The 230686-nt window shown below is 56.7% G+C and carries 171 protein-coding genes (1 of these 171 running past the window's edge); 96 read left to right on the top strand and 75 right to left on the bottom strand.

The features are described 5' to 3' along the window. The 3 genes from ACAW74_RS19920 to ACAW74_RS19930 all read right to left on the bottom strand — a co-directional run. Positions 1-983: the 5' portion of an efflux RND transporter periplasmic adaptor subunit gene (locus ACAW74_RS19920; protein WP_370699983.1), read on the bottom strand. It extends 154 nt beyond the left edge of the window; the window shows 983 of its 1137 coding nt (coding positions 1-983); the start codon lies at positions 981-983; its stop codon lies beyond the left edge, outside the window. A gap of 56 nt (positions 984-1039) precedes the next feature. Next, complete coding sequence (locus tag ACAW74_RS19925; RefSeq protein ID WP_370699984.1) at positions 1040-4291, bottom strand: efflux RND transporter permease subunit; 3252 nt, start codon at positions 4289-4291, stop codon at positions 1040-1042. A gap of 82 nt (positions 4292-4373) precedes the next feature. Next, positions 4374-5786, bottom strand: a complete 1413-nt coding sequence (locus tag ACAW74_RS19930) for a TolC family protein (RefSeq protein WP_370699985.1) — start codon at positions 5784-5786, stop codon at positions 4374-4376. Positions 5787-6110: 324 nt separating this feature from the next. On the opposite strand from ACAW74_RS19930, the gene ACAW74_RS19935 reads away from it, so the two are divergent. The 6 genes from ACAW74_RS19935 (at position 6111) to ACAW74_RS19960 (ending at position 12947) form a co-directional block, all read left to right on the top strand. Next, positions 6111-7514 carry a M56 family metallopeptidase gene (locus tag ACAW74_RS19935; RefSeq protein ID WP_370699986.1) on the top strand — a complete coding sequence of 468 codons (1404 nt, stop codon included), beginning with the start codon at positions 6111-6113 and terminating at the stop codon, positions 7512-7514. Between the two features lie 248 nt (positions 7515-7762). Further along, on the top strand, positions 7763-8680 hold the full coding sequence (locus tag ACAW74_RS19940) for an N-acetylmuramoyl-L-alanine amidase family protein (protein ID WP_370699987.1): 918 nt from the start codon (positions 7763-7765) through the stop codon (positions 8678-8680). 92 nt (positions 8681-8772) lie between these two features. Next, positions 8773-9546 carry a MerR family transcriptional regulator gene (locus ACAW74_RS19945; RefSeq protein ID WP_370699988.1) on the top strand — a complete coding sequence of 258 codons (774 nt, stop codon included), beginning with the start codon at positions 8773-8775 and terminating at the stop codon, positions 9544-9546. Between the two features lie 85 nt (positions 9547-9631). Next, a complete protein-coding gene (locus ACAW74_RS19950) occupies positions 9632-10309 on the top strand; it encodes a response regulator transcription factor (RefSeq protein ID WP_370699989.1) in 678 nt (225 codons plus the stop codon). After that, the gene (locus tag ACAW74_RS19955) at positions 10306-11571 is read left to right on the top strand and encodes a sensor histidine kinase (RefSeq protein WP_370699990.1); all 1266 of its coding nucleotides are present in this window, start codon (positions 10306-10308) and stop codon (positions 11569-11571) included. The genes ACAW74_RS19950 and ACAW74_RS19955 overlap by 4 nt, the downstream gene beginning before the upstream one ends. A gap of 143 nt (positions 11572-11714) precedes the next feature. Then, positions 11715-12947: an exo-beta-N-acetylmuramidase NamZ family protein gene (locus tag ACAW74_RS19960; protein WP_370699991.1), complete on the top strand. Its 1233-nt coding sequence runs from the start codon at positions 11715-11717 to the stop codon at positions 12945-12947. Between the two features lie 114 nt (positions 12948-13061). Here ACAW74_RS19960 and ACAW74_RS19965 read toward each other — a convergent pair whose 3' ends face one another. After that, entirely contained in the window at positions 13062-14639 is a 1578-nt protein-coding gene (locus ACAW74_RS19965; RefSeq protein ID WP_370699992.1) for a M28 family metallopeptidase, read from the bottom strand. A 260-nt stretch (positions 14640-14899) separates the two neighbouring features. Between ACAW74_RS19965 and ACAW74_RS19970 the strand changes: the two genes are divergently transcribed. The 10 genes from ACAW74_RS19970 to ACAW74_RS20015 all read left to right on the top strand — a co-directional run bounded on the left by ACAW74_RS19970 (position 14900) and on the right by ACAW74_RS20015 (position 28470). Next, on the top strand, positions 14900-15958 hold the full coding sequence (locus ACAW74_RS19970) for an alkaline phosphatase D family protein (RefSeq protein ID WP_370699993.1): 1059 nt from the start codon (positions 14900-14902) through the stop codon (positions 15956-15958). Between the two features lie 155 nt (positions 15959-16113). Next, the gene (locus ACAW74_RS19975; protein WP_370699994.1) at positions 16114-16452 is read left to right on the top strand and encodes a PadR family transcriptional regulator; all 339 of its coding nucleotides are present in this window, start codon (positions 16114-16116) and stop codon (positions 16450-16452) included. Continuing rightward, positions 16449-19055 (top strand): ABC transporter permease, encoded by a 2607-nt coding sequence (locus ACAW74_RS19980; protein ID WP_370699995.1) that lies wholly within the window; start codon positions 16449-16451, stop codon positions 19053-19055. Before ACAW74_RS19975 ends, ACAW74_RS19980 begins: the two co-directional genes overlap by 4 nt. 185 nt (positions 19056-19240) lie before the next feature. Next, a complete protein-coding gene (locus ACAW74_RS19985; protein WP_370699996.1) occupies positions 19241-21607 on the top strand; it encodes an ABC transporter permease in 2367 nt (788 codons plus the stop codon). A gap of 87 nt (positions 21608-21694) precedes the next feature. Further along, complete coding sequence (locus ACAW74_RS19990) at positions 21695-22018, top strand: hypothetical protein (RefSeq protein ID WP_370699997.1); 324 nt, start codon at positions 21695-21697, stop codon at positions 22016-22018. 190 nt (positions 22019-22208) lie between these two features. Next, complete coding sequence (locus ACAW74_RS19995; RefSeq protein ID WP_370699998.1) at positions 22209-22853, top strand: hypothetical protein; 645 nt, start codon at positions 22209-22211, stop codon at positions 22851-22853. A gap of 33 nt (positions 22854-22886) precedes the next feature. Beyond that, positions 22887-23237, top strand: coding sequence for a cupin domain-containing protein (locus ACAW74_RS20000; RefSeq protein WP_370699999.1), 351 nt, complete (start codon positions 22887-22889; stop codon positions 23235-23237). A 130-nt stretch (positions 23238-23367) separates the two neighbouring features. Then, on the top strand, positions 23368-23739 hold the full coding sequence (locus ACAW74_RS20005) for a hypothetical protein (RefSeq protein ID WP_370700000.1): 372 nt from the start codon (positions 23368-23370) through the stop codon (positions 23737-23739). Positions 23740-23831: 92 nt separating this feature from the next. Further along, positions 23832-26234 carry an ABC transporter permease gene (locus ACAW74_RS20010; RefSeq protein WP_370700001.1) on the top strand — a complete coding sequence of 801 codons (2403 nt, stop codon included), beginning with the start codon at positions 23832-23834 and terminating at the stop codon, positions 26232-26234. 106 nt (positions 26235-26340) lie between these two features. Beyond that, positions 26341-28470 carry a M3 family metallopeptidase gene (locus tag ACAW74_RS20015; protein WP_370700002.1) on the top strand — a complete coding sequence of 710 codons (2130 nt, stop codon included), beginning with the start codon at positions 26341-26343 and terminating at the stop codon, positions 28468-28470. Positions 28471-28703: 233 nt separating this feature from the next. Here ACAW74_RS20015 and ACAW74_RS20020 read toward each other — a convergent pair whose 3' ends face one another. The 3 genes from ACAW74_RS20020 to ACAW74_RS20030 all read right to left on the bottom strand — a co-directional run bounded on the left by ACAW74_RS20020 (position 28704) and on the right by ACAW74_RS20030 (position 31675). Next, positions 28704-29390 (bottom strand): thioredoxin domain-containing protein, encoded by a 687-nt coding sequence (locus ACAW74_RS20020; protein WP_370700003.1) that lies wholly within the window; start codon positions 29388-29390, stop codon positions 28704-28706. Positions 29391-29500: 110 nt separating this feature from the next. After that, complete coding sequence (locus ACAW74_RS20025) at positions 29501-29911, bottom strand: putative quinol monooxygenase (protein ID WP_370700004.1); 411 nt, start codon at positions 29909-29911, stop codon at positions 29501-29503. A 45-nt stretch (positions 29912-29956) separates the two neighbouring features. After that, positions 29957-31675, bottom strand: coding sequence for a M14 family metallopeptidase (locus ACAW74_RS20030; RefSeq protein ID WP_370700005.1), 1719 nt, complete (start codon positions 31673-31675; stop codon positions 29957-29959). 277 nt (positions 31676-31952) lie between these two features. On the opposite strand from ACAW74_RS20030, the gene ACAW74_RS20035 reads away from it, so the two are divergent. Then, complete coding sequence (locus ACAW74_RS20035; protein WP_370700006.1) at positions 31953-33524, top strand: sensor histidine kinase; 1572 nt, start codon at positions 31953-31955, stop codon at positions 33522-33524. A 31-nt stretch (positions 33525-33555) separates the two neighbouring features. Here the strand turns inward: ACAW74_RS20035 and ACAW74_RS20040 are convergent, their stop codons facing one another. After that, the gene (locus tag ACAW74_RS20040) at positions 33556-35874 is read right to left on the bottom strand and encodes a mechanosensitive ion channel family protein (protein WP_370700007.1); all 2319 of its coding nucleotides are present in this window, start codon (positions 35872-35874) and stop codon (positions 33556-33558) included. Between the two features lie 309 nt (positions 35875-36183). Between ACAW74_RS20040 and ACAW74_RS20045 the strand changes: the two genes are divergently transcribed. Both ACAW74_RS20045 and ACAW74_RS20050 read left to right on the top strand, forming a co-directional pair. Continuing rightward, the gene (locus ACAW74_RS20045) at positions 36184-36876 is read left to right on the top strand and encodes a LytR/AlgR family response regulator transcription factor (RefSeq protein ID WP_370700008.1); all 693 of its coding nucleotides are present in this window, start codon (positions 36184-36186) and stop codon (positions 36874-36876) included. 61 nt (positions 36877-36937) lie between these two features. Beyond that, entirely contained in the window at positions 36938-37567 is a 630-nt protein-coding gene (locus ACAW74_RS20050; RefSeq protein ID WP_370700009.1) for a dioxygenase family protein, read from the top strand. A 3-nt stretch (positions 37568-37570) separates the two neighbouring features. Here ACAW74_RS20050 and ACAW74_RS20055 read toward each other — a convergent pair whose 3' ends face one another. Both ACAW74_RS20055 and ACAW74_RS20060 read right to left on the bottom strand, forming a co-directional pair. Further along, entirely contained in the window at positions 37571-37966 is a 396-nt protein-coding gene (locus ACAW74_RS20055; RefSeq protein WP_370700010.1) for a VOC family protein, read from the bottom strand. A gap of 122 nt (positions 37967-38088) precedes the next feature. After that, on the bottom strand, positions 38089-38640 hold the full coding sequence (locus ACAW74_RS20060; RefSeq protein ID WP_370700011.1) for an alpha/beta hydrolase: 552 nt from the start codon (positions 38638-38640) through the stop codon (positions 38089-38091). A 183-nt stretch (positions 38641-38823) separates the two neighbouring features. On the opposite strand from ACAW74_RS20060, the gene ACAW74_RS20065 reads away from it, so the two are divergent. Together ACAW74_RS20065 and ACAW74_RS20070 are read left to right on the top strand one after the other, a co-directional pair. Beyond that, positions 38824-39336 carry an RNA polymerase sigma factor gene (locus tag ACAW74_RS20065; RefSeq protein WP_370700012.1) on the top strand — a complete coding sequence of 171 codons (513 nt, stop codon included), beginning with the start codon at positions 38824-38826 and terminating at the stop codon, positions 39334-39336. Further along, positions 39326-39901, top strand: coding sequence for a hypothetical protein (locus ACAW74_RS20070; protein WP_370700013.1), 576 nt, complete (start codon positions 39326-39328; stop codon positions 39899-39901). Before ACAW74_RS20065 ends, ACAW74_RS20070 begins: the two co-directional genes overlap by 11 nt. Before the next feature lie 125 nt (positions 39902-40026). On the opposite strand, the gene ACAW74_RS20075 is transcribed toward ACAW74_RS20070, so the two are convergent. The 7 genes from ACAW74_RS20075 to ACAW74_RS20105 form a co-directional block, all read right to left on the bottom strand. Continuing rightward, on the bottom strand, positions 40027-41259 hold the full coding sequence (locus ACAW74_RS20075) for an alkaline phosphatase family protein (RefSeq protein ID WP_370700014.1): 1233 nt from the start codon (positions 41257-41259) through the stop codon (positions 40027-40029). Positions 41260-41343: 84 nt separating this feature from the next. Beyond that, the gene (locus ACAW74_RS20080; protein WP_370700015.1) at positions 41344-41814 is read right to left on the bottom strand and encodes a DUF1801 domain-containing protein; all 471 of its coding nucleotides are present in this window, start codon (positions 41812-41814) and stop codon (positions 41344-41346) included. A gap of 150 nt (positions 41815-41964) precedes the next feature. Next, entirely contained in the window at positions 41965-44598 is a 2634-nt protein-coding gene (locus tag ACAW74_RS20085; RefSeq protein WP_370700016.1) for an ABC transporter permease, read from the bottom strand. Positions 44599-44600: 2 nt separating this feature from the next. Then, on the bottom strand, positions 44601-47255 hold the full coding sequence (locus ACAW74_RS20090) for an ABC transporter permease (RefSeq protein WP_370700017.1): 2655 nt from the start codon (positions 47253-47255) through the stop codon (positions 44601-44603). Next, entirely contained in the window at positions 47252-47578 is a 327-nt protein-coding gene (locus ACAW74_RS20095; protein ID WP_370700018.1) for a PadR family transcriptional regulator, read from the bottom strand. The genes ACAW74_RS20090 and ACAW74_RS20095 overlap by 4 nt, the downstream gene beginning before the upstream one ends. A gap of 346 nt (positions 47579-47924) precedes the next feature. After that, complete coding sequence (locus ACAW74_RS20100; RefSeq protein WP_370700019.1) at positions 47925-48722, bottom strand: helix-turn-helix domain-containing protein; 798 nt, start codon at positions 48720-48722, stop codon at positions 47925-47927. A gap of 94 nt (positions 48723-48816) precedes the next feature. After that, a complete protein-coding gene (locus ACAW74_RS20105) occupies positions 48817-49860 on the bottom strand; it encodes an SDR family oxidoreductase (protein ID WP_370700020.1) in 1044 nt (347 codons plus the stop codon). Positions 49861-50128: 268 nt separating this feature from the next. On the opposite strand from ACAW74_RS20105, the gene ACAW74_RS20110 reads away from it, so the two are divergent. Beyond that, on the top strand, positions 50129-50389 hold the full coding sequence (locus ACAW74_RS20110; protein ID WP_370700021.1) for a response regulator transcription factor: 261 nt from the start codon (positions 50129-50131) through the stop codon (positions 50387-50389). Positions 50390-50461: 72 nt separating this feature from the next. On the opposite strand, the gene ACAW74_RS20115 is transcribed toward ACAW74_RS20110, so the two are convergent. From ACAW74_RS20115 to ACAW74_RS20125, 3 genes are all read right to left on the bottom strand, one after another. Next, positions 50462-53068 (bottom strand): permease prefix domain 2-containing transporter, encoded by a 2607-nt coding sequence (locus ACAW74_RS20115; RefSeq protein WP_370700022.1) that lies wholly within the window; start codon positions 53066-53068, stop codon positions 50462-50464. 12 nt (positions 53069-53080) lie between these two features. Further along, positions 53081-53416, bottom strand: coding sequence for a PadR family transcriptional regulator (locus ACAW74_RS20120; protein ID WP_370700023.1), 336 nt, complete (start codon positions 53414-53416; stop codon positions 53081-53083). 132 nt (positions 53417-53548) lie between these two features. Next, on the bottom strand, positions 53549-54265 hold the full coding sequence (locus ACAW74_RS20125) for a DUF5020 family protein (protein ID WP_370700024.1): 717 nt from the start codon (positions 54263-54265) through the stop codon (positions 53549-53551). Positions 54266-54419: 154 nt separating this feature from the next. Here ACAW74_RS20125 and ACAW74_RS20130 point away from each other — a divergent pair, with 154 nt between their 5' ends. Further along, positions 54420-55592 (top strand): hypothetical protein, encoded by a 1173-nt coding sequence (locus tag ACAW74_RS20130; protein WP_370700025.1) that lies wholly within the window; start codon positions 54420-54422, stop codon positions 55590-55592. Positions 55593-55612: 20 nt separating this feature from the next. Here ACAW74_RS20130 and ACAW74_RS20135 read toward each other — a convergent pair whose 3' ends face one another. The 5 genes from ACAW74_RS20135 to ACAW74_RS20155 form a co-directional block, all read right to left on the bottom strand. After that, on the bottom strand, positions 55613-58246 hold the full coding sequence (locus tag ACAW74_RS20135; RefSeq protein ID WP_370700026.1) for an ABC transporter permease: 2634 nt from the start codon (positions 58244-58246) through the stop codon (positions 55613-55615). Positions 58247-58248: 2 nt separating this feature from the next. Then, a complete protein-coding gene (locus ACAW74_RS20140; RefSeq protein ID WP_370700027.1) occupies positions 58249-60972 on the bottom strand; it encodes an ABC transporter permease in 2724 nt (907 codons plus the stop codon). Continuing rightward, complete coding sequence (locus ACAW74_RS20145; RefSeq protein ID WP_370700390.1) at positions 60969-61307, bottom strand: PadR family transcriptional regulator; 339 nt, start codon at positions 61305-61307, stop codon at positions 60969-60971. Before ACAW74_RS20145 ends, ACAW74_RS20140 begins: the two co-directional genes overlap by 4 nt. A 212-nt stretch (positions 61308-61519) precedes the next feature. Beyond that, positions 61520-64183 carry an ABC transporter permease gene (locus ACAW74_RS20150; protein WP_370700028.1) on the bottom strand — a complete coding sequence of 888 codons (2664 nt, stop codon included), beginning with the start codon at positions 64181-64183 and terminating at the stop codon, positions 61520-61522. An 8-nt stretch (positions 64184-64191) separates the two neighbouring features. Then, positions 64192-64530 carry a PadR family transcriptional regulator gene (locus tag ACAW74_RS20155; protein ID WP_370700029.1) on the bottom strand — a complete coding sequence of 113 codons (339 nt, stop codon included), beginning with the start codon at positions 64528-64530 and terminating at the stop codon, positions 64192-64194. Positions 64531-64853: 323 nt separating this feature from the next. Between ACAW74_RS20155 and ACAW74_RS20160 the strand changes: the two genes are divergently transcribed. Then, positions 64854-65744: an NAD-dependent epimerase/dehydratase family protein gene (locus ACAW74_RS20160; RefSeq protein ID WP_370700030.1), complete on the top strand. Its 891-nt coding sequence runs from the start codon at positions 64854-64856 to the stop codon at positions 65742-65744. Positions 65745-65943: 199 nt separating this feature from the next. Here the strand turns inward: ACAW74_RS20160 and ACAW74_RS20165 are convergent, their stop codons facing one another. The 6 genes from ACAW74_RS20165 to ACAW74_RS20190 form a co-directional block, all read right to left on the bottom strand. After that, the gene (locus tag ACAW74_RS20165) at positions 65944-66735 is read right to left on the bottom strand and encodes an SDR family NAD(P)-dependent oxidoreductase (protein ID WP_370700031.1); all 792 of its coding nucleotides are present in this window, start codon (positions 66733-66735) and stop codon (positions 65944-65946) included. A 46-nt stretch (positions 66736-66781) separates the two neighbouring features. Further along, positions 66782-67531, bottom strand: coding sequence for a YqjF family protein (locus tag ACAW74_RS20170; protein ID WP_370700032.1), 750 nt, complete (start codon positions 67529-67531; stop codon positions 66782-66784). Between the two features lie 120 nt (positions 67532-67651). Beyond that, positions 67652-69349, bottom strand: coding sequence for a PQQ-dependent sugar dehydrogenase (locus ACAW74_RS20175; RefSeq protein ID WP_370700033.1), 1698 nt, complete (start codon positions 69347-69349; stop codon positions 67652-67654). 62 nt (positions 69350-69411) lie between these two features. Further along, on the bottom strand, positions 69412-71592 hold the full coding sequence (locus ACAW74_RS20180) for a glycoside hydrolase family 20 zincin-like fold domain-containing protein (RefSeq protein ID WP_370700034.1): 2181 nt from the start codon (positions 71590-71592) through the stop codon (positions 69412-69414). Next, on the bottom strand, positions 71589-72398 hold the full coding sequence (locus ACAW74_RS20185) for a polysaccharide deacetylase family protein (protein ID WP_370700035.1): 810 nt from the start codon (positions 72396-72398) through the stop codon (positions 71589-71591). Before ACAW74_RS20185 ends, ACAW74_RS20180 begins: the two co-directional genes overlap by 4 nt. 37 nt (positions 72399-72435) lie before the next feature. Beyond that, entirely contained in the window at positions 72436-73131 is a 696-nt protein-coding gene (locus ACAW74_RS20190) for a 3-keto-disaccharide hydrolase (protein ID WP_370700036.1), read from the bottom strand. Positions 73132-73397: 266 nt separating this feature from the next. On the opposite strand from ACAW74_RS20190, the gene ACAW74_RS20195 reads away from it, so the two are divergent. From ACAW74_RS20195 to ACAW74_RS20220, 6 genes are all read left to right on the top strand, one after another. Continuing rightward, positions 73398-73928, top strand: coding sequence for an RNA polymerase sigma factor (locus ACAW74_RS20195; RefSeq protein WP_370700391.1), 531 nt, complete (start codon positions 73398-73400; stop codon positions 73926-73928). After that, positions 73912-74763, top strand: a complete 852-nt coding sequence (locus ACAW74_RS20200) for a zf-HC2 domain-containing protein (protein ID WP_370700037.1) — start codon at positions 73912-73914, stop codon at positions 74761-74763. Before ACAW74_RS20195 ends, ACAW74_RS20200 begins: the two co-directional genes overlap by 17 nt. 48 nt (positions 74764-74811) lie before the next feature. Beyond that, positions 74812-75678 (top strand): DUF4097 family beta strand repeat-containing protein, encoded by an 867-nt coding sequence (locus ACAW74_RS20205; protein ID WP_370700038.1) that lies wholly within the window; start codon positions 74812-74814, stop codon positions 75676-75678. Between the two features lie 5 nt (positions 75679-75683). Then, positions 75684-76505 (top strand): DUF4097 family beta strand repeat-containing protein, encoded by an 822-nt coding sequence (locus ACAW74_RS20210; RefSeq protein ID WP_370700039.1) that lies wholly within the window; start codon positions 75684-75686, stop codon positions 76503-76505. 161 nt (positions 76506-76666) lie between these two features. Further along, the gene (locus ACAW74_RS20215) at positions 76667-79024 is read left to right on the top strand and encodes an ABC transporter permease (protein ID WP_370700040.1); all 2358 of its coding nucleotides are present in this window, start codon (positions 76667-76669) and stop codon (positions 79022-79024) included. Positions 79025-79165: 141 nt separating this feature from the next. Continuing rightward, the gene (locus tag ACAW74_RS20220) at positions 79166-81586 is read left to right on the top strand and encodes an ABC transporter permease (RefSeq protein ID WP_370700041.1); all 2421 of its coding nucleotides are present in this window, start codon (positions 79166-79168) and stop codon (positions 81584-81586) included. Between the two features lie 139 nt (positions 81587-81725). On the opposite strand, the gene ACAW74_RS20225 is transcribed toward ACAW74_RS20220, so the two are convergent. After that, positions 81726-82016 carry a PIN domain-containing protein gene (locus ACAW74_RS20225; protein WP_370700042.1) on the bottom strand — a complete coding sequence of 97 codons (291 nt, stop codon included), beginning with the start codon at positions 82014-82016 and terminating at the stop codon, positions 81726-81728. Further along, on the bottom strand, positions 82009-82206 hold the full coding sequence (locus tag ACAW74_RS20230) for a DUF8507 family protein (protein ID WP_370700043.1): 198 nt from the start codon (positions 82204-82206) through the stop codon (positions 82009-82011). Before ACAW74_RS20230 ends, ACAW74_RS20225 begins: the two co-directional genes overlap by 8 nt. Positions 82207-82502: 296 nt before the next feature. Between ACAW74_RS20230 and ACAW74_RS20235 the strand changes: the two genes are divergently transcribed. The 4 genes from ACAW74_RS20235 to ACAW74_RS20250 all read left to right on the top strand — a co-directional run bounded on the left by ACAW74_RS20235 (position 82503) and on the right by ACAW74_RS20250 (position 86774). Beyond that, positions 82503-84158 carry a serine hydrolase domain-containing protein gene (locus ACAW74_RS20235; RefSeq protein ID WP_370700044.1) on the top strand — a complete coding sequence of 552 codons (1656 nt, stop codon included), beginning with the start codon at positions 82503-82505 and terminating at the stop codon, positions 84156-84158. Between the two features lie 383 nt (positions 84159-84541). Next, positions 84542-85423, top strand: coding sequence for a diguanylate cyclase domain-containing protein (locus tag ACAW74_RS20240; RefSeq protein ID WP_370700045.1), 882 nt, complete (start codon positions 84542-84544; stop codon positions 85421-85423). A gap of 708 nt (positions 85424-86131) precedes the next feature. Beyond that, a complete protein-coding gene (locus ACAW74_RS20245; RefSeq protein WP_370700046.1) occupies positions 86132-86299 on the top strand; it encodes a hypothetical protein in 168 nt (55 codons plus the stop codon). Further along, entirely contained in the window at positions 86262-86774 is a 513-nt protein-coding gene (locus ACAW74_RS20250) for a DUF6169 family protein (protein ID WP_370700047.1), read from the top strand. Before ACAW74_RS20245 ends, ACAW74_RS20250 begins: the two co-directional genes overlap by 38 nt. Here ACAW74_RS20250 and ACAW74_RS20255 read toward each other — a convergent pair. Further along, positions 86771-87883: a Gfo/Idh/MocA family protein gene (locus tag ACAW74_RS20255; protein WP_370700048.1), complete on the bottom strand. Its 1113-nt coding sequence runs from the start codon at positions 87881-87883 to the stop codon at positions 86771-86773. The genes ACAW74_RS20250 and ACAW74_RS20255 overlap by 4 nt on opposite strands. 344 nt (positions 87884-88227) lie before the next feature. On the opposite strand from ACAW74_RS20255, the gene ACAW74_RS20260 reads away from it, so the two are divergent. The 4 genes from ACAW74_RS20260 (at position 88228) to ACAW74_RS20275 (ending at position 92064) form a co-directional block, all read left to right on the top strand. Beyond that, on the top strand, positions 88228-88596 hold the full coding sequence (locus ACAW74_RS20260; RefSeq protein WP_370700049.1) for a nuclear transport factor 2 family protein: 369 nt from the start codon (positions 88228-88230) through the stop codon (positions 88594-88596). Positions 88597-88723: 127 nt separating this feature from the next. Next, positions 88724-89044: an ArsR/SmtB family transcription factor gene (locus ACAW74_RS20265; protein ID WP_370700050.1), complete on the top strand. Its 321-nt coding sequence runs from the start codon at positions 88724-88726 to the stop codon at positions 89042-89044. Then, complete coding sequence (locus ACAW74_RS20270; protein WP_370700051.1) at positions 89041-89559, top strand: SRPBCC family protein; 519 nt, start codon at positions 89041-89043, stop codon at positions 89557-89559. The genes ACAW74_RS20265 and ACAW74_RS20270 overlap by 4 nt, the downstream gene beginning before the upstream one ends. Positions 89560-89658: 99 nt before the next feature. Then, on the top strand, positions 89659-92064 hold the full coding sequence (locus ACAW74_RS20275) for an ABC transporter permease (RefSeq protein WP_370700052.1): 2406 nt from the start codon (positions 89659-89661) through the stop codon (positions 92062-92064). Positions 92065-92079: 15 nt separating this feature from the next. Here the strand turns inward: ACAW74_RS20275 and ACAW74_RS20280 are convergent, their stop codons facing one another. After that, a complete protein-coding gene (locus tag ACAW74_RS20280; protein ID WP_370700053.1) occupies positions 92080-92796 on the bottom strand; it encodes a hypothetical protein in 717 nt (238 codons plus the stop codon). Positions 92797-93053: 257 nt separating this feature from the next. Between ACAW74_RS20280 and ACAW74_RS20285 the strand changes: the two genes are divergently transcribed. From ACAW74_RS20285 to ACAW74_RS20315, 7 genes are all read left to right on the top strand, one after another. After that, positions 93054-94115, top strand: a complete 1062-nt coding sequence (locus tag ACAW74_RS20285) for a cellulase family glycosylhydrolase (RefSeq protein WP_370700054.1) — start codon at positions 93054-93056, stop codon at positions 94113-94115. 47 nt (positions 94116-94162) lie between these two features. Beyond that, positions 94163-95857, top strand: coding sequence for an arylsulfatase (locus ACAW74_RS20290; RefSeq protein ID WP_370700055.1), 1695 nt, complete (start codon positions 94163-94165; stop codon positions 95855-95857). A 762-nt stretch (positions 95858-96619) separates the two neighbouring features. After that, positions 96620-99748 (top strand): SusC/RagA family TonB-linked outer membrane protein, encoded by a 3129-nt coding sequence (locus ACAW74_RS20295; RefSeq protein ID WP_370700056.1) that lies wholly within the window; start codon positions 96620-96622, stop codon positions 99746-99748. A 26-nt stretch (positions 99749-99774) separates the two neighbouring features. Next, positions 99775-101316 (top strand): RagB/SusD family nutrient uptake outer membrane protein, encoded by a 1542-nt coding sequence (locus tag ACAW74_RS20300; RefSeq protein WP_370700057.1) that lies wholly within the window; start codon positions 99775-99777, stop codon positions 101314-101316. 106 nt (positions 101317-101422) lie between these two features. Next, positions 101423-104770 (top strand): VCBS repeat-containing protein, encoded by a 3348-nt coding sequence (locus ACAW74_RS20305; RefSeq protein ID WP_370700058.1) that lies wholly within the window; start codon positions 101423-101425, stop codon positions 104768-104770. A gap of 260 nt (positions 104771-105030) precedes the next feature. Beyond that, entirely contained in the window at positions 105031-106455 is a 1425-nt protein-coding gene (locus ACAW74_RS20310) for a hypothetical protein (protein ID WP_370700059.1), read from the top strand. A 213-nt stretch (positions 106456-106668) separates the two neighbouring features. After that, a complete protein-coding gene (locus ACAW74_RS20315; protein WP_370700060.1) occupies positions 106669-107202 on the top strand; it encodes a hypothetical protein in 534 nt (177 codons plus the stop codon). Positions 107203-107215: 13 nt separating this feature from the next. On the opposite strand, the gene ACAW74_RS20320 is transcribed toward ACAW74_RS20315, so the two are convergent. Continuing rightward, positions 107216-108376, bottom strand: coding sequence for an epoxide hydrolase family protein (locus ACAW74_RS20320; RefSeq protein ID WP_370700061.1), 1161 nt, complete (start codon positions 108374-108376; stop codon positions 107216-107218). 74 nt (positions 108377-108450) lie between these two features. Then, positions 108451-109863: a Gfo/Idh/MocA family protein gene (locus tag ACAW74_RS20325; RefSeq protein WP_370700062.1), complete on the bottom strand. Its 1413-nt coding sequence runs from the start codon at positions 109861-109863 to the stop codon at positions 108451-108453. A gap of 247 nt (positions 109864-110110) precedes the next feature. Between ACAW74_RS20325 and ACAW74_RS20330 the strand changes: the two genes are divergently transcribed. Further along, the gene (locus ACAW74_RS20330) at positions 110111-111421 is read left to right on the top strand and encodes a PQQ-dependent sugar dehydrogenase (protein ID WP_370700063.1); all 1311 of its coding nucleotides are present in this window, start codon (positions 110111-110113) and stop codon (positions 111419-111421) included. A 77-nt stretch (positions 111422-111498) separates the two neighbouring features. Here ACAW74_RS20330 and ACAW74_RS20335 read toward each other — a convergent pair whose 3' ends face one another. After that, a complete protein-coding gene (locus ACAW74_RS20335; protein WP_370700064.1) occupies positions 111499-111675 on the bottom strand; it encodes a DUF1059 domain-containing protein in 177 nt (58 codons plus the stop codon). Between the two features lie 265 nt (positions 111676-111940). Here ACAW74_RS20335 and ACAW74_RS20340 point away from each other — a divergent pair, with 265 nt between their 5' ends. The 3 genes from ACAW74_RS20340 (at position 111941) to ACAW74_RS20350 (ending at position 114423) form a co-directional block, all read left to right on the top strand. Beyond that, entirely contained in the window at positions 111941-112846 is a 906-nt protein-coding gene (locus ACAW74_RS20340; protein WP_370700065.1) for a helix-turn-helix domain-containing protein, read from the top strand. 113 nt (positions 112847-112959) lie between these two features. After that, the gene (locus tag ACAW74_RS20345; protein WP_370700066.1) at positions 112960-113724 is read left to right on the top strand and encodes an SDR family NAD(P)-dependent oxidoreductase; all 765 of its coding nucleotides are present in this window, start codon (positions 112960-112962) and stop codon (positions 113722-113724) included. A gap of 102 nt (positions 113725-113826) precedes the next feature. Next, positions 113827-114423, top strand: coding sequence for a TetR/AcrR family transcriptional regulator (locus ACAW74_RS20350; protein WP_370700067.1), 597 nt, complete (start codon positions 113827-113829; stop codon positions 114421-114423). A gap of 177 nt (positions 114424-114600) precedes the next feature. Here the strand turns inward: ACAW74_RS20350 and ACAW74_RS20355 are convergent, their stop codons facing one another. From ACAW74_RS20355 to ACAW74_RS20405, 11 genes are all read right to left on the bottom strand, one after another. Continuing rightward, the gene (locus ACAW74_RS20355; protein ID WP_370700068.1) at positions 114601-116499 is read right to left on the bottom strand and encodes an AAA domain-containing protein; all 1899 of its coding nucleotides are present in this window, start codon (positions 116497-116499) and stop codon (positions 114601-114603) included. A 127-nt stretch (positions 116500-116626) separates the two neighbouring features. Then, the gene (locus ACAW74_RS20360; protein WP_370700069.1) at positions 116627-119758 is read right to left on the bottom strand and encodes an efflux RND transporter permease subunit; all 3132 of its coding nucleotides are present in this window, start codon (positions 119756-119758) and stop codon (positions 116627-116629) included. Positions 119759-119855: 97 nt separating this feature from the next. Next, positions 119856-120911, bottom strand: coding sequence for an efflux RND transporter periplasmic adaptor subunit (locus ACAW74_RS20365; RefSeq protein ID WP_370700070.1), 1056 nt, complete (start codon positions 120909-120911; stop codon positions 119856-119858). 22 nt (positions 120912-120933) lie between these two features. Further along, complete coding sequence (locus ACAW74_RS20370) at positions 120934-122304, bottom strand: TolC family protein (protein ID WP_370700071.1); 1371 nt, start codon at positions 122302-122304, stop codon at positions 120934-120936. 55 nt (positions 122305-122359) lie between these two features. Continuing rightward, positions 122360-122830 carry a MarR family winged helix-turn-helix transcriptional regulator gene (locus ACAW74_RS20375; protein WP_370700072.1) on the bottom strand — a complete coding sequence of 157 codons (471 nt, stop codon included), beginning with the start codon at positions 122828-122830 and terminating at the stop codon, positions 122360-122362. A 237-nt stretch (positions 122831-123067) separates the two neighbouring features. Then, positions 123068-124006, bottom strand: coding sequence for an NAD(P)-dependent alcohol dehydrogenase (locus ACAW74_RS20380; RefSeq protein ID WP_370700073.1), 939 nt, complete (start codon positions 124004-124006; stop codon positions 123068-123070). Between the two features lie 152 nt (positions 124007-124158). Further along, a complete protein-coding gene (locus ACAW74_RS20385) occupies positions 124159-125739 on the bottom strand; it encodes a M81 family metallopeptidase (RefSeq protein ID WP_370700074.1) in 1581 nt (526 codons plus the stop codon). A 59-nt stretch (positions 125740-125798) separates the two neighbouring features. Next, a complete protein-coding gene (locus tag ACAW74_RS20390; protein ID WP_370700075.1) occupies positions 125799-126251 on the bottom strand; it encodes a DoxX family protein in 453 nt (150 codons plus the stop codon). Between the two features lie 73 nt (positions 126252-126324). Next, the gene (locus ACAW74_RS20395; RefSeq protein ID WP_370700076.1) at positions 126325-126897 is read right to left on the bottom strand and encodes a Crp/Fnr family transcriptional regulator; all 573 of its coding nucleotides are present in this window, start codon (positions 126895-126897) and stop codon (positions 126325-126327) included. Positions 126898-126935: 38 nt separating this feature from the next. After that, positions 126936-127730, bottom strand: a complete 795-nt coding sequence (locus ACAW74_RS20400; RefSeq protein ID WP_370700077.1) for a hypothetical protein — start codon at positions 127728-127730, stop codon at positions 126936-126938. 114 nt (positions 127731-127844) lie between these two features. Next, on the bottom strand, positions 127845-128141 hold the full coding sequence (locus tag ACAW74_RS20405; protein ID WP_370700078.1) for an antibiotic biosynthesis monooxygenase family protein: 297 nt from the start codon (positions 128139-128141) through the stop codon (positions 127845-127847). Positions 128142-128313: 172 nt separating this feature from the next. On the opposite strand from ACAW74_RS20405, the gene ACAW74_RS20410 reads away from it, so the two are divergent. Continuing rightward, entirely contained in the window at positions 128314-130653 is a 2340-nt protein-coding gene (locus tag ACAW74_RS20410; protein ID WP_370700079.1) for a glycoside hydrolase family 3 protein, read from the top strand. Positions 130654-130668: 15 nt separating this feature from the next. On the opposite strand, the gene ACAW74_RS20415 is transcribed toward ACAW74_RS20410, so the two are convergent. Then, positions 130669-131274 (bottom strand): RNA polymerase sigma factor, encoded by a 606-nt coding sequence (locus ACAW74_RS20415; RefSeq protein ID WP_370700080.1) that lies wholly within the window; start codon positions 131272-131274, stop codon positions 130669-130671. A gap of 217 nt (positions 131275-131491) precedes the next feature. On the opposite strand from ACAW74_RS20415, the gene ACAW74_RS20420 reads away from it, so the two are divergent. The 12 genes from ACAW74_RS20420 to ACAW74_RS20475 all read left to right on the top strand — a co-directional run bounded on the left by ACAW74_RS20420 (position 131492) and on the right by ACAW74_RS20475 (position 147819). After that, positions 131492-132637: a FecR domain-containing protein gene (locus ACAW74_RS20420; RefSeq protein ID WP_370700081.1), complete on the top strand. Its 1146-nt coding sequence runs from the start codon at positions 131492-131494 to the stop codon at positions 132635-132637. A gap of 235 nt (positions 132638-132872) precedes the next feature. Next, positions 132873-136271: a SusC/RagA family TonB-linked outer membrane protein gene (locus ACAW74_RS20425; protein ID WP_370700082.1), complete on the top strand. Its 3399-nt coding sequence runs from the start codon at positions 132873-132875 to the stop codon at positions 136269-136271. Positions 136272-136289: 18 nt separating this feature from the next. Beyond that, positions 136290-137852 (top strand): SusD/RagB family nutrient-binding outer membrane lipoprotein, encoded by a 1563-nt coding sequence (locus tag ACAW74_RS20430; protein WP_370700083.1) that lies wholly within the window; start codon positions 136290-136292, stop codon positions 137850-137852. A gap of 214 nt (positions 137853-138066) precedes the next feature. Next, the gene (locus tag ACAW74_RS20435) at positions 138067-138537 is read left to right on the top strand and encodes a RidA family protein (protein WP_370700084.1); all 471 of its coding nucleotides are present in this window, start codon (positions 138067-138069) and stop codon (positions 138535-138537) included. A 52-nt stretch (positions 138538-138589) separates the two neighbouring features. Beyond that, the gene (locus ACAW74_RS20440) at positions 138590-139318 is read left to right on the top strand and encodes a carbohydrate-binding family 9-like protein (RefSeq protein ID WP_370700085.1); all 729 of its coding nucleotides are present in this window, start codon (positions 138590-138592) and stop codon (positions 139316-139318) included. 29 nt (positions 139319-139347) lie between these two features. After that, positions 139348-140568 carry a selenocysteine synthase gene (locus tag ACAW74_RS20445; RefSeq protein WP_370700086.1) on the top strand — a complete coding sequence of 407 codons (1221 nt, stop codon included), beginning with the start codon at positions 139348-139350 and terminating at the stop codon, positions 140566-140568. Between the two features lie 85 nt (positions 140569-140653). After that, a complete protein-coding gene (locus ACAW74_RS20450; RefSeq protein WP_370700087.1) occupies positions 140654-141898 on the top strand; it encodes an amidohydrolase/deacetylase family metallohydrolase in 1245 nt (414 codons plus the stop codon). 44 nt (positions 141899-141942) lie between these two features. After that, a complete protein-coding gene (locus tag ACAW74_RS20455) occupies positions 141943-143742 on the top strand; it encodes a PQQ-dependent sugar dehydrogenase (protein ID WP_370700088.1) in 1800 nt (599 codons plus the stop codon). 20 nt (positions 143743-143762) lie between these two features. Next, positions 143763-144239 (top strand): RidA family protein, encoded by a 477-nt coding sequence (locus ACAW74_RS20460; protein ID WP_370700089.1) that lies wholly within the window; start codon positions 143763-143765, stop codon positions 144237-144239. Between the two features lie 86 nt (positions 144240-144325). After that, positions 144326-145603, top strand: coding sequence for an amidohydrolase/deacetylase family metallohydrolase (locus ACAW74_RS20465; protein ID WP_370700090.1), 1278 nt, complete (start codon positions 144326-144328; stop codon positions 145601-145603). A gap of 143 nt (positions 145604-145746) precedes the next feature. Then, the gene (locus ACAW74_RS20470) at positions 145747-146676 is read left to right on the top strand and encodes an RraA family protein (protein ID WP_370700091.1); all 930 of its coding nucleotides are present in this window, start codon (positions 145747-145749) and stop codon (positions 146674-146676) included. A 33-nt stretch (positions 146677-146709) separates the two neighbouring features. After that, positions 146710-147819, top strand: a complete 1110-nt coding sequence (locus tag ACAW74_RS20475) for a bile acid:sodium symporter family protein (RefSeq protein ID WP_370700092.1) — start codon at positions 146710-146712, stop codon at positions 147817-147819. Between the two features lie 231 nt (positions 147820-148050). On the opposite strand, the gene ACAW74_RS20480 is transcribed toward ACAW74_RS20475, so the two are convergent. After that, a complete protein-coding gene (locus tag ACAW74_RS20480) occupies positions 148051-148893 on the bottom strand; it encodes an endonuclease/exonuclease/phosphatase family protein (RefSeq protein ID WP_370700093.1) in 843 nt (280 codons plus the stop codon). Positions 148894-149095: 202 nt separating this feature from the next. Here ACAW74_RS20480 and ACAW74_RS20485 point away from each other — a divergent pair, with 202 nt between their 5' ends. From ACAW74_RS20485 to ACAW74_RS20505, 5 genes are all read left to right on the top strand, one after another. After that, positions 149096-150238, top strand: coding sequence for a glycoside hydrolase family 5 protein (locus ACAW74_RS20485; protein WP_370700094.1), 1143 nt, complete (start codon positions 149096-149098; stop codon positions 150236-150238). A gap of 70 nt (positions 150239-150308) precedes the next feature. Continuing rightward, entirely contained in the window at positions 150309-152363 is a 2055-nt protein-coding gene (locus ACAW74_RS20490) for a glycoside hydrolase family 3 protein (protein ID WP_370700095.1), read from the top strand. A 109-nt stretch (positions 152364-152472) separates the two neighbouring features. Continuing rightward, the gene (locus tag ACAW74_RS20495; RefSeq protein ID WP_370700096.1) at positions 152473-153105 is read left to right on the top strand and encodes a (2Fe-2S)-binding protein; all 633 of its coding nucleotides are present in this window, start codon (positions 152473-152475) and stop codon (positions 153103-153105) included. Continuing rightward, positions 153102-154100, top strand: a complete 999-nt coding sequence (locus ACAW74_RS20500) for an FAD binding domain-containing protein (RefSeq protein WP_370700097.1) — start codon at positions 153102-153104, stop codon at positions 154098-154100. The genes ACAW74_RS20495 and ACAW74_RS20500 overlap by 4 nt, the downstream gene beginning before the upstream one ends. A 20-nt stretch (positions 154101-154120) precedes the next feature. After that, positions 154121-156349 carry a xanthine dehydrogenase family protein molybdopterin-binding subunit gene (locus tag ACAW74_RS20505; RefSeq protein WP_370700098.1) on the top strand — a complete coding sequence of 743 codons (2229 nt, stop codon included), beginning with the start codon at positions 154121-154123 and terminating at the stop codon, positions 156347-156349. 77 nt (positions 156350-156426) lie between these two features. On the opposite strand, the gene ACAW74_RS20510 is transcribed toward ACAW74_RS20505, so the two are convergent. The 3 genes from ACAW74_RS20510 to ACAW74_RS20520 all read right to left on the bottom strand — a co-directional run bounded on the left by ACAW74_RS20510 (position 156427) and on the right by ACAW74_RS20520 (position 158913). Continuing rightward, on the bottom strand, positions 156427-156612 hold the full coding sequence (locus ACAW74_RS20510; protein WP_041257307.1) for a hypothetical protein: 186 nt from the start codon (positions 156610-156612) through the stop codon (positions 156427-156429). A 156-nt stretch (positions 156613-156768) separates the two neighbouring features. Continuing rightward, positions 156769-157179 carry a hypothetical protein gene (locus ACAW74_RS20515; protein WP_370700099.1) on the bottom strand — a complete coding sequence of 137 codons (411 nt, stop codon included), beginning with the start codon at positions 157177-157179 and terminating at the stop codon, positions 156769-156771. Between the two features lie 141 nt (positions 157180-157320). Further along, positions 157321-158913: a hydrolase gene (locus ACAW74_RS20520; RefSeq protein ID WP_370700100.1), complete on the bottom strand. Its 1593-nt coding sequence runs from the start codon at positions 158911-158913 to the stop codon at positions 157321-157323. A 308-nt stretch (positions 158914-159221) separates the two neighbouring features. Between ACAW74_RS20520 and ACAW74_RS20525 the strand changes: the two genes are divergently transcribed. The 9 genes from ACAW74_RS20525 to ACAW74_RS20565 all read left to right on the top strand — a co-directional run bounded on the left by ACAW74_RS20525 (position 159222) and on the right by ACAW74_RS20565 (position 171047). Beyond that, on the top strand, positions 159222-159629 hold the full coding sequence (locus tag ACAW74_RS20525; protein ID WP_370700101.1) for a hypothetical protein: 408 nt from the start codon (positions 159222-159224) through the stop codon (positions 159627-159629). Between the two features lie 28 nt (positions 159630-159657). Continuing rightward, entirely contained in the window at positions 159658-160101 is a 444-nt protein-coding gene (locus ACAW74_RS20530; protein ID WP_370700102.1) for a hypothetical protein, read from the top strand. Positions 160102-160115: 14 nt separating this feature from the next. Continuing rightward, positions 160116-161030: a winged helix-turn-helix domain-containing protein gene (locus ACAW74_RS20535; RefSeq protein ID WP_370700103.1), complete on the top strand. Its 915-nt coding sequence runs from the start codon at positions 160116-160118 to the stop codon at positions 161028-161030. Between the two features lie 84 nt (positions 161031-161114). Further along, positions 161115-161486 (top strand): BlaI/MecI/CopY family transcriptional regulator, encoded by a 372-nt coding sequence (locus tag ACAW74_RS20540; protein ID WP_370700104.1) that lies wholly within the window; start codon positions 161115-161117, stop codon positions 161484-161486. Continuing rightward, on the top strand, positions 161483-162862 hold the full coding sequence (locus ACAW74_RS20545; protein WP_370700105.1) for a M56 family metallopeptidase: 1380 nt from the start codon (positions 161483-161485) through the stop codon (positions 162860-162862). The genes ACAW74_RS20540 and ACAW74_RS20545 overlap by 4 nt, the downstream gene beginning before the upstream one ends. Positions 162863-163026: 164 nt before the next feature. After that, positions 163027-165444, top strand: a complete 2418-nt coding sequence (locus ACAW74_RS20550) for an ABC transporter permease (protein WP_370700106.1) — start codon at positions 163027-163029, stop codon at positions 165442-165444. Positions 165445-165515: 71 nt separating this feature from the next. Next, positions 165516-167933, top strand: a complete 2418-nt coding sequence (locus ACAW74_RS20555; protein WP_370700107.1) for an ABC transporter permease — start codon at positions 165516-165518, stop codon at positions 167931-167933. Between the two features lie 156 nt (positions 167934-168089). Beyond that, a complete protein-coding gene (locus ACAW74_RS20560; protein WP_370700108.1) occupies positions 168090-168419 on the top strand; it encodes a PadR family transcriptional regulator in 330 nt (109 codons plus the stop codon). An 18-nt stretch (positions 168420-168437) separates the two neighbouring features. After that, positions 168438-171047: an ABC transporter permease gene (locus ACAW74_RS20565; protein WP_370700109.1), complete on the top strand. Its 2610-nt coding sequence runs from the start codon at positions 168438-168440 to the stop codon at positions 171045-171047. A gap of 13 nt (positions 171048-171060) precedes the next feature. Here the strand turns inward: ACAW74_RS20565 and ACAW74_RS20570 are convergent, their stop codons facing one another. After that, on the bottom strand, positions 171061-172284 hold the full coding sequence (locus ACAW74_RS20570; RefSeq protein WP_370700110.1) for an ABC transporter permease: 1224 nt from the start codon (positions 172282-172284) through the stop codon (positions 171061-171063). Between the two features lie 289 nt (positions 172285-172573). On the opposite strand from ACAW74_RS20570, the gene ACAW74_RS20575 reads away from it, so the two are divergent. From ACAW74_RS20575 to ACAW74_RS20585, 3 genes are all read left to right on the top strand, one after another. Further along, the gene (locus tag ACAW74_RS20575; RefSeq protein WP_370700111.1) at positions 172574-175000 is read left to right on the top strand and encodes an ABC transporter permease; all 2427 of its coding nucleotides are present in this window, start codon (positions 172574-172576) and stop codon (positions 174998-175000) included. 12 nt (positions 175001-175012) lie between these two features. Then, positions 175013-177382, top strand: a complete 2370-nt coding sequence (locus ACAW74_RS20580) for an ABC transporter permease (protein WP_370700112.1) — start codon at positions 175013-175015, stop codon at positions 177380-177382. Positions 177383-177511: 129 nt separating this feature from the next. After that, complete coding sequence (locus ACAW74_RS20585) at positions 177512-177805, top strand: hypothetical protein (RefSeq protein ID WP_370700113.1); 294 nt, start codon at positions 177512-177514, stop codon at positions 177803-177805. A gap of 12 nt (positions 177806-177817) precedes the next feature. On the opposite strand, the gene ACAW74_RS20590 is transcribed toward ACAW74_RS20585, so the two are convergent. The 4 genes from ACAW74_RS20590 to ACAW74_RS20605 form a co-directional block, all read right to left on the bottom strand. Continuing rightward, positions 177818-179218 carry a tetratricopeptide repeat protein gene (locus ACAW74_RS20590; RefSeq protein WP_370700114.1) on the bottom strand — a complete coding sequence of 467 codons (1401 nt, stop codon included), beginning with the start codon at positions 179216-179218 and terminating at the stop codon, positions 177818-177820. 12 nt (positions 179219-179230) lie between these two features. Further along, positions 179231-180127, bottom strand: a complete 897-nt coding sequence (locus ACAW74_RS20595) for an OstA-like protein (protein ID WP_370700115.1) — start codon at positions 180125-180127, stop codon at positions 179231-179233. Positions 180128-180267: 140 nt separating this feature from the next. Continuing rightward, a complete protein-coding gene (locus ACAW74_RS20600; protein ID WP_370700116.1) occupies positions 180268-181497 on the bottom strand; it encodes a DUF1501 domain-containing protein in 1230 nt (409 codons plus the stop codon). 95 nt (positions 181498-181592) lie between these two features. Next, entirely contained in the window at positions 181593-183077 is a 1485-nt protein-coding gene (locus ACAW74_RS20605) for a DUF1800 domain-containing protein (protein ID WP_370700117.1), read from the bottom strand. Positions 183078-183291: 214 nt separating this feature from the next. Between ACAW74_RS20605 and moeB the strand changes: the two genes are divergently transcribed. Further along, positions 183292-184431: a molybdopterin-synthase adenylyltransferase MoeB gene (gene moeB / locus ACAW74_RS20610; RefSeq protein WP_370700118.1), complete on the top strand. Its 1140-nt coding sequence runs from the start codon at positions 183292-183294 to the stop codon at positions 184429-184431. A gap of 68 nt (positions 184432-184499) precedes the next feature. On the opposite strand, the gene crtD is transcribed toward moeB, so the two are convergent. Beyond that, positions 184500-185978, bottom strand: a complete 1479-nt coding sequence (gene crtD, locus ACAW74_RS20615) for a 1-hydroxycarotenoid 3,4-desaturase CrtD (RefSeq protein WP_370700119.1) — start codon at positions 185976-185978, stop codon at positions 184500-184502. Between the two features lie 110 nt (positions 185979-186088). Beyond that, positions 186089-186958 (bottom strand): PE-PGRS family protein, encoded by an 870-nt coding sequence (locus ACAW74_RS20620; RefSeq protein WP_370700120.1) that lies wholly within the window; start codon positions 186956-186958, stop codon positions 186089-186091. Between the two features lie 295 nt (positions 186959-187253). Between ACAW74_RS20620 and ACAW74_RS20625 the strand changes: the two genes are divergently transcribed. The 4 genes from ACAW74_RS20625 to clpB all read left to right on the top strand — a co-directional run bounded on the left by ACAW74_RS20625 (position 187254) and on the right by clpB (position 196067). Continuing rightward, complete coding sequence (locus tag ACAW74_RS20625; RefSeq protein ID WP_370700121.1) at positions 187254-190523, top strand: SusC/RagA family TonB-linked outer membrane protein; 3270 nt, start codon at positions 187254-187256, stop codon at positions 190521-190523. Positions 190524-190586: 63 nt separating this feature from the next. Then, positions 190587-192362 carry a RagB/SusD family nutrient uptake outer membrane protein gene (locus tag ACAW74_RS20630; protein ID WP_370700122.1) on the top strand — a complete coding sequence of 592 codons (1776 nt, stop codon included), beginning with the start codon at positions 190587-190589 and terminating at the stop codon, positions 192360-192362. Between the two features lie 188 nt (positions 192363-192550). Next, a complete protein-coding gene (locus tag ACAW74_RS20635; protein ID WP_370700123.1) occupies positions 192551-193186 on the top strand; it encodes a hypothetical protein in 636 nt (211 codons plus the stop codon). Between the two features lie 220 nt (positions 193187-193406). Continuing rightward, positions 193407-196067 (top strand): ATP-dependent chaperone ClpB, encoded by a 2661-nt coding sequence (gene clpB / locus ACAW74_RS20640; RefSeq protein WP_370700124.1) that lies wholly within the window; start codon positions 193407-193409, stop codon positions 196065-196067. A gap of 88 nt (positions 196068-196155) precedes the next feature. Here clpB and ACAW74_RS20645 read toward each other — a convergent pair whose 3' ends face one another. Continuing rightward, positions 196156-196719: a hypothetical protein gene (locus tag ACAW74_RS20645; protein WP_370700125.1), complete on the bottom strand. Its 564-nt coding sequence runs from the start codon at positions 196717-196719 to the stop codon at positions 196156-196158. Positions 196720-196730: 11 nt separating this feature from the next. Next, positions 196731-197882, bottom strand: coding sequence for a zinc-dependent alcohol dehydrogenase (locus tag ACAW74_RS20650; protein ID WP_370700126.1), 1152 nt, complete (start codon positions 197880-197882; stop codon positions 196731-196733). Between the two features lie 361 nt (positions 197883-198243). Between ACAW74_RS20650 and ACAW74_RS20655 the strand changes: the two genes are divergently transcribed. Further along, complete coding sequence (locus ACAW74_RS20655; protein ID WP_370700127.1) at positions 198244-199401, top strand: pyridoxal phosphate-dependent aminotransferase; 1158 nt, start codon at positions 198244-198246, stop codon at positions 199399-199401. Positions 199402-199492: 91 nt separating this feature from the next. Here ACAW74_RS20655 and ACAW74_RS20660 read toward each other — a convergent pair whose 3' ends face one another. The 5 genes from ACAW74_RS20660 to ACAW74_RS20680 form a co-directional block, all read right to left on the bottom strand. Further along, on the bottom strand, positions 199493-200275 hold the full coding sequence (locus tag ACAW74_RS20660) for an ion transporter (RefSeq protein ID WP_370700128.1): 783 nt from the start codon (positions 200273-200275) through the stop codon (positions 199493-199495). Between the two features lie 99 nt (positions 200276-200374). Further along, the gene (locus ACAW74_RS20665; protein WP_370700129.1) at positions 200375-202735 is read right to left on the bottom strand and encodes an ABC transporter permease; all 2361 of its coding nucleotides are present in this window, start codon (positions 202733-202735) and stop codon (positions 200375-200377) included. A gap of 148 nt (positions 202736-202883) precedes the next feature. Continuing rightward, entirely contained in the window at positions 202884-204449 is a 1566-nt protein-coding gene (locus ACAW74_RS20670; RefSeq protein WP_370700130.1) for a sensor histidine kinase, read from the bottom strand. Between the two features lie 52 nt (positions 204450-204501). Continuing rightward, on the bottom strand, positions 204502-204864 hold the full coding sequence (locus ACAW74_RS20675) for a DUF2237 family protein (protein WP_370700131.1): 363 nt from the start codon (positions 204862-204864) through the stop codon (positions 204502-204504). Between the two features lie 115 nt (positions 204865-204979). Beyond that, positions 204980-207436: an ABC transporter permease gene (locus tag ACAW74_RS20680; protein ID WP_370700132.1), complete on the bottom strand. Its 2457-nt coding sequence runs from the start codon at positions 207434-207436 to the stop codon at positions 204980-204982. Positions 207437-207884: 448 nt separating this feature from the next. Here ACAW74_RS20680 and ACAW74_RS20685 point away from each other — a divergent pair, with 448 nt between their 5' ends. From ACAW74_RS20685 to ACAW74_RS20730, 10 genes are all read left to right on the top strand, one after another. Further along, positions 207885-208202, top strand: coding sequence for a hypothetical protein (locus ACAW74_RS20685; RefSeq protein ID WP_370700133.1), 318 nt, complete (start codon positions 207885-207887; stop codon positions 208200-208202). Positions 208203-208220: 18 nt separating this feature from the next. Continuing rightward, positions 208221-210617, top strand: coding sequence for a beta strand repeat-containing protein (locus ACAW74_RS20690; RefSeq protein WP_370700134.1), 2397 nt, complete (start codon positions 208221-208223; stop codon positions 210615-210617). 87 nt (positions 210618-210704) lie between these two features. Next, positions 210705-213047, top strand: a complete 2343-nt coding sequence (locus ACAW74_RS20695) for a beta strand repeat-containing protein (RefSeq protein ID WP_370700135.1) — start codon at positions 210705-210707, stop codon at positions 213045-213047. Positions 213048-213154: 107 nt separating this feature from the next. Further along, positions 213155-215500 (top strand): beta strand repeat-containing protein, encoded by a 2346-nt coding sequence (locus ACAW74_RS20700; RefSeq protein WP_370700136.1) that lies wholly within the window; start codon positions 213155-213157, stop codon positions 215498-215500. A 177-nt stretch (positions 215501-215677) separates the two neighbouring features. Continuing rightward, positions 215678-216190: a hypothetical protein gene (locus ACAW74_RS20705; RefSeq protein WP_370700137.1), complete on the top strand. Its 513-nt coding sequence runs from the start codon at positions 215678-215680 to the stop codon at positions 216188-216190. Next, positions 216187-216750: a hypothetical protein gene (locus tag ACAW74_RS20710; RefSeq protein ID WP_370700138.1), complete on the top strand. Its 564-nt coding sequence runs from the start codon at positions 216187-216189 to the stop codon at positions 216748-216750. Before ACAW74_RS20705 ends, ACAW74_RS20710 begins: the two co-directional genes overlap by 4 nt. Positions 216751-216816: 66 nt before the next feature. Beyond that, on the top strand, positions 216817-217245 hold the full coding sequence (locus tag ACAW74_RS20715; RefSeq protein ID WP_370700139.1) for a curli production assembly/transport component CsgF: 429 nt from the start codon (positions 216817-216819) through the stop codon (positions 217243-217245). A 22-nt stretch (positions 217246-217267) separates the two neighbouring features. Then, positions 217268-218722, top strand: coding sequence for a CsgG/HfaB family protein (locus ACAW74_RS20720; protein WP_370700140.1), 1455 nt, complete (start codon positions 217268-217270; stop codon positions 218720-218722). Between the two features lie 57 nt (positions 218723-218779). Next, positions 218780-220312: a carboxypeptidase-like regulatory domain-containing protein gene (locus ACAW74_RS20725; RefSeq protein ID WP_370700141.1), complete on the top strand. Its 1533-nt coding sequence runs from the start codon at positions 218780-218782 to the stop codon at positions 220310-220312. A 93-nt stretch (positions 220313-220405) separates the two neighbouring features. Further along, the gene (locus tag ACAW74_RS20730; RefSeq protein WP_370700142.1) at positions 220406-221158 is read left to right on the top strand and encodes an SDR family oxidoreductase; all 753 of its coding nucleotides are present in this window, start codon (positions 220406-220408) and stop codon (positions 221156-221158) included. A gap of 16 nt (positions 221159-221174) precedes the next feature. Here the strand turns inward: ACAW74_RS20730 and ACAW74_RS20735 are convergent, their stop codons facing one another. From ACAW74_RS20735 to ACAW74_RS20745, 3 genes are all read right to left on the bottom strand, one after another. Further along, positions 221175-222257 carry a PA14 domain-containing protein gene (locus ACAW74_RS20735; protein WP_370700143.1) on the bottom strand — a complete coding sequence of 361 codons (1083 nt, stop codon included), beginning with the start codon at positions 222255-222257 and terminating at the stop codon, positions 221175-221177. A gap of 111 nt (positions 222258-222368) precedes the next feature. Further along, a complete protein-coding gene (locus ACAW74_RS20740) occupies positions 222369-222809 on the bottom strand; it encodes a DUF5990 family protein (protein WP_370700144.1) in 441 nt (146 codons plus the stop codon). Between the two features lie 63 nt (positions 222810-222872). Next, positions 222873-225266: an ABC transporter permease gene (locus ACAW74_RS20745; protein WP_370700145.1), complete on the bottom strand. Its 2394-nt coding sequence runs from the start codon at positions 225264-225266 to the stop codon at positions 222873-222875. 208 nt (positions 225267-225474) lie between these two features. Here ACAW74_RS20745 and ACAW74_RS20750 point away from each other — a divergent pair, with 208 nt between their 5' ends. Continuing rightward, positions 225475-226473: a glycoside hydrolase family 43 protein gene (locus ACAW74_RS20750; protein WP_370700146.1), complete on the top strand. Its 999-nt coding sequence runs from the start codon at positions 225475-225477 to the stop codon at positions 226471-226473. On the opposite strand, the gene ACAW74_RS20755 is transcribed toward ACAW74_RS20750, so the two are convergent. The 4 genes from ACAW74_RS20755 to ACAW74_RS20770 all read right to left on the bottom strand — a co-directional run bounded on the left by ACAW74_RS20755 (position 226474) and on the right by ACAW74_RS20770 (position 230603). Beyond that, entirely contained in the window at positions 226474-227922 is a 1449-nt protein-coding gene (locus ACAW74_RS20755) for a M61 family metallopeptidase (protein WP_370700147.1), read from the bottom strand. Between the two features lie 113 nt (positions 227923-228035). Continuing rightward, complete coding sequence (locus tag ACAW74_RS20760; protein ID WP_370700148.1) at positions 228036-228911, bottom strand: TspO-related membrane protein; 876 nt, start codon at positions 228909-228911, stop codon at positions 228036-228038. Positions 228912-229038: 127 nt separating this feature from the next. Then, positions 229039-229878 carry a PhzF family phenazine biosynthesis protein gene (locus ACAW74_RS20765; protein ID WP_370700150.1) on the bottom strand — a complete coding sequence of 280 codons (840 nt, stop codon included), beginning with the start codon at positions 229876-229878 and terminating at the stop codon, positions 229039-229041. Then, positions 229875-230603 (bottom strand): hypothetical protein, encoded by a 729-nt coding sequence (locus ACAW74_RS20770; RefSeq protein ID WP_370700151.1) that lies wholly within the window; start codon positions 230601-230603, stop codon positions 229875-229877. Before ACAW74_RS20770 ends, ACAW74_RS20765 begins: the two co-directional genes overlap by 4 nt. Positions 230604-230686: the final 83 nt, after the last annotated feature.

Genomic DNA, 230686 nt, shown 5'->3' on the forward strand with positions numbered 1-230686 from the left:
ACCCGAATCACGAACAGTCGCTCGCTTGAACTGACGACGGCCGTGGTGGGAACAAACAGCGTTTTGGCGGAACGCTCAACGGGCAGCGTAACCTCGGCATACATGCCCGCCTTAAGATCGTGTCCCGCGTTGTTGACGTCGAACTCGGCCACCATTGATCGGTTGGCTTCGATCAGGCTTTCGCTGGTGCGGGCCAGCCGGGCGTTGAAACGCCGTTCAGGAATGGCACTGACGGTAAACGACACCGCACTCCGGGCGGGCAACTGGTTGGCAAACGCTTCGGGAATGGCCACCGTGAGGCGGAGCGTCCGACTGTCTTCCAGCACAAACAGAGGCTTGCCGCTATCGCCCGCCCCTACGAGCGCGCCAGGGCTGATGTTCCGTTCGATCACGACGCCATCGAATGGGGCCGTGATGGTGAGGTACTGCCGAAGTTCGGTCTTTGCCTGGAAATTGGAGCGGGCGGCCTGCACCGTGCCCCGCGCCACGGCCACCATCGCGCTGTCGGCCTGCATGCGGGCCTGCGCCTGATCGAGTTCGTTGGCCGATACGGCGCCTTCTGTTTTGGCAGTCTGCACCAGGCGCTGATACACCAGTCGGCTGGCGCGGGCGCGGGTGGTTTGCTCCACCAGCGTGGCCTCCTGCGCCTGTAACTGCGCCTGTGCGCCACTCAGTTCGGCCAGCACCTCGGGCGCTTCGAGCCGGGCCAGTACCTGCCCTTTCCGCACGGCCGTGCCCCGGTCGACTGACAGGCTGCGCACGTAGCCCTTCACCTTGGCGTACATGTTCACCCGGTTCCAGGGCTTCAGTTCCCCAGGCAGCGTGACGCGCTTGCTGGGTTGCAGTGACTGTACATCGACCACTACCACCGATTGGACCTCAGGTTCTTTTTTGGCCGATTTGTTATCACTCACGGCCGAGGTGCAGGCCACAAATCCCGCCGCCAGGCAGGCGGGGCCAAGTAGTTTCAAAAAGACGTTCATAAGCAAAGCGTGAAAGAGCGAAAGACTGAATGCGTGAAGGCTGGTTTGCTGAATGGCTATCGGACGGACACCCCGTTGACCCCCACCTTGTTTAGTGTCACGTGGTTGAAGAATTTGCTGTCGGGATCTTCGGGATCGAGCGACACCGACTGAAGCGCGGCTTTGGTCTGGAATTGGGTGAACACGCAGGGCAGAATCAGCAGGGCGGCCAGCGTAGAGGCAATCAGCCCACCAATCACGGCCTGCCCGAGTGGGGCAATCTGATCGCCGCCTTCACCCAGGCCCGAGGCCATCGGCACCATACCCGCAATCATGGCGATACTCGTCATCAAGATGGGCCGAATCCGGCTGTTGGCGGCCATCACGACGGCCCGGTACGTATCGCCCGTTTCGAGGCGCAGGTTTTCGGCGTTGGTCACCATCAGAATGGCGTTGGCCACCGATACGCCCACCGACATAATCAGGCCCATGTACGATTGCAGGTTGAGCGTAGCCCCGCAGGCCAGCAGCATCAGCAGCGCGCCCGCTACCACCGCCGGAATCGCCGACAGAATTACCAGCGACAGTTTGAACGACTGGTAGTTGGCCGCCAGCAGCAGGAAGATGATCACGATGGCCACCAGCAGACCCGTTTGCAGGCTGCTCAGCGTGTCGGCCAGCAGACGCGTTTGGCCGCGCAGTTCAACCATCACGCCGCGCGGTGGCTCACCGGCTTCCTTAATCGCCAGCAACACGTCTTTCTGGGCGGTGCCGAGGTCTTTCTCCTGCAAATTGGCCGTGATGGTCACGAGCCGGTTCGGGCCGGAACGGTCGTATTCGCCCGCCGTGGTGCCTTCCGAAAACGTCGCCACATCCGACAGCAGCGGGTGCATTTCGCCCGACCGCAGCGGAATGTTGCCGATGTCGTTGGGTGTGGTCATCTGGTATTCGGGAATCTGCACCTGCACCTGATAGGCCAGCCCTTTCGATTCGTCGAGCCAGAGATTTTTATCCGTAAACCGGCTCGACGACGTGGCCGCCACCATCGACCGGGCAATCTGGGTCGACGTTACGCCCAATTGACCGGCCCGCTCGCGGTTCAGGTTCACGTTCAGGATGGGGTAGGCCAGCGGTTGGGCCACCTGTACGTCGCGCAGGTACGTTATCCGGCTCAGCTGCCCCTTGATCTTGTCGGCAAACCGGCCCGCTTCCTGAAGGTTTTTAGCCGCCACCGTCACTTCAATGGGCGTGGCCGAGCCCTGACTCATGATCTTGTCGACGAGTTCGATCGGCTCGAACGAAATCCGCGCGTTGGGCAGTTGCTTCGCGATTTGCTGACGAAGCTGTTCTTTCAGCGCGTCCATGTTGACCGGGTGCGCCTCATTCAACGATACCTGCAACACGGCTTCGTGCGGTCCGCTGTTGAAGACGAAGATGTTCGACGTACCGTAGCTGGACGGCACCGTGCCCACGTAGGCCGACGAGATGTCGACGTTGTCGGGACCTACTTCTTTCTTGATGATATCCAGCACGTTCAGGGTGGCCAGCTCGGTACGTTCGACGCGCGTGCCGTCGGGCACCCGGAGCCGGAGCTGAAACTGGTGGCTGTTGGCGTGGGGCAGAATATCGGTGCCGATCACCGTGAAGCAGAGCCCGATCAGCAGCAGTGAGCCCACCAGGTAACCGCCCACTACCAGCCCGCGCCGGTTCAGAATGCGTTCGAGCAGGGCCGAATACCGGCGTTTGAACTTCTCGAAACCCGTCGGGTTGGGTTCGGGGTGCGCCGCTTCCCGGATCATCGTCTGCCGTTCGGAAGCGTCGAGCGTATGAGTGGCGGGTTCGTGGGCAACGTGGCTTTTCAGCAGCCAGTTGGCCAGCACCGGCACGAACGTTTGCGACAGCAGAAACGACGCGATCATGGCAAACCCTACTGATAGCGACAGGGGCAAAAACATGGAGCGAGGCACACCGCTCATGACGAAGGCAGGCGCGAACACGGCCAGAATCGCCAGCAGAATCAGAAATTCGGGGAAGACGATCTCTTTGCAGGCATCCCAGATGGCGATGGCCTTCGGCTTGCCCATCTCCAGGTGCTGGTGAATATTCTCGATACTCACCGTGGCCTGATCGACCAGAATCCCGATGGCCAGCGCCAGGCCCGACAGCGTCATGATGTTGATGGTTTGCCCGAACAGGTTGAGCAGAATCACCGCCGACAGAATCGAGATCGGGATGGTCAGCACCACGATGATTACGCTTCGCCAGTCGCGCAGGAAGAGCAGCACCATTAGCCCCGTCAGCACGGCCCCCAGCAGCCCTTCCGTCACCAGGCTTTTCAGCGCGTTGGTCACATACACCGACTGATCGAATTCGTACGAAATCTTTACGTCTTCGGGCACGGCGTTTTGCAGGTCGGGCATGGCTTTGCGGATGTTGTTCACCACATCGAGCGTAGAGGCGTCCGACTTTTTCACCACCGGGATATACACCGCCCGCCGCCCGTTGACGAGTGCATAACTCACCGTGACGTCGGCGGCATCTTCCACCGTGCCCACGTCGCGTACAAACACCGTGGGACCGCTGCCCACGCGGATGGGGATGTTCAGGAAGTCTTCGGGTTTCTTCACCAGCGAGTTCACCGGCGTCATCAGCGTTTTTTCGCCGATGCGGATGTTACCGGCTGGCGACGGCTGGTTGTTGGTGACAATTGCCTTGATGATTTCTTCCGGTGTGAGCTGGTAACTCCGGATCAGCTGCGGATTTACCCGCACCACGATGGTCCGCTGGTTACCGCCAAAGGGCGGCGGGCTGGATACGCCGGGAATGCGGGAGAACATGGGCCGCACCCGCGACGAGGCAAAATCCTGAATCTCGTTGAGTGAGCGCGTGGGACTTTCAAATACCAGCTGCCCCACCGGCACCGAACTGGCGTCGAAGCGCACCACCTGCGGCGGCACGGTGCCATCGGGCATATAGGCTTTCGCCCGCGACACGTTGTTGGCGACTTCGGCCGCGGCCTGCGCCATGTCGGTGCCGGGGTAAAACTGAAGCTTGATGAGCGACAGGCCCTGAATAGTCTTCACGTCGATGTCGCGGATGCCCGACACATAGAGGAAGTGATCCTGGTAGCGCGTGGCAATAAAGCCGTCCATCTGATCGGGCGCCATACCGCCGTAGGGCTGTACCACGTAGATCGTCGGTAGATCGAGGTTCGGAAAAATATCGACCGGAATCGTAAACAGCGACATTACCGAGAAAAACAGGATGGCCACCACGCCCACGACCACCGAAATGGGCTTACGCAGGGCAGAACGAATGAGTTGTTGCATAGGAGGTTGTCATTAAGCTTTGCTTACCCCCGCCGGAATGCCGGACCACCTAAAGGGGGCCGGCATTCCGGCGGGGGGTAAACTAATTTACCTGATTCATGAAGAGAGACAGATCGCCTTCGGCGGCGGCTTTGAGCAGCAGATACCGCCAGACATTGCTGGTGGCCACGTACCCATCGACTTCGGCGCGGTTGAGCGTGACCACACTTTGTAGCAGCGTCGGCAGGTCCGTCAGGCCATTCTGATAGCGGGTGCGGGCCTGATTGTAGGCCTGTTGGGCAGCGCGAAGCTGAACGGGAGCCTGCCGGGCCTGTTCCAGCGCCACCTGATACTGGGTGTCGGCTTCCTGATACTGCCGGTTGATGCGCAGCCGCTGTTCGTTGAAGAGCTGCCGCGACCGTTCCACCAGAAACAGATTCGCATTGTACTCGTGGTGGGTACGGAGCAGATTGGTCAGGTTCCAGCGGGCCACCACGCCCAGCAGGTAGTTGCCCACCTGATAGCCGAGTCCGTTGACGGGGTTGGCCAGTAACAGCTCACCCTGATTGGAAAAACCCGACCCGCGCGCATTACCGGCCCCCACGAGCGAGATAACGGGCAACCCCGACCGCTGCGTGAGCAGGCTCTGCGCCGTCGACAGGTTAATCTGCGATTGAAACAGGCGGAGCGTGGGGTTTTTGGGCGAAACCGAATCGGCCAGCAACGGCGTACTGGGCAGGTTGGTGTAGAACCGCATACTGTCGACGCGCAGGTTTTTGGTGAGGTCACCCGTCAGCTCCGAGAGGCGCAGGCGCTGTACCTGCTCGTTTTGCTGCGACGCCAGCAACAGCAATCGCGCCCGAACGGCTTCGGCGGTGGCCAGTGCGCTATCGACGCCCGCCCGCATGCCCGAACGTACCCCCGCATCGACCACGCGTTTGAACGTTTCGGCCCGGTCGAGGTTGCTGCGCTGAATCTGTACCAGCTTCTGGTTGATCAGCAGCAGCAGATAGGCGTCGATGGTACGTACCTGATGCTGGAACACCTCGTTCTCGTAGTCGGCCTGGGTACGTTGCAGTTCGGCTTTGCTGGCCGCGACGCCCGCCTTGATCCGTCCGAACGTGATGGCCCGCCACTCGATGCTGGCGCTGGTGTAAGAGCCAAAACTGGCCTGCGACACCGCCGTTGGCCGCACCCCACCCGAGGTAGAAATGTTGGTGCCTTCGTTCGGGAAAAAGGAACTGTTAAGGCTATTACTGGTGGCGTAGGTGTACTGATCCTGCACCATCACCACCGGCAGTAAATCGGTTTGGCTGGCCTGCAACCGACGTTCGGCACTACTGACTTCGGCCTGTTTGGCACGCAGCAACGGATACTGCCGCACGCTCTGCTCGATCGCCTGCGTGAGCGTCAGGCTTTGCCCCGAGGCGCCACCAGTCAATCCGCTCAGACCCAGCAGCAACAGGGCGGCAGTTCGGGTTCGGCGCCGGGTGACTCTATCGCGTAAGTGCTTCATCCAACAACGTACCCAGGCTTGAGCTTTCTCCCGAATACGTGTTGCAAAGCACGAACCCAATGTTGGAAACATTTGGGAAGTACGCCTGGCAGAGCAAACAGCGGGTGGTAGAGCTAATTGAGCAAGGGTGAGCCAATAGCACGTGCTCATTCATTATTGATTAAACGGGCACGTTTTTGAACTTTCTTTTGCTCTATATTTGTAGAGCAAATACTATTGATGTAGAATGAAGCGTGGTGGCAGCTGAGAAGATAATACCGCCGCGCACCATCAGACTTCAAGGAAAGCCCTGATCGAAACGTACGACGACAACCGCCAACCATTATGATCACGTACCTGCTGGAATGGACGCTGAGCCTGCTAATACTACTGGGCGCTTATAAGCTGGGGCTGGAAAATCAGGCAATGCACCAACTCAAGCGGGTTTATTTGCTGGGTACGTTGCTGGTGTCGCTCCTGATCCCGCTCGTCACCGTCGAAGTAACACCAGATGCGCTCCCCACGACTCAACTACCGGGCAGCGTGGCCAATTTGATGCTAGAGCAGCAACGACCTGACCACCGGCCAGAGAGTGAGAGCTACAAGCCGGCCGACTCGCCTGCTCGCGCTCAGTGGCCTATTGGTGCGCTGGCTGTGGGCTTGTACGGCACTATCACCGCTCTCATGCTGCTGCGATTCGGGCGCAATCTATACCGACTGGGCCAGCAGATCCGGCGTTGCCCTACGCAACCGATAGCCGGCGCTACACTGGTCAGGTTGCCCGGTGAGGGGTTGCCCTACACGTTTCTGCATTACCTTTTTCTATCAGACACCGCCTACAGCCGTGGCAAGGTCGAGCCGGAGTTGATGACCCACGAACTGACTCATATCCGGCAGCGGCATTCGATCGATGTGCTGCTGGTGGAAATCGTATTGTGTTTCGGCTGGTTCAACCCGCTCTTGTTCTGGCTCAAACGGGCCATGCAACTGAATCACGAATTCCTGGCCGACGAAGCGGTCAATAGCACGTATCAGAGCGTAACCAGCTACCAGCAACTGTTGCTGGCTAAGCTGATGCCTGCCGTTTCGCCCGTTGCACTGACGAGCACGCTGACTTTCCAAACCACAAAACAACGCTTGCTCATGATGACCCGACGAAGTTCTCCCGCCCGCCGGTGGCTGGCTACTGGTGCCACCCTAGTGCTTTTCGGTACCTTAACTACCGTAATAACCGTTCAGACGGTAGCCCAGCAGGTTCCTGTAAACCGCCCCGCGCCCCAAAAAAGCACGCCCGCGCCGCCAGCCGGACAACCGCTGACGCCCGACGAAATAGAACGCCGGTTCGGGGATAAAAAAATAGCTGCGTGGATAAACGGGAGACCGCAGGAAATTCGGTACCGTGATCTGACACCTGAACAGAAAAAATGGGTTCACTACGTGCCAACGCCCCCTCGGCTAGAGCCGACCGAAGCCCAGTGGAACGACTGGAAGAACACGAAGAAGTACGGCTTATGGGTCGATGGAAAGCGTCGGCGCGATAATCCGTTGGATACCAAATATAAACGTACAGACATTGTCTATTTCTGGTCGAGCTACGTGCATAAGAATGCCCGCCAGCCTGAAGGTTATCTGTACCAACTGGAATTATACACCGAGCCTGAATACCAACGCATGTTGAAACGGGAGCAGGAAGACCCATTCCTGATCTTGCGGGAAGATAAACCTGCCCCCAAAAAAGTGAGTCGGTAATCAGCCAGCTCGCCGCCGACAGACCCAACTCTTGGCCTGTCGGCGGCGTTGTTTTAGACAGAAAGGAACAGTGGATGGGTCATTTCCCAGTGATGATGTACCCGCCGTGCGGATGAGTGGATTCCTGACGATAGCGACTGAATGACCCTGCCTTAGGCAGCGGCTTGGCCCCCGCGCCGCTGGTGCCTACTTTTGTCAGGCTTTCGAAAGTACCTTATCAATCGCTGTATCGTCTGTCAATCAACGCTTTGCCTAATCGACTTTTTATCGGCTTGCTCCTGCTGTGGGTGTTTTGTCTGCCCTACGCCGAGGGGTTCGCCAACGTACCTGACCGCCGTTCGCCCAAACGCACCGCGCGAGTGGCTGCCAAACCCAAGCCCGCGCCCAAACGCCGGGTTAGCCATAAGGAAAAGCGGGCCGACGCAAAAAAAACGGCTACGAAAGCGCGGGCGGCCAAAAAAGCCGTGGTTAAAAGTGCGCCCCGCCGCCCGCTCGACGGCACGGTGTTTTACCTGGCGTCGGGGCACGGCGGGCCCGATCCGGGGGCGTTGGGCAAGTATGGCCGCTACCTGCTGCCCGAAGATGAATACGCCTACGACGTGACGGTTCGGCTGGCCCAACTGCTGAAACAGCAGGGCGCTACGGTGTTCATGATGGTGCAGGACCTGAACGACGGAATCCGCAACGACGCCGTGCTGAAACTCGACCGCGACGAGGTAGCCTACCCGCGCCAACCCATCCCGCTCAACCAGACGGCCCGCCTCAACCAGACCACCACGGCCGTCAACCGGCTCTACGCCCGCCACAAAGCGGCCTATCAACGGTTCATTACCATTCATGTCGATAGCCGCAGTCAGGGCGAGAAGATCGATGTGTTTTTCTACCACCACAGCGGTAACAAAGCGGGTAAACAACTAGCAAAGCACATTCACAAGCGCTTTAAGGCGAATTACAAACGCTACCAGCCCGACCGGCCCTATTCGGGCAACGTCACCACCCGCAACACACTCTACGTGGTGCGCAACAGCCATCCGCCCACCGTGTTCATCGAGTTGGGCAATATCCAGAACCCGCTCGATCAACGGCGGTTTCTGCTGGCCTCGAACCGGCTGGCGCTGGCCAACTGGATGATGCAGGGCATCGTCGACGACTATCAGGCACGGTAGGCAGGTTAGCGCAAAAAAAGGGAAAGTTTTGCTTGACTCTCCCCTTACGTCATAGCCTAGCTTTGGTTCGTCAATCAACTTGAACAACGCGAATGAGCCTGTATTCGGTAAAGCAACTGGCTGGTATGGCGGGGGTTAGTGTGCGCACGCTGCATCACTACGACCGGCTGGGATTGCTCAAGCCATCGGTTCGGACCGAGGCCAGGTACCGGCTGTATGGCGAGCATGACCTGATCCGGCTCCAGCAGATTCTGTTCTACAAGGAACTGGATTTTTCACTCGACGACATTCGGCAGTTGCTGGCTCAGCCGGATTTTGATGCGGTGCGGGCGTTGCAAACCCACCGCCAGCGCCTGCACGACCGTCAGCAACGGCTGACGACGCTGTTAAACACGATTGACAAAACCATTTCTAAACTAAAAGGAGAATCAATCATGATGACAGATGACGAGTTGTATGAAGGCTTTTCGGACCAACAAGCCAAAGCCTTCCGGCAGGAAGCCGTTGCCCACTACGGGCAGGAAGTCGAGTTGAGCGAACAGCACCTGCGCCAGCTAGGCAAAGCGGGATTCGAGCAGCTAAAAGCCGAGCAGCAGGACATCGGCCAGACGTTGCTGGGCATGATGCAGCAGGACCCCACCAGCGCGGCTGTGCAGCAGCAGATCGCCCGGCATTATGCCAACATCCGCGGTTTCTGGGGTGAGGCCGTTTGTCGTGGAAAAAATATGGCAGAGGCCTACAAAGGGCTGGCCCACCTATACGTGAACGACCTGCGGTTTACCAGCCAGAATGGGCAGGAAAACCCAGCCTTCGCGGCGTTTCTCAACAAAGCGATGATTCAGTTTGCCAACACGCAGTTGAGCTGATAACCCAGGTAGAGGCCGACTACTTATTTCCCAAATCTTTCCAACATTGGCCGCTACTTTCGTTGAATAGGTAGCTGACGACACAATGAAAGTACTGGTTGTTGAAGATGAGCAGGGGCTGGCGGAGAGCATCACCGAGTACATGAGCCGGGAGGGCTACGTCTGTGAAACGGCCACCACGTTTCGCGAGGCCGACGAACGCATCTATCTGTATTCGTACGACTGCATTATCGTGGACCTGACCCTGCCCGATGGCGATGGCTTCCAACTAATTCAGTCGCTAAAACGGCTGACAGCCACCACGGGTATTATCATTATTTCGGCGCGTAATGCCTTGGAAGACAAACTGAAAGGCCTGGAAATCGGCTCCGACGATTACCTGACCAAGCCATTCCACCTGTCGGAACTGAACGCGCGGGTGAAATCACTGTTGCGGCGGCGGCAGTTTGCGGGGCATACCGAAATCCGGTTTGAGTCCATCACCGTCGTGCCGCAGTCGCGCAACGTCTACGTAAACGGGAAGCACACGCCGATTTCGCGCAAAGAGTACGATCTGCTGCTCTATTTTCTGTCGAATATCGACGTGGCGCTGACCAAAGTGTCCATTGCCGAACACCTCTGGGGCGACAACATCGACTCGGCCGACTCGCTCGATATGGTGTATTCACACATCAAAAACCTGCGCCGTAAACTGATCGAGAAAGGGGCGGGCGATTACATCCGATCGATCTACGGTATCGGTTATAAATTTGGCCTACCTTGAAACTGCTTAGCCAAACCAATCGGATCTACCTGGGTTTCTCGCTGGTGATCTACCTGCTCACGGCCGTGATGTTCTACCAGATCATTCGGCTGCTGATTTACGACGAAGTGGAAAGCCGGCTCAAGGTCGAACAACGCGATTTCCAGACCTACGTCCGCATTCACGCGACCTGGTCGACCAGCCCGTATTTTGTCGAGAACAAGATCGGTATCGTACCGGCACCCACCGCGCAGCGTTCCGAAACCTTCACCGACACGCTGATCCGCAACCGCTACAACGATGAGCTGATTCCGTTTCGGCAGCTCACCTTCTATACGCCCATTGGTGGCGTCATGCACCGGGTGTCGATCCGGAAGTCGCTCATTCAGACCTACCGACTCATTGAAGCTATTTCGCTGACGATGGCCGTTTTTCTGGGTCTGTTGCTGGGGGGGACGTTCTGGTTTCAGGGTAAATTGTCAGGGCGGCTCTGGCGACCGTTCTACGACACACTCTCGCGCATCAAGCGGTTCAACCTGAGTAGCGGTGCGCCGCTGCAACTGGAACGGTCGGGCATCACCGAGTTTAGCGAGCTGAACCAGGTGCTGCAAAAGATGGCCGACAAGATGCAGCATGATTATCTGAGCCTGAAAGAGTTTACCGAAAATGCCTCCCACGAGTTGCAGACGCCGCTTGCCTTGATCAATGCCAAGGTGGAGCAACTGATTCAGTCGGAAGCACTTACGCCCAGCCAAACCCACTGGATCGACGAGATCTATCAGGCTTCGCGGCGAATGGCGCGGCTTAATCAGGGCTTGTTGTTGCTGGCGAAAATTGAAAATGGGCAGTTTCCCGCCGCGCAGCCGGTCGACCTGCAAGCCGAGTTGATTCAGCGCCTGACCGACATGGACGAGGTGCTGCAACACAAAGGCATCCGTGTTCGGTTGGTGCCGGGCGCGGCCTTTCGGGCGTCGTTGCCGTCGTTGCTGGTCGAGAGCCTGCTCACCAACCTGGTCAGCAACGCTATCCGGCACAACGTACCTGACGGCCGTATCGAGGTACGTTCCTCGGCCGACCAACTGCAACTGAGCAATACCGGCGCGCCCCTCATGTCTGACCCAATGGCCCTGTTTGAGCGCTTTCGGAAAGAAGCGACCGGCAACGAGTCGGTGGGGCTGGGTCTGGCCATCGTCAGGCAAATCGGCGAGACCTACGGGCTAACCGTTACCTACCAGTACGCCGACGGCCTACACACGCTGACACTGGAGAAAAACCACGACTAAGCCGTGATTCGTGGGTACGTTGCTGACGGCGTTGGTCACCAAAAGCACCAACGCAGGCCGGGAGCGTTCATCGTCGGGTGGTCATTCGTTGCACACCTCCGCTTTTCTGAGCAATTTGCCGATCAGTTACTTGCTCAGATTGTATGAAAATCGGCTCTTTCGCTCTGGTCCCGCTGCTGGTGGGCCTTGCCTGGTCAACAGGCTTTTTCCAACCCACTCAAAACGCCGTCGTAACCGTCGCGGCAGCCCCGAAGCTCATCACGGGTGCCGATCAGGTGGCAACGTACCTGTCTTATCTGAAAGGCAAGCGCGTCGGGATGGTCGTGAACCCCACTTCGATTATCGGCAGTAAGAGCAGCGTCGACAGCCTGCAAAGTCTGGGTGTCAATGTGGTGATGGTGTTCGGGCCGGAGCATGGCTTCCGGGGCAACGCCAGTAACGGAGCCAAAGTGGCCGACGAAGTCGACGCCAAAACGGGCATTCCCATTATTTCGCTGTACGGCAAAAACAAGAAGCCCACAAAAGAGCAGCTCGACAAGATCGACGTGCTGATCTACGACATTCAGGACGTGGGGGCGCGCTTTTACACCTACATCAACACGCTGACGCACGTGATGGAGGCCTGCGCCGAAAACAACAAAGAGTTGATGATTCTGGACCGCCCTAACCCGAACGGGTTCATCGTCGACGGACCCATGCTGGACGATCACCTGCATTCGGGCATCGGGATGCACAAAATCCCGATCACGCACGGCATGACCATCGGCGAATTTGCCCAGATGGCCAACGGCGAAGGCTGGTTGCCCAATAAAGCGCAGTGCAAACTGAAGATCATCAAGGTGGCCAACTACACCCACGATACGCCGTATGTGCTGCCGGTGAACCCCTCGCCCAACCTGAACACACCCCAGTCGATTCTGCTGTATCCCAGCGTATGCCTGTTCGAAGGCACCATCATCAGCCAGGGCCGGGGTACGTACATCCCGTTCACGGTGCTGGGCGCACCCGCCTTGAAAGGCATCTACTCGTTTTCGTTTAAGCCGGTCAGCATCAAAGGCATGAAAGAGGCCCCGCTGCATCAGGATCAGGAGTGCTACGGCCTCGACCTGCGGAACTACGACACCAATATTTTCCGCAAAACCCGGCAGCTCAACCTGAAATGGCTCATGGAGCTCTACAAGGCTTATCCCGACAAAGCGCGGTTCTTTGATATGAGCCAGAGCAAGGAGATCGGCAGCTTCGATAAGCTGGCGGGTACCGAAAACCTCAAAAAGCAGATCATCGCGGGCGTGAGCGAGAAAGAAATCCGCCAGAGCTGGGAGCCGGGCCTCTCCAACTACAAGAAAATGCGGAAGAAGTACCTGTTGTATCCGTAATAAAATACCCCCGCCGGAATGCCGGACCACCTAAAGGGAGCCTGCTGGCGCATGAGTAAATATGCGCCAGCAGGCTCCCTTTAGGTGGTCCGGCATTCCGGCGGGGGGTATGAACTACCGACCCGATTGCTGGGTGGTGACCACTGGTTTAGCCGGTATCTTCTGATCGCGCATGGCGGCGTTGTAAACGAAGCTGGCTACGATCGTGGCGGCCTGTTTCAGGTCGTCAGCTTGCAGGTGGTCGTAGGTGTCCATGTTCGTATGGTGCGTGCGGGTGTTGTACTCGATCCGGTCCTGAATGAACTGGAAGCCCGGAATGCCGTAGCGATCAAATGACTGGTGATCGGTGCCGCCCGTGTTCTGGATGGTGACGGTAGTCGCGCCCAGGTCGTTGAACGGCTTCAGCCACTGCCCGAAAATGGGCCCCGCCGCTTCGTTGCCCTGCAAGTAAATCCCCCGGATCTTGCCCGTACCGTTATCCACGTTGAAATAAGCGGCTACGTTCTCCCCGGCTTTGTTCAGTTTCTTGGTCGTCGCGTCGACCAGGTTGTTCGTTACGTAGTTGCGTGAACCGAACAGGCCCTGCTCTTCGCCGCTCCACAAGGCAATGCGGATGGTGCGGCGGGGCTTCACGCCAATCGCTTTCAGAATGCGGGCGGCTTCCATCATCACGGCGCTACCAGCGGCATTGTCGGTAGCCCCGGTGGCGGCGTGCCACGAGTCGAGGTGGGCGCCGAGCATCACCACTTCGTCTTTCAGTTTGGGGTCCGTGCCGGGAATGTCGGCCAGGACGTTGTAGCCTTTGATGTCGTCCGTAAAGAACTTGGTTTTGACGTCTACTTCCAGCTTGACAGGTACGTTGGCTTTCATCAGGCGACAAAGCATCATGTAATCTTCCGCCGAAATCGACAAGTCGGCCAGGTCGTCGGGCGTGGCACCGAGGGCCGCGTTGGCGTAGTCGCCGCTCACGAAGAGCGTACCGTCTTTGCTATTCTGGGTACTGTTCAGGATACCTACGGCGCCTTCGGCCTTCGCCATTTTGCGCATCTTCTGGTTAAAGACATTCCGGGTCCGCATCGTCTGCATCATTCGCCGCATGGCCGAGTCGCCTTGCATGCGCTGACCCCCGCCCCGTGGCGCTTCGGTACTCGCCATCTTTTGCAGTTCATCGTCGGTATACCGGTCGGCGTCGGCTTTGAACGAGGGCGTCACTTTGTACGACTGATCCAGCAGGATCACCTTGTTTTTCAGCTTGCCCTTGTAATTCTCCAGCGCCATCGTGTCGGAGTCGGTGATGAACAGGATGTCGGCTGTTTGCAGTTTGTTGGTGCTGCCGCTCCAGGCGCGGGGCACAGCAATCATCGACTTGTAGTAGGGCGCGGTCATGGCGAAATAGCAGCGTTCCACGTTCCAGCCTTTGCCCCAGTCGCCCCAGGCTTCCAGTTTGGCGTTTTGCAGGCCCCAGCCCGCCAGTTTGCCTTTGGCGTAGTTGGCTGCGTTCATGTAGCCCGGCCCCTGAATGCGCGGCCCGTTGACGTCGGTCAGGTAAAACGCCGTTTCCATCACCTGCGACCGTTGCAGGCCTTCCTGCCGGATTTTGTCGGTGGCGGCCGCGTCGAGTTTTTCGTCCTGCCCGAAAGCCAGCAGTGAGCTGCTCAGAAGCAAGCCGGTTAGTAGTTGTTTGGTTCTCATGCGAGTTGGTATATTGGGAAAAGAGACTAGCCACAAGATACCACTTCACCGCCTAGCACCGGCAGCACATTCATGCCTTATTCAATAGGCTTAATTTGTTCTGCGTAAAGTGCTATTCGCGCGAAACAGGAGCCAGCAACTATACCCGTGTCGGCAACCAAACACACACCCACGAGAAAGCCAGATACCCTTCACAATCTGATAACAGCCCAGACTAGCAGTCGCTGCTTACTTTTACAACTCATAAGTACGCTTCACGTATGCAAAAACGCCTGCTCATTGGCCTGTTGGGGGTTTCGCTCCTGACCAGTTGCCGCACGAATCGACCGAATCAGCCCACCGCTACCGTCAGCGCCCCCTCGCCCGCCGCCGCAATAACCAAATCGGCTAAACCCGTCTCGATCATTGCCTTTGGCTCGTGTAGCGACCAGAAACGCCCTCAACCCCTCTGGGACGATATCGTGGCCCAGAAACCCGACGTCTGGATCTGGCTCGGCGATAACATCTACGGCGATTCGGAAAGTATGGACACGCTACGGACCAAATACGCCCGCCAGAAAGCCAACCCCGTTTACGGGCAACTGCGGCAGTCGACGTCGGTCATCGGCGTTTGGGACGACCACGATTATGGCGTGAACGATGGCGGCAAAGAATACCCACGCCGGCGGGAAAGTCAGCAACTGATGCTCGATTTCATGGACGTACCCGGCAGCAGCCCCCTACGTACCCAGGAAGGGGCTTATTCGGCGCATGTCTACGGGCCGAAAGGGCAGCGGGTAAAGGTGATTCTGCTCGACGGCCGGTACTTCCGCGATCCGCTGAAGAAAAACGGCAAAGACAACGTACCTGACCCAACGGGCGATATACTGGGCGAGGCGCAGTGGCAATGGCTCGAAACGCAACTGACCAATTCCGATGCCGACGTGCACGTGATTGGCTGCGGCATTCAGTTTCTGGCCGAAGAGCATGTCTACGAAAAGTGGGCCAATTTCCCCACCGCCCGCCAGCGCCTGTTCGACCTGCTCGGTAAAACCAAACCCAAAGGGGCTATGCTCATCAGCGGCGACCGCCACATGGCCGAACTAGCCAGAGTGAACGTACCCGGCCTGACCTACGACCTCTACGACATCACGAGCAGCGGCCTCACGCACGTCTCGAAGCCCCACGAAGAACCGAACCGGCACCGCGTCGGCCAGATGGTGACCCAACTCAACTACGGCCTCATTACCGTCAACTGGAACCAGAAACCGCTCACCGCCACCGTGCGCATCAACGGCGACGAACGGGCAACGTACCTGACGCAGGAAATCAAGTTTTAACAACTCACGTTGCTCTGAAAGCGTACGTCCGCTGTCCAGAATCGGACAGCGGACGTACGCTTTTTTCGTGTAAAAAAGGCGATTTCAGCCTGCAAGGGGCCATTGGACCAATCTGGCAGCTTATTTGATCAGCAAAAGTGGAAGTTATTACAATCATGAAGCGAACGTACCTGGGCGAGTTTGAAGAAATTGTGTTACTGCTGGTGGCGGCGTTCGACGGCGAGGCCTATGGCGTGGGCCTTACGCACAAACTGAACGAACAAACCGACCGCTCGGTGCGGCTTAATCAGGTGCACGCGGCCCTGCATCGGCTGGAAGACAAAGGCATGGTGGCCTCGCGGCTGGGTGACCCCACGCCCGAACGGGGCGGTCGGCGGAAGCTGCTGTTCACCGTGACGGCCTACGGCTACCGAACCTTGCAGGATATCAAAACCGTGCGCGCCCAGCTGTGGGACGACGTACCCACCACCCCTAAACTCGCCACCAGCCTATGAAACCAGCCCCCCAACCGCCCCGCTGGGCCGACCGCCTGCTCGAATGGTTTGTGGCCCCGCACCGGCTCGAAGCGCTGCAAGGCGATCTGCACGAAGAATTCGCCTGGCAGGCCGAGCGGATTGGCGAACGCCGCGCCCGCTGGCGCTACTGGCGCGATGTGCTGGGGTTCGTCAGGCCCTATGTGATCAAACGAAACGCCAGCGAGTACACCTCCCCCTCCTTACTGAGTCCCGTTATGCTACGAAACTATCTGAAAACCGCCTGGCGCAATCTGGTCAACAACCGGTTCTACTCGCTCATCAACATGACGGGCCTCACCGCCGGCCTGGCCGTGGGTATCCTGATTCTGCTCTGGGTGCAGGATGAACTGAGCTTCGACCGGTTCTACCCCAAAGCCGCCGCCATCTACCGCCTCGAAAACTGGGCCGGCACCGGCAGCAGCCGCCAAATCTGGACCACTACCGTAGCCCCCATTGCCGACATGGGCAAACGTGAGCTGCCCGAGATAAAAGAGGGCGTTCGGCTGGCGCACAACAACGCCTTCACGCTGTTTAAGTACCGCGACAAAACCATCAACGAGGAGCACACGACCTTTGCCGACCCTAGCCTGTTCTCGGTCTTCGACCTGCCGCTGCTCCAGGGGAATCCGGCCAAACCTTTCCCGGACAGCCATTCGATCGTGCTCACGGAAAGCACGGCGCAGCGGTATTTTGGCTCGGAAAACCCCATCGGAAAGGTCTTGACGGTCGACAAAACCAACACGTTTCGGGTCAGTGGCATCATCCGGGATTTTTCCCGTAACTCAAGCATTCAGGCCGATATGGTGCTGCCGATGGCGCTGTGGTTCGACACCATGTACCGGTCGCAGGCCGATGGGCTTACCCGAGACAACGACTTTCACACGTTCAATTATCAGACGTACCTGCTGCTTCAACCAGGTACGTCGGTTGAGCGACTCGCCGACAAGCTGCGGACCATCCACCTCCGCAACAAACCCGACGATACCGACCTGACGTACCTGCTGCAACCCCTGCCCGACATGCACCTCTACCAGGCCGACGGCTCGGCGGGGGGCATCGAAACGGTGCGCATGTTTTCGATCATCGCCCTGCTGATTCTGACCATCGCCTGCATCAATTACGTCAACCTCTCCACGGCGCGGGCCTTACTGCGGTCGAAGGAAATCAGCATGCGCAAGATTGTGGGCGCGGCCCGTGGGCAGCTATTCCTGCAATTTCTGATCGAAACGGCGCTGCTTTTCACACTGGCAGCCGTGGCCGCGAGCGGGTTGATCTACGCGCTGTTGCCGCTCTATAACGAGGTGTCGGGTAAGGCGCTTGTGCTTGATTTCACCGATTACCACATCTGGCAGCTGATCGGATTCACGATCGTGGGTACGTTGCTGGCGTCGAGCATTTACCCAGCCATGCTACTGTCGTCGTTTGAGCCGCTGAAAGCTCTCAAAGGGCGCGTATCGGGTCGGCTGAGCGAGGCGGTTTTTCGGAAAGCACTGGTGGTGGTTCAGTTTGCCGTGTCGGTGATTCTGATTGCCGGTACGTTCATCATCAGTAACCAACTGGACTACATTCGCTCGAAGGAACTGGGTTACGACAAGACGCACGTGTTTGGCTTCTTCATGCGCGATATGAGTACCCATTACGAGGCCGTTAAAGCCGATTTGCTTAAACAGCCCGGGGTGGAGGCCGTAACGCGCGCCAGCGCCAATATCGTCAATCTCGACGGGCAGACTGGCGACAACGAATGGGACGGCAAGCAACCCGGTGAAACCATGTTCATGCGGCCTGTCGCGATCGACAAGGACTTTACGGCGTTCTTCAACATGAAGCTGGTGGCGGGTAGCAGCTTCACCGGTACGCCCGCCGATTCGCTGCACGTGATCCTGAACGAAACCGCCGTAAAAACGGCTCGAATCCGCAACCCGATTGGCAAACGGTTTCGCCTCTGGAAACGCTGGGGCACCATCGTGGGCGTGGTGAAAGACTTCCATTTTGCCTCGATGCGGCAAAAGATCGAGCCGGCTATCTTTTTCTACCAACCCAGCGACATGGGGGCGATTTACGTAAAGACCACCGGCAACCAGGCGCAGCAGGCGATCGCCGCTGTGCAGCGGTCGTGGACCCAATACAACGCTGATTCCCCCTTCACCTATACCTTCCTGGACGATTCGTTCAACAGCCTCTACCGGGCTGAGCAACAATCGGGGCTGCTGTTCAACGTGTTTGCTTCGATGGCCATTCTTATCTCGTGCCTCGGGCTGCTGGGGCTGGCTACCTACACGGCGCAGGTACGTACCCGCGAGATCGGCGTCAGGAAAGTGCTGGGGGCCAGTGTGCTGGGGATCATTCAACTACTGGCCAAAGACTTTGTTAAGCTGGTGCTTATCGGCGTGCTCATTGCCGTGCCCATTGCCTGGTACGCCATGAGTCAGTGGTTACAAAGTTTCGCCTATCGCATCGACCTGCACTGGTGGGTATTTGCCGGAGCGGGGTTGCTGGCCATGCTCATCGCCCTGCTGACGGTGTCGTTCCAGAGTATCCGCGCCGCTCTGATGGACCCGGTCAGAAGCCTGCGGACGGAATAACCGAAGATTGTCAATAACGACTGTCGGCGACAGATGTCCACGACGGTACAGCCCATGTCCGATTCTGGACATGGGCTGTGTTGTTCAATAGAGTAGGGGCTTGGTAATGAGTGTTTTGATGGTGGCCTGTCGGTTCGGCACTTATTTTGGGCGATGCGCTCCTGAGTGATTAACCGCAACCGGATATGATACGCAACTACATCACGATCGCCTGGCGAAATCTGTGGAAACACAAGCTGTTTACCTTCATCAATACCTTTGGCCTGGCGTCGGGGCTGATGGTGTGTCTGCTGGCGATGGCGCATATCCGGGGCGCGTTTACCTATGATACCTTTCACCCCAATCGGGCGCGGATCGTGCGGTTACAAACGGAGGTGACCGACAAAGGCAACAACGTACTAACGTATGCCACCTCACCCATGCCCCTGGCCGAGGTATTGAAACGCGATTACGGCCTGGTGGACGAAACGGCCCGGCTGACACGTACCTACGGTGAGATTACGGGCAACAACCGGCGGCTGCAACTGCTGAGCTACGCCGTCGACCCGTCCTTTTTCCGCATCTTCGGCTACCCGCTGGCACAGGGACAACCCGCCACCCAACCCGGCACGGTGGTGATTACCCGGCAGACCGCCGACCGGTTTTTTGGTACGGCAAACCCCATCGGGCAAGTGCTGACGCAGGAAGGCATGCCCCCGGCCGTCGTCACGGGCGTGCTCGCCGAGACACCGACGCCCTCGCACCTCCGCTTCGACCTGCTGTTTTCATTGGCACCATCGACCCAAACGCAACGGCCCGGCATCTTTCAGGACTGGCGGGTCTATCAGGCCGGTTATACCTACGCCCTGCTGAAGCCGGGTGCCACGGCGGCCCAACTCGATGCCGTGCTGCCCGCCCTGACGAGCCGCGTACTCCGAAACCTGTCGTTCCAGCACGAGAAAGGCTACAGCCTTCAGGTGCAGTCGCTGACCGAGCTATCGCCTTCCTACAACGAGATGATGCTGGCGACCTATGAGCCACAAATTGGTGGGCTGCTGACCGAACTGGGCGTGGGACTGCTGACGCTGCTCATGGCGGCATTCAACTACATCAACCTCACCTTGGCCCGCTCGCTGGCCCGCGCCCGCGAAGTGGGTATCCGGAAGGTGGCCGGAGCGCTGCGCTGGCAGTTGGTGGGGCAGTTTATGGCCGAGTCGGTGATACTCTCGCTGCTGGCCCTGGGGTTGGCGGCGATCCTGCTCGAATGGGTGCGGCCAATGGCGTTTGTGCAACAGTGGCTGCTGGGTGCCTTGCCGTGGGACGCCACCCTCTGGAGCGTATTTGTGCTGTTTAGTATCGGTGTGGGGCTGCTGGCGGGGTTCGTACCGGCGCGGGTGCTGTCGCGCTTTCAACCAGCTCAGGTGCTGCGGAGCTATACGGGCCTGCGGATTATCCGGGGCATTTCGCTGCGTAAATCGCTGATCGTGGCTCAATTCTCCATCTCGCTCGTGGCGATGATCGCGCTGCTGACAATGATGCGGCAGATGGATTACATGGCTACCGGCGACTACGGCTTCCGGCGCGACCGCATCCTGAACCTGCCCCTCAACGCCGGAACGGCCGACCGGCTCGCGGGTGAACTGGGGCGGCTGGCGGGCGTAGAGCGGGTGACGTTTACGTCGGGCCTGTTCGGGTCGTTTGGCAGCCAAAATCAGGTAAAGCGCCAACGTAACGGCCCCGATTCCATGCAGACCTTCACCTGGTCGGTCGATAACCAGTTTGTGCCCACGATGAACCTGCGACTGCTGGCCGGGCAGAATCTGCCTTCGCTGAGCGCCGACTCGTCGGGACGGCAGGTGCTGCTCAACGAGGAAGCCGTACGGGCCTTCAGGTTGGGTAGTCCCCGCGAGGCTGTGGGCCAAACCCTCTGGCTCGACGACAGCACCGACGTACACGTCGTGGGGGTGCTGAGCGATTTTCGGTTCACCACCTTTTCCTGGACAATCAAACCGCTGCTGCTACGTACCCAGCCCGCCGATTTTCGCTACCTGAGCGTGGCGGTGGCGGCTGGTGCCGAAACCAGCGTGATGGCCGCCGCGCAACGTACCTGGAAACGGGTGAACCCTTACGATCCGTTTGCGGGTCAATGGTACGACAACTACCTATATGAGCGGCACCGGCACGACGAAGACACCAATTTTATGAGCCTGTTGCTGGTACTAGCGTTCTCCATTGCGGGGCTGGGCCTGTTTGGCATGGTCAACTACACCACGCAAACGCGCCTGAAAGAAATCGGCATCCGGAAAGTGATGGGCGCTGGCGTGGCGCAGATCGTGTGGCTACTCTCGCGGGGTTTTGTGCAGTGGCTGGCACTGGCGGCAGCGATTGCCCTGCCATTAGGCTACATGGCGGGCTATTCCATCCTCTTCATGTTTGCCTACCACGTCACGCTCGGCCTCGAAACACTGGGCGTTTGTCTGGGTGTCCTGCTGCTGATCGGTGGTCTGACCATCAGCGGCCAAACCTACCGGGCCGCGCAGATGGACCCGGTCAAGAGTCTGCGTAGCGAGTAGGCACATTGCCGCTTGCCGTAAAAAAATCTCAGAAGCAACGCTTTAGCCATAAAATGGGTCCTTCTGTGCAGACACAAACGGTTGGTTATGAAACGAATGATGGTGCTGGTAGGCCTGCTGTGTGCAACAGGGGCTTTGGCGCAGCAACGCCTCGACAAAAAGCAGGACGATACCACTGGGAATGCCGATAACATGCCCGTGCTCAAGGACCAGGGAAATGTGGTGGCCATGCCTACGCGGACCGAACGAGGAAACGCGGTGGCCATGCCGAACCACTCCCCCGCAACGCGTTCGGAAGAACAGTTGACGCAGGCACTACGAAGCCTAGAAGGCATGACAGAACGGTTTCCGGCTGATTCGTCTGACCGGAAAAAATCGGGCCGAATTGTACCTTTACCCAAGAAACAGTAACCACCGGCGATTGTAGGTGCTGAAGCAAAACGCCTGCCGCCGTCGGGTAAAAGGGGAATACGTGTACGTTGTAATCAATAAACAAGTTGATCTACATAACAAGTGGTATAAAGACAGTAAGAAGTAACAACGATGGCCTTCTGAGGGAAGTTGACCAGTATTGACAGGACCACTTGACCGCGACAGCAGGATGAATCGACCCTCTTTCAACACAACGGTTTCGCATTTATCGACGCTCTGTTTTCTGGTGGCGGGTTTATTGAGCGCCTGTTCACACCCTGAGCCGGTCGCTCCGGTTGTGGTCGCCCCCAATCGGTACGAACTCAAAGCCATTCGGTATTTCATCGGCCAGGGTGATCGCGTCGACACCACAACAATACAACTGAAGGGCGTAAGCGTCTACAATGCAGGCTCAGTTGCCGCCACGCAGCAGGTCGACGAAGGATTCGGTGGCTTGATGAAAACATCGCGGTTTACGATTGATCCGGCCAGCCAGTTACCTGCCGGGCTTGACCTGGGTACGTTGGCGGTAAGCGTGCCGCAGCATTGGTATGGAAATGGCCTGTTTGACCGCTCCATCGACACGTACCCGTTGAGCGCTGTTCAGCAGCAAAAACCCTACGGCTTTGACCCCAATCGGCTGGTAACGGTGAAGATTCCACCCAAGTCGAAAGTGGACATTAGTCGTCAGATTACGACGTATCAGCTCACCTGCTCCTTCGAGGGCACCGTCGTGAATACAGCGACAGGGCAGCGGTACAACCTACTGGGAAAATGGAACGGCCTCCTGCAATACGCCAACCCGACTACGACGTTGAAAGAGTCTGTATTATAAGCAGGCCATCGACTCCAAACGCCATTGTCCGTGATGAATGAAAACCCGCTTACGGTGCTTGATATCGGCGAGCAAACCCACGCTGTAACAGCGTATACCAACCTGTCGGTGGCGTCGGTCAATGATCATGTTGTGAAGGTGAGCGTGATGACCGAGCCTTACCACTGGCATTACCACCCTAATTCGGACGAAACGTTTGTCATGATTGAGGGTATCCTTCTCATCGAACTGGAAACACAGACGATCGAGTTACGGCCCGGTCAGCTCGTTACGATTCCCCAGAATACAATCCACAAAACCCGGCCCAAGGGCGCACGATCCGTCAACCTGACGTTCGAGCATAGCCAAATCGAAACGGTCAGGGTGGCTGGTATGACCCCTTAACGAGTACCTGCCAACAGGGCGGTTGAGCGCAGTAGTTGGTATGAGTAACTCATCAGAAAGCGTCTGTTCCAACGCTTCGTCGTGAAGAACGGTCTTCATTCTACGTGATCGCTATGACATTGAGGGGAAGATGAAGAAACTTGCTTTGCTGCTGCTATTGACAGCAGCTTGCCACGATAGACCAGGCTCGTCGATTAAGCCAAATCAATTGATTGGGACCTGGAATGCCCCGTCATCGACAGGAAGGCCGTACAGCCGCTGGACGTTTGACAAAGACTATCTGTACATAGTTGAGGATACGGTAAAAACCTGTCGGCAGGCAGAAAGTCAACCCTATACATACTGGATTGAAAACGATGTGCTGGTGACTCGTTACGTTGGTATCACCAATGGACTTTTTCCGATTAAAGATGAGCGCTTTCCAGTCAGCTCGATAAGTCCAACCAACTTGATACTCGTTCTTCCTGGTAGTCAGCCTAAAGAGTTTGAGAAATGTCTTTAGCTGAGCATAGGCCATACGTACACCTTAACATACATTAACAGCCTGTCAGCCAGGCGTGTCTGTACCTTGCGTCACGTTAGTACGGACACGTTATGCTTCAGAACTACATCACGATTGCCTGGCGAAACTTGCTCCGGCGCAAAGTCTACGCTTCCCTCAACATCATCGGCCTGGCCGTCGGGCTCACCTTTTTTGGCCTGATTGGCAGCTACGTCTGGGGCGAATACCAGGTAAACCAATCCCTGCGCAACGCCGACCGCCAATGCCTGATCCAGAGCCGCTGGAAACAGGACAACATGGGCATGGACATTACCTCGCTGGCGCCGATCGGTCCGGCCCTACGGGCAACGTACCCACAACTCGTGGCGAACTACTACCGTTTTCACGGCGTCAGCGCCACGCTCTCGAAAGGGACAAATCACTTTCGGGAGTCCATGCAGATTGGCGACTCCACCTTGCTGACCATGTACGGCTTCAGGCTGCTACAGGGTAACCCGCGCACGGCGCTGGCGGCGCCCAACGCCATTGTGCTCACGGTGGCCAAAGCCCAGAAGCTGTTTGGCCGGGCCGACGTGCTGAATCAGTTGGTGACCATCGAAACACCGCAGGGCGGCAAGCAGGAACTGCTGGTGACGGGTGTACTCGACGAACTACCGCCCAATTCGGTGTCGAATCTGCTGACCGAAGCCAACGAGGTGTTTCTGTCGCCGGGAAGCCTGGCCAGTTTCGGAGCCGACCTCACCGTTTGGGCCAATCCCTACATTGTCAACTACATCGAGCTTCAGCCGGGCGTGACGCCGCAGGATCTGGCTAAACCGATGGCGCAACTGATCGCGACCAACGCCCCCGCTGAGCTGGCGCAAAACCTGACGGCCTACGTAACCCCCCTGACCGATTATTACCTGCAAAGCAACAACGGGCTGGTGCACAAGATGATCGTGACGCTGGCCCTTGTCGCGCTCTTCATTCTGCTGATGGCGGTCGTCAACTTCGTGAACCTCGCTACGGGTAGCTCGGCGGTGCGGCTGCGGGAAATTGGCGTGCGGAAGGCGCTGGGCGGGCTGCGTCGGCAACTGACGGCGCAGTTCCTCATCGAGGCGATGGTGCTGACCGGGCTGGCGGCGGTGTTGTCTGTAGGCCTCTACGTAGCACTACGGCCGGTATTCGACGAAGTGGTGGGCAAACCGCTGCCTTCGCTTACGGCGCTGCCGTGGCGGTATGGCTGGCTGCTGCCGCTGCTGGTGTTACTGGTCGGCGCGCTGGCGGGCGGCTATCCGGCGTTGTATCTGTCGGGCTATTCGTCGGTCGATTCGCTCAAAGGCAAAAGCAAGTCAGAGAGCATCCTGTTCCGGCGGGGACTGGTTACGCTTCAGTTTGCCATTGCTGTGTTTGTGTTTGTGGGGGCCGTGGTGGTGTCGCGGCAGGTCACGTTCTTTTTCGATACCGATCTGGGTTTCAAGAAAGAAGCCGTGCTGACGGTGTCGTCGCTGCCCCGCAACTGGTCGCCCGAAGGAGTCGCCCGCATGGAAGCCGCCCGTGACCGTTTTGCCCGATTGCCCGGCATTCAGGCGGCGAGTCTGTCGTACGAAATCCCGAACGGAAACGTGGGCAACAGCGCTAACCTCTTCCCCGAGGGCCGCGACTCCACACAGGCGGTGAGCGTGAAGCTCATGACAACCGACGAACAGTATGCCCAAACTTACCAGATTACCCTCAAAGGCGGCCGTTATTTCCATCAGGGGCAAGCCGGTTCCGACTCTACCGGTATCGTGCTCAACGAAGCGACCATCAAGGCCTTAGGCTACCCGGCCACCGAGGCCGCGTTGGGTCAGATCGTCCGGTTTCAGGGCGACCCACGGCGGTACACGATCCGGGGCGTCGTTCAGAATTTCCACGTCGGCACCATGCACGAGGCCATCAACCCGCTGGCTATCGTACACCTGCGCAGTCGGCCCCTATACCGGTTTTTCTCGTTCCGGCTGGCCTCCAGCAACCCGCGGGCGACCATCGAGCGGATGGAGCAAACCTGGCGCGAGCAGTTTCCCGATGCTCCCTTCGACTATGCCTTCATGGATCAGACGCTGGCGAAACTCTACCAAACCGAGCTTCAGATGGAAAAAGCGGCCTACGTCGCCACCGGTCTGGCCCTGCTGATTGTGCTGCTGGGCGTAGCGGGGCTGGTGTCGTTGAGCGTAGCCCGCCGGACCAAAGAAGTCGGCATTCGGAAGGTGCTGGGCGCGTCGGTGCCCGGTATCGTGGTGCTGTTCCTGCACGAATATGTCTGGATGCTGGTGCTGGCGAACCTGCTGGCCTGGCCCTTTGCCTACTGGGCTATATCGGGCTGGCTGGCTGACTACGCCTACCACACCAGCATCGGCTGGCAACCGTTTGTGCTGGTGGCGCTGCTGCTGGCGCTCATCACGGCCGTGCTCATTGGGCTACAGGTGGTTAAGACGGCGCTGGTAAACCCGATAAAGAGCCTGCGGGCGGAGTAACACCGATTGGCGCGTGAGAAAGACGGCATTTGACAACGTACCTGGGCAGGAAACCGGGCCAGTATGTCGTACTTTTAAAGACGCAAAGACAATCGATCTTCATCAAATGAAAGTTACTCTTCTTCTCGCGTTACCTGTTGTGATGACTGCGCTCATGTCGGGACGACCCGCCCTCGATCCGCCAGCCGGAAACCCATTCTTTTCGGCTTATACGACTCCGTTTGGGGTACCTCCGTTTGATCAGATCAAGCCCGAGCATTTCGAGCCCGCCATCGACGAAGGTATCAAACAACAAACCGCCGAAATCGCCACGATCACGCAACAGAAGTCGGCCCCGACGTTTGCCAATACAGTGGAGGCGCTCGAAGCGAGTGGCGACCTCCTCCGGCGGGTCAACACGGTGCTGGGCAACCTCAACGGGGCCAACACCAACGATCAGTTGCAGAAAATTGCCCAGACAGTCGCGCCTAAACTGGCCAAACACAGCGACGACATCATGCTGAATCCGGTCCTGTTTAGTCGGGTGAAGGCCGTATATGAACAGCGCAGCAAGCTCAAACTATCGGGCGATCAGCAGCGACTGCTCGAAAAGATGTATAAGAATTTCGTCCGTAACGGGGCGGCTCTGACGGGTGAGAAGCAGGAGCGACTCCGGAAAATTAACGGCGAGCTATCGGTGCTGACGTTGAAATTTGGTCAGAACCTGCTTGCCGAAAACAACGCGTATACACTCGTTATCGATAAGCAAGAAGACCTGAGCGGGCTGCCCGCTTCAGTGGTGGCTACTGCGGCAGAAGAAGCCAAAAGGCGGAAGCTGGAGGGCAAGTGGGTATTCACGCTCCAGAACCCGAGCATCATGCCGTTCCTGCAATATGCCGACAACCGGAAGCTGCGCGAGCAACTCCTGCGGGCATACCTGGAACGGGGCAACCACAACGACGAACGCGACAACAAGGCCATCATGGCCAACATGGTTGCCATGCGCGCCGAAAAAGCGCAACTGCTGGGTTATGACAATCACGCGGCTTACGTACTGGAAGAAAGCATGGCCCAAACGCCCACCAAAGTCGCTGAATTGCTGAATCAGCTCTGGACGGCCACGGTGCCCGTGGCCCGGCAGGAAGCCAAAGAGTTACAGGCGATCATGGACAAAGACCCGGCCGCTGGCGGTGCCAAGCTGGCTAGCTGGGACTGGCGTTATTATGCCGAAAAGCTCCGCAAGGAAAAGTACGCCCTCGATGAACAGGAACTGCGCCCCTACTTCCCGCTGGAAGGCGTACGCGAAGGCATCTTCATGCTGACCGGCCGCCTCTATGGCCTGAAGTTCGAGCGCCGTACCGACATACCGGTGTACCACGAAGACGCCACGGTCTACGAAGTGAAGGAAGCCGACGGGCGTCACATAGGCCTGATCTACATGGATTTCTTTCCCCGGTCGAGCAAGCGCGGTGGGGCCTGGATGACCAGCTACCGGCGTCAGGAGGTCGAGAACGGCAAGAAGATCACGCCCGTCGTATCCATCGTCTGCAACTTCTCGAAACCCACCGGCAACGTACCTGCGCTGCTGACGCAGAACGAAGTCAGCACGTTTTTCCACGAATTCGGCCACGCTCTGCACGGCCTGCTGTCCAATGTGCACTACGGCAGTCAGTCGGGTACGTCGGTACCGCGTGATTTTGTGGAGTTGCCCTCGCAGATCATGGAAAATTGGGCCGTGGAGCCGGAGATGCTAAAACTGTTTGCCAAACATTACCAGACCGGGGCCGTCATCCCCGACGCGCTGGTAGACAAGATCAAGCAGAGCAGTCTGTTCAACCAAGGTTTTGAAACGAGCGAATACCTGGCCGCGTCCCTGCTCGACATGTCGTACCACACGCTGAAACCCGGTCAAACGCCCACCGACGTGTTGGCGTTCGAGAAACAGGCAATGGACAAAATTGGCCTGATCGACCAGATTCCGCCGCGTTACCGGAGCACCTATTTCCAGCACATCTTCTCGGGTGGCTACTCGGCAGGCTACTACAGCTACATCTGGTCGGCGGTGCTCGATGCCGATGCGTTCGAAGTGTTCAAGCAGAAAGGTTTGTTCGATCCTAAATCGGCGCAGTCGTTCCGCAAAAACGTGCTCGAACGCGGTGGCACCGAAGATCCCATGACGCTCTACCGTAAATTCCGTGGCGCCGAGCCCGACATCAAACCCCTGCTCCGTCGGCGCGGCCTGCTGAAAGCGATTTAGTTTAGCGCACAGCCTTCCAATGAAAAGGCCTTTTGAGCCGATTTTTTGTCATTCCGACCGGTCCGCCGGTGCGGGCAGGAGGAATCTTGAGGTATTCTAACTCACAAATAAGGATGCTTTAAGATCCCTCCTGCCCGCACCGGCGGACCGGTCGGGATGACAAAAAAAGCACGACCACTTTGCTCAAGGATAGGTAATGCGTTGAGGGTATTCTATACTCACTCTCCCCAGGCTTATTTCAACATCGCCCGCAGCGCAGCTTCGTCGCGGAAACCGGTTTGGCGGTCAGCCAGCTTGCCGTTACGGAAGATCAATAGGGTTGGCAACTCGTCGACCTGATAGGCCGTCATCAGCGGTTTTTCTGTGTCGGCATTTAGCTTAATGATCGTCGCCTGTCCGGTCAGTTCCTGCGTGAGCTTATCGATGATGGGAGCCATTTTTTTGCAGGGTGCACACCAGGGCGCATACACATCCACCAACACCAGCGGTTGCGCCCGCGTCAGGCTGTCGAAGCGCGCCTTTGTCCACTGCGGGCTGGCCGTCGAGCGGGTTACGCCGTCCACCGGCATCATCCGCGACGACCATTTCAGATACCCCCCCTTCAACTCGTGGACATCGGTATAGCCCAGCTCGCGTAGCTGCGCGACGGCCCGGCTGCTACGCCCGCCCGACAGGCAGTACACAAAGACGGGCTTGGTTTTGTCAAGCGAAGCAAGCGCCCGCCCGAAATCGTCGCGTTGCGAGTTGATATTGACGGCATTGGGTAAATGGCCATCGGCAAACTCGGCAGGCGTGCGCACGTCGATCAGCTGGGCAGCCGGGTTTTGTTTCAGTTGGGTCGCGAACGTATCGACGGAAACGGTCTGCGCCCGTACGCACAGGCTGACGAAGAACAGGGTGGCAGCAAGGAGGTAGTTCATAGGGGTACGTGGTCAGTGCCGTAGTCGCTCAGCCAACGAAGATACGACATCGCAGGCGACAGCGAGGACAGGGTTGAACACAGCTATTGCCAGACGGTGCCTCGTTGCGCTTACTTGATCTTCATTCCCGGCACGAGCGGGGTGGTCTCTACCAGTTCGAGCGACCGAACCATGTCTTTTGTGCCCGTTTTGTACTTGATAAAATGGGGAGTTTGTAAATGAGCTTTGTACGCCGCCGAATCCGCGTAAATTTCCAGAATCGTAATGTGGTTGGGGCGCTTTTTCTCCGCTACGGCATACAACGTCAGTACCCCCGGCTCTACCCGCACCGACGTTTCGGTTTCTTCCTTCAACAACGCATTGTATTGGTTAAGCTGCGTCGAGTCGATGACCAGTCGGGCGAGCCGTACCAGTTGGTTGCTGGGCTGGCGTCCTTGCTGCGCCAGGGTGGGGCTGCTAAAAGCGAATGACAGGACGATGGTGAGCAGCGAGGCGCTCAGGTACGTTAGCTTCCGGTTCATAGTAGTGCGTTTTTTCAGTAAACGAGTTGGGTACGTATCGGCTCCTCATCGATTGCCTTCCAGCCGGTAGACTGGGTACCGGTTGACCGTTTTCTCGAAGTAGGGGGTCTGTTTGTAGATAAACTCCAGTTGGGCGTTGGCGCTTTCCGCAAAGGCTTTGTCGGCGGCGCGCTTGTCGGCCAGTTTCTGGCGCAGGGTGGGGTCATTGCGGAGTAGTTCGGCGGCGGTGTCTTCAAAAATATAATCCGAGAAATACTCCTTCTGGTCGAGGGTGCTGTCGAAGAAATTCCAGGCAAAAAACGAATCCTGCGCCTGCGGTTCCAGCGTTTCGATCAGGTAACGGTTGGTAGGCTGATTGGTCAGAATCAGGTAATCGCCCTTGTAAAACGGAATCTGCTGCGTCTCCGAACGTACCCGGATCCCCGTGTGCAGGTAATGCCCTTCGTAGGGGCGCGGGGCCGTTTTGTAATCGTCCAGGTAATAGGCCGACACCGTCAGCAGCGTATCCCGGGTAAACGCCTGCATCGTCACGCCGTTGCGTTTCAACAGCGTGATCACCTCCCGCCAGCCCTGCGGGATCACGTACCCACGGGGCGCAGTCAGTTGCAGGTCGGGCACGAAATGGTTCAGGTAGGGGATGCGCTTGGTGAAGGGCTTGCTCCGGTCGTAGTACAGGCGGCGCAGGCCCGAAACGTCGCTGGGTTTGTAGGCCGCCTCGTAACCCAGAAACGTAATCGAATCGACCCGGTTGCGGTCGAGCCGGTAGTTAAGCGCGAAAGTCGTTTGTTTAGTAACGGCGGCATCGGCGCGCTGTTTGTTAGCCAGAATCGGGCTGGCGTCGCGCTCGCACAGACGTAACACCGCCTCGTCGAAGGCGTAACTGCCCTTCACCCGAGCCGGGTAATCCTTCCACATGTGCGTTTCGAGCGTGAAGCCGAAGCAGTTGAACAGCGCCGCGTAGCCTGTGGAGTACCGGGGCGAATCGTTGTACCCAAGCAAACCGCTCTCGGGCGTGTCTTTCGGATGATTTACGTAGGGAGCCGTTGGGAAACCCTTATCGGCCAGCATTTTGTCGAGTGCGGGCTGGAACGTCTGGGTCATATAACCCGACACGGCGGGATGCAGCTTGTCTTTCTGCGTAGCGAAATACGTGACCACGTGCTGGTAATCGGCCCCGTCGCTGGTGTGATTATCGATAAACACCTGCGGCTTCAATTGCTGAAACATCGCTTGGAAGGCCTTCGTATTCTCGGCATCAGCCTTGATGAAATCGCGGTTCAGGTTCAGGTTGCGGGCATTGCCCCGAAAGCCATACGTATTGGGGCCGTTCTGGTTCACGCGCGAGACGCCCCGGTTCAGGCAGCCATCCACGTTGAACACCGGCACAATCGCCAACAGCACGTTTTTGGGCAGTTTGTTGGCCTGCAACAGGTCGCGGGCCAGCATCATGCAGGCGTCGATGCCCTCCGGCTCACCAGGGTGGATGCCGTTGTTGATGAGCAGCGTGACGCGGTTAGGCCGGGCCGTAAACGACTTGTCGGCGGCCAGTAAAAACAGGTGGAGCGGCTTGCCTACATCCGTTTTCCCCACTTCAACCAATTTCGCCTGATCGAACTGTTTGTCGAGCCGCCCGTAGTAGTCGATGATTTGTGGGTACGTTGCAGTTTCCCGCCCTCCACTTCGCTCGTAGGGCGTCGTTAAATCGGGTTTGGTCTGGGCAACGGAGGCCGTAGTGAGCAGGGTCAGCAGCAGCGCGATTCTCATGGGTTGGTTGTATAACGGCCCTAAGTTATTGGGTAAGCTGCACTGCCCCGGCTCAATGCTCAAAAAAGAAAGGCCTGTGCGTCTGCAATGCATACGTAACCCGCCTTTATCTAGTCACCAATGGCCTGCGAAGTAGGTGAATAGGCGAACCATTCATACCGAAACGTACCTGAAGCACCGCAGCCGCTGGTTTCGCCCCATTTTTCGCGTAGTTCGTCCCATTGGGGCCCCGCGCCTCCGCAGCCTGCCTAGTTTTGGCCTACAAGCAACGAACATCATGCAGGATACTACACGCTTTCGACGGTTCGAGACCTACTTGCTGGTCGGAACGGTCACCATTTACATCATCAGGCGACTAATTCAGGAAATCAACCAATATGAGGGGCGCTACTGGTCGGCGGTGGCCAGTCAGCGGGGGGCGTCGGTGGGGATCCTGCGGCAGCTGAACGGATACGACCACACCCTCAACAACAACGTACCCCTCATTGGTGGGGCGCTGCTGGTGCTACTGGCCTGGTTTGTCTTCCATCAACTGGCCTACCCGAAGCTGCAACAACAGGCTGATGATCAGCAAGGCTGGCTGCTGACCGGCGCGGCGGCCGGGCTTCTGCTGGTAGGTACGTTGGTGTACCATTACCTGAAACTGTATGTGCGCTACCAGCACGACGGCCTGGACAACGTAATCGGGCTGGCGGTGTATTCGCTGTATCGAAAACGAACCGTGCTGGCCGACACCATCGGGCTGGGGATACTGCTGGGTACGTATGAACTGGCCTTCCAATACTATCAGTTTCTGACGCACCGGATTGCGCGTGAGTCGGCGGCCCATTTCCGGCTGGTGAGCTACCTGCTGCTGAGTGGACTGGCCCTGATGGCTGTTACGTTTGCGCTGACGGACGCCCTGCCGCCAACGCTTTGGTACCGGGGGAGCGGTTTGCGCGATCTGCTGATCGTCCTGTGCCTGGGTGGGCAGATTCTGGCCCTGCAGCAGTATGTCTATACTCAGATCATCCCGTTGCTGGCCCAACCCCGTACTTCGGAATCAGCCCTGACAGCCAGCATTGGCACATACCTGCTGAGCATCCTGCTCGTGACGACGGCGCTGTGGGGAGCCGCCACCAATTTCTACTTCTGGGCGTTCGATCCGCTCATCGTCTTTTCGCTCATCGTCATTATCGGCTCGGTGTTCATTGCGTATCTGCGGCAGGTGCTCAATAAAGAAAAGGTGGTGTTGCAAACACAGGTGTCGGCGGGAGCAGCCGAGCTGTCGAGCCTGCGGGCGCAGATCAACCCGCATTTTCTGTTCAATGCGCTCAACAGCCTCTATGCGACCGCGCTGAAAGAGAAAGCAGATAAAACGGCCGACGGCATTCAGAAACTGGGCGATATGATGCGGTTTATGTTGCAGGAAAACAACCGCGACCGCATTCCGCTCGACAAGGAAATCGAGTACCTGCGCAACTACATTGAGATTCAGCGGATGCGCATCGACGAATCGCACGACATCGCCATTCGGGTAACCATTCAGGAGCCCAGCCGCTCGTTGTCCATTGCGCCCATGCTGCTGACGCCCTTTGTCGAAAATGCGTTCAAGCACGGCATTAGCCTGCGGCACCCGTCTTGGATTACCGTCACGCTGACGCTCGATGACACCCAACTGTATTTCAAAGTGCATAACTCCCGGCATCCGAAGCCGCAGAACGACCCCGAAGCTGTACACACCGGCGTGGGCCTGGCCAACGTCAGGAAACGGCTGGAACTGATTTACCCCGGTCAGCATCAGCTGGTCATTCAGCAGTCGGATCAGGATTATTTCGTGGCGCTGACACTGCCTTTTTTCACGAACTAATCGCCAAAGGTGGGTTCAACGAAGTCAGCGGCTACAGCAGTTTGATGCCGACTTCATTGAACCGGGTTATCAGGCGTTGCAGGAGTTCACTCTTCAGACTGGCTTCGCTCGAAATGCTCTTGATCCAGATGACGACCTTCAGTTCAATGGCGTCGCCGCCGATGCTGCTGATCATGATGTCCGGCATCTGCATGGATTCGCCGAGTTGGCTCGCTTCGTTCTGAATAATGGCCCGCAGGTCATCCACCGACGTGTCGATGGCCACCTTGAGCGTAAACTCTGTTTTCAGGTACGTACCCCGCGACGACCAATTGACGAGCCGGTTCGACAGCAAATCGCCGTTGGGAATGATGACCTCCGACCCCTGCCCGGTCAGCATGCGGCTGGAGCGAATACCGATGTCGAGGATACGGCCTTTGCGGTCGGCCAGTTCAATGTAGTCGCCGATGCGGAAGGGCTTCTCGAATATCAGGATGATACCCGATACGAAGTTGGTAACGATCGTTTGCATACCCAGGCCGATACCGACGCTGAGCGCTCCCAGCACCACCGTGAATTTGTCGATCGAAATCCCCGATGCTACCACCGCCAGCAACACGCCCCCGACAATGATAACCAGCCGAATCAGGGCCAGAATTGAGCTGACCTGATCGACCTGCCCATCGGTGGGAGGAAGCTGACTTTCGCCGAAGAACAGGCCGACGTTTCGCTGAAGCAGACTCGACAGGTAGATGATGATGGAAAACGACAGGATATTGCTCAGGCTGAAAGTGACGCTGCCAAACGTGCGGGGCTTGCTAAGAATACCACTGATGAAGTTGAAGACGTCGTTATCGATGCCCAGATTAATGAAGAAGACCATCAGCCACAGCCCGATGGCCAGCAGAATCAGCGCTTTTTTGGCAAACGCACGCGAATGGCTGACGTTGACCCGCGAGAAAAGCCCCTTGGAGCAGGCGCTGATGCGAATTTGTAGCTCCAGGGCTTCGAGTACGATTTCGATGAAAACGACTAGCCCCGTAATCTGAACCAGCGCCACCACGGCGGTGATGCTGAACGTTTTGGCCAGGCTGATCCGGCCGAGGAGGTTCAGGACAATGGCGAGGAGGTGCAGCACAAAATACAACCGCGTTACCGGCCGGACGATGCGGATACTAACAGAGCTAAAGTGCAGGTGTCTGGCGTAGTGGTAACCCGTGTACAAAAAGGAAATGTTCAGGATGATGAGCCAGAGCCGCGACCAGAGCGAGCCGTTGAGCAGGCTGTTGGTTATAATCAGCAGCACGTACAGTACACCGTTGAAGAGCCAGAGTCGCAGGTCGGATTTGGGTATTCGGCGCCATAAATAAACCGTCAGCACCAGCAGTAACAGAAACTGGGTCAATTCAATATAAAACGATGGAGAACTGGGTTCGAAGAGCGGAATCAGGTTCAGCAGCACGATCAGTGAGGCAACAACCGGAATGGGGTGGAGGGTATCGCTTTCGGGATCAATCGACAGCTCGGTGGCTTTACGATGATTGGTAAAGACCCAGACGAAAAAGCCGACAGCGAGCAGGTACAGCAGAAACCGGTTGTCCCAAGTCGAGGCCAGGAAGTACGTCAGGATTTTCTGTTGCCCCTGATACGTCGACCGAGCAATGGCTTGTGACTCACTGGTAGTAACTGCGGCGGGAGCCTCCCAGAGAAAGGGCGCTTCCTGCTGGAGGACGTCGGTCGCCGATTGCTGCGCTTGTTCGTTCAGCGTTGTTTGCAGGTCGTTGACGCGCAACGACGTACCTGATACGTTGGCCAGCAGGCGGCTTACCGTGTCGAGTTGCGCGGTCGTTCGGACGCCAGCCTCCTGCAACTGTAACTTCAGGCTAATCAACTGGTCGCTGTAGAGTTTCTTCTGGGTAGTGTCGCTACCGGCCACGACCAGCAGCGAATCACTGCTCAGGGCAAGCAACTGATTGAGCTGACTTTGCAGGTCGTTACTGGCTTTGGAAAGGCTCGTTTGCCAGGTGCCCAACTTGGTCTGCGCGTCGTTCAGAATAAGCCGGTAATTGGCCAGACTTTTGGCATCGATGTTACCCTTTTGCAGGTTGATGTCGTCCTGAATGGGTGTTACGTTGGTCTGTACATCCGCCAGGCCGGTGCGTATGCGTGCAACTCCATACCCTCGCCGACCCGCCGCCTTCACCTCGGTAATGATCGATTGGGCTTTCTGAATTCTGAATAGCAGCGTATCGGGAATCTGTTGGTCAGATTCGGGCGACAGGATGCTGGTCGTGTCCTGTCCGTAGGTGGGCAAAACGCTCAGGAATAAGGAGATAAGCAGCCAGCAGGCAATAAAACAGCGACTCTTCATAGGCTTACAAGCGGGTTGTACTTAGTATGTAAACGTGAAAGAGTGGCTCAATGGCCTTCTTTTCTTTCAAATAGCTCCCTCCATCGCTGACCTGCCAGCGGGCCATAATGGTGGGATCAAGGCAACGGTTAACCGTGTTGGGGGAGGTTTCCGCACTGCCTGCAACGCGGCTCTACGCCCTTAACCGCTAGCTTTGCCGGTGCGGGCTGACAGGGTAGGGTTATTGGTCAAAAAGGCCAGGTAACCCATCGCCGACAGGTGGGCGGGTACCGGTCTACTGCTTCGTTTATTCACTTTTTCGTATCAACCATGCCACTGACTGCCATTGCGATCGACGATGAACCCCAGGCGCTGGACGTGATCCGGCTGCACGCGGCGAAAGTGCCGTTTCTGGACCTGAAAGCGCAGTTTACCGACGCCTATGAGGCCATTGCCTGGCTGCAAACCAACCGCGTCGATCTGCTCTTTCTCGATATTAAGATGCCCGACATTTCGGGCGTGGAGGTAGTCAACTGCCTGCCGCGTCCGCAACTGATAATCTTCACCACGGCTTACTCCGATTTTGCCGTGCAGGGCTTCGAACTCGATGCCGTCGACTACCTGCTGAAGCCCTTTTCGCCCGCCCGCTTCCTGAAAGCCTGCACCAAAGCCCTCGATATCCACACGTTGCGGGCAGGGCCGACCGTACCGGACTTTCTCTTCGTAAAAACGGGGTTCGAGGAAGAAAAAGTGATGCTCGACGACCTGCTGTATGTGGAAGCCGACGGCAACTACCTGTCGCTGGTATTACCCACCCGCAAGCTGCTCACCCGACAGACCCTCACCGACCTGATGCAGCAACTCCCGCCCGACCGTTTCGTGCGCGTTCACCGATCTTACTGCGTGGCGGTGGATAAGATCACCAAACTGGCGCGGCAGGACATCACCGTGGCCCACTACGTTATCCCCATCGGCGCGTCATACGAAGACGCCGTGGCGGGCATTCGGGCGCGGCTGGCGTAGAAGGGCTGGGGCCGGTAGTGTTCAGAAAGGTTGTAGATTGTGCTGAAAACCAGGTACGTTCATGAACCGATACACGCTGTTCGCGCTGAACCTGCTGCTGAGCCTGACGGGGTACTGCCAATCCAGACAGGTGGGTGGCCCTTGCGAAGGCTGCGAAGCCATCCACGAAAGCCCGATCCCGTTCGAGAAGCTGGACAGTTTCCTGAAGCTTCCCGACGCCACCTGGCAGGGTACAAAGCCGCTGGGAATTAACGGTATCGTCTATAAGGCCGACGGCAAGACTCCGGCGCCGGGTGTGGTGCTTTACCTTTACCACACCGATCAAACCGGGCACTACGTCGCCAACAAGGGCGCCAAAGGCTGGGAGCGGCGGCATGGCTCGTTGCGCGGCTGGCTGCGAACCAACGAAAAAGGCGAGTACAAATTTGTGACGTTGCGGCCGGCGCCTTACCCCGACGCCGATGAACCGGCTCACATCCATGTCACGGTGAAAGAGCCGGGCCTACCCGAATACTACATCGACGAGTTTGTCTTTGCCGACGACCCGCTGCTCACGCCAGCGAAACGCCAAAAGTTGGACAACCGGGGCGGCAGCGGCATCCTGACGCTCATAGACGTGGGCAACATGTATAAAGCTGAGCGTCCCATCTACCTCGGCCGTAATATACCCAACTACCCGGCTGGCCGCTGATGGCTACAACTCCCGTTCGCCGTAGCAGTAGCAAAGGCCGTCGGGCGCCACCACGAAGAAGACCTTCCACCGCACGTCGCCGTGCTGTTGCCTGCTGAAGCCGGGTTGTTCCTGTGGCCATCCGTTGGCTTTTAATTCGGCAAAGGCGTTGGCTACATTGTCGACCTCGAAAAAGCAGCCATCCTGTGCCGGGTCACCGCCGTTTTCGGCCAGGCCAATCTGTAGCCCGTCGCGCTCAAGTGTGGCTGCCGGATGGGGCGTGTCGGTGCGGGAGCGTAGTTGAAAACCCAGGTACGTTGTATAGAAGGGCAGCGCCGTGTCGAGGTTTTCGACGGGCAGGTTCATCTGGTCCTGCTGATAGGGCCAGGCATTTTTCAGGGTAGCTTGTGGGCTGGTCATGACTTGGTTGGCGGTAAGTTGATTTGCCGATACAAGCATACGAACCGCAGCACGTAACCTTTTTACGGTATGCAAGATGCCCGCTTAAAAAAGATCTTTGTACACCAGAGCCGAAGTGAACCCTAGTTGGATTGGCCCTTGATGTCTTGGGCTACAACGTCAAGACTGTTTTCGAATTGGTGCCCGCCCCGGTCAATCTCGCGAAACATCGCTGTTGGAAGCTTTTTTCGGTAGGTCGTAAGATGATCAAATGGCACCTCTTCATCGTCGCGGCAATGGTAAAAGAAGAACCGGCTGGCCGGAGGCAGGCATTGGGCAAAATCGGCCTGAAGTGTTAAGCCCTGCACCCAATCCTCTTGGCCCGTCCAGAATGGTGTTGCCAGCAGGAAAACTCCGTATGCTTTGGTTGACAGCTTGTTTTCGGACAGGTATCTAAGCAGCAGCGCCGCGCCCAAAGAATGGGCAACCAAAATACCCTCGTCGCTGAGTTTTTCGAGTTCGTCTCCGATTTGCCGTAGCCAGCCAAAATCTGGGAGTGACTCATCCGTTTGAAGCCGGGGGTAACGGATCGAATACGGCACTCCCAAGGCTTGTTGCAATGAGTCCACCAACCTGGCGTCAGCGTCATAGCCATCGTTTCCCCCACCCTGTATAAATAGCACTTGCTTGCTCATAGCCTGCGGATTCTATCCGTTTGTTGATTCAACCGAATTACTTGACTGAGTCCATGCCAATCAAAAATACAGACCCGGAATCTGGCCTGCTGAACGTACCCAACAACAGAAAACATCCGAAAAGTGAGGACGTCTGTAAGATTTGAGCGACTGACCGGTACTAATGCAATAAATAGCCGGGTCATGAGTGAACAGGAGCAGAATCAGATTTTCGGGGCGTGGCTCAACCAGTACAAAGCACTGATGTTTAAGGTAGTGCGTGCGTATGCCACTACGCCAATGGATCAGGACGATCTGTTTCAGGAAATCAGCATTCAGGTGTGGCGCTCGATTCCTGCCTTTAAACAACAGTCGGCCACCACCACCTGGATTTACCGGATAGCCTTCAACACGGCGCTGAAGTGGGGCAGCCGCGAACGGAAACACGCCCAGGCCCACGAAACGCTCGACAATGTTCAGGCCATCTTACAGGCGACGCCCCTGCCGGGCGATGAGCGCCTAACGTGGCTCTATGAAGCCATTCAGCAGCTCGACGACATCGACCGCTCGATCACCCTGCTGCTACTAGACGGATTCAGCTACAAAGAAATGGCCACGATCACGGGCATCTCCGAATCGCATATCGGCGTGAAGATCAACCGGATTAAAAAACAGCTTATCACCAAATCAAAACAACAGGATTACCATGGAATTTGACGAATTGCAAAGAATCTGGAATACGCAGGCGAGAGAGCCACAGTGGGTTATCAATGAAACTGCCCTGCACAACCGTATTGTCGTCAAGAAGAAGCAGGCAGGCCATATTACCAATATCAGTGAATGGCTTATCCTGGGCGTTAACCTGGGCGCGGGCGTGTTTATACTGGGCCTGACTATGGTGAAACCCACGGCTGGTGCGTTATGGCTGTACCTGATGGCCACCTGGATGCTGGGCACCGCCGCCATTGTGCTGGCCAATCGCCTGCGCCGACTAAAGAACACCCCTTCGTTTGACCGCTCAATGCTTGGCGAAATCAGGGCGGCGGTTTCTGTTGCCACCTATCAGGTACGTCTTTCGCAATGGATGCGCTGGAATAGCCTGCCGATTGGGCTGCTAAGCCTGTTAGGCGTCTGGAAAGGCGAGCAGTCGATCTGGCTCATGCTGGCGATCGGCCTGTTTTTCGCCCTGACGTACCTGGCCAGCGGCTGGGAGCATGACGTCTACAAAGCCAGAAAACGAGAGCTGGAACGCCTGCGGTACAAACTGGAGCAGCCGGTTTAGCACGTACCTGCCGACGTTCTGCTATGATCGACACAAGCATACGAACCGCAGCACGTAACCTTTTTCCGTTGTGTGTTCGTTGGCCAGAAAAACAAGGAATCCCCTGTTACCCATAGGCTCCACGCTTACTTCAGCACGATCCAGCGGTTGACAGAATTGGCGGGGCCTTCAAGCCAGATTTTGTAGAATGAGGACGGGTACTTTTTCAGCGAAAAAACGGCCTTCTGAAGCCTCACAGGTACGTTGCCAAGCAATTGATAGCGGTCGGTGCCGCCGGTTTCAACCGCATTGGTCGTCGATAGCCACACCTTTACGCGACCCGTTTGGGTAAAGGCGTTCCAGCCAATGTGCAGGCTGTCGCCCTGTAGCTGTACCTGTGGGTCGGCCAGCGAGATGGGGCCGGTGAGCGGCACCCCGTCGATTTCGCGCTCGACCTCGGTAGGTATACGCAGGCCCATGTGCCGGGCAATAGTCGGCATCAGGTCGACGATCGCTGGCTGGATACGTTGGCCGTAGGCATTCAGCTCGGGTTTGTTGGCAATCACCCAGGTCTGTCGTTCGCGATCCGACTGCCCACCGTGGTTGTGACCCGTTTTAGCGTCGCGGCCGTGGTCGGTCGTGATCACCAGCAGCCAGTCTTCGCGGCCCTGTAACTGCCGGGTACGTATGGCTCGACTGAGGCGGCCAAGCTGGGCATCCATCTTCTCGACGGCGGCGGTTAGCTGCGGGCTATCGCCGTGGCGGTGGCCCATATCGTCGGTATATTCGAGGTACACCCACGAGAGGTCGGGCCCCTGGGTGCGCAGGCAGGCCACCGCTTCGTCGATCACCCGGTCGTCGATGCGGCTCATGTATGCCTTCTCGCGGTCATGCGGGAAGGCCATCGTGTCGAGTTCGTAGCCATCGGCATGGTAGTCGACGTGCAGGTTGCCGGTCTGCGGCAGGCCATCGCCCACAAGCTTGGTGCGGTTGTCGAGCCAGCTGGAAAACACCGCCGTTTTGCGTTCGGGATACTGGTTTTTCAGCAGCCGAAACAGCGTAGGGTAGTGGTAGTTGGGCGCTTTGATATCGTTGCCCCAGACGTTGTGCTTGTTGACCCACGTACCCGTGAGCAGGCTGTTGTAGCCGACCGCCGAGATGGTAGGCGTTTGCGAATACGTACCCCGCTGCCCGCCCACGTAAGCCCGCTTGTAAAAACCCGCCCGGCTGAGGCTGTCTAAATGAGGCGTGTTGGCTTTTTCGAGCACATCGGCCGGAATGCCATCCACGATTACAAAGACGGCTTTGGGTGTTCGTTTCTGGGCCAGTGCAGGCCAGCAAGCCAGGCAAAGTACTACTAACAGCGGAGCAGTTTTCACGGAAGCAGACAGGTTTGTTTGCCGCAAAAGTAGCCGTTTGGGGGTGTGGTATTACGTAAGGGCCAACTGAACGGCTCGTGATAGCTAGCTGGCCGACTTTATGCCCTTGCGTTGCTGTTCGTATATCGTGATCCAGTTGTCGGGGGTCAGTTTGGCGGCTAGTTCGCCCAATAAAGTATACGGAATCTGATCCGGTTTTTTGAAGCGCACACACCCCTTACCCATGTCGAGTTTGGTTTTGCTGTGTTTCGGATATTCGCCCACAAACCAGTTCAGCAAGGCTTCGTCGCAATACAGGCCGACGTGGTGGAAAACCACATAGTTCTTCTGCGAACCCACATTGATGAAAGGTAACGGTAAAGCCGGATTTGAGTGGTAGCCAGTCGGATAGAGCGCGTGCGGCACTACGTACCCGATCATTCCGTAGCTCATTTCTTCCGAAAAGCCTGCGGGTAAGTGCTGCCGGAGCACAGCGCAAAGCTGGTTGATCGCCGCCTTCCGGTCGTCGGGCAGGGTGTCGAGGTATTCGTCGATGGTGTTACTGGTCGATCGCATGATGATAAAGGTTAACCAATAGAGAATCGGTTTATCGACACAAGCATACGAGGCGTAGCGCGTAATCTTTTTACGTTGTGATCCGTCATTTCCAGAAAGATGCACGAGTAGGAAAAGAAAAGCTGACGTTGCGCCCCGTGAACGGCCTGACTATTCGCTTCGCAGGCTTTTCACGGGGTCCATCAGGGCAGTTTTGATGCCTTGGAAACTAACCGTCAGCAGGGTGATGAGCAACGTACCTGCACCGGTTAGGGCGAAGACCCACCAGGTAATGGTGGTGTGGTAGGTATAGGCCTGAAGCCAGTTGTCGAGGGCGTAATAGGCAATGGGCACCGCCAGGGCCAGGGCAATCAGCACCAGCACAACGAAATCTTTCGAGAGTAACGCCCAAAGGTTCAGCACAGACGCGCCCAGCACTTTCCGCACGCCGATCTCTTTCGTGCGCTGCTCAGCTATGAACGAGGCCAGTCCGAAAATGCCGAGGCACGAAATGAAAATGGCCAGCGCGGCAAAGACAGACGCCAGCGTACCGATACGCTCTTCGCTGCGAAACTTCTGGTCGTACTCCTCATCGACAAACGTATAGTTGAACGGCGCATCGGGCAGATGCTCTTTTAACACCTCGCCAATGGTGGTCAGCGCGGCCTGCGAACTGCGGGCCGGGTTGAGGCGCATGGTCAGGAATTTGCCGGGTTTGGGACCGATGAAAAAGACCGACGGTTTAGCAGGTTCGTAGGGCGAGTCCATCACCATATCCCTAATCACGCCGATGACGTGGAAGCTGAGGTTAAAGCCGCTGCCGTTCCAGGTGACGGTTTTGCCGAGCACATCGGTCAGACCCATAAACGCCACCGCCGATTCGTTCAGCACGATACCCAGCGAGTCGGAGGCCAGTTTTCGGGAGAAGTCGCGCCCCTGTTTGAACTCCCAGCCCACCGTTTTGCCAAACTCATGCGAGACGTTGATGGTCGCGAAATTGACCTGCAACGTGGGGTCTTTACCCGCCCAGTCGAACCCGCCGTTGGTTGACCGGACTTCGGTGAGCGGGCTGGCCGATTCGCCGATTTCGAGCACCGCACCCGACCGGATCAGTTCGCTCCGTACGGTTTCGCGGTGTTTTCCGTAATCAGGTACGTTCAGGAGCAGCGAGACAAGGCCGTTGCGGCTATAGCCGATGGGGCGGTTTTTGGCGAACTGAATCTGCCGGTACACCACCAGCGTACCGATAATCAGCGTGATCGACACCGTAAATTGCATCACTACCAGCACCCGCCGGGGCGTAGCAATGCTCCTGCCGGTTTGGATGGCTCCTTTCAGCACCGTAACGGGCCGAAACGACGACAGATACAGGGCTGGATAGCTACCGGCAATGAGCCCCGTCAGCACGATGAAACCTACGCCCACGGCCCACAACCAGGGATTCGTAAACGCAACCGTCATGTGCTTGTCGGCCACCTGATTGAACAACGGCATCGCCAGCCAGACCAGCCCGAGCGCAACGACATAAGCCAGCGTAACGACCAGCAGCGACTCGCCAAAGAACTGCGCAATCAACTCCTGCCGCCCGGAGCCAATGGCTTTGCGGATGCCTACTTCTTTCGCCCGATTGACGGAGCGGGCGGTGCTGAGGTTCATGAAATTGATGCAGGCCAGCAGCAACACGAACAGCCCGATCAGGCCAAATAGCCACACAAACTGAATCCGCCCCCCTTCGTTGACGCCGTTTTTCCAGTCGGAATACAAGTGCCAGCGCGACATCGGATACAGCAACACCTCGGGCTTCTGGGCGATATTGCCATTCGTTTTACCCACAAGCAGGTTCCTAACCGCCGCCGAGGCATCGGCTAAACTGACCGACGGGGCCAGTTCGACGAATAGTTCAAACGAGGTGTTGGTCCAGTCGTCTTTGGCCTCTTTTACCCAGTCTGTCGAGGCGGCGTACAGGTCCCAGGGTGCCAGGAATTGCACATCATCGAAGGTGTTTCCGGCGGGAATGTCTTCGTACACGCCCGTTACGTTGACCGTCATGGTATTGTCGAGCGTCAGGGTTTTGTTCAACGGATCGGTGTCGCCGAACAGTGCCTGTGCCAGCGACGCCGACAGCAGGATCGACGCGGGTTCTTTTAGCCCATCCCGGCTGCCTTTGCGCATGGTCAGTGAGAGCATATCGGGCGCGCCGGGCGTGATGAATTTGCCGCTTTTCGAGAACACCTGATTTTGCAGCGAGACCGTGTGCCAGCTTGTCCACCAAGCCAGTTCAACGTGTTTGAACCGATCGCCGTAGGTCGTTTTCAGGCTTTGCGCCACCGGAATGGGTAGACCCATCTTGGTATCGGTTTCGCCGTTGACGGTTCGGTTACGCACGACCTGCGCAATGCGGTCGTACTGCTGGAAGGATTTGTTGACCGAGAGTTCGTCGTACACCCATAGCCCAATGAGCATTGCCACGGCCATGCCCACGGCCAGCCCACCGATGTTGATGACCGAATACCCTTTGTTTTTGACCAGGGTGCGAAGGGTGATTTTGAGATAGTTTCGTAGCATTGTCGTACTGGTTGGTTTTGAATAGTACAGAGTCTTCTCTCGCCGGATGAACTGAGGCCGCAGCAGGCTGAGCACGTCGCGGACGTAGCGCCAGCGAGCCCGGCGCATACCCACCGCCTCGACCCGCTGCTGAAAGAGCTCGTCGAGGTCGCCCTCCAGCTCATCGAGCCGGTGAGGGGCCACCAGCCAGCGCAGCAGGTACGTTGCCCAGCGCGGGGGTCGGGGTACGTTCGCGTTCATGGCTACTCGCTCCGCAGGCTTCGCACCGGATTCATCAGGGCCGTTTTGATGGCCTGAAAACTGACCGTCAGTAACGTGATGAGTATCGCGCCCAGGTCCGTTGCAGCGAAGATCCACCAAGAGATGTCGGTACGGTACGTATACCGTTGGAGCCACTGATTCAGCGTGTAATAAGCCAGCGGAACGGCCATACCTAGCGCAATGACGACCAGCACCACAAAGTCTTTGGAAAGGAGGCTCCATACATTGAGCGCCGACGCTCCCAGCACTTTACGGACACCCATTTCTTTGGTCCGCTGCTCTGCAATAAATGAGGCTAAGCCAAACAGGCCCAAACAGGAGATGAATATAGCCAGCACCGCAAAGACCGACGCGAGTGTACCAATTCGTTCTTCGGCGGCGAACTTCAGTGCATACTGAAGGTCCGAAAACTTATAGTCGAACGGACTGGCTGGGTTGAACTTTCGAAAAACGACTTCTGCCCTGGCGAGTGACTCGCTGGCACTGAGTCGAGGATTCAGTTTGAGAGTAATGACATTCGACCAGCCGTAGTTCAGCAGAAAAGCCGTTTGGTAAACCGGCTCGAACGGCGACTCCATAACCATGTCTTTGATCACACCCACGATCTGAAAGGGTTTACCATTCCATTTTATTGTTTTCCCCACCGGGTCTGTCAAACCCATGTAGCGGACCGCCGTTTCATTCAAAATCAGACTGGACGAATCGGTCGAAAAAGCACGGGAGAAGTCGCGTCCGGCAACGAATTGCCAGCCTACAGTTTTGCCAAAATCATGGGTGACCGCCATCACGCCCAGTTGTTCCTTAAACGTGGGGTCTTTGCCCGGCCAGTCGAATCCGACCAGCCGCGAACCAAGCTCGGTGGTTGGCGATGAAGAAGTTGTCATGTCAGAAATGGCACCCGCTTCGATAAGCTCGCTCCGTAAGGCGTTGTAATGGCTCGACAACTCCGGGGTATTCATGGTAACGGTAACCAGCCCGGCGCGGTCATACCCAATGGGTCGATTTTTAGCATACTGTATTTGCTGAAAAACGATAATGGTGCCGATGATGAGCGTTGCCGAAACAGTGAACTGGATAACAACCAGGACCTGACGGGGCAGTGAAGCCAGCCGCCCAAACCGGAACTGTGACAACGCGCCGACTCCTTTCAGAACTTTGATTGGCTGGAAGGAAGACAGATACAGGGCGGGATAACTACCCGCTATCAGACCCGTAAACAGGCAGAAACCGAGGCCCAGCAGCCAGAACACGGGTGTTGTCCAGGGTAAGGACAACTGCTTGTCGGCCACGTCATTGAAAAAGGGCAGCGCCAGCCACGTAAGCAGCAGCGAGAGGGTAAAGGCAATCGCAACGACCAGTAATGATTCACTAAAGAATTGACCAATCAGTTGGGTGCGGAATGAGCCGATGGCTTTCCGAATGCCGACCTCTTTGGCGCGTTTTTCGCTTCGGGCCGTGCTGAGGTTCATGAAGTTGATACAAGCCAGCAGCAACACGAATATCCCGACAATGCCAAACAGCCAGATGTATTGAATCCGGCCTTCCTCACGACCCGAATGATCCCATCCGTACAAATGCCAGCGGCTCATGGGGTGCAGAAAGATCACGGGTTTCAGATGCGCTGTTTCTGGAACATGAACGAGCCTCAGGTTCTTTATCTTTTCAGAAACTGCTTTAAACGTCGTGTTGGGCGCAATCTGGGCGAAGATCTGCCAGGAATTGTTGTGCCAACCGGCGTTTGCCTGAATCCAGGGCTCCGAGGCGACGTACAGATCCCAAGGGGCTATAAACAGCATCTCGTGCAACTCTGTGTTATACGGTAAATCGGCATACACACCAGTTACTTTGACGTTCAGCTTGTTGTCGATCTTCACGATTTTGCCGATCGGATCGGTATCATCGAAAAGGGCCTCGGCAACGGAAGCGGCCAGCAGGATCGAAGCGGGATCTTTTAACCCGGACCGCGTGCCTTTCATCATCGGCAGCGTAAATACGTTGGGCGCTTCCGGACTTATGTAACGCCCTCTTTTTGTGAATCTTTTGTCGCCATACGTCAGAACGTGTTCATTGTTCCAGGACGACAGGAGGACGTGCGTAAAATCGCTCGCATAATCCGTGCGTAGGATATCAGCCAGCGGAACGGGTTGGGCCTCACCGGCACCAAATACGCCATTGACGGTGGCCCCCTGCATCACTTTCGCAATGCGATCGTACTGCTGGAAGGATTTGTTGAACGAGAGTTCGTCATACACCCATAGCCCAATGAGCATGGCTACGGTCATACCCACGGCTAAGCCGCCAATGTTTATACCCGAATACCCTTTGTTCTTGATCAGGGTGCGAAACGCGATTTTTAGATAGTTGCGAATCATGGTCGTATGGGTTGGTTTGGGGTAGGTTTGTTCTTCTCGTTTCATCAGCGAAGGCCGCAGCAGGCTGAGCACGTCGCGGACGTAGCGCCAGCGGGCCCGGCGCGTACCCACGGCCTCGGCCCGCTGCTGGAAGAGCTCGTCGAGATCGCTTTCCAGCTCATCGAGCCGGTGGGGCGCCACCAGCCAGCGCAGCAGGTACGTTGCCCAGCGCGGTCGGGTTGGTGCATCACCGACGGGTCGGGGTGGTTGGGGTGGCTTGTTCATGACCAGGTGGTTTGCGGAATGGCGGCCCACATCTGATTACGCAGTTGCCGAACCTCCTCCAGCGCCCGGCGACCGTAGGCCGTTACCGAATACAGCCGCTTGCGACGGCCACCCCGTTCGGCTGTCATGCCCCCCATTTCGGAGCTAACCAGACCTTTCTCCTGAAGTCGGTTCAAGGCCGAATGCACCGCCCCCAAATTCACCGAGCGGCCCATCTGCTGCTCAATTTCATTGACGATAGCTGCCCCGTAGGCATCGCCCGACCGGATGGCCACCGCCAGCAATACCACCTCTTCAAACTCGCCCAGGTACGTCCCCTTCATGGCTTACGATTAGTTCTGTATATGTATAACAAACGACTTGCCAAGAACTCAAAAAGGCTCATTCTGCACAGAATGAGCCTTTTTGAGTTCTAACTGACTGCTAGAAAATGTCCAGAATCGGACAGGCAGGTGTACACAGATGGACAAGCCAGATTAGGCTTTTTGTTGATGCTTTGGCAGTGTGGCGGTTCTTCAATGTCCTGTCTGCCCAGTGCCGCTACTAGTTGGGTGTGTGCTGATTTATAGCTGGCAAACGCGGTAGAATAGGCTGGGTGTTAGCCACCCATAGCCACTATCTTGATTAAGACCTGGCCCCTCATCCGATTTCAGACTCAACCACGCCAACTCACTGCTTTAGGGCTGTTAGTTGAGTGGGGGCAAGACCGAACTGTTTTTTGAAGGCAAAAGAAAAATGAGACAGGTTTTCAAAACCGACTTCCAGATACACATCCGATGCCTTCCTGCCTTTTTTATCCAGCAAGAAATACGCCTCATTAAGGCGCTTCTGCACAAGCCACCGGCTGGGTGTGTCGTTGAAAATTCGCTTGAAATCCTGCTTGAAACTAGTCAGGCTACGGCCAGTCAGGTACGCAAAGCGGTCGAGGGTTACGTTGAACCGGAAGTTTCGGTTCATGTAAGCTTCCAGGTCAATCTTCTCAGGGGCACCGAAATCGAAAAAAAACGCGGCCAGTCTCGGGTTCTTCTTCAGCAGGATCAACAGCAGTTCCCGGCGCTTTACGTCGAGCAGATCGGTATCGACAGTGCCCATTTCGTTGAAATAGGTGTTGAGGGATTGAATAAAATTCTCGATCAGCGGATCCGGGCTCAGTTTGATAATCGCATCGGGTGATTTCGTCTGGTCGGTCGGGATCGCGTACTGCTGCTGAAAATCCTTCAGGAAAGCCTGATCGAAAACAACAACCACCTTCTCAAACTTCCCATCAACGGGAAGTTTGTTGTATTTGGCCAGTTGGTTTCGCCGGGCGATGCCACAATTGCCAGCCTTGATGGTGTATTCTTTATGGCTGTCATAGACCATCATGGTGCCCGCTGTCAGATATAGAAAGAAGTGCTCCGGAATGAACTGCTCAGGCGAGATTTCAGGACCGATGTAGCAGGAGGCTATTGTGCTTGGGTTCATCATATCCAGGTAGGCTTTGGCCCGTTTGCAATAACACTTAGGTCAAGTATCTGTTTTGGTGCTTCATTATAGTCGCCTTAATCGGGGCCCGATCTTATTACTTGACTGCACCAAATTTTATCAGACTGTCGGCCGTTGCCAGCAGTGCTTCTTCATTGCTGCGGGGTTGCCAGCCCAGCAATTTTTTAGCCTTTTCGTTGCTGGCGGTTCGGTATCTACCCAGCAGCGGAACCACATTCCGGGCTGTCGGGCTGAACAAGGCGGCCCCGCGAACTACCCAATCCGGCATGCGCTTGGTAGAAATGGTTTTGAGACGGTCGCCGAGTTTGGTTTTCATCAGTAGGGCAATTTCGGGCAAGGTCATAACGTCGCCGGCGATAGCCAGAAACCGCTGACCTTTGGCAACCGGACTAGTCATGGCCCGGATGTGCAGATCAGCCACATCACGAACATCCACGATGCTCAAAGTCATGTTCGGCACTCGTTTCATAGACCCATCCAGTACGCGCTTCAACAGTTCGAAACCGCTCGACAGATCGGGGCTCAGCGACGGACCGAAGATGCCAACCGGATTAACGACCGAAAGTTCCAGCTCACCGCCTTCTCGCTCGATAAAATCCCAGGCGGCTCGTTCGGCCAGTACTTTCGATTTGTTGTAGGCCGACAGACCCTGCTCATTTGGATCCGTCCAGCTTTCTTCAGTGATGATTTTCGTCGTATCGGTATGGCTGTAGCCAACAGCGCCGAAGTTCGACGTCATCACAACCCGTTTTACACCTGCGTCCCGGGCGGCTCCCAGGACGCGAAGGGTGCCTTCTACGGCCGGCTTAATCATGTCGTTCTCGTCGTTGGGTACGTTCAAACTAATGGGAGAAGCAACGTGAAGTACATAGCTGCAATCCGTTGCCGCTGCGGCCCAATTGTCGTTTTTCAGTAAGTCAGCTTCAATAAAGGACAGCTTGTTGAACGCGGTGATCCCTCCGTTTTTCAACATGTCGATGACCGCCTCCTGTCTTTTTAGCGATCGGACGGTTGTCTTGACGGTGTACCCGTTTTGTAGAAGTTGCAAAATGCAGTGCACGCCCAAAAAGCCGGTTCCGCCGGTTACAAGTACGCAATCTTTCGTGTCTGTCATTGTCATTTTTCAGGAACATTAACTCGACAAATATCCGTGGGTGACCGGCTCTTCACTTTGTTGAAACGTCGGAAGTTGCTTTGCTGAGAAGCCAAGCTTGGCGGGATTGAGAGCGTGTTTTTGAGTTACGGTTGAACGGGCATCAGTCCTGTACTACGAGATACCCGCCGCAAAGACAGCTCGGTTAACTTTAGCACACGTTTTTGCCTTTCCAGTCGAACCTGCTGTTGACAACACAGGTTGGGACCCGTGATGGAGGACTCGACTGGCTGTTGTGCGGCGCAAGACATATTTCAGCCTGTCGGCCTCGATACTTCTCAACAAACCCGCTGCCATTGGGCTGCTGGTCCTCACCCGGCGGGAGCGCGAGATTCTGGTCGAGATCGCCGCCGACCTCACCAGCCAGCAGATTGCCGATCAGCTCTTCGTAGCTGTAGGCACCGTCAGCAGTCACCGCAAAAACAGGCTGGCCAAGTACAACGTACAGAACACGGCTCAACTCATCAAATTGGCCATTACTGAAAAACTGACCTGACAGACGGTATAGACGTGGCTTTCTCCTAATCTGTTTTTCCTGCCGGTGCTGGTATCTGGCTAACCAGGCGTGTTACTCTGCTTTCAATGTCCGTGCCGGGTTCGTCTGGGCCGCTTTCCACGAAAAGAAACCCACAGCGCCTATTGCAATACCTATGACAAAAAACAACAGTACAGCCATGGCTGCATAGCCTATGCCATTGTTAAATACGAGGTAACTATTCGCGTACACGGCAATCACTATACCTAATGGTATGGCTATCACAGTAGCAATCGTCAGTAATTTGATAAAGTCGACGGACATTAGTTTTATCACGTCAAAAACAGTAGCGCCCATCACTTTTCGAATACCGATTTCTTTGGTCCGCTTTTCCAAACTATACGTAAGTATGCCGATAAGGCCTAATATGGCGACGACAAGAATTACAATAGTTTCCATGCCGGCAAACTGCATATCTTCATAGGGATAATACCGTTCGTACATATCGGTATCCAGCCACGACGCATTCATTTCCAGGTAGGGATTGTGCCTTGCCCAGAGTTCTCTAATGCTTGCTTCGAGTGATTTTCGGTCAATTACAGAGCTGGTTTTTACGCATAATACCTTAAACAAGGCCGGTTGATACTGAAAAACGACAGGCTCTATTTTATGTTCATAGTCGTAGTGGCAAAAATTAGCAACGACGCCTATGATAGTAGCGGAAAGCGTATCATTCAGTAGGATGGTTTTTCCAATAGCGTCCTGTTCAGTACCGAGATTGAGGTCGTCTACGGTTTTTTGGTTCACGACGATCATCGGCGACGGAGTTGCCGAATGACGTTGAATCAAATTAGTGCCCGCTACTATATGCAGACCCATATTGTCTATAAAATTATGATCGACGGCATAATAAAAGGCTGGTTTTGCTGCGTCGGTTTTTTTGCTCTTTATGCCTGAATAAGCGGGCGCAATTCCGAAGTTGAGTGACGTGTAGCCTACTTGTTGTACTTCGTTAAGCCCAGAGACATCGGTGGCAAATCGTTCGTTCTGATTGCCTGCCAGGTTTATAGTGAGGATATCGGTACGTTGAAAATTCTCATTGTCATTGGCCATGTAATCAATTTGATGATACATGTGCCCAATAAAAAAGACATAAACGAGCGCTATTGTAAACTGAACAATAATCAACGATTTACGAAAGCCTATTTTGCCGAAACTAGCAGGTGAAACACTGCCTTTCAGTACATTTATTGGTTGATAAGCCGATAAAATGAGACTGGGGGATGCGCCGGCTATCAAGCCCAGTATCAAGTTGAAAACGAAAAATAAGAGGATAAGATAGCCCAGGTGGTCAATATCCCAGGTAAGCCAGGAGATGTGAATTTCCTGTTTTATGAACCATAACAGAAACAGGCCAAGGCCAAGGGCTATGTATGAAACTAATACAGATTCCGTTAAAAATTGGAAGATAAGTTGAAATTTTGTAGCCCCCATCACCTTCCGCACGCCGACTTCACGGCCTCGGTTGATCGAGCGTGCCAGCGTGAGATTGATATAATTTAAGGAAGCCAGCAAGATGACAATTAGCTGAAAGGCAAAATTGATATAAATGCTTCTGATATCCTGAACATACGGGTCGTTTTCTAGCGCTTCTTTTGCCGGTGAAATATCCGCTAAACTCTGAGCTTTAAAATATAATTTTTTGTCAGCCGTGCTTTCAATTAGTTTGTTGATTTTACTTGACACGTTAGTTAGTTGTTTGCCAAACTCGCTGGTTGATCTGCCTTTGGCTAGTTTGATAAAGGTATGTGCCTTAAGCGTAGACCAATCTGTTGTATCACCCGTTTTAGCTGAATAACTGGCAAATGAAGCAATGACGTCCGTTCTAAATTGCGTTTTCTGCTGATCAAACGGTTTTAAAACGCCGACAACTTTGAAATTTCCATAGGCTGGATGCTCAAGAACGGCGCCGATGGGATCGGCCTCTTTAAAAAACCACTGTGCTGTTTCATGCGTGAGCGCAATCGTATTGGGTTCGATGGGATAGATCCCTTTTTCCAGCGGAAATGAAAAGAGTTTAAAAAAGGAGGTATCCGTATAAATGGCACGTACATTTTTTGTTTTGATGGTGCTGCTCAAAAGCCATTTAGGCTCTCGTACGATAGTTGCCGTATGCTCTATACCTGCCAGATTTTCGTTAACGTACCTGCCCAGTGGTACGGGGCTTGAGGCCCAAGTTAATTGCTCACCGTTAGCCTGCTCTTCATCTGTTATTACTCGTATGATTCGTTCGCTATCCTGGTGAAAAGTATCGTATTCGTAATAATTAACAATCTGGATCAAGGCCATTAAAGCTGAAGGTATAGCCAGGCTTAAGCCCAAGATATTAATTGCGGAAAAGAGCTTATATTTTACCAGATTCCGAAAAGCGATTGTCAGATAGTTGCGTAGCATGATTGCATTACTTGGGTAAGAAAACGTTGACGGTTGTCGGCGGATGAAGCGGGGGCGTACGTAAGCGAGCACGTCGCGCCAGTAGCGGCGTTTCGCCCGGAACGTATCCAACCGCTGGGTACGTCGGTAATGGCGCTCGTGCAGATCGCCCAGCACCTCTTCGCGCAGATGAGGCGCCACCAGCCAGTTGAGCAGCCAGTCGGGCCAGCGCGGCGGACGGGGGCCTTGTGATGGGTCAGTGGGCATGGCGTGGCAGTGTTAAGTCCATGTCAGCTTGGCCTGAGGCACAATGCGGTCCCACAGGTTATTCCGCACAGTACGTACCTCGCTCAGCACACGCCCGCCCAAGGCCGTCACGGTGAAGAGTCGCTTCCGTCGGCCACCGCGCTCGGGGGTAGCCTCGCCCAGTTCCGATCGGAGGTAGCCTTTTTGCTCCAGCCGTTGCAGGGCCGCGTGGACCGCCCCGGTGCTGATGGTCTGCCCCGTTTCCTGTTCCAGCTCTTCGGCAATGGCTACCGAGTAGGCTTTGGGCACCAGCACGGCTACAGCCAGCAGCACTACCTCTTCAAACTCACCTAAATCACTTCGTCGCATAAGAAACAACTGGTACAGCTGATATCATCTATTTCAGTATGTCAAATGCTCTGCCAAAGTCAGAAAACCCCTTCACCGCTTTCAGATGACTATAAGGCGTGGTCGGACAGTTAGAAACGGCTGTGCCTTTACCTAGAATTGGTTTTTCAACGCGAGTGTCGGATATACCTGCACCTGGTTTTCATTGGTCAATACATGGTAAAACAGATTAATTCGTGAACCCACGGAGACCGCTTTGGTCAGTTTGACCCAGCACTGCGGATCGCCAAAAAAAGCGACCTTTTTGCCACTCAATTCTTTAGTGAAATCAGTGCCCTGATTCCGGTTCTCACTCCAGGCAACCAGACTACCCGCCACCAGAATTCGGTAGTTGGCAAATCCTCTTCCGAAATAGAACGTAAGCTGTGGGTCATGACTTGGTCTGGGAAATGTACTGAGTCGATATACCAAACTAGCACTGAACCAGGCACCCCGCCATTGAAACGGATAGGCTATACCAACGCCAGCCGTATTGGTCAGGTAATAACCGTAGGCGGGTGGTGCCACACCCAGCCCGCCACTATACGTGAGCGACAGATAAACTTTAGGTTGCCAATAGCGTAGATTCTTGGAGACCTGCAAAAAAAGCTGGCCGATGTTGTTATTTTCGCCAGTGAAGTCGGCCTGCATTTTTAGTAGAAATGAGCCTGTCGAATCATTCCCCTTGAAGTATTCGAAGGTCATCGACGCAAAATTTCGTCGGTTTAAATCGGCATTGATCGAATGCCTGAAATCATAATGAAGCTGAAGTTGCTGCGCCCGACCAGCCAGGGCGGAACCGACTAAAAGTAAAAGCAGGACGTTTTTCATAAAGAGCGATCTTTTTGCAAAGCTTCGGCTCACGAGAAAAACAGCTCGGTATTCGGGCGGAAACGTCACGGAATTATGAATACCGGTCAATCAGGCCTATGCTGCGGGCCCTGTTCAGGTTCCAGCTACCAGCTTATATTAGTTTACTGTAAAAATGGATGAACTTGACCGGCGGGCATTTGCCGATTTAGTGGGTGCTGTAGTCGTAAAGTGCTTTGGTCATCCGATGGATGCCCCACTTTCGGAGCCGGAGAGCAAACACCTAAGCATCCAGATCGAAGCGCATACAGGCCTGGTTATCGGGTGGCGGAGCATCAAGAATTACGTGGCTTTCCTGCTTAATCCCTCGTTGAGCAAACAGGAAAATCCATCAGTAGCCACACTCGATACATTGGCCCGCTACGTATTCGATGCGCCGCCTATTTCTGAAGCCGAACGCAAGAAAACGGAACCGCATTTCCCCTACTGGTTCCGTTTTCGCGAGCAGATCAGTCTGCTGCCAATGGCTGAGCAGCCCGAAAAAAAGAGGCGAAAAAGCCCTGTATCGCTTGTCTTGGTCGGCCTGTTGGTAGTGATTGGGGTCAGTTGCTTTTTTCTTTTCCGACGAGCCGATTTAGAACGGGTACAGGATGATTTTCAGGTCACCGACGAAGCCGCGATGAGCCGTAATGGCTGGTTTCTTAAAGACAAGAACGAGCGCTTCTGGAATCGACGGGCGCAACAGCCCGGCCAGTTAACCCTCTTCACGCTCAAAGGCGATAACTGGCCTCAGGCGGGCGAAAAACCTCGCATTCAAAACCTGCTGCTGCGGGAGATTCACGATGACTGTTTCCGCACCGATCTGCATGTCAAAGGCTTTATTCCTGGCGGAAATTGGCAGCAGGTGGGCCTTTTACTGCTCGAAGACAGCCTGTTTACGGGAAAAAGTATTCGCCTGTCTCTTTCCTATAACAACTATTTCGGTGGGTACGTAAAGCCGGGTGAAGTCCTGCTTCAGGCTATCGCCTCTCACGGCCTCGGCGACGACCACCTGGAAGAGTTCATTCACCAGCCGCTGTTTCCGGTTGGCACTACAGCTGACCAGCGTATTGCCGCCACTAACCTGAAAAACGTAGCCTTTCGTATCGAGAAGCAGGGACAGAAATTTCGGTTTTTGTATTCGGCCAGCCCGGTCGACAATTTTTCGTTCAAAGAAGTGGCAACCTACGAAGTCAATATGACGCCGAAGTACATTGGCCTGTTCGCGTTGAAAGGCTTCGTCGACACGACGGCTATCCTTCCTGTTTCTGTCCGCTCTTTCCGGCTGGAAGGGCTGCGTTGTGACTAGACTTGATCCTTGTACTCGGTTTACTCGCTCCGCAGGCTCTTGACCGGGTTCATCAATGCTGCCTTCACTGAGCGATAGCCGACCGTAAGGATAGCAACCAGGAACGTACCCAGCATGGCCAACGCGAATACGTCAGGCCCGATGCTTACCTGGTCTTTGAAGGTTTGCAGCCACTGGTTCATGGCAAGCCAGGCCACCGGAACCGCGACGATAAACGCGAGTAAAATCAGGCGGGTAAACTCACCGGCGAAGATCCAGATGATCTGGCTCAGGCTACTGCCCAGCACCTTGCGGATGCCGATTTCTTTGGTTTTCTGAGCGGCCATAAACGATACCAGCCCGTATAGACCCAGACAGCCAATAAAAATGGCAATGCCGGCAAATACCTGAATCAGTTTCAGCATCAGCGATTCGGTCTCATAAAACTCGGCAATCTGCTCATCGAGAAACTGATAGGTAAACACCTGATCGGGGTGTGTCTGGCTCCAGAGGGTTTCCAGAGCCACCAGGGTTGACTGCGCCATCGACAAGTCGATCTTCACTGCGTAATAATCGTAGTTTTCGGCGATCGTACTGATGCACATTGGCTCAATGTCGGCATGAAACGATTTGTCATGAAAATCCTGGATAACGCCCACGATGGGGCCCTTGAATCGGTCGCCGTTCAGGCTGAGCATTTTGCCCAATACGGCGTCGGGCGAGGCGAGGTTGAGCTTACGAACGAAGGCTTCATTGACCACAAACTCCCGGACTGAATCGGCGGGGTACACGTTCCGGCCGGTTACCAGTTGTAGACCGAACAACGGGATGAACTGATCGTCGCCCCCTCGCACATTGACGGCAAACGGTTCATCTTCGGGGCGGTTGTCATACCGGGGCGAGGTGCTCCAGTTGCTACTTGAAGCGGGGGCCGCCTGGCAGAGCGCCACCTTTTTTACACCTGCCAGCGCCGAAAACCGATCGGCCACCGAGTGCCGCGTCTGCGGTTTTGAATCGGTAGCCAGCGATACCATCACGACAGCCTCTTTATCGAACCCCAGTTCGGCCTGTTGGGCGTAGCGCATCTGGTTGGCAATCACAATGACCCCGATGATCAGGATCTGCGAAATAGCGAACTGCGTCACGATCAGTGCCCGGCGGGTATTAAAACCACCTATAGCCTGCTGCGATAACCGCCCTTTCAAGGCAAGGATTGGTTGAAAGCGAGCCAGAATAAGCCCCGGATAGGCCCCCGAAAAGAGCGTTACCAGCACGGTCAGGATCAATGCGAACACGGGCAATCGCCAGTCGGTCAACAGGTTGAGACTCAGCCGTGCTCCAAACCACTCATTGACAAACGGCAGCAGCGCGAATGAGCTTAGCAGAGCCAGCAGCAGCGCCGTTACGGTGATCAGGCTGGTCTCGGCCATAAATTGCCAGAACAACTGCCCCCGGATACTGCCCAGCACCTTCCGAACACCCACTTCCTTCGACCGGTTGAGCGCCTGTGCCGTAGCCAGGTTGACGAAGTTGACGCAGGCGGTAGTGAGCAGAAACAAGCCAACGCAGGCCAGCACCCAGAGATTGGTTTTAGTCATAGCGCCGCCATAGCGGGCATCAAAATGCATGTCGGCCAGCGGTTGCAGCTTGTAGTGGTGCACGTTTTTGCTGGTCGGCCGGTATTTTTTGACGTAGGCGGGAAATACCCGCTCAACCTGCTGTGGGCTGATGCCGGGGCGTAGCCGCAGAAAACATTGCATCGAACTGACAATGCCACCCCAGGAGTCATCACTGGCTAACCACTCATCGTATTGTTTTAGTGTGCTATACGAGGCGAAAATTTCCGCTCGCAGATCCGTATTGACGGGCAGGTCTTTCAGTACACCAACAATGCGGAGATCCACCCGGTTGTTCATCCGAATCGTCTGGTTGATCGGGCTGGCAGCGCCAAAATACTTGCGGGCCAGCCGTTCGGTCAGGATCGCCGTGTTCGGTTCGGTCAGGGTGGTTACCTGATGGCCATTGGTGAGCGGATAATTGAACATGTCGAAGAAATCCGCTTCAGCAAAGGCTACCCCTTCCGGCTCTTTGTATTTGTCCATAGCCTGCCCCTGCTTTACCGTGATCAGCATGGCATCGAAGGTGGCCAGGCGGGCCACTTTTTCGGCAAACGTATAGTCGGTGCGAAAGGCTTTGCCCAGGGGAGCCGGTACACCCCGCGAGTAGCTGATTGTTTCCCGGTGTTGTTCCGTAACAAGGCGATACGTTCGGTCAGACTGGGGGTGAAAAGTATCGAAGCTCAGGTGATACGTGATGAGCGTGAACAACAAGATCCCGCAGGTTAGCCCCAGGGTCAATCCGGCGACGTTCAATAGCGAATAGGCTCGGTTGCGCGTGAGGTTGCGAAGGGCGATTATAAAATAATTGCGTAGCATAGCCGGATGCAGGGATGATAGCTGTTCGTAGGGTTGTTTTGCTTGTTTACGTCGGCGCACGAAAGGCGGCAGCACCGAAAGAACATTGAGGACGTACCTGAGCGTGGCCTGGGGTTGGCCCGCTCGCTCGTACCAGTAGGCGTAGAGTTCATCGAGGTCGCCTTCGACTTCTTCCAGCGTGTCGTCGGGATGCAGCCACCTCAGCAGCCAACGTACCCAGCGGGGCGGGGTCGGGTTCATGGCTATTCGCTGCGTAGGCTTTTCACCGGGTTCACCAGCGCTGCCCGGATAGTCTGATAACTGATCGTCGCCAGCGCGATGGCCATCGCCAGCACACCCGCTGCCACAAACACCCACCATTGCAGCTCGATGTGGTATGCAAATTCGGCCAGCCACCGACTGGTCGCCCACCAGGCGAGCGGGAACGCGATCCCGTTGGCAATCAGCACCAGCTTCAGAAAGTCTTTCGACAGCAGGGTCGACAAGTTGAGCACACTGGCGCCCAGCACTTTTCGTACGCCGATTTCCTTAATCCGCTGCTCGGCCGCGTAGGTTGCCAATCCAAACAGACCAAGGCAGGCGATGAAAATAGTGGCCAGCGCCACCCAGATTAGCATGGTTTCGCGGCGCTGGTCGTCGAGGTAGAAACGCGCTAGCTGTTCGTCCAGAAAATGGTACTCGAGCAAATGCGTCGGGTCGATACTCGTCAGAATGGCGTTCATCTTTGCCAGCGTAGCCGGTACGTCTTTTCCGTCGATTCGGGCGGCGAAATAGTCGATATTGTGCACCGGATTCTGTTGGTAAGCCAGCACCATCGGGGCGATTTTCTCGCGTAGCGACTGAAAATGAAAGTCCTTGACAATACCGACGACTTGCGCGTTGAAGGGCTGATTGGCCTCGTTGAGGGGCCGGAAGCTACCCCCCATCGCCCGCCCCGGTATATCGACACGCTGTCCGGCGGCTTCGCGGATGCCGAGCAGTTGAGCCGCCGTTTCGTTGAGCAGCACGGCCGCCGAGTCGCTCGCGCCGACAAAGTTCCGGCCGTTTAGCAGCTGCACGCCGAAGGTTTTGACAAACTGTTCGTCGGCACCGATGAAATAGGATACCTTGTGCTCGTCGGTATGACCAACGGGCCGGATTTTGACCGTCGGAATGATTTTCCATTCGCCCGGCACCCGCGAGAGCGCCGACACCTGCCTGACCGACGGGATTCTGCTAAATTCGGTTTTGATGGTTTCGGCGCCCTTACGGATAGCCCCACTGTTGATGTCGACTACCAGTAGCAGTTCTTTGTTGAAGCCAAGGTCTTTGTTGTTGGCAAACTGAACCTGCTGAAACAGCACGATGGTAGCGATGATCATGACGACCGAAATCGTGAACTGAAACACGACCAGCCCCTGCCGGAACGACAGGTTGCCTCTGTTCTGGCGGTTGATGTTTTTTAACAGCAACAGCGGACTGAAGCGCGATAGTAAAAACGCCGGATAACTGCCCGATACCAGGCTGGTAACCACCAGCGCCAGCAGTGCGTACAACCACAGTCGGTAATCGCTGTGGATGCCCAGTGAGAGCGTTTTGTTAGTAAACTCGTTGACAAACGGAAGCAGCCCATTGACGAGCCCTACGGCCAGAACAAATGAAAGCGTAGTAACCACCAGCGACTCGGTCAGAAACTGGTAAATCAGATGGCTCTGAAACGCACCGTTGGCCTTACGAACGCCAATTTCTTTCGATCGGTTAGAGGCCCGGGCTGTAGCCAGATTCATGTAGTTAATGCAGGCGATAAGCAGTACAAACAGGCCTACGATCGCAAAAATCTTGATGTACAGCCAAGCCCCCTGGCTCATTCCTTCAACATTGCCATTGCGGGCACCGTCGACGATGTTATCCGAAAAAAGGTGCATATCGGCCAGAGGTTGCAGCGTAAACGACACCGACGTACCTGGCTCGTGGCGCATATTGGCGTTGAGCAACTGAGTGATTTTTGCCGCTGCCAGATCCGGACTGGCCTGCTCTTTCAGCAGAAAAAACGTTTGGAAGGTCTGAGCGTCCCAATCGGCTATCCAGTCGGTAAACTCACTGTCACTACTGATGGTGGCCTCTGAAACGACCGCGTTGACGGTAAAACTCGAGTTGCGGGGATGATTTTTTAGAACGGCCGTAATTCTGAGTGGCTTATCCAATTCAAAATCGACCGTTTTGCCAACAACCTGTGTGCTGTTGAAGAGCCGTTGCGCCAGTTCCTCCACGATGATAATTGTGTTCGGCTCAGTCAGCGCCGACTTGGTCGAACCATCAACGACTTCAAAATCAAATAGCTCCAGCAAGCCAGCATTGCCAAACGCAATCGTTTCCTGAAACGAGTTTTTGTTTGCCGGATTCGAGATATTAGCCCGTCCCGTTCTGACTAGGCGGGCCGAATTCTCTATTTCACCGATTCGCTTCTTCGCTTCCTCTGCCACCTTGAAGCTCGAAGCGGCGATAGTCAAATCTTCCGTGGGCGTCTTCTTGTGCTGAATAGCCCGGTAAATGCGGTCAGCCCGACTGTGGTGCTGATCGAAGGTCAGTTCATCGAACAGGTACAGGCCAATCAGTAGAAAGCAGGAAAGTCCAAACGTCAGGCCAGCCACGTTGAGCGCGGTGTACAGCTTATGTCGGCCAAGGGTGCGAAAAGCGATTTTCAGGTTGTTGCGTAACATAGCAGGATGCAGATTTGACGGACGTCTGTAATAATCGGGTTGGCGGGTACGTCGGCGCACGAAGGGGGGCAGCACCGAAAGCACGTTGAGCACGTACCTGAGCGTGGCCTGGGGTTGGCCCGCCCGCTCGTACCAGTAAGCGTAGAGTTCGTCGAGGTCACCTTCGACCTCCTCCAGCGTGTCGTGGGGGTGCAGCCGGGTCAGCAGCCAACGTACCCAGCGGGGCGGGGTTGGTTGAGGCTGCGGGTCAAGTTCAGGTACGTTCATAAACCACTGAGTTGAAGCGACTGGGGCGGCACCAGCTGCCAGAGTTCCTGCCGTAGTTGTTGAATCTCCTGCAAGGCCCGGCTCCCTAGGGCCGTTATCCGAAACAGCCGCTTGCGCCGCCCGCCCCGCTCGGCCGTAGCCCCGCCCAGTTCGGAGACCACAAAGCCTTTCTCCTCCAACCGGATGAGCGTGTTATGCACCGCTCCAAACGTGACCACCCGGCCCGTATGCTCTTCCAGTGCCTGACTGACTGTGGCGCCGTAGCCATCACCATCCAGAATGGCTACCATCAGCAACACCACTTCTTCAAATTCGCCCAGGTACGTCCGACGCATGCCCGTTTTTTGATTAGTCTGCATTTTATCGTACAAATAGGCGGCCAAACGATCAATAGCCCTGAAACAGCCTGAATTGGGCTGTTTCAGGCCGTGGCGGCTACGGAACCCTGTCCGTAAATGGACACCGGCTGTCCCTCAATGGACAAAGGGCCTGCCCCGCAGTACCCTACGGAACAGGCCCTTTTCGGCAGTGTATGGCGTGGCGAATCTTACTCGCGCCGCAGGTTGGTGACCGGATTCATCAGGGCCGACCGGATGCTCTGGAAGCTGACCGTCGCGAAGGCAATCAGGATGGCCAGACCACCCGCCACGATAAATGTCCAGGCGCTGATGTCGACGCGGTAGGGGTAGTTTTCCAGCCACCGACTGACGGCATACCAGGCCGCCGGAAAAGCGAAAACGAGCGAGAGCACTACCAGCTTCAGGAAGTCGGAAGAGAGCAGTTGAACGATGCTGCCCACCGACGCGCCCAGCACCTTACGGATGCCGATTTCTTTGGTGCGCCGCTCGGCCGAGAGCGTGGCCAGCCCGAACAGGCCGATGCACGAGATGAAGATGGTCAGCACGGCGCCAAACAGCATAATCTGCTTCCATTTCATCTCCGATTCGTAGCGTTTCACGTTCTCTTCATCCATGAACGTATAAGTGTAGTGATTGATCGGGAACAGTCGCTTGAACGTCCGTTCGATATGGTGCAGACTGGCTGTCGTCGTACCGGGCCGAATCTTGATCAGCGCCTGCCCATATTCGTTGCCGGGCTTCATGGTGAACAGTTGCGGGGGAATCTTCTGATTCAGGCCATTGAAATGGTGATCGCGCACCACGCCGACAACGGTGTAGCGCTCGCCGGGATTGTACCAGAAATCGACCAGCTGACCAATGGGATTTTTCCAGCCCGCTTTTTTCACGAACGTTTCGTTGACTAGTACCGACTGCGTGGAGTCGGCCGGGAAAGCGGGCGAGAAATTCCGACCCTTGAGTACCGGCACGTGCAGCAGCGGCAGGTACGCCGGGTCGACGGTTTCGTAGGCGAAATTTACCTCGGTGGTGCCGTTGGCCTTGGCGATGGTCATCCACTGCCCGCCGTTTTTGGGAGCCATGTCGATGATGTTCGGGTTTTTCAGCAATTCCTGTTTGAACAGGGCCACTTCGCGGCGGGTCAGGTTTGATTTGCCAACTCGCACAAGGCCGGTGTCGTCGTAGCCTAAATCTTTGTTAATCATGTAGTTGAACTGCGATTGGCTGATGAGCGTGGCTACGATGAGAAACGAGGCCAGCGAAAATTGCAGCACCACCAGCCCCCGTTGCAGGTAATTGCGGCCCGCCAGCCGGAAGCGGTTGTAGAGCGTCTGCACCGGGCTGAAATTCGACAACACCAGCGCCGGATAGAGGCCCGCCAGAAAGCCCGTAGCCAGCAACAGCCCCACGTACCCAAGCACCAGACTGGCATCGAACAGGTACGTGAGCGACAGCGCTTTGTTGGCCAGTTGGTTGAACGTGGGCAAAACCAGCAGCACCAGCAGCAACGCCAGCCCAAACGCCACCGCGCACAGCAGAAACGACTCGCCCATAAACTGAACGATCAGCTGGGTACGTCCGCCCCCCACGACTTTTCGGACGCCGATTTCCTTGGCTCGTTTGAGCGACCGGGCCACGGTCAGGTTCACGAAGTTGATGCAGGCGATGAGCAGGATAAAGAGCGCAATGCCCGTCAGGATGTACGAAAAGTTCGGGTTGCTCTGGTCAACCAGTCCGTTCTGAGCGGGCAGTTCGGTGCTCAGGTGCATGGCCGTGTAAGGCTGTACTGTGTAAGTGACCTTTTCGTTGAAGCCATACTTCTCGGCCATCAGCTTGATGGCCGGCTTGGCATCGGCCTGAAAAATCTGGTTCATCTTGGCCTCCACCGCCCGCAGGTTGGCCCCCGGACTGAGCACGACGAAGGTGTTGAGAAAGAAACTGAACCAGTTCTCGTTGTTGGCGAGCTCATTGGCCGGGATCACCAACGGCATAAGCACCTCAAACTTGATCGATGAGTTCTGCGGACAGTCCTGCGCGACGCCCGTTACCGTGTAGGATTCGAAGAAGGGTTTCGCACCGTCGGTATTTTTGAAGGCCAGTATCTTGCCCAGCGCATCGGTGGTGCCAAACTGCTTTTGGGCCATTTTCGCCGAGATCACCACCGATTTGGGTTGCGTGAGGGCGGTGGCTGGGTTGCCGCTCAGCAGCGGGAAGGTAAAAATGCTGAAGAAGCTGGCATCAGCCGTAAACACCTCCTGACTCACCACGTCGTTACCCTGTTTCATGTCGCGGTGGTTGGTCTGCAACCGCGTAAACGACCGGATTTCGGGCACGCCCGCGCCGAATTTGGCTCCCTGAAAATAGCCCGTATTGGAGTTCTGACGCGTTTGCCGACTGCTGGGGTCGAACTCGTGACTGACGATGCGGTAGAGGTTGGGGCCGTTGGCGTGGAAGCGATCGTAGCTGACCTCGTCTTTTGTATAGAGCATGATCAGCATGGCGGCGGCCAGCCCAATGCTCAGGCCCACGACGTTGATAATAGAATAGGCCTTGTTGTGGGCCAACGTACGCAGGGCGATGGTTAGGTAGTTACGAAACATACTGCCAGCGAATAAGGAGGGTGATGGGTACTGGACGTCGGTGGGTTGGCGACGCAGGAAAAACGGCGTGAGGTGACGCAGCACGGAGATGGTAAACTCGCGGCGGGCTTTGGCGAGACCTACCTGCGCCCGGCGGCGGTGAAATACCTCGTGCAGATCGCCCTGTACGTCTTCGAGCAGGTGCGGCGCGCAGCACCATTCGAGCAGGCGGTCGGGCAGGCGCGGCGGTTGCGGATCGGTGGAAAAAGAGTTCATGACGATCGTTAGCCAAGAATAAGTTGGAGCTTGGTGGGCGGAATGGCCTGCCAGAGCCGGTCGCGCACGGCCTGAATGTCCTGCAAGGCCCGCACGGCGGTCGGCGTGAGCGCGAAAAACCGTTTCCGCCGACCACCGCGCTCGGCCGTAGCCCCGCCCAGCACCGACGACAGATAGCCTTTCTCTTCGAGCCGATAGAGCGTGGTGTGTACGGCACTCATAGTGATGGCGCGGCCGGTTTGCTGCTGCACATCTTCCCACACGTTGACGCCGTAAGCATCGGTGGGGCAGGCCGCCACCACCAGCAAAACGACTTCTTCAAATTCTCCCAGAAAGGCCCGTCGCATACCAGATTAAGGAATGAATTGATTAGTTGTAATTCTGTAAAACAAACCCAATGCCAAAGCCGAAAAATGGCCTTTTTGAGTTGTTTTGGCGGTTGGCTAGGTACGTTGCCTGTCCGAAAGTGGACAGCATTTGTCCGGCAGTAGGGGCTGATTTGCGCTCAGATGGGTAGCCGGGCCAAGCTAGCTGCGGGGCTACTCATGTTTGCTGTTCGTGCTAACGTGGTTGATCGCTATATCCAGCCAACCAGTTCAAACACGCTGCCCGGCAACAGAATCACCGGCAGCGTGTTTACCTTGAGGGGGCAATAAGTCCTTTAACCAACATGCGACTACTTTTTACAGGCGGATCGGGCAAAGCGGGCAAGCACGTCATTCCCTATCTGCTCGAACAGGGCCACCAAGTGCTGAACATCGACCTGACGCCGCTCAACCATCCTGGTGTCGATAACCTGATCGCCGACATTACCGATTCGGGGCAGATCTTCAACGCCATGACGTCATACACCAGTCTGGCCGAGCTGGAACCCGGCCACGGCGTCCCCAAGTTTGATGCGGTCGTGCATTTCGCGGCCATACCCCGCATCCTGATCAAACCGGACAATGAAACGTTCCGGGTCAACGCCGTGGGTACGTATAATGTGATCGAAGCGGCGGTCAAGCTCGGTATTCGGAAGATTATTATCGCTTCGTCGGAGACGACCTACGGCATCTGTTTCTCGGATGGCCCGACCGACCCCAAATCCCTGCCGCTGGACGAAGACTACGACGTTGACCCGATGGATAGCTACGGCTTATCGAAGGTGGTCAACGAAAAAACGGCCCGCGCCTTCCAGCGCCGGTCGGGCTTTGATATTTACGCTCTCAGGATCGGCAATGTGATCGAACCGCACGAATACGCCGAGCTGTTCCCGTATTATTTCGAGCACCCGGAAGTGCGCCGCCGGAATGCGTTCTGCTACATCGATGCGCGTGACCTGGGGCAGATTGTGGACTTGTGTTTGCAAAAAGACGGGCTGGGCTATCAGGTGTTCAATGCGGGTAACGACCACAATGGGGCCATTATCCCCACCAAAGAACTGGCCGAACGGTTCTTCCCCGGTGTGCCCATTACGCGCGAACTGGGCGAGCACGAGGCCTTATTCTCGAACCGCAAAATCCGCGATGTGCTCGGTTTCAAGGAGCAACATAACTGGCGGAAATATGTGAACGGTTAACGGTTTTAAGGTGCGGGGTAGAGTTGTGGGGGTAGTGCCGTGCCTTTCACCCCACCCCGGCCTTCCCCTTGCCGAGGGGAGGGAGATTGGCAAGCCGAACTCATCGGGAATAAGCATACCTCCAACGTGAATTGGGCTGATAACATTAACACTGAAGACCCCCTCCCCTTATTTCAAGGGGAGGGTTGGGGTGGGGTCCCTACTGCGCGACCCAGCCGCCATCGACGGAGAAGCAGGCGCCGGTGACGTAACTGGACGCCCGACTGGCCAGATACAGCGCCATGCCGCTGATCTCGTGGAGTTCGCCCCAGCGCCCCAGCGGAATTTTGGCGACGAACGCCTGGTACTTTTCGGGGTCGTCCAGCAGCGGGAGGTTGATCTCGGTTGCAAACGGGCCGGGCAAGATGGCGTTGACCGTAATGCCTTCTTTGGCTACTTCCAGGGCCAGTGCGCGGGTCAGTTGCAGAATCGCTCCTTTGCTGGTGGCGTAGGGGGTCCGGTCGGGCATGGCCGTCAGCGCCAGCATCGAGCCCATGTTGATGATCCGGCCGTAACCGTGTTCTTTCATCACCGGCACCACCGCGCGGCAGGCCAGCCAAGTGCCCGTTACGTTCACCTGCTGCACCTTGGTGAAGTCATCGAGCGACAGCGTCTCGATAGCCCCCCGGATGTTGATACCCGCCGAGTTGACCAGTATATCAATCTTGCCAAACCGGTCGACAGCCCGGGCCACAGCGTTGCTGACGCTTTGTTCGTCTGTCACATCGCAAACCGTGCTTATACACTCGATGCCGTAGCGCGACCGGAGCGTTTCCTCCGCCTGCTGGTTGGTGGCTTCATCGCGGGAGGCAATGACAATGTTGGCTCCGGCTTCGGCCAGCCCCTGCGCCACAGCCAGCCCAAGGCCCCGGTTACCACCCGTTACCAGTGCCGTTTGACCGTGCAGCCGGAAGAGTGCCAAAATGCTGTGTTCTGCTGAAGATTGGTTCATAGATAAAAAGGTAGAATCGGGTCGGTTAGTTGATCAGGTACGTTGTTCAACGGGTTAGGCCTTGCCGGATGGTGGCCCCTGATTGAATGGCTACGGCAGAACCATCGGCCAGGAAAACGGATTGGGGCGGCCCGTCGAAAAAGGGGGCGAACTGCGGGCCGTAGAGTGTGGCCACATCGCAGCGCACCGAGAAGTCATGCACGGGGTAGATGAGCCAGCTGGGGTGCACCACCTCATACTCCGACGTGCGCCCCCCCGAACCCGTCAGCGACGACCGTTTGGTATAGCCCCAGTAATGCTCGGTGATGAACTCCTCATTGCTACCCGGCGCGAGCGGATGCCCGGTCCGGTCGGCCTGCACGCGGATATGATTCCAGTTGGGGCCCACTTTCCATTCGTAGCTGATCGTCTGCCGGTCGCCGTCGGTTTGCCAACTGTGGCGCATGGGGTGAGTGGCGTAGGGTTCTCCGTAGAGCGTGTTGGCCACCAGCGTAATCGCCAGCTTGGGAACAAGCTCTTTCACGAATACCACGCCCCGTTTCCAGCCGGTGTCGGTTCGGCGGCGCACGCAAAAACGCAGGTTAAACTCTTCGAACTCACGGTGAAACGGCACGGCGACTTTTCCCAGCATCTTCACGTTCTGGAAATAAAAACCAACCAGGCTGCCGTAGCAAACCCCGTTGAACTCGTCGAGTTCGGTGCCGTAGGGAATAAAGGGTTCGAGCACCCGGCGGTCGATGGCGTAGTTGGCAAAAATAAGGTTGCGCCATTCGGCGGTCAGGAACGTGAAGGCCATACAGGCTAGCGGTGGATGCTGTTTGGGAGTTAACCGTTTGTAGACCGCCTTTGTCAGCCGATGGAGGCGCAAACTGGTAAATTCTTTACCCTTAGCCAGCGGAGCCGTGGCGAGCCGGGTCTAGCGGACGAGTTTATACATCATCCCGTCGGACTTGGTCAGTACATACAGCTCGCCCTGCGCATCCTGTCCAATCCTGAAATCGACTTTGTTGACGTTGGTCAACGCTTTCAGGGTCGTCGGCTTACCGTCGAGGGAGAGGGCCAGCTCGTGAATGGTGGCCTGTTTTCCTTCACTGATCTCGCTGAGGTTTATATAGAAAACGCGCCCCCTCACCACTTCACCAAAGACGTATTTGCCTTTTAAGGCCGGTACCTGACTCCCTATGTACGCGAAACCGCCCATAATGGCGTTGCCTTCGTCGTGATCGAATTGCGCCACCGGGTATGAATAGCCGTATTTCGCGTCGTCGGTTGGCAAGCGGGACACGACATTGATGTTGGTCATCGACTCAATGGCGAAGGTGCCTTCGCGGTCGGGCCAGCCGTAGTTTTTGCCCCGCTTGACCCAATACAGCGACTCTAACTGCCGCTGACCAATGTTGGAAACGAGCATCTTTCCGTCTTTCGTCCACGAAATCCGATTTGGGTTTCGGAAGCCGCTCGCATACACTTCATCCAGGCCGTCCTTGCCGACAAACGGGTTTGTTGGCGGAATGCCATATTGCCCGTTGCGGCTGTTGCGGCCGGTGGGGTCTATGCGCAGCACTTTGCCCCAGACGTGGTTTTTATCACGGGGAATAAACGGGTAGCCCTGCTCAACCGCACCGCCGTCGCCAATACCGATGTACAGCAGGCCATAATCCGCATCGGTTGGCCGGGCGTAGGGATTGAAGGCGATTTCCTGCATCCCGTGGATTGGACTGACCACGTTTACCCGAAGCACCTCCCGCCGTTTGCCCGTCAGGACCCGGGCCGCGGGTTTATCGGCCGTCCATTCGTCGATCACCCATTGCAGTTTGACGGGAATGCTATCGGCATAGGCGAAATCGGCTTTGGCGGCGTTGTTCGGCTCGGTATGGGTAGTGTAGAAAAGGCCATTCCTGGCAAAGTCGGGGTGAAACGCGAAACTGCCGAGCCCCGTCGCCAACCCCGGTTCATTGACGAAGTTGGGGAACTGCACGGTTGCATCGAAATACACATCTGCTTGATACCGGTTTGGGTCCTGGCTATTCAGGATATAGAGTTGGCCCTGTAAATCGGCAACCAGCGTCTCTTTCGTAATCGGGTGAACCCCCACTTTATTGACACGGGTAAGCGGGTCTGTTTTTCGGGTGGCCGGAAACTGAATGATCTTTTCCAGCTTCAGCACAACACCCGACTGGCTGATTGCCGGGACAACCGGGTTTTCGACGGCATTTTTTTGCGCCGAATTGCTGGCCGACGGGGCGGGTTGTTTGAGAATATAGGCGACTAGCTGATCGATTTCCCGCTGCTCCAGATGGTTGAAATTGGGCATGACCGTGCGGAACTTCCGGAACTTATCATACGCCCGCGCCACGCGGCTGTCGATCATGGCTTTGGGGCTTTTGATGAATTGGTCCAGATACTGCGGATCAACGACGCCTTTTAAGCCACCCAACTGAGGACCAATGCCGTCCTGTTTAAAATTATGGCAACTGGCGCAGTTGGCTTCAAATAGCTTTTCGCCATTCGCTACGGTTTGTGCAAACGATGGCTCAGCCTGTAGCGCCAGAATCAACAAAAAACCAATCAGCCTGACGGCAGAAACTAGCGTAGACGACGTAACGTAATTCATAAAGTAAAGACCACGATTGTCTAAATGAACAGCAATAAATAAAGGTGCTATCTTGGTAGTTGTTAAGGTGCCGATCGGGCCTGCTTCGCCAGCTCGACATCGGCGGCAACGGCGGGGCGAAGCAGCGCCCAGTGAAATCGAAGCTGATCGTTCTGCGCCGGGGTACGTCCCTTTTGCTCGCTCAGGTGCACCAGCGGCATGTCGTTATACAGCGGGCGGGTGATCGCGACGACCTCGTCCCAGTAGCGCAGCGCCTGTTCCAGCTGTCGCACTGCCGCCGTTTTCTGCGCCTCGTTGCCGCCGGTGCGGTACGTGTGCAAGGCCACGGCACCACGCAGCTTGGCCGCCAGATGCAGGCCCAGGTTCGCCCAGGTACGTACGTCGGCCACCTCGTAGGTAAGCGACCGATTGCCCGCTGTCCGAATTGGCGCGACCAGCGCCAGGGCTTTGCGGCAATCGGCTTCGAGCTGATCGGCCAGTTGCAGGGGCGTGACCTGCGTTGGCTTGAACGACGTACCGGCTGCTACGCCAGCCACATAATCGCGCACCGACACGTAATTCGGATCGAGCGTGGGCTGGGTGATGTGCTGGTTGACGGAGATATATGAGACATTTTTGGCCGAATCGTGGGCCATCATGCCTTCGCTGTACAGCGAAAAATCCCAGGTAAAGTCAAAAGCCGAGGCCAGCCGGAGCGGGGTCGACGAGGCCAGCGCGTAGGCCGTTAGCAGCGGTTCGGCGCTTTTTCCGTACCGCCGCACAAACTCGTTGCGGAACACCGCGTCGGGCGTATTGGGGTTGTAGAGCAACCGGCCCCAGAGTTGGTAAAACAGCCATTGCCGCTCGAAGGCGTAGCGCCAGTCGACGGGGCTGCCGGATTTGGTGAAGTAATCTTCCGCCGGGATGTATGTTTCCGAGCCCAGCATATAGCCACCCATGTACGCCTGATTATTGGTGGCGATGTGCGCCCGCACGAAGTCGGGTACGCCCCAGCGCAGGCAGAAAAAATCTTCGTTGCGGGCCGTCCAGGTGATTTTGTAGGCCGACGGCGTAGGCTGGAAATAGGTGTCGTAGAGCTTGCCACCGTGCACTTTCACCAGCGTAGGCGTCGAGTGGGCGTGCGACCAGTTGTATTTGAGATCAGCCCAGACCGGTCCGTCGATAAAGTCGAGTTGCCCTTCGCGTTCCAGCGAGCGGCGGGTGAGTTTTTCCGTCTCCACGCTCGTGATGCCCAGCGAGCCGGTGGTGCTCGAGAAGGGGATACGATGAATCAGTTTGGTTTTCCGGCCCGATAGCCGCATCCCCTCGATGATGGTGGCCGTCATCCAGTCTTCGCGTTGTTGCGGGGTCATGCCGCCCATGCCTTCGCCCAGCGTCAGCCCGAAGCCGGTGAGTTCGGGGTATTCCTGCAACACCTGCGTGACGCATTCGCGCGTGTAGCGCTTCACGATCGCCGACGTGTCGCCATCCACAAAATGCTTGTGGTCGAGGTTGTTCAGCCGGGGGTTGACGTTGTAGGCGGTCGAGAATTCGGGGCTGGTAAAGATGTTAAACGGAATCAGGTACGTCTCGATGCCCCGCTCAGCCGCCATGCGGAAGATAGACCGGAAAAGCGTTTGCCATTCGCGCATTTCGGCATCGGAAAACGGCGTGGCTTTCGGGAAATTGGTCGGCCGGATCATAAACGGATACGGATGCAGGTTCCAGAGGCTCAGCACGTTGAAGCGGTTGGTCGCCATCATGTCCAGAAAAGCCCGCCAATAGAGTGTATCGCGGCAGGTGGCATAATGTAGGTCGAGGGCGGTGCTGTGCCGGTACGTATCCCAGGGTAGGTCAAATTTGATAGCCCGGAAGGGGAGATGCGGCCGTTCGTTGCGGGCGGTCAGTTGTTGCAAGGGTGTGCCCTGTTGTACCGCTTCGGCCACGGCCAGGCTGCCATAGATGAGCCCCCGCGCATCGCCGCCTGTAATGGTCAGTTGGTTATCCTGCCGCGTAATGGTATAGGCTTCGCTGCCGAGTTGACGATCGTAGGCTGCCAGCCGGATGGTCTGTGCGGGCTGCTTTGCCGACGTACCGACCACGTACCCGCGCCCTGTCAAGGCGTCGGTCAGGCGTTGGGCGGCGTATCGGCTTTGGGGCGAGGGGGCATCGAGTCGAAGGGCCACCCGTTGGGCGAGCCGTTGGGCCAGGACCGTTCCGGCCACCAGCCACAGACCCACCAGTACCGTCAGTTTGCTGGTCATTTTCTGGTTGTTTGCCCCGCAGCACTCGCCTGATTCGCGTGTTGCAGCACGTTGAGGAACGGTGCCGTCCAAACGGTCGCTTCGTTCTGTTTCAGGTACGTCAGCAGCTTGTTGTGTTCGGCCAGATCGACGTTGAGCGAATGCCCACCGCCGACGCCATGAAACAGAAATACGACCCACGTACCCGTCGCCTGCGCCTTTTTCACCAGCTCGATCATTTGCTCGGCCGACTGCCCGCTGATGACGTAAGAGCCCACGTTGGCCCGGTTTAACGTACCTACGCTGATGTGCTCGCCCGCCACGCCGCGCGCGCCTACAAACGCGTCTTTGACCGAATCGTAGTAATCGACGCCCTCCACCTTGGTATCGCCGCAGGGATAGGCAAAGGTGCGGTTCTTCTGCCCGTCGAGGGTGTATAGTAAGGCATTGGTGAGCCGGATTTCATCCGTCATGCGCTTGAGCGTGTATTTGCTCAGGTCGTAGTTGGGGTTGACCCACGAGCGGCCCGGCCCGCTGCCGTCGCAGGGGTGAAACATCGTGTGGTTACCCAGTTCATGGCCGGTTTTAGCCACAGCCCGCCAGCGGTCGAGGTTGTTGGTAAAACCCGGAAAGATACCCGACAGATAAAACGTTGCCCGCAGGTTCAGGGCGTCGAGCGCCGGCATGGCTTTGTCGAGGTGTTCCTGAATGGCGTCGTCGTAGGTGAGCGATACGGCGCATTGTTTGCCGTTCCAGATTGGCCGGTTTTGGGCGAGTAGCGACGTACCTGCAAACAGCAGCGTAATGACGATGAATAACTTGTGCATCAGGTTGTTGATTAGTGATGAGAACGCATGCTGCCGTTTACAACGAACGTACCCGGATATTCTTGAACCACACTTGCTGACCGTGGTGCTGAATCATGATCAGCCCGTTGGTCGACTTGCCGAACTTGGGGTTCTCTTTGTATTTGCTCTGCTCGATCCGCCGGTTCAGGTCATCGGAGTTGATGTCGTACGACACCACCTTGCGGCCATTGAGCCAGTGCTCCACGTGGTTGTTGTTCACGATCAGCCGCGCCTGATTATACTGGCCTACGGGTTTCAACTGCTTGTTGGTTGGGATAATCAGGTCGTAGAGCGAACCGGCCGACCGGATGGGCGCTTTGTCGTTGAAGTCGATGTCGTCGAGCAATTGCATCTCGAAGTTGTCGAGCCAGTTGGGGCTGTTTCCGTTACCCGATTCGCTCACGGCGTCTTCCACGACGTAATAAAAAATGCCGCTGTTACCCGCCTTCGAGACTTTCCAGTCGAAGGTTAGCTCGAAATTTTTGTAGGGCTGCTTCGTCACCAGATCGATGTTGGGTACGTTGGGAATCGCCATCAGCGCGCCATCGTCAACGCGCCAGGCACTGCTGGGGAAGGTGGTCATTTTGTACCCCCGCAACGCCTCGGTCGATTTTCCGTCGAACAGGTACGTCCAGCCCTTTTTCGACTGAGCGGTGATGGGAGCGCTCAACAGCGTAAGCAGGGCGATGAGGTAAAGCGGTAACGATTTCATACGATAAACAAGATAGGGCGAGTGATCCCAATTGGGCTGGCTATAGGGAAATTTTAAAAGGGGCCATTTATACTTTACATGGGTGTTGTTTTGTGGGAATCAGGGTGGAAAAGATTTGGCAGCCACGGGGAATTTCACCCCCCCGAAAAAATAAATCGAAAATTTTTCACCGTTTCTGTAACCTCGCGCTGGATCGCCGGTTTCCACGTCAACTTCCTAAAACACGGCTTGCTACACACTTGGATTCGCTGACGGACAACGCACTCATGCTCAAGGTAAAGGCGGGCGATCTGGCCAGGATGGGGCTGCTCTTCGAGCGGTATCATCGGGAGCTGTTCGGATTCCTTTACCACATGAGCCACAACCCCGACGCCAGCGACGATATGGTTCAAACGGTGTTTTACCGGATGCTCAAATACCGCCACACGTTTACGGGCGACGGCTCGTTTCGCAGCTGGATGTATCACCTGGCTCGCAACGTGCTGATCGATACGGCGCAGCAGCAAAAACGGTCGGCGCAGCACCACGACCTGGCCGCCTATGCCGACCGCATCGGGGGCGGGCCGCTGGCCGACGAGTCGCTGCAACGGGAGCAGGAGGTGGCGTTGCTCCAGGAAGCGCTGGGGCGGCTGAGTCCCGATCACCGCGAAGTGCTGGTACTAAGCCGCTACCAGGAGTTGACATACCAGGAGATTGCCCGGATTCTGGATACCACCGAAGGAGCCGTGAAAGTGCGGGTCCACCGAGCGCTGAATGCCTTAAAAACGACGTACCTGAACAGTGAACACCAACGATAAACACATAGCCTGCCAAACCACGCAACGCCAGCTGCCCGACTGGCTGAGCGGCGAACTTCCGGCTCCTGACCGGGTCTCGTTCGACGCCCACGTGGCCAACTGCCCCGACTGCCAGCAGGAGGTGGCGGCCCTGCAACAGATCTGGCAGCAGTTGGGCAACCGGGCCAGCGTGACGGTGCCCGAACCCGGCCCGCAGGTACGTACCCAGTTTTACGCCATGCTCGAGCAGTTCGAAGCCGAGCAGCCAACCGCGCCGTCGGGTACGTTGGCGAGGCTGAAAAGCTGGTGGCGGCAACAAACGGCGGTGGTCTGGTTGCCACGGCTCGCCTACAGCCTGCTGCTGGTGAGTGTGGGCATCCTGACGGGCTACTGGTTTCAGGGGCGGCAGCGACCCGATGTGGCCTACCGGCAGCAGATCGACACGCTCTCGGCGCAGGTGCAGGAGATGCGCCAGATGATGATGCTCTCGTTGCTCGAAAACCCCTCGGCGACCGAGCGGCTGCGGGCGGTGAGCTATACGAAAGAAATCAACGAAGTCGACGGGCATGTGATCGATGCCCTGCTGATGACGTTGAACAACGACCCCAACGTGAACGTGCGGCTGGTGACACTCGAAGCGTTGGCCGATCTGGCCCACGACCCGCGCGTGCGGGAAGGGCTGGTGCAGTCGCTGACCAAGCAGGAGTCGCCGCTGGTGCAGGTTGCGCTGGCCGACGTGATGGTGAAGTTGCAGGAGAAACGCTCGCTGAAGCCCATGCGTCAGCTCCTTCAGCAACCCAACACCAACGACCTGGTCAAAAGCAAGCTGGAACAGACGATTAAAGAATTGTCGTAAAACCCCACCCGCAGCGGGTGGGGTCTACAACCCAAACCAATTACTTCCATGAAACACTTTATTTTCCCCGTTTTGGCGGGGGTGGTACTGTCTTGTACCCATTCGGTAGCGCAATCGACCGAACACAACGAGCACATCAGCCGTCAGTTTACGCCGACGGGCAGCGCATCGGCCAGCGTACTGGTCATCTACAACATTCAGGGCTTCGTGCACGTCGCCGGTACGTCGGGCAACACGGTTGGTTTCGAGGTCGACAAGAAGCTGACGGCCAAAGACCCCAAGGTGCTGGAAGCGGGCAAACAGGAGTTCAAGCTCCAGTTTGAACAACGAGGCGACACCATCATGGCCTACATCGCCGAGCCGTTCGATTCGCGACCCAATCGCAACAACTGGCAGCACCGTAACGAACGCCGCATCGAGTATAATTTCAATCTCGACTTCACGGTGACGGTGCCGGCGGCCATGAATGTACAGGTATCGACGGTCAACAAGGGCGATGTGAGCGTGCGCGACGTAGCGGGTCGGCTGAAAGTCACCAATGTTAACGGGGGTATTACGCTCAACAATGTGCGGGGGGCCACCAACGCCCACACCATCAACGGCAACCTGATCGCTGATTACCTCGCCAGCCCGCCCGAAGGGTCGTCGTACTACACACTCAACGGTGATATCAAGGTGAGCTACCCGGCCAACCTGGCGGCCGACCTGCAATTCAAGACGTTTCAGGGCCACTTCAATACTGATTTTCCCGAGGTGGAAATCCTGCCCGCCCGGGTCACCAAGACGCAGGAGAACCGGGGCGACAAAACGGTCTATAAACTGGATAAAACGACCGCCATCCGCATTGGGGGCGGCGGCAACAACCTCCGGTTCGAGACATTCAACGGTAACGTGTACATTAAAAAACAATCCTGAATATCATGAATAACCTACTGACAATCATTGCTTTTCTGTTGCTTTCGGCGGCGGTGCCCGTCTTCGCGCAGAGCGATACGAAAGAACAACTTGTCGTTTCGATGAGTGATCCAAATAAGCCCGGCTTCATTGAGGTGTCGTCGATCAACGGGTTCATTCATGTGGTTGGCTATTCGGGCAAAGACGTGGTCGTTGAGGCCGCAGCCCGGAATCGGGCTAACCGAAACGAAAACCAAACGAATACGGGCGGTATGCGGCGCATCAACACGGGTAACGCGCTTGATATTTCGGCGGAAGAAGCGAATAACCGCGTTCGGATCGATCCTAACAGTCACCGGCATGCGGTCGACCTGACGATTAAGGTGCCGCAGCGGAGTTCACTGAAACTGCACACGATCAATAACGGCGACATTACGGTAGACAACGTAACGGGCGAGTTGGAAATCAACAACGTGAACGGATCGATCACACTCACCAACATTGCCGGTTCGGTGGTGGCGCAGACGGTCAATGGGCAGTTGAAGACCACGTTTCGGGAGGTGAACAGCAACACACCTATGGCGTTTTCAACGCTCAATGGCAACGTCGACGTAACCTTCCCGGCCTCGGTCAAAGCCACTGTCAAACTAAAGTCGGACCGGGGTGAGATCTTCACCGACTTCGACATTGACGTGGAGAAAAGCCAGCCCAAAACCGCGCGCTCCAGCCAGAACGGCATGCAGCGCGTCACGATTGAGGATTGGGTCAACGGAAAGATCAACAACGGCGGTCCCGAGGTGATGATGAAAAACATGAACGGCAACATCTACGTCCGTAAAGCGAAATAGGCGCGGGGCAGGGGGCGAGGGGCTTAGGGAATGGCCCTCTCGCCCCCTGCCCCGCGCTCCCCCACGCAACGTCCGGATTCGTTTCCGCATCCTTGTAATGTCCGCGCCCTTCAATCGTCTTCACGTCGACATGTCAGTCGTTTCCTCCAACCCTTAACGTTATGTTTCGCAATTACCTCAAGATTGCCTGGCGCAACATTGTCAAGAGTAAGACCTTTTCGTTTATCAACGTGCTGGGGCTGGCCCTGGGCATGACCTGTAGCCTGCTCATTCTGTTGTGGGTACAGGACGAACGCAGCATCAACCGCTTCCACGCCAACGGGCCAAACCTCTATCAGGTGCTGGAAAATCAGCAGTGGACGGGCAACGAAATCAGCACTACCTCGGCGACGCCCGGCCCGATGGCCGCCGCCCTGACGGCTGAGGTGCCCGAGGTGGCGAAGTCGGTCAGCATCACCTGGGAAAACGAACTGCTGCTGACCGTCGGCGAGAAAGGGTACAAGGAAAAAGGCCGCTATGCCAGCCCCGATCTGTTTCAGCTGTTTTCATTTCCGCTCCTTCATGGCAACCCAAAAACCGCGATCGTTGGCCCCGGCAGCATCGTGATCTCGGAAAAAGTAGCGCAGAAATTCTTCGGCCGAACCGACGTGCTGGGCCGGATGATCCGGGTCGACAATACCGAAAACCGGCAAGTGACGGGCGTGATGCGCGACATCCCGATGACCTCGTCGCTCAAGTTTGATTTTGTGCTGCCTCTGGCCCCGTTTATCGCTAAAAACGAATGGCTGACCAAGTGGGAAAACAACGGCATCCGCACGTTTGCGCTGTTACAGCCCTCGGCCTCCCTCGACCGGGTGAATGCGAAAATCCTGAACATGGTACACGAGCACGACAAGAAGGTGACCACCATCAAAACCTTCCTGTTTCCACTTGAAGACACGTACCTGTACTCCAAATTCACCAACGGCCAACCCGACGGCGGCCGCATCGAATACGTCCGGCTGTTTACGATCGTCGCCATTTTTATTCTGGTGATCGCCTGCATCAACTTCATGAACCTGGCCACGGCCCGCTCGGCCAAACGCGCCAAGGAAGTGGGGATTCGGAAGGTGGTGGGTGCCGAGCGCGTGTACCTGATCGGGCAGTTTGTGGGCGAGGCCGTACTCACGGCGGGTATGGCGCTGCTGTTTGCCGTGGGGCTGGTGCTCGCATTGCTACCCGCCTTCAACCGGCTGACCGAGAAACAAATCGCGATCGAATACGGCAACCCGCTCTACTGGCTGACGCTGCTGGGGCTGGCCCTGCTCACGGGCATCGTGTCGGGTAGTTATCCGGCGCTGTTCCTGTCGGGATTGCAGCCGGTCCGTATTTTGAAAGGTACGTTGCGGTTCAACACGGGGGCGGTGCTGTTCCGGCAGGGGCTGGTGGTGTTCCAGTTTGCCCTGTCGCTGCTGCTGATCATCGGTACGTTGATCGCCGGTCGGCAGGTTGAATTTATCCGCACGAAAAACCTGGGCCTCGACCGCGAGAATGTCGTGTACGGGTCCATTGATGGCGAGTTGTCGAAACGCTTCGAGCTGTATAAAGATGAACTGCTACAGGCCCCCGGCATTCAGGCCGTCAGCTCGTCGGGCTCCGACCCGATGGACATCGGTAATTCGACCATCGCGGTGGAGTGGACGGGCAAAGACCCCGCCGACAAGACACTGTTTACGCAGATGCCGGTGAGCTACGATTTTCTGAACACGATGAAAATCAAACTGCTCGACGGCCGCGATTTCGACCGGAATACCATCACCGACAGCACCAATTACGTCATCAATGAGGAGGCCGCCCGGCGGATGGGCATGAAAACACCCGTGGGGCAGTACCTGAAGTTCTGGAGCAAGCCAGGTAAGATCATCGGGTTGGTGAAAAACTTCCACCTCAACTCGTTGCGCGTAGCCATCGAACCGCTCATTCTGCGCCTCGATACCGCCTATAACAGCACGATGATTGTACGTACCCAGCCCGGGCAGACCGACAAGGCGCTGGCGAGTATGCGGTTGCTGGCGAAGAAGTACAACCCGGCTTATCCGTTCGACTACAAATTTGCCGACGACAGCTTCGAGGAGCAGTACAAGAGCGAAACCCTGATCGGGAAGCTGGCCAACTATTTTGCTATCCTGGCCATTTTCATCGCCTGTCTGGGGCTGTTCGGGCTGGCGATGTTCACCGCCGAGCAACGCACCAAGGAAATTGGTGTCAGGAAGGTGCTCGGGGCATCGGTGCCGAGCATCATCACGCTGCTGTCGAAAGATTTCCTCCGGCTGGTAGTGCTGTCGATCCTGATTGCGTCACCCCTGGCCTGGTACGCCATGAGTCAGTGGCTCCAGGATTTCAAGTACCGCATCGACATCGAGTGGTGGGTGTTTGCGCTGGCCGGTCTGCTGGCCATCGGCATCGCCCTGCTGACGGTGAGCTTCCAAAGCATCAAAGCCGCCCTGATGGACCCCGTGAAGAGTTTACGAGCCGAGTAGGGCGGGGATAGCAGGGGGTAGCGGGGATCGCAGGGGCGGCTGGGTAGGTTGCCCACGAACAAGTTACCTGGGCGCATTTCCCTGCCACCCCCGCCATCCCTGCTATCCCCGCAACCCCTGCCCTTTTCCCCCTCTACCCTTATGCTATCAAACTACCTCAAAATCGCCTGGCGGAACCTGCTTCGGCACAAGGCGTTCTCCGCCATCAACATTGTTGGGCTGGCCATTGGTATGGCGGCCTGCCTGCTCATCCTGCAATACGTGGCCTTTGAGCTGAGCTTCGACAACTTCCACGACAAGGGTGAGCGTATCTACCGCGTGCGGCAGGACCGCTACGACGCCGGGAAGCTCAGCACCGAGTGGGTGTCGGGGGCCTATGCCGTGGGCAATTCGTTTAAAGACGCCTTCAACGAGATCGAAGCCTACGTGAAAGTGGTAGGTTCGGGCTCGGTCGTGGCCGACGTACCGGGGCGCGAGCAACTGAAGATTGAGAAGGTGTACTTCGCCAGTCCGGCGTTTTTTACGACGTTTTCGTACCCGCTGCTGGCTGGCGATGCCCGCACGGCCCTGACCGAACCCAACACGGTTGTGTTGTCGGAAACCGTGGCGAAGCGGTTGTTTGGTGCGGCCAATCCGCTGGGGCGAACCGTGCAGCTCAACCGGGAGAAGACCGAGAAGGTAACCGGCGTGTACCGCGACTTTCCGGCCAACGCCCACATGAAGCCCGACATCCTGCGCGCATACGCTACGTTTGTCAAGAACATGGGGCCGGATAACAATCCCGAGCAGGCCTGGACGTGGGACGGTTGCCTGACGTACCTGCTGCTGCGCCCCAACGCCGACCCGCAGGCGCTCGAAGCCAAGTTCCCGGCGCTGATCAACAAACTGGTTGGGGCGGAACTGAAGAAGTACAATTCGGCGGCGATCTACACGCTGCAACCCCTGCGCGACATTCATCTGTATTCGCATTACATCGGCGAAACCGAACCCAACGGCGACGGCAAAACGGTGTATCTGCTGCTGGGCATTGCTTTCTTCATCGTTGTCATTGCCTGGGTCAACTACGTGAATCTGGCGACGGCGCGGGCCATCAACCGGGCGCGGGAAGTGGGCGTGCGCAAAGCCATCGGCTCGCAACGGAGTCAGCTCATCAAGCAGTTTATGGTCGAGTCGGTGCTGCTCAACGGGCTGGCCGTGGTGCTGTCGTTTCTGCTGGTATTGGTGACCATTCCGGTGTTCAACAACCTGTCGGGGCAGCACCTGACGCTGTCGCTGCTGGGTAGCGCCCGGTTCTGGCTGGCGTTGCTGGGGCTATTTACCGTGGGTACGTTCTTCTCGGGCCTGTACCCGGCTTTCGTGCTGTCGGGCTTCCGGCCGGTGGTGGTGCTGAAAGGGCGCATGGTCAACACGCGGCAGGGCATTCTGCTACGCAAAGGGCTGGTGGTGTTTCAGTTTGGGGCGTCGCTCTTTCTGCTGGTGGGTACGTTGGCGGTGTCGCGGCAAATTCAGTTCATGCGCGAGCAGACGCTGGGCCTCAACATCGATCAGACGCTGGTGATTCGCCCGCCCATCGTTCATAACGACTCTACCTATATGAGTCAGATGAAGTCGTTTAAAGACGAACTGCTTCGGCAGGCGTCCATTCGTAGCATCACGGCCTCCACGTCGATTCCCGGCGAGGCGGTGGGCTGGAACGCGGGCGGTATCCGGCTGAAGGGCACCGACGAAAGCAAGGGTAAGCAATACCGCGTCATCGGCGTCGACTACGATTACCTCGGCGCCTACGGTATGAAACTGCTGGCCGGGCGCAACTTCGCCAAAGACTTCGGCACCGACCCCAGAGCGCTTGTTTTCAACAAAACGGCCGTGAAGCAACTCGGTTTTGCCAACCCCACTGAGGCCATTGGCAAGCAGGTCGAATTCTGGGGCGACACCTACACCCTGGTGGGCGTGGTCGAGGATTTCCATCAGCAATCGTTGCGGGAAGCGTTCGAGCCGCTCATCCTTCGCCTGATTCCCGACGTGCGCGGATTCTTTTCGGTGAAAATGGCACCGGGCGAAGCGGCCAAAACGCTGGGTACGTTGCAGGCGGCCTGGAACCAGTTTTTCCCGGGCAATCCGTTCGAGTACTTCTTTCTGGATGAACACTTCGCCGAGCAGTACCGCGCCGACCAGCGGTTTGGGCAGGTGTTTGGCTTCTTCACGGGCCTGGCGATTCTGGTGGCCTGTCTGGGGCTGTTCGGGCTGGCGTCGTTCACTACGGCGCAACGCACCAAAGAGATTGGCATCCGGAAGGCGCTGGGTGCGTCGGTGGGCGAAATACTGCAACTGCTCTACCGCGAATTTGCCGTGCTGGTGGGTATTTCGTTCGTGGTCGCGACCCCGCTGGCGTGGCTGGCCATCTACAACTGGCGACAGAGCTACGCCTTCCGCGCCGACCTCAACGGCTGGCTGTTTATCCTGCCCTTTGTGCTGGTGCTGCTCATCGCCCTGCTGACCGTCAGTTTCCAGACCATCAAAGCCGCTCTGATGAACCCCGTAACGAGCCTACGAGCCGAGTAAGGGCTTGTATTGTCGTTCGAAGTCCTCGTAGGAAAGCACAGACAGCGGCGGAAATTCGTTCGTTATCAGATTGCGCAGGTGCCGGTCATTGCTGATGATATGATCCGCCTGACTAGCAAAGTAACAGTCCACAAACTTGTTACGGTCCGACGGGTCGGGCATCTTTGTCCTGCTCAACCAATTGCCATAAAAAGGACGGGTTTATGAGCGTGACGTTGGGCAGCAGGAGCAGGTAGTCGAGCGACGCATCGGTACGGTCTATGCCGTAGCGTATGGCTACCTGCTCCCTATATTCGGTTAGTATTTCGTTCGATAGCGCCAGTTCAAACTTGCCCTGGATAAGGCATTCATACACCCAGTGGTATTTGTACTGCGGTGCCAGCGAAACCAGGAACACATTGGTATCTAAAAGCAGACGCAGCTTATTCATTCAGCCATCGATCAAGGTCTGCCTCACTGATCGTACGCTCTTCTACGGCCTGACGTACTTTGTTGACCAATTTCTCCGAAAAGAATGTCGCTAGTAATTGGCGTACGGCCAGGAGGTCATCGTCAGTGGGCTCAAATGAATACACTTTGAGCAATTCCAGTTGAAGCGAGCTGAGTTTTTGCGTTTGCATACCCGTCGGATTTAGATCAAACCTACGTTAAAACGCAACTAACCCCAAGCTAATTCCCGACGGGTTTACAGCAATAAGGAGCGCCTGCTGGCAACCCATCAAAGCCGCCCTGATGAACCCCGTAACGAGCCTACGGGCCGAGTAAGGGCTTTTTTGTCATCCCGACCGGGGCGCGTAGCCGTCAGGAGGGATGACAAAAAACGGCGCTTTCAACCCATAACTGAGGCGGTTTATCCCATTTCGGCCCCGCAAGGCGTAAAGCGGGTTAGCTTTCGGCTCACCTTAACGGTCGCCCGATGAACGTACCTGGCTCACTCCGGTTTATCCTTCTTTTCGTCACCAGTCACCTCTTCGGTCAAGCGCCCGATCTGGTGCCGACGCAGGGCATAACTTCGCCGCTGCATGGGGCCAATGTGGGGCGCATCCGCTTCACGGACCGGGCTATCCCCGCTGCCGACCTGACCGATACGGCTTGTCTGGGTACGTATACGCTTACCAACCGCAGCAACCTGTTCATGACAGCGTTTATGGGCAACTCGCTCACGAATTACCTGCATCAGCTCGCCCCCGATCTGCCCGCCGACGTACTCACGAAAACAGGCGGCTATCAATTCAATTTCTTTGTCGACGACCGGCTCGTGTATCAGAGCAACCTGCATCCCGGCGCGCCCTATGCACAGGTCAAAAACACGGAAACGATCATCAGCAAGCCGCTGATCGACAACCAGAAAGAGGGTGCGTGGTGGAGCCAATCGGCCTGGAACCGGTTTATGAACAACGGCGGAGATGCCGCCTTGACCGAAGGCCCGCACCGGTTCCGGCTCGACATCCGTCCGTACCTCGGCCCGACCAACCCGATCGTTGGCGGGCTGCTGGCAAGCGGCGAACTGAAACTGCTCGTCAACCGCAAGCCGGTGATCGACCTACGCACCATCCGGCTCAACGTACCCAAGCCTTATCCGGGACTGCCGGTGTCGACCGAGCGGTTTGACCGGGACAAGATCAAGACGCTGAAAGGGATGATCGACGCGGCAGTGTTTAAGCACATTACGAGCGTGGTGGTGCTGCATAAGGGCAAGCTGCTGATCGAGGAATATGGCAACGGCGCGACCCGCGATTCGCTGCACGACGTGCGCTCGGTGGGTAAGTCGCTGGCCTCGACGCTGACGGGCATGGCCATCCGGGACGGGCATCTGACGAGCGAAACCCAGCCCCTGTCGGCCTTCTACGACCTGCGCGTGGTAGCGAACAACGTACCTAGAAAAGCCCAGACCACCCTTCGCGAACTGCTGACGATGAGTTCGGCGTTCGACGGCAACGACGACGACAACGACTCGCCCGGCAACGAGGAAAACATGTACCCCACGCCCAACTGGGTCGACTTTACGCTGAACCTCCCGATCGACACGGCGAAATACAAGGGCACGTGGCATTACTTCACGGCGGGCGTGGTGCTGCTGGGCGACGTGCTGCACAAGGTGGTGCCGGGCGGGCTGGAGCGCTACGCCGGGCAGCAACTGTTTGGCCCGTTGAGGATTCGGCGGTATCGGTGGCCCTACACGCCGCAGCAGACCGTTAGCCTGGCGGGCGGCATCCGAATGAACGCGCTGGATCTGGCCAAATACGGGCAGCTCTACCAGAACGGCGGTCGCTGGCAGGGCCGACAACTGGTACCCAAGGCCTGGGTCGACAAGACGTTGACCCGCCACAAAGCCATCCCCGGCCGACCGAACGAGTACTACGGCTACCTGTTCTGGAACAAGACATACCGGGTGAATGGCAAGGCCTACGAGACGTACTATGCCACGGGCAACGGCGGCAACAAGATCTTCGTGTTCAAGGATCAGCCGTGGGTCATCGTCGTGACCGCCACCGCATACAGCACTGCCTACGCCCACTCCCAGGTCGACCGGATGATGGAGCAATACATCCTCCTCGCTTTGCTGCATTAAGCTTAATATGGTTTGAAGCTGATTAATTAGTAGGTAACCGCTTAGTCAATTCGGATTTGTTGCTTTTGTTGTCATCACGCGAAAGCCGATACTTGTAAGATCTCCAGTGTAATCTGAGGAGAATATATTCACCATAGAACTAGAAACAGCTATATATCAACTATTTGTAGTTCCGAAATTTTGTGTCCAATAATATGTTGGGTGGCCAGTTCAACGAAGATATGAGCGTAACTTTCTGGGCGACAGGGCAAATACGACTGACAAGGATATTCTCAAAATGTGTTTGCTATCTTCGTGCTAGCAGGACCCATCAATTAGTACACTTCCTAACCTGACATTATAGGAGGGCAAGTGATGCCCCCTGTAATGTTTAACAGAGTTGCATGGAACCCAAGAAGCTCATAGCCAACATCCTTGTTGCGCTTACCATTATCACTGCTTTGTACAGCATTATCAAGGACAAAGATGATTTGTTTGCTAAATTATTTCCGAACGGGAATATATTAAATATTTATTCTGTTTCTCTACTAATCATAATTACCAACTTTGCGACCTTTTATGTGATTTATGTTTATTACTATAGTGAAAAGGAGAAGCACAAAATGACCCAGAAAGAACTAGAGCGTGCTGATTTTTTATTAGCTGACAAAAAGAAGAAAGAGATAGTTGATGTATATACAGGAATACCCAATGAGAAAAAGTTCATAATAGACATTCAAAACTTGAAAAATACGTTGTATCATCTGATCCTAATTGATTTGGACAATTTTGGTAATATTAATAAAAGATACGGCCATGACAAAGGTGATAAAATTATGAAATTGATAGCTCAGAGTTTATACAGCAGCATGCGTCGAGATGAAGAAATATATAAGAGAGAACAAAGATTGCAAGATTCTTTTGTAAAGCGAATATACAGAAAGTATAATAAAGGTGATGAATTTATATTTCTGATTAGGGGAGAACAATATGAAGCTATTGGATTTATTAATAGGGTGAAGAAAGAGTTTGAAAAATTCTCCAACCAAACTGAGGAAATTGTAGGAGAAAAAATAAATTTAAATTTTCATGCTGCTATTAGTCCAATTTATCCGAATGAGCAGTTTGATATATATTATCGAAGACTTCATGAGTGCTTCGTCTTGGCGGCGGAAGAAAAAAACAATAAAAGGATCTATTGGTATTTAGACGAACATTACAAGTTTGACAGTAATGACTTTCGACGGAGAATATACGATGAATCAGAAAGACTGTTTCGTGTGTAAATACGTGCGTTAATTGGGCTAAGTTTTTATAGTCTGGGTGTATTCCACTCCACAGGTTGTTTTTATCAATAAACCAGCCTAACATCACAGGTATATTCCTTCTAACAAGTTGGCCGCTCAGTAGACAGAATTTTAGCAAAGCGGATTAGGTGCGTGTTCAGGCTTCGCGCTGGGTTTAATCGTTTTGTACGTTTGTCGTTGCTTCGTGTGGCGTCACTTACGAGCGACAGGCAGCAGGCCGCCAGATCAAGCACAGCAGCCCAACCGGCAGGGGGTGGAAAGATGCAGGCTACGTTCGTTCAGGTGGTGGCGTCCACACCATCAACCGCTTGGGCCGTTGGGCTAGTTACCTAATACTACGTATCATCACAACATAGTTTTGGTGTGTCCACTGGATGAATGGCCGCAGCGATAAGCTCAACCGCCGTCAACAGAACGTACCCAGCTAGCCGAGAAATACTTTCTTGCCGGTGTTGGCCGCTCGGTAAATGCCTTCGATGACGCGCATGTCTTTGCAGCCTTCCTCGCCCGAAATATGCGATGGTAGCGGTTTGTTGCTCAGGATGTGGCTGGCGATGTCGTCGAGTTGGGCGGCTTAACTCATACGAATCTGGTAACGTACCTGCGTTGCTGGATCAGCCGCCGAACAAATCTGGTTTCATTTTCGTATTATTGTAGACAACCAGCCACTTAATAGGCTGCTTCGCCATGAAAACGACCAAACGCACGATTGCCGCTTCGGCTAAAACAAGCGCGGTCTTCCAGCGCATTATTGCCGACAAGAAGGCGCTGCGGGAGCGGTGGGCAACGGGCGGTCAGGCACCCACACCTCTTGCCAATGGCCAGTCGAACGCCGAATCCTTACCCCTGCACTAAAGAAGAGGAAGCTGGTCGCATTTCATATGCCTTTGTGACCGACCAGCACGTTCACTACCGGGCTTATTTCTCGGATTACAGCTACATGTTCGGTAGCCACACGTTCCTCTGCCAATTCTATTCGTTTGATCTGGTGGTAGTTGGTGAACTGCGCCCACCGAAGTTCACACAGGTAGATCAGCGTATTGCCGATACGGTTGTCAATTGCTTTAGCGCTATCTTTCAAGCCATTGACAATGTCGTCATTACGGTGTACGACAGCTCTGATCAGGCTGAGTTAGCCCGTAAGCGGAAGTTTACCAAGTGGTTTAACGATGCTGATGTAGCCGATATCGAGAAAGTAGACTTTGAAGTAGCTGATGAATCGTACACTCTGCTATCCTCTGTATTTCTGCACACCTCATTGCCTGACAAAGACGCTATCCTGGACCGCTACCAATTAATTTTGGAAGGCGGTAATATTCCGCTCGACTAACCGAGAAGCACCTTCTTGCCCGTGTTGGCCGCTCGGTAAATGGCTTCGATGACGCGCATGTCTTTGCGGCCTTCCTCGCCCGAAATGTGGGCTGGTAGCGGTTTGTTGCTCAGGATGTGGCTGGCGATGTCGTCGAGTTGGGCGGCTTGCTGGTTGATGACCGGGAAATTGAATACGCTCCGGCTCGTTTTCCCCGCAAACGGGCCATAACTCAGGGCCGGGCTCAGCTCAAACGTACCCTCGTCGGCCGAGGCGAAGAAGCGGTCGATGTTGCTGTTGGCGGTGGTGGCCGAGGTGCAGACCGCCCCACTCGGGAAGTACAGTTGCCACATGATGTTTTCCTCCACCTCCCGGAACCGGTCGGGCATCGTCACCGGGCCATACTGCGCCGTTACCGCCATGGGTTCTTCGCCCAGTACGTACCGGCTGCTCTGTACGCAATAGACGCCCAGATTCATCAGCGGGCCGCCGCCCGCCAGCGCTTTGCTCAGGTGCCAGTCGTCGGCGGGGATGCCCGCGAGCCGGTAGCCCAACGACGCTTCGATCCAACGTACCTGACCAAATACCTTTTCCTGCCCCAGCCGTTTGAGTTCGATGTGGTGCGGTTCGTAATGCAACCGATAGCCAACCGCCAGTTGAACACCCGCCCGCTGGCAGGCCTCGATCATCTGCTGGCAGTCGCGCTCCGTAAACGCCATGGGTTTCTCCACGATCACGTGCTTGCCGGCCCTGGCTACCCGCAGCGTGTACTCCTTGTGCAGGCCGTTGGGCAGCGTGATGTAGACCAGATCGATATCCGGGTTGTTGGCCAGTTGGTCGAGCTGGTCATACGAATAGATGTTCTTGTCGGACAGATTAAAGTCGGTTTTCCACTGCGCCGCTTTGGCCGGTGTGCCGGTAATCACGCCGTTGAGCCGGCAATAGCGCGAGTCGGTCAGCCCGCTTTTCAGTACGTTGGCGTACCGGCCCAGTCCGCACAGGGCGATGTTCAGCTTTCGAGTCTCCCCAGGTACGTCGAAGGCCGAGGCCACAAGGGAGGGTGAGAGCGTCGAGGCACCGAGGCCCAGCCCAAGTTTATTGATGAATGAACGTCTGGAGTACGGAGCCATAATGCCTTAGTTGAGGCGACCAAGTAGGCGCGCCGAATCGCTTCGTCCAAGCCATAAAAGGCCCAAAGGCGATTCGGTACGCTGAATGGCAATCGGGTTGCCAGGGCTGGCCCGGTAGGCTCACGTCGCGGTAGGCAACAACTACGTTTACGGGCATGTGTTGGCGTGCCCAACGCAGGGCCAGACAGGCACAGCTAAGTCAGTGTCGGCAGTAGCCCGCCCTACATCTGAAGTCGGTGACAATGAGCGCGCCTAACTGGGGCGAGGTTTGGGTTTGTTCGTAAATAGTTTCGTCTTTTAACAGCGGTTGGTTTCGCTCAACTGCTGAACCGACTCAGACAAGTATGGAGGATAAGCAATTACTGGAGGATAGCCTCCTCAAGGTGTGGAGTGAACGGAATGATGCGCAGCGGCTCGACGTGATGCAACGCATTTATGCCGCCGATATCGTGTTTTACGAGACCGATCAGGGCGAAGCCATCAAAGGCCATCAGGCGATCGATGCCCTGATCAAAACACTGCAAAGCCAATGGGCGCCTGACTTTGTCTTCTCCCTGACCAGACCCGCCGTAATTAATCACGGGGTTAGTCATGTCGCCTGGACACTCGGAGCCGCGGAGGCCCCCCCTGTCGCCAGCGGTATGGATATCGCCATTATCGAGAACGGCCTCATCAAAGAGCTGTATCTGTACCTAGACGCCCCCGCTGCTTGATGCAGTCGTGACTATCTAGCTGGGGGCCACTTTTCACCAATCAGAAAAAATTGAGAAACTGTTGTGAAACCGATTGGTTGCGCGTATATTTGCAACCGAACGGTTTCATTAATTGCGTAATTCATCGATGCGAAGAGATATTTTTCAGGCAATCGCCGATCCGACGAGGCGGGCCATCATCGCCCTGATCGCCTTGCAGGCCATGACTCCGAACGCTATTGCCGACCACTTCAACACAACCCGGCAAGCCGTGTCGAAACACCTGCGCATTCTCACGGAATGTGAGCTGGTCAAACAGGAGCCGCAGGGCCGGGAGATTTATTATTCGCTGGAGATCGACAAACTGAAAGAAGTAGACAACTGGCTGGCCCAATACCGGACGATTTGGGAAACCCGGTTCAATCAACTTGACGAGGTATTATCCATGATTAAACAACAGAACCAATGAACACCAACTTGCTCTTCGACTTCACTGTCGACAAACCCCAGAAAACGGTAGTCATCACCCGGGAATTCGCCGCCGAGCTCCCGCTGGTTTGGGATGCGTTCACCAAGCCCGAACTGCTGGACCAATGGGTAGCCCCCAAGCCCTGGTCATCCAGGACGAAGTACATGGATTTTAAGGTCGGTGGCCGCCGGTTCTACGCGATGGTAAGCCCTGAGGGACAGGCCCGTTGGTCGCTTCAGGAATACACGTCGATCAGTCCGAAGACCCATTACAGGATGTACAATACGTTTGCCGACGAACACGAAAACCCCGAACTGCCCGGTTCGGAATGGGATACGACGTTCAGCGAGCAGGACGGCATCACTACCGTGCGGATTGTCATTAAAAACGAATCGCTGACCCGCATGGAGCAGATGATCGAGATGGGCTTCGAAATCGGGTTTAAGATGTCGATCGATAACCTGGAACGGCTACTGGCCGACTTGTCGAAACAGCAGCCGGCTAAAGCCATCTGATTCTGTTTGCATTGGCCCGCTGGCCTACCTTAACAACTCTTAACAGGCTGCTTAGCAGGTGGGTACGTACCTTGGTCGCTCCATCAGGTACGTACCAATATGCTACAGCATTACCTCCACATCGCCGGGCGGCAGCTGCGGGCGCAACGCGGCTACACCGCGCTCAACATTGTCGGGCTCACCATCGGGATGGCGGGCGGTCTGCTGATTTTCCTGTTCCTGCAACACCACCTCAGCACCGACCGCCACCACGCCCGATTCGACCGGACGTACCGGATCACCACCGACCTGCACCTCGACAATGGTGTGGTGGAATATTACCCCGAAGCGCCGCTGCCGATGGCGCAGGTACTGCGCACGGCTTACCCGCAGGTGGAACAGGCCGCCTTTGTGCGGGTGAACCGCTCGCTTACGGTCAACCTGAACCCGGTAAACGGGCGCGCGTCGGTGCGGTTTCTCGAACAGGACAACACGGCGCTGGTCGAAGCCCAACTGTTCGACATTCTGGACTACCACTGGCTGAGCGGCGATCCCAAAACGGCCCTGCGCGCGCCCAACAGTGTGGTGCTCACCGAGTCGTGGGCGCAGCGCTATTTCGGGGCGGCCAATCCGCTGGGGCAGGTGCTTGACCTGGACCACCACGTAAAAGCGACCGTTACGGGCGTTGTGGCCGACCCGACTAATCCCACCGATACCCAAATCGGCCTGTTTATTTCGATGCCGACGATCCGGCAACTCGACCCGACCTACGACGTGACCGAGTGGGGGCAACTGAACAGCACCAACCGGCTCTATTTCACGCTGAAAGCCACCGCCCCAAACACCGCCATCGGGCAAATCGAGGCTTCGCTGCCCGCCCTGTCGAAAACGCATTACGGCGAGCTGGCGCATGTCTATCAGTTCCACACGCAACCCCTGGCCGACATCCATTTCGACGTGCAACGGTCGGGGGGCGTGATCCGGCGGTCGTTGCTGGGCGCGGTGGGCCTGATCGGCCTGTTTCTGCTGCTGACGGCCTGTATTAACTTCATCAACCTGGCGACGGCACAGGCGTTCCGGCGCAGCAAAGAAGTGGGCGTCCGCAAAACGATGGGCAGTTCGCGGGCACAGCTGGCGGGGCAGTTTCTGCTCGAAACGGGCCTGATTGTCGGCGTGGCGCTGCTACTGGCCCTGTTGCTGACGGCGGTCACCCTGCCCATGTTCCGCAATTGGGTCCACGCGCCGCTGACCCTCCGGCCCACCCTGTCTACGCTGCTCTTCATCGGGCTGCTGCCGGTCGGGGTAGTACTGCTGGCGGGCGGATATCCGGCGGTTGTGCTGGCCCGCTTCAGCCCACAGGCGAGTCTGCGCGGCAACGTACCCGCGTCTGCTGTGGGGGGCTACTCGCTGCGGCAGGGGCTGATCGTGCTTCAGTTTGTGATCTGTCAGGCCCTGCTGGTGGGCGCACTCGTGGTGGTGAAGCAGGTACGTTTCACCCAACAGACGGATCTGGGCTTTCGGCAGGATAACGTCTTGATCGTCAATTTGCCCGCCAGCGATAAACACGCCTGGACCACGCTCAAAACCGAACTGAGCCAATACCCCGCCATCCGGTCGGTGACGCTGCAATACCGCCCGCCCTCGGCCCGCGAAATGAACGGCGGCTCGTTCAAATTCGGCGCCAACCCCGACTGGACCAACTTCCCGGTGCGTGAACGCCTCGCCGACGCCGATTACCTGAAAACGTACAACATGCAGCTGTTGGCGGGCCGCAACATCGTCGCGGGCGATTCCATCCGCGAGTACGTCATCAACGAAACGCTGATGCGTAAGCTCGGCTACCAGAAACCCGAGGCCATTCTGGGCCAACGCATGCAGTATTACCTGTCGGCGGTGCCGCTGCCGATCGTGGGCGTTGTGAAAGACTTTCACCTCAAATCACTGCACGACCCCATCGAACCCTGTTTCATCGCGTCGTTTCCGGGCATGTATCGGCAGGTGGGCATTCGTATGGCGGGGCCGTCGTCGGGGCAGACACTGGCGCACATCCGGTCTGTTTTCCAGAAGCTCTACCCAACCGATGTGTTCACGTATGATTTCCTGGACGATCAGCTGGCGCGTTTTTACGAGACCGAAACCACGCTGGCGCGGCTTGTCAACCTGTTTGCCGGGTTGATCATGGTGATCTGCGGCCTGGGGCTGTACGGCCTCGTGGCGCTGGCGGTAACACGGCGCACCAAAGAAATTGGCGTCAGGAAAGTGCTGGGCGCTTCGGTCGGCAGCATCGTGGCGCTGCTGTCGAAAGACGTGCTCCGGCTGGTGCTGGTAGCCATTGCGCTGGCGTCGCCGCTGGCGTGGTGGGCCATGCAGCAATGGCTGGACGGGTTCGCCTACCGAATTGATATTCGCTGGTGGATGGTAGCCGCGGCAGGTACGTTGGCGGTGGGCGTGGCCGGGCTCACGATCAGCTACCAGACCATCCGCGCCGCCCGCATGAACCCTGTGGCGAGTTTGCGTAGCGAGTAGGCGCGGCTGGGTACGTTACCTGGCGTTGGGTAGCTTGTCGAGGTAGGTCTGCGTGCTGGGCTGCACGGTGCCGTAGGTTTCCACGTCGACAACCGCTACCCCCACAAACGCCAGCTGCTGCCGTTCGGCTTCGGTGGGCGGGGTGGCGTACTCTTCCTCGTTGATTTTCTTCGTCGCCAGTTGTTTCGTCAACGCGCTGATGCCGGGGTGATTGCTCAGAATCGGCTGGGCTTCGAAGGTCTCGCCGGGGCGGGTGCCGCTGCGGTCGTAGTTGATGCAATAGGCCAGTAGCCAGGCGGTCTCGACGGCGTGCGCGGGCACCAGCACTACTATAGTTTTGACGAGGATGCCATTCTGCGAAATATCCTCGTAAACGCCGCTCTTTTCGGCGATCCAAATCAGGCCGGGCGGCAACTCAACCCGAATGGGCGCGTTGGTGCTGTTCCTGAACGACACGCAGAACGCCACGGCATTACCCGACCCTTTGACCGTTTTCTTTTCCCGGGCTTCGTACCAGCAATCGCTGTCGGCTCGCGGCTTTTGCACCAGGGTAATTCCGGTCGGAAACGTAAACGGAGCACCCAGTGGGCGCTCTTTTGAATCGCCAAAGCCGGGTGCCGACGAAGCGGGGGGTAGGGGATCGACCTCCGGCTCGGGGATAACCGACTCGGGGGTAGGGCTGGTGCAGGCCATCAGGCCGGTTAGCAGCAAGAGGTAAAGCGAGGCGCGCATAGTATCTGTTGTTTAGAGGCCCAAAGGTGCGCCGCGCCTATTGGCAGACCTTGGCTGAACTCGTTCAACCGGAAAAAGCAACCGATGAAGCAGCGTTGCCCGCAAAACCTGCCCGTTGGCCAGGGATATTCGGTTGCTCGTTGACCTTTGGTATGGGTAGTCGCGCATGGGCAGCTGGCTTTGCCGGTTATAGGGTTTACGCTAGAGCCAGACCCAATGCCTGTGAAGGTGTTACAATGACCACAAATCCGTTTTTCATGAAAAAACTGCTCAGCCTATCGCTCGGCCTGCTGCTCGCCGTATCGAGCCTGCACGCACAAAACAAACTCTGGACCGCCGACAAGGCCAACGACTGGTATAAGAAACAGGGCTGGCTGCGGGGGAGTAACTTCCAGCCCAGCACGGCCATCAATCAGCTGGAAATGTTTCAGGCGGCCACGTTCGACCCGCAAACCCTCGACCGCGAACTGGGCTGGGCCGAGGGGCTGGGCATGAACGCCATGCGCGTGTACCTGCACCACATTCTCTGGACGTCGGATCGCGACGGGTTCAAAAAACGGCTCGATCAGTATCTTCAGATTTCGAATAAGCACGGCATCAAAACGATTCTGGTGTTTTTTGACGACTGCTGGAACGACGAGTACCACCCCGGTAAACAGCCCGAACCCAAACTCGGTGTGCACAACAGTGGCTGGGTACGTGACCCCGGCACCATGATCCTGAATCACCCCGATAGCCTGCCCGTGCTGGAGCGGTACGTGAAGGACGTAATGACGACGTTTAAAAATGACGACCGCATTCTGCTCTGGGACCTCTACAACGAGCCGGGCAACAGTGGCTATACCAACAAAAGCATGCCCCTGTTGAAAGCCGTATTTGGCTGGGCGCGGGAGGTGGGCCCGTCGCAGCCGATCAGCGCGGGGCTCTGGAACTGGGGCCCGCAGTTTGATGAGCTGAACAAGTTCCAGATCGAGAACTCCGACGTAGTGACCTATCACCAGTACCAGTATATCAATTACCACCGCGACCGCATCAAGGAACTGCGGAAGCAGAACCGGCCGCTGATCTGCACCGAATACATGGCCCGCCGCAACGGTAGCCTGTTTCAGACGGTGATGCCGATGCTGAAGGCCGAAAACATCGGGGCCATCAACTGGGGGTTTGTGTCGGGGAAGACCAACACCATTTTCGCCTGGGACACCCCCATTGCCAGCGGAAAAGAGCCTGAACTCTGGTTCCACGACATCTTCCGCAAAGATGGCAAGCCCTTCAGCGAAGACGAAGTAAACCTCATCAAATCCCTGACGGGAAAAAAGTAGAGACGCATCCTTGCGTCTCCGCTACCGGCCAAACCTAGCTAGCGTTTATGAAAAAAAGGGTATTGTTCCTGTCGCTGCCAGCGCTGGCGGCAGTCACGTTGCTATCCATCAGCCGTTTCGATAGCAAACCGTCGGCGGAACGGCGCCCCAACATCGTGGTGATCCTGGCCGATGATCTGGGCTTTTCAGATCTGGGTTGTTACGGGAGTGAGATCAAAACTCCCAACATCGACTACCTGGCCAACAGCGGCGTTCGGTACACGCAGTTTTACAACACCTCGCGCTGCTGCCCAACCCGGGCGAGCCTGCTGACGGGTCTGTATAACCAGCAGGCGGGCATTGGCAAAATGACCGAAGCCGAAGACCAACCCGGCTACCGGGGTCACCTGACCGCCAACACCGTCACGCTGGCTGAGGTACTCAAGTCGGCGGGCTACCAGACCGGCATGACGGGCAAATGGCACGTCTCGAACACCATCGTACAGAAAGATCCCAAAGCCCAACTCGACTGGCTCAACCACAAGAAAGACTTTGGTGATTTTGGGCCTATCGCGCAATACCCGACCAGCCGGGGCTTCGACCGGTATTTTGGCAACATTTGGGGTGTAGTCGATTTCTTTGATCCGTTTAGTCTGGTGAGCGGCACCAAACCCATTACGCAGGTGCCGAAAAACTATTACCATACCGATGCTATCAGCGATACCACAGTGGCCTACGTAAAGGCGTTTGCCAAATCGTCGGCTCCGTTTTTCCTGTATGTGGCGCACACGGCCCCGCACTGGCCCCTGATGGCTCCGCCTGAGGACATCGATAAATACAAGCACACATACAAAGGTGGATGGGATGTCATTCGGAAAGCCCGGTACGACAAAATGGTGAAGCTTGGGCTGATCGACCCGGCCAACACCAAACGCTCGACCCGCTGGCAGGACGACCTCAAGTGGGAAAACAATCCCGACTCGGCCTGGGATGCGCGGGCGATGGCCGTGCACGCCGCCATGATCGACCGGATGGATCAGGGTATCGGCCGCCTGATTCAGACCCTGCGCGAAACCGGGCAACTGGATAACACCCTGATCGTGTTTTTATCAGACAATGGCGCCAGCCCCGAAAACTGCGCAGCTTATGGTCCCGGTTTCGACCGGCCCAACGAGACGCGCGATGGTCGCGCGATTGTTTACGACCTGAAAAAACAGGTAATGCCGGGACCGCAGACCTCGTTTGCCTCGATCGGGCAACGATGGGCCAATGTGGCCAATACACCTTATCAGTACTGGAAAGCCGAGTCGTATGAAGGCGGTATCCACACACCCATGATCACCTTCTGGCCTCGCGGAATCAAGGCGAAGAAAGGTAGCCTGAACGCGCAGGTCGGGCATGTTATGGATTTCATGAGCACGTTTGTGGAACTGGCGGGGGCAACGTACCCAACAACGCACCACGGGCAGCCAATCACGCCTACGACGGGTATTAGCCTTGTGCCCTCGTTTCAGGGCAAAGTCGTGCCGGGGCATGAGGCGCTATTTAACGAGCACTTTGGCGCTCGCTACGCCCGCTCCGGCGACTGGAAGCTGGTATCGACAAGCCGCGACACAACCTGGCACCTCTATAATCTGGCCGCTGACTGCACCGAAAGGCAGGACGTAGCGGCACAACATCCCGATAAAGTGCAACAATTAAAAAAACGCTGGCAACAGTGGGCACAGGCGCATCATGTGTTTCCTAAGCCAGGGAAGCCCTAGCGCCACTCCTCAGCGGGTATCCCGGCTGGCGACAGCAGCCACCTCCTTTATTCGTTAGTACAATAGAACAGCCATTGCCAGAAGCCTCATCGCAGGGCTGGTAATGGCTGTTTTTAGGTTATAAATGGGCCAACGATCATTATTGGGTGCTGGCAGACTTACTTACAGGTTTACCCTAAGGTACTGTAAATGGGCAGACAAGCAGGTAACTACTAGCTCGCCTGTATTTGGTAAAGAACCCTCGCTAACAAGACCTATACTGTAACCGATTTACTAACGGGTAGGTTAGGCCCTGAGTACAGGGTCGCAAATCGCCCAATATCACCCTATTGACTGACTGGCAGTCATCAATACGTCGGCGCCGTTGACAATGGTAACGGCTACAGACAACACCAGCCAGTAAAAAAACTCTTTATTTAAGCTAAAATAATCTGTCTTTTAATATAAATCCTGCAACCGATTGCAATTTTATAAACAAACACTAGTTTTGCATTCAATAAAGTAAAGTTTGCATCATAAGTAGATAGGGGATTTGGCGGGTCGGTTGGTCAGTTTGGTAGAACTGCTCATGGCCTGTCAACGATCGCCGCTTCAAAAACGAGTAGTGCTTCATCGGCCGCTCAGCCTGATAGTGAATTGATCAATAGTCAACGTATAACTAAGGATTACCTGTCACCTGCTCTGTCACGCGTTTACCCAATCAGTACCTATAAAAGCCGTTTGCCAGTAAGTACTCCCTTTAACCAATAAATCCAGAATACTATGTTAAATCAATTACCAACTCACGTTTCTGTCGCGAAATTGCTGCGGTTGGGGCTTTACTGCTCCCTGCTGTTCAGCGTGTTGGTTACGTCTGCCTGGGCCAAAGCCCCTCAGGACCAACCCGTATCGGGTACTGTGCTCGATGAAAAGGGAAGCCCCCTCGTCGGTGTGAACATCCAGATTAAAGGCACCGCTCGGGGGGCAACCAGTGATGCCAACGGCGCGTACCGGATCGAAGTGCCCAATGCCAACTCGGTACTGATCTTCAGCTACATCGGCTACAAACGGCAGGAGGTCACCGTTGGTGGTCGTGCCGTTATCAACCTGTCGCTGGAAGCCGATGCCAGTGCGCTGGATGAAGTGGTGGTGGTAGGCTACGGCACCCAGAAACGCTCGTCGCTGACGGGAGCCGTTTCGACCGTGACGCCCAAAGAACTGACGGCCCTGCCCGTGCCCAGCGTGGCGCAGGCCCTACAGGGGCGTGTACCGGGCGTGTCGGTAGTGAATAACGGCGGACCGGGCTCCGCACCCACCGTACAGATTCGGGGTATTGGCTCGATCAACTATGCATCGGGTCCGCTGTACGTCATCGACGGCGTACCGACGGGCGACCTGACGAGCTTCAACAATAATGATATTGAGTCGCTGGAGGTTTTGAAAGATGCCAGCTCAGCGGCTATCTACGGGTCACGCGCTGCCAACGGGGTCGTCCTGATCACCACCAAGAAAGGCAGCCGCGACAACCGGGTACGTGTTTCGATCGATTCGTATGTGGGCACGCAGAGCGCCTGGCGCAAAATCCCCGTGCTGAACCGCGACGAATATGTACGCTATGCCACGGCGCTGACCTCAAACGCTGGCATTCCGCTGCCCGGCCGCCTGAGCAACCTGAACACGCCGATCTATACCGGCGCTACACAGACCTTCGCCCAGACAGAAACCAACTGGCAGGATGAGCTATTCCGCAACGCGCCCATTCAGCAGCAGCAGATTTCACTGTCGGGTGGTAACTCGGTATCGCGCTTCTTCGCGTCGGGTAACTACTTCAACCAGCAGGGCATCATGCAGGGAACGAGCTACGAGCGCGGCTCGCTGCGCCTGAACTCGGATCACCAGATTGCCAAGTTCCTGAGCATCGGCCAGACGCTGACGGGTGCCTACAGCAGCCAACGCCCCGAGCAGGGCGGCGACCGCTCGCAGATGATGCACGCCTTGCGGATGATGCCCTACTGGCCCACGATGGACCCCACGAAAGTCGGTGGCTACAGTGCCCCCACTGCCCTCGATGGCTCTGACCCGGAAAACCCGCTGCGCTATCCGGCGCTCGACATCACCCGCAACCGCTTCCTCAAACTGTTTGCGACGTTCTACGCCGACGTTCGGCTGACCAATTACCTCCGCTACCGCTTCAACTACGGGGCTGATTTGGGCTACGGCGTAAACAGTACGTTCCTGCCTATCTATAATGATGGCTATGGTGGACGTACCTCGGCCACCGTGCAGGATACGCGCACCACGAATATTTCGCAGGTGCTCACCAACCAGATTACGTTCGATAAAACGTTTGGTAAACACGCCATCAACGTGCTGGCGGTAGCCGAGCAACAAAATGTTAAGTTCAGCGGCCTGAGCGGCTCTGGTATCCGGCCTAACAATGACCTGGAGGTGATTCAGGGTGTCAGCAACCCGTCGGTAACCAGTAACCGTAGCGAAACCAACCTGATTTCGTATGTCGGTCGGGTCAACTATGAGTTCGACGGTAAGTACCTGGTGAGCGCGTCGATTCGTCGCGATGGCTCGTCGCTGTTTGCACCGGGTAAGAAGTGGGGTAACTTTCCCTCGGCATCGGTGGGCTGGCGCATCAACCAGGAGTCGTTCATGAAAGCCATGCCGCAGTTCTCGGAACTGAAACTGCGCGCCAGCTACGGCAAAACCGGCTTCAATGGCATCGGCAACTACGCCTGGCAATCGCTGGTGCAGGCCGACGCCACGGCCTATCCGTTTGGCGCCGCCAATAGCCTGGGTTCGTACTTCAACGCGCTGGGCAATACCGAATTGCAGTGGGAAACTACCGACATGGTCAATGTGGGTGTGGATGCAGGCCTGTTCAACAACAAGATCACATTCTCGGCCGAAGTCTATAACCGGTTTACCGACGGCCTGATTCTGGGCGTCCCCATTCCGAACTCGATCGGGTACAGCAACGCGCCCGTAGCCAACATCGGCAGCATGAAAAACTGGGGCTACGAGTTTCAGGCGGGCTACAACTACTCACGGGGTGATTTCCGGCTGAACGCTTCGGCTAACATCGGCATCACGCGTAACCGGGTGCTGAGCCTCGCCACACCGACGGCGTCGATCTTCGCCGGTCAGAATGCTGACTACGGCGGATTCGATATCACCAAAACTGAAGTGGGTCAGCCCGTTCAGTCGTTCTTCGGCTGGCAGGTCGATGGCATCTTCCAGAGCCAGGCCGAGATCAACGCCGCCAATGCCAAGGATGGCGACGACAAAACGCTGTATCAGGACAAAGCCGCTCCGGGCGACATTCGGTTTAAGGACATCAACGGCGATGGTCGTATTACCGACGCCGACCGGACGTACCTGGGTAGCTACCTGCCCAACTTCAACTACGGCGCCAATTTCTCAGGTACGTTCAAGAACTTCGATTTCACGCTGTATCTGCAAGGTGTTCAGGGTAACAAAATCTACAACGGCACGAAGGTCGTGACGCAGGGTATGCTGCGTCTGTTCAACGCGGGCCCGGCCGTGCTCAACGCCTGGACTCCTACGAACACCAACACCGACGTACCTCGCGCCATCAGTGGTGACCCCAACAACAACAGCCGCACGTCGGACCGCTTCATCGAAGACGGATCATACATGCGGATCAAAAACCTGACGATCGGCTACTCGATTCCGGCCAAAACGCTCGGCGGGCTCACCAACAACGTCGTGAACCGGGTACGGGTGTACGTGTCGAGCCAGAACCTGCTGACCATCACCAAATACACAGGCTACGACCCCGAAATCGCGTCGCGTAACGGCACGCTGCTGCGCAACGGTATCGACTACTCGAACTACCCGCAGGCACGGACCATTCTGGCCGGTCTTCAGATCACTTTCTAACGGATTACGTCCAAACCGAACATCTCATGAAACGATATCCTATTCTTACCGGCGCGTTGCTGCTTAGCCTCGCCGTTGGCTGCAACGAGAAATCGCTGGATCAGCTGAACCCGAATGCGGTAACCACCGATAGCTACTTCAAAACGGACGGGCAGATTCGAAGTGCCGTGAATGGCATCTACGCCGCGCTACAAGCGACCAACCTGGTGGCCCGCGAGTGGTTTTTTGTCCATGACCTGCGCTCCGACGACGTGGCCGCCGGTGGGGGGCAGCTCGAAACACCCCGTAACCAGTTGCTGACGGGTGCCTATGATACCGGCAACTCGGTGATGAGTTCTGTGTGGACGGGGGCCTACCGCGTCGTTCACCGCGCCAACGTGGTCATCGACAAGGCGGCCGCCGCGACCAGCCTGACACCAGCGGTGTCTAAACAGGCCGTTGGCGAAGCACAGTTCCTGCGGTCGTGGGCTTATTTCGACCTGGTGAGCATGTGGGGTGGCGTGCCGCTCTACAAAAACTACGTGACCACGATCGCCGGTTCACAGCCGCGCGCCTCGGAGGCCGACGTATACGCCTTCATCATCGCCGACCTGAAAGCGGCGCAGGATGCATTGCCTGCTACCTACGACGCGGCCAACCAGGGCCGGGTTACCAAAGGCGCGGCGCAGATGCTGCTGGCCCGTGTATACATGCAGCAGGGCGACTACACCAACGCAAAAACGGAGTTGCAGAAAATCATCAGCTCGGGGCAGTACAGTTTGGTGAGCGAATACTCGGATAATTTCATCGAAGAAACCGAGTTCAACAAAGAGTCGATCTGGGAGGTGAACTTCCTGCCGTCGGGTGGGTCGTTCAACTGGAATGGCGACGCTGATGGCGCCACGGCTGGTGAGGAAACCGTACGGACGCAGGAATACTCGGCCGTAGGCTGGCGGAACATCATCCCGTCGAACAGCCTGCTCAACGAGTTTGAGCGCCCTAGCAAAGGCGACGCGAAACTCGATCCCCGCTACGCCAAGTCGTTCTACACGACGGGCGACAAGTTCAACGGCGACAAAGACGTGCTGACCGATGCCGCCCAGAATGGTAACAGCTCCGTCGTCGACGGCGTGACGCAGAAAGTGAGCTGGCGGAAATTCAGCCTCATGTACAAAACCAACAACTCGTTCCTGACGGGTGGTATCAACCAGCGGATGATGCGTTACGCTGAAGCGCTGCTGGCGATGGCCGAGTGCGAAAACGAACTGGGCAATCTGGCCAGCGCGGTAACGTACCTGAACCAGGTACGTGCCCGTCCGTCGGTGGCTATGCCCGCTTACCCCACGGCCAACTACCCCGTTTCGAACAAAGACCAGGTGTTCAAAGCCATCGTGCACGAACGCCGGGTTGAGCTGAGCGGTGAAGAAATTCGCAACCGCGACATCCTGCGCTGGCGGAAACAGGGTAAGCTGACTACCGAGCCCCTGTCGTACTTCCAGAAAGGCAAAACGGAGCTGCTCCCGATTCCGCAACAGGAGATCGACAATAACCCCAACGTAGGTTCGAAAGGCCAGAATCCGGGGTATTAATCGGGTGGAAGTTTATCGTGTTTTTGTCATCCCGAAGGAGGAATGACAAACCAGAAAGACACCGGATATCCGGTGTCTTTCTGGTTAAAAAGAATAAATTGACTCCATGAATCGAGTACAAACAGGGTGGATTGGCTTACTGAGTCTGGTGCTGATGACCTGTCAGCGTGCTGCGCCTACCCGGTTTGAACAGCTGGAGAGTGCCAAAACGCACGTAACGTTTGCCAACACCCTGACCCCCAGCGAGCAACTCAACGGTTTTACGTTTACCAATTTCTACAACGGCGGGGGCGTCGGCGTCGGCGACCTCAACAACGATGGTTTTACCGACGTCTTTTTCACCGGCAATCAGGTCAGTTGCCGCCTGTATCTAAACCAGGGTAAAACCGACGACGGTTTCTCGTTCGACGACATCACCGAGTCGGCGGGCGTGACCACCAGCCGCTGGTGCTCGGGCGTCACCCTGACCGATATCAATCAGGATGGCTGGCTCGATATTTACGTATCGGTGGCGGCACACGGAGCGATGAAACAGAGCGAGAACCTGCTCTTTGTGAATCAGGGACTGCGAAACGGTAAACCGTTTTTCCGCGAAATGGCCCGCGCCTATGGCCTTGCCGAGCCCGCCTTCACAACCCAGACCGTTTTTTTCGACTACGACCTCGACGGCGATCTCGACGCCTTTCTGCTCAATACGGCCCCTGACTTGCAGAATCCGGCGCACCTTCGCCCGGTCGTGCCCAACGGCTCGCACCCCAGCACGGGCAAGCTCTATCGTAATACCGGCAACGGCCCCGCCGGGCACCCGCTGTTTGTCGATGTATCCCGCGAAGCCGGTATCACCTTCGACGGCCTGGGACTGGGCGTTGTGGTGAGTGACCTGAACAAAGACGGTTACCCCGACATTTATTGCTCCAACGACTTCACCAGCAGCGATATCCTGTACCTCAACGACGGTAACGGCCATTTTACGAACGTCATCAAAGGAGCCACGGCCCACACCAGCCTCTACGGCATGGGCGTGGATGTCGCCGACCTGAACAACGACGCCCGCCCCGATCTGATGCAGCTCGACATGCTGCCGAAAGAAAACGCCCGCCTCAAGATGATGCTCGCCGGGCAGGACTACGACCGTAAGGAAATGAGTGTGTCGGCGCAATACGGCCATCAGATGCAGTACATGCGCAACTCATTGCAACTGAATCTGGGCAATCAGGGCAACGTACCCCTGTTCAGCGAAGTGGGCCTGATGGCAGGTGTCGCCCAAACCGACTGGAGCTGGGCCACGCTGCTGGCCGATTTCGATAACGACGGCTGGCGGGATATGTACATCACCAACGGCTATCGCAAAAACGTCACCGACCGCGACTTCATCAATTTCAGCGAAGACTTTTCGGGCTTTGGCACCACCGAATACAACACCCAGAAGCGGCTCGCGCTGCTGGAAAAAGTGCCTGAAATTCCGCTGGCGCACTACGCCTTCCGCAACACCGGCGACGGGTCGTTTGCCGATGTGTCGAAGGCATGGGGGCTCAATACCGAATCGTTTGCCAACGGCGCGGCCTACGCCGATTTCGACAACGACGGCGATCTGGATCTGGCCGTCAACAACGTCGACGCCGAGGCGCTCATCTACCGCAATCGCAGCCGTGACCAATCGCCCGACGTGCATTACCTGACCGTCCGGCTTCGGGGCGACTCCACCAATCGGCAGGGGATCGGCGCAAAACTCACGCTCTGGGCGGGTAGTCAGCTTCAGTACAGCGAACTATCGACCGTGCGGGGCTATTTATCGTCGGTTGAGCCCACGCTACATGTGGGGTTGGGAAGCCACCCGAAAGTTGATTCGTTGCGCATCGACTGGCCGGGGGGGCGCACCGACATGCACCGGAACGTACCTGCCGATCAGGTGCTGACCCTGACCTATGCCCAGGCGCAGCCGTCGACGCCGCCCGCCAACGTACCCAGCCCGAAACCCCTGTTTGCAGATGTAACGGCGGCGCAGGTCCCGGCTTTCCGGCATCAGGAATCCGACTTTGTCGATTTCAAACAAACCGCCGCCATGCACAAGATGCTGTCGCGGTCGGGCTTTGCGTTGGCTGTGGGCGACGTCAACGGTGATGGACTGTCTGATTGTTTCGTGGGGAATGCCTACCGGGGTAGCGCGGCCCAACTGCTGGTGCAGCAAGCGGACGGCACACTGCTGAACAGGCCGTTCCCGAACCAGCCGAACAGCGAAGCAACGGGCGCTCTCTTCTTCGATGCCGATGGCGACGGTGACCAAGATTTGTATGTCGTGCATGGTGGGAGCGAACGCCCGGCTACCGACAAGGCTTTTTATCAGGATGACCTGTACCTGAACAATGGGAAAGGTACGTTCAGTGCCGCCCCGGCCAATACCTTGCCTGACGTGTCGGGAAGTGGTTCGTGCGTAATCGCGGCCGACTTCGACCGCGACGGCGATCTGGATCTGCTGGTAGGCGGGCGTCAGCGACCCGGCCAATACCCGTTGCCTGCCCGGAGTTACCTGCTCCGAAACGACGCTGGCCGTTTCACCGACGTTACGCCGCAACTGGCGCCGGCGCTGCTACAGGCGGGTATGGTCTGCGCCGCACTTTGGTCAGACTGTGACCGCGACGGCTGGCCCGATCTGATGTTGGCGGGCGAGTGGATGCCGCTGACTATCCTGAAAAACGAAAAAGGCGCGTTCCGGTCGGCTCCGCAACGCCTGGCTGGCTCAACGGGCTGGTGGAACAGTCTGGCGCAGGGCGATTTCGACAACGACGGCGACCTGGACTACATCGCTGGCAACGAAGGCCTGAATACGCTCTATCAGGCCACCCTGGCCGAGCCCGTTAAAATCGTGGCGAAAGACATCAACAACGACGGCACCGTCGATCCGCTGCTGGGCTACTACATTAACGGAACCTGTTACCCGGCGCCACCGCGCGAAGCGCTTAATCAGCAGGTGATTCAGTTTCGGCGCAAGTACCAGCGGTTTGCCGACTACGCCGCCGTTACCTTCGACGACCTGCTGACCCCCGACGAACGCAAGGATGCCTACGAAGCGCAGGCAACGTACCTGCAAAGTGCCTATATCGAGAATCGGGGCAACGGTCATTTTGTGCTGCACCCACTGCCGCGTCTGGCGCAGGTATCGCCCGTGTTTGGGATCGTTGCCCACGATGTTAACCACGATGGCAAGCTGGATGCGGTGCTAACGGGTAATTTCTACCCGAATGAAGTGAACATGGGGCGCGAAGATGCCTCGGTCGGGCTGGTGCTGCTGGGCAACGGGCGAGGTCGGTTCACCCCCGTCAATCCGCTGGCGAGCGGGCTGGTGATTCGCGGCGATGCCCGGTCGTCGGCGTTGCTTACGGGGCGCGGACAGGCAACGTACCTGATCACCGCCGTTAACAACGAAGGCCTTCGCGTCAACCGCTGCCTGCCATAAGAACGAGCCAGACCAGTAATCGATCACAAGCCATGCTGGAAGTACTCAGCAATAGGTTCACTGTAAGCGACTTATAGCGATGAGCGTACCCAAAAAAGCAGAGCTTTTTTTAACGGACGATTAACCGTTTTGTATACGAATAAGCAGCCTGTTTTTGTTATCTAATTGGTCGCCCACCGGGTCAGCGCGAGCGTCAATAGATCGCTGGCTTCCTGACGAATTGGGCCAACCCACGATCACATTAAATCAAGCTGTTACTCATGAACGCGCTTAAACATTTCCGCCCGGCCAAGGCCTTCTGGCTGGGACTGGGCCTCCTGGTAGCGCAATGGCAACCTACGTTCGCGCAGACGTTCGATGACAACCGCCCGGCCGTTACAGCCACCGCCGACAAACCGCTGCTCTCGGCGGTGGCGGGTTACCGCGACGATGTGCGGCAGGCGGTGCTACTGGCTAGTCAGCAGCCGCAGGTGCTGGACCAGCTAGCCCAGCAACAGGCCAATAGTCAACAGGCTTTTACCGACCTCATCAGCTCGTATGGCCAAACGAAACAGGGCTGGTTCTACGACATCGCCCGTTTTCCCGATGTGCTGCACAACCTGGCGATGCTACCCAGAGGCACCGACCGTCCGACGGTAGATGGCCTGACGAAAGCACTGCCCACCGACTTGCAGGAAACAGCCTGGCGCCTGTATCGTCACCACCACGACGATCTGGTGCAGGTCGATTACCTTAATCAGCAAGCCGATGGGGCGTTCGGCAACCTCATTGCCCCGCTCGATAGCCCCACGCAGGCGGCCTTCCGTAAGTTGATTGCCCTACCCGACGTGCTGACGACCCTGACGCAGCAGCTCGACCAGACCGCTCAGCTAGGCCGCGATTACCAGGCCGATCCGGCCGGGATGACGCAACGGCTCGCTACCCTGCACGACAGCCTGACGGCGCAAACCGATCAGGATATTGCCTCCTATCAGCAGGAGTTGAATCAGGACCCGCAAGCCCGGCAGGAACTCCAGCAGGCGGGGCAGGCCTACGCCCAGGCCAATGGCTACAACAACCAGATCAACCCTAACCCGGCCTGGCCCGTCAACTCACCGTATTACTACCAGAACCCGTATCCCTACTGGTTTGGCTATCCAAGGTGGTACGGTGCCGCCATGTGGTACCCGTCGGCCTGGTGGCTCAACACGGGCTTCTACTACGGTCCCGGCGGCGGTATGGTGGTGTTTGGGTTGCCTTCATTTGGCTTCTCCAACTGGTTCTTCAACTACGGTTACCGCGGTTATTACCCGCATCTATACAACCGGTTCAACGGTTTTTACACCCGCGTGTACCGGCCCAACCGCATCTGGTCGCCCTATAATCCGGGCTTCCTCGGAGCTGCCCGGCGCACCTTCGGGCCGGTGGGTGGTGTGGCCGGTGGTCGCTACAATAACGGTTACAGCTATTCAAGACCACGTACCTACGGCCGGTCTTATGCACCCGGTAACGTACCAGGCGTGAGTGCCCCCGGCGGACGGACATACGCCCCCCAAACCCGTACGCCAAACTATGGCGGTGGCAACTACAGCAGCGGCCGCGGCAATTTCGGCGGCGGTCGGTCATTTGGTGGAGGCTTCAGCAACGGTGGCGGCCGGTCGTATGGCGGCGGTGGCTTCGGCGGTGGCCGGGGTGGTCGTCGGTAATTAATCAGGCAACGTACCCAACAGCTAATCCCCACAGCGTCGACGTTTGTGGGGATTAGTTGTTGGGTGCGTACCTGTCCGGCTCTGATAAAGAGCTGTCCAGATTCGGACAATTAAATTCGTTAATATACTTGATAGTCAGTGGGTTGCTGGCATGGCATGTTGTTTGGTCGAGTAGGCAAAACTTCCTTCATGAACCGGCTGACCCCGTCTATGAAAACGATACTGACCTGCCTGTTACTCAGCCTGTGTACACTGGCGCAGGCTCAAAAAAACAACCTGAGCATCCAGATCGACGATGACACCAAATACATGTCGATTGACGTAGCAGGCACCCAGGATGGTCGCCTGATCAGCTACAACCATCGGTTTGGCGTAGCAGGGTTGAATACACGGCAGCGCGAAGCCCTGAAAGACCGTGTACTCGATTCACTCGGCGTTAGCGGGGCCGCTACACCGCCGCGCCCGCCCAAACCGCCTGCGCCACCCCGCCCCCGCCCCGAAGGCGAGTCGGTGACGATCCGTTGTGAAAGCTGCAATGAGCATATGCGGCTGGAGATCTACGGCACCGGCTACACCCTATTGCACGAAACCGATAGCCGTAAAGAGCGCACAGATACGTTCCCGATGGCGCTAACCCTCAAACCCGGCAACTACCGGCTGGTCTATAGCCAGAATCGCGTTCTGCAACGTCAGTCTACCTTTACCGTAACGCCCGACGAGCCGAACATCGTGGTGATTAAGTAGGCCGACGGCGTGTTCAACGAAGTGGCCTGAAGAAATCGCGCAGTTCTTGAGCGAGCAATTCGGGTTCTTCGAGCGCGGCAAAATGCCCACCTTTGGGTAGCTCGGTCCAGTGTTGCAGGTTATAGAACCGCTCGGCAAATGCGCGGGGCGCCGGTACGATGTCTTTGGGGAAAATAGCTACGCCCGTGGGTACGTCGATGCGGGGTACCTCGCCCGACTGCTGATCGGGTTCGTCCCAATAGGGCGCAAACGATGACCGGATCGTTTGGGTAGCCCAATAAATGGTAATGTTCGTCAGCAGTTCATCGTTTGTGAACCGGCTGTCAATCGCGCCGTTGCAGTCGCTCCAGGCGTAAAATTTCTCCGCAATCCAGGCTGCTAGCCCGGTTGGCGAGTCATTGAGACCGTAGGCCAGGGTTTGGGGTTTCGTAGCCTGCATCAACGCATAAGCCCCTTCGGCCATTTGCCACTGCTGCCCATCCTGAAGGTATTGTTTCTCGGGTTCCGATAGCACATCGGGGTTGGTCGCAAAGAGCCGCCAGTAGGGTACGTCGCAGAGGTGAATGCCGGTGAGCGCATCGGCGTGTTGCATCGCCAGTGCCTCGGTCAGGCCGCTACCGACGTCGCCGCCGTGCGCACCATAGCGTGCATAGCCCAGCGTCTCGGTCATGAGCTTGTGCAGCCGATTTGCCGTCCAGGTATTATACCCTCCGGTTTTCTGCGTCAGTTTGTCCGAAAAGCCGAACCCCGGCAGGCTGGGTATAATCACGTCGAAAGCGTCTTCGGCCCTGCCGCCGTGGGCAGCCGGGTCGGTTAGCAGCGGAATCAGTTTGTAGAACCGATAAAACGAATCGGGCCAGCCGTGGCTCAGCAGCAGCGGCATGGGTTTGTCGCCTTTGCCTCGTTCATGGATATAATGCAGCCCATAGCCGTCAAGCTCGGTTTTGAACTGTGCAAACTGGTTGAGGAAAGCTTCCTGCTTGCGCCAGTCGAAATCGTATTGCCAGTACTGAATTAACGGTTGCAGATACGAACGGGGTGTGCCCAAATGCCACCCGGCACCGGCTACTTCGCTCGACCAGCGCGTTTGGCCAAGCCGTAGTTGCAGGTCGTCGAGCACCGCCTGCGAAATATTGATCTGAAAAGCGTTCATACGATCGGTTGTCGTGCGCATTCGTCAGAGGTGGGCGAGTTAGTGGTTAACTAACAACACCCGACTACCCACAACGAATGCGCCTGGAGCAATCATTACTGTAATTGAGGTTCCGGGCCCCGAAAGGCGTCTTTTTTATCGACGGCAGGCAGCTTAACCGGCCGACCCTCCCGCGCCGACTGGTAAATGGCCTCCATGATGCGCTGATCCTGCAACCCTTCTTCACCCGTCGAGTAGGGCGCTTTGTCGTCCATGATGCATTCCGAAAAATAGTCGATTTCGGTCGCAAACTGATTTTTAGGCGTAATGCTCACATTTTCCTGGCGTACGATGGCCCCGTCGGCCCGTGAGGTCGTCAGTTTCTGGCCTTCGTACGCATAGGCATTGGTCAGTTCATACCAGCCGCGTTCGGTCATAACCCGGTACTGGCGCGAGTCGTGCACGTTGTAGTGGGTGGCGCAGTTGGCAATGACGCCGCTGGGGAATTTCATCTGCCACGAGCAAACCTCTTCTACCTCCTTGAATAGCGGATTATCGGGGTCGCTGTGCGTGTAGGCAAAGACTTCGGTGGGCTCTTCGCCCAGAATAAAGCGGGTCGTGTTGAGGCAATACAGGCCAATGTCGGGTAGTGCCCCGCCTCCTGCCAGCGCTTTGATGTGCCGCCAGTGCTGCGGATTGGCCGACGACTGGCAGTTGTAGGCATCCACGAATTTGGGCTTGCCGTATTCGTTTTTCTGAAGCTGCTCGCGCACATAGCGGTTGTAGGGCTCGTAGTGGATGCGGTAGGCCACCATCAGTTTGCGATTGGCCTTTTTGCAGGCGTCGATCATCGCCTGGCACTCGGCCGACGAATTGGCCATCGGCTTCTCGCAAAGGATATGCTTGCCCGCCTGCGCCCCCCGGATCGTAAACTCGGCATGCATGGAGTTGGGCAGGACAATGTAGATTACCTGCACCTCGGGGTTGTCTTTCAGCTTATCGTAGTCGGCGTAGCTGTAGCAGCTGCTGGGTTTGATGCCATACTGGCTCGCCACCTTCTGTAACTTCTCGGGGCTGCCACTCACCAGCGCGACCGGCTTCGATTTTTTGCATTGCCCAAACGCGGGCAGCAGCTCTTCGAGCGTCAGGTGACCCAACCCAACCAGGGCGTAGCCCACCCGCTTGTCAGCCGGTAGGGGTGTGGGAACAGGGCCCGATTTCCGGTCGGCATCCGATTTCCAGGCTTCCAGTTCGATGGGTTTGTCGGCTTCGCCCGGTACGGTGGCCGGAGGCGAGTAGGGCGGCGATGTCGGCACCTGTTGCCCTGTTGGGGCCTTGTAGGTACCGGAGGTCGGGACGGGGTACGACGGGGTTTGCCCCTGTGTCTGGCAGGAGGCCATCAGGCTACCCACGGCCCCTACGGCCATAGCGCCACTAGCGACCTGCAAAAATCCTTTTCGGTTCATCAAAGGCCCCGAAGAGCCAGCTGATTGCGGCAGTTCATCGCCAGGTACGTTGAGCGGAGACATAGCATATATGGTTAGTCTGCCGATACAACTACGTGGCGTTCGTTCATACCCATAATCTGTTTAGGTGGCCCAACTGTAGACAGGAAATGCGCCAGCGCCATACCAGCGCCTGGATACAGCCGCTGGTTTACCAACGCTAACTAGCTTCCCGCAACGACTTACAGCGGTTGTGGGTAAGTCAACGTCCATCGCTGCCTTTGCTTAGCAGATTGATTGATTCGTCGTTTCCTGAGCTCTTCGCCTCTTTATGAACAAAACCCTGCTAACCCCGCTGATCGCGCTGATAGCTTGCTGCCCGGCACTCACCACTGTGGCCGCTCCACCTGCCAAACCGCCCCGCGTGACAAAACGGGCCATTCTGCCCACCGACCTCAAGATGCCGACAGGCTTTGCGGCGTCGATCGTGGCCGACGGGCTGAGCGCGCCCCGCCACCTGGTGGTGAGCAAAACCGGTGCTATCTACGTGAAACTGGGTAAACTACAGGATGGTAAAGGCATTTACCGCCTGCGCGACACCAACAACGATGGCGTTGCCGACGACAAAATTGGCTTCGGCGATTATCCTGGCACGGGTATTTTCCTGAAAGACGGCTACCTCTACACCTCCTCGAACAACAGCATTTTCCGGTACAAACTGAACGAGCGCGACGAGGTGACCAACCCCGATGCGCCGGAAAAACTGGTGTCGGGCCTGCGCGAAAAAGAGCGCGACAAATCGAAATCGATCGCGCTCGACAATGCGGGCAATATCTACGTCAACATTGCGTCGGACAACGACCGCTGCCGGGAGCCCAACAGCGGCAAGGGACAAATGCCCTGCGCCCTGCTCGACTCGGCGGCGGGTATCTGGCGCTTCAACGCCAACGTACCCAATCAGGCGTTTGCCAGCGGTGTGCGGTTTGCGACCGGCCTGAAAAACGTGGTCGGCCTCGACTGGAACCCCAAAACCAACAGCCTGTTTGTGATGCAGCACGGCCGCGGCGCGTTCGACGATTTCTACCCGCAGTATTACACGCCGCAGCAAAGCGCCGAACTCCCCGCCGAAACCATGTATGAACTGCATCAGGGCGACGATGCCGGCTGGCCCTACAGCTATTATGACCATATTCAGAAAAAGAAAATAATGGCTCCGGAATATGGCGGCGATGGCAAAAAGGCAGCGACCGGCAAGATTATCGATCCGGTGGCGGCGTTTCCGGCGCACATGGGCCCCAACGGCCTGCTGTTCTACACCGGTACGGCTTTTCCTGAGCGATACCGCAACGGCGCGTTTATCGCCTTCCACGGGCAGTCGCAGGCCATGCACAAAGGCTATCTGGTGGGGTTCGTGCCGTTCAAAAACGGAAAACCATCGGGTCCCTGGGAGATCTTCGCCGACAATTTCGCTGGTACGGACCTGGTCAAACCCACCGGCCCCGTGCAGCATCGCCCCTGTGGCCTGGCGCAGGGTCCCGACGGCTCGCTCTACGTCACCGACGACCTGAACGGCACCATCTTCAAGATCAGCTACCAGGGCCAGCGCCCTACCCGCAAAACGACGGCGGCGCAGAAACGGTAACGTACCCAGCATCAGCCACGAATACAAAAGGCCCGCCATGATGCGGGCCTTTTGTATTCGTGGGAACGTACCCAGCGTTAGGCGGGCTCTTCCCGAATCAGCGTTTTGATGCCTTCGGCCATCTCGGGCGTCACGGTAACACCGTGCACGGAACTGGCATGCGCGGCGGCTTGAGTGAGCACCTCTTCGTCGGTTTCAGCATGAATCTGGGCGGGGCAATCGAAGCCGACGTCACTGCATTTCAGGGTTTTCATAGAGTATAATGGTTTAACAGAGTAGGAAAGAGCAATAGGGTATGTCGCCTTGAATTGCCTGTTAGACAGCCAATTGCTGACTTGTGTGCGTTGGCTACAAGCAAGCGTAATGGTAACAAATAGCTGGCAATCAACATGGTATTCTTCGCTGAGCGGTAGCAAGGCGAGTAAACGGTAGGGTCGTGATTGAGTGCAGGTTAGTTGGATAGCATCTTGCCCAACCAGGCTTTTCATGCCGTATCTTTGATTTTTGCAACGATAGCGTATGACGGGTAAATCATTAGCCGACTTTTATCAGGACATTTCAGCGGTTGTTCCGGCGGAGATCAACAAAGAAATTGGCCATTTCAACGTCTTCCGTATTGCCGACCTGATGGCGATCCGGGCCAAAAAGGGTGTGATGCCCTATGACCGGCGGGCCTATTACAAAATCAGCCTGATCAGCGGACGCAACAAGGCCGAGTATGCCGACAAGGTGATCGAGATTGAGCGAAACGCGCTACTCTTTGCCACGCCCAAAATCCCCTATCACTACGTCCCGCTCGACGAGCAACAGGCCGGCTCGTTCTGCGTGTTTACCGATGAGTTTCTGGTGTCGACCAAAAGCGGTGTAATGCTCGATGATCTGCCGCTTTTTCAGCCCGGTGCCGTGCCGGTTTTCCAGCTAACCGACGACGAAGCCGACGACCTGCGGTACATTTTCAACAAGATGCACAAGGAATTGGCGTCGGATTACGCCTACAAATACGACCTGCTGCGGACCTACGTACTTGAGCTGATTCATTTCGGGCAGAAACTGCAACCGGCTACCTCGCTGTACCCCACGCACACGGCCTCGGCCCGGATCTCGTCGCTGTTCATCGAACTGCTCGAACGGCAATTCCCGATCGAGTCGCCGGGGCAGCGCATCCGGTTGCGCACGGCCAATGACTACGCCCGGCAGCTGGCCGTTCACGTCAACCACCTCAACAAGGTGTTGAAAGAACATACGGGTAAAACCACCACCGACCTCATCAGCGGGCGGCTGGTTCAGGAAGCCAAAATCCTGCTACGCCAAACCGACTGGAACATCTCCGAAATCAGCTACAGCCTTGGTTTTGAAGAAGTGGCGCATTTCTCCAACTTCTTTCGCAAACAGACCTCGCTATCACCCGTGGCGTTTCGGAGCTGATTTGATTTTTGCAACAAATCGATTGTTCGTCGCAACGTCCCCGTTGATCGGTTGCCCGACCTTTGTAGGGTCAGTTTTGGTTTTCCACATTGACCGACAAAATCAACACACACATGGACGCGAAAAAGAAAATTGCACTGGTAACGGGCGGCAGCCGGGGCCTGGGTAAAAACATGGCCCTTGCCATTGCCAAAAAAGGATTTGATGTCGTACTGACCTACCATAGCCAGCAAGGCGAGGCCGAGGCGGTGGTGGCGCAGATCGAGCAGATGGGCCAAAAAGCGGCGGCGCTGCAAGTCGACACGGGCAACGTCGGCAGTTTCGAGGCATTTGCCGGGCAGTTCACGACCGTTCTGAGCGAGACCTTTGCGGCTGACCGGTTCGACTTCCTGATCAACAACGCCGGGATTGGTGGTAACTCGCCCATTGGCCAGACCAACGAGGCGGAGTTCGATCAACTGGTGAACATCCATTTCAAGGGCGTGCTGTTCCTGACCGAGCGACTGCTGCCGCTGCTCAACGATGGCGGGCGCATCATCAACATTTCATCAGGGTTGGCCCGGTTTACCTCACCCGGCCGGGCGGTGTATGGGTCGCTCAAAGGAGCCATCGAGACACTGACCCTGTATATGGCGAAGGAGCTGGGGCCGCGTGGCATTGCGGTCAACGTAGTGGCACCGGGCGCTATCGAAACCGATTTTGGCGGCGGTGTGGTGCGCGATAACCCCGAGGTAAACAAACACATCGCGAGCATCACGGCGCTGGGCCGTGTGGGCCTGCCCGACGATATTGGCGGGGTAGTGGCCTTCCTGTGCACCGACGACGCCCGCTGGATCAACGCCCAGCGCATCGAAGTATCGGGCGGGATGAACTTGTAAAAACAAGTCGAGTAACGGCTGGGCTTCCCTAATGATAAAGGTTGCGTAGGTACGTTCGCGAAGTTGCGTAGCCATCTGATCGTTCTGGCGGTTTACCCCGTAATGAAAGAGCAGATTATCGCAGGGGCCCGGCAGTTGTTCAACCATTACGGCGTGAAAACCGTCCGGCTGGACGACATCACCCATCAGTTGGGGATTACCAAAAAGACGTTGTACCAGTACTTCGAAAACAAAGAAGAGCTGGTGCGGCAGATGCTGGATGCGCAGTTGGGCGAAAGCCTGCACGAAGCCAGCGCGATCCAGCATGAGTCGGCCAACGCCATTATTGGCGCCCTGCAAATCTGGGATCGGCTGATTCAGTATAAGCAAACGACAAACCCCAGCCTGCTGCTCGACATCGAACGCCATTACCCGGCAGCCTGGGCGCTCTTTCAGTCGGCTAAACGGGAGTACATCAACACCATTCTGGTGGCCAATCTACGGGCGGGCGTCGAGCAGGGCCTGTATCGACCCGATCTGAACCTGACTGTATTGGCTTGGCTTTGGGCCGATCAAAGCCAGTGCGACGTACCCAGCAAAGGCGACGAGCAGGTGATCAAACACCTCTTCATCCGCGGCCTGCTCACTCAACAGGGGCTGCGTGTGTATGAAGGCGTATACCCCACGGCAGCGGCCGACCGTCTCAACCCCTCCCCTTAAAAAAGGGGAGGGGCTTTTGCTTGCATCAGGTTTGTATTAGCGTCAGTCTTGGTTATAGCCAAAGACCCTACTTTTTTAGAAGAGGCGCTTACTCCTGTCGAGTTTGTACTGGTTGCTGATATCAGCGACAGCATAAGCCCCTCCCCTTATTTCAAGGGGAGGGGTTGGGGAGGGGTCTTACATCCACTCCCAGGCGCTTTGGTACGTACCCAGCGCTTCGGCGTAGGCGATGAAATCGGAGTAGAACGGCAGGCTGGCCAGGGTGGCACTGTCGCCGAAGACAACCAGCTTTTTACGGGCGCGGGTCATGGCAACGTTCATCCGCCGGATGTCTGACAGGAAGCCGATGCCGCCCTCGGTATTGCTGCGAACCAGCGATATGTAGACAATGTCGCGCTCCTGCCCCTGAAAGCTATCGATGGTATTCACCGAAATATGGCTGCTGTACGGCTGCAACTCGGGGCTGTTTTTGAGCTGTTCGGTCAGCACATTGATCTGCTGCTTGTAGGGCGAGATCACGGCGATCGTCGGGAACGTACCCAGGCTGTAGCGTTGGCCGAGGTCGCCCACCAGCTGGGTCAGGTGCCGGATAAGCAGGGCGGCTTCGTCGGGGTTGGTCGAGCTGGTACCATCGAGTTTTTCGTCGAAACCGCACCCCGCCGTGTCGACAAACGCCAGCGCCGTATCGTCGTCGAACAGCGCATGGCGGGCCACCGACGCGTGCGCCTTTACCTGACTGCCATAAAACACCTGCGACGAATAGCCCATGATGTGCTCGTGCATGCGGTACTGCTCGTTGAGCAGCGACACGGCCTCGGGGTGAAGCGCCACGCATTTTTCCAGCAACGTGGTGCCAAGGCCATTCCGGGCGGCTTCGGCCGATTTGATGGTGGGCGGCAACTGGCAGTGGTCACCCGCCAGTACCACTTTCTGCGCTTTCAGAATCGGAATCCAGCAGGCCGGTTCGAGCGCCTGTCCGGCCTCATCGATCACGACGGTATGGTAGGTCAGCTCGCGAACGGTATAGTTATTCGCCCCGACGAGCGTGGCGGTAATCACCTGCGCGTTGGACACCAGATCGTCGATCACATACTGCTCGGCCTGCGCCACGTCTTTCAGCAGCCGATGGGCCTCGTCGAAGAGGGCTTTGCGCTGCTCGCGTTCGGCCTTGCCAAAATTGCGCTTGTATTTGTGCGCCATCGTCCGGAACTCGTTGGCCTGCTTCTTCAGCTTTTTGGCCGCGTTCATGTGCGGGTGCGCGTTCACCTTATAGTCCAGCGTGAGCGCCATCAGCCGTTCCGACACGCGCGCCGGGTTACCGATGCGGAGCACGTTCAGGCCTTCGTCGTGCAGCTTTTCACTCAGCAGATCAACGGCAGTGTTGCTGGGCGCCACCACCAGGATTTTCTGTCGGTCCTGACGAATGAGCGCCTTGATAGCCTGAATCAGTGTGGTGGTCTTACCCGTACCCGGTGGGCCGTGAACAATCGCCAGCTCGTTGGCCGATAGGATCTTGTGCACCGCTGCTACCTGGCTGGGGTTTAACTGCGGCAGCACCGGCGCGGGCGTATGAGCATTGAACGTAGGCGCCTGCTCGCCCGTCAGGATCGGGATAAGCCGCTGATTGGTTTGCTGGCTGAGCGTGTTCGCCGTTTTAAGAGCGGCCTCCATCTCGTCGTAACTGTTGTCGTCGAACAAGACTTCAACGCCCAGCTTGCCATCGCGCGACCAGTCGGGCAGCTCATCGACGCGCAGCGTCAGCTTGAGCCGATTGCCACTCTGGTGCGACACGGTGCCCTCGACCCGGTCGGTTTTGGGGTTGTAATTACTGAACAGCACGGCGGGCATACCAAACCGAAACCGATGCGGGATGTCCTGGTGGGAGGGGCGTTCGACCTCGACGGTCAGGTAGTCGCCGCGGCCCAGTTCTGAGCCACGGATAGCGATGGGGTACCAGGTGAGGCCATTGGCCCGCCGCTCGGCTACGGAGGTCGTCTGGGTCAGTTGCTGGTACTGATCCCGGTCTTCCTGCCGTTCGCGCTTCAACAGGGCGAGCTGCTCATCAAAATAAGTCATGCACAAAGAACCCCATTTCGCGCGGGCTCGTGCCCAATGGGCCTCTATAAAAAAGAAGGCGGTTGCTGCCTCCCGACCGAAGCCAGGCGACAGCAACCGCCCTGCATAACACGCACAACCAACGTACCTAGCTGATCGCCTTGGCGACTTCGAGGTCCTGCGGTTTTTGCGGAATCACTTTTTTCTTCGTGAACCGGGCAATCAGCCGGTCGACGACGAGGTACATCGACGGAACGACGAGTAGCGTCAGCAAAAGCGACGAACTCAGACCGCCGATAATCACCCACGCCATGCCGTTTTTGGTTTCGGCGCTGGCCCCGCTGGCCAGGGCGATGGGCAACATCCCCAGAATCATGGCGAGCGTGGTCATCAGGATGGGGCGCAGCCGTTCTTTGCCCGCCTCGATCAGTGCGTCGACTACCTCATGCCCTTCGGCCTTCAACTGATTGGCAAAGTCGACAATCAGGATGGCATTTTTCGCCACCAGCCCCAGCAGCATAATCATCCCTACGATGGCGAAAACCGTCAGGCTCTCCATCGTCAGGGCCAGCGCCAGCAGGGCACCAATCAGCGCCACCGGAATCGAGAACAGCACGACGAACGGATAGACCACGCTTTCGTAGAGCGCTACCATGATGAAATACACCAGCAGGATGGCGATGCCCAGCGCCAGACCGAGGCTACCAAAGGCGTCAGACTGTTGCTGCAACTGACCCAGGTACTGGATCGACACGCCTTCGGGCAGGTTTTCTTTCGCCATTTTGGCCTGAATATCGGCCCCGACCGTACCCACCGGACGACCTACCACCTGCGCGTTGATCGTGATCGACGACAGCCGGTCGATGCGTTCGAGTACACTTTCGCCCACCTGCTCCTGCACGGTAGCAAACTGCGACAACTCGAACGTTTTGCCCTGGTTGTTCACGAACGTCAGCCGCGACACGTCAGCCGCCTGCGTGCGGTCGAACTGATCGAGGCTCACCAGAATGTCGTATTCGTTGCCGTTCTGCTTGAACTTCGACAGGTCGTTACCCCGGAAGGCGTTTTGCAGCGCCTGCCCGACTTCCGCCGCGCTGATACCCAGTTGCGCCATCTTGTCGCGATCGAGTTTAACCGTGACTTCCGGTTTCGGGTCTTTCACCGAGTATTTCACGTCTTGTGTGCCCGGTACCGACGCCGTTACCTGTTTTACCAGTGCGGCGGCCTTCCGAATGTCGGCAAGGTTGGTGCCTTTTACGGCAATCATGATTGGGGCCTGCGAGGCACCTACGATACCGACCGGCGCCACCGTCACCCGAACGCCCGGAATCTGGCTCACTTCGCTTTTCAGCATCTGACCAAATTGCTCGGTCGACAGCTTCCGCTGCTTTTTATCGATCAGCTTCACGTTCAGATCGGCCAGATTGCTGTTGGCCGACGTACCCAGCCCGGTGCTGCTGTAGCCAATGTTGCTGAATACGTTGGTCACCTCGGGGTGCTTCATGATGATCTGCTCGGCCCGTTGCGCCACGGCGTTGGTCTGGTAAATCGACGCGGTGGGCGACAATTCGATCTGCACGCTCATTTCGCCCTGATCGCTCTGCGGCATGAAGGCCGCGCCAATGAAGCCCGCCGGTACGAGGTAAATCGACCCGATAAGCAGAGCAAACACCCCAAGGAAGATGTACCGCTTGTGGCCCAATACCCAGACCAGCATGCGGCCATAGGCTTCGGTCAGGCGGTTCAGCATGTTTTCAAAGCCGAGGTTGAGCTTGCCCCACAGTGAGTTGGGATTCAAAACTTCGACCTTGCCGAAACGCGAAGCCAGCAACGGCGTCAGCGTGAACGACACCAGCAGACTCATCAGCGTCGAGAAGACAACCACGAGTGCAAATTCGCGCAGGATATTCCCGATCAAACCGCCCGTCATGGCCAGAGGCACGAACACCACCACGTCGACCAACGTAATCGCGAGGGCCGTAAAGCCGATCTCGCTCCGGCCGTCGAGGGCCGCTGTGCGCTTGTCTTTACCCATTTCAAGGTGTCGGTTGATGTTTTCCAACACCACGATCGAGTCATCGACCAGAATACCCACCACCAGCGAGAGGGCCATGAGCGTCATCAGGTTCAGCGAGAACCCCATCAGGTACATCAGTGCAAACGTCGGAATCATCGACGAAGGCAGCGCCACGAGCACGAACATGGCCGACCGGAAGCTGTGCAGGAAGAGGAGCATTACCACCGATACGATCAGGATGGCGAGGCCCATATCAAACACCACCGCATCGGCCGAGGCCAGCGTGTAGATCGATTGGTCAGAGGCGACGTTGAACTTCAGGCCGATGTTGCTGTACTGCTTTTCGAGCTGTTTGATCTTCACCTGCGCCTGCTGACTCACCGCCACGGCGTTGGCGTCTGACTGTTTCTGAATCTGCACCCCAATCGACGGCTGGGCGTTGATGTGGTTAATGGCCGTCGGTTTCGTGCTGGCGTCGACCACTTCGGCTACATCTTTCAGCAGTACCTGCGAGCCATCTTGCCGGCTGGCGATAATCAGGTCGCGCAGGCGATTGACGGTTTGTACCGACGCATCGAACCGGATCGAGTATTGCGACTGCCGCGTTTCCAGTTGCCCGGCGGGGTAGCTGGCGTTGGCCGCGTTGATGGCCTGCGACACCTGCCCGATCGAGACACCGTAACCGCGCAGTTTCTCGGTGTTGACGTTCACCTGAATCTGCCGCTCGTTGCCGCCGATGATATTCACCTGCCCTACCCCCGACACGTTGGAGAGCTGCGGCTTGATGTTGTTGTTGATCAGGTCATACAGCGCCGTGGGCGATATATTGGCTGTGACCCCCATCCGCAGGACCGGGATTTCGTCGGTCGAGAATTTGTTCAGGATGGGCCGGTCGGCACCGTCGGGCAACAGGTTCAGAATCTGCTCGATTTTGCGTTGGGCATCCTGCTGCGCCAGCGTAGTGTTCACGCCGTTTTTCAGCTGGATAATTACGCTCGAAACGCCTTCCTGCGAAGTCGAGGTCATGCGGTCGAGGCCTTCCAGCGCCGACAGCGCATCTTCGATCCGCTTGGTTACGTTGGTTTCCACTTCGTCGGCCGAGGCACCGCGGTACGTCGTCGCCACGCTGATGACGTTGGCCTCGAACTTGGGCAACAGGTTGTACGATAGCTGCTTGTAGCTTAGAAAGCCAAACAGAATCAGCACCGTGAAGATGGTCGTCACCAACAGCGGCCGTTTAACGGCTATTTCGGATATAGACATGGGGAAGAATAGATCAATGTCTAAGGTTCAATGTTCAACGGAAAAGACAATTAGCGACAGCAGATGACTTTATACGATTGGGCATTGAACCTTGAACTTATTTTGTGATTTGCACGGGTTTGCCGTCGCTGAGGTTTAACTGGCCGGTCGTAACAACCTGATCGCCCGCGTTGAGGCCGCTCAGCACTTCGATGGTGTCGCCAAAGTCGCGGCCCACCGTAATGGTGCGGCGCGCTACGGTGTTGCCCGTAACGACGTAGACGTAGGGATTCTTGATGCTTTCCACCAGGGCCGCGCGCGGAATCTGGAGGGCTTTCTGGTTCGACTTCTGCGAGAAATCGACGTTGACGAACGTACCTGCTTTCAGCCCGTTGGCATTGTCGATCGTGATCTCAACCGGGTAGTTGTGCTCGTCGGAACCCTGCGGCGCGATGTACGAGATACGCCCGCTGAAGGTCCGTCCGGCGAACACGTCGGTCGATACCTTCACCGGCTGCCCGTTGCGGAGCCGGTATACGTCGCTTTCGTTGACGGGCACCTGCACTTTCAGGCGGTTCACGTCGAGCACCCGGCCCAGCACTTTCCCCACGGTGATGTATTCGCCGGGTTCGATGTCTTTCTGCACGATCTGCCCGCTGATGGGCGCTTTCACGTTGGCGTCGGCAATCTGTTTTTTGATCTGCTCGGCCTGGTTGAGCGCGTTTTCGTAATTGTACTTCGTATCGTTCACCTGCAATTCGGTGGTGGCGTTACCGGCCAGCAGCGTATTGTAGCGCGTCACGTCTTTTTTCAGCCGGTCGATAGAGAGTTGCGTGGCTTCCAGCGACAGTTCTTTCAGCCGGTTGTCGAGTTGCACCAGCGTGGCCCCCGCCCGAACGCTCGACCCGAGGTTGAAGTTGACCTTCGCCACTTTACCGGCCGTTGTCGCGATCAGATCGGCTTCCTTAAACGGAATGAGGTTGCCGGTTTTCACCAACTGCTGACTGACGGTGCCCTCCACGGCCGGGGCCACAGTGACAGGAATTGCGACGTTGGTCGCCACGACGGGCTTCTTCTGCTCGTCGATCTTTTTCTTGTTGGAAGCCAGCCGAAAACCAATCAGGGAGATGATGGCCAGCGTAGCGACCAGAACGGTTATTGTGGTCTTTTTCATGATCTATGGTTGGTCGTATTGATCAGAGTTGATTGTAAAAACCTAGCAGGCTGCCCTTCGATTGTTCGAGGTCGAGGCGGGCCTGATAGAGATTGATGAGCGAATTGATGTAGTTGGTACGGGCCTCCCGATACGAGTTGTCGGCGTTGATCAGGTCGGTGAGCAGTTTGGTGCCCTGCTTGTATTGCAGCGTCGTGATATTGTAGACCTCCTGCGCCAGTTTCACGTTGCGTTCGTCGTTTTGCAGGCTGGTTTGTGCGCGCTGAATCTGCGACTGCGCGCTGTTGAACTGTAGTTGATAACCGGCTGTGTTCAATTTCTGCTGTTCCTGCTGCGTCAGCACGGTAAGACGCTGCTGTTTCAGCTGCGAATCGCGCTGGAAACCGTCGAAAATGGGAATGTTCAGCCGCAGCCCGATGCTACCGAACCCGACGAAATTGGTAAACAGATTGTCGATGGTCTGCGCGCCAAGGTTCAGTGTCCCGTAGTTGCCCGTGAAGCTGAGCGTGGGCAAATAGCCTGCCTTGATGCGCTGGTACTGAAGTTGTTGCAGCGTCAGGTTCGCTTCGGCCTGTTGAAACGACACCAGCCGTTTGGGATCGAAGGGTTCCTGCTCGATGGACGGCAGTTGAGTGAGCAACGTCGAATCAGATAGGACCAGGTTCTGTTCCTGCGACATACCCATCTGGTATTTCAGCCGGTTCAGGGCCAGATTCAGGTCGTTCTCGGCCAGGGTCAGCTGCGACTGCGTGCTGTTGTAGCTAACCTCCGTCCGGGTATAGTCGACCGGCTGAATCACGCCGTTGTCGCGCTGAAGTTTCAGGATGTTCAGCACCTGCTGGGTACGTTGCAGGTTGTCGCGCAGGAGGCCAATCTGCTGCTGCGCCACAAACACCTGGTAGTAGTTGCTGGTGATGTTGTAGATCACGTCTTCCTGCGTCTGACGTGTGTTGAGCGCTGCCAGTTCCTGATTAGGCTTGTTGGCCTTGATCCCGATCAGCAGCGAGCGGTCGAAGATCGTCTGCGACAGTTGGCCAGTCAGCGTGGTCTGGTATTTCTGGCCAATGATGAACACCCGTGGCTCAGGCCCGAACACGCCCGCCGGAATCACGCTCTGCTGTAGTTTGAGGTTATCGGTCGTTGTACCGGTAGCGCTGACCTGCGGCAGATACTGACCCAACGCCTGCCGCGCCTGCTGATCGGCCGTCTCGACCTGATACTGCGCAATGCGAACCCGCCCGAAGTTCTTCAGCCCGTAATCGATGCAATCCTTCAGCCGGAAGCCGCCTGCGGTAGTAGCCTGCGGCGATGCTTGTGGTGGGGTGGTCTGCGCCTGTCCGCCAAGCGGAAGCCATAGCGCCAAACCTAAACTAAGTGCAATTAATCGTTTCATAAATCCAAACGTTGATGCGTCTACAGTAGATATATCAACTAATGAGGTAAAAAAACTAGCTGTCAATCAGGGCGATAATCTTGCGGGTGGTAGCCAAGAAAGCGTCCCGCTCAACTTCCGATAACTGGCTCATAATCTGTTGATCCAGCATCTCGGTTGTCTGGATAGCCTGCTCGATAATCATCTTGCCCGCAGGCGTCAGCCGGATCAGGTTCTTGCGCCGGTCGATGCTGTCGGAAACGACACGCAGGTAGCCATCGCGTTCCAACGTGCGAATTGAGCGTTGTATGCCCGATTTGTCTTTCTGGAGCATGTTGGCGATGTCCTGCTGAGACAGCAATTCGTCGCCCGCAAAGTAGGTGACGAACAACACCGGAAACTGTTCGATCTGAATGGTAAAGCCCAGCCGCGTCAGTTCCCTATTGGCCTTTTTGGCCATCAAATGCCCCACGTGGCTAATCATAAATATCGACTGGGAACCCATGCGTTCTGCAAACTTCGCCCGAAGTGTATTCTCGTCAATCATGTGGCAAAGGTAGATATAGTTGCTATGTCAACCAATAGATTATCCGAAAAGTTTTCAGTGCAAAAACAACGTTGTGGATAAGGTTGATGAGTCAGGTAAACACTAGCTGCCAGTGATGCCTGGTTAAGCTCGGCTAGGCTACGCGTCCCGGTCAGGATAACAAAAAAGCCGAGGGACGATGAAGCTTAATGGCAGTGCCGCCGGGCGGGCGGGGTACGTACCTGACTGATTCATTTCCTAATCAATCAGCAGCACCAGTTTGCCTTTGGCCCGGCCGGTTTCGCTGTAGTCGTGGGCCTGTGCGACCTGCGCCAGCGGGTAGGTGTTGTCAATCACGGATAGGAGTTTACCGGCGGCAGCCTGCTTCAGCAGCCAGTTCATGTCTTCGCGCGTAAACGAAAACAGAATCGATTCCGCTTTCTGCTTCGTGAAGATCGTAACGACCTGCTCTAGCAGTTGCTTCGGCGACGGCGTGGTGGTTACGTACGTGCCTTCGTCGGTCAGGATGGCGCGGCAGGCATCGAACGAGCTTTTCCCGACGGCGTCAAACACGAGTTCGTACTGCTCGGGCAGTTTGGTAAAATCGGTCGTTTTGTAGTCGATCACCACGTCGGCGCCCAGTTGCCTGACCAGCGCGGCATTGTCGGCGCTGCAAACCGCTGTCACGTACGCGCCCATCCCTTTGGCCAGTTGCACGGCATACGTACCTACCCCGCCCGACGCGCCGTTGATGAGTACACGATCGTTGGGGCGTAGATGTCCTTTGTCACGCATGCCTTGCAGGGCGGTTCCGGCAGCTACGGGCATGGCAGCCGCCTGCACGAACTCGATGCCATCGGGCAGTTTAGCGACGAATTTCTCGTGGGCCGACACGTACTCCGCGTAGGCTCCACCCGTCGGCCCGACCGACGCTACCACGCGGTCGCCGGGTTGCAGGTCGGTCACCATCAGCCCAACGGCCTCCACCACACCGGCACAGTCGGCCCCCAGCGTTTTCGGGAACGAGCCGGAAAACAACAGCTTCATCGACCCATCGCGCACCTTGGTATCGACCGGATTGATGGCGGCGGCATGCACCCGGATGAGCACGTCGTGGGTGTCGACCTCGGGCCGGGGTACGTCCTGAATCTGTAACTCGTGGCTGCTGCCGTACTGGTTGATGATTGCTGCTTTCATGCCGTTGACGCGGAGCCGGATAAGGTAAAGCTCCGTTCAGTAAACGACCCTGTGCGCAAAGGGTTTTGCGGGACAGTATGGCCCAGCAGACCAATCGGCTCCGCAGGCAACGTACCCAGCCCGTTCTTTTTACGTACCTGCCGCGCGGCCCGCTACTTCGACGTACCCGACAGCGGGATCAGCTTCGCCGACAGGTCGGGCGTTTTCATCGTCTTGTCGAAGGGAAACATCGGGCGCTGGATACGCTTGTAGGGCAACCGGAACAAATCCTGGTCGACCCCGCCGGGCGTGAGGGCCATGATCCAGTCTTTCTGCATGTCGTAGAGTTCGGGTTGCAGGTAGCCGATCTTTACCACCACGATGTCGGCGGTGCGCGGGTTGAGGCCCAGCCGCACAAAGTCTTTTTCCTCGTGGTAGGGCTTGCGCTTCTGCGTCACGATCACGTTGGCGCTGCCCACTTTCACCACCACTTCCACCTCAGCATCTTTGTCGCCGCGTACGATAGCCGTCACGGTACCCTTCAGCGGTACGGGCGGCGCAAAGCGGTGGTCGACCATCGCACCGGCTGTCCCGTCCACCTGCCCACCGACGCCCGCCGCGATGGCTTTCTGGATGAACGCCGGATCGGGAATGGAGGCGTAGAGGAGCGTAGGGCCATCGGGTTTCTTAAATTCGGGTCGCTTCAGGATCTGCGTAATTGTCCATGTTACGTCGCCCGCGCCGCCCGCCGTGGGGTTATCGCCGGTGTCGCTGATGTAAAACGGGTGCTTGGGGCTGGCAATGGCCTTGGTGAGTACCTCGTCTAACGTACCTGTGGGGGCTACAAAATCGAACTGATTGCGCACCGCCCAAAAGGCGCGGGCCAGCGTTTCGGCGGTTTGCATCACCTTCGCCTTGTCGTCGCCCACGACCATCACGGCGGCATGGTTGCGGGGTTCATCGGCCCAGGCGTAGCCAATCCAGATGCTCGCGTCGACCACGCCCGGCTGCTGATCGGCCAGGGGTGTTACCTGCTGATACAGGCTCTTGCCCGGCTCGATGCGCGTACTCGTTTTTTCGCCCGGCAACAGGATCGGTACGTTAATCAGCGCTTTGTAAGCTGGCTTGCCTTTGCCACTTTTGAGCCGGTTCAGCAGGTTCGTTACCGCTCGCTCTTTGGTCTGCATGGCGTCTTCGTGCGGGGCCATGCGGTAACAGGTCATCAGGTCGGTATGGTGAGCGAGCCGTTCCGACACGTTACCGTGCAGATCCATCGACGTGGAAATGAGCGTTTTGGTACCCACCACCTGCCGGATTCGGGTAATCAGATCCCCTTCCGGGTCGTCGAGCCCCTGCACGCTCATAGCCCCGTGAATGTCGAAATACAGCCCGTCGTAGGGCGCGTATTTTCTGAGCGAATCGAGCATCTTTCCCACCAGCGACTCGTAGGCTTCCCGCGCTACAATTCCCCCCGGCAACGACTTGCCCACCACCGTCGGGAACCACCGCGCCTGCTTTCGCAACGGGGCCGCACCCATCATAAACGGATAGGCGCTAAACACCTCGCCGCTGTAGCGGGCATGAAAGGCGGGTTCGAGGGTGACAGCGGGCGAAAACGTACTGGATTCGATGCCCAGACCTGCAATGGCGATGCGGGGCAAAGCGTCGCCCGGCAACGTACCTGCGTTGGGTTGTGAAAAGACAGATTGGCTGAGGGCGAGCGTGAGGGTAAGGCCGAGAAGAAGCTGCTTCATGCCAACAAGTTACGGTATTCGGCAACGTGGACAAATGGCTCGTGGCAGGCCAAGGCCTATCAGGGGGCGATTGCAGCGTACCAGATCCAGCCGATGTAGAGAGGTTGAAACAGCAGCCGCGACCAGATGTACCACGGTTTGGCGGGCAGGCCTCCCGGCGGCGGTAGGTTGTTGACCGCCACGTTGATATTGGCCGGAAAAATAGCGATCAGCAGCACAATCAGCCCCCAGGCCGACACCGTGCGCGTGGCCGGAACCAGTAGCCCAACACTCAATACAATTTCGGCAACACCCGACAGATACACCAGCAGGCGCGGGGCGGGTAGCCCTTCAGGAACCATGTACAGCATCAGATCGGGTTTGCGCAAATGGCTAACGCCAATCATGGTAAACATGAACGCCGCCGCCAACAACATATCGTGCTGAACAGGCCGCAGGTAATCGAGCTGGGTCACCCAGCTAATGCCGTAAAATAACGCGGTAATAGCGACTAGACCGAAAAAGAAAGCCATGTCTTTGCCTGGTTTGATGTCCAGACAAAGGTCTGCCGCACCGAGTGCCATGCTGCTAACAAATGTTAGCAAATCAGATCGTGCGCCGGATACGACTCAGGCTTTCGGGTTCAATGCCGAGGTAAGACGACAGGTGCTTTACGGAAATCTGCTGAACCAGCCGGGGGTTTTGCGCTAGCAGTTGGCTATAGCGCTGCTTGGCCGTGCTGGTCAGAAAGGTGACTTCGCGGCTGGTTTTTCGCAAAAAAGCCTGTTCGGCAATCAACCGACCAATGCGCTCTGCCGCGTGCGATTCGTCGTAAAAACGCAGCAGGTTGGCCCGGCTAAACCGCAGCGCGTGCACGTCGGTCAGCGCCTGAATACTGAACGGACTCGGCTGCCCCGTCAGAAACGACGAATACGCCGACGTGAAATCGTCGCTGAAGACAAAATCGATCGACACATCCTTCCCGTCATTGTTGAGCGACACCCGTACCATTCCCTCGGCGAGGTAATAAATGTACTGTTCCACTTGCCCCGCCTCGGTCAGGAAGGCATGTTTGGCGCAGACGACCGGTTCCACCATTGTCAGAAACCGGAGCCATTGGGCATCGGTCAGGGGAATCAGTTCGGTAAACCGCTGGCGGAGTTGATCGAAGTGCGTCATCGGCGTGGAAACGGGGTTGGCGCTGAGAAAAGGGCAGCTTACTTGGCGGTCGGCCTGGTCGTAAACAGCTCGAAGCGGTAGACCTCCTGCCGCACCACCTCAAACAGGCGGTTCATCTGTTTTTGCGCAGCGGCAAGTTTAGGGTCGGTGGGGTCGGCCAGCACGTTGAGGCTGGTCACGGGGCGGGTGAGGGCAAAGCCGTAGCCTTTTTCGCTGCCGGCGGGGACTTTCAGGGCCGAGAAACTCCAGCCGCCTGCCTGCTTCTGCTCGATGAGGGTGCTCCCCGTCTGTTTCAGGGTTGCCAACGTACCCAGCCAATCGGTCATAGGATCGCGCAGTTTCAGAAAATCGACCACGACAGTCTGGGTTTTACCGGGGCCGAATTCCGGTCCGTAAAGGGCGTCGAGGTTCTCCCAGATCTCAATCCGGACTACCGGGGCGGTCAGCCGGTCGCGGCGGTTGAGGTCGGCCATACGTACCTGCACACTGTCGCCATAGAGTTTGGCCATTGCCGCCGGGGAAGCGCCACCCATGCCCATCGTGGGCGAGACAATGCAGGTGACGTAGTCGTATTCGGCGGGGTTGGGGTTCGAACTGAATTGCTTCACCATCATGTGCCAGCCAATAAGCTTGCCTTCGTCCACGGCGGCCTGGTTGATGGCTTTCCATTCCCGCTCGACTGGCATCGCGTTCTGGATAGTCATGCCCGGTGCAAGTTTGTGGAAGATCAGGTACGTATAGGTTTTGGCGCTGGAACGTACCTGAGCAGAAACGGAGGCTGCGGCCAGAAGAAAGAGGAGAAGGAAGAGATGACGAGCTGGCCGACGAGACATGATGATTGCGTTTATAGGCAAATCCCGCCTGCCCCGGCTTTTACTGTTCAGGCCCGGCGTTTAGGCGTGAGTCGACGGAGTCGGCCGCACGGCTTAAACACCGGGCCCCGGTAATCAGGCGACCTGAACAGCTACCTCGTAGTAGTCAACCGTCGGCAGACCCGCGAAGAAAGGTTTCATGTGTTGCAGTACATTTTGCAGAAAACCACTGGTTTCGGCTGCCAGTCGCGCTTCAGGCGATTCCCAGATCGTCACCATCAGGCAACGGTTCGTGTCGGAGTTGACCAGAAACCGGCTGTTCATAAAACCGGTTTGCTGCTTCAACGCGGGGCCTACTGTATCCCGAAAATAAGCAGTAGCTTTCTCGGCTGCCTCCGGCTTGAGGGGCACCTGAACAATACGAGCGTACATAGTTTATGTGGGTTAGAATGAGGGTAATCTAATTGAAAAGAGCCCAGCACCAAAAACTTGCTGTTCACCTACTCAACAGTTACCTTACAATTTATCGAAAGGCAGTAACATGCTTAGCGGTCTGAAAATTGGCGGCTGAGTAAAACGCCACATAACCAGCGCTTTTCGGCCTATGAAACAAACCGTATGTATCGCCTGGCTCTGTGGGCTTGCCACGACCACAAACGTACTGGCGCAAAACTGGACCGAAACCAAGGTAGACACGCGTGTGACGGTCATTAATAAAGGTGGCCAAACGCTGGGCTACTCGACCACGTCGGGCGTGAAGCTCCTGTCTGACAAGGGGTTTGCCTTTAAAGACCTGAACCGAAACGGGCGGCTCGATCCCTACGAAGACTGGCGGCTACCCGTAGCCACACGGGCCAAAGACCTGGCGAGTCAGCTGTCGGTCGCGCAGATTGCCGGCCTGATGCTCTACAGCCGTCACCAACCTATTCCGGCCGCACCCGGCGGGCCGTTCGCCGGTACGTATGGCGGTAAGGTATTTGCTCAAAGTGGGGCCGATGCCGCTGATCTATCCGATCAGCAAAAAGAATTTCTGACGAAAGACAACGTGCGCCACGTGCTGGTCACTTCGGTACAGAGTCCGGAAATCGCCGCCCGCTGGAACAACAACGTGCAGGCACTGTGCGAAAGTCTGGGGCTGGGCATTCCCGCCAACAACAGCTCGGACCCCCGCCACGGCACCCGCGCCGACGCCGAGTACAACGCCGGCGCAGGCGGCACCATTTCGATGTGGCCCGGCTCGCTGGGCCTGGCTGCCTCGTTCAATCCCGATCTGGTGGAAGAATTTGGCCGTATTGCCGCCGCCGAATACCGGGCGCTGGGCATCGCTACGGCCCTGTCACCACAGGTCGATCTGGGCACCGATCCGCGCTGGTACCGGTTTAGCGGCACGTTTGGCGAAGACCCGCTGCTGGCGACCGACCTGACCCGCGCCTACATTGATGGCTTCCAGACGTCCATGGGCAAGGCGGAGATCAACGGCGGCTGGGGCTACGGGAGCGTCAACGCGATGGTAAAACACTGGCCGGGTGGTGGCTCGGGCGAGGGCGGCCGCGATGCTCACTACGGCTACGGCAAATACGCCGTCTATCCCGGCAACAATTTCGCTTCGCACATGCTGCCATTTATCAACGGCGCCTTCAAGCTGAAAGGCAAGACGGGCACGGTAGCGTCGGTGATGCCCTACTACACCATTTCGACCAATCAGGACAAAAAGAACGGCGAGAACGTGGGCAACAGCTACAACCGTTACATCATCGGCGACCTGCTGCGGGGCAAGTACAAGTATAATGGCGTCGTCTGCACCGACTGGAACATCACCGCCGACGAAACCGCCGTCGATGTGTTCCTGACGGGTAAATCGTGGGGCGTCGAAAAACTGACCCTGGCCGAGCGGCACTACAAGATTCTGAAAGCAGGCGTTGATCAGTTTGGGGGGAACAACGATGCCGCGCCGGTACTCGCAGCCTACCAGTTAGGGGTGAAGGAGATGGGCGAAAAAGCCATGCGCGCCCGTTTCGAGCAGTCGGCGATGCGGCTGCTGACCAACATCTTCCGGACGGGGCTATTCGAGAATCCGTACCTCGATCCCGCGCAGACGAAAGCCGTGGTTGGCAAGGTCGAGTATATGCAGGCGGGCTATCAGGCGCAGTTGCAGTCGGTGGTGATGCTGAAGAACAAGGGCAATGTGTTGCCGCTGACGAAACAGAAGACGGTATACGTACCCAAGCAGTTCACCCCGGCGGGGCGTAACTTCTTAGGCATGGCTACCCCCGAAAAGCTGGATTATCCCGTCAACATGAACATCGTGAAGCGGTATTTTGCCGTGACCGACAACCCCGCCGAAGCCGATTATGCGCTGGTGTTTGTCCGCAGCCCGAACTCAGGCGGTGGCTATGATAGCGACGACGCCAAAGCAGGTGGCACGGGCTACGTACCCATCAGCCTGCAATACGGTCCCTATACGGCGCAGGGTACCCGCGACCCGAGTATCGCCGGAGGCGACCCGCTGGAAAAATTCACGAACCGGACCTACAACGGCAAATCGACCAAAACGATCAACGCGACCGATCTGACCATGATCACTGACACCTACGCCAACATGAAAGGCAAGCCGGTGATTGTGGCAATGAACGCCTCGAACCCGGCGGTAGTGAGCGAATTTGAAAAGCAAGCCAACGCCTTGCTCGTGAGTTTCGGCGTGCAGGATCAGGCGCTGATGGACTTGCTGACGGGGGCAGCCGAACCGTCGGCTCTGTTGCCCTTCCAGATGCCCGTCGATATGAAAACCGTGGAAGCCCAGGCCGAGGACGTACCCCGCGACATGGCCCCCTACGTCGACAGTGAAGGACATACCTACGATTTTGGCTTCGGTCTGAACTGGAAAGGCGTCATCAACGATGCCCGCACCGCCCGCTATAAACGCACGGCCTTGAGTTTGAAATAACCATGGCTGGCGCGATCACCCCTCCATCAGCAACAGCACCAGCCAGGTAGTGCAGATGGCCATTTGGTTTTTAAGCGAGCCCAGCGCCCGAAATAGCAGATTGGCGACAGATTGCCGGTTGATCTCCATCAATTCGGCAATCTGTTCGTTTTCCAGCCCTTTGTAAAACTTCAGAAAAATTACTTCCTGTTGCCGTTTGGGCAGCCGGTGAATCGCCTGTTGCACGCGCTGCTGACTTTCGGAGTCGGCTTCATGCTGTTCGATATGAGTTTCGGCCGTTTGCCAGTCGGTTAGCTCGGTTACTTCGGGCGTGGCCAGCGACGACAGACGCACGGGCCGCCGGTGCTCCATGAGCAGCTGATTCCGCAACGATTTGAACAAATACATTGACACCACCTGAATCGTCAGCGTGGTACGGCGCTCCCAGATGCGGATAAACACCTCCTGAATGGCGTCTTTGATAAACTCCCGATCGTCGGTGAAATTGGTGGCGTAGGTGAACAGCGAACGGTACTGGGTGTCGGCCAGCTGACAAAACGCATCCTTATCGCCGGCCTGTGTCTTGTGCCAGAGCGTCAGAAGAAATTCGTTTTCGTCGATGAGTCGCTGTTTTAACTCCACAAGTGCCCGGTTCCTGCTATTGGTGTAAACTAATAAGTAAAATTCTGGCGAAACGAACCGCAAACAAGCGATATAAGGCCCGGTTCAGCCATTCAGTTCGACTAATTTACAATCATCTGCCGTTCGGCCCTACGTAAAAATAAAGTTTTATCAGTGTGAGTATTGGCGGTAGTATCTAGCATCTTTCCCTCAGAACGGCATAGATAGTACTTAGCGCATGCAGGAATATAGAGACCCCGAACCAGACGAATTAGCGGCAGATCCATCGTTTCAGCGCTGGAAACTGACGGCTGATCCCGAAGCCCGCGCGTTCTGGAGCGAGTGGTTGATTCATAATCCTGACCGGCAGGAGCTGGTCGAAAAAGCGGCGTTGCTACTGACGGCCATTCACCAGCAATATGAGCAGGTGGCCCGCCAACACCCGCCTATTTCAGACGACGAAGTCCGGCACGAAATCGGTCGGCTTCGGCAGTCGCTCGATGAAGCGCCGGTCAAACCACTGCGGGGCGGTTTGTCAACCAACTGGTTTACGCCGCTTCGGTATGGCGTGGCAGCCAGTGTGCTGCTCCTGCTCGGGCTGTTTGGCTGGTATCGCCTGCGCCCGACGACCGCGCCCGATCCGCAGACCGTCACGTATGCTGAGCTGGTAGCCGTAGCGCAGGAAACCAACCCGCTGATCGAAGTCGAAAACAACGAAACCAAACCCCTGACCGTCGCCCTGCCCGATCGGAGTACGATTGTCGTTTATCCGAAAAGTCGGGTAAGTTACCCCAAAGCCTTTGCCGGAAATAAGCGCGAGGTATACCTACAGGGACAGGCCTTTTTCTCGGTTACGAAAAATCCGGCGAAACCGTTTTACGTCTACGCCAATAGCCTCGTCACCAAGGTGTTAGGAACTAGCTTCACGGTGCAGACATACGAGAAAAACAGACAGGTAAAAGTCGTGGTCAGTACGGGCCGGGTCTCGGTCTACGCCGCCAGTCAGAAACCAACCGCCTCCCCCAAAGACGAAACGAAGCTAACGGGCGTGGTGCTGACGCCCAATCAGCAGATCGTGTTCTCGCCGACGGACAGCCGACTCGTGAAGAGTGTTGTCGCTAACCCGGTGGTGCTGAAACCCGCCGTGCAGCAGCAGGCCTTTCGGTTTCAGCGCACGCCCATGGCCGAGGTGTTTACCGCCCTCGAGCAGGCCTACGGCATCAAAATCAACTACGATGCCGACCTGATGCGTACTTGCTACTTGACGGCTTCGCTGTCGGATGAACCCCTCTTTCAGAAGCTGGACCTGATCTGCCGGACGGTCAATGCCAGTTATGAACAGGTGAATGGCGATATCGTTGTCCACGCCAATGGATGCGATTGATGCCGCAGTGCTTTGCCCTTTTTGACACCCGTATGCCTATGAACGAACACCCGTACATCGTCTAAAAAGCAAAGTCGAAGATGCGCCAACATCTCCGACTTCTCAACCGCCCTCGTGTAGTGACAATTACGACGTCCGCCCCAGCGGATTAGGACTTTATTGTGCCATTTTTTAACTGACAACCCTCAAAATTATGCCAAGAGGACTACTTTTTCAAAAGAACATACAGAAACTTATGCGCATTGGACTCTACCAGGCCATTCTGTCTGTTGCCCTTTTCTCTCTGGCCCGCGCCCATACGGTAAGCGGTCAGCAAGTGCTTGAGCAAAAGGTGACTATTCAGCTCGCCAACGCTGATGTTGAAAAGCTGCTGGATAAAATCGAAGCGGCTACCAAAGTGAAGTTCATGTACAACCCGCAGATTTTCGACGGGACACAGAAATTCAACTACCGCTTCCAGAACGAACCCCTGTCGAGCGTACTCGACAAGGTGCTGACGCCCTACCGGGTAGCCTACGAGGTGGTGCAGCAGCAGATTATTCTGCGGCGGCAACCGGGCGCGATCTCACCCCTGAAACCCACCAGTCAGTCAGAAGCACCTAAGCGCCGCGTGAGCGGGATCGTGCTCGACGAGAAAGGCGACGGCCTGCCCGGCGTGAGCGTGGTGCTGAAAGAGACTATGCGCGGAACTACTACCGGCGTCGATGGCCGGTTTTCGCTCGAAACGCCCGACGCTGGCGCGGTCCTGATTTTCAGCTTCGTGGGTTACCAGAAGCAGGAAGTGACCGTCGGCAATCAGGATAACCTGTCGGTTAAGCTCGTGCCCGAAGCCAGCACGCTCAACGAGGTGGTGGTAACGGCCCTGGGTATTTCGAAAGAAAAGAAAGCACTGGCCTACGCCGTATCGGAAGTGAAAGGCAGCGAGTTTACGCAGGCTCGCGAAAACAACGTGGCCAACGCCCTGACAGGTAAAATCGCCGGGGTGAACGCCACCGGGATGGCGACCGGCCCCGGCGGGTCGAGCCGGATCATCATCCGGGGTAATGGCTCGCTGAACGGCAACAACCAGCCGCTCTACGTGATCAACGGCATGCCGATGGAAAACAGCACGCCCGGCGGTGGTACGCTCGCCGACGGCAACGGCATGAACGTGGACCGGGGCGACGGCATCGGCGGTATCAATCCCGACGATATCGAGAGCATTAACGTATTGAAAGGCGGCCCGGCGGCGGCCCTCTACGGAGCCCGTGCCGCCAACGGCGTGATCCTGATCACGACCAAAAAAGGGCGCGGACAGCGCGGCCTTGGTGTCGAGGTAAACAGCACGACCAGCTTCGAGGATATTGCCGTAATTCCGAACTGGCAATATGAATACGGACAAGGCGTCGATGGTAAAAAGCCAACTACGCTGACAGAAGCCAAAAGCACGGGCCGCCTCTCGTACGGTGCCAAAATGGACGGCCTGCCGACGATTCAGGTCGATGGGCAGTTGCACCCTTACTCGCCCCAGAAAGACAACCTGAAAAACTTTTACCGCACGGGCAGCAACTACATCAACTCGGTGGCGCTGACGGGCGGCAGCGAAACGGTCAATTTCCGGCTGGGCCTCAACAACACGCAGGCGAATAGCATTGTCCCGAATTCGTCGTTCTCGCGGCAGATCGCCAACCTCAACCTGAACGCCTTTCTGGGTAAGCGGCTGAGCCTCGAAACGGTATTTCAGTATAACCGCGAAATCGGCACCAACCGGCCCAAAGTGGGCTACGCCGACATGAACCCGCACTGGGCAACGTACCTGATCGCCAACGTGGTCGACATCCGCAGCCTGTCGCCGGGCTACGACCCCGCCACAGGTAAAGAAATGGAATGGAACCCCGTACCGGCGGCCCCGAACCCGTATTTTGTAGTCAACAAGTTCAAAAACGACGACGTTAAGAACCGGTTCATCAGCCAGGGAAGCCTTCGCTATGACATCCTCGACAACCTGTACATCAAAGGCAGCGTGAGCCAGGATTTCTACAGCTTCCAGTCGGAATACGTGCAGCCAACGGGCAACGCCTACCAGCCGCTGGGTACGTATGATGCCCGCAAGGTGACCGCTTCGGAAACCAACGGCATGGTGACGATGAACTACAACAACACCAGCCTGATCAAAGACCTGACGTTCTCGGCCCTGTTGGGTGCTAATGCGCAGCAGTCGATCTACGATCAGACGGCGATTGCGGGTAGCGAATTCACGATTCCGTACTTCTACAGCTACACCAACCTGGCCGCGTCGACCACCACACCAACGTACCTGAAGAGCGCTATCAACTCGGTCTTCGGCTCGGCCGACTTTGGCTATAAAAACGTAGCGTACCTGACACTGTCGGGGCGGCAAGACTGGTTCTCGGTGCTGAACCCGAAGAGCAACAACATCTTCTACCCGTCGGTGGGTGGGTCGCTGATCCTGTCTGATGCGTTCCAGCTGCCCAAGGCCATTAGCTTTGCCAAGCTGCGGGCATCGTGGGCGCAGGTGGGCGGCGCAACCGTGAATGCCTACCAGATCTATCAGTACTACACCATGCAGCAGGGTGGCCATAACGGCCGGCCGGTAGAGGTGCTGTCGTCGTCGCAGGTACCCAACCCCGATCTGAAACCGCTGACCTCGACGACCTACGAGGGGGGCATCGAAGCCAAGTTCTTTAATAACCGCCTCGGCCTCGACCTGACGCTCTACAACCGTAAAACCACCAACGACATCGTGACGACCAACATCGCCGTGTCGTCGGGATACCGCTCGGCGCTGCTGAACGTGGGTGAGCTGAGCAACAAGGGTATCGAACTGTTGCTGACCGGCACGCCCATCAACCGCGGTGGCCTGACTTGGGACGTGAGCTACAACATGGCCTACAACAAAAGCAAGATCGAGCGGCTCGCCGAAGGCCTCACCAGCATCGACATCGGGACGGGTGTTGGCGGCGGCGTGGTGCGTAACGCCCTGGGCCGGCCCTACGGCACCGTTTGGGGCTATCGCAAGAAAACCGACGCCAATGGCAACGTGATTTTCAACACGGCCAGCGGCTACGCGGTGCGCGGCGATCTGGAAGAAATCGGGCAGGGTACACCCCCGCTGACGATGGGTATCACCAACAATTTCCGGTACAAAAACTTCTCGCTCAATATCCTGGTCGACGGCAAATTTGGCAGCATCGTGTACTCGAACCTCTACCAGTATGCCTACCGGTTCGGTCTGCCGCAGGAAACCCTGCCCGGCCGCGAAACGGGGGTTACGGTGGACGGTGTAACGCCCGAGGGCGCCCCATTTACCAAGTTCTGGAAGAAAGAAGACGTGGACACGTACTATGACAACGACAAGAACTACACGGCCATGTTCATGTTCAACAACGATTTCGTGAAACTGCGGCAGGTGATTCTGAGCTACAACCTCCCCGTCACGAAGGTGAAGTTCGTGAAGCTGCAGGCCGCATCGATCTCGTTTGTGGCCCGGAATCTGGCCATTCTGTACAAGGATAAGAAGAACCAGTACTTCGATCCCGAATCGGGCTACACGAGCACCAACGCCCAGGGCCTCGAAGCCTTCGGTGTGCCGCGTACCCGCAGCCTGGGTGTGAACCTGATGGTGAAATTCTAACCAGCCAACAACCTCATTATGACCAGTTTTCTTCAAAAAATAAGCGTGGCGGCTTCGTTTCTGCTGTTGGTGTCGTCCTGCGACAAGGGCTTCGAGCAAATGAACGTCGACCCCAACAAATACGCGGAGGTCATTTCCGAATACCTCTTCACCCGCGCCCAGCTCGACGGCGTCAGCACCAACTTCACTGGCGGAGCGTACCTGACCATCGGGCAGTCGATGCAGCATTTCTCGACCTACAAAGAAGTACCGGCGGCGGGAGACAAGTACTTCAACTATACCTACTCGACTGCCAGCTGGGATGCCTACTCAGGTACGTCGGCGGGGCAGGGGGCAGTCATCTCCGTCCGGCAGGTGATCGATAAAGTGGCTGCGAACCCGGCCGATGTGAACAAGCTCTCGGCAGCGCGGATCTGGAAAGCATACCTCTTCCACCGCCTCACCGACCTCTACGGCGACATTCCGTATTCCGACGCGGGCAAGGCGCTGTCGGATAAGAATTATGCACCCAAATACGACACGCAACAGGCCATTTACGCCGATCTGTTGAAAGAACTGGATGAGTCGATCGCGGCCTTCGATGCCACCAAACCGACCTTTGGTAATGCTGATCTGATGTTTAGCGGCGACGTGACGAAGTGGAAGAAATTCGGTTACTCGCTCATGCTACGGCTGGGCATGCGCCTGACGGAGGTGGACGCCAACACGGCCAAAACCTGGGTGCAGAAAGCCATTGCCGGAGGCGTCATCCTCGACGATGCCGACCGCGCCGTGATTGGGTACGTGGATGGCTCGCAGCTCGCCAGCAGGAACTTCATCGCCAACGGCCTGCTCAGCACCGACTACATCACGCCCGGCGGCGACAATGTGGAAGGCGGCAAACTGGCCAAAACGCTGATCGACTACCTCAAAACGACCAAAGACCCGCGCCTGAACGTGTGGTCGATTGTCTGGACAACGAGCGATAACAAGACGTTTACGGCCGATACGACGTCGGCCCTCCAAAGCGGGATGCCCAACGCGGCCTACAACAACCTGCCCGCCAATTTCAACTCGTTTTCGGAACCTAACCCCAACACGCTGCTGAAATACAGCGCCCCGCTGGTGGTGCTGGGCAACGCCGAGACGAATCTACTGCTGGCCGAAGCGGCTGTGCGGGGTTGGTATGCGGGTAGCTCTGCGGCCACGACCTACGCCAACGCTGTGAAAGCTGGCATGCGGCAATGGGCTTTGTTTGGCACGGGCGGCACCATCTCCGATGCGAAAATCAACGGCTATCTGGCTACTAACCCGTATAAGGCGGGCGGCACCGTAGCCGAGCAACTGGAGCAGATTGCCACGCAGAAATGGGTGTCGCTCTTCCTGGAAGATGAGTACGAAATCTTCGCCAACTGGCGCCGGACGGGTTATCCCAAACTGACGCCGACGAACTATCCCGGCAACCTCACCGGCGGCAAAATTCCGACCCGCTTCGTGGTGCCTGACTCGGAAGAGACCTACAACCGAACCAACTTCCTCGAAGCGCGGGCGCGTCAGGGCGGGTCCAATACCCTGTCGAGCGTCGTGTGGTGGGATAAGTAAATGGATTACCGTTTTCGGTTTGTCGACTAAGGATATTTAACTCGCTTACAATGAGTAGATAAGCCTAAGCGATAGCCGCCATGTTTGTCATCCCGACGGTAGGAGGGATCTTGAATTAACCTGACTCACTCCTCAGGAAACGTTAAGATCCCCCCGTTGTCGGGATGACAAAAAAACACTTGGTACGAACCGTCACGAAAACGCTTAACGAACGATGAAACGAGAACGCCGATCCCTGCTCAAACGCCTGTTCGGCGCGGTTGGGTACGGCCTGCCCCGCTGGGGCGGGGTTGCCGACTTAGGAAATGCTACCGCCAAACCCGCTCCCGCGTCGGAGGCAACCGGCGTGGTGACGCAGGGCGACGTACCGCTGTATTCCAGCACGACCCGGCTCGGTAACCTGCTGTTCCTGTTCGGCATCGGGGCGCATTTCGAGGGCGATATTAAATCGCATACCGATCATGTGCTGAAAGAGCTGGAAAAAGAGCTGATCAAAGCGGGTTCGTCGATGGATAAAGTGCTGAAGGTGTCGGTGCTGCTCCACGATCCCAACGACTATCAGGCCATGAACGAGGTCTATCGCGGTCGCTTTGGGCCCAACCCGCCCGTCAGGACCACAGTGGCCGTGCGCAGCGGTATTCCGAACGATTCACTCGTGGAAATTGATTGCATTGCCCACGTGTAAGTGGCTGTATTGTACAGTTAGCAGTTACCCACCTACCCAATTAACCAGAACCATGAACCGCGTTGTGTTTACGCTGATACTGTGGCTACTTACGGGCTTCGGGCTGCTGGCCCAAAACAAGCCGTCGGGCGACGACACCACAGCACTGCGCATCCGCAAAACGGCCGATTTTACGGTCAACGGGCTGGGCGATAATGCCCATTGGCAACAAGCTGATTGGGTGCCTATTACGGTACAGGAATCGGCCGGGCGGGCGCTGGGCACGAAGGTCAAACTGCTGTATTCCGACACCGGTCTCTATTTCCTGTTTCAGGCCGACGACGAGCAACTCACAGCCACGATTCTCGAAGATTTTGGCGCGTTGTACAATGAAGACGTCGTTGAGGTTTTCCTCTGGCCTGATCCGTCGGTGCCGATCTATTTTGAGTACGAACTGTCGCCGCTGAATTACGAACTGCCTATTCTGGTGCCCAACGTAAACGGCAACTTTTTGGGCTGGAAACCATGGCATTACGCGGGTGGCCAACGTACCCAGCACGCTACGTCGGTGCAGGGCGGGAAGAAGGAAAGCAAAGCCCCGATCAAGGGCTGGACGGCCGAGTTTTTTATCCCTTATAAGCTGATGAACCCCATTGTGACCACGCCGCCCAAACCCGGCACGGTCTGGCGCGGTAACCTCTACCGCATTGATTACGACCGCGGTTACCAGACCTGGTCGTGGCGCAAAACAAGCGGTAGTTTTCATGAAGTCGCCAAATACGGCCCCTTACGCTTCGATTGATTAACCCCTCATTTAAATCAAAACAAACCATGCTCAGCAGACGAAAATTAATCAAACAGCTCTCGGCCATGCCGCTCGTGGGTGGCTTGTTTGGCGCGACTACCCCGCTCACCGGCGCGTTGGCGGCTCCGGCCGTTGCTTCGCGTAACCTGGTGAAAGAACTGGGAATCCGCACGTTCATCAACGCTGCCGGTACGTACACCGCCATGACGGGCTCGCTCATGGAAGACGACGTGGTCAACACCATTCTGGCATCGTCGAAAGAGTTTATGATGCTCGACGACGTGCAGACAAAAGTGGGTGAGAAAATTGCCGCCATCACGCATGCCGAATCGGCGGTGGTAACGGCGGGCTGTTTCTCGGCCATGACGCTGGGACTGGCGGGCGTGCTGACGGGCATGGACCAGAAGAAGGTAGAGCAACTGCCGCATCTGGCAGGTACGGGCATGAAATCGGAGGTGATTGCCCAAAAGGGACACGACATCGGCTATTCGCACGCGCTTACCAACACGGGTTGCACCATCGTGCAGGTCGAAACCATCGAAGACGTCGAAAAGGCCATCAACGAGAAAACGGCCATGCTCTGGTTCCTGAACATCCAGTCAGACAAGGGCAAGATCAACCACGAGCAGTGGGTGGCGTTAGGCAAGAAGCACAACATCCCGACGATGATCGACATTGCCGCCGACGTACCCCCGGTCGAGAACCTGTGGAAATTCCACGATATGGGTTTCGATCTGGTGTGTGTATCAGGCGGAAAAGCCATGCGCGGCCCTCAAAGCGCGGGTCTGCTGATGGGCAAGAAAAAGTACATTGACGCGGCCCGGCTCAGCATGCCGCCGCGCGGGTCGACCATCGGCCGGGGCATGAAGGTGAACAAGGAGGAGATTCTGGGCATGTACGTGGCGCTGGAGAAATTCGTCGCCCGCGATCACGACAAAGAGTGGAAGATGCTGGAAGACCGCGCCAACACCATTGCCAGCGCCGCCCGCAGCGTAAAAGGCGTCGACGTCGCGATCACAGCTCCACCGCTGGGCAACCACACGCCGACGCTGCGCATTACGTGGGACCCGGCCAAAGTGAAAGTAACGCCCACGGCGTTACGGGAAGCCCTGCGTACCGGTTCGCCGTCGATCGAAACTGTAGGCGACGATAAGGGCGTCGGCATAACGGCCTGGATGCTCAAACCCGGCGAAGATAAAATCGTGGCTACCCGGCTGAAAGAAGAACTGACCAAAGCCGCCGTGTAAGTGGTGTAGTTGGCTGACGCCTGGTCGAAGGGCCACGCGTCAGCCAACTACATCCGCCTCCGTCGATCTAATACCGTATTGACTTATGCCTAAACGTTTTCTTTTACTGTTCCTAATCCTGACTGGGTACGTTGCCCGGGCGCAGACTTATACGCTGCTCATTAAAGGCGGGCGGCTCATCGACCCGAAAAACAACATCGACGCCCCAATGGACGTGGCCATTACTGATGGCAAAGTGACGCGGGTGGCAAAGTCCATTGATCCGAAAGAGGCCAAGCAAGTTGTCGATGCCAGTGGGTTGTACGTCATGCCCGGCCTGATCGATATCCACGGGCACGTGTTCTACGGCACCGAACCCAACCATTACCTCAGCAATGGGCTGACGGCCGTCTCGCCCGACGGTTTCACGTTTCGGGTGGGCGTAACGACCATCGTGGATGCGGGCGGCGCGGGCTGGAAATCGTTCGACACGTTCAAGCAGAACATCATCCTGTCGTCGAAAACGCGGGTGCTGTCGTTCCTCAACATCGTCGGCGAAGGCATGCGCGGTGGTCGCTACGAACAGGATACCGCCGATATGGACCCGAAGCAGGCGGCTAAAGTGGCCCTCGACAACAAAAACGACGTGGTAGGCTTCAAGGTCGCGCATTTTCAGGGGCCAAGCTGGGCGCCGGTCGACCGGGCCGTTGCCGCCGGAAAGCTGGCTGATATGCCCGTAATGATCGACTTTGGCGGTAGCACGCCCCCGCTGCCCCTAAGCGAGCTGTTCCTGAAACACCTGCGGGCTGGCGACATCTATACCCACGCCTACACCAACCTGGAAGGCAACGTGCGCGAGACGATCGTCGACGAGGCCACCAAAAAAGTGAAACCGTTTGTGTGGGAGGCCCGCAAAAAAGGCATCGTGTTCGACGTGGGCTACGGCGGGGCTAGCTTTAATTTTTCGCAGGCCATCCCGGCGGTTAGTAGTGGGTTTCTACCCACGACCATCAGCACCGACCTGCACACGGGCAGCATGAACGGCTCGATGAAAGACATCCTGTCGATTATGTCCAAGTTCATGGTCATGGGCATGAAACTGCCCGACGTGGTGAAAGCCGCCACCTGGACACCCGCGCAGGTGATCAAACGCGAAAACCTGGGGCACCTCTCGGAAGGCGCGATTGCCGACGTAACGGTGCTCGCCCTGCGGCCGGGCAACTTCGGGTTTTACGACAAAACAGGCTACAAACTGACGGGTAAACAGAAGCTTGAATGCGAAGTGACGGTGAAAGGCGGCAAGGTCGTCTATGACCTCAACGGCCTGGCCAAACCCATCAGTACGCCGTAATGCAATAGCTGTTTGATAATCTAACTTTTATCACGCACTGGTTTATGCGATCTCACCTGTACCGAAAAGGATTTCTGCTGTCGCTGATCGTGATGGTCGGCTTTGTGCAGCGCGAATCGGGGCACGTATTGCCCGCTCGAACAGCCGAAAACGGCGGTCTGTTTCTGCCCGACGGGTTTGAAGCCACGGTGGTGGTCGACAGCCTGCCCGGTCGCGCCCGTCACCTGGCGGTCAACGACAACGGCGATATCTACGTGAAAGCGCGTTTCGCCCGCGATAAAGACGAGTCGGTGATTGCCCTGCGCGACACTAACGGCGATGGTCGGGCCGATGTCATCAGGCAGTTTGGCGGGCTGGCGCGGGAGCGGGCCTATGGCACGGCCATGCGCATTCACGACGGCTATCTGTATTTCAGTTCCGAACTGTATGTCTACCGCTACAAGCTGACGCCCGGCGAACTTGTGCCCAGCAGCCCGATGGAGATCGTACTGACCGACGACCACAAGCACGGCATGCACGAACACATTGCCAAGCCCATCACCTTTGATCAGCAGGGTAATCTGTACGTACCCTTCGGGGCGGCCTCCAATGCCTGTCAGGAGTCGAACCGCATACCGGGCGTGCGGGGCATCGACCCCTGCCCCATGCTGAAAGACCACGGTGGCATCTGGCGTTTTCCGGCCAACAAAACCGGCCTGACCCAGAAAGACGGCGTTCGCTACGCCACCGGCCTGCGGAGTGTGGTGGGCCTCGACTGGAACCCCGCCGACAACAGTCTCTACGCGCTCCAACACGGTCGCGACGATTTACTGATGCTCTGGGCCGACCGGTTTTCGCCCTGGCAGAGCGCCGTGTTGCCCGCCGAGGAGTTGTTTAAGGTCAAAAGCGGCATGCACGGCGGCTGGCCCTATTGCTACTACGATCAGCTACAGGGCAAAAAACTGCTGAATCCCGAATACGGCGGCAACGGCAAAAACGTGGGCCGGTGCGGGCAGTACGAAAAACCACTGATCGGTTTTTCAGCGCATCTGGCTCCTAACGATCTGCTGTTTTATCAGGGCGTAACGGCCACCAACGGCTTCCCGGATCACTACAAAAACGGCGCGTTCATTGCCTTCCATGGGTCGACTAACCGCGCGCCTTACCCGCAGGCAGGTTACTTCATTGGCTTTGTGCCGGCCAAAAACAACGGGCTGTCGAGTGGCTGGGAAGTGTTTGCGGATGGCTTTGCGGGTATCGACCCGATCGTGAACGTGAGCGACGCCGTTTACCGCCCGATGGGGCTGGCGATGGGCTCCGACGGGTCGCTGTACATTGCCGAAACCGAAAAAGGCAAAATCTGGAAGGTAACCTACAAAGGCAACCGGCAGGCCTTTGGAGCCGAGCAACTGGCGAAGATGGAAGCCCGCAAGCAGCTGTCAAATATTCGTAATCCCGACGAAATCGCCGATAACCTGGACCGTGGTAAACCCATTGCGGGCGGCAAAATCTACGGCATCTATTGCTCGGCCTGCCACCAACGCAACGGCATGGGCGACTCGCAGCGATTCCCGCCTCTGGCGGGCTCGGAGTGGGTGCTGGGCGACAAAGCCAAACTCATTGGCGTATTGCTGAAAGGCCTTGAAGGCCCCATCGAGGTGAAAGGGCAATCGTACAACAACGTGATGCCCGCGCACAACTTTCTGTCGGATACCGATCTTGCCGAAGTGCTGACGCATATTCGGACCAATTTTGGCAACACGGGCGATGGCGTTACGGCGGCAGAAGTGAGCAGCGTACGAACCTCATTGCTGAGCCTCAACAAACCCGCCGACGCTCCGGCCAATCGATCAAAACGCAAATAAAACCAAGTCTCTAATTGTCTATGAAACCACAACGTCGCTCCATTCTCAAACGTCTGTTTGCCTCGGCTGCCGGGGTCGTTGGCCTCGGTGCCGCCGCCAAAGCCGCCAACGTACCTGCCGCCTCAGAAGAAGCCGCGGTTCAGAAAGAAGTCTTCAACGTCGAGTATCAGCAGGACGTACCCCTGTTCTCGGGCTCGACCAAGCTCGGTAATCTGGTGTTTGTTGCGGGTAAAGGCTACCATAAGGAAGGCGATATCAAAGTGCATACCGATGAAGTGCTCAAAGAACTGGAGCGGGAGCTGATCAAAGCCGGATCGTCGATGGAGAAAGTGCTGAAAGTGAGCGTTTTTCTGCACGACCTGAACGACTACAAAGCCATGAACGAGGTATACAAAGGTCGGTTTGGCAACAAACCGCCCGTGCGCACGACGGTGGCCGTCTATGGCGGCGTGCCGGGCGACTCGCTGGTGGAAATGGATTGTATCGCTTACATCTAAACCGCCCGCCGGTTGTAGCCCGGCCGGGCGCAACGGTCAGTGCAGTGTTCCCCGTTTCGGGGAACACTGTTTTATCTGCTCAGTTTATGCAAAAGCTCTTCCTTTTTCTGACCCTCATGGGTCTGAACGGCTCGCTATTGGCCCAGCCGTTCAGTATCGTGATCAAGGGCGGTCATGTGATCGACCCGAAAAACAACATCGACGCCATTATGGACGTCGCTATCAGCGACGGCAAGATTGCGCAGGTCGCCAAAACCATCGACACCAAGGGCGCTTTGCAGGTGGTCGATGCGAAAGGCCTCTACGTCACGCCCGGCCTGATCGACATCCATACGCACGTCTTTTTCGGTACCAACCTCGACCAGACCTACAGCAACGGCCCCAACGCCCTGCCGCCCGATGGCTTCACGTTCCGCAACGGCGTAACCACAATCGTCGACGCGGGTTGCTCGGGCTGGCGCGATTTCGAAACCTTCAAAAAACAAACCATCGATCGCTCGCAGACGCGTGTGCTGGCTCTGCTCAACATCGTTGGGAAAGGGATGCGGGGCGGCGACATTGAGCAGAACGTGGCCGACATGGATGCCCAACAAACGGCGGACATGGCTAAAAAATACCCTGAGCAGGTAGTAGGGGTGAAGCTGGCGCACTTCAACGGCTACAACTGGACGCCCACCGAGCGCGCGGTGGAGGCCGGTAAGCTCGCCAACGTACCTGTAATGATCGACTTCGGCGGGAGCGAACCCGTTTTGCCCCTCGAAGAACTGTTCCTGAAGAAACTCCGGCCCGGCGACATCTACACGCACTGCTTCGGGCAGTTGAAAACCCGGGAAGCCATCGTCGACGTACCCAGCGGGCAGGTGAAGCCGTTCGTTCTGGAGGCGCAGAAACGCGGCATCCGCTTCGATGTGGGCTACGGCGGCATCAGCTTCGCCTTTTCGCAGGCTATTCCGGCCATTAAGAAAGGCTTTCTGCCCACCACCATCAGCACCGACATTCATACCGGCAGCATGAACAATGCGATGAAAGACATGCTCAACGTGATGTCGAAGTTTATGGCGATGGGTATGGACCTGCCGAGCGTCATCCGGGCCAGTACCTGGCATCCGGCGCAGGCCATCCGTCGGCCCGAACTAGGTAGCTTGTCGGTCGGTTCCGTGGCCGACGTGGCCATCCTGAACTTGCACGAAGGCAAGTTTGAGGTGCGTGATACGGGCGTCTTTGGCTTCTTCGATTACACCGGCTACAAGATCGAAGGCAAGCAGAAACTGGGCTGCGAAATGACCATCCGCAACGGCCGCATCGTCTACGATCTTAACGGTATCGCCAACCCGGTCGTGGTCACGCAGCAACCCCGTTCATGAGGAGTGGCTGACGCTCATTCCTTCGACATTCACCTGCTTTTTCGAAACAATCCGTTACCGCAAGGCTCAGCAGATGAGCAGATTCGGTAATGGGTTGCCTTTACGTCATACCGTACCACAAAGCACTCGCCGTATCGCGAATTATGACCTGTTTACCCAAAACCATCCTCTTTTTTGCCTTAATCACGCTGGGTACGTTGTCGGCGCGGGCGCAGACCCTGTCGAAAGACGAACTAACGTACCTGACCTCGGAATGGAAAGGCGAACGTTTCCCCGACGGTCGCCCCAAAATCTCCGACGACCTGCTGCGCCGCGCCCGCGAAGTCAATACCGAAGAAGCCTGGACCATCCTGCGCAACGAAGGCTACACCTGCCAGTTTGAGCGCGGCTGGAAAATTATTCACCCCGACCAGCCGCTGGTGGGCCGGGCGCTGACGGCCATGTACCTACCCAGCCGCCCCGACCTGGAAAAGCTGGTGAAGGACCGAGGGGCCAAACAGGGTCGCATTGGCAACACTAATTCATGGCCCATCGATCAGTTGAGCAAAGGCGACGTGTATGTAGCCGATGGCATGGGTAAAATCACCGACGGTACCCTGATCGGCGATAACCTGGGCAATTCCATTTACGCCAAAACCGGCACGGGCGTAGTATTCGATGCCTCGGCCCGCGACCTCGAAGGCCTGCGCCGGATCGACGGGTTCAACGCCTTCGTGCGCGACTGGGACCCGTCGTATCTGAAAGAATCGGTGCTGATGGGCCTCAATACGCCCATCCGAATCGGGAAAGCCATCGTGATGCCGGGCGATCTGGTGCTCGGGCGCAGCGAAGGCGTGGTGTTTATCCCGGCGCACCTGGCCGAAAAAGTGATTCAAACGGCGGAGTTCATCGCCCTGCGCGACAAGTTCGGTATCTCGATGCTGAAGGCGGGAAAATACACGCCGGGGCAGATCGACAGCCAGTGGACCGACGCCATCAAAGAAGACTTTTTGAAGTGGCTGGATAAAAATCCGAACGAGCTGCCGATGAAACGGGCCGAGTTGGATGCTTATATGAAAAACCGCACGTGGTAAACCACGTCGCTCCTAAACCCCTCCTGATTTTGTATGACTGCTAAACTATTCTGGGGTGCCGCCGGCCTCTGCCTGCTCATTGCGCTGGGCATGGCTGCCACCGGGCATCTGGCGCAGGCCGGGCCGCTGTTCATTCTGTTCTTTCTGAGCATCGCGCTGGCGTTTCGTACCAACGAAGCCCTCAAAGGCTTCACCTACACCGTCATGATCTTTGCCGCCGTGACGACCGCGCTCTATTACCCGACCTACTTCACTGAAGTGAACGGGTTCAAGTTCAGCAAGCTCATCACGCCGCTTATTCAGCTCATTATGTTCGGGATGGGTACGTCGATGGGTGTCGAAGATTTCGTGGGTGTGGTCAAAATGCCCAAAGGTGTGCTCATCGGCGTCGTCAGCCACTTCATCATTATGCCGCTGATTGGCTTCATGATTGCCAGCATCAGCGGGTTTCCGCCCGAAATTGCGGCGGGGATCATTCTGATCGGCTGCTCGCCCAACGGCATGGCCTCTAACGTGATTTCGTATCTGGCGAAGGCTAATCTGGCCCTGTCGATTACTATTACCGCCATTTCGACCATGCTGGCCCCGTTCGTGACGCCCATGCTGATGAAGCTCTACGCCGGAGCGCTGGTCGACATCAACGTGCTGGACATGATGTGGGACATCTTCAAAATGGTAATCATTCCCATCGGTGCCGGGCTGCTGTTCAACCGATTCCTGAGTGGCAAAGCCAAATGGCTCGACGAGGCCATGCCGCTGGTGTCCATGTTCGGGATTGGCTTCATCATTACCATCATTACGGCGGCCGGGCGCGACAAGCTGCTCACCATCGGCCCCGCGCTCATCGGGCTGGTGCTGCTGCACAACCTGTCGGGCTACTTCCTGGGCTACTGGTCGGGTCGGCTGTTCCGCATGAGTGAGCGCGACTGCCGCACCATCGCCATCGAAGTCGGTATGCAAAACGGCGGCCTCGCGTCGGGACTGGCCAATCAGATGGGGAAAGTCGCTACGGTAGGGCTGGCTCCGGCGGTATTCGGTCCCCTCATGAACATCACCGGCTCCATTCTGGCCTCGTGGTGGCACCGCCGCCCCCCACAAGAAGACCTCGCCGAATCACAACCGGTACTGGCTGACAAGGTGTAAGACCTCACGGCAGCGGCCGACCGTCCCCAGCCCGGACGCGGGACCGCCCTCTCCTTGAAATAAGGAGAGGGGAGACAAGATGGTCGGCTATATCATCGAAGGAAACTCTCTAAGGGGTATTTCTGTGACTGCTTGGCTTGTTTAAGAAATAAAGGCGCCCTCCTTGAAAAATTATATTTTGTTAAGTCTCCCCTCTCCTTATTTCAAGGAGAGGGGCTGGGGGTGAGGTCTTCACTTCAACACCACCTGACTAACGACCGGCTGATGATCTGACGGGTAGCGTTGATCCTGAGCGTCGGTGAGCACGGCGTAGTCGAGGACGGAGGCCCGTTTATCCACGAAAATGTAGTCGATGCGATCCTTGAGCGGCGCGTCGAATTTGAAACCATTGAACGTACCTACGGGGCCGTAGGGCGGCATGGCGGTCACCTGATACACATCGTTGAGCAGCGTCTGCATCGTCTTGACCTGCTCCGTATCGGGAGTTGAATTAAGGTCGCCGACGCAGATGATGGGTACATTCCCGGCAATCTCGCGCATCTTCTGCACCATCAGCTTTCCCGATTCGCGCCGGGCCACTACGCCTTGGTGGTCGAAATGCACGCAGAAGAAGAAAAACGTCTTTTTCGTAGCCTGATCCTGCAACTGCGCCCAGGAACAGATGCGGTTGCAGCAGGTCGCGTCCCAGCCTTTGCCAGGCTTGTCGGGCGTTTCACTCAGCCAGAAATCGCCGGTTTTGAGCAGCTTGAACCGGTCTTTCCGGTAGAAAATCGCCGAGTGTTCACCGGCTTCTTTGCCGTCGTCGCGACCATGCCCCACAAAGGCGAATTCCGACATGTCGGCCAGGTCCGTCAGTTGGCCGCGCAGGGCTTCCTGCACCCCGAACAGATCGAACCGGTGGTAACGAACCAGCGCCTTCACCCGCTCTTTGCGGTTGGGCCAGGCATTGACGCCATCGTTGGGCGTGTTATAGCGAATGTTGTAGGTGGCCACCCGGATGGGCATCTCTTTTTTCTGAGCCCGTGAAGGAAGAGTAAGTACACTGCCGAGCAGCAGAAGCAGCATGAAGCGCATAAGAAAACGTTGATAGGACTGCGAAGGAAAGGCAGACAACGTACCCAGCTAACCATTAGGAGTGGAAAAACGAGTGCGTCTGTCGAAGGGCTGGGCGCTAGCTCAGGCCCCGTGCCAGTAATCGGAAACGAGTAATCAACCTACGCTCGCGCTTTTACGGGTGGCGTGCAACGTACCCAACTGCGCCAACAGACCTCAACGTATGCACAGACGTACCTTCGTCCGAACAACGAGCGTAGCCGCCGCCGGTATCGGCCTCGCGGGGCCGGAAGCACTGACTACCACCGCCAAAAAACGCAACAAACTCCCGCGCTGGAAAGGCGTTAACCTGCTCGACTTTTTCTCGCCCGACCCCACGGCGAAGGGCCGCCCCAAAACAACCGAAGAACACCTGAAATGGCTGCACGACTGGGGATTCGACTTTGTGCGGCTGCCGATGGCTTATCCGTATTACCTAACCTTCGACCGGAGCCGCCCCATCCGCCCCGACGAGGTGTACCAGATCAACCAGAAGGCCGTCGACGAGATCGACCAACTGGTGTCGCTCGCGCATAAGCACAAGATGCACGTGAGCCTGAACCTGCACCGCGCGCCGGGCTACTGCGTCAACGCCGGTTTTCAGGAGCCGTACAATCTCTGGACCGACCCCGCCGCGCAGGAGGCGTTTCTGTACCACTGGAATTTCTGGGCCAACCGATACAAACAGACCTCCGACAAGCGCATCAGCTTCGATCTGCTCAACGAACCCAGCATGCGGGCCGATATGAATGATCAGCACAGCGCCCGCAGTGCCGTCCCCGGCGATCGTTACCGGCAACTGGTGGTGGCCGCTCAGGACGCCATCCGGCGCGAAAACCGCCAGCACCTGATCATTGCCGATGGCAACAACACGGGGCAGTCGGTCATTCCCGAAATCGCCGACCTCGACGTGGGCCAAAGCTGCCGGGGTTACCATCCGGGCATTATTTCGCACTACAAAGCGCCCTGGGCCATGAAAGACGTCAACAACCTGCCCGAACCCAAATGGCCGGGGCAGGTGGGTAATCAATATCTGGGGCGCGAGATGCTGGAAACGTTCTATAAACCCTGGTTCGATCTGGTGGCGCAGGGCGTGGGCGTGCACTGCGGCGAGTGTGGTGCCTGGAACAAAACCCCGCACAACGTTTTTCTGGCCTGGTTTTCGGATGTGCTGGGCCTGCTGGCCGAACACGACATCGGCTTTGCGCTTTGGGAATTCATCGGCGACTTTGGCCTCATCAACTCGCGCCGCGACGATGTCGCCTACGAAGACTGGCACGGCTACAAGCTCGATCGTAAACTGCTGACTATGTTGATGAAGGTGTAATGGCACATGGCTGATCGGTGGGTAACTGCCTGCGGTGCTTCGCTTTAACCAAGTACTAAACTCGCCGATCATGTCTTTTTCGTTAACCCTTGATTCCCAGCGCCGCGCGGTGCTGGTTAGCCTGACCCTGGCGTGCCTAGCCGCCGCCGGTAGCAGCGTTGCCCAACCCCGTAAACAACCCGTTTTAGGAGTGCGGTCTGCCCCCTTGCTGACTGTTGGCAACGCGCAATTCAAAGACCTGAACCGCAATGGGCGGCTCGACCCCTACGAAGACTGGCGTCTCCCGGCAGCCGAGCGAAGCCGCGATTTGCTGGCTCAGATGTCGATGGAACAAAAGGTGGGATTCATGCTCATCAGTACCACGCGACTCAAAAACGACTGGTCGTTTGAAGGCCCCAAAAACAAGGAACCCATCAGCAGCGATTTCAACGAGGAAGATCTGACCGCCAGCACGAACATGTTCACGCGGAAGCCGTTGCCTACGCCCCTGATGAATGCCGCCGGGACCACCAAAGCCGTGACCCAGTTTCAGTTGAGGCATTTCATTCTGCGGGCCAACGTCAGCGCCCGCATCACGGCTGAGTGGGCCAACAAATTGCAGGCTCTGTGCGAAAGTCAGCCGTTGGGTATTCCGGCAATCGTAGCCTCCAATCCGCGTAACCACATCACCAGCAGCGCCGCCATCGGCACCAGCGTTGGCCGCACCGCTTTCTCGGCCTGGCCGGGCGAACTGGGCCTCGCGGCGATGCGCGACCTGAAACTGACCCGCGAATTTGCCGACATTGCCCGGCAGGAGTGGGCGGCGGTGGGCCTGCGGAAAGGCTACATGTACATGGCTGATCTGGCGACCGAACCGCGCTGGCAACGGGTCGACGGCACCTTTGGCGAAAATGCGCAATGGGCCGCCAAGATGATCACCGAGGTGGTGCTGGGCTTTCAGCAGACCAAACTAGGCCCCACGTCGGTAGCCATGACAACCAAGCACTTTCCGGGCGGTGGGGCTGGTAAAGAAGGGCAGGACCCCCACTTCGACTGGGGCAAAACCGAAGTCTTTCCAGGAGGTATGTTCGAAAACAACCTCATTCCGTTCAAAGCCGCCATCAAAGCCGGTACGTCGGCCATCATGCCCTATTATTCGCTGCCCGTCGGCACGCCCTACGAACCTATTGCTTATGCCTACAACCGCGGTGTTATCCACGATCTGTTGCGCACCAAACTCGGTTTTCAGGGGATCATTAACTCCGATACCGGTCCGATTGAGATGATGCCGTGGGGGGCCGAAAACCTGAGCATCAAAGAGCGGTACAAGCGCACGCTGGAAGCCGGGGTCAACCTCTACTCCGGTACCGCCGACCCAACCAATCTGCTCGAGACGGTGAAAAGCGGCATGGTCGATGTGAAGCTGGTTGATGATTCGGTGCTGCGGCTGCTGACCGAAAAATTTGAGCTGGGTCTGTTCGAGAATCCGTATGTCGATGAGGCTGCCGCCGAACGGATCGTGGGCAACGCCGAGTTTCGGAAACGGGCCGATGTGGCCCTGCGGAAATCCATCGTACTACTGCGCAACGAGGCAAAAACACTGCCGCTCCGGGCGGGTACGAAAGTGTACGTCGAATCGTACCAGAAGCAATCTGGACGCCCAACGACTGGCCCCGGCGACGTGCTGACGCCTACGGGCAACTACCCCGTTCAGTTCGTGAAAACGCCCGACGAAGCCGACGTGATTCTGCTTTGGATCTGGCCCGGTTCGCGGTCGCTCTTTGCCTCAGATGGGGCTCCGCTCGAACTCTCGCTCTCGAAAAATGCGGTCGACGTAAACTATGTAAATGCGCTCAGTGCGAAAAAACCAACGATCCTGGCCATCAATTACACCAACCCGTGGGTGATTGATGAGATCTACAAAGAGGGCGCGTCAACATCGATAAAAGGCGTTGTGGCCACTTTCGGCACCACCATCGATGCCCTGCTGGATGTGGTGACGGGTCAATTCAAGCCAACCGGAAAAATGCCGTTTACCACCCCACGCTCCGTCGAGGCCGTCAAGGCGCAGATGGAGGACGTACCTGGCTACATGGAAGGAGCCGGATATGCCCTGTTTAAGTATGACGAGGGCCTGACGTATTAGCCGGTCAATCTGGTCGGCAGTGGCCTATGGCTAAGCTATAGGCCACTGCCTTATCTTTTAAAACAGCAGTCCGATAGACTGGGTTGTCTGCTATATCGACTTTTTCGTTATGGCAGACAATCATACGTACCTGATCGACGGTGCCAACCGGCGTTGGTTCCTGAAGCAGTCGTCGGCACTGGCGGGTTTGGCATTGCTACCCCCGTTGGTAGGGCAAGCCGCCACCATGCCCGATGCGCCATTGGCCGCCGCCCCCCCAGCGGGCAGCAAACGGTCCGTCACGCTGCGGGTCAACAAAAAGAACTACAAACTCGACATCGAGCCCCGCGAAACGCTGCTCGACGTGCTGCGCGAACGGCTCGACCTGACCGGCTCTAAAAAAGGCTGTGATCATGGACAATGCGGCGCCTGCACGGTACACATCGACGGCCGTACGGCCAATGCCTGCCTGCTGCTTGCCATTATGCAACAGGGCCGCGAGATCACGACGATCGAAGGACTGGCACCCGGCAAAGATCAACTTCATCCATTGCAGGAGGCCTTTGTGAAACACGACGGCTTCCAGTGTGGGTTCTGCACGCCCGGTCAGCTGATGTCGGGCGTAGCCATCATCCGCGAAGGACACGCCGATTCGCCTGATGAAATTCGGGAATGGATGAGTGGTAATATCTGCCGTTGTGGTGCGTATCGGGGTATTGTCGAAGCGATTGAGTCTGTCCAGAAAAACGGGAAAACAGCATGAAAGCCTTCGACTACGTACAGGCCAATCAGCCTGCCGACGCCCTCCGACTCATCAGCGCCGCTCCGGCCACTCGCTTCATTGCAGGTGGTACTAACCTGGTCGACCTGATGAAATACGGCGTGGAAAGCCCCGATGCACTGGTCGACATCAGCCGCCTGCCGCTGACGCAGATTCAATCAACCCAAACGGGACTGCGTATCGGCGCATTAGCCCGAAACAGCGACGTGGCGGCCAATGCGCTGGTGCAGAAGCAGTTTCCACTGCTGTCGGAAGCACTGCTGGCCGGGGCTTCGCCGCAACTGCGCAACCAGGCAACGATGGGCGGCAATCTCATGCAACGTACCCGCTGCTATTACTTCTATGACCCCAGCCAGCCCTGCAACAAGCGGGCACCCGGCTCGGGCTGCGGGGCCATTGGCGGGCAAAACCGTATCCACGCCATTCTGGGGGCCAACGAAGGGACGGGGCGCGATAAACAGTGTATCGCGACCAATCCCAGTGACATGAACGTAGCCTTAAGCGCACTTGGAGCCGTGGTGCAAATTTCGGGACCCAATGGCACCCGTTCGGTGCCGGTGATTGACTTCCATCGGCTCCCCGGCGATGCGCCCCAGCGTGACACCATACTCGAACCTAATGAGCTGATCACGGCGATCGACCTGCCTACGCCCAAACTGGCCGGGAAATCACACTACCTGAAAGTCCGCGACCGGGCCTCGTATGCCTTCGCCTTGGTATCGGTCGCGACGCGTATGGCGGTGGAAAACGGCATCATTCGCGACGTGCGCATTGCGTTGGGTGGGGTAGCGCATAAACCCTGGCGCATGCCCGAGGTAGAGCAGCAACTGGTTGGTAAACGGGCCGATGAGGCCACCTTCCGTGCCGCCGCCCAACAACTCCTGGCCGGCGCCAAACCGCACGAACACAATGCATTTAAAGTCCGACTGGCCGAAAACAGCATCGTTCGGGCGTTGCAGACCGTTGCGGTGCAGTAACCTTCAAGCCCATCTATCCTATGGCTAAGAAACTCATTGGTGATCCCGTTGACCGTATCGACGGGAAGCAGAAAATAACCGGGTCGGCCCGGTATTCGGCCGACATTAAACCGCCCCGGCTGGTGCATGGCGTGCTGGTGATGAGCACCGTAGCGAACGGCCGCATCCAGAAACTCGATACCACCGCGGCCATGAACGTACCTGGCGTGGTGGCGGTGATGTCGTACGAAAACGCGCCGAAGCTGGGTGGCATCGACAAAAACAAGCCGTCGGAAGTGGCGACCGACCGGGTGATGCACCTGTTTCAGGACAATCTGGTGCATTACAACAATCAGCCGATCGCGATGGTGCTGGCCGAAACCCTGGAAGCCGCTACGGAAGGAGCTGAGCGGGTACAGGTCACCTACAACACCGACGCTGTAAAACCCTTGCTGCCAGCTAACCAGAACAAGGCCGAGCGCCCCGAGCGCCTGCCCCGCGTAGATGATCAGGTCGATACGAAACGCGGCGATTACAAAGCGGGTATGGACGGAGCCGCCACGCGCTTCGAGCAAACGTACCTGACACCCACGCAGCTACACAACGCGCTGGAGCCCCACGCCCTCGTGGCGGTCTGGGAACCCGACGGCAAACTGACGCTTTACAATGCCACGCAGGGAATTTCGGGTTGCCAGAAACGCATCGCCGAACTGTTTGGCATGCCTAAAACCGACGTACGGGTGGTGACGCAGTATCTCGGGGGCGGGTTTGGTAGCAAAGGCACTACCTGGTCGCACGTGATGCTCGCGCCAATGGCCGCCCGGCTGGTAAGTCGGCCGGTGAAGCTGGTGCTGAAACGCGATCAGATGTTCGGCATGGTCGGGTCGCGGTCGGCCACGGTGCAGCAACTAACGTTTGGGGCGGATAAAGAAGGCAAGCTGACGGCGTCCGGGCATTTTTCGATTACCCAAACCTCCGATTTTGACGAGTTTGCCGAGCCGTCGGGCACCATCACGCGGATGCTCTACGCCTGTCCCAATCAGGAAACGACGCATCGGTTCGTTAAAGCCAACATCGGTACACCCTCACCCATGCGTGCGCCCGGTGAAGCGCCCGGCGTGTTTGCTTTGGAATGCGCCATCGACGAAATGGCCGAGCAGGTAAAGATGGACCCACTGGCGTTCCGTTTGAAAAACTACGCCGAGGTCGACCCCAACAAAAACCTGCCGTTTTCGAGCAAAAGCCTGCGCGCCTGTTACCAGCAGGGCGCCGAACGCTTTGGCTGGTCGAAACGCTCGCCGCAACCCCGCAGCATGCGCGACGGAAACTACCTCGTCGGGATGGGGATGGGCACCACCACGTATCCCATGAACCGGGGCGAGTCAAACGCGTTGGTGCGCCTGCTGCCCGACGGGCGCGTGCAGGTCGAAACCGGCACACAGGACATCGGTACCGGTACGTTCACCATCGTCAACCAGATTGCTGCTGAGGTACTGGGCCTCACGCCCGACAAGGTAACCCTCAGCGCTGGTGACAGCCGTTACCCCGAGGCCGTTGGGTCAGGTGGGTCGCGCAGTACCGCCAGCACGGGCTCGGCTGTGACGCAAGCGGCCAAAGAAGTGCTGAACAAGGCGCGAGAAATGGCCTTTAAGGATAAAAAATCGCCCTTGTACAATGTAGCCGAAGCGGAGATCGTGGCCGAAAATGGCCGACTTCAACTCCGAACCGATCCCAAAAAAGGCGAAACGTTTGCGAGCCTGCTGAAACGAAATGGTTCGAAACCCATCGAAGCCAAGGTGCAGTCGAAGCAGGGCGATGAGAAGGAGAAGTACTCGTTTTTCGCGTTTGGTGCTGTGTTCGCCGAGGTACGTGTCGACGAAGCGCTGGGCGAAATTCAGGTTACGCGCTTGCTGGGTACGTATGCGGCGGGAAAAATCATCAACCTTAAAACAGCAACCAGTCAGGTGTTGGGTGGAATGGTGTGGGGGTTGAGCATGGCCCTTCATGAAGAAACCAAATTCGACCCGCGTACCAACCGGATCATGAACCCCAATCTGGCCGAATACCACGTACCGGTCAATGCCGATATTCGCTCGATCGAAGGCTATTTTATAGAAGAAGACGATGACGTCGTGAACCCGGCAGGGGCCAAGGGCATCGGTGAAATTGGTATCGTCGGCACCGTGTCGGCCATTGCCAATGCCATCTATCACGCTACTGGCAAGCGCCACCGCGCCGTGCCGATTACAGTCGATAAGGTGTTGGTGTAAAGAAGCCTGTGGCATCATTGGTAGTTATTTAGCTGTACAGCAAATGACCACTGCTAATGACGCCACAGGCCAATAAACTATCTAGATGTATCGCTAACGGTACGGATGAGGCTGATACCGGTGAAGAAGAAGATGGCACCGAAAAGCAGGTAGACCCACGACGCCTGGGCAATGCCGCCCGACAACATGTCTTTACCGCCCATCAGTAGTCCCACAAGACCCAGCAGGGTCAGGATAATGCCGAACACACGTTTAATATTCATTCGTTGAGTGATTTGATAGTGAACTGAACCGTCTAACGAGGCTCGTCCGGCAAATGTTTGCCGCGACTAGTCTGTGGCGTATACCAGAACGGGTGATGGCCGGAGACTTAATCGCCTCATAACCATCACCCGTCTGGGTACTATCGAATCAGGCGTTTAGCCGCGCCGACCGTAGCCACCGTAGTTTCCACGGTTGTAGCCGCCCCGGCGGTTGTTGGCCTGAAAAGCATACAGCCGATCGCGTTGAACGGGCGTCAGTACGCTCATAAACTCCTGGTTCTTCTGGTAGCTCAGACGCTGAAACTCGCGGGGCGAGAGGCGGCTACCGGCCGTCAGACCCTGCCGGTCGTACTGCTCTTCAATCCGGCGCAACTGCCGTTCCTGCTTCCGCGACAGATCGACGATGGCATCGAGCCTGTCGACCCGGATCTCGTCCTGAATGTCGTCGTAGCGTTGCTGGTTAGGGGTTGGGTAGGCATTACCGTAGCCGGGGCCACGTTGTGCCATTGTCGTTCCGGTAGTGAGTAAAGCCACGATGGCAGCGAGGGCAAACATTGACTTCTTCATGATGGTCTGTGTTTTTCTGTTGGTTTGTTGGTTAGAGCCGAAACCCATGCCCCCGTTTAATCCCTTGCTCTCCCCGAACGACCATTACCCCCTATTCTCCGACCAACAACCCAAATGTGTCGATGAAAAGGGGTAACGCCTCTACTGCAACTTCGCCAGCCAGAGCGAGGCGTTGAGGTGCAGCGCAGGGTGCGACGTGTAGCCCGTTGGGGCATCGCCCGACCAGCCGTTGAACAGGTTGTCGTTGGTATCGCCCGTGCCATCATCAGACGGGGAACTGTCGCCAATGAACACGACCCGGCCCGTTCCGTAGGTCGATAGCAGCGCCATGACGCCGGTTGTGCCGTTGAGGGTACTGCTCATGCGCCAGAACAGGCCCTGTACGTTGGCGTTGTTGGCTGGGTAAAGCGTAGCGGTAGCCCCCGCGTAGAAAGCCAGTTTCGAGGCCGTACCGGCCGTGCCGTTCAGTACTTTCTGCGCGTTGGTGTTGGTGCCGGTGTAGACCTTCGTCGTGGGTTGCTCGTCGATGTCGATGTAGTCGACCCGGAAGCCAAACGGATTGCTGTTGTTAATGCCGTTGTTGGTCATCAGGTCATTCCAGACGCGGGGCGAGTCGGCGCCATCGCCGTCCCGATCCGAGGGGAGGTAGCCGTTCGGGTCGGTGCCGGTCAGGGAAGGAGCCGTATGGTCGGCGATCATCATCAGGCCGCCGCCGTTAGCCACGAAGTTCATGATCGCGGTTTTTTCTGCCGCCGTAAACAGCCGGTTCGGTTCAACCACCACAAAGACATTGTAGTTGCTTAGATCCTGCACGTTCGAGCTATTGCCGTAGGTGATAGCCGTGCCCACGGGCAGTGTTTCGACAAAGTTGCCGCGTTTGACCAGCTCAACCGCCCAGGCCGACATACCGCCTTTCCAGTAGGTTTCGGGTGTAGTCGACGTGATGCCCGTGTACGACGGCGTCGGGGTACGTTGTGCTTTGGTCTCTACCGTGGTGCCACCCGTGTAGGTCGGTACGCTTTCGGTACCGTCGGCGTCGATTTGCCAGTCGGCGCTACCCGCGTTTTCGTAATGGCTGGCGTCGAACAGAAACTTCTTGCCGGTTGGGGTAGGGGTGGTGCCGCCATCGTTATCGGTCACGGCGATATCGTCGATGTTGATGCGGTTGGTGCCGCCCGATGTCTTACGGATTTCGAGCCGGACGGTGCCGGTCACGTTCAGCGTAAAGGTTTGCGTCTGAAGCGTGGTGGTCGTCGTTACGGCGGTGCCGGTCTGCGTCCAGCTGCTGCCGCCGTTGGTCGAGTACCACAGGCCCCATTGGCTGGCCCCGTCGGTGCCGTAGATAGCGTGTTTAACCGTCACGCTGCTGATGCCCGTCGTCAGGTCGAACAGCATCGTGATTTTGCCCGTATTCCGCACCCGCGCCGACCACGTACCGGCTTTGCGGTCGCTGCTGGAATTGGCGATCAGGGCGTCGTAGAGATTCCACGACTTGGCTTGCAGCGTTACGTTGTCGCCGCTTGCCGAACCCGTAGGCGACACGTCGTAGGCTGTTTTAGGGCTGGTAGACCCTACTTCGAAGCCCTCCGAAAGAGTGATAGCCGCGCGGGCAGAGCGAAGTGTAGCAGCGGCAGTAACGGTGGGAGCCAGTGCGTCGGGCTGGCAGGCAATGAACAGCGAGGCGGCGGTCAGGCTCGTCAGGCAAAGGGTTTTAAGCGAGGCAGTTTTAAGCATTAGAGCGTTGGTTAGATGAATGACTATGAACTTATGCAAAAATCATCATTCATCATAGAACGGTTCGATTTCCAGTGTTACGGTTCGGTTATTTTACGTGAACGGTACTACCGAAAGCCACTTTAGTAAAGGCTAAGCAAACGATCTGGCTATTGGAAAAGGTGCATGCGTTGTCGTTACATGCTGAGTTAAGCGATTGATTATTAGGCTGAAAACTACTTTTACATTTCCTTTACATTCTTTTGCAGCCGATTTACGAGTCTTGCTCAGCAGAAGGTTAGTTTTGGCTAGTACAATTCGCACTAGTTATGAAACATACCCTTGTTCTAGGCCTCAGTCTGCTAACCGGGCTGGGTACGTCGGCTGTCGCACAGTCATCGTTTACGACCTGCTCTGCCGCTTTTGTCGGCAACAAAATGCTGGTCGATGCCTACACGCCTGGCGGGAAATGCCAGCTTGCCAACAACGCCAAAGGCGAACTGACGGTGAAGACTGTGAACCTGTCGCCGAAATGCGTTGAGGGGGTTGACAAGCTCGCGTTCAAAGTCGCGGTTCGAGATGGAGCCACAGGTACATTGCACCTGTTTTCGGACGAGACCTACCGGCAGCTGCCCATTGAGCGGGTACTGGCTTCTTGCAAGAAAGGCGACCAGATCGTGCTGCTGACGCTCGATCGGCAATATGCTTTACCTCACAATGAAATTCAGGTACGTTAAAATGATAATCCGTTAACCAATTACATCCATGAAAACGATACAATACACGCTGGGTCTGCTGCTAGTAGGTTGCCTGGCCATGTCATTCCGGTCTACCAATTGGGTAAGCGCGTCGGCTGATGCCCCCGGCAGTTCGGTTACGGTAAATGGCTACGCCGTTGTTGGCGATGCCGTGATGATCAACAGCCGGGGTAAACTGGCGGTTGTACAAGGCGATCCGCGTTCGGCGAACCGCAAGGCCGTACCCTTTCGGCTGTTGCTGAAACGGCAGGAGATGGTTATTCAGCGCTGGCCCGAAACCAACGAGCAGACCAATTATTCGATTCAACTCGACGAACTTTGGCCCGTCGCCCAGCCGGGTGATCAACTGCTGATTGAACCGGCAGGGCAAGCCAATAAGCAACTGATTCGTCTGATCAAGGTACAGACCATCAATTGGTTACCTTTGCTGCGGTCAGGTGATGGCTGTTAATAGATAAACAAGGTATGCAGGTACGTTCACAATCGTGGGTCGTGTTGGGTACAGCCATCAGCCTGCTGCTGGCGTTGGGGTTGCTCTTCGTGCGGTCGGTAGCGCCTGCCGCTGGCGAGGAGCCCCAACGCCAGGCCGACAAAATCAATCTGGCGCTCCGGGGCACAGCCCACCACCTGCTGCGGGCCACGGGCGACTCAACGTCGCGCATTCCGGTCGTGCAGCAACTCAACGCTACCACCTACCGCCTTCAACTGAACCACGCGTTCAACTACGACACGCTGCCGGGTTTGCTGCAACAGTCGTTACAACTGCACCGCATTGCGACCCCCTACGACGTGGCCGTACTCGACTGCGGCACCCGGCGCCTGCAATTGGGTTACTCGGTGAGCGACTTAACCGACTCAAAAACAGTGCCCTGTAGCGGTCGGCTGATGGCCGAAGGGTGCTACATGCTACAGCTTACGTTTACCGCCGCGCCCGCGCCGTCGGTTGGCTATTGGCCCGTACTGGCGGTCATCAGCCTACTGGCGGGATTGATGGTGGTAACCTGGCGACGACCGCTGGCGACTACACCCGCGGAACCGGCCTCGTCTACAGACCCGGCCACCGCCGAAACCAACCCGCTGATGGTGCAGTTTGGTAACTCCGTACTTGACGTTAACGGGCAAACACTACTGGCAGGCAGCACCAGCCACAACCTCACCTACCGCGAAGCCAAGCTGCTGCGCCTGCTGGCCAGCCATCCCAATCAGGTGCTGGAACGCAACCTGATTCTCAAACTGGTCTGGGAAGACGAAGGGATCATCGTGGGCCGGAGTGTCGACGTCTTCGTGTCGCGCCTGCGGAAGCTGCTGAGCACCGACGCCACCGTTCGGATCGGTACGATTCACGGGGTTGGCTACCGGCTCGAAGTCATCCATTCGTAAAAAATTTATCAAGATTGAGCGAAAGGGCTTGACATTGTGTTTTTTGATTCTACATTTGTAGAGTAATCACTACGAATATAGAATATGAAACTAGCCGCCACTGAAGAAACACTGATGCAACACCTCTGGACGCTGGAGACAGCGTACATGAAGGATCTGCTCGACGCTTACGAAGAGCCAAAGCCCGCTACCACCACGGTCGCCACTTTGCTCAAGCGGCTAATCGACAAAGGAGCCGTTGCTTACCGGGAGCGGGGCAGCACCCGCGAGTACTACGCGCTCATCAGCCGCGAGGCCTATTTCGCCAACCACGTCAACGGCCTGATCAAGAATTTTTTCAACAATTCGGCGGCCCAGTTTGCCTCCTTTTTCACGAAAGAGACCGATCTCTCTGCCGATGAACTGACCGAACTGCGCCGCCTGATCGATGAACAAATTGACCGGAAAAAGCCATGACGACGTACCTGCTCGAATCGGCCCTGAATCTGCTGTTGCTGCTGGGCTTTTATCGGTTTTTTCTGGAAAATCAGCCGGTACATCGGCTCAAGCGGGCCTACCTGCTGGGTACGTTGGTGGTGGCCTTCGTGGCTCCTTTGCTGACCATCGAGGTGCCCTTGCCGCAGCCCGTAGCGAAACCCTCGGCCGTGGCGCTGTTTATCCCGACAAGTAGCCTACCGACCCAGGCCGTCGCAGCGGCCGAACCTGCCCCCAATTATTGGCTCTGGCTGTACGTTGCCGGTACGTTGCTCATGCTTAGTCGGTTTGCCCGCAACCTGTATCAGCTCGTCGCGCAGGTACGTCGGTATGGCTCCCAATCGTTTCGGGGCGTTTGGCTGGTGTCGTTACCCGCCGACGTACTTCCCCATACGTTTCTGAACTACTTATTTGTCTCGAAAGCGGCGCTGGAAACGGGTACCCTCGAACCCGAACTGCTCACCCACGAACTGGCCCACATTCGGCAGCGCCATTCGCTCGACGTTCTTCTCATCGAACTGGTCCTGTGTTTCAGCTGGTTCAACCCGCTGCTGATCTGGCTGAAACGCGCCATGCAGCGCAACCACGAATTTCTGGCCGACGAAGCTGTCAACATCGCCTTTGGTAACGTACCTGGTTATCAGCACCTTTTACTCGATAAACTGACCCGCGCGACCGCCCTGCCTGCCCTGGTCAGTACGCTGACTTTTCAAACCACAAAACAACGCCTGCTCATGATGACCAAATATGCATCGCCCGCCCGCACCTGGTTTGCCGGGGGGACCATCGCCCTCGTTTTTGGAATTGCCACGCTGCTGGTAACCACAACGGCATCTACGCCAGCCTCGTCTAAGGACCCTGTGGGTCAACGGGGCGATTTGCCTACCAGAACGACCGACGAAGGGCCGGACCTCAGCCGGTTGCCGCAATTTCCACCCGCTACCAACCGGCAGATTGCGGAAGTAGAGCGCTGGTTTAGTCAGGTTATGGTGGCTGTTCCTGATTCATCCGCGCCCGACAAGTGGGTTCGCCGGAAATACGCCGATCTCACGCAAAATGAGAAACGGTACGTTGTCTGTCTGCTGCCCGAGCGGCCCAAAGCCATATCGCCCGTTTACCTCAACGACTATAAAAACAAAGCCAAATATGGCCCCGTCCATGTTGATGGACAGGAAGTTAAAGACTTTGCCGCCAACAAATTGACCGCTGATGATATTGCCTTCTACCGGCTTTCACCATATGGGGAGGGGGCGAATGAGAAAACGGCGGTTTCTCTCTATACGCGAGCCGGCTTCGAAGTCTACAAAAAGAGACAGGAAGCGAACCCGCTTGTGTTCGTCAAAGTAACCAAATGGTAGCGGTTTAAGGATCGTACTGATTCGGACGAGCGACTGTCCGAAAGTGGACAGGGTACTACTTAATCAACTACGTTTTGCCTTACTAATCAAGGGGTTAGTCAGGATGGCACGGCTCTTGGACGATCAAACCGGTAATGTCTGGAAAAAGACCTTACCGGTTTTTTATGCTTAGTAACTACCTGAAAATCGCCTGGCGGAGTTTGCTCAAAAACCGCCTGTTTACGCTGCTCAATAGCCTTGGTTTGGCCATCGGCCTGGCCGTGGCGCTCATGTTGCTGCTCTATGCGACCGACGAACTGGCGTTCGATAAACACCACAGCAAAGCCGATCGCATCGCGCGCGTGAACCTCAACGTGTCGTTCGACGGGAAAACCGAACAGTGGGGCAACGCGCCGAACGTGGTTGGGCCAGCCATGAAGGCACAACTACCCGGCGTGGAGAATCAGGTGCGGTTGCTGCGACACAACTTTGGCCAAACGGCATTCGTCAATTCGGCGAATCGGGAGTTTGCCGAAACCAAGCTGTACTGGGCCGATAGCACGCTGTTTGGCGTGTTCGACGTACCCCTGCTGCTGGGCAACCCCGCCACCGCGCTGGCTGGCCCCAATCGGGTGGTGCTGAGCCAACACACGGCCCGCCGCTATTTCGGTACACAAAATCCGCTGGGCAAAGTCCTCGACGTCGATCATAAACATCAGCTTGAAGTAACCGGCGTCTATGCCGATCTGCCCGCTACGTCGTCGCTCGATGCCGATCTGATCGGCTCGTTTGCGAGCGTCAAATGGGCGAGTAACCCGACTAATCAAAGCTGGAGTAATGCCAGTTTCGAGACGTACCTGCTGCTTCGCCCCAACGCCGACGTCGCGCAATTGGAGCGACAGATGGAAGCGATCGTGGCGAAGAACGTACCCAAAGACAACCGATTCTATAGCCTGTACCTACAACCCTTAACCGACATTCATTTACAATCAGCCAACCTCAACAACGTAAGCAGCACCCGCATCGGCGACGCCCGGCAGGTGACGATACTGCTGTTGCTGGCCGTGGTAGTACTGCTGATTGCCTGCATCAACTACATGAACCTGACCACGGCGCAGGCGCAGGTTCGGGCCAAAGAGGTAGGTATCAACAAAGTAGCGGGAGCTACGCGCTCGCAGTTGATGGCCCGCTTCTACGCTGAAACCGTGCTGGTCGTACTGGTTTCGCTATTAATAGGGATTGGCTTCGTGATTGCCTGCCTGCCGGTGTTCAATACTATCGCCGACAAAGCCCTGTCTATCCGAACGTTGCTTACGCCCGGTATGCTGCTGAGCTTGCTGGGGCTGGGCGTCGGGATTTCGCTGCTGGCGGGTGGGTATCCGGCGTTTGTGCTGTCGGGCTTTTCCATTCGTGGGCTGTTGCAATCGTCGTTCCGGGCGGGCTCGGGCGGTGGTTTTCTGCGGCGGTCGCTGGTGGTTACGCAGTTTGTGGCCTCGCTGGTGCTGATTATCAGTACGCTGCTGTTCTATCGGCAATTGCAGTTTATCCAGCAACGCAAGCTCGGCTATAACCCCACGCAGGTGGTGGCGATCACGACGGCCGCCGCACAAAGCCCCGATCAGGTGCAGGCGTTGAGCAACGACCTGCGGGCGCTGAGCAGCGTCGATGAGATCAGCCGGGCACAGGTGTATCCGGGCGGCGGCGGCAGCGGCCGGAGCCTGTCGAAGCCCATCGACGATAAGAGCTATCTGCAAATCACCTCCAACCGGGTCAACTCGACGTTCATCAAGGTATTGGGGCTGAAACTGCTGGCGGGCAAAACCTTACCAGCGGCCAAGTCGGATAAGCCCGATACGGAAAACGAAACCGATACGACTGTACAGGTCGTTTTGAACAAAACGGCCGTCGATTTCCTGGGCTATACGCCCGAGCAGGCCATTGGCAAGATTGCACCGGGCCTGTTTGAGAACAGCGCCGAGATTGTGGGCGTAGTCGACGATTTTCATTTCGAATCGCTGCATAAGCCCATCGGCGCCTACGCGTTTCACAACGCCAATACCGAGAGTCGGCAGTTTATGCTGGTGAAGATACGTACCCAGAACCTGCCCGGAACCATGCAGCAGCTGGAAGCGACTTACCGCAAAAACCTGCCGAACTCGGCTTTCGAATATACCTTCCTCGACCAGTACCTCAACACGCTCTACCGCAGCGAGCAACGCATGGCGCAGGTGGTGCTGATCTTTGCCGGTCTCGCCATTCTGATCGCCTGCCTGGGCCTGTTTGGGCTGGCTACGTTCACGGCCGAACAGCGGACAAAAGAGATTGGGGTGCGGAAAGTGCTGGGTGCCAGCGTGGGCAGTATCGTAGCGTTGTTGAGCAAAGACTTCCTGAAACTGGTGCTGATTGCCATCCTGATTGCCTCGCCGCTGGCCTGGTGGGCCATCAACCGCTGGCTAGCCGATTTCGCCTACCGCATCGACATTGAATGGTGGGTGTTTGCCGGTGCGGGTACGTTGGTCGTCGCCATCGCCCTGCTGACCGTGAGCTTCCAAAGTATCAAAGCCGCCCTGATGAATCCGGTGCAGTCGCTACGGAGCGAGTAACGCCCTTGTTCGTTGAGCGAGTGGTTCGAACCGTCCGCTCAACGAACGGAAAAGAACAAAATATCGACATCATGCTCTCAAATTACCTCAAAATTGCCTGGCGGAATCTGACCCGCAACAAAGGATACTCGGCCATTAACATCGGCGGGCTGGCCGTAGGTATGGCCGTCGCCATGCTGATTGGCCTGTGGGTTTGGGACGAACTGTCGTTCAACCAATCGTTTGCCAACTACGACCGCATTGCCCGGGTCATGCAGCACCAATTATTTAACGGCCACATCGGTACGCAGGCGTCTATTCCAGCCCCGCTCGATGCGGAGTTGAAGACCAACTACGGCAGCCATTTCAAACACGTAGCTATAGCTACCTGGGAGGGTGACCGGGTTCTGTCGGTTGGTGATAAAAAGCTCCTGCGGTCGGGCAACTATATGGGTGCCGATATGCCCGAAATCCTGTCGCTACATATGCTGAAAGGGAGTCGGCAGGGACTAGCAGAAATGAATTCTATTTTGCTCTCGGCGTCGACAGCGCGGGCACTTTTTGGCGACGCCAACCCGATGGGTAAACTCATCAACATCGAGGGGCGGGCCAATGTGAAGGTGACGGGCGTATATGAGGACCTGCCGTTCAGCACGGAGTTTCGGAACCTCACGTTCATTGCCCCCTGGAGCCTGTTCGTGTCCATAAGCCCGTGGGTAAAACGGACGCTGGACAATCAGGAGTGGGGCAATAACTCGTTTCAGCTTTTTGTTCAGATCGCCGACAACGTCGATATGCGGACGGTGAGTACACGCATCAAAAACGCCAAGCTGAACAGAATACCCGCTGAAGATCGAAAATATAACCCGACGCTGTTCTTACACCCGATGACCGACTGGCGGCTGTACTCGAACTGGGCAGAAGGTGTACAGGTCGGCGGTTACGTTCAGTACGTCCGACTGTTTGGGCTGGTAGGCATTTTCGTGCTGCTGCTCGCCTGTATCAATTTCATGAACCTCAGCACGGCTCGGTCTGAAAAACGCGCCAAAGAAGTGGGTATTCGCAAGGCCGTCGGGTCGGTACGCGGCCAGCTGGTGAGCCAATTTTTCAGCGAGTCGTTTCTGGTCGTCGGGCTGGCATTCATCGGGGCCGTTTTGCTGATTCTGGCCCTGCTGCCCTGGTTCAATACGGTAGCAGACAAACGCCTTACTTTTCCCTGGACCGAAGCCTTATTCTGGCTGGTTAGTCTGGGCTTCATCGGCATCACTGGGTTGCTGGCGGGTAGTTATCCTGCTTTCTATCTCTCGTCTTTCCAGCCCATCAAAGTGCTGAAGGGGCAGGGGCTCCAGTTTCGCGTGGGCGGGCTGGTGGCGGTTCCTCGCAAAGTACTGGTTGTACTCCAGTTTACGGTTTCCCTGACGCTGATTATCGGCACCGTCATTGTGTACCGGCAGATTCAGCACACCAAGAACCGGCCGCTTGGCTACGACAGCAACGGCCTGGTCATGATGGAAATGCTGTCGCCTGCCTTCTACGGCAAATACGACCTGCTAAAAACCGAGCTGACCAACGCGGGCGTCATTCAGAACATGGCCGAATCGTCCAGCCCGCTTACGGGGGTGTGGTCAAACAGCAGTGACTTTAGCTGGCCCGGCAAAGACCCATCCATTGACCCTGATTTCTCGAATATCTTCGTGACGCATGATTTCGGCAAAACGGTAGGGTGGCAGTTCAGGGAAGGCCGTGATTTCTCGCGCACGTTCACCACCGATTCTTCGGCTGTCATCATCAACGAAGCCGCCGTTAAGTTCATGGGGCTAAAACATCCGATCGGCACGGTTATCCGGCGGGGAGGTCGATTCGATCCACAGGTGAAAGATTTCACGGTTGTGGGGGTTGTCAAAGACGTGCTGGCCGAATCACCTTACGAGCCGGTGAAGCAGGCGATGTACTTCATGGATTACGAGAACGCCAACTGGATCGTGCTCAAACTGAGTCCTAACCGGAGCGCTCGCGAGTCGATGGCTATTATCGAAGCTACGTTCAAAAAATACGTCCCATCGGCTCCGTTTGTCTATCAGTTTGCTGATCAGGAATTCGGCAAAAAGTTTGCGTCGGAAGAGCGAATCGGAACACTGGCAGGTGGTTTTGCGGTGCTGGCCATTTTTATTTCCTGCCTGGGGTTACTTGGGTTGTCTTCATTCACGGCTGAGCAGCGTACCAAAGAAATTGGTGTGCGTAAGGTGCTGGGGGCCAGTTTACTTGATCTGTGGGTGCTTCTCTCAAAAGATTTTATTCTGCTGGTTTGTGCCGCCAGCCTAATTGCCGTACCCATCGCGTACTATTACCTCCGCGAATGGCTGAATGATTACAAGTACCGCACTGACCTGTCGTGGTGGATTTTCGCGGGGGCTGTGCTGGGTACAGTAGCCATTACGTTACTGACCGTCTCGTTTCAAAGCATCCGGGCCGCACTGGTCAACCCGGTCAAATCGCTCCGCAGCGAGTAGGCGCGACCTCTGTCCGGCTTGCCCCAACCGCTGTCCGTTTCTGGACAATACGTAGTGTGCGAATTCCCATCAAAAAGGCCCAGACAGCAATGTCTGGGCCTTTTGCGTTAACTGGCATCTGATTTGATCGACATTATCGGAATAAATAGACAGGCTATGAAACGAGCGTTTTTAGGCGAGTTTGAAGAAGTCGTGCTGCTAACGGTTGCCATCTTGGGCGAAGCCGCCTACGGCGTGACCGTTACGCAGGAAATTGAGGAGCAAACGGGCCGTAGCGTTGGCTTCAGCACCGTGCATACTACGCTGCAACGGCTGGAAGAGAAGGGGTTTCTCACCTCCCAGATGGGTGGCGCTACCGCCGAACGGGGTGGGCGTCGCAAACGGTTTTTTTCCGTTACCGCCGCCGGGCGAAAAGCGCTGATTGACGTGAAGCAGGTACGTACCCAGCTTTGGGAAGCCCTGCCACCCCAATTCCAAATCGCCTGACAAACCCGCTCGCTGCTGATGACACCGCACGCCAACCCGCCCCGCTGGGCCACTACGCTGCTGCGTTGGTGGGGCCACCCCGACACCCGCGAAGAGGTCGAAGGCGATTTGCTCGAACTCTATCCGCACTGGGTACGTACCCAGGGGACTCGCCGGGCCAACTGGCGCTATGCCTTGAGTGCGTTGCGCCTGCTTCGGCCATTTGCTCAGTCGAAACACGTACCTGACCATCAACCCTTTTTTCTCGTTCACCCCGATATGATCCGCAACTACCTGCTGGTGGCGTGGCGCAACCTCACCAAAAATGTTACCTATTCGGCTATCAACATCGTCGGGCTGGCGCTGGGTATGGCGTGTAGCCTGCTCATCGGCCTGTGGGTGTATGACGAAGTAAGCTACGATCGCTTTGTGCCCAACCACGAGCAGATCCACTACGTCCGGGTCAATTTCAGTATGCGGGGCGGCGACACCCAAACCGCCACGGCCACGCCTGGCCCCCTGAGCGAGGCCATTGCCCGCGACGTACCCCAAGTGGCCGTGACGACCAAACTGACGTGGCCGTCGGAGCGGCTGGTGCGGGTGGGTAACAACGTGGCGAAAGAAACAGGCCAATACGCCTCGGCGGGTTTCTTCGATGTGTTTGCGCTACCAGCCGTGGAAGGCAACCCCAAAACGGCGCTGGCCAACCCCAACCAGATCATCATCAGTCAGACGCTGGCCCGGAAGTACTTTTCCGCCGGAAAAGCCCTTGGGCAAACGATTCAGCTCGACAACAACAAGGTGTTTGTGGTGGGCGCGGTGCTGAACGACCTGCCCCACAACTCAACGCTCCGGTTCGACTGGCTGGCCAATTTCAACGCGCAGGAACAGGTCTGGCAAACCGAATGGGGCTTCAATTCGGTGCAGACGTACCTGCGGCTGAAGCCTACTGCCACCGCTCAACAGGCCGAAGCCGCCATGAAAGGCCTCTTCCGGCGCTACACGACCTTCGACAACAAGGAGCAGATTATTCTGCAACCCCTCACCGACATGCACCTCTGGAGCAATTACGAGAATGGCGTGGCCGTGGGCGGGCAAATCGAGTACGTGCGCATTTTCGCCGTAGTGGCCCTGTTTATCCTGCTGATTGCCTGCATCAACTTCATGAACCTGAGCACGGCCCGGTCGGCGTTGCGGGCCAAGGAAGTAGGCGTGCGGAAGGTCGTGGGGGCGGGGCGGTTTGCGCTCATTGGCCAATACCTGAGCGAGTCGATGCTGATGAGCTTGCTGGCTGTGGTGCTGGCGCTGCTGCTCGTCTGGCTGACGCTGCCCACCTTCAACGCCGTCTTCGACAAGCACCTCGCGCTCGACCTGACTAACCCGCTATACTGGCTGGGTATCGGTGGGCTGGTGCTACTTACGGGCGTGTTGGCGGGGAGTTACCCAGCCCTATTTTTGTCGGGGCTGCGGCCCATCCGGATTCTACGCGGCGCCGGTTTTCAGTTCGGGTCGGTATTTCGGGGGCCCGCTCAGTTTCGGCGGTTGCTGGTGGTGGTGCAGTTTTCGCTGTCCATTTTCCTCATCATCGGCATGCTGGCGGTGGGGCGGCAGATGACGTACCTGCGCACCAAACACTTGGGCCTCGACCGCACCGACGTGGTCTATATGCGGCTGGAAGGCACCTTTAATGACTATGAAAAAACCGAAGCGTTTCGGCAGGAATTGCTTCAGCGTCCGTCGGTAGCGTCGGCCACGACCACCGCGCAACTGCCGCTTGACATTCAGAGCAGCACCACCGATCTGCACTGGGCAGGGCAGCCGGCGACGCAGCGGGTAGAGGTGTCGGCTATGTCGGTGGGTAATGATTTTATCAAAACGGCGGGTATTCAATTACTCGACGGGCGCGATTTTCGGCCCAACGCCATCGCCGATACGGCCTGTTATCTGGTCAATGAAGCCGCCGCGAAGCTGATGGGCATGGATAAACCCGTTGGCAAGCAAATCACGTTCTGGTTCGGCAAAGGACCCATCATCGGACTGATGAAGGATTTTCACCTCGGCTCGCTACATCAGCCAATTGGGCCACTGGTGGTGACGTTCATGCCACCGAATGTGCAATACTTACTGGTGAAACCCCGCGCCGGGCAGGCTAAGCAGGCACTGGCCGACCTCGAACGGCTGACCAGCCGGTTCAATCCAAATTACCCGTTTGCGTACCATTTTCTCGACGAGGCCTACGAAAAACTGTACGATCGGGAACAGCAGGTGAGCACGCTCATCAACTACTTCGGCGTATTGGCGATCCTGATCTCCTGCCTGGGTTTGTTTGGACTGGCTACGTTCACCGCCGAGCAACGCACGAAGGAAATCGGTGTGCGCAAGGTGCTGGGCGCCAGTGTAGTGGCCATCGTGCGGTTGCTCTCGGTCGATTTCGTGCGGCTGGTGCTGATCGCGCTGGTGCTGGCGACGCCGCTGGCCTGGTGGGCCGTATCGGCCTGGCTGGGTACGTTCGCCTACAAAATTGAGCTGGGCTGGTGGGTCTTCGCGCTGGCGGGCCTGTTGGCGCTGGGTATCGCCCTGCTGACGGTGAGTTTTCAGAGTATCAAAGCGGCGCTGATGAACCCGGTGCAGTCGTTACGCAGCGAATAAACAACGTACCTAGCTATTCGCGCCGGATCGCTTCCACGGGGTCGAGGCGGGCGGCGCGCATGGCTGGGTACGTACCAAACAGGATGCCGATGACCATGCTGACGCCCACGATAATCAGCAGGGTATTCCAGGTGTAAGCGGCCTGAAACGGTACTTTGGTCATGGCTGAAATGATGGGAACGAACGCCAGCGTGCTCAGGATACCCAATACCAAACCCAGCATGCTGCCGAACGTAGAAATGGTGATCGACTCCGACAGAAATTGCCAGAGAATGTCCCGCTTTTTGGCTCCAAGCGCTTTCCGAACGCCAATTTCGACGGTGCGCTCGGTTACCGAGATCAGCAGCACGTTCATGACGCCGATGCCACCCACCAGTACGGAAATGCCCACGATCAGCCCCATCACGAGGCGAAACAGCATAAACCCCTGCGCCGCCTGACTGACGCGCAATTCGTTGGTGATGATCGAAAAATCGGCCAGCTGGTGGGGCATATTCGCCTTCAGCCAGATTTCGAGCTGTGTTTTCAGCGCAGGTACGTCCTCTACGCGTCCCGCTTCGACGACGCCCATGGGTGGGTTGGCGCGCAGGGCGCTGTCGGATAGTAGGGTCAGGGGCATCAGCAACTGTCCGGCCTTCGCGTCTTTATCCGCCGAAATACCAACGATCGTCAGCGTCAGGTGCTGGTAGGTGAGTTGCTGGCCAATGGCCGTTTGTTCGGGACGCTTCCCCACGATTTGTTTGGCCAGCCGTTGGTTGATAAACGCAACCGACTGTCGGCCAGTCAGTTCAGCCTGGGTAAAGGCTCGGCCATGGAGTAGGGTGAGGTCGGGGTGTAGCGGTAATAGTATGGCGCTGATGAGGGTGCCCACCTTTCGTCCATCGGTTTTCAGCGTCACTTCGCCGTTTTCTCGACTATAGAGGTAAGCCCCCGCCGATACGCGCAGCGATACCCGCATACTGTCGAACCGGGCGGGCGTGAAGTAGGCGTAGTCATCTTTGCGCACCTGTATGTCGTTGACCGATTTGTACAGATTGGGCTGGATCAGCACGGCCTTCAGGTCGGTGGTTTTGGTGATCTGTTCCTGCGCATACTGTTCCATGCCGTCGATCAGGGACAGAATGGCCACCAATGCCGCTACGCCGATCACAATCCCCAAAATGGAGAGAATGGTGTGGAAAAAGCGGGTGCGGATATTTTGCAGGGCGGTTGCAAACGAGAAGACGATCTTTTTCATTAGACGGCGCTAACCAGTAGCGTGGCTGGTAAACCAAAGTAGACAGCTCGTGTAGGCCGTGCAATAGTTATCGGATGGGCGGTTGGATACGTCGGGAAAATAGACTGTCCGTGCATGGTCGAATTCGTCCGTTTACGGACACAATCAGCTATGTATGTTCTTGTTTATCAATACTTTGTGAAAAGGGTATGAGATTTGGTTGGGCATTTATCCAAGCCAACGCCTTGCTGCCCAACCGGTTGGCTAACGCCCTACATTGGTTTTATCAACTCTATCACGTTGATCCACTATGTTTCGTAACTACCTGACTATCGCCCTTCGAACCCTCTGGAAACACCGGGTCCATACGCTCATCAATGGCCTGGGCCTCGCCGTGGCTTTCGGGTCGGCGTTGTTGCTGGGGCTGACCTCCGCTTTCGAGCTGTCGTTCGACCGGTTCCATGCCGACCACGAGCGCCTCTTCAAGCTCTATTTTTCGTCGACTGACCGGGAAGGCAAGCTGAACCATAGCGCGTCGATGCCTTACCCACTGATTCCGGCACTGCGAGCCGAATTCCCCGAGATCGAAGCGGCCACGACCTGGATGACAGGCTCGGGCGGAGTGCGCTACGGCGACAAAGCCCTCAATAAAATGGTCCGCTTCTGCGACGCCGACTTCCTGAAGATGTTCTCGTTTGCGCTCAAAAAAGGCGACGCCAGAACCGCGCTGGCTGATAAGAGCAACATCGTTATCAGCGAGAACATGGCGAAGAACGTATTTGGGGCGGCCAACCCGATGGGTAAATCATTGCTGGTCAACCTCAACGGTACGTTCACCAATGCCATCGTGACGGGCGTCATTGCTGACTTTCCAGACAACTCATCCGTCGACTACGACGCGCTGATGCGCATTGAAAATGCCGCTGTCTATCCGCAGGAACGCACCAACTGGAACCACGGCGATCATGAGGTCTACGTGAAACTGGCCCCATCGGCCACGCAGGCGGGGGTTGAGAAGCGGTTGGAATCGCTGATTCAGAAGTATATGGCCCAGAACCTGAAGGAGCGCAACGAGCAGGGCTACGCCAAAAACGAGCGGGGTCAACAACAAAGTCTGCTGCTGCTGCCGATGCGCGACGTACACTTCGACACCGAAACCGTGGGCGGGCAGGGCGTCAATAAAACATACATCTACACGCTGCTCCTGATAGCCGTGTTTATGGTCTTTATCGCTGGTATCAACTTCGTGAACCTGACGGTGGCGCAGGCTTTTACCCGGGCGCGCGAAGTGGGCGTTCGGAAATCGCTGGGAGCCGGACGCGGGCAGCTCTTTGCTCAGATCTGGGGCGAAACGGGGCTGCTTTGCGGCGTCGCTGTCCTGCTGGGCATCGGGTTGGCTTACATCGCCCGGCCGCAGTTCAATACCTTGTTTCGGGCTAACCTGACCACGGCCGATCTGTCGCAACCACGTACCTGGCTGGGCATCGGAGTGGCGTTTCTGTTCATCACGCTGCTGGCCGGGGGCTACCCGTCGTGGATTATTGCGCGGTTCAACGCCGTGTCGGTGCTGAAAGGGAAGCTGCAAACGGGTCGGCCCGGTCTGTTGCGCAACGGGCTGATTGTGGTTCAGTTCGTGATCGCCAGCCTGCTTATCGTCTGCACGATGGTGATGAATCAGCAGCTGACGTTCCTGCGTGAAATGCCGATGGGCTACACTACCGAACAGGTAATCAGCATTCCGGTTGGCAGTGATCTGGACGGAACCACGAGCCTGCGCCTGCTGCGCGACCGGCTGGCCAATCAACCCAATGTGCTGGCAGTGAGTGGCACCGGCGTCAACATTGGCAATGGGCTGGATGGCTCGTCGTCGCGGCACATGTATGGTTTTCTGTATGGCAAGCGGGAGGTCGGTTGCGACTGGGTGCGGGTCGATACGGATTACCTCAAAACACTCGGGATCAAACTCCTGCAGGGGCGCGACTTCGACCCTACCTATGGGAGTGATTCGAGCCATGCGGTGCTGGTTTCGCAGAGCATGGCCAAGCAGATGGGGGAGAAGAACCCCGTGGGCAAGTTCATTTTGCCTGATTCGTCGAAAGGCAAGTTTCAGGTAGTGGGCGTCATTGCCGATTTCAACCTGTATTCGCTGCACCAGAAAGCGCAACCCATTGTGCTGCACATGGATTCCCGCAGCGCGCCCGTTCGCTACCTGCTGGTACGCGTGGCCCCCAAAAACCTGCCGGGGTCGATGGAGACGGTGAAAGCGGCCTGGAAAGCCATTGCACCCAAACAGGAATTTCTGGGTTCGTTTCTCGACGAAAACACCGACCGCTGGTACCGCCGCGAAGCCCGCCTGAGCCACCTCTTTACCACCGCCGCCGGGATCGCCATCTTCTTGTCGTGCATGGGCTTGTTTGCCATCGCCGTGCTCCGTATCGAGCAGCGAACCAAAGAAATTGGGGTACGTAAGGTGTTGGGCGCCAGTGTATTCAGTATCGTGTCAATGCTGAATCAGGATTTTCTCAAACTGGTCTTGGTGGCTGTCGCATTGGCTTCGCCGCTGGCCTGGTGGGCCATGTCGAGCTGGCTGGCTGATTTCGCCTACCGCACGCCAATCAGCTGGTGGATTTTCGCACTGGCAGGCCTGTTGGCCGTGGGCATCGCCTTCCTGACGGTGTCATTCCAGAGTATCAAAGCCGCCTTGATGAACCCGGTTAAGAGTCTACGAAGTGAATAAACACTGACGACTATGTGGAGCAGCTACGTCAAAATTGCCTGGCGCAATCTGATTCGGAACAAGATGTTCTCAGCGATCAACGTCATCGGGTTGGCGTTGGGTCTGGCTAGCAGCATCCTCATTTTACTGTGGGTACAAGACGAACGCAGTGTAGGTACTCAATACCCCAATGCTCGGCAGCTTTACCGAGTAATGGAACATGAAATAGCCGATGGGCGAATTGTAACGGATGAAGACACGCCCGGTATTCTGGCCGATGAACTGAAGCGAGTCCTGCCCGAAGTCCGTTACGCCGCTGGTTTTTCCAGCCCCGAAGAGCACGTTTTGCAGGGTGGGAAAAAGACGACCCGACAAGAGGGGCATTTTGCCGGGGCAGACTGGTTCCGTATGTATAGCCTTCCATTGCTGGCGGGTTCGACCGAGTCGGCGCTTACGGGCCCTAACAGCATCGCTATTTCTCAAAAACTGGCTGTTCTTTATTTTGATACACCACAGCAGGCGATCGGCAAAACGTTGCGCATCGACAACTGGCAGACCTATCAGGTGACGGCTGTTTTCGAGAACCTGGCGCCGGGCACAACCGAGCCCTACGAGTATTTGATCAACTGGCAGGCTTATCTGGCGCGCGAGCCCTGGCTCAACGTGTGGGAAAACGCAGGCCCCGGCACCCGGGTGCAACTCCGGGCCGACGCCGACCCCGAAAAAGTAGGGCACAAGCTCAGAACGTTTCTGAAGGGCCGCAACAAAGACATCGGTCCCTATTTCGGTATCGATCTGTTTTTGCAACCCGAGACGGAAGCCTATCTGTACTCCCATTTTACAGACGGGCATCGCGACGGCGGCCGCATCGATTACGTCCGGCTGTTTATTGTCGTCGCGTTATTTCTGCTGCTCATTGCGGGCGTTAACTTCATGAATCTGGCAACGGCCCGGTCGGTGAAGCGAGCTCGGGAAGTGGGGGTACGCAAGGCAATCGGTGCCGAACGGGCTGCATTGATCGGGCAGTTTATCAGCGAAGCTATCTTGTTGACTGCCCTTGCGCTGGTGGTTGCTGTTTTGCTTGTTAATCTGCTCTTGCCTGTCTTTAACCAGCTGACCAGCAAGCAACTCGCCTTGCCGTTAGGGCAGCCGTCAACCTGGGTGGCATTGGTAAGTATACTGCTGGCGATGGGTTTATTGTCGGGTAGCTATCCTGCTTTCTTTCTATCGTCGCTCAATCCGGTGCAGGTCCTGAAGGGTAGCTTTCGCGTAGGGGGCGGTGCACAGGCGGTTCGGCGGGTGCTGGTTATCGTTCAGTTTGGGTTGTCGATGCTGCTGATCGTGGGGACACTCGTCATATACCGGCAGTTACAATACATTCAGCAAAAGAACCTGGGCTTCAACCGCACAAACTTGATTCAGTTTGCGCTGGAAGGGGCACTTGTCCCCAATTACTCGACATTCAAGAATCAACTGCTTCAACTACCCGGTATACAGGCCGTTACCTACGCAAAATCGGGTCCGTTAGGCAACAACAACACAAGCGATGGCGTGAACTGGCCTGGCAAAGACCCGACGGCAGCGATTCAGTTTACCATGACGGCCGTAGGCTACGATTTCACGAAAGCAATGGGTGTGCAACTGAGTCAGGGGCGCGACTATTCGGCTGATTTCAGGGCCGATACTGCCAACTACCTGATTAATCAGGCAGCGGCAGACCGAATCGGATACAAAGATCCTATCGGTAAACCACTAACGGTTTGGGGTAAACCGGGTATGATCATCGGCGTGTTGAAAAACTACCATTTTAACTCGTTACATAAAGCCATTCGGCCGCTAGTTGTTCGTTTTCAGCATAAAGGCGATGCGGGCGTGGTTATGGTACGTACCCAGCCAGGCCAAACCCAACAGGCTATTGCGAGTCTGGAGGCCGTTTGTCGGCGATTGAACCCGGCGTTCCCGTTCACGTATTCGTTTGTCGATGCCGATTTTGCGAAGCAATACCGCAGCGAAACAGTGGTGAGCCGTCTGGCTACGCTGTTTGCAGGCCTTGCTATTTTCATTGCCTGTCTGGGTCTGTTTGGGCTGGCGGCGTTCATGGCCGAGCAGCGAACCAAAGAGATTGGCGTGCGGAAGGTGCTGGGGGCCAGTGTGAGCGGCATCGTGACGTTGCTGAGCAAAGACTTTCTCAAACCCGTGCTCATAGCTATTCTGATTGCCTCACCACTGGCCTGGTGGACTATGTCGAACTGGCTATCCGGTTTTGCTTACCGCATTGACCTATCCTGGTGGCTTTTTGCCGTGGCAGGCTTGCTGGCCGTAGGCATCGCCTTCCTGACGGTCAGCTTCCAAAGTATCAAAGCCGCCCTGATGAACCCGGTTAAGAGTTTACGAAGCGAATAAGTAATGTACAATGTATGATGTACAATGAACGGTGGCGGTTATGATCTGAACAAGGTGCTTATTCGTTAGCAAGCCCATTGTGCATTATACATCGCGCATTGTACATTCAACTACACCCTCTCTTATCTTATGTCATACATCGCTATACCAATCCCCAACGTACCTGGCAAGCAGGACATCGAAATTGAGGTAACCATCAATGGGCAGAAACAGGCGTTGCACTACCGCGTCGAGCTGTTCTACTGGGCCGACTGCGCCGTGCCCAGCTTCGACCGCGTCGAATGCATTCAGCAGCTACTGGCTACCTATGATCAGGACTGGTCGCTTTATTACATCGGCGCCCCAACCGACGAGTTTGTACCCGTCACATTTGTGCGTAAGGAAGACCTTCTCAAACAACGCCGCCTGCGACAGATGGCGTAGGCGCATCACCGACTAGCGGGTATAAAGCGCTCCTTTGGCGATGGTCGATTCGTATTCGTAGTTGATCGTTTCCAGGAACTTGCCCGTTACCCAGCCAATGTCGGCGTTTCGGATAAAAACGAAGCGCTTGGGCGAGCCGTTGCCATTGTAGGCGTTGATGGTGGCCTCCAGCAGCGCAATGCCCGCGATCAGTTGCTTTTGCGTCAGCTGGTTTTGTACCTGGGTAATGTCCTGGGTGGCTTTGTCGCGGGTGGCGGCGTCGCTCACCACCGACAGGTCGGGCTTCACCAGCGTCGAGTAGTCGTCCATCACCAGCTTTTTAAATCGGGCAATATCGGCCGGGCTGATGGGTACGGCGGTCGTCTGCGCTTTTTCCGGGTGCAGGTACGTTACCAGCGCCAGCGCCGTCGCCCCACCCACGCCCACCGTCGGGCGCTCCATGATACCCGCTGGTACGTTGATGGGGGGCAACGCACGGATAACGCGTTGCGCTTCCCGTTTGTAGGCGTCGATACCCAGCGAACGCTTCGGGTCGATCTGACTAACCAGTGTGTTTACGCCAACGGGCACCGTCACCTGATGAAATGTTTTCCGGTCGTCGAAATAGCCGCCTGTGATGTTATCGCTGCCGATATTGAGGGCTGAGGTTGATGGCCAGACTTTGCGCGGAATCGCGCCGACCGTGAACAGTTCGGCTTCGCGAGCGGCGTTGAGGGTGGTATCGATCCGAATCGTAGCACCGTTGGGCAGCGCCGACATTAACTGATCATAGAGCCGATTGCGGTTGACGGCACTTCCCCGAACGTCGTTGTCGAACACGATGAAAACCCGCTCATTGGGAATGCTGTAATGCCGGATCGAGTCGAGGCATTCCTGAAGCGCCAGCCGCTCTTTGCCGAACGAATTGGCCGCGTCGGCAACCAGCGACACATCGGGAAGGTTGATCACCGTCCGGATGTCTTTTTCGTAGAAATCGCTTTCGTACTGCGTCTTGAAAATGGCCAGTTTCATGCCCGACGCCCCAATCTGGATACCGGCATACAGGTTCTTGCCCGAAATATCCCGGATCACTTCGTTGACGCCCCACGCACTGGCTACGTATTTAAGCTGCGCGTACTGCGACCGCGCGCGAGTCAGGTAGCGTAGGGCCGGGTCCGATTCCCGCAGGTCGTTGTAGGAGAGGCCCAGCAATTCGTTGGCAACGGCTTTCCAGTACAGGTTTTTGTTGACAGCCGGTAAGGCACGTTTCAGCAGGCTAACCGACTCCTCCGACTTATTGACGGCGCGCAACGTGTTGGCCAGTTTGATGTAATGGATCGCCTGGGTAACCGAGCGGGCATTTTGCGCCATTCCGACCGAGACCGAGGTGGAAAACAGAATGAGGGTGCTGAGCAGGTAGTTGATCGAAGACATAAGAAAACAGAATTAACGCGTCTGCCGGGGCTTGTTGAGAAGGCGCTCCAGTTCGCTTTCGGCACTGGTTTGGGGTACTGCCGCTGCCGTTGGTGGGGGCGGCGTTGGGCGGGAAGGCCGTTTGGCCACACTGCTGACCCGCAGACTCGTTGGTGAACCTGCCAGTTTAGTCGAATCGGTGGGGGGCTGAACCTGAGCCGCTACAGCTTTGGGGGCCGGTTTGTCGGCCGTGCCAGCCCGATGCTGGGCGGCCGTGCGCTGACGAACAATGTCTGAGGCGTCGAGTTGGGTTGCCTCGGCAAAATCAATGGCAGGCACCGGCTTGTCGCTCAGCACATACTGAAGCGTATCGTAACGCAGCGTTGTGTGGGGGGTCGCCAGTGCCACCTGCTCCGCTGCTTTCAAGTGCCGGGTTTGTGTATCGTATTTCCCTTGCAGGCTGGTCAGGATGTTCGGCCCATCGGAGAAACGACTTTCGCCTTTGTACTGAACAGCGCCCGTAATCAGGTTGTAATCGAGGCGGGCGGTGGTTAATTCGGCACTGTTGTGCTCAAAAATCACGTTGCCCGCAAAAGTTGCTTTTTGGGTAGCGCCGTCGTAGCGTAGGGAATCACTGCTACTGGTGATGGAGTCGCCCTGAACAACCCGGATATGGCCGTGGGCGATGATTCGGTCGGTGGCGAGCTGATGGATGGCTTCGTCGCAGAAAAACTGCGTACCCCGGTGGTGCAGCCGCACGTTGTTGGCATACCGGCGGATGCCCGTACTGGGTGAGGTGACTTCGGTTTCGCCGGGAACGGCCACAATGGCAATGGTATCACGCCCGACTTTAGCCGTTGGGGGTTGCTGCTGAGCCAGCGCCTGAACCGACGCGCCTATAAGCCATGTTGCCAGGCAAGTTTTAATCATTTCTACGCCGTTCCGTGGGCCGTGACCGTTGCGTTCTCAACGGAGATACGTAGAAATACCAGCTGCGGATTGCTGAGATGCCCACTTTTTTTGGTGTCATCTCAGCAATCCGCAGCCCACATCGCCGCCTGTACCGCTGGTTATACCACACCCAACCGGTCGAACTGCCGCCCCAGGATAGCCGTGTCGTCTACATCGAGCCAGTCGTGCAGGAGTGTGGCGTAAATGCTTCGGAAATCGACCGAGTAACGCAGGTCGCCTTCGTCAAGGTCGGTGAGGGTCGGGGCGGGGTTAAATACGCGCCGGTTGCCCGTGCCGCCAATCAGGAAGACGTTGTTGGCCGTGCCGTGGTCGGTGCCGTTGCTGGCGTTCTGTTTTACTCGGCGCCCAAATTCCGAGAAGGTCATCAGCAGCACGTCCTGAACGCGCCCGGCTTCTTTCATGTCGCGCATGAACGTACCCACGGCCTCGCCGTACTGGCGCAGGAGCCGCTCCTGTTGCCCCGGCTGGTTGATGTGCGTATCAAACCCGCTGAGCGAAATGTAATACACGCTCGTGTCGACGCCTGCCCGAATCAGCTGCGACACCGTGCGCAGCCGGTTGCCCAACTCGTGGTTTGGGTACGTCGTGTTGGGGCTGACGGTCTTGGTCTTGTCAAACACATACGCCGCCGATGAAGTTGTTTCGGCCAGGGTTTTGTACAGGTAGGCGGCCTGCTGATGATCGTCGTCGTGCGCGTGCGCCAGCGCGTCGATGAGCGGGCCGCGCGTTTGGTTGTAGAGCTTCTTCGGGTCGAGCACGGCCAGAGCGTTGAGCTTGTCGCCTTTCATGGCCAGGCTCAGCGTGTCGTCGACCTCGATGGCCTGATGCGGGCCAACCGCCTTTGCGCCGGGCTGTGCTTTGCCCGAGCAGGATGCGTCGAGGTAACGGCCCACCCAGCCCGTATTCAGGTACTGATCCGAATTGCTGGCCGTGTGCCAGATATCCATCGACCGGAAGTGCGAGCGGTCGGGGTTGGGGTACCCCACGTTGTTGATCACCGTGAGTAGTCCGTCGTCATACAGCGCCCGTAGTGGTTCAAGAGCGGGGTTGAGGCCGACCTCGTCGTTTAGTGTCAGAACCTTTTCGCGCGGAATGGCAATACCGGGCCGTTCGCGGTAATAGATATCGTTACGGTAAGGAATAACCGTGTTCAAGCCGTCGTTACCGCCCGAAAGCTGCACCACGACCAGCACCTTCCCCGACTGGGGACCAAGCCCCAACTGCCGGTTTGCCATAGCCTGTGCCTCAAACGCTTTCAGGAAGGAGGGAATCAGCAGGGTGCCTGCCGCAGCAAGGCCTGAATGTTGGAGAAAATCGCGTCGTTTCATGGGGGAGAGGCTTGAGGCCTGGGGCGGAGGGTTTGGGGGAACGGAACGCGATTGCGTTATCATCACCAAGCCCTCCGCCCCAGGCTCCGGGCCGGTTAACAGAGTTGATATTCGGGTAAAGTCATCATGGCGGTGGCCAGCGTGCGAATCTGGTCAGGCCCCGACTGACCCGGTTTCAGTTGCCGTAGCAAGAGGGCTTTCTGGTCGGGGTGCAGGGGCCAGGGAAGCAGACAGGCCGCCAGCGCCTCGGGCAACTGACTGTCGGCGGCGGCTTCGTTGGTCAGTTCCAGATAGGGTCGCTGAAAGCCGGCCCAATCTACCAGCGTCGTAAACTGCGCCGCGCCTTTGCGGTCGAGCGGTTGCAGGTTCACGTCGCCATCGTCTTTTGGCCGGATGGGTACGTTCACATTCTTGAACACGTACTCGGGCAGGCGCATCCTGAACAGCAAACTCGACGAGTCGATCCAGTTGCGGCCGCCGGGCCAGCCCGCTACGTTGGGCGGATAGAGCAGCAACTGCCCCAGCGTTCGTTGAATAAACACCTGCGGCTGCGGATCGCTGAAAACCATCCCGAAGGTGTGGCGCATGCCAATCAGCAGTTCGACCGGCGATTTGATGTGCGCCCCCACGTTGGCCGGGTCAAAAAACCAGTCGGCCGTGAAGATCGCTTCCATCAGATCCGCGATGTCGTAGTTCGATTTGTAAAATCGGCGGCTGAGTTCGTCGACGTGCTGGCTGTTGACAGTTTCATTGACGAACTCCCGGTAGATTTTGGTGGTCACGTGCCGGGCCGTCTGCGGGTTTTTCAGCAGCAGTTGCAGCACATCGTCACCCCGGAACGTACCTGTCTGGCCAAACAATGTCTTGGCGCCGTCGTCGTGTACGCGCTCGCGGAAGACAAACTCGCCGTCGGGCGTAAACTGCCAGCCCGTAAAAGCGCGGGCAGCCTCTTTCACGTCGTGTTCGGTGTAGTGCGGTGTGCCGGTCGTCGACTTGCCCAGCGTAAACAACTCCATCACTTCGCGGGCGAAGTTCTCGTTGGGGGCGTTTTTGCGGTTCTGCTGGTTGTTCAGGAATTGCAGCATGGCGGGCGTTTTCGAAACAGCCAGCAGCATCTCGCCGAAATTACCCAGCGCGTGCTGCCGCAGTACATTCACATAGTCGAGTACCAGCTTGGGTTTCTGGTTGATGCGGCAGGCAAAGTGGTTGTGCCAGAACAAGGCCATTTTCTCACGCATAGCGGCCCGGCTGGTTGCCATGTGGTTGATCCACTGTACATTGATGTCACGCTGCGCCACGGCTGCCATCTTGATTTTAGCCTTCAACTGTTCCCGGCTGATCACTCCGTCGCGCATCAGTTGTTTGGCCTCGTTCTTATTCATCACAGGCTGTCCGGGGTTAGCGTCGTCGGTACCAAGGGGCATTTGTAGCGGCTCGAAGGTCTGGCTGTCGGCCAAAAGCTGCCGAACCACCTTCCGGACGGGCTGCCGGTGGGTATCCTGAAGCTGAGCGGGCGTGGCACCAAACGCCGCGCGGGCAAACAAATGACGTAGTTGCGGTTGCGTGATCCGTTCCATCATCGATTGGGCTATTTCCGTTAGAGTAACAACGAATGAGATGGTTTAGTGGTACGGGGTAATAAGGATCATTGGGCCGCGCCGTCATTGCTTGTTTTTTGTAACGAATGACCATCAATTCCACGCCTTAGCGACCGCCCAAAAAACTTTCGCATTTTGGATAAAAAACGACCCCATTCGACGTTTATGAATCGACTATTTCCCACAACACGACACCATGCTGACGCCTTCTGAACAAGCCCGCTATCAAAAACACCTGAACCTGCCCGAGTGGGGTACCGAGGGCCAACTTCTCGTTAAGAAAGCCCGCGTACTCGTCGTTGGGGCGGGCGGATTAGGTTGTCCCGTTCTTCAATACCTAACGGCGGCTGGCGTTGGGCGGATTGGCGTGGTCGATCCCGACGTGGTTGATTTAAGCAACCTCCAACGGCAGGTGCTGTATACGACCGGCGACGTGGGGCAGCCCAAAGCTAAAGTAGCCGTTGCCCGCCTTCAGCGCCTAAATCCCGAACTGCGCCTGGATGCCCACGTGCAGGCCCTCGACCTCAACAACGCCCGGGCCTTGATTGACGCCTACGATGTTGTAGTCGACTGCACCGACAATTTCAGCGTGCGATATCTGGTCAACGATGTCTGCGTAACGCTGGGCAAACCGTTTGTCTACGGTGCCATTCACCGGTTCGAAGGGCAGGTCGCTATTTTCAACGCCCTGTTGCCCGACGGGCAGCGCGGCCCGACTTACCGGTGCGTGTTTCCAGAAAGCCCAAGCCAGATGGAGATTCCGAACTGCGCCGAAACGGGTGTTCTGGGTGTGCTGCCGGGCGTGATCGGTACGTATCAGGCGAGCGAAGTGCTGAAACTGCTGACGGGTATTGGCGAGCCCCTCACCGACCGCCTGCTTATGACCGATCTGCTCACCTACACGACCCGCACGGTGCGTATCCGGCGCCGAGCCGATGCCGACGAGCAAGCGCGGCAGGCACTGGCCGCCCGTCTACAATCGACCAAACCCACCACAGGGAAGCCGCAAAAGCTGACTCCCCGCGAACTGTCGGATCGGCTGGCTAGTGGCGAAAATATTTTTCTGCTGGATGTGCGCGAACGGGAAGAGTTCGATTTCTGTCACCTTGATGGCGCCGTTCTGATTCCGGTTAGTCTGATCCCGACGGAAGCGGGCAAGGGCCACAGCCGCATTCCAACCGACCGGCCTGTAGTAGTGTATTGCCATCACGGCATCCGCTCGGCCAACGTAGCCAACTACCTCTATGCGCAGGCCGGCTATAACAACCTCTACAACCTCGACGGGGGGATTCACGCCTGGGCCCAGCAAGTCGAGCCCGATATGGTGACGTATTGAATGAATAATGCACGATGTACAATGTACAATGGCTGTGTTCGGCCACATTGTACATTGTACATCGTGCATTATTCATTTACTAGATCGCTCATGATCTTGGCGGAGAGCAGGCAGAGCGGGATTCCGCCGCCGGGATGAACGCTGCCACCGACGAAGTAGAGATTATCGAACTCGTGGGAGAAATTGGCGTGGCGCAGAAAGGCTGCAAACCGGTTGTTGCTGCTATTACCATACAGCGCACCCTGTGAGCTTGAGGTACGGGCTTCGATGCTACGCGGGTCCAGAATGCTTTCCGTTTCAATCAACGTACCCACATCAACGCCCAATGCGTGGCTCAGCTTGCGGATGACATTCTGCCGGGCCTGATCGATGATTTTATCCCAGTCCTGCCCGGTATTGTTGGGCGCATTGAGCAGGATAAACCAGTTTTCCCGGCCCGTCGGGGCATCGTCGGCCTTGAGTTTGCTGGTGATATTCAGGTAGATCGTCGGGTCGTCGTACAACTGGTTTTGCCCAAACAACTGCGCAAATTCTTCCCGATAATCACTACTGAAAACGATGTTATGCAGCCCCAGCTCGTCGAAGGTGCGGTTGATCCCCCAGTAGAAAATCAGGCCCGAACTCGATTTGGGTTGCCGCAGAATCCGCTCCGGCTGTTTAGCGTTGGGTAACAGCTTCCGGAATGTGTTTACCACATCCATATTCGAGATGAGTAGATCCGCTTCGACCACCCCTCTGCCTTCGACCCGTAGCCTAACTACTCGCTTGCCGCTCGTAACTACCTCGTCGACCCGTGTATTGAAGTGGAACCGCACACCCAGATCCTGTGCTAGTTGCACCAGGCTGTTGGTAATGCTCACCATGCCGCCAGTTGGGAAAAAAGCCCCAATGTTGTATTCGAGGTGTGGGATGATATTCAGCGTAGCGGGCGTCTGGTACGGGTCAGAGCCGTTGTACGTGGCGTAGCGGTTGAACAACTGCACCAGCTTGGGGTGCCGGAAGCGCCGTTCGTTGGCTGCATTCATCGTGCCGAATACACCCAGTTTTGGCAGGCTAACGTACCCACGCCAGGCATCACGGCCCACCCACGTACCCAGCCGGTGCAATGACTTGTGCAGAAACAGCTTCTCCGTGACATCGTATTTAAAGGCGCTGTCCTGCAAGTGATCGAGCAGGTGTTGCCCCGGTTCGCTCAGTACCGATTCGATTTCGGCGGCAAAGCGGGCATGATCGGCCCAGGCGGTCAGGCGGGTGTGGTCGTCCCAGAAATACCGGCAGGTTTCGTCGAGTCGGTTATACCGGAAATAATCAGCCGGGTTGCGGCCCGCCAGCCGGAAGAGTTCGTCGACCAGATGAGGCATCGTGAACAGCGACGGACCGGCATCGAAGCGGTATACGCCGCCATCAGGCGCTACCTGCTCAAAGGACGAAAGCTTGCCACCCGGATACGCATTGGCTTCAAAGACGTCGACGTCGTAGCCTTGCGTGGCCAGCCGAATCGCCGAAGCAATGCCCGCAATACCCGCTCCAATAATGGCCGCTTTCATGTTGAAGATGACAACAAATGCACAATGAATGATGTACGATGTACAATGAATAGGGCTAACGAAGCGGCCTCATTCCATTGTACATCGTACATCATTCATTGTGCATTTGTTTACCGCTTGCTGTAATAATTCAGGGTTGGGTTGATGCCGTTGGCTTTTTCGCTGAGCGTGAAGAAGCCCTTGTTGTCGCGCTCGAAACAAATGGCTTCGCCTTGTGGCTCGATGCGGTAAGAGAGAGAACGGGCATCGGTCAACTGCAACACGTCGGCAACCGACTGACCGCTCTTGCGGCTCCAGTAAAACACGTTGGTGTAGGTACGTAGCAGAATTTCGGAACCATCAGACGAAAACGCACCGCCTGTCACGTAGGTGAATGGCAGTTCGCCCAGCAACTCAGCCGTGATGGTTTCGGTAGTACTTTGGGGATAAGGCAGGCGATACAAATGAACCTTTGCCTCCCGTTTCGACACTACGTACAGGTCTTTTGTCTGCGGGTCAAGCATCAGCGTTTCGGCGTCGCGTGCGCCATCGGGGTAGCGAAACGAAATACGCTCAACCGACTTGGGTACGTCAGTCACTGAGGTGGGTTCGGGCAGGCGGTAGATTGTGTATTGTCCATACTGCCCGTTGTTGTCACCGATATCAGCAATGTAGAGGTAGTTCAGGCCGTTTTGCGGGCCCGGTCCGCTCGTCAGGTCTTCCCAGTCGCGGTTGGTCGCGTTCGGAATCGCCAGCTTCCCCCGAATCTTGCCATCATGGCCCAGCAACGCCAACTCAGCGGGGCTACCGCCGTCCTGCTCAACCCATAACGTACCCGGCTGACTCCGACTTTCGGCAATGCCCGATGCTTCATCGATCTGGTTCGGATCGATTACCGTCATCGTAGGTTCGGTCACGAACTCGACGGGTGATGGCGTCTTGGTGTCGCAGGCTATCGCCAGACTGGCAAGCAAAGAAATACACAAAAGACGAACGCTCATGGGCTGTAGGGATTGATGAGGCCCCAATGGTGGAGTAGTAGTAAGACACATAGTTACATCAAAAAGTTGGCTAAACGCTAGTCAAATCGCTAAAGTCTACTCTGTGAGCACATTATATGTTACCGCGTAGTCCTATCAGAATGTGTACGATTTTGATCTTAACTAGGACTATTTTTTATCCATGTATGTACAGATAAGGCAATTGTAAGAAAAAGTTGCATTTAAAAGAGTATATGCTTAGTTAATATGCTTAACATCGCGTAGCAATAGTGCTTAATCAAATCAATAAGGTGTGATGAATAACTACTCATGGGTCGGAAAGTGCAGGTTTGCCTTTCTTCTCTTTCTTTTACCGTTATCCCTGTTGGCTCAGGATGTTCGCATCAGCGGCAAAGTGAGCGACAACACAGGAGCAGGTTTACCAGGAGTAAACGTGGTGGTGAAGGGGACCTCACGCGGCGTAACAACCGACGGTGGGGGCAATTACACGATTAACGTACCTAACCGGCAGGCGGTACTGGTATTCTCATTTATCGGATACGCCTCGCAGGAGGCTGTGGTAGGCAATCAGTCGGTGCTGAATATAAAACTGGCCGACGATGCCACGACCCTGACCGAAGTAATCGTGACGGGGTATACGACCGACGATCGCCGCAATACAACCGGTGCCGTAGCAACAGTTAAGTCAAAAGCACTCACGGCTGTTCCGTCGGGTAACGTCGAGCAGCAGCTCCAGGGTCGGGTATCGGGCCTGACCGTTATTTCGAATGGCCAGCCCGGTACGACCAGTCAGGTACGTGTGCGGGGCTTTGGCGCCTTCGGGGGGAATGCGCCCCTGAACGTAGTCGATGGGGTGCCGGTTGCCTCGACTGACTTTCTGGCTCCCGATGACATCGAAACCACAACCGTACTGAAAGATGCCGCGTCGGCGTCGATCTACGGTGCGCGCGCCGCCAACGGCGTGATCGTGTATACGACCAAAAAAGGATCTCGCAAGGCCCGCAAGCTGTCGATCAGCTACGATGGCCAGTATGGCGTAACGGATCCGGGTAAAGGGCAGGCGATGCTCAACCCGCAGGAGTTTGCAGAGTGGACCTGGAATGCATTCCGCAACACAGGTACGCAGGCTGGTACGGCTCCGGTTTACAATCACCCGCAGTTTGGTACGGGTGCATCGCCGGTTATTCCCGACTATCTGATCGCAACGGTGCCGGGCGCCAACGGCGCTCCTGGCGTTTCGTACGGTGTAGCAGGCAATATCGACCTGAATTTCGCCCGGCAGAACTACAACGTGAACCCCGCTGCCGGTACGGTATATCAGACCGTCCGGGCTAACAAAGCGGGTACCGACTGGTATAAGGAAGTGACTCGGGTAGCGCCCCTACAGCGCCACGCACTGGGCTTTTCAGGCGGCAGCGAAAATAGCCGCTACTACATTGGCTTGGGTGCTCAAACGCAGCAGGGTATCCTGCTGAACAACGACTTCAAACGCTACACGTTCCGGGCCAACACCGAGTTTGATCTGTCGAAGCGGATTCGAATTGGCGAAAACCTCCAGTTCACCTACCGGTCGGTGCGTGGGCAGGGTGGTGCCAGTGGTGGTCAGGGTGTAGCCGCTGACGAAAACGACATTCTGGCCGCGTTCCGGATGCCGTCGATCATTCCGGTGTATGATGAGTTTGGTGGCTATGCTGGTACGGCGGCCAAAGGGTTTAACAACCCGCGCAACCCGGTAGCCAGCCGCATGGGTCAGGAAAACGACAACAACTTCCAGACCAACGCCTTTGGTAACCTCTATGTGGAGTATGACCCGATCGACAACCTGACCCTGCGCAGCAGCATTGGTGGCCAGTACAATGGGCAGTACGGCGTTGGCTATGGCCGGTTGCAATACGAAAACTCGGAAAACAACTCCGCTACCAGCTATAACGAGTTCAGCAACTACGCCTACAGCTGGGTATTCACCAACACGGCCAACTACAAACGCCGGTTTGGTCTGCATAACGTAGACGTGCTGGCTGGTCAGGAAGCCCTGAACACGGGCATCGGTCGTAACATGAGCGGCAACGGCCAGAACCCGTTCTCGTTTGACCCCAACTACATCACGCTGGCAACCGTGTCGGCTACGGGCCGTACCGTAACCAGCGGTTATGGGCTGGGAGTGAATTTCTACTCACTGTTTGGGCGCGTCAACTACTCGTATAACGATAAATATATCCTGACGGGCCTGGTTCGCCGGGACGGATCGAGCCGGTTTGGTGCTAACAACCGCTATGGCGTATTCCCGGCAGCCTCGGCAGCTTGGCGCGTTTCGGCCGAAGACTTCATGAAAAACGTGGGTTGGGTTACCGACCTGAAGATTCGTGGCGGCTACGGGCTGATGGGTAACTCAAATAACGTAGACCCCAACAACCAGTTTAGTCTCTATGCAGCCAACCTGGGTAACTCAGCTTACGACATCAACGGCTCAAACTCAAGCACCGTCGATGGCTACTACCGGTCACGGATTGGTAACGTTGATGCGAAGTGGGAAACGTCTGTTACGACCAACATCGGTATTGACGGTACGTTCTTCAACGGTAAACTGGACGTGATCTTCGACTTGTGGCGGAAAGATACCCGCGACCTGCTGTTTGCTGTGCCCATCCCCGACGTAATCGGTACGTATGCCTCGGCACCGTCGGTAAACATCGGTAAAATGCTGAACCAGGGCCTCGACATTCAGGTGATCACGCGCGGCAAACTGGGAACCGAAGTGGGCTACGAAGCCAACCTGACGGGTAGCTTCCTGAAAAACGAAATCACGTACCTGGCCCCCGGCCTGACGTACCTGACCACGGTAAACCCCGGCTTCCGCGGCATCAACCCGATCCGTAACCAGTTGGGCTACTCGATCTCGGCGTTCTATGGTTATCAGACGCTGGGTCTGTTCAAGAGCAAAGAAGAAGTGGCCTCGGCCCCCACACAGGACGGTGCCGCGCCGGGTCGTTTCCGCTACGCCGATATCAATGGTGATGGTAAAATCACGGCCGATGACCGGACGTACCTGGGCAGCCCCGTGCCTAAATTCACGGGTGGTCTGAACCTGCGCTTTACGTACAAAAACTTTGACGTGGAAACCTACGGTTACACCTCAATCGGTAACAAGATTTTCAACGTATCGAAGTGGTTCACCGATTTCTACCCGTCGTTTGCCGGTGCGGCCATCAGCGCCCGCGTGAAGGAGTCATGGACGCCCCAGAACGTCAACGCTACAGTGCCCATTTTCGAATCGGCGTCGAACTTCAGCACCAACACCCAGTCGAACTCATACTACGTAGAAGACGGTTCGTACTTCCGCCTGCAAAACCTGTCGATCGGGTATAACGTGCCCACCAGCTTCCTGGAGCGCCTCAAAATTCAGCGGCTGCGGGTGTTCGCTTCGACCAACAACCTGTTTACGATCACGAAATACCAGGGCCTCGACCCCAGCGTAGGCGGTAACGCCGACACCAACTTCGGTATCGACGTGGGCAACTACCCCATCACGCGCAGCTTCACGGGTGGTGTCAGCATTGGCTTCTAATCAAACTCATCGCTGGCTGGCAAAGGCGCTCGCGTCGTTGGCCAGCCCATTCAAGGCAATACAATGAAATACACAAACAAACATGCTATCGTTGGGCTAACCACGGCCATCTCGCTGATGGTGGTAGCCTGTAAAGACACGTTCCTGGAAGTGCCAGTTACGGGTCAGTTGAGTAATATTCAGTTGAACTCAAAAGCCGGTATCGAAGGCTCACTGATTGGCGCCTACTCGATGCTGAACGGCCGGGGCGAGCGTCTGGCGTCGGCATCAAACTGGGTATGGGGCGGTATTCGCGGCGGTGACGCCAACAAAGGCACCGACCCTGGTGACTTCTCGAGCATCAACCCGCTGCAACGCTTCGAAACCATTTCAACCTCAGATCAACTTGGGCAAACGTGGCAGCGGAAGTATGAAGCCATCAGCCGGGTTAATGCGACGCTTCGGTTGCTCACCAGCGCGGGCCCAGATGTAACGGCCGCCGACAAAACCCGGATCACGGCTGAGGCCCGCTTCCTGCGGGGTTTCAACTACTTCGAATTGAAACGGTTGTTCAACAACACGCCATATATTGACGAAAGTGTCGACTACGGCACGGGTATCGAGAAGGTGGCTAACAACACGGAACTATATCCGAAGATCGAAGCGGATATCAAATATGCCTACGATAACCTGCCCGAAACGCAGAGCGCTGCCGGACGGATCAACAAATGGGGGGCTGCCGCTATGCTGGCCAAAGTGTATTTGTATCAGAAAAAATACGCTGAAGCTAAAGCCCTGTTTGATCTGGTGATCGCCAATGGGAAGACTTCGAATGGTAAGAAATACGGCCTTGTGCCCAAATATGCCGATCTGTTCAAAGCCTCAAACGATAACAACGAAGAAAGCATCTTCGCGATTCAGGCAGCGGCCAACACCGGTAGTGTCAACAATGCCAACCCTGAGTTTGACCTGAACTACCCCTACAACACGGGGGCCAACGGTCCGGGGAACTGCTGCGGCTTTAACCAGCCCAGCTTCGAATACGTAAACTCGTTCCGCACCACTGCCAACGGCCTGCCGCTACTCGATGGGTCGTATAACACCGGCGCCAACCAGGTGAAAAACGACATGGGCGTGCTGTCGAAAGAAACCTTCGCGCCTGAAACCGGGAACCTCGATCCGCGTCTTGACCACACGGTAGGTCGCCGTGGTATTCCGTACCTCGACTGGCAGAATCACCCCGGCGCCGACTGGATTCGGAACCAACCCAACGGTGGTCCCTATTCGCCCAAGAAGTTTACGTACTACAAGGCAGATAAAGGCTCGCTTCAGGACAACAGCTCATGGACGCCCGGCTACACGGCCCTGAACGTACCCCTGATTCGGTACGCCGACGTGCTGTTGATGGCGGCTGAGTGCGAAATCGAAGTAGGCTCGTTGACGAAAGCGCTCGAATACACCAACCTGGTGCGGAAGCGGGCCGCCAACCCCGATGGCTTTGTGAAGGCCTTTACCGATCCAGCTAAACCAGAAGGTGGTTTCTCGAAAGACCCTGCCGCCAAGTACGTAATCAGCGAGTACCCGGCTTCGCAGTTTGCCAGCAAGGAGTCTGCCCGGACGGCCGTACGCTTCGAGCGCCGTCTCGAATTGGGCGACGAGGGCCACCGCTTCTTTGATCTGGTGCGTTGGGGCATTGCTGAGCCAACCATCAACGCGTACCTGACCTACGAAGGAGCCAAATTGCCGACAACCCTCGGTGGCGCTAAGTTTAAGGCCAATCGGGATGAGTACCTGCCCATTCCGCAAGCCCAGATCGACATTCAGGGCGCAAGCGTGCTGAAGCAGAATCCAGGTTATTAAGCGAACCGACCCCTTGAAAGCCGTGACAGCCCTGTCACGGCTTTTTTGTATATAGGGGTTATCGTGAATCGCCTTGCTGTCGGGCGTATTTGCTCAAAAATTAAACCTACGCCAGCCTTTTTCGTCAAACTGGTGTTGTTTTGATGGGGCTTGCGCAAACGCGGTTCCAAATCCGTTCCATTTACTGTATGAAAAAGATCCTTCTGATAGCGCTGTTGGCCCTGCCCGCGCTCTTCTATCAATGTGGTGTCAGCCGTCAGATTGGCGAAGCCAAAGCCCTCGGCGATTGCAAATACAACGTGCTCTCGGCCGATAGCATGTTTGTTGCCGGTTATGATGTGCGCGAGTTCCGCAACATCAGCAAGCTGGAAGACATCAATCCGTTGAAATACCCCCGGCTGGCGGCGGGCCTGCTGGCGCGTACCATTCCATTCAGCGCGCGGGTGAACCTGGAAGTGATGAACCCAACCAACAAACTGGCAGCGCTGAACCAGCTTGAATACAAGGTATTGCTGTCTGGAAAAGAGTTTGCCAATGGTTTCATCAATCAGCGCATCGAGGTGCAGCCCGCCGGTGGCCGCACGGTGGTGCCGGTTCGCCTGCAAACCAATGCCTACGAACTGCTTACCGACCCCGCCACCCGCGAGGCGTTCACCAACCTGTTCCGTAACCTGAGCGGCGACCAGACGACGGCGCCCTCGAAGGTGACTATCAAGATCAAACCCACACTTGATCTGTTTAACAAAGCCGTGAACTACCCCGGCTACATCACCATCGAGCAGGACCTGACCGGCAAAATGCTGCTAAACGGTAGCGTGCGGTAAGGGCCATTTAATAAACGAGTCAAAAGAGCGAGGGCGCTGCCAGATCATCAACCTGATGGTTCGGCAGCGCCCTCGCTCTTTAACGTACCCAGCTTGTCATTTTGGCGCGATTTGCTGGTTTTTTGACGTAAAATCGGCCAAAATGGCTGGAAAACAGCATCGGCTCGGGATTTGTTTAGGATACGTCGTAAGCAACTAACCGGGAGCCCGGTCCTAAGCCATGAATGTCAACAACTACACCATAAAGGCGCAGGAAGTCGTGCAACACGCGGCTCAGATGGCGCAGGGCAATCAGCAACAAACCGTTGAGACGGGCCACGTGCTGAAAGCCATTTTAGAAGAAGATCCGAATACCGTCGGGTTTCTGGCCAAGAAACTTGGCACCGATAGCAAACGCCTGACGCTGGCGCTCGATGCCATCGTTAACGGCTACCCAAAAGTATCCGTGTCGGGTGGTGATCCGTCGGGCATATACCTGGGCAATGAGCTGAATGCTGCGCTGCAACGGGCTCAAACCCAGATGAAAGACTTTGGCGATGAGTACGTCAGTGTCGAAATGATGCTACTGGGCCTCGTGGGTGGTAAAGATGCCGTGGCCACCTTACTCAAAGACATCGGTTTTACCGAAAAGACCTTAAAAGATGCCATCAGGGAACTGCGTGGCAAGAACAACCCTGTGAAAGACCAAAACGCGGAAGCAACGTACCAATCGCTGGAGCGGTACGGGATAAACCTGAACGAACGCGCCCGTAACGGTAAAATTGATCCCGTTATTGGCCGTGACGAAGAGATCCGGCGGGTGCTCCAGATTCTGAGCCGCCGCACCAAAAACAACCCCATGTTGCTGGGTGAACCCGGCGTGGGTAAAACCGCCATTGTAGAAGGACTAGCCCAGCGCATCGTGCAGGGCGACGTACCTGAAAACCTGAAGTCGAAGATCATTATGTCGCTCGACATGGGTTTGCTGGTGGCGGGTGCCAAATACAAAGGTGAATTTGAAGAGCGCCTCAAAGCGGTGATCAAGGAAGTAACCGACTCTGACGGCGAGATCGTGCTGTTTATCGACGAGATCCACACGCTCATCGGGGCGGGTGGCGGTGGCGAAGGCGCCATGGACGCGGCCAACCTGCTGAAACCGGCACTGGCGCGTGGCGAACTGCACGCCATTGGCGCTACCACGCTCAAAGAGTACCAGAAATACATCGAGAAAGACAAAGCCCTTGAACGCCGGTTCCAGACCGTGCTGGTCGATGAACCCGATGTGGCTGATGCCATCTCGATTCTGCGGGGTATCAAAGAACGCTATGAACTGCACCACGGCGTGCGGATCAAAGACGACGCCGTGATCGCTGCCGTAGAGCTGTCGAACCGGTATATCTCCGACCGCTTCCTGCCCGATAAAGCCATTGACCTGATGGACGAGGCGGCGGCCAAGCTGCGGCTTGAGATCGACTCGGTGCCCGAAGAACTGGATGAACTGAACCGGCGCATTATGCAGCTCGAAATCGAGCGCGAAGCCATTCGCCGGGAAAATGATAAAGACAAAGAGTCGCTGTTGAGTAAGCAGATCGCCGACCTCAACGAGCAACGTACCGAATTGCAGGCCCGTTGGGAAACCGAAAAAGCGTCGGTCAACGAAGGGCGTACGCTGAAAGAGCAACTCGATCAACTGCGTATCGAAGCCGAGCAGGCCGAACGGGCGGGCGATTACGGCAAGGTGGCCGAGATTCGCTATGGCCGCATTCCCGAACTCGAAAAACGCCTGAACGAGTTGCAGGATGCCAGCGCTACCGAACAAGGTTCGGATCAGGCGGATCGCATGCTTCAGGAGGAGGTGACGTCGGAAGATATTGCCGAGGTGGTAGCCAAATGGACGGGTATTCCCGTGAGCCGGATGCTGCAATCGGAGCGTGACAAACTGCTGTTCCTCGAAGCCGAATTGGGCAAGCGCGTTGCCGGGCAGGAAGAAGCCATTCAGGTGGTCGCCGATGCTGTGCGCCGCAGCCGCGCCGGTATGCAGGACCCCAAACGCCCCATTGGTTCGTTCCTGTTCCTGGGTACCACGGGCGTTGGTAAAACCGAGCTGGCAAAAGCGTTGGCCGAGTTCCTCTTTAACGACGATAACGCGCTGGTTCGCATCGACATGAGTGAGTATCAGGAGCGCCACGCCGCCAGTCGCCTCATTGGTGCGCCTCCGGGCTACGTGGGTTACGACGAAGGTGGTCAGCTGACTGAAGCCGTTCGCCGCAAACCTTACAGCGTGATTCTGCTCGATGAGATTGAAAAAGCGCACCCCGATGTATTCAACATTCTGTTGCAGGTGCTCGACGATGGCCGCCTGACCGACAACAAAGGGCGCGTGGCAAACTTCAAAAACACGATCATCATCATGACGTCGAACATTGGTTCGCACATCATCCGCGAGCGCTTTGCCGACATGACCGATCAGAACAGCGAGCAGGTGATCGAGGACACGAAAGTCGATGTGTTTGAGTTGTTGAAGCAAACCTTGCGCCCCGAGTTCCTGAACCGGATCGATGAACTGGTGATGTTCCAGCCACTGACGCGCCGCGAAGTACGGAAGATCATGGAGATCCAGTTCCGGCAGATTCAGCACCGATTGGCCGAGCAGGGCATTATTCTCGAAGCCGACACCGAAGTGCTGGACTTCATTGCCCGCGAAGGCTTCGACCCGCAGTTTGGGGCTCGTCCGCTGAAGCGGGTGCTGCAACGCCGTATTCTCAATGCCCTGTCGAAAGAGATTTTGTCGGGCCGGATTCAGAAGAACGCCATTGTCGGCATGATGATGAACGAAACCGAAGACGGCAAAGACGACATCATCTTCTACAACCTCGACAAGGTTGTACCCATACTTGAGTAACGTACCTAGGAATAAAGTCAAAACGCCCGGCCACTACGGTCGGGCGTTTTGCATGCATGGTAATCTTGCCAATGCCGGAAAATCGTGTCTACCGTCTCCGCAAACTACGGTCGTTGCGGCTGTAGGCGAACAGGCCAACGACTGCTGTGGCAATGAGGGCTGTTACGAGTACTTTCGTCGCTAAGCCCGTCTGATTCACCTCCAGGTCGGCTTTCAGGCCTTTCTCTTTCGGGATGTTCGGCACTGTGCCGTGCATCAGGTCGTCGATGATACCTTCCACTACATTGATCCGATCGGCCACAACCAGCGGAATCCAGTGCATCAGGCGCGACTCGCTATGCGTGAAGGCATACCGGCGCAACATACCACTTAGGCCCGACGGCGGCGCAACAGTGCCAAATACGGCGCTGAGGTTTGGTCGCTCGTTGGAGTGCAGTATCTCTACGGTCTCGGCCTGCTGGGTGGGTCGTTGCCAGGTGTATCCCTCCTGTTCAACATCCGTGCGCGGGTCTTTGATTGGGTACGTTGGGTCATTCTTAGGGTTCATATCGATACCCCACCCTTTAATGTGCGTGAACTTGGCCGCCATGTCGCGCCCGCGGGCGGCGTTGTTGTCTTCGGCCTGCTGCTTTTTTTCTGCTACGCTTTCCATGCTCCTTGTGTTTAGATGCCAGCTTTAGGCGGAATCAGTACCGGTTTGATACAGTTGTCTAGTTTGTCCGAGAAAATGTGGTAGCCCTCGGCGACTTCCTCCAGCGGGAGGCGGTGTGTGATCAGGGCTTTGGGGTTGAGCACACCATTCTGTACGTGCTCGATCAGCCGGGGTAGCAGGCGTTTGACGCCCGTTTGGTTGGCCCGGATGGTAATCCCTTTGTTTACGACGTTACCAATCGGTACCATGTTGCCAGTGGGGCCGTAGACGCCCACGATGGAAACGATACCGCCTTTTTTCACGGAGTTGATGGCCCAATGCAGCGCGGTTGCCGCGCCCGCCTGTAGCAGCGCCTGTCCCGTCAGTTTGTGCATGAGGCTCCCATTGGCTTCGGCCCCTACGGCGTCGATGCAGACGTCGGCACCCAGCCAATCGGTGGCTTTTTTCATGAACAGCACCACATCGCCGATCTCATCGAAGTTATACACCTCGGCCGGCGCGTAGTTCTTGACAAACTCTAGCCGATAGTCGACGTTGTCGATGACGATAACACGACCGGCTCCAAACAGCCACGCGCACCGCGCCGCCATAATACCGACCGGCCCCGCACCGAATACCACGACCGTGTCGCCCGGTTGAATACCTCCCATCTCGGCAGCCTGATAACCCGTAGGCACCACGTCGCAGAGCAGGACGGCATCGTCTACATCCATGCCGGGTGGAATCACCGTCGGACTAACGTTGGCGTAGGGAACCCGCACATATTCGGCCTGTCCGCCATCATAGCCGCCCGCCGTGTGTGAGTAGCCAAAAATTCCACCCACGGCCGTAGCCTGCGAGTTCGATTCGTGGCAGTTGCCGTAGAGGCCCTGCTGACAAAACGAGCACTTGCCGCAGGCGATATTGAAGGGGACCAGTACGTGGTCTCCCACCTTGAGTTTGTGCACCTCGGAGCCGACTTCTTCCACAATTCCCGTAAACTCGTGGCCAAAGGTGGTCCCCACGCGGGTGTCAGGTACGTTGCCGTTGTACAGGTGCAGATCAGACCCGCAGATGCAAGAGCGCGTTACCCGCACGATAGCGTCTTCCGGATGCAGGATTTCGGGCATGGGCTTATTGTCCATACGGACTCGCCGGGGCCCCCGGTAATTCATAGCTAACATAGAGACGTTCGTTTAACAGGCTTCTTGTGTAATAATATACCAACCCTATAGGTTTGTTTGTGTTTAGGTGATGCTGGTTTAGTGAGAATACGGCTCCACTGTTGGCGCTGAAGATATTTGTACTGCCTGATGACCAGTCAACTTGTCGTTTTATCAACTCTTTCTTTTGATAGCAGACTATATGTTGGTAAATTTTATAATTATCCAAATAATGTTTGTTGAATTTTTATAAATACAGAATAAGCTAATTGTGGACAGCTTTTTCTGTTGTAGATTGAAGCCACAACAAGACCGTCAGTATCAGCCTGTTCTACGGATTATCAGAATACAACCTGTTCTTTTTTACACGTCAACATTCCGTATGCAACTCAATCGCCGCGACTGGCTCCGGGCTGGTCTGTTGTCGGGCTTAGGCATTGCCTCGGCCCCCGCTGCCTATTGTGAACCCTGGCTGGATAGCCCGTCTCCTATGCCATTGGGCACTGTGCCTCCGGGTGGTAAACCTGCCCTCAAAGCACGTTTGCTGGCTAACGAAAACCCGTACGGCCCATCACCTAAGGTGCTGAAAACTATCGCGGAAGCCGCCCCTGATGGCTACCTCTACGCTATGGAGCATGCCCGCGCTTTTCGGGCGATGGTGGCGCAGCGGGAGAACGTACCTGAAGAGTGTGTGTTGCTGGGCGCCGGGTCGGGCGAGTTGCTGAGCGCGACCGCCATGTACTTTGCCTACAAAACCCCCGCAGGAAACAACCTCGTCTATCCCGACCCGACGTTCGACGCGCTCCCCCGAGCGGCGATCAAGCACGGTATGATGGCCGAAAAAGTACCTCTTGTGGCGGCAGACGGCTACGACCAGAATCTGCAAAAGATCAGTGAGCGTATTTCGGGCAAAACTAGCCTGGTTTATCTCTGCAACCCCAACAACCCCACGGCCATCCTGACCGACCCGGCCAAACTGCGCAGTTTCATTTCTGCCACGGCCGATAAGACGCCGGTGTTTGTTGATGAAGCCTATATCGACTACGTAAAAGACCCCGTTGCGGCCAGCATGGTCGATCTGGTGCGGGCCGGTAAGAATGTCATCATCAGCCGGACGTTCTCGAAGGTACACGGCTTTGCAGGGCTTCGTATTGGCTACCTGCTTGCCAAACCCGACATGATCGCCCAGATTGCCCCGTTCTCGCCCAATGGCGGTGGCCTGAGCATGACGTCGCTACGGGCGGCGATGGTAAGCTTCAACGACCCCGAGTTTATCAAGTGGTCGTTGGGAAAAACCGCCGAATCGAAGGTGTTTCTGGAGCAGACACTCAAGAAAGAAGGTTATACGCCGCTGCCTTCCGACGCCAATTTCATGATGTTCCCGATCCGGATGAAGGGCGAAGATTTCGTCGCCAAAATGATGGATCAGGGTGTAGGTATCCGGCAGTGGAAATTCGACGGCCAATATTGGTGCCGCGTTAGTCTGGGTACGTTGCCGCAGATGCAGGCCTTCGCCGACGCGCTGAAAACAATATCGTAATTAAGGTAAAGTTTGGCGTTTCGGGTTTAACGTTTTGCGTAGCTACGTGCGTCAGCCAACTCGAAACGTTAAACCCGAAACGCCAAACGCATTAAATCTCTCTCCCGCAATGCGGGCAGCGGGGGGGCGTTTTTCGGTAGCGGATGTGCTCGTTGAAGCCTGATACCAGAATACTCGTTGGCAAGGCAAACAGGCCAATGCCCATCACGGCCGAAACGCTCGCTATGGCCTTACCGAGGGCAGTGATCGGGTGAATATCGCCGTAACCAACCGTCGCCATGGCGTTGATCGCCCACCACATCGTGGCCGGGATGCTGGAGAAAACCGTGGGCTGAGCCGAGTGTTCCACGTAATACATAACGCTCGACAGGATGATGAGCATGAAAATGATCATGGCAAGGCTCAGTAGCAGTTCCTCTTTCTTGTCGCGCACGACGCTCAGGATCATCCGGTAGGCGTGCGAATATTTCGAGACGCGGAACAGCCGGAAAATGCGGAACAGGCGCAGAATCCGGATGATGGCCAGATCGGTCGCAAACAGCGTGACGTAGAATGGCGCAATCGCCAGCAAGTCAATGAGTGCGCTGGTCGAAAACACGTACCTGAGCCTGCCCCAAAACCAGTGGTGATAACGGTCATTCTCGACGCACACCCATACGCGCAGCACATATTCGACGGTGAAAAACAAGACCGAAAACAGCTCGAAATCGTAGAAAAGCCGGGCGTATTGCTCATTGATAGCCGGCACCGTATGCAACACAATGGCGATGGCGTTGAGGGTGATGATCGTGATCAATACGATATTGAACACCAGACTCACGCCCCGCCGGTTACCGGCCGAGGTTTCCAGAATACGATACAAAGTGCGGCGCATGGGGCAAAAATAAAGAGTGAAAGACTGAACGAGCGAGCCACCGAACAGGCTGACGCCAGCATGGCAGCCGTACAAGCTGCCATTCGCTCAGTCGTTCGCTTACTCCGATCGCAGGGCCTCGACCGGGTTGGTCAGGGCGGCTTTGATGCTCTGGTAACTCACCGTCAGCAGAGCCACCAGCACAGCCAGCCCACCCGCAACGGCGAAGAGCCACCAGTCGAGCGGGGTGCGGTAGTTGTAGTCCTGTAGCCAACGTTCCATCAGCCACCACGCCAGAGGCATCGCAATCAGGATCGCGACAACCACCAGCTTCAGGAAATCGCGGTTGAGCAGGCTGACGAGGCTGGGTATGCTGGCGCCCATCGCTTTCCGAACGCCAATCTCTTTGGTGCGGCGCTCGGCCATGAACGTAGCCAGACCAAACAAGCCGAGACAGGCAATAACAACGGCCAGAATGGCAAACACATCGGCCATACGCCCAATCGACCGAACCCGGTCAAACTTGCGCTCAAACTCCTGATCGATGAAGTTTATCTCGAACGGAAAGGCCGGATTATGCCGCTGAAAAATGAGGCGGGCTTTCTGGATCGCCACCTGCGTAGGCAGTTTGGGGTTGAGGCGGTAGTGCATGTAGTCGGAGCCATAGCTACCCTTGACAAACATGGGCGGAATCTCGTGGAACGGCGATCCCCAGATGAAATCCTTGAAAACGCCCACAATCCGATAGCTGCGGTCGCCATTCCGGATCTCCTCGCCCAACGAGTTTTTGAAGCCCATGACTTTCGCCGCGGTTTCGTTGATAAGGCAGGCGTTTGAATCGGCTGGGTACGTTTGGCTGTCGAGGTCGCGGCCGGCCGTGAGCGTCAGGCCCATTGTTTTCACGTAGCCGGCGGGTGAGCCAATCTGGTCGAAAGTGATCTTGCTGCCCTCAGGTTTGCCGCGCCAGTTCAGTCCCCAGGTATTGCTCGAGCTTTGCGAAATCTGGTTGCTGGTCTTGCACATAGCCGTGATCACATTTTGCTGGAACAGTTCGGACCGAATGACGTCGTAGTTTTTGCCAATATCGCCCACCATTGGCGTGTATACGAGCCGGTCGCGGTCGTAACCCATGTCGCGTTCCTGCGTGTAGCTGAGTTGCCGCTTCACCACCACCGTGCAGATGAGCAGCGTAACCGTAATCACAAACTGAAAAATCACGAGCGCCTGCCGGGGCGTGAGGTTCCCCCGTCCCAGATTGATGCGCCCTTTCAGCACCCGGATAGGCTGCATTGCCGAGAGGAAAAAGGCCGGGTAGCTGCCTGCCAACGTACCTGTGAGTAACACCAGTGCCAAACAGCCCAACCAGAACGACAGGCTGTCGTAAGGGATGCTGAGTTGCTTGTCGATGAGCACATTGAGGCCGGGCAGCGCCAGTTGGGCTAGCACAATAGCCAGCAAAAACGCCCCCAACGTGAGCAGGAGCGATTCGCCCAGAAATTGCCCTACCAGTGACGACCGATTGGCCCCCACTACTTTCCGGATACCCACCTCGCGCCCGCGCTTCTCTGAACGGGCAGTACTGAGGTTCATAAAGTTGATACAGGCCAGCAGCAGGATGAACAGGGCAATGTAGCCCGCCAGCCGTACGTACACGATTGCCCCGCCCGACTCAACACCGTTGACAAAATAGCCGTATAGCCGCCACCGAGCCGAGGGGTACAGAAACACCTCGTTGTCTTCGTCGCCTTTAGAGTGCCGAATCGTGATGTCACGGATTTTCTTGTTTACCGTCTCCAGCGAAGCCGACGGCGCCAGCTCGACATAGGTGCGGTAGGAGTTATTGCCCCAGTAGATGTCATCGTAGCCATAAATGGTTTTGATGAACGACCAGGGCAGCAGCATGTCGAAAGCCAGTTCGCTGTTGGTGGGCGGGTCCTGGATGATACCGCCCACGATCAGGTCAAACTGGTTGTTGATCCGGATGAGCTTACCCAGCGGGTCGGCATCGCCAAACAATTTCTGGGCCGATGACTGGGTCAATACGGCCGATTTTGGGGTGCTGAGGGCTTTCTTTACATCGCCACGTAGTAGCGGAAAGCTGAAGATCGTCAGGAAATCGGGGTCGACGAAAGGCGTCTTCAGCGATACTTTTTTGTCGCCATTGGCGGTCAGGTATTTGTCTGCCCAACTGACGCGGGTGGTGGCCGCAATTTCCGGGTATTCGGCTTTCAGCGTTGGGCCAAGCGGAGCGGGGGTTGTATACCAGCAGTGGGTGTTGCCCTCGAAGGTGTTGCGGTTATAGGCTTTGTAGATACGGTCGCCTTTAGCATGGAAACGGTCGTAGCTAAGTTCATCTACGATCATAAGGGCCATCAGTAAGGCACAGGCCATACCTAGCGATAAACCCAATACATTGATAAAACTCTGCGTGCGATTGCGCCAGAGCGTCCGCAGGGCGATAGTCAGGTACGAACGAAGCATAAACGTAACAAGGTGCGTGTCGTGAAAGCCACGCACAAGATACAGGCCATATTGATAACCTGTTGACGGTCAAACGAGCGTTTCGGGTTGCGTGTCCGGTTTTGGACAGCAAAACGGTCAATGGTCTCGGGCAGGTAGTGGCCCCACTTCACGTGCTTGCTTTGGGCAGGAATACCGAGAATGTAGCTCCTTTCCCTAACTGGCTGGTTGCGATGATGGTGCCGCCGTGGTTTTCGGCCACGCGCCGACATACCGACAGGCCAATGCCGGTGCCGACAAACTTGTTTTTGCCGTGTAGCCGCTGGAACACTTCAAAAATGCGCTCGGCATGCTGCTGATCGAAGCCAATGCCGTTGTCGGCCACGTCGATTTGCCAGTAGGACTTATGCCTGGCCAGATTGGCGGGGAGTTGGGTTGGGTCGGCGGGCTGGCAGCTTATCCTGATGTGCGGATGCTGACCCGCGGGCTGAAATTTCAGCGCGTTGTTCAGTAAGTTCTCAAAGACCTGTAGCAACTGCACCGGTCGCCCCTCTACTGTCGGGAGCGGGTCGATTTCGATGGTGGGCTGTGCTGCCTGAATGCGCAGGTTCAGATCATTCAGCGCTTCATCGACCAGCCGACCGAGCGAGACCGCTACGAAGGGGTCTTTTTCGGTCGATAGGCGGGCGTAGTTGAGTAGGTCATGGATGAGACCCGACATGCGTTTGGCTGCGCCCTGCATCCGGGCCAGCAGGTCAATGGCGTTGGTGTCAAGCTGAGTACCATACTGATCGGCGAGCATTTGCCCAAACGACTGCACTTTCCGAAGCGGCTCCTGCAAGTCATGGCTGGCGATGTAGGCAAACTGTTGCAGGCTCTCGTTGGAACGGGCCAGATCGCGGTTCATCTGCTCCAGCTGCTGCTGCTGATCGCGCAGCCGCGTGACATTGACAAACGTAAACAGCACGCCATCGTCTTGCTTCACGTAGTACCCGTCGAAAGTGCCCTTAACGCCAAATCGATCGTAGTCGAATGTATTTTCGACAGGTTCACCCGTGTTGGTTACGTGCACCAGCGTTTGGAACAACTCCATCGTCTGGTAATTCGGAAAGAGCGTTGACACCAGCTGCCCGGTCATTTCCTCCACCGACCGATTCGTCAGGGTAGCGTTCAGCTGATTGGTCAGCAAGTAGCGGAAATCGATAATGGCTCCGGACTCATCGCGCACGGCTTCTAACAAAATCATGCCCGATGGCGAATGGTCAACGACCCGCTGAAGGAGTTCGGCCTGAACCCGATTCCGTTCGGCAGCCAGATGAATCTCGTGCGTGTCGTAGAACGACATCAGCAGGTTGTTGCCCACGCGCGAGGCCGAAACATCCATCCACCGTTTTAGCGAGGGGTGAAGGACTTCCCGGCGAAGGGGCGTATTCGTCAGAAAAACCTGGGCAAACAAATCAAAGTGTTTGTCGGTCTTGAAGCCTGGTACTTCTTCGCTGACCAGCTTTCCGACGAGTTGATCGGCGGTTTTATGTAAATAACGAGCGGCTGCCGGGTTGATAAATACGTAGCGGAAATCGACGAGTTGACCACGTTCATCCCAGACGGGCTCCCAAAGCGAGTTGGCTGATGCCGTGTGTTCAACAATGCTTCTAAGTAGCTCAATTTGAGTGTCATGGCCCGATTGAGGAGGGCTTATGCTCGGTGGCGAATCGTAGAAAACAGAGGCGTTCATGACGGAAGAGGAAGTTACGGAGTTAGGTAAAGATACACTATTTGTGTTCCGATTATTCCTCAAAGGCTAACTTCCGCAGTGCATTCAGATCAATGTATTGCAAGGCTCGTTCATGCGTGCAGGACAGGAGCACAGGCGGCGCCACACCCGCATCGTTGGCTTCGCGCCAGCGTAGCGCGCATAAACACCAGCGATCGCCGGGTTTCAGACCCGGAAACTGAAAGGCAGGCCGGGGTGTAGTCAGGTCGTTACCGCGCGAACGGGTGAATTCCAGAAAGGCCTCGGTCATGATGGCGCACACGACATGCCGCCCCTCGTCCTGATCGTCGGTCCGGCAGAAGCCATCGCGGTAAAAGCCCGTAAGGGGGCGGGTACAGCAGCAGGTAAGTGTGCCGCCCAGTACATTTTTAGGCATAGCCAAATGGAAGTTAACAGGCCAATAAAGTAACGGAAAAAGTGCTCAATTGGCCAATCGTCAGGCCTTTCAGCTTCAACCAGCCGATGCCTGCTCCCAGAAAAGAGCCTTGTTATTAATCAGCCCGTAAACTCACCACCGGGTTGGCGCGGGCGGCCCGTAGGGTTTGGTAAGAGACAGTCAGCAGGGCGATCAGCGCCGCTAGTGAACCGGCTCCGGCAAACAGCCACCAGTGAAGGGGCGTCTTTTCGGCGAAGTCCTGCAACCAACGGTCCATAATCCACCAGGCCACGGGCGTGGCGATGAGGAAGGCCACCCCAACCAACTGTATAAAATCTTTACTCAGCAAGGCTACGATGCCTGCCTCGCTGGCGCCCAGTACTTTCCGAACGCCAATCTCTTTGGTACGACGTTGAGCCGTAAAGGCGGCTAAGCCAAACAACCCCAGGCAGGCAATGAAAATAGCCAGACCCGCCGCTATGCTGAACAGTTGGGTATACTGTTGCTCGGTTTGATACTGTTCGTTGTAACGCTCTGGTACAAAGAAATAATCGAATGGATTGCCCGGAAAGCTCGCTTTATAGAGACGCTCCAACTGGCTCAACTGCTCAGGTACGTTGCCTGCTGCCAGCCTGACCGTGAGGTAGTTGCTATACACTCTGGGAAACATGATCAGGGGGGCGATGGGTGTTTTGGGCGACTGATGACGATAGTTGCTCACAACGCCCACAATCTCATACGTATTGCCGCCCCAGACCAGCACCTGCCCAGCCGCCGCTTTAGCCGACGAGAATCCCATATCGAGCGCGGCCTTCTCGTTGATTAGTGTCGGGCTGCCCTTTTCGTAGTCAGCGGTCAGGTGCGTCGGCGTGAAGTTTTGCCCGGCCAGCAGTTTGATGCCGAACGTCGGCAGGAACCGATCGTCGGCAAAAATTACATTGTACGTTTTCTTGTCATCGTCGGGGCGAGGGTTCTGCCGCGTGATTCCCGACGAGTTGAAATTATAGAAGTTGCCGGGTACGCTGCCCGTGTTGCTCCAGGCCTCTACAAACGCCAGTTGGGCCACCTGTTGCTGATAGGCGGTCCGGCGCGTTCTGAAATCGGGCTGATCTTTGCCCACCTCGGGCCCGCGAATCGCCAACAGCCGGTCGAGGGTTAATCCCAGCGGCCGTTGTTGCAGGAAACGTACCTGCTGAACCATCACCAGCGTAACGACAATCAGCGCGACCGCAATGCCAAACTGCACCACCACCAGCGATTGCCGCAGCCAGGCGCTGCGTCCCGGCGTGTGGCCGCTACCCCGCATCATCTCGACCGGGCGAAGGCGGGTAAGCGCAAAGGCCACGTACCCACCGCTCACCAGCGCGCCCGACAGCAACGCCAGCAACCCCCAGAACCAAAGCCCCACTTCGCCCTGCCGCCCCAGAAGTAACGTACCCAGGCTCAGTTGTTTGCCGATAAACTGGTTGAATAACGGCTGCACCAGCGACAGTAACAGTAGTCCCAGCCCCATGCCCAAGACGTTGATCAGCAGTGACTCGGCTAACAGTTGTGCCGCCAGTTGGCCCTGCGTGGCGCCAACTACCTTCCGAACGCCCACTTCTTTAGCGCGCGTAAGTGCCGTGGTGGTACTCAGGTTGACGTAGTTGAGCCACGCAATCAGCATAATCAGCAGCGCCAAAGCACTCAGCAGATAAACAAAACCAAGGCTGCCGATGGTCGTGAGTGGGTCGTTGAGCGAGCGCCCAAGATGCACATAGGCCGAAGATTGCAGGCGCACTGTTACGGCCCGGTCGTCGGGCTTTTTGCTGTGGTAAAAGTCCGTCAGCTTCTTTTCCAGCGCGTCCGGGTTGGCGTCTGGCTTCAGCAGGAGCACCGCCTGCAAAAAATTGGCGTTGTAGGCGGCTGGATCGGCCCAGTCGTTGCCGTTCCGATTGGCCGGGTTCGCCAGCGTCTGCAATGAATAGAGCAGGTCATAGCGGATGTCAGAATTGTCGGGCATATCGGCATAGACGCCGCCGACCGTGAAGAGCAATTTCCCGAACTGACTGCTTAGCGTGATGGTTTGGCCCTGCGCCGAAGCGTTGCCGAAATAAGTACGGGCTTTACGTTCAGACAGAAACACCACATTGGGCTGGCCCAGACTGGCTGGGTTACCACGCAGCACGGGAAAGGAGAACAACTGAAAAAAACTGCCATCAACCATGGCGGCGTTGCTTTCCCGAAAAACGCTGGGTGCTCCCGCTCGAGGCTGTTGAACGCTCACAATCCCACTGGCGGCTCCTGTAACGACCCGGCAGGTACGTTCGATGTCGGGCAAAGCCGCCTGCGCATCGACGGTAAAGCCGCCAGGGCTGAACTCCGATGTTGGGCCGGATTTTTCCTGTAACAGCACCCGGTAGAGGCGGGGCAGATTGGTGTGAAACTGATCAACGCTACGTTCGAAAGCGACATACTCCCAGATGATACCAAAAGCGGCAATACCCAGGCCTAGCCCTACCGCATTGATAATCGCGAAGGTGCGGTTCTTCCGCAGATTACGTAGGGCGATTGTCAGGTAATGTTGGAACATAGCGTTGGTCTGTTAGGTCGGAGTAAATGTTGGCTGAAGGCGTTGGGGGCGGGCCACATATAACAGACAACCTCTATGCCAACTCACCCGAACGTGTGTTTGGCCAAGATAAACCAACTGCGCCGCTTTTGCTTGTCCGAAAGTGGACAATTGGTGTCCGGCCGTGTCACGTATCCATTGGGTTACTTTAGGCTACCGTTCAGTATATTCTAATTAGTGTACTATTAATTGATTAATACATTTAGGTCTCTCTTTATTTTTATTGTGTCATTGATTCGTACTATTGTGCAAAGTCGGCGATGTTGACTCGGATTTACGGGTTTTGCTAATCCGAACAGCCAACCGTCCAGTATATAAGTGTCCCTTTTGCGAATACGTTGACTTGTTTTGAGCACTTCGACCGTGCAGAGCAAGTAGCTATTCGGTAAGCGTTATCTCATCTCAGGTTATGAATACGTACCCAGCTTTCTTTTCCGCACTTGGCCTGTTCCTTACCGGATCCGGGCTAGTACACGCGCAGACCGCTACTCCCAGCGATAGTTTACCTACTCGTCGTTCCACGGTGGTGATCCGGCAGTCGGGTCAAGGCAATTCGGCAACCGTCATTCAGTCGGGAAGTGGGCAAACGACCACCACGATCGTGAATACGAATGGTACCAACACGACCACCGTGCAACACGATGGACAGTCGAGCGTAACAATCGACCAACAGGGCGATAACGAGGCCGACAAGCGGAAAGCCAAGCCCCGGAAACAGAACGACTAAGCGCTTTATCAATCTCTTATGAAGAAAGTTGTACTTACGGGCAGCGCCCTGCTGGCGTTTGTGGGAGCGGCCTGGGCCCAGAACTCAGCCACCCTCAACCAGAGCGGCACCTACCAGACAGCCGTTCAGCAGCAGACGGGCAACAACCAGGTCTCGACCATCAACCAGAACCAGGGGGCCGGGGTCAACACGGGCAACTGGGCGGGCACTTTTCAGACGGGGACGGTAGTCAACACGGCCACCATCAACCAGCGGACGGGCTCGCAGGGCAACCGGGCCGGGCTGACCCAGGGGGTGGGCTCGGGCAACGTGGGCACCATCAGCCAGAACGGGGGCGCGCTGGGCCTCAGTGGAGGAACAACCGCTGGTATTCAGGCGAATCCAATTAACGCGGTGGGCGATGGCAACTTCGCGGGTATTTTGCAGTTGGGTAACACCAATACAGGTACCGTTAGCCAGAACAACCTGAGCCAGAAAAACCAGGGTGAAGTCTGGCAGAACGGTGATAACAACGCCAACACCAGCATCAGCCAGAGCAACAACTCGGTCAGTAACGAGGCGCTCATTCTGCAGGGGTTCACGGCGGCGGGCTCAGCTGGAACAGCCAGTAACGGTAATCAGGCTTCAATTACGCAACAGGGTAATTCGGCTTCTGCTAGCAGCTCCTTCAATGAAGCGGGCGTTCGTCAAATCGGCAGTGGTAACCAAAGTACTATCGATCAGAGCGCGACGGCGGCAGGTGGTAGCAGTCGACTGAACGAGGGTAATACCGATCAGTCAGGCGACAATAACCAGGCGACAATCCAGCAGTTGGGCGGTCCTACCGATGATTCGGAAACTAACTCGGTCCTGATCAGCCAGACCGATAACGGTAACCAGGCGACTGCCCAGCAGAACGGAGGAAATAATGGGGGAAGCTCTACCAATGAGACAGCCATAACCCAAACGAATACAGGTATCGGTCATCAGGCCAACGTTTATCAAAATGACAACAGCCGCGAAAACAAAGCGACAGTTGATCAGAAAGGAGACGGGCAACTTGCTACCGCCGTTCAGAGCGGAGGTGCTCAGGGCAGTAGTAACCTCAACACCGTGACGATCAATCAAGACGGACAAGGTAATTCGGCAACCAATCAGCAGAACAACGACAGCCGCGAGAACCAGTCATCGATTACGCAGGATGGGACTTTCAGCAGTGCTATGGTCATGCAAAATGGCGGTACGTTGGGGGCCAGTACAAACAATCAGGTAACGGTTGAGCAAACGATCGGCGATAATCAGGGCATCGTTAATCAAAACAATAATAGCTCGAACAACGCAGCAACAGTTACGCAGAGTGGCACAGGCAGCCTTCCCGATTTTGCTCCGGCGGGTAATCTGGCTACTGTTGATCAGTCTGGTGGTACCCAGGGTGCCAGTGACAATAATATCGCTGGTATCAATCAGCTGGCTGGCAATCATACGGCGTCGATCAGCCAGAACAACAACAGCCGTAACAACGACGCCAGTGTTGACCAGCGTGGCACAGCCCAGCAGGCAACCATTTTACAGGTCGGCGGTACGTTAGGAGCCAGTGATAACAACTCGGCAACCATCACGCAGATCGACGCTACAAATCAGGCTTCTATCAGTCAAAATGACTTCAGTAGCAACAACACCGCGACCATCGAGCAAAGTGGCTCGGGGCAGCAAAGCGAGGTGAACCAACTGGGTGGTGGAATCGGCAGCAGCACTGACAATCAGGCTACGGTCAACCAGTCGGGCACAAACCAGATCAACGCCATTTTTCAGGCCAATTACAGCCAGCACAACACGGCTACCGTTACGCAGTCGAACGATCGGAATAATAGCCGCATCGAGCAGCAGAACGATGCTACGTATAACACCGCTACCGTAACACAAAGCGGAGTGCAGGGGATTGCCAACATTAGCCAATCGAATTCACAGCATTATTCGCAGGCGACCATCCTGCAAAGCGGTCTTCAGAACGAGGCTTACATTCTGCAAGAAAAAGGCGGCGATGGCGATGCGAGTGGCACGGGCAATATCGCTACCATCGACCAGCTGACTTCAGGTATGCTGAACTACGCGTCTATCAGACAGGGCGACCAGTCGGGAAGCGGAATCTATAACGACAATACGGCTACGATCACCCAGCGTGGCGATAACAATACCACCCGTATCTGGCAGCTCGGCAGAGGTAACACGTTTACGGCCACACAGACTGGTAGCAACAACGAGATTCGGGGGCTAGCTGGTAGTGTTTATGGCCAGGATAACGTAGCCAAACAGATTGGCAACAATAACTCACTGACGATCATTCAGACGAACGCGCCGGGGACTGGCGGGTACATTCAGAATATCGAGCAGGTGGGCAACAACAACGTTAACGTGATCATTCAGACAAACAACTAAGTGCTGTCAGCTATCGCGTCTGTTGGCTGAGTCAATCTGTACCTTCTAATTCTAATCACATCTTGTAGATATAAATCTACCTTCTCTATGAAAAAAGTTATTCTTACGGGTAGCGCCCTGCTGGCGTTTGTGGGGGCGGCCTGGGCCCAGAACTCAGCCACGCTCAACCAGAGCGGCACCTACCAGACAGCCGTTCAGCAGCAGACGGGCAACAACCAGGTCTCGACCATCAACCAGAACCAGGGGGCCGGGGTCAACACGGGCAACTGGGCAGGCACCTTTCAGACGGGGACGGTGGTCAACACGGCCACCATCAACCAGCGGACGGGCTCGCAGGGCAACCGGGCCGGGCTGACCCAGGGGGTGGGCTCGGGCAACGTGGGCACCATCAGCCAGAACGGGGGGGCGCTGGGCCTCAGCGGGGGGGCTACCCCACCGCCGGGGGCGGGCATGACCGGTCCGGTGGGCGATGGCAACCTGGCGGGCATCAACCAGATGGGCAACACCAATACAGGTACCGTTAGCCAGAACAACCTGAGCCGACTCAACGGGGCTGAGATCTACCAGAACGGGGACAACAACGCCAACACCAGCATCAGCCAGAGCAACAACTCGGTGGACAACGACGCGGTGATTCTGCAGGGCTACACGGGCAGCAACGTGGCGGGTGCGGTGAGCAGCAACAACCAGGCGACGGTGGAGCAGAACGGGGACGGGACGCTGGTTGGTGCCAGCAGTGGCAACCGGGCCGATGTTCGTCAGTTAGGTGAGCAGCACCTGAGCACCACCCAGCAGAACGGGGGCAGCGGGGGCAGCAGCATCGGCAACACGGTGAGCGTGGAGCAGTCGGGCTTTGGCCAGACGGCGAGCGTGCAGCAGAACGGGACGGCCAACGGCAGTTCGCAGGGCAACACGGCGACGGTGGTTCAGTCGGAGTTCACCAACCAGGCGACGGTGGAGCAGAACGGTGAGAGTGTGGGCAACACGGCGAGCATCACCCAGCAGGGCTCGACGGGCGGTGAGGTGCCGACCCTGATTGGTGGGGGCAACACGGCGACGGTCTACCAGAATGGTGGAGTTGCGGGCTTGAGTGCCAACAACCAGGCGACGGTGAGCCAGGACGGGGACCAGCACGTGGCCACTGTCTACCAAAGTGATGGAACCGGTACGTCGACCAACGCCAGCCAAAACAACACGGCCACGGTAACGCAGACGGGTCAGACGCAGACCGCTTTCGTTTATCAGCAGGATGGGACAGAAGGAAATGGTGACGGCAACAAGGCAACGATCACCCAGTCGGCCGTAGAAAATACCGCATCCGTTTCGCAGAATAATAGAACGCTTAACAACGAAGCTACCATCGACCAAACGGGGTCTTCATCAGGAACTGGCAATAATGCGTTTGTGAAGCAAAATGATAATAGTAGCAACAACAAGGCTACTGTTACGCAGAATGGCACTAACCTGTTCCTCAATGCTGAAGCGAATGGCTTACCGGCTGGTGCAATTAGCTCAGGTAACTCACTAACGGCTAGCCAGACAGGGAATGCACATGAAGCTTTTGTAACTCAATCGGCGGGCGCCAACGGACCTAGTAGCAATAACATCATCAGCCTAACGCAGGATGGTACATTGCTGAATCATTCGGCCACCATCAATCAGAACGACCAAAGCACGGGTAATACAGCCACTCTTTCACAAACAGGAAGCGGACAGGTTGCTACGATTGGGCAAGTGGGTGTTGCATTTGGGTATGCTGTAGGAAGTTTTGATAACGAAGTAACCCTCAATCAGTCAGGCGTACGCCAGAGCGCATCGATCTACCAAGCCGATAACGCCAGGGGTGGTAGCATTGATGTGACGCAATCAGGAACGACTAACTCAGTCACTGTTTATCAGGCAGTTAACGTTACAGGTAACGAGGCCATAGTTGACCAGTCAGGTACTAGCGGTGTCGCCATCATTCAGCAAATCAGCGGTTCGGATCAGGGGTATGCTCAGATTGATCAGAGTGGCACCAGCAACCGGGCAGAGATTTATCAGAACAAAGGCACGATGAACAGCGCCAAAATTGATCAGTTGACCACGGGCAATGGCAACGTGGCCGTCGCTGAACAAGGGTTCGGTTTCCTGAATACAACAGCGGCTAATGAAAACGATATTGAGATTACTCAACGGGGCATTACCAATACGGCCCGGATGCGTCAAGCAGGAAGCTTTAACGAAGCTACGATTTCGCAAACAGGCAGAGGCAATGTGCTACGAGGCATTACAGGAACATCACCCACGGCTACGGTAGCTGGCCAGTATGGTAACAACAACGTGTTAACTGTGACGCAGGTAAGTGACATTGCGGGACCAGGTCAAACGGCGAATGTTTACCAAGCCGGCAACAACAACACGTCGGTGATTACGCAGACAAATAATTAACCGGCTTACGATTACATGGACCGTCTAATCAATTCCTGTTCAATGAACATAGGATGATTAGGCGGTTTGTTTAGCTTTATCAATCTCACGTTAATCCCTTTGAGTGCATGAAAAAAGTTATTCTTACGGGTAGCGCCCTGCTGGCGTTTGTGGGAGCGGCCTGGGCCCAGAACTCAGCCACGCTCAACCAGAGCGGCACCTACCAGACAGCCGTTCAGCAGCAGACGGGCAACAATCAGGTCTCGACCATCAACCAGAACCAGGGGGCCGGGGTCAACACGGGCAACTGGGCGGGCACCTTTCAGACGGGGACGGTGGTCAACACGGCCACCATCAACCAGCGGACGGGCTCGCAGGGCAACCGGGCCGGGCTGACCCAGGGGGTGGGCTCGGGCAACGTGGGCACCATCAGCCAGAACGGGGGGGCGCTGGGCCTCAGCGGGGGGGCTACCCCACCGCCGGGGGCGGGCATGACCGGTCCGGTGGGCGATGGCAACCTGGCGGGCATCAACCAGATGGGCAACACCAACACGGGGGTGTTCATCAACCAGAACAACCTGAGCCGACTCAACGGGGCCGAGATCTACCAGAACGGGGACAACAACGCCAACACCAGCATCAGCCAGAGCAACAACTCGGTGGACAACGACGCGGTGATTCTGCAGGGCTACACGGGCAGCAACGTGGCGGGTGCGGTGAGCAGCAACAACCAGGCGACGGTGGAGCAGAACGGGGACGGGACGCTGGTTGGTGCCAGCAGTGGCAACCGGGCCGACGTTCGTCAGTTAGGTGAGCAGCACCTGAGCACCACCCAGCAGAACGGGGGCAGCGGGGGCAGCAGCATCGGCAACACGGTGAGCGTGGAGCAGTCGGGCTTTGGCCAGACGGCGAGCGTGCAGCAGAACGGGACGGCCAATGGCAGTTCGCAGGACAACACGGCGACGGTGGTTCAGTCGGAGTTCACCAACCAGGCGACGGTGGAGCAGAACGGTGAGAGTGTGGGCAACACGGCGAGCATCACCCAGCAGGGCTCGACGGGCGGTGAGGTGCCAGCCCTGATCGGTGGGGGCAACACGGCGACGGTCTACCAGAACGGTGGGGTTGCGGGTTTGAGTGCCAACAACCAGGCGACGGTGAGCCAGGACGGGGACCAGCACGTGGCCACTGTCTACCAAAGTGATGGAACCGGAGGGGGTACGTTCTCGTCGGAGATGAACACCGCCACGGTAACGCAGACTGGTTTGCAACAAACCGCTACCATCTATCAACAACCGGGTGCAAATGGATCGGCAGTGGGTAATACGGCCACGATTACGCAATCGGAGGTAGAGAACACGGCGACCATCACGCAGAATAATGCTTCTCTCGGCAACGAGGCCTCGATCCTACAATCGGGCACTGTGTCTGGACAGGCCAACAACGCATCGATCAAACAAAACGATCAGAGCATTGGCCAAACCGCGGTAGTAACGCAGGCTGGAACGAACCTGTTTGCCAACGTGGAGCAAAATGGCATTGCTAGTGGCTTTACAAGTGCTGGCAATTCGGCAACGGTAACGCAGACTGGTGATTTCCACACCGCGTTTGCCGAGCAAAATGCAGGTGGTAACGGCGGCAGCGTCAATAACCAAATTACGATCACGCAGGTAGGCATAACCGGATCGCACAATGCCGAAGTGAGCCAGAGCGATGCCAGCGGCTTTAACAAACTAACGGTCGATCAATCGGGTACGAGCCAACAGGCGTTTGTTAACCAGTCGGGGGTGGTATTTGGTTTAGCGTTGGGGAGCTACGGCAACCAGGCGGTGGTTACGCAATCAGGTACGTCGAACTTGGCTAACGTGTATCAGAGTGATGCGGCCGAAGACGGCGTGGCCACGCTGACACAATCAGGCAATAGCAACGTAGGAGAAATTTATCAGGTAGCCGGTGTGACCAGTAACACGGCCACGATTGACCAGAGCGGTGTAACTGGCAATGCCGTTATTCAGCAGATCTACGAATCAGATCAGGCCACTGCCGATATTAAACAATCGGGAACGAGCAACAACGCCCAGATCTACCAGTATCAGGGTACGGGCAACTCGGCAGTAGTTGATCAGCTGACGACCGGTACGAACAACTACGTCGAAATCTACCAGGGTGACGATAGCTTTGCCCCTGACGGATCGGACTTCAACACCACGACGGTCACGCAACGTGGCACGCTCAATACGGTTCGGTTCGATCTGATCGGTGATAACAACACGGCTACTATGTCGCAAACCGGGCGGGGTAACCTGATTCGTGGTATTTCAGGTACGTCGCCGTTCGCAAGTTACGCTGGTCAGTATGGGAATGGCAACACACTGACGATAACGCAGGTGAGCGATGCGGCCGGTCCCGGTCAGACGGCCAGCGTCTATCAGGCTGGTAATAACAACACCACAACGATCACGCAGACCAACAACTAACCGCGATCGACACGTACGCAAATCGCCCCGTTGGCTGCTTACTCAGGTAAGATGTCGGCGGGGCGATTCACGCGTTCAGGTACGTTGGCTGCCTTCCAGTAAAAAAAGGGTGAAGTCAACCCCCAACATACCCGCCTAAGGCTGGCTTTTAATCGGCTAAACTAGTAGATTTATCGGATGAAAAAATTGATCTTTTCTAGCTGCTTTGGACTGATGGCGATTGGGGCTCAGGCTCAGACGGCACCGGTGTCAGAGGCTTTCTGGGGCGGTACGTTGCCATCGACGGTCACGCAGCAGCAGGCCGTGCTGGCCAACCAGGCCGGAACGGCAGCGGCTGATCTGGTGACGCTGTCGCAACGCGGCGCGGGCAATCAGGCCTATTACCGGGCGCCGGCCGGTAACCAAGTGGCTATGATCCAGGACGGCGATGGCAATTTGCTGAACCTGTCACTCAACGGCAATCTGAACAACTACCTGCTGGAACAGCGGGGTAATGGCAACACGCTGACGCTGGACGGGATGCAGGGCGACAAACTCAATGTACAGGTACGTCAGGCGGGTAATGGCAATGACCTTCGGCTGACCGAAAACTCACTCATCAACGTAGGCAGCACGGCCAGCCCCATTCGAATTGAACAGACTGGCGGGGCGCGTGCCGTTATTACCAGCTCGTATTTCTCAACGCAATGAAGCACTTCTGCGCACTCGTTTTTTTGCTAATGGGATTGGCATTGCCCGCTCTGGCGCAGGACCCCGATGTGTACGGGATGATTGATCTGGAAGGAGCCCTGCGCGAAGAAGCGCTGAATGAACAGGGTGCAGGTACCGAAAGTCTGTTGCTCGACAATACGCGCAGCAAAGTTGGCCGTGATTTTTATGATGCCTTCTACCGCGCTTATCAGGAATTGACGCCCGCTGGTGATCAACTGTCGGGGCAACTGGCTCCCAATGCAACCCTGCTCAATCCCAGCGACACGGCTCAGGTTAAAGTGCAGAAACCACTGGAGTTTGAACTGAACCTGTTCCTGATTTCGGTGGATGAGTTGCCTGCCAACTCGGGGATCGGGAGCATCATGTCGGTATCGATTAACGACGAGTTGATTTTTCAGCAGGTCGTGCAGAACCGGATCGATACCATCGAAGAGCTGGCTGGGTACGTTGCCCAGGCGGTTCGGGAGTACGTCGACAACTACGCTGCCACGCAGCGTGATCTGGAAAACGAAGACCTGCGCGGGTCGGGCGTGTATTAGCCCTGCTGGCGGGGTGACGATCGCTTATCTAACTAGTTGGCCAGAGAACTGGCATCAAAACCTCTTATGACCAAACGATTACTTTTAACAATAACCCTGCTGGGGCTGCTCACGGTTGGGGCAAAAGCGCAGGCCTTTGTCTATCACCCCTACAACCCGGCGTTTGGCGGTAACACGTTCAATTACCAGTGGATGCTGAGCTCGGCGCAGGCGCAGGACAAAACCAAAGACCCCGCCCAGCGTAGCTCGTCGGGCCTGTCGAGCCGTACCAGCACGTCGTCGCTCGACGATTTCTCGGCCAGTTTGCAGCGACAGATCCTGAATCGAATCAGCCAGAAAGTAATTGGCAATCAGTTTTCAGAAGATACCCTGAAAGAAGGTACCTACCAGTTTGGGGACTTTCAGGTGACGATTACCAACGCTACCGATGGCGTGCTGATCCGCATTGTGGACGGCAAAGGCGGCGAAACTACCGTAACGATTCCGTACTTCTGAGCCAACTGGCCCTCAACCGACAATGACACTCAATTACCGGGTACTGGCCAGGCCATTGGCCGTCAGTACGCTGCTGTGGCTGACAACCGGCTGCACAGCTTATTTCCACCAACCTACCGGCCCGCGGCAGGCACGGCTTGGTGAAGAAACGGCCATCACGGCCAACCTGCGAAGTCTGCCACCGGCTCGCGATAAGATCGTGGCGGCGGTTTACAAATTCCGCGACCAGACGGGGCAGTACAAACAGAGCGATGTAGGCACGAGCTTCTCGACCGCCATTTCGCAGGGAACGACCAATATCCTGCTGAAAGCGCTGGAAGAAAGCAATTGGTTTACGCCCATCGAGCGCGAAAACGTGGCTAACCTGCTCAACGAACGCAAGATTGTGCGGTCGAGCGTGGCGCAGTACAAGGAAGGCGAAAACCTGCCGCCGTTGCTGTTTGCCGGGATTATTCTGGAAGGCGGTATCGTGAGCTACGACGCCAACATCATTACGGGTGGTGGCGGTCTGCGCTATTTCTCGGCGGGTGGCTCAACGCAATACCGCCAAGACCGCGTAACGGTGTACCTGCGGGCTGTGGCGACGCGCTCGGGCAAGATTCTGAAGACGGTATATACCTCAAAAACAATTCTGTCGCAGACGATCGACGCGGGCCTGTTCAGGTACGTTAGTTTCAAGCGCCTGCTGGAAGCCGAAACGGGATTCACCACGACCGAGCCGGGTCAGATGGCCGTCACGGAAGCCATCGAGAAAGCGGTGTATTCGCTGATCGTAGAGGGTATCCAGGACGGGTTGTGGGCGGTGTCAGAGAAGGCGACGGCCCAGACAAAGCCCCTGCTCGACAGCTACGCGCAGGAAAAAACCGAGATGAGCCAGATCAATGTGTATGGGATGAAAACCATGCAGCAACCCGCTCCCCGCTTCACGGTGCAGCCCTACGCGGTCGCGCAACGCTTCTACGGCGATTTTGCGCAACGCAGCCTGCAACCCGGTTATGGGCTGTCGGTCGAAGGGTACATCACGCCCGGTGTCGGGATTCAGGTGAACGCCGGAACGGGACAATTGAGCATCAACGACGTGAACCAGACGTTTAGCAGCCTGAATGCGAGCGTATTGTTCCGAACGCTTCCTTACCAGAAATTCTCGCCGTTGCTGGCTGTTGGGGGCGGGCTCATGGGGCAACAATCCATTGGTCGCCTGTTTGGCCGACAGACCCGCCGCTTTGCCGAACTAACGGGTGGGGTCGGGGTGCAGTATACGGCAAACCGAAACATCGGTCTGCGGTCGATGCTGGAAGCGCACATGCCCTTCAGCGATGAACTCGACGGCCGCAAGGCGGGTACCTACAATGATTATTACCTGCGGGGTACGTTGGGCATTACGGTCAACTTTGGCCGGTTTGGCCGTGCAAAAACGGTTACTGCCACCCCCGTAACGGCCCCTACACCACCGCCGGCTCCCACTCAAACGAAATAGTCAGTGGTCGGTTCGTTGGCTGCCAAGGCCGACGCTACCGATAAACCCATCGTCTTCATGTCATACAAATTCAGCATACTGGCCTTATTCACGCTCATTATGGGGCTGTGGGCCTGTACCGAAGAGACCTTCGTCGACCCCATTACTTTTGCCAGCATTCGCGGGCAAGTACTTGCCAACAGCAACCGTCAGCCACTGCGGGGCGTGCTGATCCGGATTACGCCCGGCAGTCGCATCACCGAAACCGACGCGGCGGGTAACTTCAGATTTGATAGCCTCGAGGTGGGTAAGTACACCATCTCGGCGTCGCTGACCAACTACCGCACCGAGGCCATCACCATCGATGCCAGCACGTCGATTGTGTCGCAGCCAACCATCCTGCTGGTAACCGACAACAGCCAGAACCGCCCGCCAACCGCGCCAACGGCCGTGAAACCGATTTCGGGCACGACCAATCAGCCCGGCACCGTAACGCTGAAATGGGCATCGACCGACCCCGGCCTCGATACGCTTCGTTACGACGTGTTTTTGACCCGGCAGGGTAGCACTGCTCCAACCCAGTCATTCACCAATATTTTGGCCGACTCGGTCGTTGTGAGCGGCCTGGATTTCAACACGACCTACTACTGGCAGGTAACGGCCCGCGATGGGGTCAATACGGTCAATAGTGCGTTGTTCTCATTCCGGACAGGCGCTTTCCCCGACTTCCCGTATCTGTATACGAAACGGGTAAACGGGCAGTATCAGGTATTTGCCTCGTCGGGGCCAACCTCGAGTACGACCACTACCGTGACCGACGAACGGCAGTTGACCTTTAGCGGAAACAACTGGCGCCCGATTGTCAGCCCGAACCGGCAACAGATTGCGTTCATCTCGAACGTCGATGGCGATATGCACCTGTACACGATGAACCTCGACGGGTCTAGTATTCGGCGCGTAACAACAGTACCGGTGGCGGGCTATGCTGCTACCGAGCTCTCGTTTGGCTGGTCGCCCGACGGCACGCAACTGGTGTATCCGTCCAACGAGCGGCTATATGCGGTACGCACCGATGGAACGGGCCTGCGCACGGTGGCGACGGCTCCGTTTGGTCGCCAATATGCCTCGGCCGACTGGAACGCCGCCACGAACCGGATTGTCGTCAGAACCACGCAGGGGTATTATAATAACGAAATCGTGATCATCCCGCAAGGGGGTGGCGATGCCTTTCTGGTCCTGAGCCGACCCAACAACCGGCTCAGCAACCCCGTATTCTCGCCCGATGGCCGGCAGCTGTACCTGTCGGTTGATCTGGGCGCGTTGCAAAACGAACAGGGTCGTCAGCTCGATGCCCGCCTGCACCGGATCGACCTGCTGAACAACAACGCGCTGGTCGAGATCACGGCGTCGACCAACCAGGGTGGTAACAACACGAGCAAGCCGTCGGGCACCAACGACCTCGAACCACGCCTCGACCCAACCGGCTCGAAGCTGATCTTTACGAATACACCTAACACTGGCACGGGAACCCGTAGCATCAACACGCTCGAACTCGACGGACGTACCCGGACGACGCTCATCACCCCTGGCGAAATGCCGTACTGGAGGTAGTAAGGGCGAAACGACGTAGGTACGTTGGCTAAGGCGTCTCAACCCTTGACCGATAAAAACGGGTTAAGGGTTGAGACGCTTTTTTTACGCACTATGTCAACCAAAACAGTCATCATTACCGGCGCGGGTCAGGGCATTGGCCGGTTCACGGCCGAGTTTCTGCTCAATCACGATTACGCGGTTTCGCTTTGGGACGCCGATGCCGAAGCCCTCGCCGAAGCGGAGGCTGAACTGAGCGCCGCGCACCCCAACGCCCAATTTGTGGCCTGCGACGTAGCCGATGAAAAGGCAGTGCAGCAGGCGGTCGACCAGACTGTTAAACGGTTTGGCCGAATCGACGCGCTGATCAATAACGCCGCCATTATGCAGGAAAAGTCGATCGACGACCTGACCGTAGCCGAGTGGCAACGGGCCATCGGTGTCAACCTGACGGGGCCATTTGTGTGCGCCAAGTACGCGGCTCCGCACCTGCGCGAGCAGCACGGTACCATCATCAGCCTGTGTTCGACACGGGCCTTCCAGTCGGAACCCGATACGTTTGGCTACTCGGCCAGCAAAGGTGGCATTTTCGCCCTTACGCATTCGCTGGCCATGAGCCTCGGTCCGCAGGTACGTGCCAATTGCATCAGCCCCGGCTGGATCGACGTATCGGGGCTAAAAAAAGGTCACCCTGAGCCTGAGAAACTGCGCCCCGCCGATCATAAGCAACACCCTGCCGGGCGCGTGGGTCGCCCCGACGACATTGCCCGGATGGTGTTGTTTCTTCTTGACGAAGACAACGATTTCATTACCGGCCAAAACTTCGTGATCGATGGAGGAATGACCCGGAAAATGATCTACGTGTAACGAGGTTACGTTGGTGTTATGGCTTGAGGCTAAGTTCGACGCGTCGGTTTAGCGCCCGTCCTGCCTCCGTTTCATTGCTGGCGAGCGGTTGTGAGCCACCAAAGCCCGCAATCGTTAGCCGATGCTCCGCAATACCCTGCCGGACGAAGTAATAGCGGACTACTTTCGCCCGATTTTCGGATAAAAGCTGATTAAGCCGGGGATCGCCTACGTTGTCGGTGTGGCCAGCAATGATCAATCTAGCTGTAGTGTCGCGTCGTAGGGTGGCGGCCCACTCATTCAGTGCTTCGTAGGAGGAGGGCAGTAGCTGATAATCGCTCTGCGCGAAAGCGATTGGCTTTGCCTCTGGCTGCGTTGCTGGAGGTACAACCAGCTGGGTAACCGGATTGTTGACTGATGGTAATACCGGCGAACTGACTGCGGGCGTTCGAGGGCGGGTAGGCCGAGTAGCAACACGCTTCGCTTCGACGGGCAGTTTACTGGCGACGACAGGGGTGACGGGCTTCGGCTTCGCGGCGGATACGGGCTTGTTTGGCGGCAGGGGCAGGGCCTTCGACGGAGGCCCATTGTATAAAAACTGACCGGATACTTTTTGTTGCGGAGCGTTTTCAAAGGCGGGCGCTTTTCCCGATTCGTTCACCAAATTCCAGTTCAACTGAACGTACCCACCGTTATGGGCATTGTAGTACTCGATTTTCAGGTCGTAGAACCGGCCAGCCTGTAGGGTTACCGACTGCCCGGCTAGCTTCTGCTTCCGGTAACGCCACTCGTCCATCGCCAACTTTCCATCGACCCAGATTCGGATGCCATCATCAACAACGGCGGTGAATTTATACGGGCCGCTTACAGGTGCATACAATTTCCCGGTCCAGCGAACAGAGAATGAGTTGGGCGTCACGCCAGGAGCGGGCAAGGTATAGCCATCCCAACTGAAATCAACCTGCGGGTCGGTACGTACCAACACTTTCCGGTTGAAGGCTGAACCGGCGTAATATTCCCCTACCAGACCGTTGCCACCAGCAGACGCGCTTTTCGCGATTTGCCCCCAACAAGTAGTAGCCGCTAGCCATACACCCATCAACAACAGCTCTCGTAGCATACCAATAGCGTCCTTCAGTCGTGTTTCAATGGATTCAGTTAGTCCTGAAATTCCACAAAACGCACCATGCTCGTGAGCTACCGGGTCTATGTAGGAGTAGCGTAGTTGGATTTATCGGCGATCAGTCTTCCAGCCATCAACGGGTTTAACCGTTCCCCCAACCGGACGGCCCGTCGTTTCATTGGTGCCGTAGACGGTGGCTACCAGGGTGCGACCAATTATTGACTCGCTACTGAACGCGTCAGAGAGTTTGGGGAGAGGAATTTTCAGTCGTCCGCTGAAAGGGGCATTTTCCTGACCCGCATAGCTGCCAATGTCCAGGTAGAGAAACCGTTCATGAGGCGGTCCCTGACAAAAAGGCCCGTATAAAATCAGGTTGCCTTCTTTGGTTCTCTTTGCAGGAAGGGCAATGTCAAACGTAAGGGCCGCGGAACTGGCTGTCTGCTTTTGAAGGGTTTCATAGGTATTCCCGCTTCCTTTTTGCACGCCATAAATGGCACCAGCAACGGGTTTTTCAACAATAATTCTGAAATCGAATACCTCTTCAGTCATCTCGCTTTTTTGAGAAAAAACACAATACAACCACGGGCTACTCTACCTCATAAACTAGCTCTGTTACTCGCTGCGCAGCGACTCCACGGGGTTGGTCAACGCGGCACGGATGCTTTGCACGCCAATCGTAAGCAGGGCAATCAGCAACGAACCCGCCCCCGCGGTGGTAAACACCCACCAGTGGATGTCGATATGGTAGGCGAATTCGGCCAGCCACTTCGTCATGGCCCACCAGGCCAGGGGTGAGGCGAGCAGCACCGCTACTGAGATCAGCAACACCAGTTCCCGGCTCAGCAGCCCGACGATGCTGGCCACGCTGGCCCCGAGTACTTTCCGGATGCCGATTTCCTTTGTGCGGGTTTCGACCGTAAACGTCATCAGACCGAGCAACCCCAGGCAAGCTACCAGCAGGGTCAGGCCTGTGAAGCCATTGACTAGGGTTGCCAGTTGTTGCTCTTTTTCGTAGAGTTTGTTGTAGGCATCGTCGAGGAAATAATAATCGAATGGAGCGGCCTGCTGCCCGCCCTGCGTGGCCTGTTCGTAGAGTAGTTTGAGCTGCCCAAGTGCCACAGGTACGTCCTGATTGGGGTTAAGTTTCACCAGCAGATAACCCCCATTGGCTACAACCGCCCGGCTGGTATCGCTCACGACCGAGAGCATCACCGGCGATTGTTCGCGTTGGAGACCCAACAGGTTGAAATCCTGCGTAATTCCGTCGACATCGGCGCCATTACCACCAAACGGATTGGGGTGGGGGAGGGTCGTTACGGTTACGTCGGCCTGTTTAAGTGCCCATTGGTTGTAGACCCGCAATTCTTTAGTCAACGGTTTCTGGCCCCAACCGGCCGGTGGCAGTTTCCAGCCGATACCCAACGTGCTGAAAAACGACCGATCAACGGTCAGCACGTTCATCATCACGTCTTTTTTGTTTGTCGTTGCCTTCAGAAAATAGGTTGCAATGAAGGGAGTAAACAGGCGTGTATTCGTGGCGCTCACCTGATTGCTACCCGCCCACTGACGCACTGCATCGCGGAAGGCGGTGTAGCGCGGCGCCATGTCAGCATCGAGGCCGATGGCTACTACCTGCGCCCGGTCAATGCCAATGTTGGTGGTGCGCAGGAAACGCATCTGCGCAAAGAAAATCAGGCTACACATGAGCAGGCCCGCCGATGCCGAAAACTGACCGGTGGTGAGGATGCGCCGAAGCCCTGTGCCCTGCCGCCCGCCCGACCGGGTTGTTTTGAGGGAATCCTGCGGGCGGAATCCCGATAGCAGAAAGGCCGGGTAGCTGCCCGCCAGCAGTGAGCAGATCAGCCAAAGCCCCAGCAGCAGCGCCAGATAGCTTGGCTCGTTGAACACCCGGCCGTCCAGCCGAATGCCCAACAACTGATTGAGCCACGGAAACAGCAGGGCCAGCAAGCCTAACCCCAGCCCGAACGCCAATGTAGTGGTCAGAAACGATTCGGTGTAAAACTGAACGATCAGCTCCCGCCGTTGCCCACCGATAGCTTTCCGGACACCCACTTCGCGGGCGCGCTGCGTAGCCCGGGCAGTGGTCAGGCTGACGTAATTCGTAATGGCCAGTGCCAGAATGAGCAGCGCTATGCCTAAGAAAAGGTACAGATTCTGGCGGGCGCTACTACCCGACGTGCGGCCATCCAGGTGCAAACTGGGCATCGATTCGAGGATAAAACTCGCTTTCATGTCCATGAACTGTAGCCCGGCATTGAGGGTCTTCAGTTTGTTGGCGGTCAGGGACGGATTGGTGCCGGGGCGCAGCACCAGGTACGTATCCAGAAAGCCCGCATTTTGCCAGATGCCCTTATAATAGTCGCCCAGCGTTGGCATCGAAGCGAGCGAAACCAGCGCATCGAACCGGATTGTCGTGTTGGTGGGCAGCTCGGCGAAAACACCGCTTACGGTGAGCGGGTAGCGCTTGTCGTAGGTGATGACCTTGCCCACGGGGGGCTTGTTGCCAAACAGCTTTTCGGCCAGCGCTTGGGTCAGCACGATCTGTCCGGGTTGGACCAGGGCGGTGCGTGGGTCGCCTTCGCTCAGCTTGAAGCCCATCACCGACAGCAGCGATTGGTCAGCAAAACCCACGTTGGTGGGTTTCTGACGGTGATCGGCATCAACGGTTAGCCAGGCTGGCCTCGTACCGGTCGAGAGCCGAACAACCTGCTCGACTTCGGGCAGTTGGCGCTTTGCTTCCCGGCCAAACGACTCGTGCATACCCGCCATATTGACGTCCATACCGCCGTAGTTTGAAACGGTCATTACGTGGTAGGTACGTTCGGCGAAGGGATGGAAACGGTCATAATGAAACTCGTGCCACACATACAGGCTGATGTAGGCGCTGACCGCGAGACCCACCGCGAGGCCGCCGATGTTAAGGGCTGAATACAGCCGGTTACGCCCAAACTGACGGAGCGCGAGAAGGAGGTACGTTCGGAACATGCCTGATCAGGGTTTGCCTTTGACGTTCAAGGCTCGTGCCATTGATGCGTAAGCTCACTTTCTGTGCTGATAGCGCTATCGACGCTGGGTACGTTGTCCGAAACTGGACAGCTCACCGGACAGTTCGAGTCTTTGCCTAAGCTTTCGGCAACCAACACTGCGCTGACGCGTTGTACGTACATGTCAGTCCCTTTAGGCTACTGCAACCATGACAACACAAACCGCAGCTATCGTTAATCCGCTGCTGAACTACGGCCCTGATCCTTGGGCGCTTTGCCACGACGGCTACTTCTATTACACCCACTCGACCCAGGAAAGCCTGACCATCTGGAAGGTTAAAAGCTTTGCCGAGTTGGCCGACACGCCGGGGAAAGTAGCCTGGAAAGCTCCTGAGTCGGGCCCATTTTCCAGTAACGTCTGGGCACCGGAACTGCACTACCTGGACCGGGGCGACGGCCACAAATGCTGGTATGCTTACCTGAGCGCATCCAATGCGGAAACGCTGGACAGTCAGCGGATATGGGTGCTCGAAAACGACGCCTGCGACCCGATTGACGGGGGCTGGGCCATGAAAGGACAGCTCGTGACCCCCGATGATAAATGGAGCATCGATGGCACGGTAATCGACCTCGACGGCGCGCTGTATTTTGCCTGGTCGGGGTGGGAAACCGACGAAAATCACCAACAGAATATCTATCTCTGCCGGATGAGCAACCCCTGGACCTGCGCGGGTGAACGGTTGAAGCTATCGTCGCCAACGCTACCCTGGGAACAGCATAACTATGATGCCGCAGACCCCGGCAACGTTCGTAACCGCCTGCTTGTCAATGAGGCTCCCGCTTTTCTGCGTCACGGCGATTACCTCTTCATTGGGTACTCGGCTAGCGGTTGCTGGACCGATTATTACGCGTTTGGGCTACTACACGCCCGCATCGACAGCGATCTGATGAAGGCCGCTTCGTGGACAAAAAGCCAGGAGCCGGTTTTTACGTCTTCGCCCGAAACCGACACCTATGGGCCAGGGCATGGATGCTTTTTTCAGACGGAATCGGGGCAGACGTGGCTCCTATATCACGCCAATCCCCGGCCCAACCTTGGCTGCGAAAACGAACGTACCCCGCGCCTGCAACCCATTACGTGGCGGCCCAACGGTATGCCTGATTTTGGCGTTCCGCAGAAAGAAGTAGCGTTTGATACGGGCTGGTAATTAATTCAGTACAATCAGCCCGTCGGCGTCGCGCGCCATGTGCAGGCCAATGAAGCTTAACAGGTCGTTGAGCGGTGCTTCAAGCGGGTCGTTGCCGGTGATGCAGGTGTCAAAATACCAGTCCATCGGTTCTTGGGCGACCTCGGCCACGATAGCGCGGTAATCGTCGTAGGTATAGCCGATGAAGGGTTTGCCGAAGCGCTGCCACAACAGCCGCATCACGTCGTCGAGCGAGCGGGCGTTATCGAATTTCCGGCGTAGGTACAGATCGAGCATCATCGAGACAATCGCCCCTTTGTGGTAGACCGAAACCTTGCGGTCGGGCACGCCCCGCACGTACCCATCGAGCCACAAATCCCACGACGACTCGGTGAGCGACAGCGTCGCCCGTCCGGCTACTTCGAAATGGCGTTTCAGAATCACCAGCAGCTCTTTCTGATAGGCCGCCTCGTCGAACACGCCTGACCGGTGGAGCATCAGGTCGCCATAATACGTAGTGATGCCTTCGGCCACGAAACAGGTCGTGAAGTAGTTTTCACGGGTGTAGTCGTAGGGCAGCAGTTCGGCGGGGCGAATGCGGCAAACATTCCAGGTGTGAAATAACTCATGCGACGCCACACCCAGCAGATCAGTATACAACCCCGCCGCGTCGGCAGTCTTATTGCCGTCGGCATCGACCGTTTCCACTTCCGGTCCCAAAACCAGTATCGTGCTGTTGCGGTGTTCAACGCCGTGGTAATACGCTACCGGCAGCACAATGGTCAGAAAGTGATAGTCAGGCTGCGGAAACTCACCGAACAGGTCGATCTGGGCTTCGGAGAAACGGGTAAAATCGCGGATGATCTGCTCCCGGTCGAAGGAAGGGGGCAGGTAATAATGCCAGCCCTGTATCCAGACGGTGCAGGGGACCCCGCGCGCTTCATACCGAATGGCCTGTAGCGTATCGGAGGCGATCAGCGGGCTATCGACCAGCGCGTGGTAATCGGCGGCGAGCAGGGTTTTGCCTTCGTGGGGCAACCCGCAGGCAATCTCCCAGTGGTCGGGAATGTCAAGCGTTAGCGAACATGGTTCGTCGAGCCGACCTTCGGCGTAGAGACACAGGTTGACGGGGTTGACGTACCAGAAATGCGTCGGGTCGGCGTAACTGCTGCCTGCGTCGAGGCGGTGTTCGCTCGCTACCAGCGCAAAGTAATCGTACTCGACCCGCAGGCTACTGGCCCCGTTGAGCTGCACCCGCCAGCGATCTTTGGTCACCTTCCGCACCGGCAGTGGCTGATCGTGCTGATCGAAAACGGCAAAGCGACGGATGTTTTTGGCAAAGTGTTGCAACTCATACCGGCCCGGTCGCCAGGCGGGCAGTTGCAGGTCGAGGGTGTCGCCCGTAACCTGCTCGATCCGGCACGTGACGTCGATAACATGAGGGCTGGTAACGGTGAGTGCGTACTGCAAGCGTAGTTTGATGTTTGGTGTTTGATGGCTGACGTTTCGCCTTCGGCAAAGCTAGTCGATGAATCGCTTGGCTTTGCCGAAGGCGAAACGTCAGCCATCAAACGGTGTACCAGCTAGTCCAGATCGATGTAATACGGTTCATCGGCCATTTCGGCGCGCATCGACTCCGCCTGTTGGTCCTGCTCGGCCATTTCGGTGTGTTCGGTGGCTGGGGTTGAAGAAGGCGTGCGGACTTTGTCGATGAATGCCCCCGCGGCGACCAGCGCCAGCGTACCGGCTACTCCCGCGACGGCGTTGTTGCGGCCATATTGCTTGGTGGCCACGCCCGTAAAGCCGGCCACAAAAGGCAACAGGTAATAGGGATCGTTGAGGCGCTTCGAGACCGTCAGCCCTACCGCGCCCAGCACGTTGAGCAGGCCAATGGCGTAAGGAATTGCCCGTGAGCGGGGTTCGCGCCAGCCATTTTCGATCAGCAGGTTGGTTGTGGCCACGCCCGTGGCTACGGTGATCCAGCCGGCGTAGATACCCGTTGCCCGGTGGAACGTGCGCTCGGGTTCAGGTACGTCGGTTTGGCCCACGCCCAGGGCCCGATGCAGCGCCAGCACCGTAGGAAGCTGCGTGACTGTAACGGCGTTGGCGGCTACGCGCGCGGCCTTTTCACCCCGCGAGAAGAAGATCCCAAACAGCCCGTTGAGCAGGTAATTAACTACCAACCAGGGGGCGGCTTTTTCGTAACGTGGGTTCTCGGTCTGCGACGGCAGCGCCTGATGCACCGCCAAACCTAACGTACCTGTGTAAATGACGGGCCATACCGCCGCGAAGGTTGGGCCGGCGGGCGTAATCAGGTTGGTATCCAGTTCGTCGTTGTATTCCGGCACCACGTCGGTGCGGCGTTTTTTGTTACGGGGTCCGGCAAAAAAATACGTGCCAACGATGCTCCCCACAACCAGTGCGGCAGTGGCGAGGCGACTGATTTTTGTGTTTTCCATACGTAAGCCCCAGGGGCAACAATTGATTGATTACCCAAACAACTACGCAGGAACGATTTGGTTAACCGAAAAAACAGCCGCTCAACGCCTGTGGTCTTTACCTGATTGCCGCGCGGCGGGCGTTGGTTTAGAGCCGGATTTCGCCTTTCAGGTAGAGCTGTACCTGCCCGCTAATGTCGACCCGTTTGCCGGTCTCTTCATCACCGTGCAGTTTACAGCGCAGGTAGCCGCCCCGTTTCGATAGCTGCCGGGCCGTCAGTTCGGTTTTGTCCAGCCGGTTGGCCCAATAAGGCGCCAGCGTCGTGTGGGCCGAACCCGTGACAGGGTCTTCATCTATACCCGACTGAGGACCAAAAAAGCGCGAGACGAAATCGACGTCAGTGCCGGGGGCCGTAACGATCACGCCCCGTGCGGGCACCGTACTCAGTTCACGGAAGTCGGGCGTCAGGCTTTCGATGTCTTCCTGCGCCGCGTAGACTACCATAAAATCGGTTTTGCCTTTGTGAATTTCCAGCGGTTTGGGTCCGCCAAGACCAGCCAGCAGGGCGGGCGGTTGCACGGCGGCTTTCTGCAATACGTCGGCCGGAAAATCGAGCGTCAGCCAGCCGTCGTCGTTGCGGCACACTTTCAGCGGGCCCGAGCGGGAGTCGAACGTGATGGCGTCGGTGGCGTCGCTTTCGGTGGCATTTTCCAGGAAAAAGATAACGTACCCAGCCGCCAGCGTGGCGTGCCCGCAGAGGTCGATCTCCACGGTGGGCGTAAACCAGCGGATATGATACCCGGTATCGGTGCGCAGGTAGAAAGCCGTCTCGGCCAGGTTGTTCTCGGCGGCGATGGTCTGCATCTGCGCGTCGGTGAGCCATTGATTCTGGTCGGTCAGCGGCACGACCGCCGCCGGATTACCCTTATAGAGGGTATCGGTAAACGCATCGAGTTGATAAATGCGTAGCGAAGGTGTTGTGGTCATCGGAAGGAAATAGTCAAGGTTTTGATCGTCGGATTAAGCGATTGCATGGCGGCATGGCTCGACAGGAACTCGCTGTCGCCCATGACCGAATCGTATAGTTTACTTTCGGAGCCGGTAAATTCGGCTCCAACACCAAAAGCAGCCGACAGGTACGTTTTCCCGTCGGTATCCTGAAGTTTTCCCCCTTGCCAGTCCGACGATTGCCCGCCGTAGTCCCAGCCGAATCCATAGAGTTTGAACGGCTTGCCGTTCAGCTTCTCGACATCTCGTAGCGACGTACCCGGACTCAGGCTACCTGCCGTACCAACGGGCACCGTCCATTGCACGGCTTTGCCGCCCGTTCCGGGCTTCAGTTCGTTGTTTTCGTCGTATTCGGGCCGCAGCAGGACCATGTCGGGCCGGGCAAATGTTTTAGTGTCTTTCCAGAGAATCTGCGCCTGATCGGCCGTGTTTTTGAAAAGTGTCGTGCCGATCTCAAAGGCGCCCTCGGCCATGTAAATGGTGTCGCGCACCACATTGGCCGCCCCAAGCAACTTACGCAGCTCTGCCTCCGACGAGTTGGCCCGTACCACCCCTACCTGCTGGCTGGGGATAACCAGAAAGTTGTCGGGCGACTCCGTTGGTGCCTGGGCGGCGGTAGTCGATGCCACGGTCGCGCTGTCGGGGCCGGTTGCTTCTGACGGGGTGTCCTGCTTAGTCTGGCACGCCAGGGTTAAACTGGCCATTACGACGAGGATAAACGGGTTTTTCAAGGCAGACGGGAACGGTAAACCGCTTCGATTAACGGGTAGAAACTAGGAGTGGCTAG

The sequence above is a fragment of the Fibrella musci genome (genome assembly GCF_041321105.1).
Taxonomy (GTDB): Bacteria; Bacteroidota; Bacteroidia; order Cytophagales; family Spirosomataceae; genus Fibrella; species Fibrella musci.

Excerpts from the sequence above, each read along its gene's own strand:
- ACAW74_RS19925 (WP_370699984.1), bottom strand. The coding sequence starts at position 4,291 with ATGCAACAACTCATTCGTTCTGCCCTGCGTAAGCCCATTTCGGTGGTC.
- ACAW74_RS19930 (WP_370699985.1), bottom strand. The coding sequence starts at position 5,786 with ATGAAGCACTTACGCGATAGAGTCACCCGGCGCCGAACCCGAACTGCC.
- ACAW74_RS19935 (WP_370699986.1), top strand. The coding sequence starts at position 6,111 with ATGATCACGTACCTGCTGGAATGGACGCTGAGCCTGCTAATACTACTG.
- ACAW74_RS19945 (WP_370699988.1), top strand. The coding sequence starts at position 8,773 with ATGAGCCTGTATTCGGTAAAGCAACTGGCTGGTATGGCGGGGGTTAGT.
- ACAW74_RS19950 (WP_370699989.1), top strand. The coding sequence starts at position 9,632 with ATGAAAGTACTGGTTGTTGAAGATGAGCAGGGGCTGGCGGAGAGCATC.
- ACAW74_RS19960 (WP_370699991.1), top strand. The coding sequence starts at position 11,715 with ATGAAAATCGGCTCTTTCGCTCTGGTCCCGCTGCTGGTGGGCCTTGCC.
- ACAW74_RS19965 (WP_370699992.1), bottom strand. The coding sequence starts at position 14,639 with ATGAGAACCAAACAACTACTAACCGGCTTGCTTCTGAGCAGCTCACTG.
- ACAW74_RS19970 (WP_370699993.1), top strand. The coding sequence starts at position 14,900 with ATGCAAAAACGCCTGCTCATTGGCCTGTTGGGGGTTTCGCTCCTGACC.
- ACAW74_RS19975 (WP_370699994.1), top strand. The coding sequence starts at position 16,114 with ATGAAGCGAACGTACCTGGGCGAGTTTGAAGAAATTGTGTTACTGCTG.
- ACAW74_RS19980 (WP_370699995.1), top strand. The coding sequence starts at position 16,449 with ATGAAACCAGCCCCCCAACCGCCCCGCTGGGCCGACCGCCTGCTCGAA.
- ACAW74_RS19985 (WP_370699996.1), top strand. The coding sequence starts at position 19,241 with ATGATACGCAACTACATCACGATCGCCTGGCGAAATCTGTGGAAACAC.
- ACAW74_RS19990 (WP_370699997.1), top strand. The coding sequence starts at position 21,695 with ATGAAACGAATGATGGTGCTGGTAGGCCTGCTGTGTGCAACAGGGGCT.
- ACAW74_RS19995 (WP_370699998.1), top strand. The coding sequence starts at position 22,209 with ATGAATCGACCCTCTTTCAACACAACGGTTTCGCATTTATCGACGCTC.
- ACAW74_RS20000 (WP_370699999.1), top strand. The coding sequence starts at position 22,887 with ATGAATGAAAACCCGCTTACGGTGCTTGATATCGGCGAGCAAACCCAC.
- ACAW74_RS20005 (WP_370700000.1), top strand. The coding sequence starts at position 23,368 with ATGAAGAAACTTGCTTTGCTGCTGCTATTGACAGCAGCTTGCCACGAT.
- ACAW74_RS20010 (WP_370700001.1), top strand. The coding sequence starts at position 23,832 with ATGCTTCAGAACTACATCACGATTGCCTGGCGAAACTTGCTCCGGCGC.
- ACAW74_RS20015 (WP_370700002.1), top strand. The coding sequence starts at position 26,341 with ATGAAAGTTACTCTTCTTCTCGCGTTACCTGTTGTGATGACTGCGCTC.
- ACAW74_RS20020 (WP_370700003.1), bottom strand. The coding sequence starts at position 29,390 with ATGAACTACCTCCTTGCTGCCACCCTGTTCTTCGTCAGCCTGTGCGTA.
- ACAW74_RS20025 (WP_370700004.1), bottom strand. The coding sequence starts at position 29,911 with ATGAACCGGAAGCTAACGTACCTGAGCGCCTCGCTGCTCACCATCGTC.
- ACAW74_RS20030 (WP_370700005.1), bottom strand. The coding sequence starts at position 31,675 with ATGAGAATCGCGCTGCTGCTGACCCTGCTCACTACGGCCTCCGTTGCC.
- ACAW74_RS20035 (WP_370700006.1), top strand. The coding sequence starts at position 31,953 with ATGCAGGATACTACACGCTTTCGACGGTTCGAGACCTACTTGCTGGTC.
- ACAW74_RS20040 (WP_370700007.1), bottom strand. The coding sequence starts at position 35,874 with ATGAAGAGTCGCTGTTTTATTGCCTGCTGGCTGCTTATCTCCTTATTC.
- ACAW74_RS20045 (WP_370700008.1), top strand. The coding sequence starts at position 36,184 with ATGCCACTGACTGCCATTGCGATCGACGATGAACCCCAGGCGCTGGAC.
- ACAW74_RS20050 (WP_370700009.1), top strand. The coding sequence starts at position 36,938 with ATGAACCGATACACGCTGTTCGCGCTGAACCTGCTGCTGAGCCTGACG.
- ACAW74_RS20055 (WP_370700010.1), bottom strand. The coding sequence starts at position 37,966 with ATGACCAGCCCACAAGCTACCCTGAAAAATGCCTGGCCCTATCAGCAG.
- ACAW74_RS20060 (WP_370700011.1), bottom strand. The coding sequence starts at position 38,640 with ATGAGCAAGCAAGTGCTATTTATACAGGGTGGGGGAAACGATGGCTAT.
- ACAW74_RS20065 (WP_370700012.1), top strand. The coding sequence starts at position 38,824 with ATGAGTGAACAGGAGCAGAATCAGATTTTCGGGGCGTGGCTCAACCAG.
- ACAW74_RS20070 (WP_370700013.1), top strand. The coding sequence starts at position 39,326 with ATGGAATTTGACGAATTGCAAAGAATCTGGAATACGCAGGCGAGAGAG.
- ACAW74_RS20080 (WP_370700015.1), bottom strand. The coding sequence starts at position 41,814 with ATGCGATCGACCAGTAACACCATCGACGAATACCTCGACACCCTGCCC.
- ACAW74_RS20085 (WP_370700016.1), bottom strand. The coding sequence starts at position 44,598 with ATGAACGCGAACGTACCCCGACCCCCGCGCTGGGCAACGTACCTGCTG.
- ACAW74_RS20090 (WP_370700017.1), bottom strand. The coding sequence starts at position 47,255 with ATGAACAAGCCACCCCAACCACCCCGACCCGTCGGTGATGCACCAACC.
- ACAW74_RS20095 (WP_370700018.1), bottom strand. The coding sequence starts at position 47,578 with ATGAAGGGGACGTACCTGGGCGAGTTTGAAGAGGTGGTATTGCTGGCG.
- ACAW74_RS20100 (WP_370700019.1), bottom strand. The coding sequence starts at position 48,722 with ATGATGAACCCAAGCACAATAGCCTCCTGCTACATCGGTCCTGAAATC.
- ACAW74_RS20105 (WP_370700020.1), bottom strand. The coding sequence starts at position 49,860 with ATGACAATGACAGACACGAAAGATTGCGTACTTGTAACCGGCGGAACC.
- ACAW74_RS20115 (WP_370700022.1), bottom strand. The coding sequence starts at position 53,068 with ATGCCCACTGACCCATCACAAGGCCCCCGTCCGCCGCGCTGGCCCGAC.
- ACAW74_RS20120 (WP_370700023.1), bottom strand. The coding sequence starts at position 53,416 with ATGCGACGAAGTGATTTAGGTGAGTTTGAAGAGGTAGTGCTGCTGGCT.
- ACAW74_RS20125 (WP_370700024.1), bottom strand. The coding sequence starts at position 54,265 with ATGAAAAACGTCCTGCTTTTACTTTTAGTCGGTTCCGCCCTGGCTGGT.
- ACAW74_RS20130 (WP_370700025.1), top strand. The coding sequence starts at position 54,420 with ATGGATGAACTTGACCGGCGGGCATTTGCCGATTTAGTGGGTGCTGTA.
- ACAW74_RS20135 (WP_370700026.1), bottom strand. The coding sequence starts at position 58,246 with ATGAACCCGACCCCGCCCCGCTGGGTACGTTGGCTGCTGAGGTGGCTG.
- ACAW74_RS20140 (WP_370700027.1), bottom strand. The coding sequence starts at position 60,972 with ATGAACGTACCTGAACTTGACCCGCAGCCTCAACCAACCCCGCCCCGC.
- ACAW74_RS20145 (WP_370700390.1), bottom strand. The coding sequence starts at position 61,307 with ATGCGTCGGACGTACCTGGGCGAATTTGAAGAAGTGGTGTTGCTGATG.
- ACAW74_RS20150 (WP_370700028.1), bottom strand. The coding sequence starts at position 64,183 with ATGAACTCTTTTTCCACCGATCCGCAACCGCCGCGCCTGCCCGACCGC.
- ACAW74_RS20155 (WP_370700029.1), bottom strand. The coding sequence starts at position 64,530 with ATGCGACGGGCCTTTCTGGGAGAATTTGAAGAAGTCGTTTTGCTGGTG.
- ACAW74_RS20160 (WP_370700030.1), top strand. The coding sequence starts at position 64,854 with ATGCGACTACTTTTTACAGGCGGATCGGGCAAAGCGGGCAAGCACGTC.
- ACAW74_RS20165 (WP_370700031.1), bottom strand. The coding sequence starts at position 66,735 with ATGAACCAATCTTCAGCAGAACACAGCATTTTGGCACTCTTCCGGCTG.
- ACAW74_RS20170 (WP_370700032.1), bottom strand. The coding sequence starts at position 67,531 with ATGGCCTTCACGTTCCTGACCGCCGAATGGCGCAACCTTATTTTTGCC.
- ACAW74_RS20175 (WP_370700033.1), bottom strand. The coding sequence starts at position 69,349 with ATGAATTACGTTACGTCGTCTACGCTAGTTTCTGCCGTCAGGCTGATT.
- ACAW74_RS20180 (WP_370700034.1), bottom strand. The coding sequence starts at position 71,592 with ATGACCAGCAAACTGACGGTACTGGTGGGTCTGTGGCTGGTGGCCGGA.
- ACAW74_RS20185 (WP_370700035.1), bottom strand. The coding sequence starts at position 72,398 with ATGCACAAGTTATTCATCGTCATTACGCTGCTGTTTGCAGGTACGTCG.
- ACAW74_RS20190 (WP_370700036.1), bottom strand. The coding sequence starts at position 73,131 with ATGAAATCGTTACCGCTTTACCTCATCGCCCTGCTTACGCTGTTGAGC.
- ACAW74_RS20195 (WP_370700391.1), top strand. The coding sequence starts at position 73,398 with ATGCTCAAGGTAAAGGCGGGCGATCTGGCCAGGATGGGGCTGCTCTTC.
- ACAW74_RS20205 (WP_370700038.1), top strand. The coding sequence starts at position 74,812 with ATGAAACACTTTATTTTCCCCGTTTTGGCGGGGGTGGTACTGTCTTGT.
- ACAW74_RS20210 (WP_370700039.1), top strand. The coding sequence starts at position 75,684 with ATGAATAACCTACTGACAATCATTGCTTTTCTGTTGCTTTCGGCGGCG.
- ACAW74_RS20215 (WP_370700040.1), top strand. The coding sequence starts at position 76,667 with ATGTTTCGCAATTACCTCAAGATTGCCTGGCGCAACATTGTCAAGAGT.
- ACAW74_RS20220 (WP_370700041.1), top strand. The coding sequence starts at position 79,166 with ATGCTATCAAACTACCTCAAAATCGCCTGGCGGAACCTGCTTCGGCAC.
- ACAW74_RS20225 (WP_370700042.1), bottom strand. The coding sequence starts at position 82,016 with ATGAATAAGCTGCGTCTGCTTTTAGATACCAATGTGTTCCTGGTTTCG.
- ACAW74_RS20230 (WP_370700043.1), bottom strand. The coding sequence starts at position 82,206 with ATGCAAACGCAAAAACTCAGCTCGCTTCAACTGGAATTGCTCAAAGTG.
- ACAW74_RS20235 (WP_370700044.1), top strand. The coding sequence starts at position 82,503 with ATGAACGTACCTGGCTCACTCCGGTTTATCCTTCTTTTCGTCACCAGT.
- ACAW74_RS20240 (WP_370700045.1), top strand. The coding sequence starts at position 84,542 with ATGGAACCCAAGAAGCTCATAGCCAACATCCTTGTTGCGCTTACCATT.
- ACAW74_RS20245 (WP_370700046.1), top strand. The coding sequence starts at position 86,132 with ATGAAAACGACCAAACGCACGATTGCCGCTTCGGCTAAAACAAGCGCG.
- ACAW74_RS20250 (WP_370700047.1), top strand. The coding sequence starts at position 86,262 with ATGGCCAGTCGAACGCCGAATCCTTACCCCTGCACTAAAGAAGAGGAA.
- ACAW74_RS20255 (WP_370700048.1), bottom strand. The coding sequence starts at position 87,883 with ATGGCTCCGTACTCCAGACGTTCATTCATCAATAAACTTGGGCTGGGC.
- ACAW74_RS20260 (WP_370700049.1), top strand. The coding sequence starts at position 88,228 with ATGGAGGATAAGCAATTACTGGAGGATAGCCTCCTCAAGGTGTGGAGT.
- ACAW74_RS20265 (WP_370700050.1), top strand. The coding sequence starts at position 88,724 with ATGCGAAGAGATATTTTTCAGGCAATCGCCGATCCGACGAGGCGGGCC.
- ACAW74_RS20270 (WP_370700051.1), top strand. The coding sequence starts at position 89,041 with ATGAACACCAACTTGCTCTTCGACTTCACTGTCGACAAACCCCAGAAA.
- ACAW74_RS20275 (WP_370700052.1), top strand. The coding sequence starts at position 89,659 with ATGCTACAGCATTACCTCCACATCGCCGGGCGGCAGCTGCGGGCGCAA.
- ACAW74_RS20280 (WP_370700053.1), bottom strand. The coding sequence starts at position 92,796 with ATGCGCGCCTCGCTTTACCTCTTGCTGCTAACCGGCCTGATGGCCTGC.
- ACAW74_RS20285 (WP_370700054.1), top strand. The coding sequence starts at position 93,054 with ATGAAAAAACTGCTCAGCCTATCGCTCGGCCTGCTGCTCGCCGTATCG.
- ACAW74_RS20290 (WP_370700055.1), top strand. The coding sequence starts at position 94,163 with ATGAAAAAAAGGGTATTGTTCCTGTCGCTGCCAGCGCTGGCGGCAGTC.
- ACAW74_RS20295 (WP_370700056.1), top strand. The coding sequence starts at position 96,620 with ATGTTAAATCAATTACCAACTCACGTTTCTGTCGCGAAATTGCTGCGG.
- ACAW74_RS20300 (WP_370700057.1), top strand. The coding sequence starts at position 99,775 with ATGAAACGATATCCTATTCTTACCGGCGCGTTGCTGCTTAGCCTCGCC.
- ACAW74_RS20305 (WP_370700058.1), top strand. The coding sequence starts at position 101,423 with ATGAATCGAGTACAAACAGGGTGGATTGGCTTACTGAGTCTGGTGCTG.
- ACAW74_RS20310 (WP_370700059.1), top strand. The coding sequence starts at position 105,031 with ATGAACGCGCTTAAACATTTCCGCCCGGCCAAGGCCTTCTGGCTGGGA.
- ACAW74_RS20315 (WP_370700060.1), top strand. The coding sequence starts at position 106,669 with ATGAAAACGATACTGACCTGCCTGTTACTCAGCCTGTGTACACTGGCG.
- ACAW74_RS20320 (WP_370700061.1), bottom strand. The coding sequence starts at position 108,376 with ATGCGCACGACAACCGATCGTATGAACGCTTTTCAGATCAATATTTCG.
- ACAW74_RS20325 (WP_370700062.1), bottom strand. The coding sequence starts at position 109,863 with ATGTCTCCGCTCAACGTACCTGGCGATGAACTGCCGCAATCAGCTGGC.
- ACAW74_RS20330 (WP_370700063.1), top strand. The coding sequence starts at position 110,111 with ATGAACAAAACCCTGCTAACCCCGCTGATCGCGCTGATAGCTTGCTGC.
- ACAW74_RS20335 (WP_370700064.1), bottom strand. The coding sequence starts at position 111,675 with ATGAAAACCCTGAAATGCAGTGACGTCGGCTTCGATTGCCCCGCCCAG.
- ACAW74_RS20340 (WP_370700065.1), top strand. The coding sequence starts at position 111,941 with ATGACGGGTAAATCATTAGCCGACTTTTATCAGGACATTTCAGCGGTT.
- ACAW74_RS20345 (WP_370700066.1), top strand. The coding sequence starts at position 112,960 with ATGGACGCGAAAAAGAAAATTGCACTGGTAACGGGCGGCAGCCGGGGC.
- ACAW74_RS20350 (WP_370700067.1), top strand. The coding sequence starts at position 113,827 with ATGAAAGAGCAGATTATCGCAGGGGCCCGGCAGTTGTTCAACCATTAC.
- ACAW74_RS20355 (WP_370700068.1), bottom strand. The coding sequence starts at position 116,499 with ATGACTTATTTTGATGAGCAGCTCGCCCTGTTGAAGCGCGAACGGCAG.
- ACAW74_RS20360 (WP_370700069.1), bottom strand. The coding sequence starts at position 119,758 with ATGTCTATATCCGAAATAGCCGTTAAACGGCCGCTGTTGGTGACGACC.
- ACAW74_RS20365 (WP_370700070.1), bottom strand. The coding sequence starts at position 120,911 with ATGAAAAAGACCACAATAACCGTTCTGGTCGCTACGCTGGCCATCATC.
- ACAW74_RS20370 (WP_370700071.1), bottom strand. The coding sequence starts at position 122,304 with ATGAAACGATTAATTGCACTTAGTTTAGGTTTGGCGCTATGGCTTCCG.
- ACAW74_RS20375 (WP_370700072.1), bottom strand. The coding sequence starts at position 122,830 with ATGATTGACGAGAATACACTTCGGGCGAAGTTTGCAGAACGCATGGGT.
- ACAW74_RS20380 (WP_370700073.1), bottom strand. The coding sequence starts at position 124,006 with ATGAAAGCAGCAATCATCAACCAGTACGGCAGCAGCCACGAGTTACAG.
- ACAW74_RS20385 (WP_370700074.1), bottom strand. The coding sequence starts at position 125,739 with ATGAAGCAGCTTCTTCTCGGCCTTACCCTCACGCTCGCCCTCAGCCAA.
- ACAW74_RS20390 (WP_370700075.1), bottom strand. The coding sequence starts at position 126,251 with ATGGCTTTCTTTTTCGGTCTAGTCGCTATTACCGCGTTATTTTACGGC.
- ACAW74_RS20395 (WP_370700076.1), bottom strand. The coding sequence starts at position 126,897 with ATGACGCACTTCGATCAACTCCGCCAGCGGTTTACCGAACTGATTCCC.
- ACAW74_RS20400 (WP_370700077.1), bottom strand. The coding sequence starts at position 127,730 with ATGTCTCGTCGGCCAGCTCGTCATCTCTTCCTTCTCCTCTTTCTTCTG.
- ACAW74_RS20405 (WP_370700078.1), bottom strand. The coding sequence starts at position 128,141 with ATGTACGCTCGTATTGTTCAGGTGCCCCTCAAGCCGGAGGCAGCCGAG.
- ACAW74_RS20410 (WP_370700079.1), top strand. The coding sequence starts at position 128,314 with ATGAAACAAACCGTATGTATCGCCTGGCTCTGTGGGCTTGCCACGACC.
- ACAW74_RS20420 (WP_370700081.1), top strand. The coding sequence starts at position 131,492 with ATGCAGGAATATAGAGACCCCGAACCAGACGAATTAGCGGCAGATCCA.
- ACAW74_RS20425 (WP_370700082.1), top strand. The coding sequence starts at position 132,873 with ATGCGCATTGGACTCTACCAGGCCATTCTGTCTGTTGCCCTTTTCTCT.
- ACAW74_RS20430 (WP_370700083.1), top strand. The coding sequence starts at position 136,290 with ATGACCAGTTTTCTTCAAAAAATAAGCGTGGCGGCTTCGTTTCTGCTG.
- ACAW74_RS20435 (WP_370700084.1), top strand. The coding sequence starts at position 138,067 with ATGAAACGAGAACGCCGATCCCTGCTCAAACGCCTGTTCGGCGCGGTT.
- ACAW74_RS20440 (WP_370700085.1), top strand. The coding sequence starts at position 138,590 with ATGAACCGCGTTGTGTTTACGCTGATACTGTGGCTACTTACGGGCTTC.
- ACAW74_RS20445 (WP_370700086.1), top strand. The coding sequence starts at position 139,348 with ATGCTCAGCAGACGAAAATTAATCAAACAGCTCTCGGCCATGCCGCTC.
- ACAW74_RS20450 (WP_370700087.1), top strand. The coding sequence starts at position 140,654 with ATGCCTAAACGTTTTCTTTTACTGTTCCTAATCCTGACTGGGTACGTT.
- ACAW74_RS20455 (WP_370700088.1), top strand. The coding sequence starts at position 141,943 with ATGCGATCTCACCTGTACCGAAAAGGATTTCTGCTGTCGCTGATCGTG.
- ACAW74_RS20460 (WP_370700089.1), top strand. The coding sequence starts at position 143,763 with ATGAAACCACAACGTCGCTCCATTCTCAAACGTCTGTTTGCCTCGGCT.
- ACAW74_RS20465 (WP_370700090.1), top strand. The coding sequence starts at position 144,326 with ATGCAAAAGCTCTTCCTTTTTCTGACCCTCATGGGTCTGAACGGCTCG.
- ACAW74_RS20470 (WP_370700091.1), top strand. The coding sequence starts at position 145,747 with ATGACCTGTTTACCCAAAACCATCCTCTTTTTTGCCTTAATCACGCTG.
- ACAW74_RS20475 (WP_370700092.1), top strand. The coding sequence starts at position 146,710 with ATGACTGCTAAACTATTCTGGGGTGCCGCCGGCCTCTGCCTGCTCATT.
- ACAW74_RS20480 (WP_370700093.1), bottom strand. The coding sequence starts at position 148,893 with ATGCGCTTCATGCTGCTTCTGCTGCTCGGCAGTGTACTTACTCTTCCT.
- ACAW74_RS20485 (WP_370700094.1), top strand. The coding sequence starts at position 149,096 with ATGCACAGACGTACCTTCGTCCGAACAACGAGCGTAGCCGCCGCCGGT.
- ACAW74_RS20490 (WP_370700095.1), top strand. The coding sequence starts at position 150,309 with ATGTCTTTTTCGTTAACCCTTGATTCCCAGCGCCGCGCGGTGCTGGTT.
- ACAW74_RS20495 (WP_370700096.1), top strand. The coding sequence starts at position 152,473 with ATGGCAGACAATCATACGTACCTGATCGACGGTGCCAACCGGCGTTGG.
- ACAW74_RS20500 (WP_370700097.1), top strand. The coding sequence starts at position 153,102 with ATGAAAGCCTTCGACTACGTACAGGCCAATCAGCCTGCCGACGCCCTC.
- ACAW74_RS20505 (WP_370700098.1), top strand. The coding sequence starts at position 154,121 with ATGGCTAAGAAACTCATTGGTGATCCCGTTGACCGTATCGACGGGAAG.
- ACAW74_RS20510 (WP_041257307.1), bottom strand. The coding sequence starts at position 156,612 with ATGAATATTAAACGTGTGTTCGGCATTATCCTGACCCTGCTGGGTCTT.
- ACAW74_RS20515 (WP_370700099.1), bottom strand. The coding sequence starts at position 157,179 with ATGAAGAAGTCAATGTTTGCCCTCGCTGCCATCGTGGCTTTACTCACT.
- ACAW74_RS20520 (WP_370700100.1), bottom strand. The coding sequence starts at position 158,913 with ATGCTTAAAACTGCCTCGCTTAAAACCCTTTGCCTGACGAGCCTGACC.
- ACAW74_RS20525 (WP_370700101.1), top strand. The coding sequence starts at position 159,222 with ATGAAACATACCCTTGTTCTAGGCCTCAGTCTGCTAACCGGGCTGGGT.
- ACAW74_RS20530 (WP_370700102.1), top strand. The coding sequence starts at position 159,658 with ATGAAAACGATACAATACACGCTGGGTCTGCTGCTAGTAGGTTGCCTG.
- ACAW74_RS20535 (WP_370700103.1), top strand. The coding sequence starts at position 160,116 with ATGCAGGTACGTTCACAATCGTGGGTCGTGTTGGGTACAGCCATCAGC.
- ACAW74_RS20540 (WP_370700104.1), top strand. The coding sequence starts at position 161,115 with ATGAAACTAGCCGCCACTGAAGAAACACTGATGCAACACCTCTGGACG.
- ACAW74_RS20545 (WP_370700105.1), top strand. The coding sequence starts at position 161,483 with ATGACGACGTACCTGCTCGAATCGGCCCTGAATCTGCTGTTGCTGCTG.
- ACAW74_RS20550 (WP_370700106.1), top strand. The coding sequence starts at position 163,027 with ATGCTTAGTAACTACCTGAAAATCGCCTGGCGGAGTTTGCTCAAAAAC.
- ACAW74_RS20555 (WP_370700107.1), top strand. The coding sequence starts at position 165,516 with ATGCTCTCAAATTACCTCAAAATTGCCTGGCGGAATCTGACCCGCAAC.
- ACAW74_RS20560 (WP_370700108.1), top strand. The coding sequence starts at position 168,090 with ATGAAACGAGCGTTTTTAGGCGAGTTTGAAGAAGTCGTGCTGCTAACG.
- ACAW74_RS20565 (WP_370700109.1), top strand. The coding sequence starts at position 168,438 with ATGACACCGCACGCCAACCCGCCCCGCTGGGCCACTACGCTGCTGCGT.
- ACAW74_RS20570 (WP_370700110.1), bottom strand. The coding sequence starts at position 172,284 with ATGAAAAAGATCGTCTTCTCGTTTGCAACCGCCCTGCAAAATATCCGC.
- ACAW74_RS20575 (WP_370700111.1), top strand. The coding sequence starts at position 172,574 with ATGTTTCGTAACTACCTGACTATCGCCCTTCGAACCCTCTGGAAACAC.
- ACAW74_RS20580 (WP_370700112.1), top strand. The coding sequence starts at position 175,013 with ATGTGGAGCAGCTACGTCAAAATTGCCTGGCGCAATCTGATTCGGAAC.
- ACAW74_RS20585 (WP_370700113.1), top strand. The coding sequence starts at position 177,512 with ATGTCATACATCGCTATACCAATCCCCAACGTACCTGGCAAGCAGGAC.
- ACAW74_RS20590 (WP_370700114.1), bottom strand. The coding sequence starts at position 179,218 with ATGTCTTCGATCAACTACCTGCTCAGCACCCTCATTCTGTTTTCCACC.
- ACAW74_RS20595 (WP_370700115.1), bottom strand. The coding sequence starts at position 180,127 with ATGATTAAAACTTGCCTGGCAACATGGCTTATAGGCGCGTCGGTTCAG.
- ACAW74_RS20600 (WP_370700116.1), bottom strand. The coding sequence starts at position 181,497 with ATGAAACGACGCGATTTTCTCCAACATTCAGGCCTTGCTGCGGCAGGC.
- ACAW74_RS20605 (WP_370700117.1), bottom strand. The coding sequence starts at position 183,077 with ATGATGGAACGGATCACGCAACCGCAACTACGTCATTTGTTTGCCCGC.
- moeB (WP_370700118.1), top strand. The coding sequence starts at position 183,292 with ATGCTGACGCCTTCTGAACAAGCCCGCTATCAAAAACACCTGAACCTG.
- crtD (WP_370700119.1), bottom strand. The coding sequence starts at position 185,978 with ATGAAAGCGGCCATTATTGGAGCGGGTATTGCGGGCATTGCTTCGGCG.
- ACAW74_RS20620 (WP_370700120.1), bottom strand. The coding sequence starts at position 186,958 with ATGAGCGTTCGTCTTTTGTGTATTTCTTTGCTTGCCAGTCTGGCGATA.
- ACAW74_RS20625 (WP_370700121.1), top strand. The coding sequence starts at position 187,254 with ATGAATAACTACTCATGGGTCGGAAAGTGCAGGTTTGCCTTTCTTCTC.
- ACAW74_RS20630 (WP_370700122.1), top strand. The coding sequence starts at position 190,587 with ATGAAATACACAAACAAACATGCTATCGTTGGGCTAACCACGGCCATC.
- ACAW74_RS20635 (WP_370700123.1), top strand. The coding sequence starts at position 192,551 with ATGAAAAAGATCCTTCTGATAGCGCTGTTGGCCCTGCCCGCGCTCTTC.
- clpB (WP_370700124.1), top strand. The coding sequence starts at position 193,407 with ATGAATGTCAACAACTACACCATAAAGGCGCAGGAAGTCGTGCAACAC.
- ACAW74_RS20645 (WP_370700125.1), bottom strand. The coding sequence starts at position 196,719 with ATGGAAAGCGTAGCAGAAAAAAAGCAGCAGGCCGAAGACAACAACGCC.
- ACAW74_RS20650 (WP_370700126.1), bottom strand. The coding sequence starts at position 197,882 with ATGTTAGCTATGAATTACCGGGGGCCCCGGCGAGTCCGTATGGACAAT.
- ACAW74_RS20655 (WP_370700127.1), top strand. The coding sequence starts at position 198,244 with ATGCAACTCAATCGCCGCGACTGGCTCCGGGCTGGTCTGTTGTCGGGC.
- ACAW74_RS20660 (WP_370700128.1), bottom strand. The coding sequence starts at position 200,275 with ATGCGCCGCACTTTGTATCGTATTCTGGAAACCTCGGCCGGTAACCGG.
- ACAW74_RS20665 (WP_370700129.1), bottom strand. The coding sequence starts at position 202,735 with ATGCTTCGTTCGTACCTGACTATCGCCCTGCGGACGCTCTGGCGCAAT.
- ACAW74_RS20670 (WP_370700130.1), bottom strand. The coding sequence starts at position 204,449 with ATGAACGCCTCTGTTTTCTACGATTCGCCACCGAGCATAAGCCCTCCT.
- ACAW74_RS20675 (WP_370700131.1), bottom strand. The coding sequence starts at position 204,864 with ATGCCTAAAAATGTACTGGGCGGCACACTTACCTGCTGCTGTACCCGC.
- ACAW74_RS20680 (WP_370700132.1), bottom strand. The coding sequence starts at position 207,436 with ATGTTCCAACATTACCTGACAATCGCCCTACGTAATCTGCGGAAGAAC.
- ACAW74_RS20685 (WP_370700133.1), top strand. The coding sequence starts at position 207,885 with ATGAATACGTACCCAGCTTTCTTTTCCGCACTTGGCCTGTTCCTTACC.
- ACAW74_RS20690 (WP_370700134.1), top strand. The coding sequence starts at position 208,221 with ATGAAGAAAGTTGTACTTACGGGCAGCGCCCTGCTGGCGTTTGTGGGA.
- ACAW74_RS20695 (WP_370700135.1), top strand. The coding sequence starts at position 210,705 with ATGAAAAAAGTTATTCTTACGGGTAGCGCCCTGCTGGCGTTTGTGGGG.
- ACAW74_RS20700 (WP_370700136.1), top strand. The coding sequence starts at position 213,155 with ATGAAAAAAGTTATTCTTACGGGTAGCGCCCTGCTGGCGTTTGTGGGA.
- ACAW74_RS20705 (WP_370700137.1), top strand. The coding sequence starts at position 215,678 with ATGAAAAAATTGATCTTTTCTAGCTGCTTTGGACTGATGGCGATTGGG.
- ACAW74_RS20710 (WP_370700138.1), top strand. The coding sequence starts at position 216,187 with ATGAAGCACTTCTGCGCACTCGTTTTTTTGCTAATGGGATTGGCATTG.
- ACAW74_RS20715 (WP_370700139.1), top strand. The coding sequence starts at position 216,817 with ATGACCAAACGATTACTTTTAACAATAACCCTGCTGGGGCTGCTCACG.
- ACAW74_RS20720 (WP_370700140.1), top strand. The coding sequence starts at position 217,268 with ATGACACTCAATTACCGGGTACTGGCCAGGCCATTGGCCGTCAGTACG.
- ACAW74_RS20725 (WP_370700141.1), top strand. The coding sequence starts at position 218,780 with ATGTCATACAAATTCAGCATACTGGCCTTATTCACGCTCATTATGGGG.
- ACAW74_RS20730 (WP_370700142.1), top strand. The coding sequence starts at position 220,406 with ATGTCAACCAAAACAGTCATCATTACCGGCGCGGGTCAGGGCATTGGC.
- ACAW74_RS20735 (WP_370700143.1), bottom strand. The coding sequence starts at position 222,257 with ATGCTACGAGAGCTGTTGTTGATGGGTGTATGGCTAGCGGCTACTACT.
- ACAW74_RS20740 (WP_370700144.1), bottom strand. The coding sequence starts at position 222,809 with ATGACTGAAGAGGTATTCGATTTCAGAATTATTGTTGAAAAACCCGTT.
- ACAW74_RS20745 (WP_370700145.1), bottom strand. The coding sequence starts at position 225,266 with ATGTTCCGAACGTACCTCCTTCTCGCGCTCCGTCAGTTTGGGCGTAAC.
- ACAW74_RS20750 (WP_370700146.1), top strand. The coding sequence starts at position 225,475 with ATGACAACACAAACCGCAGCTATCGTTAATCCGCTGCTGAACTACGGC.
- ACAW74_RS20760 (WP_370700148.1), bottom strand. The coding sequence starts at position 228,911 with ATGGAAAACACAAAAATCAGTCGCCTCGCCACTGCCGCACTGGTTGTG.
- ACAW74_RS20765 (WP_370700150.1), bottom strand. The coding sequence starts at position 229,878 with ATGACCACAACACCTTCGCTACGCATTTATCAACTCGATGCGTTTACC.
- ACAW74_RS20770 (WP_370700151.1), bottom strand. The coding sequence starts at position 230,603 with ATGGCCAGTTTAACCCTGGCGTGCCAGACTAAGCAGGACACCCCGTCA.